General features: G+C 72.2%; 175 protein-coding genes, 3 tRNA genes and 5 pseudogenes. 67 read left to right on the forward strand and 116 right to left on the reverse strand.

From position 1 onward, the window contains the following. Positions 1-946, reverse strand: a pseudogene (locus DT019_RS26115) (hypothetical protein); the annotation flags it as partial. Positions 947-1452: 506 nt separating this feature from the next. On the opposite strand from DT019_RS26115, the gene DT019_RS26120 reads away from it, so the two are divergent. The 3 genes from DT019_RS26120 to DT019_RS26130 all read left to right on the forward strand — a co-directional run bounded on the left by DT019_RS26120 (position 1453) and on the right by DT019_RS26130 (position 7875). Then, positions 1453-5307: an FG-GAP-like repeat-containing protein gene (locus DT019_RS26120; protein ID WP_189389935.1), complete on the forward strand. Its 3855-nt coding sequence runs from the start codon at positions 1453-1455 to the stop codon at positions 5305-5307. A 326-nt stretch (positions 5308-5633) separates the two neighbouring features. Beyond that, positions 5634-6806: an acyltransferase family protein gene (locus tag DT019_RS26125; RefSeq protein WP_114039370.1), complete on the forward strand. Its 1173-nt coding sequence runs from the start codon at positions 5634-5636 to the stop codon at positions 6804-6806. Between the two features lie 331 nt (positions 6807-7137). Beyond that, positions 7138-7875, forward strand: a complete 738-nt coding sequence (locus DT019_RS26130) for a hypothetical protein (RefSeq protein ID WP_114039371.1) — start codon at positions 7138-7140, stop codon at positions 7873-7875. Between the two features lie 32 nt (positions 7876-7907). Here DT019_RS26130 and DT019_RS26135 read toward each other — a convergent pair whose 3' ends face one another. From DT019_RS26135 to DT019_RS26155, 5 genes are all read right to left on the reverse strand, one after another. Continuing rightward, positions 7908-8615 (reverse strand): hypothetical protein, encoded by a 708-nt coding sequence (locus DT019_RS26135; RefSeq protein WP_114039372.1) that lies wholly within the window; start codon positions 8613-8615, stop codon positions 7908-7910. A 7-nt stretch (positions 8616-8622) separates the two neighbouring features. Further along, entirely contained in the window at positions 8623-9231 is a 609-nt protein-coding gene (locus DT019_RS26140; RefSeq protein WP_223279760.1) for an RNA polymerase sigma factor, read from the reverse strand. A gap of 538 nt (positions 9232-9769) precedes the next feature. After that, positions 9770-10318, reverse strand: coding sequence for a hypothetical protein (locus DT019_RS26145; RefSeq protein ID WP_114039373.1), 549 nt, complete (start codon positions 10316-10318; stop codon positions 9770-9772). A gap of 159 nt (positions 10319-10477) precedes the next feature. After that, complete coding sequence (locus tag DT019_RS26150; RefSeq protein ID WP_114039374.1) at positions 10478-10804, reverse strand: putative quinol monooxygenase; 327 nt, start codon at positions 10802-10804, stop codon at positions 10478-10480. 169 nt (positions 10805-10973) lie between these two features. Continuing rightward, positions 10974-12020: a glycosyl hydrolase family 18 protein gene (locus DT019_RS26155; protein ID WP_114039375.1), complete on the reverse strand. Its 1047-nt coding sequence runs from the start codon at positions 12018-12020 to the stop codon at positions 10974-10976. A gap of 71 nt (positions 12021-12091) precedes the next feature. Here DT019_RS26155 and DT019_RS26160 point away from each other — a divergent pair, with 71 nt between their 5' ends. Beyond that, positions 12092-12553, forward strand: a complete 462-nt coding sequence (locus tag DT019_RS26160; protein ID WP_114039376.1) for a type II toxin-antitoxin system PemK/MazF family toxin — start codon at positions 12092-12094, stop codon at positions 12551-12553. Between the two features lie 71 nt (positions 12554-12624). Here DT019_RS26160 and DT019_RS26165 read toward each other — a convergent pair whose 3' ends face one another. Next, a complete protein-coding gene (locus DT019_RS26165) occupies positions 12625-13446 on the reverse strand; it encodes a TIGR02452 family protein (RefSeq protein ID WP_114039523.1) in 822 nt (273 codons plus the stop codon). 137 nt (positions 13447-13583) lie between these two features. Here DT019_RS26165 and egtA point away from each other — a divergent pair, with 137 nt between their 5' ends. From egtA to egtD, 4 genes are read left to right on the forward strand one after another with little or no spacing between them, the layout of a single operon-like run. Next, on the forward strand, positions 13584-14837 hold the full coding sequence (gene egtA / locus DT019_RS26170; RefSeq protein WP_114039377.1) for an ergothioneine biosynthesis glutamate--cysteine ligase EgtA: 1254 nt from the start codon (positions 13584-13586) through the stop codon (positions 14835-14837). Continuing rightward, positions 14834-16135: an ergothioneine biosynthesis protein EgtB gene (gene egtB / locus DT019_RS26175; RefSeq protein ID WP_114039378.1), complete on the forward strand. Its 1302-nt coding sequence runs from the start codon at positions 14834-14836 to the stop codon at positions 16133-16135. Before egtA ends, egtB begins: the two co-directional genes overlap by 4 nt. Then, entirely contained in the window at positions 16135-16887 is a 753-nt protein-coding gene (gene egtC, locus DT019_RS26180; protein ID WP_114039379.1) for an ergothioneine biosynthesis protein EgtC, read from the forward strand. The genes egtB and egtC overlap by 1 nt, the downstream gene beginning before the upstream one ends. Then, positions 16887-17849, forward strand: a complete 963-nt coding sequence (egtD, locus tag DT019_RS26185) for an L-histidine N(alpha)-methyltransferase (RefSeq protein WP_114039380.1) — start codon at positions 16887-16889, stop codon at positions 17847-17849. Before egtC ends, egtD begins: the two co-directional genes overlap by 1 nt. Before the next feature lie 54 nt (positions 17850-17903). Here the strand turns inward: egtD and DT019_RS26190 are convergent, their stop codons facing one another. Further along, entirely contained in the window at positions 17904-18350 is a 447-nt protein-coding gene (locus tag DT019_RS26190) for a nitroreductase family deazaflavin-dependent oxidoreductase (RefSeq protein WP_114039381.1), read from the reverse strand. A 262-nt stretch (positions 18351-18612) separates the two neighbouring features. Between DT019_RS26190 and DT019_RS26195 the strand changes: the two genes are divergently transcribed. Both DT019_RS26195 and DT019_RS26200 read left to right on the forward strand, forming a co-directional pair. Further along, positions 18613-19101 carry a DUF2243 domain-containing protein gene (locus tag DT019_RS26195; RefSeq protein WP_114039382.1) on the forward strand — a complete coding sequence of 163 codons (489 nt, stop codon included), beginning with the start codon at positions 18613-18615 and terminating at the stop codon, positions 19099-19101. Between the two features lie 11 nt (positions 19102-19112). Next, positions 19113-19928, forward strand: a complete 816-nt coding sequence (locus DT019_RS26200; RefSeq protein ID WP_223279761.1) for a cytochrome c oxidase assembly protein — start codon at positions 19113-19115, stop codon at positions 19926-19928. Here DT019_RS26200 and DT019_RS26205 read toward each other — a convergent pair. From DT019_RS26205 to DT019_RS26215, 3 genes are all read right to left on the reverse strand, one after another. Beyond that, on the reverse strand, positions 19908-21269 hold the full coding sequence (locus tag DT019_RS26205) for an NAD(P)/FAD-dependent oxidoreductase (RefSeq protein ID WP_114039384.1): 1362 nt from the start codon (positions 21267-21269) through the stop codon (positions 19908-19910). The genes DT019_RS26200 and DT019_RS26205 overlap by 21 nt on opposite strands. A 202-nt stretch (positions 21270-21471) precedes the next feature. Then, a complete protein-coding gene (locus DT019_RS26210) occupies positions 21472-21963 on the reverse strand; it encodes a peptidylprolyl isomerase (RefSeq protein ID WP_114039385.1) in 492 nt (163 codons plus the stop codon). An 83-nt stretch (positions 21964-22046) separates the two neighbouring features. Continuing rightward, on the reverse strand, positions 22047-23297 hold the full coding sequence (locus DT019_RS26215) for an extracellular solute-binding protein (RefSeq protein ID WP_114039386.1): 1251 nt from the start codon (positions 23295-23297) through the stop codon (positions 22047-22049). 305 nt (positions 23298-23602) lie between these two features. Here DT019_RS26215 and DT019_RS26220 point away from each other — a divergent pair, with 305 nt between their 5' ends. Beyond that, the gene (locus DT019_RS26220; RefSeq protein WP_114039387.1) at positions 23603-23824 is read left to right on the forward strand and encodes a dodecin; all 222 of its coding nucleotides are present in this window, start codon (positions 23603-23605) and stop codon (positions 23822-23824) included. A gap of 130 nt (positions 23825-23954) precedes the next feature. Here DT019_RS26220 and DT019_RS26225 read toward each other — a convergent pair whose 3' ends face one another. Further along, complete coding sequence (locus DT019_RS26225) at positions 23955-24443, reverse strand: hypothetical protein (protein WP_114039388.1); 489 nt, start codon at positions 24441-24443, stop codon at positions 23955-23957. Positions 24444-24534: 91 nt separating this feature from the next. On the opposite strand from DT019_RS26225, the gene DT019_RS26230 reads away from it, so the two are divergent. The 4 genes from DT019_RS26230 (at position 24535) to DT019_RS26245 (ending at position 30807) form a co-directional block, all read left to right on the forward strand. Next, positions 24535-25548 carry an MsnO8 family LLM class oxidoreductase gene (locus DT019_RS26230; RefSeq protein WP_114039524.1) on the forward strand — a complete coding sequence of 338 codons (1014 nt, stop codon included), beginning with the start codon at positions 24535-24537 and terminating at the stop codon, positions 25546-25548. A gap of 75 nt (positions 25549-25623) precedes the next feature. Next, positions 25624-27966 carry an ATP-binding cassette domain-containing protein gene (locus DT019_RS26235; RefSeq protein ID WP_114039389.1) on the forward strand — a complete coding sequence of 781 codons (2343 nt, stop codon included), beginning with the start codon at positions 25624-25626 and terminating at the stop codon, positions 27964-27966. Positions 27967-28123: 157 nt separating this feature from the next. After that, the gene (locus tag DT019_RS26240) at positions 28124-29872 is read left to right on the forward strand and encodes a carbohydrate binding domain-containing protein (RefSeq protein WP_114039390.1); all 1749 of its coding nucleotides are present in this window, start codon (positions 28124-28126) and stop codon (positions 29870-29872) included. Between the two features lie 254 nt (positions 29873-30126). Further along, positions 30127-30807: a hypothetical protein gene (locus DT019_RS26245; protein ID WP_114039391.1), complete on the forward strand. Its 681-nt coding sequence runs from the start codon at positions 30127-30129 to the stop codon at positions 30805-30807. Between the two features lie 72 nt (positions 30808-30879). On the opposite strand, the gene DT019_RS26250 is transcribed toward DT019_RS26245, so the two are convergent. From DT019_RS26250 to DT019_RS26260, 3 genes are read right to left on the reverse strand one after another with little or no spacing between them, the layout of a single operon-like run. Then, entirely contained in the window at positions 30880-31635 is a 756-nt protein-coding gene (locus DT019_RS26250; protein ID WP_114039392.1) for a succinate dehydrogenase/fumarate reductase iron-sulfur subunit, read from the reverse strand. Further along, positions 31632-33581, reverse strand: a complete 1950-nt coding sequence (locus DT019_RS26255) for a fumarate reductase/succinate dehydrogenase flavoprotein subunit (protein WP_114039393.1) — start codon at positions 33579-33581, stop codon at positions 31632-31634. The genes DT019_RS26250 and DT019_RS26255 overlap by 4 nt, the downstream gene beginning before the upstream one ends. A gap of 1 nt (position 33582) precedes the next feature. Beyond that, positions 33583-34287, reverse strand: a complete 705-nt coding sequence (locus DT019_RS26260) for a succinate dehydrogenase (RefSeq protein WP_114039394.1) — start codon at positions 34285-34287, stop codon at positions 33583-33585. A gap of 83 nt (positions 34288-34370) precedes the next feature. Here DT019_RS26260 and DT019_RS26265 point away from each other — a divergent pair, with 83 nt between their 5' ends. After that, entirely contained in the window at positions 34371-35273 is a 903-nt protein-coding gene (locus DT019_RS26265) for a LysR family transcriptional regulator (RefSeq protein WP_114039395.1), read from the forward strand. Positions 35274-35294: 21 nt separating this feature from the next. Here the strand turns inward: DT019_RS26265 and DT019_RS26270 are convergent, their stop codons facing one another. The 5 genes from DT019_RS26270 to DT019_RS26290 all read right to left on the reverse strand — a co-directional run bounded on the left by DT019_RS26270 (position 35295) and on the right by DT019_RS26290 (position 43462). Further along, positions 35295-37298, reverse strand: coding sequence for a family 43 glycosylhydrolase (locus DT019_RS26270; protein WP_114039396.1), 2004 nt, complete (start codon positions 37296-37298; stop codon positions 35295-35297). Between the two features lie 31 nt (positions 37299-37329). Continuing rightward, positions 37330-38796 carry a transglycosylase SLT domain-containing protein gene (locus DT019_RS26275; RefSeq protein WP_223279762.1) on the reverse strand — a complete coding sequence of 489 codons (1467 nt, stop codon included), beginning with the start codon at positions 38794-38796 and terminating at the stop codon, positions 37330-37332. Between the two features lie 475 nt (positions 38797-39271). After that, positions 39272-41446, reverse strand: coding sequence for a putative bifunctional diguanylate cyclase/phosphodiesterase (locus tag DT019_RS26280; RefSeq protein ID WP_114039397.1), 2175 nt, complete (start codon positions 41444-41446; stop codon positions 39272-39274). Continuing rightward, positions 41443-42255, reverse strand: coding sequence for an SAM-dependent methyltransferase (locus DT019_RS26285; RefSeq protein ID WP_114039398.1), 813 nt, complete (start codon positions 42253-42255; stop codon positions 41443-41445). Before DT019_RS26285 ends, DT019_RS26280 begins: the two co-directional genes overlap by 4 nt. Positions 42256-42511: 256 nt before the next feature. Further along, the gene (locus tag DT019_RS26290) at positions 42512-43462 is read right to left on the reverse strand and encodes an SCO0930 family lipoprotein (protein WP_114039399.1); all 951 of its coding nucleotides are present in this window, start codon (positions 43460-43462) and stop codon (positions 42512-42514) included. Positions 43463-44288: 826 nt separating this feature from the next. Here DT019_RS26290 and DT019_RS26300 point away from each other — a divergent pair. Together DT019_RS26300 and DT019_RS26305 are read left to right on the forward strand one after the other, a co-directional pair. Beyond that, positions 44289-45050: a DUF4239 domain-containing protein gene (locus tag DT019_RS26300; protein WP_114039401.1), complete on the forward strand. Its 762-nt coding sequence runs from the start codon at positions 44289-44291 to the stop codon at positions 45048-45050. A 213-nt stretch (positions 45051-45263) separates the two neighbouring features. Continuing rightward, on the forward strand, positions 45264-45824 hold the full coding sequence (locus tag DT019_RS26305; protein ID WP_114039402.1) for a hypothetical protein: 561 nt from the start codon (positions 45264-45266) through the stop codon (positions 45822-45824). 170 nt (positions 45825-45994) lie between these two features. Here DT019_RS26305 and DT019_RS26310 read toward each other — a convergent pair whose 3' ends face one another. Then, the gene (locus DT019_RS26310) at positions 45995-46486 is read right to left on the reverse strand and encodes a hypothetical protein (protein ID WP_114039403.1); all 492 of its coding nucleotides are present in this window, start codon (positions 46484-46486) and stop codon (positions 45995-45997) included. A gap of 331 nt (positions 46487-46817) precedes the next feature. Between DT019_RS26310 and DT019_RS26315 the strand changes: the two genes are divergently transcribed. After that, positions 46818-47477, forward strand: a complete 660-nt coding sequence (locus DT019_RS26315; RefSeq protein ID WP_114039404.1) for a class F sortase — start codon at positions 46818-46820, stop codon at positions 47475-47477. A gap of 45 nt (positions 47478-47522) precedes the next feature. On the opposite strand, the gene DT019_RS26320 is transcribed toward DT019_RS26315, so the two are convergent. After that, positions 47523-48368 carry a polysaccharide deacetylase family protein gene (locus DT019_RS26320; RefSeq protein ID WP_114039405.1) on the reverse strand — a complete coding sequence of 282 codons (846 nt, stop codon included), beginning with the start codon at positions 48366-48368 and terminating at the stop codon, positions 47523-47525. 127 nt (positions 48369-48495) lie between these two features. After that, a complete protein-coding gene (gene lysX / locus DT019_RS26325; protein WP_189389937.1) occupies positions 48496-51768 on the reverse strand; it encodes a bifunctional lysylphosphatidylglycerol synthetase/lysine--tRNA ligase LysX in 3273 nt (1090 codons plus the stop codon). A 71-nt stretch (positions 51769-51839) separates the two neighbouring features. Here lysX and DT019_RS26330 point away from each other — a divergent pair, with 71 nt between their 5' ends. Further along, a complete protein-coding gene (locus tag DT019_RS26330; protein ID WP_114039406.1) occupies positions 51840-52319 on the forward strand; it encodes a universal stress protein in 480 nt (159 codons plus the stop codon). Between the two features lie 29 nt (positions 52320-52348). Here DT019_RS26330 and DT019_RS26335 read toward each other — a convergent pair whose 3' ends face one another. Continuing rightward, complete coding sequence (locus DT019_RS26335) at positions 52349-53551, reverse strand: CapA family protein (protein ID WP_114039407.1); 1203 nt, start codon at positions 53549-53551, stop codon at positions 52349-52351. Between the two features lie 267 nt (positions 53552-53818). Here DT019_RS26335 and DT019_RS26340 point away from each other — a divergent pair, with 267 nt between their 5' ends. Continuing rightward, positions 53819-54439 carry a sigma-70 family RNA polymerase sigma factor gene (locus tag DT019_RS26340; RefSeq protein ID WP_223279763.1) on the forward strand — a complete coding sequence of 207 codons (621 nt, stop codon included), beginning with the start codon at positions 53819-53821 and terminating at the stop codon, positions 54437-54439. On the opposite strand, the gene DT019_RS40930 is transcribed toward DT019_RS26340, so the two are convergent. Beyond that, positions 54340-54726 (reverse strand): zf-HC2 domain-containing protein, encoded by a 387-nt coding sequence (locus DT019_RS40930; protein WP_317617803.1) that lies wholly within the window; start codon positions 54724-54726, stop codon positions 54340-54342. The genes DT019_RS26340 and DT019_RS40930 overlap by 100 nt on opposite strands. On the opposite strand from DT019_RS40930, the gene DT019_RS26350 reads away from it, so the two are divergent. Further along, positions 54669-55160: a hypothetical protein gene (locus tag DT019_RS26350; RefSeq protein ID WP_114039408.1), complete on the forward strand. Its 492-nt coding sequence runs from the start codon at positions 54669-54671 to the stop codon at positions 55158-55160. The genes DT019_RS40930 and DT019_RS26350 overlap by 58 nt on opposite strands. 7 nt (positions 55161-55167) lie before the next feature. On the opposite strand, the gene DT019_RS26355 is transcribed toward DT019_RS26350, so the two are convergent. From DT019_RS26355 to DT019_RS26370, 4 genes are read right to left on the reverse strand one after another with little or no spacing between them, the layout of a single operon-like run. Further along, positions 55168-56349: a sensor histidine kinase gene (locus DT019_RS26355; protein ID WP_114039409.1), complete on the reverse strand. Its 1182-nt coding sequence runs from the start codon at positions 56347-56349 to the stop codon at positions 55168-55170. After that, complete coding sequence (locus DT019_RS26360) at positions 56346-58025, reverse strand: cation acetate symporter (RefSeq protein ID WP_114039410.1); 1680 nt, start codon at positions 58023-58025, stop codon at positions 56346-56348. The genes DT019_RS26355 and DT019_RS26360 overlap by 4 nt, the downstream gene beginning before the upstream one ends. Further along, positions 58022-58399: a hypothetical protein gene (locus DT019_RS26365; RefSeq protein ID WP_114039411.1), complete on the reverse strand. Its 378-nt coding sequence runs from the start codon at positions 58397-58399 to the stop codon at positions 58022-58024. The genes DT019_RS26360 and DT019_RS26365 overlap by 4 nt, the downstream gene beginning before the upstream one ends. 44 nt (positions 58400-58443) lie before the next feature. Further along, on the reverse strand, positions 58444-59190 hold the full coding sequence (locus DT019_RS26370) for a LytR/AlgR family response regulator transcription factor (RefSeq protein ID WP_114039412.1): 747 nt from the start codon (positions 59188-59190) through the stop codon (positions 58444-58446). Positions 59191-59261: 71 nt separating this feature from the next. Between DT019_RS26370 and DT019_RS26375 the strand changes: the two genes are divergently transcribed. Continuing rightward, on the forward strand, positions 59262-59897 hold the full coding sequence (locus DT019_RS26375) for a zf-HC2 domain-containing protein (protein ID WP_114039413.1): 636 nt from the start codon (positions 59262-59264) through the stop codon (positions 59895-59897). On the opposite strand, the gene DT019_RS26380 is transcribed toward DT019_RS26375, so the two are convergent. From DT019_RS26380 to DT019_RS39750, 7 genes are all read right to left on the reverse strand, one after another. Beyond that, positions 59890-60750, reverse strand: a complete 861-nt coding sequence (locus tag DT019_RS26380) for an Fpg/Nei family DNA glycosylase (RefSeq protein WP_114039414.1) — start codon at positions 60748-60750, stop codon at positions 59890-59892. The two genes, DT019_RS26375 and DT019_RS26380, sit on opposite strands and share 8 nt — an antisense overlap. A gap of 29 nt (positions 60751-60779) precedes the next feature. After that, complete coding sequence (locus DT019_RS26385) at positions 60780-62114, reverse strand: wax ester/triacylglycerol synthase family O-acyltransferase (protein ID WP_114039415.1); 1335 nt, start codon at positions 62112-62114, stop codon at positions 60780-60782. 204 nt (positions 62115-62318) lie between these two features. Then, positions 62319-64310: a SpoIIE family protein phosphatase gene (locus DT019_RS26390; protein WP_223279775.1), complete on the reverse strand. Its 1992-nt coding sequence runs from the start codon at positions 64308-64310 to the stop codon at positions 62319-62321. Positions 64311-64486: 176 nt separating this feature from the next. Then, complete coding sequence (locus DT019_RS26395; protein WP_114039417.1) at positions 64487-65512, reverse strand: hypothetical protein; 1026 nt, start codon at positions 65510-65512, stop codon at positions 64487-64489. Positions 65513-65664: 152 nt separating this feature from the next. Then, positions 65665-66834, reverse strand: coding sequence for a DUF6777 domain-containing protein (locus DT019_RS39745; RefSeq protein ID WP_114039418.1), 1170 nt, complete (start codon positions 66832-66834; stop codon positions 65665-65667). A 176-nt stretch (positions 66835-67010) separates the two neighbouring features. Continuing rightward, positions 67011-69038, reverse strand: a complete 2028-nt coding sequence (locus DT019_RS26405; protein ID WP_114039419.1) for an alpha/beta hydrolase family protein — start codon at positions 69036-69038, stop codon at positions 67011-67013. Positions 69039-69223: 185 nt separating this feature from the next. Further along, complete coding sequence (locus DT019_RS39750; protein WP_189389963.1) at positions 69224-69397, reverse strand: hypothetical protein; 174 nt, start codon at positions 69395-69397, stop codon at positions 69224-69226. A 342-nt stretch (positions 69398-69739) separates the two neighbouring features. On the opposite strand from DT019_RS39750, the gene DT019_RS26410 reads away from it, so the two are divergent. Then, positions 69740-70333, forward strand: a complete 594-nt coding sequence (locus DT019_RS26410; protein WP_114039420.1) for an inositol oxygenase family protein — start codon at positions 69740-69742, stop codon at positions 70331-70333. A gap of 32 nt (positions 70334-70365) precedes the next feature. On the opposite strand, the gene DT019_RS26415 is transcribed toward DT019_RS26410, so the two are convergent. The 5 genes from DT019_RS26415 to DT019_RS26435 all read right to left on the reverse strand — a co-directional run bounded on the left by DT019_RS26415 (position 70366) and on the right by DT019_RS26435 (position 76103). After that, entirely contained in the window at positions 70366-71880 is a 1515-nt protein-coding gene (locus DT019_RS26415; RefSeq protein ID WP_114039421.1) for an SDR family NAD(P)-dependent oxidoreductase, read from the reverse strand. Positions 71881-72014: 134 nt separating this feature from the next. Continuing rightward, complete coding sequence (locus DT019_RS26420; RefSeq protein WP_114039422.1) at positions 72015-74354, reverse strand: GH92 family glycosyl hydrolase; 2340 nt, start codon at positions 74352-74354, stop codon at positions 72015-72017. A 165-nt stretch (positions 74355-74519) separates the two neighbouring features. Further along, positions 74520-75068 carry a Clp protease N-terminal domain-containing protein gene (locus DT019_RS26425; protein WP_114039423.1) on the reverse strand — a complete coding sequence of 183 codons (549 nt, stop codon included), beginning with the start codon at positions 75066-75068 and terminating at the stop codon, positions 74520-74522. Positions 75069-75070: 2 nt separating this feature from the next. Continuing rightward, entirely contained in the window at positions 75071-75313 is a 243-nt protein-coding gene (locus tag DT019_RS26430) for a hypothetical protein (protein WP_114039424.1), read from the reverse strand. 79 nt (positions 75314-75392) lie between these two features. Next, positions 75393-76103 carry a (2Fe-2S)-binding protein gene (locus DT019_RS26435; RefSeq protein WP_114039425.1) on the reverse strand — a complete coding sequence of 237 codons (711 nt, stop codon included), beginning with the start codon at positions 76101-76103 and terminating at the stop codon, positions 75393-75395. Positions 76104-76428: 325 nt separating this feature from the next. Here DT019_RS26435 and DT019_RS26440 point away from each other — a divergent pair. After that, positions 76429-77331 (forward strand): annotated as a pseudogene (locus DT019_RS26440) (DMT family transporter); the annotation flags it as partial. Here DT019_RS26440 and DT019_RS26445 read toward each other — a convergent pair. Further along, positions 77310-78488 (reverse strand): transglycosylase family protein, encoded by a 1179-nt coding sequence (locus DT019_RS26445; RefSeq protein ID WP_114039426.1) that lies wholly within the window; start codon positions 78486-78488, stop codon positions 77310-77312. The pseudogene DT019_RS26440 and the gene DT019_RS26445 sit on opposite strands and share 22 nt — an antisense overlap. Positions 78489-78718: 230 nt before the next feature. Here DT019_RS26445 and gndA point away from each other — a divergent pair, with 230 nt between their 5' ends. Beyond that, complete coding sequence (gndA, locus tag DT019_RS26450; protein WP_114039427.1) at positions 78719-80161, forward strand: NADP-dependent phosphogluconate dehydrogenase; 1443 nt, start codon at positions 78719-78721, stop codon at positions 80159-80161. 60 nt (positions 80162-80221) lie between these two features. Here gndA and DT019_RS26455 read toward each other — a convergent pair whose 3' ends face one another. The 6 genes from DT019_RS26455 to DT019_RS26480 form a co-directional block, all read right to left on the reverse strand. Continuing rightward, complete coding sequence (locus tag DT019_RS26455) at positions 80222-80452, reverse strand: hypothetical protein (protein ID WP_114039428.1); 231 nt, start codon at positions 80450-80452, stop codon at positions 80222-80224. Positions 80453-80572: 120 nt separating this feature from the next. Further along, complete coding sequence (locus DT019_RS26460; protein WP_114039529.1) at positions 80573-81208, reverse strand: aspartate/glutamate racemase family protein; 636 nt, start codon at positions 81206-81208, stop codon at positions 80573-80575. A gap of 2 nt (positions 81209-81210) precedes the next feature. Continuing rightward, positions 81211-81549: a GNAT family N-acetyltransferase gene (locus DT019_RS26465; RefSeq protein WP_114039429.1), complete on the reverse strand. Its 339-nt coding sequence runs from the start codon at positions 81547-81549 to the stop codon at positions 81211-81213. Positions 81550-81593: 44 nt separating this feature from the next. After that, a complete protein-coding gene (gene panD, locus DT019_RS26470) occupies positions 81594-82022 on the reverse strand; it encodes an aspartate 1-decarboxylase (RefSeq protein WP_114039430.1) in 429 nt (142 codons plus the stop codon). 310 nt (positions 82023-82332) lie between these two features. Further along, the gene (locus DT019_RS26475) at positions 82333-82638 is read right to left on the reverse strand and encodes a hypothetical protein (RefSeq protein WP_114039431.1); all 306 of its coding nucleotides are present in this window, start codon (positions 82636-82638) and stop codon (positions 82333-82335) included. Positions 82639-82831: 193 nt separating this feature from the next. Further along, positions 82832-83098, reverse strand: a complete 267-nt coding sequence (locus DT019_RS26480; protein ID WP_114039432.1) for a hypothetical protein — start codon at positions 83096-83098, stop codon at positions 82832-82834. Positions 83099-83682: 584 nt separating this feature from the next. Here DT019_RS26480 and DT019_RS39755 point away from each other — a divergent pair. Beyond that, the gene (locus tag DT019_RS39755) at positions 83683-83850 is read left to right on the forward strand and encodes a hypothetical protein (protein ID WP_189389941.1); all 168 of its coding nucleotides are present in this window, start codon (positions 83683-83685) and stop codon (positions 83848-83850) included. A gap of 140 nt (positions 83851-83990) precedes the next feature. Here DT019_RS39755 and DT019_RS26485 read toward each other — a convergent pair whose 3' ends face one another. The 3 genes from DT019_RS26485 to DT019_RS26495 all read right to left on the reverse strand — a co-directional run bounded on the left by DT019_RS26485 (position 83991) and on the right by DT019_RS26495 (position 86060). Then, positions 83991-84521, reverse strand: coding sequence for a DoxX family protein (locus DT019_RS26485; RefSeq protein WP_114039433.1), 531 nt, complete (start codon positions 84519-84521; stop codon positions 83991-83993). A 205-nt stretch (positions 84522-84726) separates the two neighbouring features. Continuing rightward, complete coding sequence (locus tag DT019_RS26490; RefSeq protein WP_114039434.1) at positions 84727-85668, reverse strand: M56 family metallopeptidase; 942 nt, start codon at positions 85666-85668, stop codon at positions 84727-84729. Beyond that, on the reverse strand, positions 85665-86060 hold the full coding sequence (locus DT019_RS26495; RefSeq protein WP_114039435.1) for a BlaI/MecI/CopY family transcriptional regulator: 396 nt from the start codon (positions 86058-86060) through the stop codon (positions 85665-85667). The genes DT019_RS26490 and DT019_RS26495 overlap by 4 nt, the downstream gene beginning before the upstream one ends. Before the next feature lie 123 nt (positions 86061-86183). Between DT019_RS26495 and DT019_RS26500 the strand changes: the two genes are divergently transcribed. From DT019_RS26500 to DT019_RS26510, 3 genes are read left to right on the forward strand one after another with little or no spacing between them, the layout of a single operon-like run. Continuing rightward, positions 86184-86858, forward strand: coding sequence for a DedA family protein (locus DT019_RS26500; protein WP_223279764.1), 675 nt, complete (start codon positions 86184-86186; stop codon positions 86856-86858). Beyond that, on the forward strand, positions 86858-87439 hold the full coding sequence (locus tag DT019_RS26505; RefSeq protein WP_114039437.1) for a phosphatase PAP2 family protein: 582 nt from the start codon (positions 86858-86860) through the stop codon (positions 87437-87439). Before DT019_RS26500 ends, DT019_RS26505 begins: the two co-directional genes overlap by 1 nt. After that, the gene (locus DT019_RS26510) at positions 87436-88104 is read left to right on the forward strand and encodes a phosphatase PAP2 family protein (protein WP_114039438.1); all 669 of its coding nucleotides are present in this window, start codon (positions 87436-87438) and stop codon (positions 88102-88104) included. The genes DT019_RS26505 and DT019_RS26510 overlap by 4 nt, the downstream gene beginning before the upstream one ends. A gap of 216 nt (positions 88105-88320) precedes the next feature. Here the strand turns inward: DT019_RS26510 and DT019_RS26515 are convergent, their stop codons facing one another. Then, on the reverse strand, positions 88321-89556 hold the full coding sequence (locus DT019_RS26515; RefSeq protein ID WP_114039439.1) for a hypothetical protein: 1236 nt from the start codon (positions 89554-89556) through the stop codon (positions 88321-88323). A 307-nt stretch (positions 89557-89863) separates the two neighbouring features. On the opposite strand from DT019_RS26515, the gene DT019_RS26520 reads away from it, so the two are divergent. From DT019_RS26520 to DT019_RS26530, 3 genes are all read left to right on the forward strand, one after another. Beyond that, positions 89864-90868: an SPFH domain-containing protein gene (locus DT019_RS26520; protein WP_114039440.1), complete on the forward strand. Its 1005-nt coding sequence runs from the start codon at positions 89864-89866 to the stop codon at positions 90866-90868. Then, complete coding sequence (locus DT019_RS26525) at positions 90865-91764, forward strand: NAD(+)/NADH kinase (protein WP_114039441.1); 900 nt, start codon at positions 90865-90867, stop codon at positions 91762-91764. The genes DT019_RS26520 and DT019_RS26525 overlap by 4 nt, the downstream gene beginning before the upstream one ends. 98 nt (positions 91765-91862) lie before the next feature. After that, complete coding sequence (locus DT019_RS26530) at positions 91863-92120, forward strand: hypothetical protein (protein WP_114039442.1); 258 nt, start codon at positions 91863-91865, stop codon at positions 92118-92120. 24 nt (positions 92121-92144) lie between these two features. Here DT019_RS26530 and DT019_RS26535 read toward each other — a convergent pair whose 3' ends face one another. Beyond that, the gene (locus DT019_RS26535) at positions 92145-92969 is read right to left on the reverse strand and encodes an SAM-dependent methyltransferase (RefSeq protein ID WP_114039443.1); all 825 of its coding nucleotides are present in this window, start codon (positions 92967-92969) and stop codon (positions 92145-92147) included. A 369-nt stretch (positions 92970-93338) separates the two neighbouring features. Between DT019_RS26535 and DT019_RS26540 the strand changes: the two genes are divergently transcribed. From DT019_RS26540 to DT019_RS26550, 3 genes are read left to right on the forward strand one after another with little or no spacing between them, the layout of a single operon-like run. Further along, complete coding sequence (locus DT019_RS26540) at positions 93339-94685, forward strand: discoidin domain-containing protein (RefSeq protein ID WP_114039444.1); 1347 nt, start codon at positions 93339-93341, stop codon at positions 94683-94685. Next, complete coding sequence (locus DT019_RS26545; RefSeq protein WP_114039445.1) at positions 94685-95953, forward strand: MFS transporter; 1269 nt, start codon at positions 94685-94687, stop codon at positions 95951-95953. The genes DT019_RS26540 and DT019_RS26545 overlap by 1 nt, the downstream gene beginning before the upstream one ends. Continuing rightward, on the forward strand, positions 95950-96930 hold the full coding sequence (locus DT019_RS26550; RefSeq protein WP_114039446.1) for a TolB family protein: 981 nt from the start codon (positions 95950-95952) through the stop codon (positions 96928-96930). Before DT019_RS26545 ends, DT019_RS26550 begins: the two co-directional genes overlap by 4 nt. Position 96931: 1 nt before the next feature. Here the strand turns inward: DT019_RS26550 and DT019_RS26555 are convergent, their stop codons facing one another. Then, positions 96932-98167, reverse strand: coding sequence for a cytochrome P450 family protein (locus DT019_RS26555; protein WP_114039447.1), 1236 nt, complete (start codon positions 98165-98167; stop codon positions 96932-96934). A gap of 115 nt (positions 98168-98282) precedes the next feature. Further along, complete coding sequence (locus tag DT019_RS26560) at positions 98283-99146, reverse strand: ABC transporter substrate-binding protein (RefSeq protein ID WP_114039448.1); 864 nt, start codon at positions 99144-99146, stop codon at positions 98283-98285. A gap of 369 nt (positions 99147-99515) precedes the next feature. On the opposite strand from DT019_RS26560, the gene DT019_RS26565 reads away from it, so the two are divergent. Then, on the forward strand, positions 99516-100031 hold the full coding sequence (locus DT019_RS26565; RefSeq protein WP_147267350.1) for a hypothetical protein: 516 nt from the start codon (positions 99516-99518) through the stop codon (positions 100029-100031). 63 nt (positions 100032-100094) lie between these two features. On the opposite strand, the gene DT019_RS40935 is transcribed toward DT019_RS26565, so the two are convergent. Continuing rightward, positions 100095-100760: a chaplin gene (locus DT019_RS40935; protein ID WP_114039450.1), complete on the reverse strand. Its 666-nt coding sequence runs from the start codon at positions 100758-100760 to the stop codon at positions 100095-100097. Positions 100761-101018: 258 nt separating this feature from the next. Between DT019_RS40935 and DT019_RS26575 the strand changes: the two genes are divergently transcribed. After that, positions 101019-101864: a hypothetical protein gene (locus tag DT019_RS26575; RefSeq protein ID WP_147267351.1), complete on the forward strand. Its 846-nt coding sequence runs from the start codon at positions 101019-101021 to the stop codon at positions 101862-101864. 17 nt (positions 101865-101881) lie between these two features. Here DT019_RS26575 and DT019_RS26580 read toward each other — a convergent pair whose 3' ends face one another. From DT019_RS26580 to DT019_RS26590, 3 genes are all read right to left on the reverse strand, one after another. Beyond that, positions 101882-102601: an MgtC/SapB family protein gene (locus tag DT019_RS26580; protein WP_114039452.1), complete on the reverse strand. Its 720-nt coding sequence runs from the start codon at positions 102599-102601 to the stop codon at positions 101882-101884. A gap of 112 nt (positions 102602-102713) precedes the next feature. Further along, positions 102714-104237 carry a helix-turn-helix domain-containing protein gene (locus DT019_RS26585; protein WP_114039453.1) on the reverse strand — a complete coding sequence of 508 codons (1524 nt, stop codon included), beginning with the start codon at positions 104235-104237 and terminating at the stop codon, positions 102714-102716. A gap of 362 nt (positions 104238-104599) precedes the next feature. Next, a tRNA-Pro gene (locus tag DT019_RS26590) sits at positions 104600-104673 on the reverse strand. Between the two features lie 93 nt (positions 104674-104766). Between DT019_RS26590 and DT019_RS26595 the strand changes: the two genes are divergently transcribed. Further along, positions 104767-105252, forward strand: coding sequence for a DUF309 domain-containing protein (locus DT019_RS26595; protein ID WP_114039454.1), 486 nt, complete (start codon positions 104767-104769; stop codon positions 105250-105252). Here DT019_RS26595 and DT019_RS26600 read toward each other — a convergent pair. The 6 genes from DT019_RS26600 to DT019_RS26625 all read right to left on the reverse strand — a co-directional run bounded on the left by DT019_RS26600 (position 105242) and on the right by DT019_RS26625 (position 111311). Next, positions 105242-105871, reverse strand: a complete 630-nt coding sequence (locus DT019_RS26600; protein WP_114039455.1) for a lactate utilization protein C — start codon at positions 105869-105871, stop codon at positions 105242-105244. The genes DT019_RS26595 and DT019_RS26600 overlap by 11 nt on opposite strands. Then, complete coding sequence (locus tag DT019_RS26605) at positions 105868-107286, reverse strand: LutB/LldF family L-lactate oxidation iron-sulfur protein (RefSeq protein ID WP_114039456.1); 1419 nt, start codon at positions 107284-107286, stop codon at positions 105868-105870. Before DT019_RS26605 ends, DT019_RS26600 begins: the two co-directional genes overlap by 4 nt. After that, positions 107283-108038, reverse strand: coding sequence for a (Fe-S)-binding protein (locus tag DT019_RS26610; RefSeq protein ID WP_114039457.1), 756 nt, complete (start codon positions 108036-108038; stop codon positions 107283-107285). The genes DT019_RS26605 and DT019_RS26610 overlap by 4 nt, the downstream gene beginning before the upstream one ends. Positions 108039-108175: 137 nt before the next feature. After that, a complete protein-coding gene (locus DT019_RS26615) occupies positions 108176-109405 on the reverse strand; it encodes a cytochrome P450 (protein ID WP_189389943.1) in 1230 nt (409 codons plus the stop codon). Positions 109406-109514: 109 nt separating this feature from the next. Continuing rightward, positions 109515-110372, reverse strand: a complete 858-nt coding sequence (locus DT019_RS26620; protein WP_114039459.1) for a ketose-bisphosphate aldolase — start codon at positions 110370-110372, stop codon at positions 109515-109517. A gap of 54 nt (positions 110373-110426) precedes the next feature. Continuing rightward, positions 110427-111311: an SIS domain-containing protein gene (locus DT019_RS26625; RefSeq protein WP_114039460.1), complete on the reverse strand. Its 885-nt coding sequence runs from the start codon at positions 111309-111311 to the stop codon at positions 110427-110429. Between the two features lie 153 nt (positions 111312-111464). Between DT019_RS26625 and DT019_RS26630 the strand changes: the two genes are divergently transcribed. Next, on the forward strand, positions 111465-112244 hold the full coding sequence (locus tag DT019_RS26630; protein ID WP_114039461.1) for a DeoR/GlpR family DNA-binding transcription regulator: 780 nt from the start codon (positions 111465-111467) through the stop codon (positions 112242-112244). A gap of 42 nt (positions 112245-112286) precedes the next feature. Here the strand turns inward: DT019_RS26630 and DT019_RS26635 are convergent, their stop codons facing one another. Then, on the reverse strand, positions 112287-112886 hold the full coding sequence (locus tag DT019_RS26635; RefSeq protein WP_114039462.1) for a TetR/AcrR family transcriptional regulator: 600 nt from the start codon (positions 112884-112886) through the stop codon (positions 112287-112289). A gap of 172 nt (positions 112887-113058) precedes the next feature. On the opposite strand from DT019_RS26635, the gene DT019_RS26640 reads away from it, so the two are divergent. Next, positions 113059-113937: a phosphatase PAP2 family protein gene (locus DT019_RS26640; RefSeq protein ID WP_114039463.1), complete on the forward strand. Its 879-nt coding sequence runs from the start codon at positions 113059-113061 to the stop codon at positions 113935-113937. Next, positions 113934-114836 (forward strand): DMT family transporter, encoded by a 903-nt coding sequence (locus DT019_RS26645; RefSeq protein WP_114039464.1) that lies wholly within the window; start codon positions 113934-113936, stop codon positions 114834-114836. Before DT019_RS26640 ends, DT019_RS26645 begins: the two co-directional genes overlap by 4 nt. 102 nt (positions 114837-114938) lie before the next feature. Here DT019_RS26645 and DT019_RS26650 read toward each other — a convergent pair whose 3' ends face one another. The 3 genes from DT019_RS26650 to DT019_RS41110 form a co-directional block, all read right to left on the reverse strand. Continuing rightward, positions 114939-115925, reverse strand: a complete 987-nt coding sequence (locus DT019_RS26650; protein WP_114039465.1) for an MDR family oxidoreductase — start codon at positions 115923-115925, stop codon at positions 114939-114941. 133 nt (positions 115926-116058) lie between these two features. Then, on the reverse strand, positions 116059-118251 hold the full coding sequence (locus DT019_RS26655; protein ID WP_411292738.1) for a TIM-barrel domain-containing protein: 2193 nt from the start codon (positions 118249-118251) through the stop codon (positions 116059-116061). A gap of 781 nt (positions 118252-119032) precedes the next feature. Next, the gene (locus DT019_RS41110; RefSeq protein ID WP_411292736.1) at positions 119033-119731 is read right to left on the reverse strand and encodes a hypothetical protein; all 699 of its coding nucleotides are present in this window, start codon (positions 119729-119731) and stop codon (positions 119033-119035) included. A 450-nt stretch (positions 119732-120181) separates the two neighbouring features. Between DT019_RS41110 and DT019_RS26665 the strand changes: the two genes are divergently transcribed. Beyond that, the gene (locus DT019_RS26665; protein ID WP_223279765.1) at positions 120182-120919 is read left to right on the forward strand and encodes an AfsR/SARP family transcriptional regulator; all 738 of its coding nucleotides are present in this window, start codon (positions 120182-120184) and stop codon (positions 120917-120919) included. A gap of 29 nt (positions 120920-120948) precedes the next feature. On the opposite strand, the gene DT019_RS26670 is transcribed toward DT019_RS26665, so the two are convergent. Continuing rightward, positions 120949-121920 carry a bifunctional lysylphosphatidylglycerol flippase/synthetase MprF gene (locus DT019_RS26670; RefSeq protein WP_114039467.1) on the reverse strand — a complete coding sequence of 324 codons (972 nt, stop codon included), beginning with the start codon at positions 121918-121920 and terminating at the stop codon, positions 120949-120951. 280 nt (positions 121921-122200) lie between these two features. Here DT019_RS26670 and DT019_RS26675 point away from each other — a divergent pair, with 280 nt between their 5' ends. The 7 genes from DT019_RS26675 to DT019_RS26705 are packed head-to-tail and all read left to right on the forward strand — an operon-like array spanning position 122201 to position 128785. Beyond that, positions 122201-123784, forward strand: a complete 1584-nt coding sequence (locus DT019_RS26675; protein WP_317617804.1) for an aldehyde dehydrogenase — start codon at positions 122201-122203, stop codon at positions 123782-123784. A gap of 10 nt (positions 123785-123794) precedes the next feature. Further along, on the forward strand, positions 123795-124928 hold the full coding sequence (locus tag DT019_RS26680) for an acyl-CoA dehydrogenase family protein (protein ID WP_114039469.1): 1134 nt from the start codon (positions 123795-123797) through the stop codon (positions 124926-124928). A 14-nt stretch (positions 124929-124942) separates the two neighbouring features. Further along, a complete protein-coding gene (locus tag DT019_RS26685; protein WP_114039532.1) occupies positions 124943-126229 on the forward strand; it encodes an aspartate aminotransferase family protein in 1287 nt (428 codons plus the stop codon). A gap of 6 nt (positions 126230-126235) precedes the next feature. After that, positions 126236-126754 (forward strand): type II toxin-antitoxin system RatA family toxin, encoded by a 519-nt coding sequence (locus DT019_RS26690; protein ID WP_114039470.1) that lies wholly within the window; start codon positions 126236-126238, stop codon positions 126752-126754. Continuing rightward, positions 126754-127245: a hypothetical protein gene (locus tag DT019_RS26695; RefSeq protein ID WP_114039471.1), complete on the forward strand. Its 492-nt coding sequence runs from the start codon at positions 126754-126756 to the stop codon at positions 127243-127245. The genes DT019_RS26690 and DT019_RS26695 overlap by 1 nt, the downstream gene beginning before the upstream one ends. 14 nt (positions 127246-127259) lie before the next feature. After that, positions 127260-127724, forward strand: coding sequence for a flavin reductase family protein (locus tag DT019_RS26700; protein ID WP_189389945.1), 465 nt, complete (start codon positions 127260-127262; stop codon positions 127722-127724). Between the two features lie 56 nt (positions 127725-127780). Beyond that, positions 127781-128785 carry a VlmB-like protein gene (locus DT019_RS26705; protein ID WP_223279766.1) on the forward strand — a complete coding sequence of 335 codons (1005 nt, stop codon included), beginning with the start codon at positions 127781-127783 and terminating at the stop codon, positions 128783-128785. 360 nt (positions 128786-129145) lie between these two features. Here DT019_RS26705 and DT019_RS26710 read toward each other — a convergent pair whose 3' ends face one another. The 3 genes from DT019_RS26710 to DT019_RS26720 all read right to left on the reverse strand — a co-directional run bounded on the left by DT019_RS26710 (position 129146) and on the right by DT019_RS26720 (position 133738). Then, on the reverse strand, positions 129146-129667 hold the full coding sequence (locus tag DT019_RS26710) for a hypothetical protein (protein WP_147267352.1): 522 nt from the start codon (positions 129665-129667) through the stop codon (positions 129146-129148). 241 nt (positions 129668-129908) lie between these two features. Then, entirely contained in the window at positions 129909-132140 is a 2232-nt protein-coding gene (locus tag DT019_RS26715) for an MmgE/PrpD family protein (RefSeq protein WP_114039474.1), read from the reverse strand. After that, positions 132137-133738 (reverse strand): MFS transporter, encoded by a 1602-nt coding sequence (locus DT019_RS26720; RefSeq protein WP_114039475.1) that lies wholly within the window; start codon positions 133736-133738, stop codon positions 132137-132139. The genes DT019_RS26715 and DT019_RS26720 overlap by 4 nt, the downstream gene beginning before the upstream one ends. 149 nt (positions 133739-133887) lie before the next feature. On the opposite strand from DT019_RS26720, the gene DT019_RS26725 reads away from it, so the two are divergent. The 3 genes from DT019_RS26725 to DT019_RS26730 all read left to right on the forward strand — a co-directional run bounded on the left by DT019_RS26725 (position 133888) and on the right by DT019_RS26730 (position 135656). Continuing rightward, on the forward strand, positions 133888-134517 hold the full coding sequence (locus DT019_RS26725) for a TetR/AcrR family transcriptional regulator (protein ID WP_114039476.1): 630 nt from the start codon (positions 133888-133890) through the stop codon (positions 134515-134517). Positions 134518-134610: 93 nt separating this feature from the next. Beyond that, a tRNA-Leu gene (locus DT019_RS39275) sits at positions 134611-134703 on the forward strand. Positions 134704-134741: 38 nt separating this feature from the next. Continuing rightward, positions 134742-135656, forward strand: coding sequence for a diacylglycerol/lipid kinase family protein (locus DT019_RS26730; RefSeq protein WP_223279767.1), 915 nt, complete (start codon positions 134742-134744; stop codon positions 135654-135656). Positions 135657-135679: 23 nt separating this feature from the next. On the opposite strand, the gene DT019_RS26735 is transcribed toward DT019_RS26730, so the two are convergent. The 5 genes from DT019_RS26735 to DT019_RS39760 form a co-directional block, all read right to left on the reverse strand. After that, the gene (locus tag DT019_RS26735) at positions 135680-136342 is read right to left on the reverse strand and encodes a response regulator (protein WP_114039477.1); all 663 of its coding nucleotides are present in this window, start codon (positions 136340-136342) and stop codon (positions 135680-135682) included. A gap of 4 nt (positions 136343-136346) precedes the next feature. Further along, complete coding sequence (locus tag DT019_RS26740; protein WP_114039478.1) at positions 136347-137564, reverse strand: sensor histidine kinase; 1218 nt, start codon at positions 137562-137564, stop codon at positions 136347-136349. Between the two features lie 97 nt (positions 137565-137661). Next, entirely contained in the window at positions 137662-138477 is an 816-nt protein-coding gene (locus tag DT019_RS26745) for an ABC transporter permease subunit (RefSeq protein WP_114039479.1), read from the reverse strand. Beyond that, positions 138474-139418, reverse strand: coding sequence for an ATP-binding cassette domain-containing protein (locus tag DT019_RS26750; RefSeq protein WP_114039480.1), 945 nt, complete (start codon positions 139416-139418; stop codon positions 138474-138476). Before DT019_RS26750 ends, DT019_RS26745 begins: the two co-directional genes overlap by 4 nt. A 200-nt stretch (positions 139419-139618) precedes the next feature. Continuing rightward, a complete protein-coding gene (locus DT019_RS39760) occupies positions 139619-140956 on the reverse strand; it encodes a DUF6777 domain-containing protein (RefSeq protein WP_189389947.1) in 1338 nt (445 codons plus the stop codon). Between the two features lie 178 nt (positions 140957-141134). Here DT019_RS39760 and DT019_RS26760 point away from each other — a divergent pair, with 178 nt between their 5' ends. Then, positions 141135-142442 (forward strand): streptophobe family protein, encoded by a 1308-nt coding sequence (locus DT019_RS26760; RefSeq protein ID WP_114039481.1) that lies wholly within the window; start codon positions 141135-141137, stop codon positions 142440-142442. Positions 142443-142497: 55 nt separating this feature from the next. On the opposite strand, the gene DT019_RS26765 is transcribed toward DT019_RS26760, so the two are convergent. From DT019_RS26765 to DT019_RS26785, 5 genes are all read right to left on the reverse strand, one after another. Further along, on the reverse strand, positions 142498-143514 hold the full coding sequence (locus DT019_RS26765) for a serine/threonine-protein kinase (protein WP_114039482.1): 1017 nt from the start codon (positions 143512-143514) through the stop codon (positions 142498-142500). Then, the gene (locus DT019_RS26770; protein ID WP_223279768.1) at positions 143514-144185 is read right to left on the reverse strand and encodes a hypothetical protein; all 672 of its coding nucleotides are present in this window, start codon (positions 144183-144185) and stop codon (positions 143514-143516) included. Before DT019_RS26770 ends, DT019_RS26765 begins: the two co-directional genes overlap by 1 nt. An 11-nt stretch (positions 144186-144196) precedes the next feature. Next, the gene (locus tag DT019_RS26775) at positions 144197-146560 is read right to left on the reverse strand and encodes an FHA domain-containing protein (protein ID WP_114039483.1); all 2364 of its coding nucleotides are present in this window, start codon (positions 146558-146560) and stop codon (positions 144197-144199) included. 191 nt (positions 146561-146751) lie between these two features. Next, positions 146752-146825: transfer RNA gene (locus DT019_RS26780), tRNA-Pro, on the reverse strand. A 103-nt stretch (positions 146826-146928) separates the two neighbouring features. Continuing rightward, positions 146929-148122 carry a Gfo/Idh/MocA family protein gene (locus tag DT019_RS26785; RefSeq protein ID WP_114039484.1) on the reverse strand — a complete coding sequence of 398 codons (1194 nt, stop codon included), beginning with the start codon at positions 148120-148122 and terminating at the stop codon, positions 146929-146931. 1236 nt (positions 148123-149358) lie between these two features. Here DT019_RS26785 and DT019_RS26790 point away from each other — a divergent pair. Beyond that, positions 149359-150564: an acyl-CoA dehydrogenase family protein gene (locus tag DT019_RS26790; protein ID WP_114039485.1), complete on the forward strand. Its 1206-nt coding sequence runs from the start codon at positions 149359-149361 to the stop codon at positions 150562-150564. 24 nt (positions 150565-150588) lie between these two features. Here DT019_RS26790 and DT019_RS26795 read toward each other — a convergent pair whose 3' ends face one another. From DT019_RS26795 to DT019_RS26820, 6 genes are all read right to left on the reverse strand, one after another. Continuing rightward, the gene (locus DT019_RS26795; protein ID WP_114039486.1) at positions 150589-151161 is read right to left on the reverse strand and encodes a GAF domain-containing protein; all 573 of its coding nucleotides are present in this window, start codon (positions 151159-151161) and stop codon (positions 150589-150591) included. A gap of 2 nt (positions 151162-151163) precedes the next feature. Then, the gene (locus tag DT019_RS26800) at positions 151164-151781 is read right to left on the reverse strand and encodes a GTP-binding protein (protein WP_114039487.1); all 618 of its coding nucleotides are present in this window, start codon (positions 151779-151781) and stop codon (positions 151164-151166) included. Next, positions 151759-152130, reverse strand: a complete 372-nt coding sequence (locus DT019_RS26805; protein WP_114039488.1) for a DUF742 domain-containing protein — start codon at positions 152128-152130, stop codon at positions 151759-151761. The genes DT019_RS26800 and DT019_RS26805 overlap by 23 nt, the downstream gene beginning before the upstream one ends. Positions 152131-152132: 2 nt before the next feature. Continuing rightward, positions 152133-152567 (reverse strand): roadblock/LC7 domain-containing protein, encoded by a 435-nt coding sequence (locus DT019_RS26810; protein ID WP_114039489.1) that lies wholly within the window; start codon positions 152565-152567, stop codon positions 152133-152135. Positions 152568-152574: 7 nt separating this feature from the next. Further along, on the reverse strand, positions 152575-154482 hold the full coding sequence (locus tag DT019_RS26815; RefSeq protein WP_114039490.1) for an ATP-binding protein: 1908 nt from the start codon (positions 154480-154482) through the stop codon (positions 152575-152577). 342 nt (positions 154483-154824) lie between these two features. Further along, entirely contained in the window at positions 154825-155253 is a 429-nt protein-coding gene (locus DT019_RS26820; protein WP_114039491.1) for a hypothetical protein, read from the reverse strand. A gap of 239 nt (positions 155254-155492) precedes the next feature. Here DT019_RS26820 and DT019_RS26825 point away from each other — a divergent pair, with 239 nt between their 5' ends. Together DT019_RS26825 and DT019_RS26830 are read left to right on the forward strand one after the other, a co-directional pair. Further along, positions 155493-156752: a sensor histidine kinase gene (locus DT019_RS26825; RefSeq protein ID WP_114039492.1), complete on the forward strand. Its 1260-nt coding sequence runs from the start codon at positions 155493-155495 to the stop codon at positions 156750-156752. Further along, complete coding sequence (locus tag DT019_RS26830) at positions 156737-157384, forward strand: response regulator transcription factor (protein ID WP_114039493.1); 648 nt, start codon at positions 156737-156739, stop codon at positions 157382-157384. The genes DT019_RS26825 and DT019_RS26830 overlap by 16 nt, the downstream gene beginning before the upstream one ends. Positions 157385-157399: 15 nt before the next feature. Here the strand turns inward: DT019_RS26830 and DT019_RS26835 are convergent, their stop codons facing one another. From DT019_RS26835 to DT019_RS26860, 6 genes are all read right to left on the reverse strand, one after another. Then, complete coding sequence (locus DT019_RS26835; protein WP_189389949.1) at positions 157400-159463, reverse strand: transglycosylase domain-containing protein; 2064 nt, start codon at positions 159461-159463, stop codon at positions 157400-157402. 118 nt (positions 159464-159581) lie between these two features. Then, on the reverse strand, positions 159582-160202 hold the full coding sequence (locus DT019_RS26840; RefSeq protein ID WP_223279769.1) for a nitroreductase: 621 nt from the start codon (positions 160200-160202) through the stop codon (positions 159582-159584). A gap of 82 nt (positions 160203-160284) precedes the next feature. Further along, positions 160285-161361 carry a Leu/Phe/Val dehydrogenase gene (locus DT019_RS26845; RefSeq protein WP_223279770.1) on the reverse strand — a complete coding sequence of 359 codons (1077 nt, stop codon included), beginning with the start codon at positions 161359-161361 and terminating at the stop codon, positions 160285-160287. Between the two features lie 81 nt (positions 161362-161442). Beyond that, positions 161443-162237 carry a hypothetical protein gene (locus tag DT019_RS26850; RefSeq protein ID WP_114039496.1) on the reverse strand — a complete coding sequence of 265 codons (795 nt, stop codon included), beginning with the start codon at positions 162235-162237 and terminating at the stop codon, positions 161443-161445. A 74-nt stretch (positions 162238-162311) separates the two neighbouring features. Continuing rightward, the gene (locus tag DT019_RS26855; protein ID WP_114039497.1) at positions 162312-163049 is read right to left on the reverse strand and encodes a Phenylacetic acid catabolic protein; all 738 of its coding nucleotides are present in this window, start codon (positions 163047-163049) and stop codon (positions 162312-162314) included. A 263-nt stretch (positions 163050-163312) separates the two neighbouring features. Beyond that, positions 163313-163723, reverse strand: a complete 411-nt coding sequence (locus DT019_RS26860; RefSeq protein ID WP_223279771.1) for a PaaI family thioesterase — start codon at positions 163721-163723, stop codon at positions 163313-163315. 27 nt (positions 163724-163750) lie between these two features. Here DT019_RS26860 and DT019_RS26865 point away from each other — a divergent pair, with 27 nt between their 5' ends. Beyond that, on the forward strand, positions 163751-164353 hold the full coding sequence (locus DT019_RS26865) for a TetR/AcrR family transcriptional regulator (RefSeq protein ID WP_114039498.1): 603 nt from the start codon (positions 163751-163753) through the stop codon (positions 164351-164353). A 19-nt stretch (positions 164354-164372) separates the two neighbouring features. On the opposite strand, the gene DT019_RS26870 is transcribed toward DT019_RS26865, so the two are convergent. Together DT019_RS26870 and DT019_RS26875 are read right to left on the reverse strand one after the other, a co-directional pair. Continuing rightward, positions 164373-165251 (reverse strand): NAD(P)H-binding protein, encoded by an 879-nt coding sequence (locus DT019_RS26870; RefSeq protein ID WP_114039499.1) that lies wholly within the window; start codon positions 165249-165251, stop codon positions 164373-164375. A gap of 26 nt (positions 165252-165277) precedes the next feature. After that, positions 165278-165931, reverse strand: a complete 654-nt coding sequence (locus tag DT019_RS26875) for a LuxR C-terminal-related transcriptional regulator (protein WP_189389951.1) — start codon at positions 165929-165931, stop codon at positions 165278-165280. Between the two features lie 815 nt (positions 165932-166746). Between DT019_RS26875 and DT019_RS26880 the strand changes: the two genes are divergently transcribed. Continuing rightward, positions 166747-167793: an alpha/beta hydrolase gene (locus tag DT019_RS26880; RefSeq protein WP_114039501.1), complete on the forward strand. Its 1047-nt coding sequence runs from the start codon at positions 166747-166749 to the stop codon at positions 167791-167793. A gap of 148 nt (positions 167794-167941) precedes the next feature. On the opposite strand, the gene DT019_RS26885 is transcribed toward DT019_RS26880, so the two are convergent. The 3 genes from DT019_RS26885 to DT019_RS26895 all read right to left on the reverse strand — a co-directional run bounded on the left by DT019_RS26885 (position 167942) and on the right by DT019_RS26895 (position 170012). Continuing rightward, entirely contained in the window at positions 167942-168424 is a 483-nt protein-coding gene (locus DT019_RS26885) for a hypothetical protein (RefSeq protein ID WP_114039502.1), read from the reverse strand. Positions 168425-168594: 170 nt separating this feature from the next. Continuing rightward, positions 168595-169182 carry a DUF1062 domain-containing protein gene (locus tag DT019_RS26890; RefSeq protein ID WP_114039503.1) on the reverse strand — a complete coding sequence of 196 codons (588 nt, stop codon included), beginning with the start codon at positions 169180-169182 and terminating at the stop codon, positions 168595-168597. A 272-nt stretch (positions 169183-169454) separates the two neighbouring features. After that, a complete protein-coding gene (locus tag DT019_RS26895) occupies positions 169455-170012 on the reverse strand; it encodes a DUF3291 domain-containing protein (RefSeq protein WP_114039504.1) in 558 nt (185 codons plus the stop codon). Positions 170013-170559: 547 nt separating this feature from the next. Between DT019_RS26895 and DT019_RS26900 the strand changes: the two genes are divergently transcribed. Both DT019_RS26900 and infA read left to right on the forward strand, forming a co-directional pair. Then, complete coding sequence (locus tag DT019_RS26900; RefSeq protein ID WP_114039505.1) at positions 170560-171321, forward strand: GNAT family N-acetyltransferase; 762 nt, start codon at positions 170560-170562, stop codon at positions 171319-171321. A gap of 77 nt (positions 171322-171398) precedes the next feature. Beyond that, the gene (gene infA, locus DT019_RS26905) at positions 171399-171623 is read left to right on the forward strand and encodes a translation initiation factor IF-1 (protein WP_114039506.1); all 225 of its coding nucleotides are present in this window, start codon (positions 171399-171401) and stop codon (positions 171621-171623) included. A 57-nt stretch (positions 171624-171680) separates the two neighbouring features. Here the strand turns inward: infA and DT019_RS40380 are convergent. The 3 genes and pseudogenes from DT019_RS40380 to DT019_RS26920 all read right to left on the reverse strand — a co-directional run. Beyond that, positions 171681-171791 (reverse strand): annotated as a pseudogene (locus DT019_RS40380) (DUF393 domain-containing protein); the annotation flags it as partial. A gap of 161 nt (positions 171792-171952) precedes the next feature. Then, the gene (locus tag DT019_RS26915) at positions 171953-173197 is read right to left on the reverse strand and encodes an MBL fold metallo-hydrolase (protein ID WP_114039507.1); all 1245 of its coding nucleotides are present in this window, start codon (positions 173195-173197) and stop codon (positions 171953-171955) included. 92 nt (positions 173198-173289) lie between these two features. Next, the gene (locus DT019_RS26920) at positions 173290-173739 is read right to left on the reverse strand and encodes a PPOX class F420-dependent oxidoreductase (protein ID WP_114039508.1); all 450 of its coding nucleotides are present in this window, start codon (positions 173737-173739) and stop codon (positions 173290-173292) included. Between the two features lie 73 nt (positions 173740-173812). On the opposite strand from DT019_RS26920, the gene DT019_RS26925 reads away from it, so the two are divergent. The 4 genes and pseudogenes from DT019_RS26925 (at position 173813) to DT019_RS26940 (ending at position 177760) form a co-directional block, all read left to right on the forward strand. Beyond that, positions 173813-174412: a GNAT family N-acetyltransferase gene (locus tag DT019_RS26925; protein ID WP_114039509.1), complete on the forward strand. Its 600-nt coding sequence runs from the start codon at positions 173813-173815 to the stop codon at positions 174410-174412. A 27-nt stretch (positions 174413-174439) separates the two neighbouring features. Then, positions 174440-174805, forward strand: a pseudogene (locus DT019_RS26930) (glutamate dehydrogenase); the annotation flags it as partial. 542 nt (positions 174806-175347) lie between these two features. Next, positions 175348-176619: a phosphatase PAP2 family protein gene (locus DT019_RS26935; protein ID WP_114039511.1), complete on the forward strand. Its 1272-nt coding sequence runs from the start codon at positions 175348-175350 to the stop codon at positions 176617-176619. Between the two features lie 142 nt (positions 176620-176761). Then, positions 176762-177760, forward strand: a complete 999-nt coding sequence (locus DT019_RS26940; protein ID WP_223279772.1) for an NAD-dependent epimerase/dehydratase family protein — start codon at positions 176762-176764, stop codon at positions 177758-177760. A gap of 54 nt (positions 177761-177814) precedes the next feature. Here DT019_RS26940 and DT019_RS26945 read toward each other — a convergent pair whose 3' ends face one another. After that, positions 177815-178606 carry an SGNH/GDSL hydrolase family protein gene (locus DT019_RS26945; RefSeq protein ID WP_114039513.1) on the reverse strand — a complete coding sequence of 264 codons (792 nt, stop codon included), beginning with the start codon at positions 178604-178606 and terminating at the stop codon, positions 177815-177817. A 213-nt stretch (positions 178607-178819) separates the two neighbouring features. On the opposite strand from DT019_RS26945, the gene DT019_RS26950 reads away from it, so the two are divergent. Next, entirely contained in the window at positions 178820-180019 is a 1200-nt protein-coding gene (locus DT019_RS26950) for an erythromycin esterase family protein (RefSeq protein ID WP_114039514.1), read from the forward strand. A 61-nt stretch (positions 180020-180080) separates the two neighbouring features. Here DT019_RS26950 and DT019_RS26955 read toward each other — a convergent pair whose 3' ends face one another. The 7 genes and pseudogenes from DT019_RS26955 to DT019_RS26985 all read right to left on the reverse strand — a co-directional run bounded on the left by DT019_RS26955 (position 180081) and on the right by DT019_RS26985 (position 190286). Beyond that, positions 180081-181322, reverse strand: a complete 1242-nt coding sequence (locus DT019_RS26955) for a S53 family peptidase (RefSeq protein ID WP_189389953.1) — start codon at positions 181320-181322, stop codon at positions 180081-180083. Between the two features lie 398 nt (positions 181323-181720). Further along, entirely contained in the window at positions 181721-182692 is a 972-nt protein-coding gene (locus tag DT019_RS26960) for a patatin-like phospholipase family protein (RefSeq protein ID WP_114039515.1), read from the reverse strand. Between the two features lie 13 nt (positions 182693-182705). Next, on the reverse strand, positions 182706-184520 hold the full coding sequence (locus tag DT019_RS26965; protein WP_114039516.1) for a peroxidase family protein: 1815 nt from the start codon (positions 184518-184520) through the stop codon (positions 182706-182708). Continuing rightward, on the reverse strand, positions 184517-186433 hold the full coding sequence (locus tag DT019_RS26970; protein ID WP_223279773.1) for a GMC family oxidoreductase: 1917 nt from the start codon (positions 186431-186433) through the stop codon (positions 184517-184519). The genes DT019_RS26965 and DT019_RS26970 overlap by 4 nt, the downstream gene beginning before the upstream one ends. Next, a complete protein-coding gene (locus DT019_RS26975) occupies positions 186430-186846 on the reverse strand; it encodes a hypothetical protein (protein ID WP_223279774.1) in 417 nt (138 codons plus the stop codon). The genes DT019_RS26970 and DT019_RS26975 overlap by 4 nt, the downstream gene beginning before the upstream one ends. A 53-nt stretch (positions 186847-186899) precedes the next feature. Further along, positions 186900-187928, reverse strand: coding sequence for a catalase (locus DT019_RS26980; protein WP_114039517.1), 1029 nt, complete (start codon positions 187926-187928; stop codon positions 186900-186902). A 267-nt stretch (positions 187929-188195) separates the two neighbouring features. After that, positions 188196-190286 (reverse strand): annotated as a pseudogene (locus DT019_RS26985) (alpha-galactosidase). Positions 190287-190444: 158 nt separating this feature from the next. Between DT019_RS26985 and DT019_RS26990 the strand changes: the two are divergent. After that, positions 190445-191260, forward strand: a complete 816-nt coding sequence (locus tag DT019_RS26990; protein WP_114039518.1) for a tyrosine-protein phosphatase — start codon at positions 190445-190447, stop codon at positions 191258-191260. Between the two features lie 15 nt (positions 191261-191275). On the opposite strand, the gene DT019_RS39765 is transcribed toward DT019_RS26990, so the two are convergent. The 5 genes from DT019_RS39765 to DT019_RS27010 all read right to left on the reverse strand — a co-directional run. Then, positions 191276-191446 carry a DUF6126 family protein gene (locus DT019_RS39765; RefSeq protein WP_189389955.1) on the reverse strand — a complete coding sequence of 57 codons (171 nt, stop codon included), beginning with the start codon at positions 191444-191446 and terminating at the stop codon, positions 191276-191278. 15 nt (positions 191447-191461) lie between these two features. After that, complete coding sequence (locus tag DT019_RS26995; RefSeq protein WP_114039519.1) at positions 191462-192055, reverse strand: helix-turn-helix domain-containing protein; 594 nt, start codon at positions 192053-192055, stop codon at positions 191462-191464. A 66-nt stretch (positions 192056-192121) separates the two neighbouring features. Continuing rightward, positions 192122-193558 (reverse strand): aspartate aminotransferase family protein, encoded by a 1437-nt coding sequence (locus DT019_RS27000; protein ID WP_114039520.1) that lies wholly within the window; start codon positions 193556-193558, stop codon positions 192122-192124. Then, on the reverse strand, positions 193555-195471 hold the full coding sequence (dxs, locus tag DT019_RS27005) for a 1-deoxy-D-xylulose-5-phosphate synthase (protein ID WP_114039521.1): 1917 nt from the start codon (positions 195469-195471) through the stop codon (positions 193555-193557). The genes DT019_RS27000 and dxs overlap by 4 nt, the downstream gene beginning before the upstream one ends. A gap of 50 nt (positions 195472-195521) precedes the next feature. Further along, a partial coding sequence (locus tag DT019_RS27010; RefSeq protein ID WP_189389957.1) for a flavodoxin-dependent (E)-4-hydroxy-3-methylbut-2-enyl-diphosphate synthase occupies positions 195522-196162 on the reverse strand: 641 nt, incomplete at its 5' end.

Consider the following 196162-nt stretch of genomic DNA (forward strand, 5'->3'; position numbering starts at 1 on the left):
CGTACGAAAGCGCCACGGCGGGAGCGGATCCGCCCAGCGGGGCCGGCACGCTGACCGGGTAGGTCCAGGTGAAGTCACCGGTTGAGGTGCCAGCGCTCCAACTTCCCGATGGGGCAAGGGGGGTGGCACTGTACGTGCCGCCGGCCCCGCCCGGAGCCGGAGCGGCGGCGAGGACCATGGGCTGAGCGCCGGCCGAGAGAGCCTGGGGAGCAAGAGCAGCGCCGCTCGTACCCACCGCCGGCGGAGAGATCGCGGCGGGCGGCAGGGCCACATCGGCGACCAGACGGTGGTGCGCGTAGTCGTTGTGGAAGGGGACGGGCTTGGCGGTGCGGCACTGGGCGGCTTGCGGCGTGGTCAGGGAGCAGGCCGGGAGCTGCACCAGTTGGAGCCGGGAGGTGTAGTCACCTCCGTAGGCGTTGGCGAACCCGGCGTACTCCAGACCGACCGAGACCTTGTCGTCCCCCTTGGTGGTGGCCTTGTTCGTCAGCGAGACCAGGACGCCGTCGATGCCGGCTTGCTGAGCCTCGGCGCGTCCTGCGACCGTGACCGACACCTTGTCCGGCGTCTGTCCGGCTCCTGTCGCGACAGGGTGCTTCTGCGTGAGGGATCCCGGGCGCCCCAGCCAGACGGGGGTTCCGATGACCTGAGCGGGGGCGGGCTCCACGGAGGGGGCGGATTTCGGCGAAAGCGCCTGCGGGGCGCCCAGGTTGCCCGCCGCCGGATCTGCCAGCGCGCTCGTGGCCGCGGGCCACATCACGGGAGCCGGGGCGGGGCCGATCTGACTCGGTCCGTGCGCTGCCCGCCGTGACGGAGGTGCCGCCGAGACGCCGTCATGTCCGGAGACGGAGTGCTGCTTGTCGAGCGGCCGCGGTGACCACAGTTTCGGCAGATCGCGCCCTCGGGCCAGGACCGGAGCCCCCGAGAGCACCGTCAGCGTGAGCGCCATACAGGTCACCAGAGCGACTGTATTGCGCCGTGCGCAGGCATGCCGAATCCAGCCAAAAATCAGCGAGAAGCTCCCGCTTTTACTCTTCACTTAAAGCCCCACCCCTGGAAACAAATAGACGGGAAAGCTATCAGCAGACTGCTAATAACCCCGTCAAGCGAGAAGAAAGCATGGGGAAATAATCAGGCATGAAAGGGTAATAAGTCGAGCACAATCAGGCACACAGGGCGGCAGAACACACAGAACAGACACAGTGCCTTCATAGTTGGGTGACCTCTTGCCACGACATGTCGCACTTGCGCGTTTAGGGCTGATAACGGCGGTAGATTCAGCAGGAAAGCATCGCTCCACCGCCGCTCAATCAGCCTGACCTGCTCCCGCCACGAGCCTTCGGACTTCGTGCCAGATATGCTCCGGAAAGCTCGCCAAATACGGCACTGAATTCAGCAATGCACAGGCATGTCAGGAGCAGCATGAGGACCAAGAGCCGATATAGACGCCGAGGCATGGCCTCCGCTTTGAGCGTGGCCCTGAGCTCCGCGTTCATCCCCCTCGCCTTCGGCACAGGGGTCGCGGCTGCGCACGACGTGGCCAACGCAGCCTCCGCCGAGGTCGGTGGGGCCTCCCCGACCGGCGCGCCGGCGGCTCCCGGCCGGGCCGACGCCGTCCTGGCTTCGGCCAAAGCCAGGTCCACCGGTGCCGCCGTCCCCGTGAGTGCGGCCACCACGCCGACGAACACGCTGACGGCCAATCCGGACGGCAGCTTCACCCAGACCCAGAACCTTCTGCCCGTGCGGGTCAACAAGAGCGGCACCTGGGTGCCGGTTGACGCCACCCTCCGGCGCGGCGCCGACGGGACCATCGCCACCGCAGCGACCCCTACCGCCCTGTCCTTCTCCGCCGGAGGCAGTGGCCCCCTCGCCACGATGACCTCCCCGGACGGCAAGCGACTTGCCCTCACCTGGCCCGACCCGCTGCCGACCCCCAGCCTTTCCGGTACCAGCGCGCTCTATTCCGAGGTACTTCCGGGTGTTGATCTCCGCGTCACCGCACAGGGCCAAGGCGGATTCACGCAGGTTCTGGTCGTCAAGTCCCCTGACGCGGCACGCAATCCCAAGCTCGCTTCCCTCCGGCTGCGCACGGCGACGAGCGGTCTCACGCTGACGAACGACAGCACCGGCGCCCTCACCGCCAAGGACAGTTCGGGAAGAGCTGCCTTCTCCGCGCCCACACCGGTCATGTGGGACTCGAGCACCTCCACCCTCGCACCGGCCAAGTCGCAGTCACTGTTCCTGCGGAGTCCAGCCCCAGGTGGTACCAGCGACAGGGCGGCCGCCGGCCCGTCGGCCGGGGCGAAGCAAGCGGACCTGCGGGCCACGGCGGGTGGAGACGGCATCACCCTGACACCGGACCAGAAGATCCTGACCGCTCCCGACACGCGCTTCCCCGTCTACATCGACCCCAACTGGATACCCCGCAACACCGGCAACTCAGCCTGGGGCGGCATCTGGGAGGCTCACAAGTCCGAGCCCTGGGACACCACGAAGTGGGATGACCCCGGCGTCGGCTACCAGGGCTGGCAGGCGGACACGGGTATAGAGCGCGTCTTCTACAAGTTCGACACCTCCTTCTACACCGGCAAGACCATCGGCTCCGCCACGCTGAACATGCTGGAGACCTACTCGGCATCGATCGGCTGCGAGAAGTACGGCGTCAACGTCTACCGCGCCGACTCCTTCAACTCCGGCATCTCGTGGAACACCGCCCCGTCGACGCACGAACAGATCGGCAGCGCGTCCGTCACCGGGACTCGCAACAACGACTGCCCCGGCAACCAGCCGGCGGTCGCGGACATCACCTCCGCCGTCGCCAGTGCCGGCAACAGCCTGTCCGTCGGCGTCTTCGCAGCGGACGAGAGCGACAAGAACGCCTTCAAGCGGTTCTCGACGAACCCGACCCTGACCGTTCAGTACAACTCCGTCCCCAACGTCCCGACCTCGGCCACCACCGTCCCGTCCGCCCAGGCACCGGAGACACCGGACTGCGGCGTGAACGCGCCCTTCGGCTGGGTCGGCTCGACCAACGTCGCCAGCGACGGGATCCACCTGCGGGCCAATATCTCCGACCCCGACGGCAACCAGCAGGTGCGGGGCCAGTTCGCGCTGTGGGACTACGTGAGCGGCGCCGCGATCATCGCCACCGGCGACGCGAACTCCAACACCCCCTGGGTCGGCAACAACACAACGGTCGACAAGGCCGTCGGCGCCCTTGAGGACGGACACACATACGGCTGGAACGTCCGCGCCGACGACGGCATCAACCACTCGGCAACCACCGCCGGCTGCCACTTCCGGATCGACAGGACCCCGCCGAGCCAGCCCGGCGTCACCTCGACCGACTACCCCGCCGCCGGCTCCTCGACCTCGCCCACTCACGTCATGGGCGACGGTTTCCAAGGCCAGTTCACCTTCACGGCGACCGACGACACGAGCGGCGTCGATCACTTCGAGTACGCCTTCAACACCTCGCTCCCGGTCGGCGGTGCCAGCATCGTCCCCGCCACCAACGGCTCGGCCAGCATCAAGCTCGCCCCTGGCCACTGGGGCACCAACTTCCTCGACGTCAGCGCTGTCGACAAGGCCGGCAACCATTCACAGTCGTACGAGTACGCCTTCTACGTCCCCGACAACCTCACGGCCCACGCGGCACCAGGAGACCTGACGGGTGATGGCGTTCCCGACACGGCGATCGTCGACAAGGACGGTCAGATCCGTTTCTATGCGGTCGGAACCGACCCCGCCGTGGGCGTCCCTGTAGCCACCTCGCAGGCTCCCACAGCCGACAAGAACTGGAAGGGCGCCATCCTCGCCCACCGGGGCGCCATGCACGGAGCGGCAAAGGTGGACGACCTCTTCGTCCTCAAGTCCGGCAAGCTCTACATCTATCTCAACCCCGGGCCGGGCAACTTCATCAAAGCACAAGCTACCGCGGTGCCTCGGCCGTCGTGTGACACCACGATCACCGACTGCTCCAGCTACGCGACAGACTGGTCCCAGGCGAGCCAGATCATCGCCGCCGGCAACGTGGACGGCGACAGTGCCCATCACAACGATCTGATGACGGTGGAGGGCGGAAAGCTCTGGCTGTTCCCGGGCAATGGCAGCGGGCGGCTGCTCTCCCCCATCCTGGTCGGGGCCGATGGCTGGAACGACCTGACCGCCGTGGCCCCCGGTGACGTGACGGGAGACGGTCTGCCGGATCTCTGGGCCCGGGACAAGACCACGGGCGCCATGTACCTGTACACGAACCGTCCGGGCGACCCCAAGGGCCTCGGTGACATAACCACCCGCAAACAGATCAGCAGTGGCCTCGTACCTCTCTCCTACCCCGCGCTCACGAGCGACGGTGACAGCGACGGCGATGGCGTTCCGGACCTGCTCGCTGTCAGCTGGGACGGCCGCTTGACCGAATTCCCCGGCCAGAAGGCCACCGACGGCACGGTCACTCTCGGCACACCGACCGATCTCAGCCAGCGCGGTTGGACCACCACCGCACAGTCCATCGAGGGCTCACCCTACCTTCCTGCCAGCCGAAGCGACTTCAACAGCGACGCCCGGCCGGACATGGTTGCCGAGTGGTCCGACGGCACCCTGCACCTCTACGAGGGTGACTCAGGTGGACGACTCGCGTCCGGCCCGCAGCTGTGGGACAAGACGTGGAGCGCCATGAAGCTCATGGCCCCAGGCGACTTCAACGGCGACGGCAATGCCGACCTGGTCGGCGAGTGGTCCGACGGCACGCTCCACCTCTACCTCGGTAACGGACAAGGCGGGCTCGACACCTCGAACGTCACGCAGCTCCCCGAAGGCACCACGTGGGGCACCGTCAAGCAGCTCACCACCGGCGACTTCAACGGCGACGGCAAGACCGACCTGGTTGCCATCTGGGGCGACGGCTCGCTGCACCTGTATACGAACAACGGCACAGGAGGCCTCAACTCCGCCGTCTCCATGTGGCCCGGCAACAGCTGGGGAGGAATGAAGCTCCTCGCCGCGGGCGACTACAACGGCGACACCTTCGCCGACATCCTCGCCGAGTGGGGCGACGGCACCCTCCACCTCTACTTCGGCGACGGACGAGGCGGTCTGACCGACGGTCCCCAGATGATCGGCGGCAACACCTGGTCCTCCGTCCAGCACCTCATAGCCGGTGACTTCTCCGGCGACGGCAAGACCGATGTCGCAGCCGTATGGGGCGATGGGAGTCTCCATCTGTATCCCGGCGACGGAGCCGGCCACTTGAGCGATCCCGTCACCATGTGGCCGGACAGCTCATGGGGGGCCATGAAGCTCGTCAGCTAGCCCGAGCAAGCTCACGCCGGGGTCGGTCGCCGCCGAGGGGTGGTGACCGGTCCCGGCAGGGCTCCATGAGAGGCTCCGCTCCTGGCGCTCGGCCGCCACACCGGACGCTCCACGCGAAACCGGGCTTTGGTCCAGTGGAGTCCGGCCCGCCGGGCCGCCGCAGCGAGCGATACCTGCGGTAACACCTCCGGCCAGCCTCCTTGGGCCAGCACCAGCCGGGCCATGAGAACATAGCCCGCACACAATCTACTCACTGGTATTCCACGCCCTTCGGAAATCCCCGACCAGACGCGTCCCCGCCCCGGACGCTGTGGAGGTTTTTCACCATGTCCCAGCGTCGACTGGCGCCCCGGCTCGCGGCGTTGGACGGGCTCCGGCTCGTCGCCGCCCTGCTGGTGGTCTGCTACCACTACCTCGCGCTGAGCAGGCCCTGGGGACACAATCCGGCGACGATCTTCCCGACGCTGCACCGGTTCGCCGAGTTCGGCTGGCTCGGCGTCGAGATCTTTTTCCTGGTCAGCGGGTTCGTCATCTGCATGAGCGTGTGGGGACGCACACTCGGAGACTTCACCGTCTCACGGGCCTCCCGGCTGTTTCCGGCCTACTGGGTCGCCGTGCCGCTCACCGCTCTGGTGGTGAAGAAATGGCCGGAGGTCAGCTCGATACGGGGCTGGGACGACGTCATCGTCAACCTGACCATGGTCCAGGCCGGGAACAACACCAAGAACGTCGACGACGTGTACTGGACGCTCTTCGTGGAGCTCAAGTTCTACGTCCTGATGGCCATCGTCGTCCTGTGCGGCGTCACCTACCGCAACCTGCTCATCTTCTGCGGCGTGTGGACCGTGGCGGCGGCCCTCGCCCCCAGCCTCGGCACCCCCATGCTCGCGGCATTCGCGATGCCGCAGTACGCCCCGTTCTTCATCGCGGGCATCGCCTTCTACCTGATGCGCCGCTTCGGGTCGAATGCCCTGCTATGGGGCATAGTCCTGTTCCAACTGCTTCTTTCCCAGCGATACATTCACTACCGGATCGCCAGCAACCTCGGCCGCGTCGCCGCCGACCACCTGCCGACCTGGCCGGTACGGCTGATCATCCTCGCCGGGTTCGCGATCGTCGGCGCGATCGCTCTCGGGGCCTTCGACCGGGTCCAGTGGAAGTGGCTCTCCACAGCGGGCGCGGTCACCTACCCGCTCTACCTGATCCACATGTTCATCGGCATGACCCTCATCCACCACTTCCGGAACCGCCTCCCGGCCCCCGTGCTCGTCGTCTCGGTGATCGCGCTCATGATGGCCACCGCCTGGCTCATCCACCGCTTCGTGGAACGCCCCGCGAGCAAGTGGATCCGCGACTCCATGAAGCGCGGCATCGCCGACGTACGCCTCAACACCCCGGCCCGTCGGCCCCGCCTCCATCGAGTCGCCGTACAGCCCTCGCCCCCGCCCGTGGAAGCAGAGGCCCCGTCGTTCGCGCCCAGTAGCGTCGGCACGCCGTAGCGGACGACCGGGGGGCGAAGCCGCCCTCGCCGAGGACATGGAGAGCGGCGCCGTACCGCGCCTGCCCGCCGCCGCCATCATGACCGTCGCACGGTGTCGGAGGCCTCCTGTAGGTTCTTCATCCGCAGTTCACGGCAGCGTGCCGTGGGGGGTTGAGGGGGATTTGATGCGCGTGGGTTCGATACGCCGGGCGGGGATAGCGGTGTCGGTGGCGGCCGTGGTTTTGGGCGCTGCGGGTTGTGGTGGGAGCGGCGCCAAGGTCGGCTCTTCGGCCGTGCCTTCGCAGGCTGCCGCTCGGCCCGGCGCCTCTTCCGGGGGCGTGGTGGAGGCCTTGCAGTCGTCGTGGAAGAAGACGGCCACCGCTCACTCGGCACGGGTCGAGCTGTCCATGGCCTCCGGTGCGGAGGAGGTGGCCGGTACGGGGCGGCTGGCCTGGGACAGTGCTACCACCGCCGAGGTCACGCTGAAGTTCACCCGGGGCGTCACCGCCCAGCGGATGGGAAAGCTCGGCATCGACGGAATCCAGGCCCGGTATCTCCCGGACGGGTTTGCCATGAACATGGGCCCGCAGTTCGCCGCGCACATGGACGGCAAGCACTGGATCTGGTACGGGTACGCGGCCCTGGCCAAGCAGAGCCCCTACGGTGCGTTCAAGTCGGACCAGATGCAGACCTCCACGCCCGAGAAGACGGTGCAGACACTGCTGGCCTCCCCCGATGTGCACCGGGTGGGAGACGAGACCGTCCGCGGCGTGGCGGCCACGCACTACAGCGGCACCGTCGACATCGCCAAGTGGGCTGCCGGGACGACCCACTTGGACCGGAAGACCCTGGACGGCCTCAAGGCGCAGCTCGAGAAGAGCGGCGTCACGACCGAGTCCATCGACCTCTGGGTCGGCAAGGACGGGCTGCCCGTCAAGAAGACCGAGCGCACCCGCACCGCACAAGGTGAGAAGACGGGCACCGCGTACTTCCTCGACTACGGCCTGCCCGTCGACGTGAAGGCCCCGGCCGCCTCGGACACGGTCGACTTCGCCTCCCTCAAGAAGCAGGCTCCCGCTCAGACCTGAGCCGTGCCAACGCCGCCTGCGGGAGCAGGCCGTCAGGAGGAGACGAGATCGGCCCACTGTCCGGCGAGGTCGGGGCCGGGCTGGGGGATGGGGCCGAAGTCGTCGAGCTGGCCGATGTCGAGGTCCTCGACGGCGCCCTTGACCGCGGTCTCCCGTACGGCGTGACGGGCCCTGGGCAGCTCGTAGTGCACCGTGACGGCCATCGGGACCTGCGTGCCCGCGACGACCTCGTGCGGTACGGGCATGTACTGGCACGGTTCCCTTTCCAGCTCGGCCAGTTGGCGGGCCCAGTACTGGGCGTCGCGGAGTTCGCCCCGGCGCAGGTGCAGCAGGTAGAGGCACAGGGCGCTGGTGGCGTTGCCCGCCCCCGCGGCGAACTGCCACCAGAACTGGGCGCCTTCCTCCCGGTCGGCCAGGACCAGCAGGCAGGCGAAGGCCAGCGCGCCGCCCGGGTCGCGCACGGTGTCGAAGCGGGCGATGCGCTGGGCCGCGTCGTCGTCGTGGATGATGCTCTGGCTGAGCGTACGAAGGTCGCGGGCCGCACGTTCGTGCAGAGCCGTCGGCCCGCATCCGGCGCGGGCCTGGCCCCCGCCCGGTCCGGCCACCAGCCGCAGCCAGCGGAACTCCCCCAGTTCCTGGGTGATCCGGCGCCGGGACGCCTCCAGCTCGTCGCTGGTGTACTCGCCCTCGAAGACGCGTGCCCGGGCCAGGACGTCCTCGATGCCGCGCGGTGCGCGCATCTGTCCATCACTCCTCATCGTCGCTGTCCTCGTCGACGTCAAGCCCGAGCTCGGCGGCGAGCCGGCGCTTGGCCGTGCGGCGGGTGGAACGGACCGTCGCCTCGCGGATGCCCATGACCAGAGCGGTGGTCCTGGTGTCGAAGCCCAGGGCGAACTGCAGGACGATCACATCGAACTGGCGCTCCGGCAGCCGTGCCATCGCACCGAACAGGCCCAGGGTTTCCTCCAGTTCCGTGATCTGCTCACGAAACTGCGCGCGGAAACTGTCCAGAATCGGATCGGTGGCCGCACGGACCGCGCGGGCGAAGGCCATGGTCTCCGCCGCGGCCGGATCGCGGCCCTTGATCGCCAGCTCGGCCCAGACCCGCTCCTTCAGCAGCGCCCAGGCGTAGGAGCCGACGCTGGCCTGTTCGGTGACCGTGCCCCAGACGACGGCGAGGTAGATGAACGTCCCGTCCACCAGATCGCGAGCGGCGTCGTCGTCTCCCAGCTGGATGCGGGCGTATTCGAGGTAAGGCGGGTGGTACTGCCGGTGGAAGGCCCAGAACGCGGGCGGCATGGTGTCGCTCGGCTCGCGTGTCGCGTGCTCGGCGGGATCGCTGGGCGGCTCGGTCATCGGCCCCCCTCGTCCGGAGCGGTCGTGCCGGGGCGGCCTGCAGGCGCCCGCCGTTCGATCAGAGTTGCTGCTCCGACGTGGACGCCTGCTCCGAGCAGACTCCGTAGCAGCGGCCGCGCGTCCACACGCGCCGCGGCCGCCGAGGCCGGCGGAGAGCCGGCAACGTCGTAGTTCACGATGGTCCGAGATCCTTTGCAGTCGATCAGCACGGAGCCGTAGTGCCATCCCCGCGGAACCAGCTGTGCCTGGAGCGGCGTTGCTCCTGAGAACAGATAAGCGGGTGGGGCCCACGAATCGTGCAGAGCTCCTGACCACCACTTTGTAACGGAAGGTAACTTTCCGCTTACCGCAAAGGCGTGTACGTGTTCGCACTGCCCGAGTGTCCGGTCGCAGCACCTCGGCGTGGCCCTCGCGTCGCCACCGACGACCTGCGCGGCTCCTGAGGAAGGGAAACGCTCAACTATCGTTTGCGCAAACGGAGTTCGGGCCACGCGGGACCATTCATGTGACGCACATCACTGCCTGCCAAGGGTGGCTGCTACAGCCAGCTCGCGCGCACACTGGTGGCCGCGTCCGAGCCTGCGGCTCCCGGCGGGCGGCCGAGCTCCCCGGACCACACGCGCTTCAGCAGCCCACGGACGGTATTTGCGATTTCAGGCGCCGCATCGCGCAGAGCGCGCACGTCCGCCGCCGGGACCTCGGCCGGGGAGATGCCCGACTCCTTCAACAGGCCGGATACATCGGTCAGTTGACGCGTCAACCACGACAGCGGATCCCTGGACAGCTCCTCGACGAAGACCCGGGGGCCGGGGTCCCAGCCGGTGAAGCCCGGGTGGTGGTGGGCTCGGTCCAGGGCGTTCGGGGCGGCGTTCACGTCCTGGAGGAGGTCCACCCGCCACAGCGGGCGGCCGATGGAGATGGGCCGCGCGGCGTAGATGGATCCGGTCAACTCGCCACTCTCGAAGGTCCGCAGCTCAAGGCGCACCCCGTGCTCGGGAGTCGCCTGTCCTGGCAGCGGGTCCGGGTCGACGAAGTAGAGGTCGCCGACCACCACGCCGACCCGCTCGAAGCCAAACGCGTACAACACGGCAACCTCCTGGGACTCCGCGGAAGGTGCGGTCGCTACGGTGCAGAGCCTACGGAACTCCGGCCCTCGGCTGAACCACCGTCAACCGGCCAGCGCCTCAAGGGAGTTGTGCGGGGTCGAGATGCCGGCGCATCCGGTCGCCCTTGGACGGGTCGCGGTTCAGCCCTTGGCGGCTTGGCCTGCGGCATGGACGACATGGCCGTAGCAGCCCTCGGGTTGCTGCGCCAGGAGCGGGGGGACCTGCCGGGTCACCCCGACGACCGCCTCGGAACGGGTGGTCGTGTCGTGGGCCTCCTTGTCGGCCCACAACTGCGTCAGCCACACCGTGTCGGGGTCGTCGAGAGCAGCGTTGACGGTGTACGCGAGCAGCCCACCGTTCTCGCCCGCGGCGCGGAATCCGTCGAGCAGCAGGGCGATCAGGTCGTCGCGCCGGCCGGGCAGTGCGGTCATGCGCCCATACACACTGAACATGCTGTCACTGGACACGCGCGCTCCATCCTTCGCTTGATCCGTCGGCCTTCGAGCAACCGCCTTCCGGTGCCGGAGGGAGGCGAGGGCTACGGTCTCACCCGATGATCCGCGCCTCAAGCTCCGGTTTCCCGGACCTGGCCCGCGCCGGACCGCGGCTCCGGCCGGCGTCGCTTTCCGGCCATCTTCAGACCCGGCCGAGCACCGGCCACAGAGCCGGGTCCTCGAAGCCGAGCGCCCAGATGCCGGTGTTGCGGACGCCGTAGCGGCGCAGTACCGGCAGGTCGGCGGTGACGCCGGTCGCGTCCTGGTACCAGACCTCGCGGACGTCCTCGCCCTCCTCGTACGAGAAGTGGGGCGTCTGGGAATCCACGTCGAGGTGGTAGGGGATGCCCTTCGCGGCGCGCAGCGCCTCGGCCTCGTGCCAGGTGACGTGGCGGGTCTTCCCCCCGGGCACCCAGTCCCAGCCGTAGGCGGGCAGGCACATCTCCAGCTTGTCGGCGGGGACGAGGGCGGTGGCCCGGCCGAGGACGTCGTCGTACCACTGCGGGCTGGCCAGCGGGCCGGGGCTGCCGCCCTGCCAGTGGAGGTCGTACCCCATGACGCGGACCCGGTCGGCGGCTCGGCCGAGCGCGGCGTAGTCCCAGATCCGGCCGGTGGTCGAGGTCTGCGGGGACACGGTGAGCACGCACTGCTTGCCCAGGGCGTGCAGCCGTCCGCACAGTTCCCCGGCGAAGGCCGCGTAGGCGGCGCGCACCGTGGGGTAGTCGGCGTCGCCGGTCGGGGCGATGGACTCGTAGTCGATGTCGATCCCGTCGTACGAGCGGCTGCGTACGACCCGGAGCAGCGTCTCGACGTGGGCGGTGCGCAGCGCGGGGTCCGTGAGGATCGCGGCAAGGCCGCCGGGCTTCATGGTCTCCATGACGGTCGGCACGACCTTGATGCCCGCCTGGTGCAGGCCGTCGATGACGCGGGTCTCGCCCGCGCCCGGGTGGCCGTCGACACGGTCGGCCGTGATCGCCTGGTACCAGAACGGGCTGACGGTGTGGAGTTGGGCGGCGTGCCGCAGCGCGTCGGCGTACCCGGCCTCCTGGTCCCAGTACGGGAGCCAGCCGGAGACCGTGCGCGGGGGCGGCTCGTCGGCCGATGCCCGCGTCGGTACGAGGGCGGTGAGCAGCGCGGTGACGGCGCACAGCAGGGCGAGGCGCAGGCGTGCGCCGGAGCGAAGGGCCATGGGCCCGAGCCTGCGGGCCGCTCGGCCGACCCGCTCTGCGGATTGGGCCGTACAGGCCCTACGGTGTCCGGATGACTGCGTACCTCGACGACCACACCGACCGTCCCCCGCTGCCCGGCCAGAGCGGGCCGACCGCCACCACCGAGGCCGATCCGCAGGGCGTGGGGGCGGTCCGGATGGACTACGCGCCCGACCGGGACGGCGATCCCGACCCGGGTGAAATCGTCTGGACGTGGGTGCCGTTCGAGGAGAACGACGGGCGCGGCAAGGACCGGCCGGTGCTCGTGGTGGCCCGCGAGGCGGGCGGCACGCTGCTCGCGGTGCAGTTGTCCAGCAAGCGGCACGACCACGATCGCGAATGGGTGCCGATCGGTGTCGGCCCCTGGGACCGGGAGGGACGCGAGTCCTGGGTCGACCTCGACCGGGTGCTGCGGCTGCACGAGCGGGGCATGCGGCGCGAGGCCTGCGCCCTGGACCTGCCCCGGTTCACCCTGGTCGCGGACCGGTTGCGCGAGCGGTACGGCTGGCGCTGAGCCGTCGCCGGCCGGCGGCACTCCGCCTTCGGGGGCGGTCGGCGCCGCCCCCGCCGGAAGCTCCCGCGGGGTTACGGCGTGAACGCCGCCTCGAAGGCGCGCAGGGTGCTCTGTTCGCGGGTGCGGTCCAGGACGGCGAAGACCACCTCGTCGAAGTGGCCCGCGAACCGGCCCTCCCCCGTGAGGTGGTCGCGGAAGGCCGCGGCCACCCGGGCCGGGTCGTTGCGGAACACGCCGCAGCCCCAGGCCCCGAGGACCAGGCGCCGGTAGCCGTGCAGGACCGCCGTCTCCAGGACCCGGCCGGCGCGGGCGTCGAGCACCGGCCCGACGCGGTGCGCCGCTTCGGGCGTGCGGCGTGCGATCACCCCGGCGTTCGGGGCGGGCGAGGTGAGGAAGCCCGCGAGGTAGGGGGTGTCCAGGAGGCGGCCGCGGTCGTCGCGGAAGACCGGGACGCCGGGCGAGTGGATGACCCGGTCGGTGTAGAAGACGTCCCGGTCCGCGCGGTGCCGGGCGTAGATGTCCGGGGCGCGCAGCAGTGTCGCGTACAGCGCGGAGGAGCGGCAGAGCGCCTCCTCCTGCGCCTGGGCTCCGTTGAGGAAGCCGCCGCCGGGGTTGCGGGCGGAGGCGAAGGTGAGGACGGCGACCCGCTCCGGCGACTCCCCCACCATCCGCCGTGCCGCGTCCAGGCTGCTCTCCCCGGTGACCTCGATGCGGGTCGCGCGGTCCCGGTCCGGGGTGACGGCGAGGGGCTCCGGGCCGTGCAGGGTGGTGCCCGCGAGGGCGGCGGCCAGCGGTGCGGCGATCGACACGGCACGGCCGTTCTCACTCTCGTAGCGGCCGGTGTCGGTGATCTCCACCGTGTGGCGGGCGATGCCGCGCAGACGTGCACTCATGACGGGCATCGTGAACGTCCGTGGAAGTTTGTCGCAATCGAATATCCGTCCGGGCGGGCGCTCTTGTGCGAAGCCGCGACGGAGACTTAGGTAGGACGGCATGTGTATCCGGCCCCCGGGAAGGCGAGCATCCGCCCATGACCGCACGTGAGTTGACCGAAGCAGAGGCCGAGGACCTGCTTCGATGTATCTGCTTCAAGACGGGCCCGCCACGCACCGTCGGCGTGGAGCTGGAATGGCTCGTCCACGATCTGCACCACCCCCGGATTCCCGTCCGGCACGAGCGTCTGGAAGCCGCCTACGCCGCCTTACGCACCCTGCCGCTGCGGTCGCCGCTCACCGTCGAACCCGGCGGCCAGCTTGAGCTCAGCTCGCTGCCCGCCGCATCCCTCATGGAGTGCGTCTCCACCGTCTCCGCCGACCTGACGGCGGTCCGCGCCGCCCTCGGGGAGCGCGGTCTCGCACTCGTCGGCCTCGGCCAGGACCCCTGGCACCCGCCGCGCCGCATGCTGCGCGAGGCGCGGTACGACGCCATGGAGGCCCACCTCGACCGCACCGGACCGGCCGGTCGGGCCATGATGTGCTCCTCGGCCTCCGTACAGGTCTGCCTCGACGCCGGGTACGAGGAGCCCGGCCCGCTCGGCTTCGGAAGGCGCTGGCTGCTGGCGCATCTCCTGGGCGCCGTCCTGGTCGCCGCGTTCGCCAACTCCCCTCTGCGGGAGGACGAGTTGACCGGGTGGCGCTCCACCCGGCAGGCCAACTGGAGCGACATCGACCCGGTGTGCGCGCTGGCCCCGCCGCTCGACGCCCCGCCGCGCACCGCCTGGGCCGCACACGTCCTGGACGCCCCGGTCATGTGCGTACGGGCCGAAGAGGGGCCCTGGTCGGCGCCGCCGGGTCTCACCTTCCGGCAGTGGCTGCGCACCGGGGCGCCACGGCCGCCGACCCGCACCGACCTCGACTACCACCTCACCACCCTGTTCCCCCCGGTGCGGCCGCGCGGACACCTGGAGCTGCGCATGATCGACGCGCAGCCCGGGGACGACGGGTGGACCGTGCCGCTCGCCGTGACCAGCGCGCTCTTCGACGACCCGGAGGCCGCCGAGATCGCCTACCGGACCGTCAAGCCCCTCGCGGAGCGCGCCGGTTCGCTGCCCGCGCCGCGCAACCCGCTCTGGCGTGCGGCGGCCCACGACGGGCTCGCCGACCCCGAGCTGCGCGAGGCGGCCACGGCCTGCTTCGCGGCGGCGCTCGACGCGCTCCCCCGGCTCGGCGCCACCCCGGAACTCCAAGACCGGGTCGCCGCCTTCACCGACCGCTATGTCGCACGGGGCCGATGTCCGGCCGACGACACACCCTCACTCGCCGCACCGAAGGACATCCGCATATGACCGACCCGGAGCTGCTCAGGGCCCGCGCCCTGACAGCGCTCACCGCTGCGCGCGCCCGCACCGGCGCGCTGACCTCCAGCGTCGACGACCGCGAACTGACCGCCCAGCACTCACCGTTGATGTCCCCGCTGGTCTGGGACCTCGCTCACATCGGCAACCAGGAGGAACAGTGGCTGCTGCGGGCGGTCGCCGGGCAGGACGCGATCCGGCCCGAGATCGACTCGCTGTACGACGCCTTCGAGCACCCCCGCGCCACGCGCCCCACCCTTCCGCTGCTCGCTCCCGCCGAGGCCCGCCGGTACGCCGCCGACGTGCGGGGCCGGGCCCTCGACGTCCTGGAGCGCACCCCGCTGCGCGGCGGCCCGCTGACGGACGCCGCGTTCGCCTTCGGGATGATCGCCCAGCACGAGCAGCAGCACGACGAGACCATGCTGATCACCCATCAGCTGCGCCGGGGGCCCGCCGCGCTCTCCGCGCCCGAGCCGCCGCCCGGCGGCACGGACGGCCTGCCCGCCGAAGTCCTCGTCCCCAGCGGCCCGTTCACCATGGGCACCTCCACCGAGCCTTGGGCGCTGGACAACGAACGCCCCGCCCACCACCGCATCGTGCCCGCGTTCCACCTGGACACCACGCCGGTGACATGCGGGGCCTACCTCCGCTTCATCGAGGACGGCGGGTACCGCGAGGAGCGCTGGTGGGAGCCCGCGGGCTGGGCCATGGTCCGCGAACACGACCTGACCGCGCCGCTGTTCTGGCGGCGCGAGGGCGGCCAGTGGCTGCGCAGGCGGTTCGGCGTGACCGAACCCGTGCCGACCGACGAGCCGGTCCTGCACGTCAGTTGGTACGAGGCCGACGCCTATGCCCGCTGGGCCGGGCGGCGGCTGCCGACCGAGGCCGAATGGGAGAAGGCGGCCCGGCACGACCCGGCCTCGGGCCGCTCGCGCCGCTACCCCTGGGGGGACGCCGAGCCCACCGGGGCCCATGCCAACCTCGGCCAGCGACACCTGCGCCCGGCGCCCGCCGGTGCCTACGAAGCGGGCCAGTCGCCTTTGGGCATACGCCAGTTGATCGGCGACGTCTGGGAGTGGACGTCGAGCGACTTCCTGCCCTACCCCGGCTTCGTGGCCTTCCCCTACCGCGAGTACTCGGAGGTCTTCTTCGGGCCGGGGCACAAGGTGCTGCGCGGCGGCGCCTTCTCGGTGGACCAGGTGGCCTGCCGGGGCACCTTCCGCAACTGGGACCTGCCGGTGCGCCGCCAGATCTTCGCGGGCTTCCGCACCGCGCGGGACGCGTACTGATGTGCCGTCACATCGCTTACAGCGGGCCACCGTTGAGCCTCCGGCAGCTCCTCGTGACGCCCCCCAACGGGCTGTACCAGCAGTCCTGGGCGCCGCGTCGCCAGCGCCACGGCACGGTCAACGCCGACGGGTTCGGCGTCGGCTGGTACGCGGACGGCGATCCCGTGCCCGCCCGCTACCGGCGCACAGGGCCGATCTGGGCCGACCCCAACTTCACCGACCTGGCCCGGGTGGTGCGCGCCCAGACACTGCTGGCGGCGGTCAGGGACGCCACCGAGGCGGGCGCGGACGGCGAGGCGGCGGCCGCGCCGTTCGCCGCCGGGCGCTGGCTGTTCAGCCACAACGGCGCCGTGCGGGGCTGGCCGCGCACGGCGGCACCGCTCGCCGCCGAGCTGCCCGCCGAGGCCCTGCTCGGCCTGGAGGCGCGCTGCGACGCGGCGTTCGTCTGGGCGCTGGTCCTGCACCGGCTGACCAGCGGCGACGAGGCGGGCCAGGCGATGGCCGACACGGTCACCGAACTCGCCGCCGCGGCCCCCGGCTCCCGGCTGAACCTGCTGCTCACCGACGGCGAGACGATCACCGCGACCGCCTGGGGGGACACCCTCTGGTACCTCCACGCCCCCGGCCGCTCCACCGTCGTGGCCTCCGAGCCGTACGACGACGACCCCTACTGGCGCGAGGTGCCCGACCGCACCCTGCTCGCCGCCAGCCGCACCGATGTCCTGCTCACCCCCCTCAAGGAGCCCCAGTAGTGCGCCCGTTCCAGCTGACCCGCACCCTGCCCGAGGACGCCACCGGGGCCGCACTGCGCGCCGATGTGCTGCACGGGCTCACCCGGACCCCCAAGACGCTGCCGCCCAAGTGGTTCTACGACGCGCGCGGCAGCGAGCTGTTCGAGGAGATCACCCGGCTTCCCGACTACTACCCCACCCGGGCCGAGCGGGAGATCCTCACCGACCGCGCCGCCGAGATAGCCGCCGCGACCGGCGCGCACACCCTGGTCGAACTAGGCTCGGGATCCTCCGAGAAGACCCGGCTGCTGCTGGACGCCCTGCCCGCGCCCCTCACCTACCTTCCGGTCGACGTCAGCGAGAGCGCGCTGGCCGGGGCGGCCGAGGGACTGCTCGCCGAACGGCCGGACCTCCGCGTCCACGCGCTGATCGCGGACTTCACCCAGGTCCTCGAACTGCCAAAGGCGCCGGGCCCCCGGCTCGTCGCGTTCCTCGGCGGCACGATCGGCAATCTGCTGCCCGCCGAGCGTGCCGAATTCCTCGGCTCCGTAAGGAAGTTGATGGCTCCCGGCGACTCGCTCCTGATCGGGACCGATCTCGTGAAGGAGGAGGAGGTCCTGGTCCGCGCCTACGACGATCCGACGGGCGTGACGGCCGCCTTCAACAAGAACGTGCTCAGCGTCATCGACCGCGAACTGGGCGGCGACTTCGATCCGGACGACTTCACCCATGTCGCGCTGTGGAACCGCGAGGAGGAGTGGATCGAGATGCGGCTGCGGGCCCGCCGCGACGTGACCGTCAAGATCCCCGAACTGGATCTCGTGGTCGCCTTCACGGCGGGCGAGGAGATGCGCACCGAGGTGTCGGCGAAGTTCCGCGAGGAGGGCGTGCGGGCCGAGCTGAGTGCGGCCGGGTTCGTGCCGGCCCGCTGGTGGACCGACGCCGCCGGACGCTTCGCGCTCTCGCTGGCCACAGCGGGCTGAGCGGCCGGTCCGGCCCGCGCCGCCCGCGGCGCGGGCCGGACCGGAGGCGGACGGTCAGTGACCTCCGGGCACGGCGTCCAGGACGAAGACGGGGATCTCCCGGTCCGTCTTCTCCTGGTATTCCGCGTAGTCGGGGAAGGCCTCGACGGCCCGCTCCCACCACTGCGCCTTCTCCTCGCCGGTCACCTCACGGGCGACCATGTCCCGGCGGACCGTGCCGTCCTGGAGCTCGACCCTGGGGTCGGCCACCACGTTGTAGTACCAGACGGGGTTCTTGGGCGCTCCGCCCAGCGAGGCGACCGCCGCGTACCGGCCCTCGTGCTCGACCCGCATCAGGGGCGACTTGCGCAGCTTGCCGCTCTTGGCGCCGCGCGTCGTCAGCAGGATCACCGGCATCCCGCGCATCGTCATGCCCTCGGTGCCGCCGGATCGCTCGATCAGTTCGACCTGCTCGCGCACCCACTGGGTGGGGCTCGGCTCGTACTCGCCGTCGAGAGGCATGCTGGGTCCTTTCGTCAGGGAACCTGCGGACCGGTGCTTCGGCCGTCCCCGGCACAACACCGGTGACCGCCCCCATCTTCCCCGCGGCGCCCGGCTTCCGCGCCGCGCAGCGCCGCCGTACGGGCGGGGACAGGCCGGATCGGAGCGTACGGGCAGGAAGGCCGGATCCGGACGCTTGTTCGTGCCGGGTGCGGGCAGCCCGACCCGTGCGCTGCCGCGCTCAGGACGATCACCCGCCGCATCCCACCGAGGACGTGCCACCATGGCGACTCCATCCGCTTCCCGGACCACCCCCAAGGAGCCACAGAACGCTCCGCTCCGCGCCCGTTCGGCCTGGGCGGGGGTGCTCATCGGCGTCGGCATCGCCGCGTTCGTCGACGAGACGGTCTTCCACCAGCTGCTGCACTGGCACCACTTCTACGACCGCTCGACGCCGGACATCGGCCTGGTGTCCGACGGCCTCTTCCACGCCTTCGGCTGGTTCGCCGTGGTCATCGGCCTGTTCATGGTCGCCGACCTGCGCCACCGGGCGGCCCTCGTGGGACGCGTGCTCGCCGGTGGCATCCTGACGGGCGCCGGGGCGTTCCAGCTGTACGACGGCACGGTCCAGCACAAGCTGATGGGGCTGCACCAGATCAGGTACCACGTGGACCTCACCTGGTACGACCTGACGTGGAACGTCCTAGCCGTCCTGTTCCTCATCGCCGGGGCCCTGCTGCTGCGCGGCGCCCGGAGCGCCAACCACCGCTGATGGTGACCCAGTTGGCAACACATCAGCACGGCGGGGCCGCGCTCGTCGCGGCCGGGTTCGCACTCGGCGGCGGGGCGGCCTATCTGCTCGCGGCGATCCGGCTGCGGCGGCGCGGCGACCGGTGGCCACCCGCTCGGGACCTCTGCTTCGGGTCGGGCGCAGCGCTCCTCGTGGTGGTGGCCCTGGGGACGCCGCCCGGCGGACCGTTCACCGGACACATGGCCCAGCACCTGGTCACGGGCATGGCGGCGCCCCTGCTGCTGGCCCTGGCCCGCCCGGTCACCCTCACCCTGCGCTCGCTGCCGCCAGGCGCCCGGCGCGTCCTCCTGGGCGTGCTGCGGTCGCGGCCGACGCGGGTGCTCGCGCGTCCCGGGGTGGCCGCGGTGCTCGACGTGGGCGGGCTGTGGCTGCTGTACCGCACCCCGCTGTTCGCCGCCGCACACGAACGGCCCTGGCTCGCGGTCCTGGTCCACGTCCACGTCTTCGCGGCGGGGCTGCTGTTCTCGGTCGCGGTCTGCGCACTCGATCCGCTGCCGCGCCGCCACGGCGTCGTCCCGCGGGCGGCCGCGCTGGTCGGCGCGGGCGGCGCACATGCCGTCCTCGCGAAGACCCTGTACGCGACCGGCCCGCCCGGCACCGGATACGCGCCGGGCGACCTCTCGGCCGCCGCCGAGCTCATGTACTACGGCGGCGACCTCGTCGAGATCACCCTCGCGGTCGCCGTCGGGCTCCAGTGGTACGCGGCCGGTGGCCGCCGCCTCGGGCGCGAAGAGCGCCGCCGGGCACGGACGGAGAGCCCGCCCGCCTCAGCCTCCTACGGTCAGTGAGGCCGTGTGGGCGCGGACCTCCTCCGGGCTCAGATAGGCGTCGGTGTACTCGAAGTCCTTGAGCGTGGCGGGCTTTTGGGCCTGGAAGCCGGTGCGCACGAAGTCGTCGCCCGCGATCGCGTTCAGCATCCAGTTGGTCAGCACCCGGGTCTTGGCCACATTGGTGCGCAGCGCCGACCAGTGGTAGCCGCGCGCGACCGCCTGGGCGGCCATGCCGCGCAGTTCGATCCCCAGCGGCTTGGAGACGGCGTCGCGGCCGCCGAGGTCGACGACCAGGCCGAGGTCCTTGTGGACATAGGGCCGCAACGGCTGGTTGCGCAGCGTGGCGACGATGTTGTCGGCGAGCTTGGGGCCCTGGCGCATGGCGTGCTGCGCGGTGGGCGGGCAGAAGGCGCCCTCACCCTTCGCCAGGTCGGGAACGGCCGCGGCGTCGCCGAGCGCGAACACGCCGTCCAGGCCCGGCACGGTCATCTCCGGGGTGACCAGGAGCCGTCCGCGTTCCGTCTCGGCGTCCAGGGTGCCCACCAGCGGGCTGGCGGCGACGCCCGCCGTCCAGATCAGGGTGCGGCAGGGCAGGACCCGGCCGTCGGTGAAGGTGACCTTGTCCGCGCCGGCCTCGGCGACCGAGACGCCGAGCGACATCTCGATGCCCCGCTTCTGGAGGATCTCCAGGGCGGTCCTGCCGAGCTTGTCGCCGAGCTCGGGCATGAGCTTGGGCGCGATGTCGATGAGGTGCCACTTGATCTGCCGGGGGTCCAGACGCGGGTACTTCTTGATCGCGTGCTGGGTGATCCGCTGCAGGCAGGCCGCGGTCTCGGTGCCCGCGTAGCCGCCGCCCACGACGACGAAGCGGAGCCGCGAGGCCCGCTCGTCCTCGTCCTGGCTGGCGTCGGCCAGGTCGAGCTGGGAGATCACGTGGTCGCGGATGTACGCGGCTTCCGCGAGGGTCTTCATGCCGCGGGCGTGATCGAGCAGCCCGGGGATGTCGAAGGTGCGGGTCACGCTGCCGGGTGCGAGAACGATGTAGTCGTACGGCTGGTCGAGTGTCTCGCCGGTGATCTTGCGGATGACGCAGATCTTCGCCTTGGGGTCCACGCCGATGGCGCCGCCGGGGATGATCCGGGTGCGGTGCTTGGCGCTGCGCCGCAGCGAGACGGCCACCGACTGCGGGGTGAGGACCCCGGCCGCGACCTGCGGGAGCAGGGGCAGATACAGCTGGTACGAGAACGGGGTGACCAGGGAGATCTCCGCTTCTCCCGGTTGGAGGCGGCGTTCCAGGCGCCGCACGCATTCGACCCCTGCGAAGCCGGCGCCTACGACGAGAATCCTCGGTCGTGCCACGGTGTGCGTCCTTTCCCTGGGACCTGAGAACGGGGGACGAGACTGGGCCGTCCACTGCCCGAGTGCCCCTGACCGGCGTTCGTCAACACCTCCATACTGATCAACGCGGCGCGTCGGCACCACCGTATGCGCGCGGGGGTGACCAGAAACGGAACCGCCCTCCCCGGTTGCGGGGAGGGCGGCGCTGTGGGCGGGGAGGGCGTCAGGCGACGGTGCCGCTCGCCTTGATGACGACGTCCGAGCCCAGGTCGCCGCTGCGGCTGCCGAGCGCCTCGATCTGCTTGACGAGGTCCTGGCCCTCGACGACCTCGCCGAAGACGACGTGCTTGCCGTCCAGCCAGTCGGTGACGACGGTCGTCACGAAGAACTGGGAGCCGTTGGTGTTGGGGCCGCGGTTGGCCATCGACAGCAGGAACGGCCGGTCGTGCTTGAGGTCGAAGTTCTCGTCGGCGAAGGTGGCGCCGAAGATGCTCTTGCCGCCGGTGCCGTTGCCGTGCGTGAAGTCACCGCCCTGGAGCATGAACTGCGGGATGACGCGGTGGAAGGCGGAGCCGGCGTAGCCGTAGCCGTTCTGGCCGGTGGCGAGCTCGCGGAAGTTGCGGGCCGTCTCGGGGACGACGTCGTCGAAGAGCCGGAAGACGATGCGGCCGGCGTCCTTGCCGTCAATGGTGATGTCGAAGTAAACGTTCTGCATGGGCCCCATCCTGACATCAGCTGTCCCGTGACCCAATCCCGGCTCACCCTCTCAGCTCCGCCGGGCCGCGAAACGGGCCCCGCTCACGGGAACAGCAGGGTCGTGATCCGGTCGGAGGCGGTCTTGGCGGCCTTCTTCGGGTCGGCTCCGTTCAGGACGGCCGTCATGTACGGCTTGATGGGGTTGTCGGCCTCGACGGCGGCCCACTGGGGCGAGTTGGGGGTGGCCCGCCCCTGCGCGGCGCCCTTGGCCATCGCGGCGGTGCCCGCCTGGCCCTCGACCGCGCGGGCCAGCGTGGACTTGTTGGGCACGTAGTTCATCGTCGTGGCCAGGTCGGTCTGCCACTTCTCGCCGGCCAGCGCCGCGACGACCTGGACGGCCTCGGCCCGGTGCGCGGTCTTCCGCGGGATGATCAGGTCCGAGCCGCCGGTGAAGACCGCGCCGGGCTTGGCGTCGGTGGGGCCCGGGATCGGGAAATAGCCCAGCCTGTCGGCGAGGCGCGGGTTGGCCTTCTGGATGGCCTTGGCGGCGCCCGGCACCGCGATCATCTGGGCGACCTTTCCCTTGGCGAAGACGTCCGCCTGGGGCGGGGTCGCCTCGTCGGCGTTCCTGGGGCCCCGGCCGAGCGCCTGGAGCTGCTTGTAGAACTCCATGCCGCGCAGCGCGGCCGGGGTGTCGAGCGTGCCCTTCCAGTCACCGGTGTCCTGCTGGGCGAGCTCCCCGCCCTCGTCCCAGACGAAGCCCGCCAGGGTGTACCAGTCCTGCCCGGCGAGGTAGATGCCCTGCGTGGAGCCCGAGTTGAGCTTCGCCGTGTCGGCGAGCCACTCCGCCCGGTTCTTGGGCGGTTTGGTGATCCCGGCGGCCGCGAAGAGGTCCTTGTCGTAGAGCACCACGCGGTTGGCGGCGTACCACGGGATGCCGTACTGCATGCCGTCCACGTTGCCCGGCTGGGCGAGCCCGGGCAGCCAGTCGCCGCTGCCCCAGTCGCGCAGCGACTCCAGCGTCATGTCGAGGAGGCCGCCGCTCGCCGCGTACTGGGGCACCTGCGTGTTGCCGACCTCGATGACGTCCGGCGCGTCGCCGCCCTTGAGCGCGGCCGTGATCTTCTGGCCTATGCCGGTCCACTCCTGGATCCGGACATCGAGTGCGACGCCCTTGTGCTCCTGCTCGAAGCCCTGCTTGAAGCGCTGCACGAAGTCGTCGGAGGCACTGTCCTTCATCAGCCAGACGGTGACCTTGGTGGTGTCCTCCCCGAAGCCGGGCAGCGCGCCGCAGCCGCTGAGGGCGCAGACCGAGGCCAGCGCTACGGAGCAGGCGAGAGTACGGCGGATCATCACGAAAGGTCACCTTCTGCGTGTGGGCAAGCAGTCATGACCCGACGTGGGGGCAAGCGCGACGTGGCTTGTTCGGGTGTGGCTCGTGAGTTTGGTATGGACCAATGGGACGGTCAAGTCCCGGAGGGGTCCGAACTTTTCCGGCCACAGCGGAGGCGGCGGGGGCAGCCGTTCCGCCGCCTCCGGGTTACCCGGGGAAACCCGGACGCGTCCGGCCTCGGGGACGGCGGCCCGGCGCCCGCTGTCTCGCGGAGTGGGGCCGGGTGGGGCACGGTGGAGTAACGCGACGAGAGGAGAGCACCCCCATGTCCCACCACACCTACCGCGTCAGCGAGATCGTCGGCACCTCGCACGAGGGCGTGGACCAGGCCATCCGCAACGGGGTGGCCCGCGCGTCACAGACCCTGAGGAACCTGGACTGGTTCGAGGTGACACAGGTCCGCGGCCACATCGAGAACGGCGTGATCGAGCACTATCAGGTCGGCCTCAAGGTCGGTTTCCGGCTGGACGACGACGCGGACGTCTGACCCTGGACCTCGCTTCGGAGCCGAGGGCGCCGGGGTCCGGCTCCGGCGTGCTGCCCCGGACCGGCCGCATCCGGGCACGGCGGCGGGCCCGACCGCGGTACGCCACGTCCGGTGGGCCGGGGCGCCGCCCTCAGGTGCGGCCCTCCCGTTCCTGGGCGTCCTTCAGGGCCGCGCTCGCGCCGGTCCACCGGGCGCGTACCACGCGGAAACCGGCCTGTTCGGCGGCGTCGCACACGAGCTCGTCGTCGTCGACCAGCATCCGGATCTCGCGGCCCCGGCCGAGCCCGCGCAGGATGTGCAGCTTGGTGACGCGGGCGGGCCGCCGGTCGTCGTTGCGCCGCATGTGCAGCGCGCCGTCCGGAAGCCCCTGGGCGGCGAGCCAGTCCACGGTGTCCGCGCGGCACCGTTCGGGCCGCCCGGTGAGGTAGACGACCTCGCACTCCTCGGCGGCCTCCAGGCACAGCGCCACGCCCTCGGCGAGCGGCGGGTCGGCGGGGGCCGCGGCGAAGAACGCGTCCCAGTCGCGGGGCTTGCGGTCGAGGAAGCGCTGGCGGTGGGAGCTGTCGGCGAGGGTGCCGTCCAGGTCGAAGACGGCCAGCGGCCGGGTGGTGTCGATCACTCGGCAAGGCTAGAACCCGCGGGGGGCGGCACGGTCGGGCGGGTCACGGGAATCCTGGCGCGGCCCATGCGTTGGACCTGGTGTGAGCTCAGTGATCGCGACGACCCGCTTCTCCGTACTCGACCGCTCGCGCATCCGCGCCGGGCACGACGAACAGCAGTCCCTGCGGGACACCGTGGCGCTGGCCCGGGAGGCCGAGCGGCTCGGGTACCACCGCTTCTGGGTCTCCGAGCACCACTCCGTGCCCGGGGTCGCCGGCTCCGCGCCCACGGTTTTGGCGGCGGCGGTGGCCTCGGCCACTTCCACGATCCGCGTCGGCACCGGCGGGGTCATGCTGCCCAACCACCAACCCCTGGTCGTGGCCGAGCAGTTCGGGGTGCTCGAGTCGCTCTTCCCGGGGCGGATCGACATGGGGCTCGGCCGGTCGGTGGGGTTCACGGACGGCATCCGCAAGGCGCTGGGCCACGGCAAGCAGGACGCCGAGGACTTCGGGGCGCGGCTGGCCGAGCTGCTCGGCTACTTCGACGGCACCCAGAGCGCGCACCCCCAGGTCCACGCCCACCCCGCCGAGGGCCTCTCCCTCCCCGCCTTCGTGCTGGCCACCGGGCAGGGCGCCAAGGTGGCGGCCGAGGCCGGGCTCGCGCTGGTCATCGCGAACGTGCGCGGCGAGGACGCGATGCTGCGGGCCATCGACGTCTACCGCGACACCTTCCGGCCGTCCGCGCTCTTCGACCGGCCCTACGTCGTCGTGTCCGGCGCGGTCGCCGTCGCCGACACCGCCGAGGCCGCCCGCGAGATCCTGCTCCCGGAGGCCTGGTCGATGGCGTACTCCCGCACCCACGGCTCCTTCCCGCCGCTGTCCCCGGTCGACGACGTCCTGTCTCGCGCCATGACCGACGGCGAGCGGACCCTGTTCCAGGACGCCCTGCGCGGCCAGATCCACGGCACCGAGGACGAGGTCGCCGACGCGCTGGAGAAGCTGCTGGCCCACAGCGGCGCCGACGAGTTCCTGGTCACGACGAGCACGTACGACCGCACGGCGCTGCTGGACTCCTACCGGCGGATCGCCTCTCTCGCGGGCCTGTCCACCCGCCCGGCGCTCTGACGGGGGCATCGTGCGCGCCGAAGGCCGCGGGCCCGGCCGAAGATCGCGGACGGCACCCGCCCGTAGAATTTTGGTATGCAAAGCCCCTCTGACCCGTTCGTCCGTGTCCGCGGAGCCCGTGAGCACAATCTGCGCGGCGTGGACGTCGACATCCCGCGCGACTGCCTCGCGGTGTTCACCGGCGTCTCCGGATCGGGAAAGTCCTCGCTCGCGTTCGGCACGATTTACGCCGAGGCGCAGCGGCGCTACTTCGAGTCGGTGGCGCCCTACGCGCGCCGGCTGATCCACCAGGTGGGTGCGCCCGAGGTGGGCGAGATCTCGGGACTGCCGCCCGCCGTCTCCCTGGAACAGCGCCGCTCGGCGCCCTCGTCGCGTTCCTCGGTCGGCACGGTGACCACCCTCTCCAACTCGCTGCGCATGCTGTTCTCACGCGCGGGCGACTACCCGGCGGGCGCCGAACGCCTCGACTCGGACGCCTTCTCGCCCAACACGGCCGCCGGCGCCTGCCCCGGGTGCCAGGGGCTCGGCCTGGTCCACCGCACCAGCGAGGAACTGCTCGTCCCCGATCCCTCGCTGTCCATCCGCGAGGGCGCGATCGCCGCCTGGCCGGGTGCCTGGCAGGGCAAGAACCTCCGCGACGTGCTCGACACGCTGGGCTACGACGTGAACCGGCCCTGGGCGGAACTCGACCAGAAGGACCGGGACTGGATCCTGTTCACCGACGAGCAGCCGGTGGTCACGGTGCACCCGGTGCGCGAGGCGGGCCGCATCCAACGCCCCTACCAGGGAACGTACTTCAGTGCCCGGCGCTATGTGCTGAAGACGTTCGCGGAGAGCAAGAGCCCGACCCTGCGGGCCAAGGCGGAGCGCTTCTTGACCGCGACCGGCTGCCCCGTCTGCGGCGGCCGCCGGCTGCGTGCCGAGGCGCTCGCCGTCACGTTCGCGGGCCGCACGATCGCCGAACTCGTCGCCCTTCCCCTCACGGCCCTCGCCTCGCTGCTCGCCGGGGCCGGCGGCGGCCCGACGGCCCGGACCCTCACGGCCGACCTGCTCGCGCGCATCGAGCCCGTGCGGGAACTCGGCCTCGGCTATCTGAGCCTGGACCGGACCGCGCCCACCCTCTCGGCGGGCGAGTTGCAGCGCCTGCGGCTCGCCACTCAGCTGCGCTCCGGTCTCTTCGGCGTCGTGTACGTCCTGGACGAGCCGTCGGCGGGCCTGCATCCCGCCGACACCGAGGCGCTGCTCACGGTCCTCGACCGGCTGAAGGCGGCGGGCAATTCGGTGTTCGTGGTCGAGCACCACCTCGACGTGGTGCGGCACGCGGACTGGCTCGTCGACGTGGGGCCGCTGGCCGGTGAGCACGGCGGGCGGGTGCTGCACAGCGGGCCGCCGGGCGACCTCGCCGGTGTCGAGGAGTCGGCCACGCGGCGCTTCCTCTTCGACCGCTCCCCCGCGCCGCGCCGCACGGTCCGCGAACCGCGCGCGTGGCTGGAGCTGACCGGCGTCACCCGGCACAACCTGCGCGGCGTGGACGCGGCGTTCCCGCTCGGCGTGTTCACGGCGGTGACCGGCGTCTCGGGCTCCGGCAAGTCCACCCTTGTCGACGAGCTGACCGACCAACTACCGGGCATCGGACGGGTGGTGAGGGTGGATCAGAAGCCGATCGGCCGTACTCCCCGCTCCAATCCGGCGACGTACACCGGTCTCTTCGACGTCGTCCGCGCGCTCTTCGCCGCCACCGACGAGGCGAAGGCGCGCGGCTACAAGGCGGGCCGGTTCTCCTTCAACGTGGCGGGCGGCCGGTGCGAGACCTGCCAGGGCGAGGGCTTCGTCTCGGTGGAGCTGCTCTTCCTGCCGAGCACGTACGCGCCCTGCCCGGACTGCCACGGAGCGCGCTACAACCCCGGGACACTCGAAGTCACCCACCGGGGCCGCACCATCGCCGAGGTACTCGACCTCACCGTGGAGGCCGCCGCCGAAGTCTTCGCGGACCACCCCTCGGCGGCCCGCAGCCTGGCCGCCCTGCTCGACGTCGGGCTCGGCTATCTGCGCCTGGGCCAGCCCGCCACCGAGCTGTCGGGCGGCGAGGCCCAACGCATCAAGCTGGCCGCGGAGTTGCAGCGGGTCCGGCGCGAGCACACCCTGTACGTCCTGGACGAGCCGACGACGGGCCTGCACCCGGCCGATGTGGAACTCCTCCTGCGGCAGTTGCATGGCCTGGTCGACGCGGGGCACTCGGTGGTCGTCGTCGAGCACGACATGACGGTGGTCGCGAGCGCCGACTGGATGCTCGACCTCGGCCCCGGCGGGGGCGACGAGGGCGGCCGCGTCGTGGCCGCGGGACCGCCGGCCGAGGTCGCCGACTCCGGCGCGGGGCGCACGGCCCCGTACCTGGCGAAGGCGCTGGCCGGGCTCTGATCGGGGCCGGGCGCGGCACAACTCACGATCACCGCAGGTCAGTTGGGTGCCCGGTCAAACAGCGCGGAATGAAGTGGCCTAGACCCTTGACCGGGTGTTGGTCCAGACCAATCATGGGGCGTCCGCACCCTTCTCTCACCCCCGTCGGAGAGCCCCGATGAGACGTCCGAGATCCGTCCGCGCCCTGCTCGCCACGCTCAGTACCGTCGCCGCGTCCGCCGGCCTGGTCATCGGGGCCGGTGGCGCCGCGCACGCCGCCACCCCGCTCCCCGCCCACGTCTTCGCGCCGTACTTCGAGGCGTACTCCTCCGACAGCCCCGCCGACCTGGCGCAGAAGTCGGGTGCGAAGTACCTCACCATGGCGTTCGTGCAGGCCGACGCGAAGGGCTCCTGCACCCCGTACTGGAACGGCTCCACCTCGCAGCCGATCTCGACTTCCGTCTTCGGCGCCGACATCGCCACCATCCGCTCGCGCGGCGGCGACGTCATCCCGTCCTTCGGCGGGTACGCGGCCGACAACGGCGGCACCGAGCTGGCCGACAGCTGCACCAGCGTGGACTCGATCGCGGCCGCGTACGAGAAGGTCATCACCACCTATGACCTCTCCCGGCTCGACATGGACATCGAGGACAACTCGCTGACCAACAAGGCGGGCATCGACCGCCGCAACCAGGCGATCAAGAAGGTGCAGGACTGGGCGGCCGCCAACGGGCGCTCGGTGCAGTTCTCCTACACCCTGCCCACCACGACGGGCGGGCTCGCCGACAGCGGTCTCGCGGTGCTGCGCAGCGCGGTCCAGTACGGCGCGAAGGTCGACGTCGTCAACATCATGACCTTCGACTACTACGACGGCGCCACGCACAACATGGCGAACGACACCCAGACCGCCGCCACCGGCCTCTACAACCAGCTCGCCTCCCTGTACCCCGGCAAGTCCTCCGGTCAGCTGTGGGGCATGGTCGGCGTCACCGAGATGCCCGGCATCGACGACTACGGCGCTGCCGAGACGTTCACCACCGCCGACGCCACCGCCGTCTACAACTGGGCCACCGCCAAGGGCATCAACACCCTGTCCTTCTGGGCGCTCCAGCGGGACAACGGCGGCTGCCCCGGCACCGGTGGCCAGGACACCTGCTCCGGCATCGCCCAGGACCCGTGGTACTTCAGCCACACCTTCGAGCCGTTCACCGGGGGCGGCGGCCCCGTCCAGGACGACTTCTCGGTGGCGGTGACGCCCGGCTCGGCCTCCGTGGCCCCCGGCGGCTCCACCACCGCCACCGTGAGCACGGCCGTGACCTCCGGCAACGCCAAGTCCCTCGCGCTCACGGCCACCGGCGCCCCGGCCGGAGTGACGGCGACCGTCAGTCCGGCGACCGTCACCGCGGGCGCCACGGCCCAGCTCACCCTCAGCGCGTCCACCTCCGCGGCGCCCGGAACGTACCCGATCACCGTCACCGGCACGGCGGGCACGCTGGCCCACTCGACGACCTTCACGCTCACCGTGTCGGGCTCCGGCGGCAACCCGGGCGCGCTGGTCAACGGCGGTTTCGAGAGCGGCTCGCTCGCCCCGTGGACCTGCGACAGCGGAGCCGCCGTGGTGTCGAGCCCGGTACACGGCGGCTCGTACGCGCTGAAGACCGCGCCCACCTCCTCGCAGACCGGTGAGTGCGCCCAGACCCTCACCCTGGCCCCCAACACCGCGTACACGCTGAGCGGTTGGGTGCAGGGCAGCTACGCCTACCTCGGCGTGCGGGGCGGCGCGACGGGCAGCACCTGGACCAGCTCCAGCGGCTGGTCCAAGCTGACCGTGCCGTTCACGACGGGCGCCTCCGGCACCGTGACCGTCTATCTGCACGGCTGGTACGGCCAGGGCTCGGTCTACGGGGACGACCTCTCGGTCAGCTAGCCGCATGGTCGCCCTCCCCTGGGGAGCGGCCTTCGTGAGGCGGGCCGGGCGCGGCCGGGGGCGTTGCCCCGCGGCGCCCGGCTCCCTTGCTGACGATCTGTAGCACGCGGCGGCGCGTCGACAACCTGAAACTTCGTCAACTTACTGGCCCGGAGGCTCCTTTCCGCCCCCGCGCACCGGGCCTACTCTCAAGTCACCTCCGTTCCTCCTCGCATCCCCCACCGTCGAATCCGTTCGAAACCGAGGAGCCCCCCATGGTGATACGCAGCTCCCGCACGCTTGCCCTGCTCGCCCCCGCCGCGGCGACGGCCCTGGTGCTCGGCCACCCGGCGAGCGCGAGCGCCCTGCCCGCGGCCGGGCCGACCACCGTGACACCGGCCGGTCACTCCTTCGCGGCCCAGCTCACCGGACAGGCCACCTTCCAGGCCGGGTCCACCACCATGACCTGTACGGTCTCGGCGTCCCTCCCCACCACGGGCGCCGACAACCAGGTACCGGCCGAGCCCGGCAACCACAACGACGCGGGCCCGGTCTCCCTCCCCATCAACCCGCCCACGTTCAGCGGCTGTTCGACCAGCATCTTCGGGGTGGGCGTCACCGCCAGCACCAACGACACCAACGGTGAGTGGTCCGTCTCGGCCCAGAACGACACGTCCGTCACGGCCGGACTGACCATGCCCCAGGGCGGCTTCGTCCTCAGGACGAGCGGCCTGGCCACCTGCACCATCACCGCCTCGCCGACCGGCCCCACCACCGCGCTTGGCACCTGGACCAACGGCGCGCCGTCCACGCTGGCCATCTCGGGCGCGCCCGTGCCCGCCACGGTGACCGGCGGTTTCCTGTGCCCGACGGGCGACCAGACGGCCACCTTCTCGGCCACGTACAGCATCACCGACACGACCGACTCCACACAGCAGATCACCGTGACCGGCTGACGGACAGGACCGGTTGAGCACGGGTGCGCGCCCCCTGATCACCGGGGGCGCGCACACCTGGCGGGGCCGGCGTCAGCGACCCACCTTCCTCGCCTTCCGCGTGGCCCGCAGCCACTCCTTGTTCATGGCCGCGATCGACGGGAGCGGGATGCCCTTGGGGCAGGCCGTCGCGCACTCGCCCGCCAGGGTGCAGCCGCCGAAGCCCTCGTCGTCCATCTGCGCGACCATGTCGAGGACCCGCGTCTCGCGCTCGGGCGCGCCCTGCGGCAGCACGTTCAGATGGTTGATCTTCGCCGACGTGAACAGCATCGCCGAGCCGTTGGGGCAGGCCGCCACGCACGCGCCGCAGCCGATGCACTCGGCGTGCTCGAAGGCGAAGTCCGCGTCGGGCTTGGGCACGGGCGTGGCATGGGCCTCGGGCGCGGCGCCGGTCGGCACGCTGATGTAGCCGCCCGCCTGGATGATCCGGTCGAAGGCCGAGCGGTCCACCACCAGGTCCTTGACCACCGGGAACGCCGAGGCGCGCCAGGGCTCGACGTCGATGGTGTCGCCGTCGCTGAACGACCGCATGTGGAGCTGGCAGGTCGTGGTGCGTTCGGGGCCATGGGCGTCGCCGTTGATGACGAGCGAACAGGCGCCGCAGATGCCCTCGCGGCAGTCGTGGTCGAAGGCCACCGGCTCCTCGCCGCGGAGGATGAGCTCCTCGTTGAGGGTGTCGAGCATTTCGAGGAAGGACATGTCCGTCGAGATGTTGTCGACGTCATAAGTGGCCATGGCGCCGGGCGAGTTGGCGTTCTTCTGGCGCCAGACGCGCAGGGTGAGCTTCATGCGTAGCTCCGCTGGGTGGGGTGGACGTACTCGAAGACGAGGTCTTCCTTGTGCAGGACGGGAGCCTCTCCGGTGGCGGCGAACTCCCACGCGGCGGCGTAGGAGAACTCCGCGTCGCGGCGTTCGGCCTCACCTTCCGGGGTCTGGGACTCCTCACGGAAGTGGCCGCCGCAGGACTCGGCGCGGTGCAGCGCGTCGAGGCACATGAGCTCGGCGAGCTCCAGGTAGTCGACGACGCGGTTGGCCTTCTCCAGGGACTGGTTGAACTCCTCGCCGCTGCCCGGCACCTTGATGCGCCGCCAGAACTCCTCGCGGATCTGCGGGATCCGGTCGAGGGCCTTGCGCAGGCCCTCCTCGGTGCGGGCCATCCCGCAGTACTCCCACATGAGTTCGCCGATCTCCCGGTGGAAGGAGTCGGGGGTGCGGTCGCCGTCGACCGCCAGGAGGAGGTTGACGCGGTCCTCGGTCTCGGCGACCGCTTCGGCGACCGCCGGGTGGGCGGCGGTGACCGGCTCCTGGTGCGGGTTGCGGGCCAGGTAGTCGTTGATGGTCGAGGGGAGCACGAAGTAGCCGTCGGCGAGGCCCTGCATCAGCGCGGAGGCGCCGAGGCGGTTGGCGCCGTGGTCGGAGAAGTTGGCCTCGCCGATCGCGAAGAGGCCGGGCACCGTGGTCTGGAGGTCGTAGTCGACCCAGAGCCCGCCCATCGTGTAGTGCACGGCCGGGTAGATCCGCATCGGGGTCTCGTACGGGTCCTCGGCGGTGATCCGCGCGTACATGTCGAAGAGGTTGCCGTACTTGGCCTCGACGGCCGCCCGGCCCATCCGTGCGATGGCGTCCGCGAAGTCGAGGTAGACCCCCTGGCCGCCGGGGCCCACCCCGCGTCCCTCGTCGCAGACGTTCTTGGCGGCGCGCGAGGCGATGTCACGCGGGACCAGGTTGCCGAAGGAGGGGTAGATGCGCTCCAGGTAGTAGTCGCGCTCGTCCTCGGGGATCTCGGCCGCGGGGCGGGTGTCGCCCTTGGCCTTCGGCACCCAGATGCGGCCGTCGTTGCGCAGCGACTCGCTCATCAGGGTGAGCTTGGACTGGTGGTCCCCGGTGCGCGGGATGCAGGTCGGGTGGATCTGTGTGAAACACGGGTTGGCGAAGTACGCGCCGCGCCGGTGGGCCCGCCAGATGGCGGTGGCGTTGGAGTTCATGGCGTTGGTCGACAGGTAGAAGACGTTGCCGTAGCCGCCGCTTGCGAGGACCACCGCGTCCGCGAAGTATGTGTCGATCCTGCCGGTGACGAGGTCGCGGGCCACGATGCCGCGGGCCCTGCCGTCCACGACGATCAGGTCCAGCATCTCGGTGCGGGCGTGCAACTCGACGTTGCCCGCGGCGATTTGGCGGGACAGTGCCTGGTAGGCGCCGAGCAGCAGCTGCTGGCCCGTCTGGCCGCGGGCGTAGAACGTGCGGGAGACCTGGACGCCGCCGAAGGAGCGGGTGTCGAGCAGCCCGCCGTACTCGCGGGCGAACGGCACGCCCTGCGCGACGCACTGGTCGATGATCTCGACGGAGATCTGGGCGAGCCGGTGGACGTTGGACTCGCGGGCGCGGAAGTCGCCGCCCTTGACGGTGTCGTAGAACAGCCGGTGGATCGAATCGCCGTCGTTGCGGTAGTTCTTCGCGGCGTTGATGCCGCCCTGCGCCGCGATGGAGTGGGCGCGGCGCGGGGAGTCCTGGAAGCAGAACTGGACCACGTGGTAGCCCTGTTCGGCCAGCGTCGCGCCCGCCGAACCGCCGGCGAGACCGGTGCCGACCACGATGACGGTGTGCTTGCGGCGGTTGGCCGGGTTGACCAGTTTCGCCTCGAAGCGGCGGGTGTCCCAGCGCTCGGCGATCGGCCCCCCGGGCGCGCGGCCGTCGACGACCGGGTCGCCCAGGGTGTAGTCGGTGTACGAGGTCATGTCAGCTCACCACTTTGGTCATGACGGCGACGGGTACGGAGACGAATCCGGCGAACAGCACCAGGGCCAGGACGTTGGCGAGCGTCTTGAGCACCCGGTCCCGGGTGGCGTTGCCCACGCCGAGGGTCTGGGCGGCGCTCCAGAAGCCGTGCTGGACGTGCAGGGCGAGCGCGGCCATCGCGACGATGTAGATGGCGTTCCCGTACCAGCTGGAGAAGGTGTCCACCACGTTCTGGTAGGGGTGGCCGGGCCGGAAGCCGGAGTGCACGGTGCCGGTCGTGAGGTCCAGGATGTGCCAGACGATGAACAGGGCGAGGATGACTCCGCCCCAGCGCATCGTTCGGGTCGCGTAACTGGCGCGGGCCCGCTTGTGCACGTACCCGCTCGGCCGGGCCCTGAGGTCGCGGCGGCTGAGCTGGTACGCGGAGACGGCGTGGCCCACCACGGCGGCCACGAGGACGACGCGGATGAGCCACAGCGCCCACTCGTAGTGCAGGAAGGGCTCGCCGATGGTGCGCAGCCAGTGCGCGTACGCGTCGAACTGGGCGGCCCCGAAGAAGATCTTCAGATTGCCCATCATGTGCACGACCAGGTAGAGCAGCATGATCAGACCGCTCACGGCCATGACCGTCTTCTTGCCGACGGTCGAGTCCCAGAGTGTGCGCGTCATGGACGGTCGTTTGTCCGTCCGCGTTGCCAGAGCCATGGCACCGACGCTAGGGGCGAAGGGCCTGAGAGGTCCAAGACATGATCGGGCTCATCTCCATAGAGATGGCCTATCGTAGGGGTATGCAGTTCCAGCAGCTCCTCTACTTCGTGGCGGTCGCCGAGACCCGGCACTTCACCCGGGCCGCCGAGCGCGTCCACGTCTCGCAGCCCTCGCTCTCCCAGCAGATCAAGGCGCTGGAGAACGAGCTGGGCGCCGAGCTCTTCAGCCGCGCCCGGGGCAACATCGCGCTCACCGACGCGGGCGAGGCCCTGCTTCCCCTGGCCCGGCGCATCCTGGCCGACGCCGACACCGCGCGCATCGAGGTCCAGGAGCTCGCCCAGCTGCGGCGCGGCCGGGTGCGCCTGGGCGCCACCCCGAGCCTGTGCACGGGCCTCCTGCCGGATGTGCTGCGCGCCTTCCACGACCGCCACCGGGGCATCCAGCTCCTCATCGAGGAGGGCGGCTCGCACGACCTCGTACGCGAACTGGCGCGCGGCGCGCTGGACTTGGCGCTCATCGTGCTGCCGCTGCCGGCCGCCTCCCCCGCCCTCACCACGATCGAGCTGCTCCAGGAGGACCTGGTGGTGGTCTCGTCGGCCGCCGAGGAACCGCCCGGCTCCGGCTCCTCGGTCCGCGTCGCCGATCTGCGGGACGCGCCCCTGGTGATGTTCCGGCACGGCTACGACCTGCGGGAGCTCACCGTGGCCGCGTGCCGCGCCGAGGGATTCGAGCCCGCGTTCACGGTGGAGGGCGGCGAGATGGACGCGGTGCTCGGCTTCGTGCGGGCCGGGCTCGGGGTCGCCGTGGTGCCGAGCATGGTGGCGGCGCGCTCACGGGACCTGCGGGTCACCCCGCTGGCGCGCCCCGGACTGCGCCGCACCATCGCCCTGGCGCACCGCAGCGACGTCGACCCGCCGCGCGCGGCACGGGAGTTGCAGCGGGTCCTGCTCGGCATCGGGGCCGGGCAGCGTACCGTCCGCTGATCCGGCGCCGCCCGCGCCGGGTCAGCCGGCGGCGGCGCGGGCGCCGAAGGGCGCCCACGGGAGCCAGCCTCCACTGGGCCGTTCCTGGACGCGGGTGCGCACCCGGCCGTCGGCGCCGACCGCGAAGAGATGCAGGCGGCCGGTGGCGTCGGCCGCGGCAGACGGGGTGGCGGACAGGGCGACGCCGGGCTCGGTGAAGTCCTCGCCCACCGCCCAGGACCCGCCCGGGGAGAGCTGCCAGCGGTGGGTGAGCCGTTCGCCGCCGGGCGCGAGTGTGAAGCCCTCCAGGCGGCCGTCGGCTCCGGACACCAGCAGCGGAGCCGTGGTCGACCAGCCGAACAGCGGCTGCCAGTCGGCCCATCCGCCGCTCGGCACCGACTGCCGCCGGTGGAAGGCGGCCACCCCGGAAGGGGCCATCGCCGCGACGGTGAGCCGGCCGCTCCCGTCCCGGGCGACCCGCGGGGCCGCGCCGGCCGCGGTGCCGAAGCGCTCCCACGCCGACCAGGCCCCGCCCGGCGTCTGCTGCCAGCGGTGCAGGATCGCCGTGCCGCCGCGCGTCAGGACGAAGACCTCCAGGCGGCCGTCCGCGTTGACCCCGACGACCGGCGGCGCCCCGGCCGCCCCGCCGAATCCCGCGTCCCACGCCTCCCAGGCAAGCCCGCCGGGCGACTGCTGACGACGGCGGGCGACCAGGGTGCCGCCGGGGCTCAGGGCGAAGACTTCGAGTCTGCCGTCGGCGTTGCGGGCGACGGCGGGCGCGGCTCCGGCCGGGCCGCCGAACTCCTCCCAGTCGTACCAGCCGCCGTCCGGCCGCTGCACCCGGTGGTGCAGGTGGGCGCCGCCGGGGGCGAGCGAGAAGACCTCGAGACGGCCGTCGGTGTCGCGGCCGAGGGTGGGGACAGCACCGGCCGGTCCCCCGAACCGCTCCCACGGTGACCAGGTGTCGCCGGCCGCGTCGAGCTGGACGCGGACCAGCATCGAGCGGTCGGCGGCGTCGAGCGCGAACACGGTCAGGCGGTCCTGGACGTCCAGGGCCGCCACCACACTGTCCGGGCTCTGCCACACCGGCGGAGTGTCCTGCCAAAGCAGCGGCGCGAGGAGGAGACCGTGCCGGAACCAGCCTGCCGCACTCGCGTACCGGTCCTGCCCGTCGGTGACCACCTCGACGGCGTGGCCGGGGACGTGGCCCGCGTACCCGTCGAGCGTGAAGCGGAAGGGGTCGCGCGCGGCCAGCACGTCGGTGCCCTCGTAGCCGCCGCGCGGCCCGATGAACAGGTAGTACCAGCCGTCCCGTTCGACGACGTACGGCGACTCGGTGACCGAGACGCCCATGGCGGCGGTGCTGTCGTCGGCGAACGCGGTGCCGGGCGCGCTCCAGTGGAGCAGGTCGGCGGAGCGGCGCCAGCACACGAGGTGCTGCCCGTCGGCGCCGAGCTCGGTGTAGTACATGATCCACTCGGCGCCGATCCGCACGACCATCGGGTCGCGGGCGGCGGTGCCCCGGAACAGTGGCCCGGACGCGACCCGGGTCCAGGTGAACAGGTCGGTGGAGGTGGCCAGGTTGATCGCGGCGCCGCCGCTGCCGCCGGCCGCGTAGAACATGAAGAAGGTGCCGTCGGCCTCGATCACGTGCGGCGCCCACAGGTGCTGCTCGCCGTAGTAGGCGGGGTCGACGGTCAGGGCGTCGGCGTGGGTGGTCCACGGCCCGTGCGGATCGGTGGCGGAGGCGTGTGCGAAGGCGGTCTCGGCCGCGCTGTCCGGGGCCTCACCGGGCGCGGCGCTGTCGCCGACGATGCTGAACAGGTGCCAGCGTGTGTCCGTACGCACCAGGGTGTGGTCATTGAAGTAGCGGGGGCGGCCCGGAGTGGACGGGTCGTGGACGGGGGTGAAGGGGCCCGCGTCGACCCAGAGGTGGGGCGGGACGTCGGTGGGGGTGGCCGCGGCTGCGGTACGGGCCGGGAGCGGGAGCACGAGTGCTCCCGCTCCGGCCGCCCGCAGCAGGCGTCGCCTGCTGATCGGCTGCATGACTCTTCTCTGGACGAAACCCCGGCCGGGGTCAGTTGACGGGAGGACCGGAGGTGGTGTTGAGCCAGGCCCATTCGGACCAGGTCGAGAAGCCCGTCTGCCACCTGTGGTGGACGCCCGCCCCACTGGTGCCGAAGACCTCGATGCGGCCGTCGGCGTTGGTCGCGGCGGTCACCTCGGACCCGCCGGTCCCGAAGGTCTCCCACTTGCCGTACGGAGCGTTCACCCCGGTCTGCCACAGATGCTGCGCCACGCTGCCGTTGATCGCGAACACCTCCACCCGGCCGTCGGGCGAACGCTCACTCGCGAGTTGCGCGTCGGCGGGACCTCCGGTGGGCTCCCATCCGGACCAACTGGTCGCACTGGTCTGGTACTTGTGGAAGACACCGGACGATCCGGAGGCGAAGACCTCAAGACGGCCGTCCTGGTTGTGATCCACCGTCAGGCCATGTCCGCCGCCGCCGAAGTCCTCCCAGGCCGACCAGCCCCCGTTGACAGCCGTCTGGTACTGGTGCTGGAACACGTCACCGTTCAACGCGAACACCTCAAGACGGCCGTCGGACGCCTTCTCCATCTCGATCCGGCTGTTCGCCGGACCGCCACCGGCCGACTCCCACGGCGACCAACCACCGTTCGCCGCCGACTGATACCGGTGGAAGACCCCGGTAGGACCGGACGCGAACACCTCCATGCGCCCGTCGCCGTTGGCTCCGACCGCGATGTCACGGCCACCGCCACCGAAGTCCTCCCAGCCCGACCAGCCACCCGAGGGCGACAGCTGGTACCGGTGCTGGAACACCGTCCCGTTGATGGCGAACACCTCAAGACGCCCGTCCGCGTTCGGACTGATCGCCAGCTCCGCACCGCCGGGACCACCCAGCGGCTCCCACTCCGACCAGCCGCCATTGACCCCCACCTGCCAGGCATGATGGACGCCATCGGCACCCGCCGCGAAGACCTCGAGACGGCCGTCCGCCGACCGCGCCGACACCACCCGTCCCGACTCGGACGGGAACACCAGCGGTTTGGGCCCGGGCTCGTGGTGCCCGAGGCGGTCCACCGCGGCCCGCGCCTCGTCCATGTGCCGCAGGTGCGCGCCCACGTTGTAGGTGGACCACGGCTGCCAGTTGGTGCCGCCGGAGGAGATGGTGAAGGCCCCGTTCGCGTTGCACTGCGGGTCGAACGCGCAATTGTCGTCGATCTCGGGGTGCCAGTAGTTGTTGATCTGCCACAGACCGCGGTCCGTGGAGGGCGGGGTGTTGTTCTGGACGTTGGTCGCCGTGGGGTTGCAGCTGGACTCGGCGAGGGCCACGGCGACGGCCGTCACCAGACTGCCGCCCCGGAAGCCCGCGTTGTAGCCGACCTGGGCGCACAGATCGCTGGGCGCGGCGGACGCGGGCGAGGCGCCCGCCAGGATGCCTGCCGCGAGCAGCAGGGAGGCGAGCGTCGCCAGGATGACGCGATGGGTCGCTCTGTGAGCGCGTTGCACAGTTCTCACCTGCTGTCTCCTCGGTTCACGGGGGCGCCGGAGGTGGTGGCGGGCCAGGCCCATGCGGACCAGGTCGGCAGTCGCCGCCCGCGGTGGACGGGCCTGCCGACCGGCCCTGAAGACCTCGACGCGGGCGTCGGCAGGGGACACCGAGGTGGCGCGGTCAACTGACCTCCTGAAAAGCGCGGTGACGGTTCGTGCAACCGTCGGGCGAGGCGCTTCGGAAGGTAGCGAGGCGCGCCGGAGGACAGAACCCGGAACCTTACGGACTGACAGGACGGGCCCGCGTGGGCTACGGCGCCGGTGCCAACTCCCGGTGGCATGGATCGGGTTCGCCGCACCGGCACGTACGCCGCCCCGGTGCGGCAGCCCGAAAGCCCCGCCCGACACCGTCTTCACGGCGTCGGGCGGGGCTCTCGTCGGCGTCGCGCGGCTGTCGTCCCCCGGCATCGTCCGGGTGGCGACGGCGCGGCTCGCTCCCTTTCTACACGGCGTCCACGAGGGCCAGCGTGTGGATCCGGTCCGGGGCGCCGGGGCGGGCGTAGTACCAGCCCTGGGCGGTGTCGCAGCCCAGTTCCTTCAGCTGCTCGGCCTGGGCGCCCGTCTCCACGCCCTCCACCGTGACCGCGAGGGACAGGCTGTGCGCGAGCGACACGATCCCCTCGACGATCTTGATGTCCACGGGGTCGGCGGGCAGCTGCTGCATGGACTGGGTGAAGGACCGGTCCAGCTTGAGCACGCTCACCGGGAGCCTGCGGAGGTTGGCGAGGTTGGAGTAGCCCGTGCCGAAGTCGTCGAGGGCTATGTCGACGCCCATCTCGGCGAGCTGGCGCAGCGGCTTGAGGAGGTCGTCGTCGGCGCCGATCAGCGCGGACTCGGTGACCTCCAGGCAGAGCGCGCCCGGGGCGAGCCCGGTGCGCTCCAGCATCTCGACGGTGTCGGCGACCAGGCCCGGGTGGTGCAGCTGGGTCGGCGACAGGTTCACGTTGATGCGCAGCGGCCCGCCGTCGGTGGCGCCGGGGTGGGCCTCCTGCCAGGCGCGTGCCTGGCGTACCGACTCCTGCATCACCCAGCGGCCCAGCGGCACGATGAGGCCGGTGTGCTCGGCGAGCGGGATGAACCGGTCGGGCCCGAGCACCCCGTGCTGCGGATGCGACCAGCGGACCAGGGCCTCGGCGCCGTGCACGCTGCCGTCGCCGAGGTGCACGAGGGGCTGGTACTCGATGAAGAACTCGCCGCGCTCCAGGGCGGCGGGCAGCGCGTTGGTGAGCCCGTGCCGGGTGATCGCCCGGGCGTCGGCCTCCGCGTCCGCGAACTCGAAGCGGTTGCCGCCCGCCGACTTGGCCCGGTACATCGTGATGTCGGCGCTGCGCAGCACCTCGGCGGGGCTGCGCTCGCCCGCCGGGCCCTCGACGACGCCGATCGAGCCGCGCACGGTCAGCTCGCGGCCCTCGATGCGGATCGGGGTGGCGAGCGTGCTCAGGATGCGGGAGGCGAGCTCGTCCGCCTCGAACTCGGTGTCCGGTCCGGTGGTGAGCGCGACGAACTCGTCGCCGCCGAGCCGGGCCACCATCTCGCCGGGACCGGTCGCGCAGCTCTGCAGTCGGTCGGCCACCTCCACCAGGAGCCGGTCGCCCGCCGAGTGGCCCAGGCTGTCGTTGACCGCCTTGAAGCCGTCGAGGTCCAGGTAGCAGAGCCCGAAGCGCTTGCCGTCGCCCGGTGCGAGCGCCTTCTCCAGACGTTCGAAGAACAGGGTCCGGTTGGGCAGTCCGGTGAGCGCGTCGTGGGTGGCCTCGTAGCGCAGCCGCAGATTGAGCAGCCGGCGTTCGGTGGTGTCCTCCATCAGCGCGAGCTGGTACTGCGGCCTGCCCTCGGCGTCGCGCAGGAGCGAGACGGTGAGGTTGGTCCACAGCACGGTCCCGTCGCCGCGGTAGTAGGGCTTCTCGACCCGGTAGTGGTCGCGCTCGCCGCGGACGAGCTCCTCGTACAGCCGCCAGACCTGCGGGGCGTCCTCGGGGTGCACCCACTCGCTGACGTTGCGGCTGCGGATCTGGCCCTCTATGCCGCCGAACATCCGGGTGAGGGTCTCGTTGACCTCCAGGACCCGGCCTTCGAGGTCGGCGATGCCGATGCCGATGGCGGCGCCCTCGAAGACCGCGCGGAACCGGGTCTCGGTGGCGTGCAGGGCGTCCAGGGCCGCGCTGCGCGCCGACATGGCGGAGCGGGCGATGGCCTCCTGCTCGGAGCGGGTGCGTTCGCGCAGGGCCGTCGCGAAGCCGGCGGCGAGCGCGTGCTGGAGGCGGGCGCAGCGGGCCCGCGCCTCGTCGCCGGGCAGGTCGTCGACCGCGCCGCAGTACAGGACGAGGTAGGACTCGACCACGCCGAGGGTGCGGCTGAGGGCGTCCGGGTCGGTGCAGTGCACGGCGACCAGGGCGGCGCCGACGTCGTGGGCGGGCGACGGGTCGAAGTGCCGCCCGTGCAGGGCGTCGATGAGGCGGCGGGCGAGCGGCACGAGGTGCTGCTCGAACTCGGGACGGGTCAGCGAGGTCGCCGTCACCGGGAAGATGGCCCGGCTCCAGATCGTCGCGAAGCGTCTGAGCCGGTCCTCGGGGCTGTCCGGCGCGAGGTCCGGAGCGGGCGCCTGGGGCGGGTTGCTCACGCTGTGCGCCCCACACCGGCGAAGCCAGAGAAGGCGTACGGATCTTCCTGGTCGGCGTCGTTCTCCGGCCGCCACAGCGGCATGGAGACCAGTCCGGGGTCGACCAGGGTGAATCCCTCGAAGAACCCGGTGATCTCCTCGCGCGAGCGCATGACCAGCGGGTTCCTGATGTCGCGGTAGACGCCCACGGTGCCTGTGGCCTCCTCCTCGCTGAGCGGGATGCCTTCGTAGGAGGCGTGGGTGAGGACGAGGAGGCTGCCCGGAGCCAGGGCGTCGCGCAACTCGGCGACCGCCCGGTACGGGTCGTCCTGGTCCTCGACGAAGTGCAGTACGGCGATCAGGAGGAGCGCCACCGGCCGGGACAGGTCGAGGAGTTGGGCGGTCTCGGGGGCGCCCAGGATGTCCTGCGGCTTGCGCAGGTCGGCCGCGGCTATCCCGGCACGGGCGTTGCCCTCCAGGACGGCGCGGCTGTGGGCGACGGCGACCGGGTCGTGGTCGACGTACAGGACGCGGGCCTCGGGGCTCGCCGCCTGGGCGACTTCATGAACGTTTCCGAAAGTCGGGATCCCGGATCCGATGTCCAGGAATTGCGTGATGCCCTCGGAGACGGCGAATCGCACGGCGCGGCGCATGAACGCCCGGTTCGCCTGCATGATCTTGGGAAGCCCCGGCATGAACCGCATGGCCTCGCGGGCCGCTTCCCGGTCGACCTCGAAATTGTGCGAACCGCCCAGGTAGTAGTCGTAGATGCGGGACACGCTCGGCACCGAGATGTCGATGCCCTGAGGGGCCCAGGCGGGACGCTCCATCAATGTCTCCAACAAGTCGCCGCAGGACGGCCATGACCATGACCATTGTTTGCGCCTGAGGCTACTGATCGTCCGCCGGGAGGGCGAGTAAAAACGGAAAATGCTCGTCCGTTATTGGTCACACGCCCAGGGCATGTGCGCCGGATCGTACGGGCCCGAGCGGGAGCGCGCGCCATCGTATCGGTGGCTGGACACGCGCATCGGCCCGTCGCCGCGCGGGGGTCGCGGTGACGGGCCGACGGGATTGGGCCCTGGGCTACTTCGGTGCGCCGATGAGCTTCCCCTCGGGGGACACGGCGTACCAGGTGCCGCCCACGCCCTGGCCGTTGCTGTCGCCGGGCTTGGTGTCGCCGGAGAACGTGTAGACCGGCCAGCAGGTGATGGACTGCTGCTTCACGCCGTCGGGCCGGTCGAAGGTCACGAAGCCCTTGAGGGCGATGCCCTTGGTGTTGGCCTTGTCGACCGGCGCCACCACCGGCCACTTCTGGAGGCAGGCGCCGGTGCAGGCGGACGTCATGGGCCAGGCCGAGTCCTTCTTGAACCGGTAGACGGTCATGCCGCGGGCGTCCACGATCACGTCGCCGAGCTTGGCGTCCTTGCGGACCGACAGGCCCGGCATGGCCGGCGCCGGGGCCGAGGCGGCCGAGGCCTTCTTGCCGTCGGGGGCGGCAGCGTGCCAAGTGCCGCCCACGTTCTGTCCGTTGGTGTCGCCCGGGTTGGTGTCCTTGGCGTAGCGGTACATCGGCCAGCCGCCGATGGTGAGCTGCTTGGTCCCGTCGGCGCGGGTGACCGAGCCGAGCGCCGACTGGTCGGTGCCCGCGGCCGCCATGGCGCCGTCGGCGGGCACCGCGGGCCATGCCTTCGCGCAGTCGCCCTCGCAGTTCGACCTGGGCGGACTCGCGGTGTCCTTGTCGAAGCGGTAGAGCGTGAACCCGGCGCTGTCGGTGACGACCTTGCCGAGGTCCTTGCTGTCGCTCACCGCAAGTTGCCCGGCCTGCTTGGCGGACGATGGGGCGCCGCCCGCCTGTCCGTAGCCGCCGCCCGACCCGTAGCCGTTGTCGGCGGGCTGGGCGCTGCCCGCGTTGCCGACCGGCTGCCCGTTGCCGCCCGCGTACGCGCTGCCCTTGTCCTGGCCGCAGCCCGTCGCGGTCAGTGCCAGTACCGCTGCCGCCGCTGCCGCGAGCGCCGCGCTGCGCCAGGTAGTCATGTCAACTCCCGTTGTCCGTAAGGTGGTTGAGGCGCCGGATGCGCCGGTGATGGCCCTATGTACGGGCGGGGAGCGGTGGTCTGTTCAACGCGAGCCGGGGAAATTTTCCGAGCGGCCCCGAACGGCTGGTCAACGCGTCGAACGCAACGCCCCGGGAACTCCTCCCTTCAGGCGAATCGGTTCGACGCGCCCTCCGGCGACGGCCCGCGCACTCGATGATCACTCCGTGCAAGGACGACACCCAGCCGGGCGACTGCTCGCCGCCGCGGCCTTCACCGTGCTGCTCGCCGTACCGGCGCCGGCCGCCCGGGCCGACGCCTGTGCGTACGCCTCCGTCTCGCAGGGCAGCAGCGGCTCGCTCTGGGCGGTCGCGGGCACGGGGCACGTCCGGTGCCCCTGGCCGCCCCGGCCGAGCCCTCCCCCGCCCACCCGGATGCCACCGCCCCCGCCGCCGACCGTGCCGGCGCCTCCTCCTCCGCCACAGCCTCCGTCGCGGCCCGCGCCCCGGCCCCGCCCGGCGCCACCCCTTCCGGCTCCGCCGCCTTCACCGCTGCCCCCGCCACCGCCGGGGCAGCGACCCGCCTCTCCGCCCGCGCCCCCCGCCGCGCCCCCGGTGCCCGGCGTCCCCGCGCACCCCGGGCCTCCGGGCATCCGGCCTGCGGCCCTGCACTCCTACCGGATGCCGCCGCGCATGAAGCCCGCGCCGCAGCTCTCGCCCGTCACGCTCACCCTGCTCATCACCGCGCCCGCCGTGCTCGGCGCGGCGCTGCTGCGCTCCCGCTCCGGCTCCCGTTCCCGCTGAGCCACCCTTCCCTGAGAGGTCCCGTTGTCCGACTGGTTCGTCCTGCTCATCGCGATGGCCGCCGCATGTGCCGTCGTCCTCACCATCACCTTGTTCAGCAACCGCCGGATCGCCCCCGACGACGACCCCTCGGGGACCCCGGACGTCATCGAGTACATGACGATGATGATCGGCGTGGTGTACGCCATCGTGCTCGGCCTCGCCATCGCGGGCGTCTGGGAGGGCCGCGGAGCCGCCCAGGCGGACGTCCAGCAGGAGGCGCAGGCCCTGCACGAGATCTCCCAGCGCGTCCAGGTGTACCCGGCGGAGGTCCGCGACCGCACCCGGGCCGACGTCGAGGCGTACGCCTCCTACGTGGTGCACACCGAGTGGAGCCACATGGCCAAGCACGGCGACCTCACCGACGAGAGCGCCCAGAAGCTGGAGAAGATCCGCCGCGACGTGACGGACTACCACCCGGCGAACGACTTCGAGCAGCAGGCCTACCAGCCGCTGATCGACCAGGTGGGCGCCGTCGACGCGGCCCGGACCGCCCGCGGGCAGGGGGCGGGCGCCACCATGCCCGGGGTGGTCTGGTTCGGCCTGATCATCGGCGCCCTGGTCACGGTCGGCCTGATCTTCACGTTGCAGATCAGGCGCACCTGGCGGGAGTTGCTGCTCGCCGGGCTCTTCAGCGCCCTCATCGCCTTCCTGCTCTTCCTGATCTGGGACTTCGACGCCCCGTTCGGCCGGGGCATCTCCGCGACGGCGGGGCCCTTCCTCGACCTGTTCCCCAGCATCGGCTGACGCCCTCCCCACCTCCGCGCGCCCCGTCCCCGGGCCCCGTCGTCCGCGCCGGCGGGGCCTTCGCTCGTCCGGGCGGGGGACCCCGATGCCCCATTCGCCGGACACCGATCGCGACACACCGGGACACCTCCTAGCGTTTCGGGCATCGAGGTGCATCTCCCCCCTATGTGGAATCGGTTCCGCAGCTGCCCCTCGGGGACCGGAGGATTGACCATGGGCGCGATACGCATCGCATCCACCGCGCTGCTCGGCGCTGCCGCCCTCTCGCTCGCCGCGCCCGCCGCGACGGCGGCCGACGCCGGCGCCAACGGAAGCAACATCACGTCGTTCGGCTTCAGCGTGACTCCCTCGGTCATCGCGCCCGGTGGTCAGGTCACGCTGAACGTCACGGGCTGCGACCGCGATGCCACGGCGTCCTCCGGCGTCTTCGACACCGTCACGATCCCCCGCGACAGCTCCCGGAACGCCACCGTCGACCTGGACGCCAAACGCGGCGCCGCCTACACCGTGACGTTCGCCTGCGGCGGCGAGCGGGGCACCTCGCAGCTGACCATCACCGGCGGTGCGCCGACGACCAGTTCCACCGTGCGCCCCACGGTGCGCCCCACCGTCCGGCCCACCACGCCCCCGCTCGGCGTCCGCGGCGGCCTCGGCGGCAGCGTGAGCGACGGCCTGGACCCGATCGAGATCGCGGCGGGCGCGGTGCTCATCGCGGTGGCCGGCGGCGGCACGATCTACTTCCTGCGGCGGCGCTGGGCCGACGGCCGGCACTGAGCACCCCGGTGGACGGGACGCGGAGCGGCTGCCACGCCGACCGCCCTGTCCGGCGCAGGACTTCGCGCCGGAGCCGGGACGCGGCCGCGGCGCCGCACCCGTCGCCCCCGAGTCCTGGCCGGGACTCGGGGGCGAGAGGCCGTTGGGGTCGTTCCGGGAGGTTCGTCCGGTCAGACCCGCACGCTCAGGCGCCGACGGCGGGCGACGAACAGCGCGCCGCCGATCGCGGCCGTACCGGCGAGGGCGCCGCCGACCGTCATCTCGGTGTCGCTCGGGCCCGCGGCGCCGCCGAGGCCGCCGTCGGCGCCCCGGCCTTCCAGGACCCGGAAGCTGCGCGTCGCCACGCGGTCGCTGTCGTTGCACTTGACCGCCAGGCTGTACTCGCCCGGCGTCGCGTGGTCGTGGATCCGCGCGGTCGCGAAGTTGATGTCGCCCGACGACAGGTGGACCTCGTCGAAGGCGTTCGAGCTGACCCGGCCGCCGCTGTGGCAGCCCCGGGCGGTGATGCTCAGGGTGGCGCCTTGGTGGACCCGGGAGGGGTCGACGTCGACGCTGGTCGGCCCGCCGCCGGAGGGCGGACCCCCCGCGAGGGCCGCCGGCGCGGCGAACCCGACCGCGGCGCCGACGGCCAGCGCCACCGTGAGAGCGCGTGAAGCACGCATGGTTGAACCTCCATGGGAGGACGCCCCGGAGCCGTGCCCCGGGAAGATCGACGAGTACGCCTCCCACACGAACCCTCACCGCCGCTCATACAAGCCGCATTTCGGTACTCATCCACCCTGGTGAACCGCGGGCCCTCCGTTCGGGGCCGAAATCTGACGGACCCGCAGGTCACAGACCGTCAGATCATTTCCGCCACCGCGCTACCCGGATGGCCCAGGCCCGCTGGACCCGGCACCCGTTCGCCGCTCTGCGATCGCCCGGCGGGCGCGCCGACCGTACGGTGCTCGAAGGCGCGCTGAGGGTGGACGGCGAAGGAGTTGACGAAGAGACATGGCGCACGAAGAGAGCGGCATGGAGCGGCGCAGGCGCTCCCCGTGGGGGGCCCTGGCCCTGGTGATGCTGACCGGCCTCGCGCTGATGCGCAACGGCGCGGACGCGACGATGGGGCCGCCGCAGCCCGCCGCGGCGGCGGCGCCGGCCAGCGCCTCGGAGCCCGGGGCCACCCCGTCGCCCGCCGCCGAGGTCGAGCCGCTGCCCTTCGCCCCGGCCTCCCGGGTGCGGATCGAATCGATCAATGTGAACGCGCCGGTCATGGACGTCGGCACCGACGCCCAGGGCTGGGTGCAGGCACCGCCGCCCCAGGACCCGAACCTGGCCGGCTGGTACCAGAACGGCGTGGCCCCGGGCATGCGCGGTACGGCGGTGGTGGTCGGCCACGTGGACAACATGAAGGGGCCGGCGGTCTTCTACGGGCTCGGCTCGCTCCAGAAGGGCAACCACATCGAGGTGGACCGCTTCGACGGCCGCACCGCGGTGTTCGAGGTGTACGGCGTCGAGGTCTTCGACAAGGCCACCTTCCCGGGTGCCCGGGTGTACGGCGACACCGGGCACCCGGAACTCCGGGTGATCACGTGCGGCGGGGGATTCTCCCGGGGCCGCGGCTACGACGGGAACGTGGTGGCCTTCGCGCGCCTCGTGTCCGTCAAGTAGCGCCGAGGCGGCCCGCGGCCGCCGCGGGAAAGCCGCCCCGGGGGCTCATCTGCGCCGGGGCGGCACCTTCAACTGGTAGCCCTCGGCGAGGAGTTGGGGCAGATAGCTGCGCAGGGCCGCCACGCTCTGCGAGCGGTCGCCGCCCGCGTCGTGCGAGAGCACCACGACGCCGGGCGCGGCCCCGTCCAGGACCCGGCGGATGATGGTCGGGGTGCCGGGCGTCGTCCAGTCGAGGGTGTCGACGGTCCAGGCGAGCGGCTCCATGCCCATCTCGGCCTGGATCTCGAAGACATTGCGGTTCCACGCCCCGTACGGCGCCCGGAACCACTGCGGCGCCTCGCCGATGGTCTGCTCGATGACCTCGCTGGTGCGGCCGATCTCCGAGCGGATCATGGCGGGGGCCGTCTTGTTGAGCTGCGGGTGGGTCCAGGTGTGGTTGCCGACGACATGCCCGTCGTCCTGCATCTCGCGCAGCAGGTCCCGGTTGTCGGTGGCCATCTCGCCGCACAGGAAGAACACGGCGCGCACGTCGTGGTCGCGCAGCGTTTTCAGGATGCCCGGGGTGTAGCGCGGGTCGGGCCCGTCGTCGAAGGTGAGCACCATGGAGCGCTCCCCCAGCTCCGGCATGCTCAGGAACGGTCTGGTCCGCACCGGGGGCAGCGCGGTGTGATAGCGCGGCGGGGTGTAGGCGGTCATGGGTTCCAGCCGGTACGCGCTGGGCCTCAGCGGGGGCGCGGCGGCGTGGGGTCCGGCGGCCGGTGCGGCCCGGGGCGCGGTCGCCGGGGCGACGCCGTCCTCGGTGGTGAGCATGCGTACCGCGGCGGCGGCGCCGAGGCAGGCGGTGAGGCGCAGCAGCGTCCGCCGACTGGGGACCATCTGATCCCTTTTCATGACATGCGGCTTTTGTTCGTCATGGCGGAAGATTAGGACCACGGATCGCCGCGAGGCCGACGAAACGTCAGCACCCGCGCGACACGAGCACGAATGGAGTCACCCGGCGAAGCCGTCCCGGGCACCCTCAGCCGCGGCGGACCAGCGGGAAGGGCAGGGTCTCGCGGATGGTGAGGCCGGTGAGGAACATGACGAGCCGGTCCACGCCGATGCCGAGGCCGCCGGTGGGCGGCATCGCGTATTCGAGCGCGTCGAGGAAGTCCTCGTCGATCTCCATCGCCTCCGGGTCGCCGCCCGCGGCGAGCAGCGACTGCGCGGTGAGCCTGCGGCGCTGCTCGATCGGGTCGGTCAACTCCGAGTAGGCGGTGCCCAGTTCGGTGCCGAAGGCGACCAGGTCCCAGCGCTCGGCGAGCCGCGCGTCGGTGCGGTGCTGGCGGGTCAGCGGGGAGACCTCGGTCGGGAAGTCCTTGTAGAAGGTGGGCAGCGTCGTACGCTCCTCGACGAGCCGCTCGTACATTTCGAGGACCACGTCGCCCCGCGTGTTGTCCGGGGTGTGCGGCACCCCGGCGCGGTCGCAGAGCCGGCGCAGCCGCTGCTCGTCGGTGTCGGCGTCGATCTCCTCGCCGAGCGCCTCCGACACCGCTCCGTACAGCGTCTTGACCGGCCAGGGACCGGAGATGTCGTGCTCGACGACCCTTCCGTCCGGCCCGGCCTTGCGGGCGAGGGGGGCGCCGAAGGCCGCCGTGGCCGCGCCCTGGATCAGCTCGCGGGTGAGGTCGAGCATCACGTCGTAGTCGGCGTACGCCTGGTAGGCCTCCAGCATCGTGAACTCGGGGTTGTGCTTGTAGGAGACGCCCTCGTTGCGGAAGGTGCGGCCCATCTCGAAGACCTTCTCCACGCCGCCGACGCAGAGCCGTTTCAGATACAGCTCGGGGGCGATGCGCAGATACAGGTCGAGGTCGTAGGCGTTGATGTGGGTGGTGAAGGGGCGGGCGTTGGCGCCGCCGTGGATCTGCTGGAGCATCGGTGTCTCGACCTCCAGGTAGCCCCGGTCCAGGAGACCCTGGCGCAGCGCCTGGACGGCGGTGGAGCGGGCCCGGACGACGTCACGGGCCTCGGGGCCGGCCACCAGGTCGAGGTAGCGCCGCCGCACCCGGGCCTCGGGGTCGGCGAGGCCGCGCCGCTTGTCGGGCAGCGGGCGCAGACACTTGGCGGTCATCTGCCAGTCGGTGGCGAAGAGCGAGAACTCCCCCTTGTCGCTGGTGCCGGTCGTGCCGGTGGCGGTGACGTGGTCGCCGAGGTCGACGTCGCGGGCGAACCGGTCGAGGACGGCCTCGCCCGCTCCCTCGCGCGTGAGGGCCAGTTGCAGATCGCCCGACCAGTCGCGCAGGACGGCGAAGACGACGCCGCCGAAGTCGCGCACGGCCATGACGCGGCCGGCCACCGTGGCAGCCGCCCCCCCGCCCGCCTCCCGCAGCTGCGCCAGGGTGTGCGTGCGGGCCGGGACGACGACGGGGTAGGGATCGGTGCCGTCCGCGCGCAGCCGGTCCAGCTTCCGGTGGCGGACCCGTACCTGCTCCGGGAGTTGACGCTCCGTCACCTCGGTCGAGCCGGGTCCGGTCAGGCCGAGGGCCTCGATGGAGGGCAGCCCCGCGGTGGTGACGGGCTTGGTCACGCCCTTGGTGGACCGGCCCTTGCCCCAGAGCTTGCGCAGGCTCGGCACGGAGACGAAGCCCTCGGCGATGCCGGACGCGAGGCCGACGCGGGCCAGCGAGCCGGCGTCGCCGTAGCAGAGGAAGCGGGGGTACCACTGCGGCTGGTACTTCACGTTGGAGCGGTAGAGGGCTTCCAGCTGCCACCACTTGGAGAAGAAGAGCAGCAGCTTGCGCCACAGCCGCAGCACCGGTCCCGCGCCGATGCGGGCACCCTCCTCGAAGGCCGAGCGGAACACCGCGAAGTTGAGGGAGATCCGGCGCACCCCCAACTTCGGCGCGGTGGCGCACAGTTCGGCCACCATGAACTCCATCACGCCGTTGGGCGCGCTGCGGTCGCGCCGCATCAGGTCGAGCGAGATGCCGTCCGGGCCCCAGGGCACGAAGGACAGCAGCGCGATCAGCTTGCCGTCGGCGTCGAAGGCCTCCACCAGCAGGCAGTCGCCGTCGGCCGGGTCGCCGAGCCGGTCGAGCGCCATCGAGAAGCCGCGCTCGGTCTCGGTGTCGCGCCAGGCGTCGGCCCGGTCGATGATCTGCTGCATCTCCTCGTCGGTCAGCGCCGAGTGGCGCCGGATCCGGGTGGTGGCACCGGTGCGCGCCACCCGGCGGACGGCCTGGCGGGTGACGCGCATGTCGCGCCCGTCGAGGTCGAACTTGGCGACGTGCAGGATCGCCTCGTCGCCGAGCTGGATGGCGCCGAGGCCGTGCCGGGCGTACACGGTGGCACCCTCTTCGGACGCGCCCATCACGGCGGGAGCCCAGGCGTACTGCCGGGCGATGTCGAGCCAGGCGTCGATGGCCGGGCCCCAGGCTCCGCTGTCGCCCACCGGGTCGCCGCTGGCGAGCGCGACGCCCGCCTCCACGCGGTAGGTGACGGCGGCCTTGCCGTTCGGCGAGAAGACCACCGCCTTGTCGCGGCGGGTGGCGAAGTAGCCCAGCGAGTCCTGGTGGCCGTACGCGCCGAGCAGGGCCCGGATGCGGGGCTCCTCGTCGCCGTGCAGGGCGGCCTCCATGCGCTGCGAGCGGAAGAGCGTGGAGGCGGCGGTCAGCAGGGCGACGGCGCCGAAGAGGCCGAGGAAGAAGTAGAGGGGCTTGGGCGGCTTCCCGTCGAACTGGCCGTTGGAGACGAGCCCGCCGAAGACCCGGTTGGTGGCCCACAGCAGGCGCTGGCCGCGCGGCAGGCTGTCCGGGAACAGCTCGACGAGCCCCCAGCCGACCAGGACGCCCGCCGCGAGCCCGAGGCAGAGCACCCCCAGCGCCCGGCGGAAGGCGCCCCGGCGGGTCTCCGCGTAGAACTGCTTGCGGGCCAGGATCAGCACCACCAACGAGGCGCCGCAGAACACCCCGTTGGGGATCCACATCCACTCGGCGACGACGATCAGCAGCACGTCGAGCAGGAACAGCAGACCCAGGTAGATGACGACCAGCCACCAGGCGACCCTCTTGCGGGCGCCGATCGCGGCCGCGAGCAGCAGCAGGAAGACGGCGTACGCGAGGTTGGCGCTGACCGGCACCGTGACCCGGTCGAGGAACCAGGAGACCGGGTAGAGCAGCCGGCGCAGCGGCGGGATGAGCGCGATGACGCCGCAGAACAGCCCGAGCACGCCGAAGAACATCGCGAACGCTTCGGGCGCCCGCCCGAGGAAGCCGGTCCGGGACGGTATCGGCGCCGTCTCGCTGACAGTCATGCTCAGCACTCTAGGGAGGCGGGCGCCGGGCCGCCTGTCGGAAGCGGCACCCGGCCGGTTAGCCTTCGAACGTGACAGAGCAGCAGCCCCAGTCCCACCCTGAGTCCCAGCGATTCGAACGCGGTACCGACGGTCCGAAGGTGATCGTCGCCGGCGTCGACGGCTCGGACTCCTCGCTCCGGGCCGCGGCGTACGCCAGTGGCCTGGCCCGGCGGCAGAACGCCCTGCTCGCCATCGTGTACGTCCAGCCCGTGATGCCGGCCGGCGCCGCGCTCGGCGCGCCCGTCGCCGACACCACCGGGGAGATCGCCGAGGGCCTGGTCGCGGAGATCAGAGCGGCCGCCGAGCGGGTGCGGGGGATCTGGGACGTCCGCTGGGAGTTCCACACCTTCCGCGGCGACCCCTACTCCGGACTGGTGACCGCGGCCGACGAGCTCACGGCGGACGCCGTCGTGGTGGGCGCGTCGGAGTCCGCGGGCCACCGGATCGTGGGCTCGGTGGCCGTCCGGCTGGTGAAGGCGGGCCGCTGGCCGGTCACCGTGGTGCCGTAGCCCCTGGCGCCGCTACGGCACTGTCCCGCTCAGCGCGCCATCCTCAGCCCGTCCTTCGCGGCCCCCCGGCCGAGGACCGCCTCACGGATGTGGTCCTGGGCCTCGGTGTAGTCCTCGCGGCCGGGTGACTTCGCGAGCGCCTCGGGCAGGCTCATCACTCGGCCGCGCTCCACGTCGATCCACTGCGGGACGAACTCCGCCTGGCTCACCTCCCACCGCGCCCCGGCCCGGACCGGCGGAGCGAAGGTGAAGCGGGCGATGGAGCTCATGTTGCCCCGGTCGTCGCGCGCGCCCGTCTCGTTGAACATCTCGCCCGCGATCTGGTCGCCCTCGCCGTAGACGATCCAGGTCCCGTTGACCTTCTCGTACGCCTGCGGGATGTGCGCGTGGGTGCCGAGGATCAGGTCGATGTCGGGGCGGCCGTTCGTCTTCGAGGCGGTGAGCGCCTTGCCGAGGGTGAGCTGCTGCTCGTCGGGCTCGGTCTGCCACTCGGTGCCCCAGTGGAGGCTGACGACCACGATGTCGGCGCCCGCGGCGCGGGCCGCCCGGGCATCCGCGACGATCTTCTTCTGGTCGATGACGTGGACCGCCCAGGGCTGCCCGTCCGGCATCGGACAGCCGTTGGTGTCGTAGGTGTACGCGAGCTGGGCGACCTTGGCCCCGCCGGCCGTCAGCAGCGCGGGCGACGCCGACTCCTTCGCGGTGCGGCCGGACCCGGTGTGCTTGAGGCCCACCTCGTCGAAGGCCTTCAGGGTGTGGGCGATCCCGTCGGCGCCGTCGTCCAGGGTGTGGTTGGAGGCGGTGGAGCAGGAGTCGTACCCGGCGTCCTTGAGCGCGGCGGCCACCTGCGGCGGCGACGTGAAGGCGGGGTATCCGGTGAAGGGCCCCTCGGCGTCGCCGTACACCGTCTCCATGTGGCAGATCGCCAGGTCGGCCCGGGAGATGATCGGCTTGACCCCGGCGAGCATCGGCCGGAAGTCGTAACCATGGCCCCCGGCATCGGAGTTGGCGCGCTCGATGGTCGAGTCGTGCGGGAGCACGTCACCGGTGGCGACCAGGGTGAAGGGGTGCTGGGACGCGGTCGCTCCGGAGGCCGGGGACCGCTGGGCGTCCTGGTGGTGCGGCGGCCGGGCACCGGGACGGTGCCCGCCGCCGCATCCCGCGGTGGCCGCGAGCAGGAGGGCCGCGACGGCCGCCGTCCTTCGTCGTGTGCGCCGGGTCGGCTGGTGCATCGGGCTCCGTTGATCGAGTGCCGGTGTCTGTCCGAAATCCACCCTCCGAGAACCGGTCAGTCAAGACGAAAAGCCGTTTATCGCCCTCAAGACCGCTGAAACGGACGCACCCGAGCCGCTCCGGCCGGCGTCGTGGCCGCTCGGCGCACCATTCACCGCTCGGTTCGACCGCTCGTCGCACCGTGCGGTGCGGCGGCTGTCCCCGCCCGCCCGGATGCGCTCGGATACGGCTGCGGGCGAGGCGGATCCGGTGAAAGGGCGTGCAGCGTGACGACGGCGGGCGCAGACATCCGGCGGTACGCCCGGGAGCGGGATCTGGCCGAGCTGCAGCGCGCGCACGGTCCAGCCCTGCTGCACTTCCTGCTCGGGCTGACCTACGGCGACCGCCAGCGCGCCGAGGACCTCGTGCAGGAGACCCTGGTGCGCGCCTGGCAGCACCCCGAGGCCTTCGAGGCGCCGTACTGCTCGATGCGGCCCTGGCTGTTCACCGTCGCGCGGCGCCTCGCGATCGACGCCCGCCGCAGCCGCCTCGCCCGCCCCGCCGAGGTCGGCGACGAGACCCTGCTCGCCACCGCCGAATCCGGCGACCACACCGAGCGCTGCGCCGTCGCGCTCGACGTCCGCTCGGCCGTGAGGTCGCTCACACCCGAACACCGCGCGGTGCTGGTGCAGTTGTACTTCCGCGGCCTGAGCGTTGCGGAAGCGGCCGATGTGCTCGGCGTTCCTCCTGGGACCGTCAAGTCCCGTTCGTACTACGCCCTGCGTGCGCTGGCCCGGGTGCTGCCCGGCTATTCTGCGTCAGGCCCCGAAGGACCCTCCTCGGTGGGCGCCAGGTCCGCCTCGCGGAGCAGGGCGAGCAGCGAGGGCGCGTCGGCGACCTCCAGGTAGGCGGTACGGCACGGCGCGCACCGGCCCAGGTGCGCGGCGACGGCACGGTCCTCGTCCGGCGCGAGGGCGCCGAGCACGTACGCCCCCAGGAGCTGCCGCACATGCATGAGCACCTCGTGTCTTGTGACGGATCCTGCCCTTCTGGCCACGGCGGGCACGCGCCCCCGGTTCAATGCTCCCTGGAGCTCCCCGGGAGCGCCGGGACGGTCGATGAAAGAGGCGAGACAGGATGCGTCCGGAGGGAAGTAGCGGGACCAGTGGTGGCGAGCTGGTGGTACCGATGGCATGGATGTACGCGGAGTACATCGCGGATGAATTACTGCGTACCGGCGATCTGATGCCGCCGACGACGCTGGAGTTCCGGGCCGGGCGCAATGCCCTCGCCCTGACGATCTTCCTGTCCGACGGGGCGGTCGGCGGCGCCCGGGTGGTGGCCCGGCTCGACGAGTGGAGCTCGCTCACCGCGGCCGGGCGGCCGTGGCGGCGCTGGGTCTGCTCGCGGCTGCGCCGGGCGGCCGAGCAGGACGCGGGGCCCGACGTGGAGATGGCGCGGGCCGCGTGGCGGTGGCTGGAGGAGACCGAGCTGCTCGCGGCGGACCTGGACGCGGTGGTGCCGGGCGGGATCGACCTGCGCGAGGACCAGGAGGACGAACCCCGGGTGTGGACTCCGGCCTGGGAACTCGGCCTGCCGCTCGGACACTTGGCCATCCACCTTTTCTGAGGGTCCGTCAGCTGTGCACCCCAGCCCGGTACTTGGGAATGCGCGCCGTCACCTTCATGCCCGCCCCGACGCCCGTCTCGATGACCAGGCCGTACGCGTCGCCGTACACCTGGCGCAGCCGTTCGTCGACGTTGAGCAGGCCGATGCCGCCCGACGGGCCGCCGTCGCCGCGCAGGATGCGGCGCAGGCGCTCGGGGTCCATGCCCGCGCCGTCGTCCTCGATCACGACCTCGGCCTCGCTGCCCGCGTCCAGGGCTCTGATGGTGATGTGCCCCGCGGTGACGGCGCCCTCGATGCCGTGCTTGACGGCGTTCTCGACGAGCGGCTGGAGGCACAGGAACGGCAGGGCGACCGGCAGGACCTCGGGGGCGACCTGGAGGGTGACGGAGAGCCGGTCGCCGAAGCGCGCCCGCACCAGCGCCAGGTACTGGTCGATGGAGTGGAGTTCGTCCGCGAGCGTGGTGAAGTCGCCGTGCCTGCGGAACGAGTACCGCGTGAAGTCGGCAAATTCCAGCAGGAGTTCGCGGGCGCGCTCCGGGTCGGTCCGTACGAAGGAGGCGATGGCGGCCAGGGAGTTGAAGATGAAGTGCGGGGAGATCTGGGCGCGCAGGGCCTTGATCTCGGCCTCGATCAACCGGGTCCGGGAGCGGTCGAGTTCGGCGAGCTCCAGCTGGACCGAGACCCACCGTCCGACCTCTCCCGCCGCGCGCGCCAGGACCGCGGACTCGCGGGGCGCGTAGGCGACCAGCGCGCCGAGTACCCGGTGGTCCACGGTGAGCGGCACGGCCACCGCCCAGCGCAGCGGGCAGTTCAGATCGTCGCAGGACAGCGCGAACGCCTTGTCACGGCCGGTGTCGAGCAACCCCCTCAGCTGGCCCATCACGTGGGCGCTGTGGTGCTGCTCCCCCGCGCCGTCCCAGGTCAGGATCGCATCGCGGTCGGTGAGGCAGAGCGCGTCGGTGCCGAGCAGCGAGCGCAGCCCGCGGGCCGCGCGGCGGGCGGCCTCGGCGGTGAGCCCGGCGCGCAGCGGGGGCGCGGCGAGCGACGCGGTGTGCAGCGTCTCGAAGGTGGCGTGCTCGACCGGCGTGCCGACGTCGCTGATGCGTTCCCGGCGCGCGGCGCGGCGGCCGAGCAGGTACCCGCCGGCGGCGAGCAGCGGGCCGAGGAAGAGCAGTGCGGCCAGGGTCATCGGCGGGCGCCTCCCTCGCGGGCCAGGGCCTCGGGCAGATGGAAGCGGGTCATCGCGGCGTTGGTGCCGGGCGGGATCCGGCCCGGCGTCGCGAGCGAGACCCCGATCATGGCGAGGAAGCCGACCGGCACCGACCAGACGGCGGGCCAGGCGAGCAGCGCGTGCGCGAGTCCGGGCGGAACGGCCCCGAGGACGGTGGCGCCGACGGCGAGCAGCGCCGAGCCGCCCCCGAGCAGCAGCCCGGCGGCCGCGCCCGGCGGGGTCAGTCCCCGCCACCAGATGCCGAGGACCAGCAGCGGGCAGAAGGAGGAGGCCGACACCGCGAACGCCATCCCCACCGCGTCGGCCACCGGCACCCCGCTCACCAGCAGCGCGCCCAGCAGCGGCACGGCGATGGCGAGCGGGGTGGCGAGGCGGAAGTGGCGCACTCCGCGCGAGGGCAGCACGTCCTGGGTGAGGACGCCCGCCACCGCCATGGTGAGCCCGGATGCGGTGGACAGGAACGCGGCGAACGCGCCGCCCGCGACCAGCGCGCCCAGCAGGTCGCCCCCGGCGCCGCCGACGAGCCGCTCCGGCAGCAGCAGGACGGCCGCGTCCGCGTCGCCGGTGAGGGCGAGTTCGGGGGCGTACAGGCGGCCCAGTGCGCCGTAGACGGGCGGCAGCAGGTAGAACGCGCCGATCAGGGCGAGGACCACGACGGTGGCGCGGCGGGCCTCGCGGCCGCCCGGGCTGGTGTAGAAGCGGACGACGACGTGGGGCAGGCCCATGGTGCCGAGAAAGGTCGCCACGATGAGCCCGTACGTGGCGTACAGCGGGTGTTCGGTGCGGACGGCGCTGCCGGGGACGCGCGTCGCGGCGGCGAGGACGAGCCGGGTGCCCGCCTCGACGCGATGCTCGCCCGCCGGGAGCGTCAGCACGTCGCCGTCGTGGCGGCGGCCGTCGAGGGTGCCGGTCGCGCGGACGGGCAGCGGCTCGGTGAGGCGCAGGGTCAGGGTGTCGGCGAAGCGGACGGTCTGCTGGTGGCGCAGCGCGGCCGGTTCGTCGTAGACGGGGCGCGGCGCGCCGTCGCCCCGCCAGGCCAGGACCAGGAAGAAGACGGGTATGAGCAGCGCGGTCAGCTTGAGCCAGTACTGGAAGGCCTGCACGAAGGTGATGGAGCGCATGCCGCCGGCGGCGACCGCGAGGACCACGACGGCCGCGACGAGCACCGGCCCGAGCCAGCCCGGAGCCCCGGTGAGGATCTTCAACGTCAGTCCGGCGCCCTGGAGTTGGGGCACCAGGTAGAGCCAGCCCGCGCCGACCACGAACACGCTGACCAGTCGGCGCACGGCCCGCGATTCGAGCCTGCCCTCGGCGAAGTCGGGCAGCGTGTAGGCGCCCGAGCGGCGCAGCGGGGCCGCGACGAACAGCAGTAGCACGAGGTAGCCCGCGGTGTAGCCGACCGGGTACCAGAGCATGTCGGGGCCCTGGACCAGGACGAGCCCCGCGATGCCGAGGAAGGAGGCGGCGGAGAGGTATTCGCCGCTGATGGCGGCCGCGTTGAGGCCGGGGCCGACCGTGCGCGAGGCGACGTAGAAGTCGGAGGTCGTGCGCGAGATGCGCAGGCCGAACCCTCCGACGAGGACGGTGGCGAGCACGACGGCGGTCACGGCCGCCACGGCGTACGTCTGGCTCACGGAGCGCGGCGGCCTTCCGAGGGCCGGTCGGCCACCAGTCGGGCGAAGGCGCGCTCGTTGCGCTCGGCGGCGCGCACGTACCACCAGGCGATGAGGCCGAGCGGCGGGTAGACGGCGAAGCCGAGCACCCACCAGGTGACGGCGTCGTCGTCCAGGGCGCGGAAGGCGAGGGGCAGCGTGGCCACGGTGAGGGCGAGGACGGTGAACCCGCTGAGCGCCGCCCGGAGTTGGCCGCGCATCAAGGAGCGCACGTAGGCTCCGCCGAGCGCGGTCTGCTCGTCGATCTCGGACTGGGCACGGTGGCGCGGCAGCGGGCGGACCCTCCTCGGCTCCCCCGTGACCGTCTCCCGCCGCGCGGCCTGCTCTGCGGACATGGCGCGGAGTGTACTGAGCGCATCCGGGCCCGGGGAAGGCCAGGTCAGCGGCTGGTGCGCCGCAGCAGGCGGTCCCGTACCGTGCGGGCGTGGCGCCGGCTCACGGGGAGCTCGGCGTCGCCGACCCGCACGCTCATGCTGCCCGCGTCGAGGCGGAGTTCGTCGATCCGGTCCAGCGCCACCAGGTGACTGCGGTGGATCCGCACGAAACCGCGGGCGCGCCAGCGCTCCTCCAGGGTGGACAGCGGGATCCGTACGAGGTGGCTGCCACGGGCGGTGTGCAGCCGGGCGTAGTCGCCCTGGGCCTCGGCGTACGCGATGTCGCCGACGGGCAGGAAGCGGGTGACGCCGCCCAGTTCGACGGGTATCTGGTCCGGTTCCTGGACGCTGGGGGCGCGGCCGCCGACGAGTTCGGCGACCCGGCGGACCGCCTCGGCGAGCCGTTCGCCGCGGACGGGCTTGAGGACGTAGTCGACGGCCTTCAGGTCGAAGGCCTGGACGGCGAAGCCCTCGTGGGCGGTGACGAAGACGATCAGCGGCGGCCGGGCGAACCCGGCGAGCAGCCGTGCGATGTCGAGTCCGGTGAGCCCGGCCATGTGGATGTCGAGGAACACCACGTCGACGCCCTGCCCGCCGTCCTCCCCCGCTTCGAGGGCGGCGCCGATGAGCCGCAGCGCCTCGGTGGCGCCGGTGGCGCCCTCCGCCGAGCGGACCCGGGGGTCGGAGCGCAGCAGGTAGAGGAGTTCTTCGAGGGCGGGGGCCTCGTCGTCGACCGCCAGTACGCGCAGCATGGGGCCGGAGTTTAGGCGCGCGGTGGCGGTGTGTCTTGAGTGCTCGGGCCGGATTCTGCGTACCTGACGGCATGAGTTCGCTGCACATCCACGAGGACGCCGGGGCCTACGCCCTCGGTGTGCTCGATGCCGCCGACGCCTTCCGCTTCGAGGAGCACCTCCCCGGGTGCGCCGCGTGCAGAGGGCTGGTGGCCGGGTTCGGGAGCCTCACGGCGCTGCTCGCCGCGTATGCCGCGGGCGGTGCGATCCCGCCCGCTCCCGTCCCGGGCGAGGTGCCGCTCCGGATGCTGGGCGCGGTGGCCCGGCGGCGCCGGCGCGGCCGGGCGCTGCGGATCGCCCTGGTGGCCGCGTCGGGCGTGCTGGTGGCGGGCGGGATCGGTGTCGTCCTTGAGCCCACGGCGGCGCCGCGGTGGCGGGTGGCCTCGCACGCGCCCGGCGTGACGGCGACGCTGGTGACCGCGCCCATGGAGTGGGGCACGGACGTGGAGCTCGGCCTGGCGGGTGCGGCGCCCCTGTCGTGCACGCTGGTCGCGGTGGGCCGGGACGGCACCGAGCAGACGGTGGCGACCTGGGCGGGCCGGGGCGGGCGGCCGGTACGGATGCGGGGCGCGGCGGCGCTGGCGCAGGACGCGATCGCCCGGTTCGAGGTGCGGGCCGCCGACGGGACGCGGCCGGCCACCCTCACCCCCGCCCGGGGCGCTACTTGAGCAGCTTCGACAGGCGCCGGTCGGCGAGGACCTTGCCGCCCGTCTGGCAGGTGGGGCAGTACTGGAGGGAGGAGTCGGCGAAGGAGACCTCGCGGACGGTGTCGCCGCAGACCGGGCAGGGCTGCCCGGTGCGGCCGTGCACCCGGAGCCCGCTCTTCTTCTCTGCCTTCAGCCGGCCCGCCGCGAGGCCGCGCGAACGCTCGACCGCTTCGGTGAGGGTGGCCCGCATCGCCTCGTACAGGGTGGTGATCTCGTCGTCGGTGAGGTGGGCGACGGGCTTGAAGGGGGACATGCGCGCCGCGTGCAGGATCTCGTCGCTGTAGGCGTTCCCGATGCCCGCGACGAGGGACTGGTCACGCAGCGCGCCCTTGAGCAGGCGCCGCTCGCCCGCGAGCAGGGCGGCCAGGTCGTCGCGCCCGAAGCCCGGGGCGAGCGGGTCGGGGCCGAGCCGGGCGATGCCGGGGACCTCGGACGGGTCGTGGACGAGGTGGGCGGCCAGGCTCTTGCGGGTGCCGGCCTCGGTGAGGTCGAAGCCCGCGCCGCCCGCCAGCGCCACGCGCAGCGCGAGCGGGCCCTTGCCGGGTTTCGGCGGCGCGCTCGGCAGCGCGTCGTGCCAGCGCAGCCACCCCGCGCGGGCGAGGTGGACGCACAGGTGCAGCCCGTCGGCGTCGATGTCGAGGAACTTGCCGTGCCGGGCGACACCGGTGACGGTGCGCCCGGCCAGGGCGGTCCAGGGCGGGTCGTACGTCTTCAGGACGCTGATCGCGACGGGCAGGGCGCCCGCGATCTCCTGTCCGACCAGGTGGTCGGAGAGGAAGTCCCGCAGGGCCTCGACTTCGGGCAGTTCCGGCATACGTACCAGGGTGCCCCGCCCGGGCGGGCTCAGCGAGCCGCGCTCGCCTTCAGGAGTTCCGCCAGGTCCTGTCCGAAGCACGCGGCGAGCCGGTCCAGATCGGGGACGGCCTTGCCGTCGGCCACCAGACCGATGTGCACGCGCCCGCCGTAGGTGGACAGGGCGATCGCCAGGGACTGGCCCCGGGCGAGCGGCGCCATCGGGTAGATCGCGCGCAGCGGGCAGCCGCCCAGCGAGAGCTGGGAGCGGGGCAGCGGCACGCTGGTGACGAGGAGGTCGAACAGGAGGCGGGCCGCGTTCCCGGCCAGCGGCGCCCCGAACCGGTGGGCCAGCGGCGGCAGTTGATCGGCGAGCAGGGCGACGGCTCCGGCGCCGCGCCCCGGCCCTGCCGCCTTGTTGCGGTCCATGGCGGTACGCACCAGGGCGAGCCGGGCCAGCGGGTCGGGCTCGGCGACCGGGAGGCCGAGCAGATAGGCGGAGAGCTTGTTGCCGGAGCCGGGCGGGGCGCCCGGGCGGCGGCGCGAGACGGGGACCAGGGCGCGCGGCTGCGCGCCGGGCAGGGCGGAGTCGCGCTCCAGGAGCCAGCGGCGCAGACCGCCCGCGACGACGGCGAGCAGCACATCGTTGGCGGTGCCGCCCTCGGCCCTGCGCACCCGCTGGACGTCGTCGTGGTCGAGGACGGCGGTGGCCAGGCGGCGGGTGCCGCTGGAGTCGGCGGCCAGGGCGGATCCCGCGCCGAGTTCCAGTCGGCTGGCGCGCATCACGGAGGCGCCGATGCCGACGGCCCGAGTGAGCTCGTTGACCCGGTCGCGGGCGAATCCGGCGACCTGGCGGGGGCCCGGCAGCCAGGAGCGGGGCGGGACGGGGCGGCGGCGCCTCGTGCTCGGCCCGGCGAGCTGGTCGAGGATGCCCGCGCCGATGGCGACCGCGCGCATCCCGTCGGCGAGTGCGTGGTGCAGCTTCACCAGGACGGCGAAGGCCCGGTCCTCCTCGCTCGTCAGGACGTACATCCGCCAGGGCGGCAGGCCCCGCTCCAGGGGCCGCTCCATCAACTCCCCGGCCGTCCGGGCGGCTTCGGCGTGGAAGTCCCCGGCGGGCAGCGGCACCCGGCGGACGTGGCGGCGGACGTCGAAGTCCTTGTCGGCGACCCAGGCCGCGCCGCCGACGGGCAGCCAGACGCCGCGTACGCACATCCGCAGCCGGGGGATGGCCGCGGCGCGGCGCGCGAGGAGTTCGAGGATCTGGCCGCCGTCGGTGCCGGGGAGCGGTTCGAAGTGTGCCAGCGCACCCAGGTGCATGGGGTGCTCGGCCGATTCGAGGTGCCAGAACGCCAGATCAAGAGGGGCCAGCAGCTCACTGCTCAAGGGGGTCCTCGTGTCGGTCGGAGGCCGGTCGGACGGCGACGGCGCCGCCCGGACAGAGTAAGCAGTCAAACCCGCACGGACGGTTACGGTCAAGTAATGAGCTGTTACGTATAGTTACCGCCAAGTATTGATCAGATCTCGATCAGGCGTTGTTTTCCGGCCAGTCAGCGGCCAGGGGATCACCACCACGGCGTTCGGTCGCGGTCAGCGCGTCCCGCGTTCGGGGACGACGAACTCGCACCACACGCACTTTCCGCTGCCGCGCGGCTCCACGCCCCAGACGTCCGCGAGCCGGTCCACCAGCATCAGACCGCGCCCCGACACCCCGGAGGAGCCCGCTTCGCGACGGCGCGGCAGGGCACTGGAGCGGTCCTCCACCTCGATGCGCAGCCTGCGTTCGGGTCCCGTGAGCACCCGGATGGTGACGATCGCCCCGCCGTCGGTGTGCATCAGCGCGTTGGTGATGAGCTCGTCGGCCGCGAGCTCGATCTCGTCCGACCGCTCGCGCGCGCCCCACGCCCGGACCGCCGCACGGATCATGTGGCGCGAGGAGCTGAGCGCCTCGGGGTCGTTCTGTGCGACGTGCTGGCGCAGCCGCCCGCCGCCCTGCGGCACCTCCATGGCGCGCCGGCGCAGGAGCAGCAGCGCCACGTCGTCGTCGCCGCCCCGTTCGTCGACCACGTCGCAGAGCCGGTCGGCCAGCGCTTCGAGGTCCTCGGGTCCCGATCGGACCAGGGACGCGAGGAGCTGCATGCCGTCGTCCAGGTCGGCGCCGGGCTGTTCCACCAGCCCGTCGGTGTACAGCAACAGGGTCTGGAGGGGGTCGAGTTCGACCGTCGACACCGGGTATTCGAGCCGCCCGAACTCGGCGGAGAGGCCGAGCGGCAGGCCTCCCTCGACAGGCAGTCTGCGGCAGCTGCCGTCGGGCAGACGCACCAGCGGGTCGACGTGCCCGGCGCGCACCACCTGCACGACGCCGGTGCTCAGGTCTGCCTCCGCGTACGTACAGGTGGCGAACCGGTCGGTGTCGAGCTCGTGCAGGAACACCGAGGCCCGCGCCATCACCGTGGCCGGGGTGTGTCCCTCGGCGGCGTACGCGCGCAGCACGATGCGCAGTTGCCCCATCACCGCGGCGGCGTGCGTGTCGTGCCCCTGGACGTCGCCGATGGCCACCCCGACCCGGCCGCCGGGCAGCGGGATCACGTCGTACCAGTCGCCGCCGATGTCCCGGCCGAACCGTGCCGAGCGGTAGCGGACGGCGAGCTGGGCGCCGGGCACCTCGGGGATGCGGCGCGGCAGCATCGCCTGCTGGAGCCCCTCGGCGAGGTCGTGCTCCTGCTCGTACAGCATGGCGCGCTGGAGCGACTGGGCGATCGAACTGCCCAGCGCCACGAGGAGATTGCGCTCGTCACTCGTGAAGCCCCACTTGTCGCTGTAGAGCAGGCCGATCGCGCCGATCGGGCGGGCCTGGGCGATCAGCGGCAGATAGGCGGCGGAGGTGATGCCGAGACCGCTGATGTTCGGCCACAGCACCGGATAGGACTCGGCGAAGTCCTCCGGGGACTCGATGAAGCGGGGTGCGAGCGTCCGGATGACCTCGCTCATCGGGTACCGCTCGTCGACCCGGGTCCACCGGGTGCCGGGCACGAAGCTGCCCTCGGGGCCCTCGGCGATCAGGTGGATGCGGCCCGCTTCCAGGAGGCCCATCACCAGGCTGGTGGCGCCGAGGTACTCGGGCCCCCGCGAGTCCTTCATGACGTCGATGACGTCCTTGACGGTCCTGGCGTGCGCGAGGGCGGCGGTGGTCGCCTCCACGACGCTGGTCGTGCGGCGGCGCTCGTCGTCCAGGCCCACCCGGGCGGTGGACTCGGCGAGCTCCTGGGTGGCGTCGCGGACGATGCCGATGATGCGCAGCGGGCGGCCGGTCTCGTCGCGGCGTACGAAGCCCTGGGTGTGCGTCCAGCGCAGCAGACCGTCACGGCGCCGGATGCGGAAGTAGACGCCGTAGTTGACGCTGCCGTTCTTCAGCGCCTGCGAGACGAGCGCGTCGAGCCTGAGGGCCTCGGCGGGCGGCACCCGGGCGGCCAGCGACTCCGGCCGGTTGTCGTACTCCTCGGGCCGCAGGTCGAACACGTCGAGCGCGGGCTCGTCCATGTGCATCAGACCGGTGCCCAGGTCCCAGTCGAAACTGCCCATCCGCAGGCCTCGGCCGTACGAGTGAAGGAAGCGGCAGTCCGCACCGTCGGCCGGCTCGCCGCAGTGGCACAGTCCGGCCGCCCCTCCGCCCCCTGCACCCGCGTCCATGGGGCCACGCTAGGCGCAGCCCGCAGCGCGCGCATCAGGGAGGCGGCGGAGGTCCGGCGCGGAGCGGCTCAGTGGGCCGGGGATGCCTTGCGCAGCGCGGTGATGCAGGTGCCGATGGCCGCCTGGAGCTCTTCGAGGCGCTGGACCATGTCGTCCTCGTAGATGTCGTCGGCGTCGTCGAGCGTGAGCTCCTCGAACACCTTCGTCGCCTTCTGCAGGCTGCTGTAGAACTTCGTGCGGCGTTCCTTCACGCGCAGCTCGGGGTCGGCCTCGACGGCCTGGACGACCAGGCCCTTGACGGTGTCGTACGCCTCGGACACCCACTCGCCCGCCTCTTCGGCGTCGTCGAGCTCGTCGAGCAGCGAGAGGTGCCGCTCGGCCTCCGCGCGCAGCTCGGCGGGGGCGTCGACGGTCTGGCCGGCGGGCGTGCGGATCTGGCCGTTCTCGACGATCTGGCGGACGTAGCCGATGCGGTCGGCGGCCCGGGTCTCGGTGGCCACCGCCTTCTTCAGCCCGTCGGTGCGGGCGATGTCGCGGGCCAGCTCGGTCTGGAGCGCCGGGTCGTCCTTGAGCCGGTCCAGGAGGGCGGAGCGAGCCGCCTGGGCGGTGCCGGGGTCGGCGAGGATCGCGGCACGCAGTGCGGTGGGGTTCTCGGCGACCTCCAGGGCCTTGGTCGGCCGGATGCCCTCGGCCTCGGCGGCGGCCGTGATGGCGGTGCCGCGCTCGGAGGTCGCGCTGGAGCGGGAAGCGTAGTAGGCCGGCCACACGTCGGCGTCGGGCAGGTCGATGTCCTCGCCCGGGACGAGCGCCTCGAAGAGCGGGACCAGACCGTCGTCGGAGGCCTTGTCCCACGCCTTGTAGTAGCGCATGACGCGCTCGGCCGAGCAGCCGGCGAGCTCGGCGAACTCCTTCGCGGAGACCTTCGGCGTCTCACCCGCCGCCTGTCCGCCGGGGCGCACGCTGCGCGCCACCATCAGGGCGAACGCCCAGCCGCCGGTCCGGGCGTAGGCCCCGAACTCGCGGGCGTCGCGCGCCACGCTGTCGTGCACATCGGCGGCGGGGGCGGGCTTCGGCAGGTCGATCGCGACGGTCACGGAGAGCTCTCCTGGCTGCTGGAGGAACGGATGAGGGCACGGAAACAAGGAACGCAGCCTATATGCGCCTCTTGGTCCGTCTTTCCGTTCCTCCCCCGTGTCGGGCCCCCCGTCACCGGCGCCGTCCGCCGGTGACCGGGGGTCGCCGTGTCTCAGACGTTCTCCGACTCCGGCGATTGACCGACCAGGTCGGACTCCGGGCCGCTCGGCAGGCTCGTCGGCGGGGACACGGGCTCGCTGGGCACGCCGGTGTCGGGCGGCGTGGACGGCCCCGGCGGCGAGGGCGTCGACGGCCCCGGCACCGGCACGGACGGCGTCGCGGTCACCGTCGTGGTGGCCGTGGGGCAACCGCTCGGGGCGGCCGAGCCCGTCGGCGGGGCCGCCGGTGCGGACTGCGGGGGCGTCGCGGTCGGCGTCTCGGTGACCGTCACGGTCGGCGTGGGCGTCGGGCACCCGGAGCTCGGCGGGGGCGAGCTGATGGGCGGTGAGGTGCTCGGGCTCGCCGGAGGCGTGGTGGGCGGCTCGGTGACCGGCGGCTTGTTCGGGTCGATGTGGATGTCGGGCCGCTCCCGGTCGTGCCGGCCGTCGTCGCCGCTCTTCCGCTCGATCCAGGTGTTGTTGGTGATGTTGACGATGATGAAGTTGTTGATGATCACCGTGGTGGGCCGCACCTCGATGACGCGGTCGCCGCGGAAGCCCGGCCAGGGCTTGCCCTTGTCGTTCCAGCCGCCCTGGTGGGTGTTGGGCGGCTTCAGCGGGTTCCCGCAGGCACACCGCACCCGCGGCGCCCCGTGATCGTCGATCAGGACCGCGGTGCCCGCCTGGAGCACCGACTGGAAACTGGTCGCCGAGCCGTCCCGGAAGCCGTGGTTGGTGACCCGGGTGTCCTCGCGCAGCACGACGGGCGTGAGCCCGCGCAGGAAGCCCGCCACGGAGCCCGGGTCGATCCCGGCCGCCTCGGCGAACGCCCGGTTCTTGGCCCGGTCGCCGCCGAGGAAGCGGATCTGCTTCTCCACGTCGCAGCTGGCCACCGACTGCGTACCGCCGTACAGGCCCGGCGTGGAGCCCGACACGGTACGCGCCGACCGGAAGCCCGGCGTGGGGGTGTTGCTCGCGGTGCCGGGGGGCGCGGCCGGGGTGGGCGTCGCCGTGGACCGGGCCGTGGACCCGGTGAACGGGTCCGGTCCCGCGGCCGCGATCGGCTGGAGGTTGAGGTCCTGCTCGCTGTCGGCACCGGTGGCGCCGCCGCCGCATCCGGCGGCGAAGGCGCCGACGGACAGCACGGCGGCGGCAGCGGCGATTCTGCGCAGGGTCGAGGACACGTGGATCTCCCACCTGTACGCCCCGAGTTGCCCCTCATTGTGTGCCGCAGGCGCACGCCGCGCGCAAACGGACGGGGTCCGCCCGAGTCACACCGGTCCTGCCGGTCCCCGGCTCCCCCGGCCGCTGGCCGTGTGCTCAGCGTGCTCAGCGTTCTCTGCGTTCTCCACCCTGCGCATCACACCAGTTCGGGTCGCTGCCACTCCTGGCCGAGGACATGGTGGTCGAGGAAGTTGAGCACGGTCGCGTACCACAGGCGGGCGTTGTTCGGGGCGAGGATCCAGTGGCTCTCGTCGGGGAAGTACAGGAATTTCGTGGGCACTTCGCAGCGCTGGAGTTCCTGGAACAGCGCGATGCCCTGGCCAATGGGCACCCGGTAGTCCTTCGCGCCGTGGACCACCAGGAGGGGCGTGCGGATGCGGTCGACGGCGAGGGACGGCGAGTTCTCCTCGTAGCGTTCCGGCCGGGCCAGCGGGTCGCCGAAGATCCGCCGGAAGTAGGCCGAGGCGTCCGTGTCCGCCTGAAAGGACCGCAGGTCCCAGATCGAGGCGTGCGAGACGATCGCCCTGAACCGGTCCGTCAGCGTGGCGATCCGGTTGGCCATGTAGCCGCCGTACGAGGCGCCCGCGAGGCCGGTGCGGGTGGCGTCGATGTCGGGGCGGGCCTCGGCGGCGTCGGTCATGGCCATCAGGTCCCGGTAGGGCCGGCCGCCCCACTGGCCCCAGCCGCGCTCGTGCATCCGCGGGCCGTAGCCGGCCGAGAGCGCCGGGTCGGGCAGCAGGACCGCGTAGCCGCGCGCCGCGAAGGGCCACGGGTTCCACCGCCAGGTCCAGGCGTTCCAGGAGGTCTCGGGGCCGCCGTGCGGGAAGACCAGCAGCGGCGCGGGCCGCTCGGCGCACGCACCCTCGGGCAGGACGAGCCAGGAGCGCAGCGGGAAGCCGTCGTCGCCCGCCGTGTGCACCTCGGTGAGCGTGCCCGGCAGCCGGTCCACCTTGCCGGGCGCCACCAGCGCGACGGGTTCCTGGTCGGCCCGGGAGGCGTCGAGGCGGACGGGGGTGGGCGGGCAGTCGACGCTGCTGCGCAGCGCGTACAGCGTGCGCCCGTCCGGCGCGACGCTGAGGGAGGTGTAGGTGCCGGAGGCGGTGAGCCGGGTGACGGTGCCGTCGGGGTCGAGCCGGAAGACGGGCGAGTGGCCGAGTTCGTCGGCGGCGAAGAAGACGGTCGGATCGTCGGGACGGGGCGAGACCACCGCGCCGATGGGCCAGTTCTCGAAGTCGGGCACGAGTTCGCGCTCGGCCCCGCTCGCCAGGTCGATGCGCACGAGGGTGTAGGCGTACGGCGTCTCGTACGTCTCGATCCGCTGGCGGGTGCAGATCAGGCCCGCGCCGTCGGAGCTGAAGAGCGGGGTGGAGTAATGGTGTCCGTCCCGGTCGATCACGCGCAGTTGGTCGCCGGTCGCGGCGTCCGCGACCACGACGACGGTGCGGTTGCGGTCCGGCACCGGCCCGTGGACGAAGCGGGTGTGGGCGACACGGGAGCCGTCCGGCGAGAGCGCGGTCTCGGCCTCGCTGACATATCCCTGACCACCCGCGTCGACGGGTGAGCCGTGCTCGTCGTCGCAGCGGCGGACGAAGGTGTGGGGCTCGTCCGGGCCGAGGTCGCTGTCCCAGAAGCGGGTGAGCCCTGACTCGTACAGGACTGCGCCGACCTTTGCGTCGGCCCGGTCCTTGCACAGCTTGCCGTGGGCCTCGGCGTCGGCCGCGCCGGGCAGCAGTCCCGCGGTGTAGGCGAGGGTGGCCCTGTCGCGGGCGAGCGTGAACCCGGCGATGCCACCGGGGTGGCGGGCCACGAGGGCGGCCTCGCCGTGCTCGGGCAGCGCCCACACGGCGGAGCCCTCATCGGTGTCCTTCGCCGCGCCGGGGTCGCTGTCCTCGCGCCGGGAGAGGAAGTACAGCGTTCCGTCCGGCGCGAAGGCGGGCGCGAACTCCCCCGTGCGGGAGCGGGTCAGCCGGCGCGGCTCGCGCACCCCGGCGGGATCGACGTCCCACAGGGCGCCGACGAATCCGTGCCCCTCGGCGTTGAGGCTCTGCACGGCGGCCACCAGCCGCTTCCCGTCGGGTGAGAGCGCGAGGCCGTTGACGCGCGCGGTCGCGAGGAAGGCGGACAGGTCGTGGAAGGCGGTCGTGCCACCGGGTGTCTCGGACATCCGGTCATCCTGCCCCGCGCGGCCCCCGCCACGACAGGGTGCCGGGGAGCGTACAGATGCCTGACGTACCGTCACATACCGGTAGGCGCCCGCGTTCCGGCCGTGCGAACCGGCGGTCCCACAACGGCCGACGCACGGTCCGTGCCCCCGGCGGGTGGGGGCACGGACCGGTGGTGCGCGGCGCGTCAGTCGACGCCGGGCAGGATGTGCGGCTCCGCGAGGTCCTCTTCGTAACCCGCGAGGCGGATCGGGGCCGAGCGGGCCCAGACCTCGATGTTGCGGAGCTTCTCGGGCCGCTTGGTCCGCTCGCCGCCGCGTTCGGGCGTCCGACGTTCGCGCTCTGTCATCTCTGGTGTCACCGCGCACTCCTCTGTGTCGCGTAACCCTGGGCGTACCGGCACGCGTCGGTCTCCGACCCGGTTGTCCGCCCACGGGGCAGGGGTTGGGGCAGTTCTGACGCGGTGGCGCCGGCACTCTGTCCGCATCACGGCCACAGGTTGTGGGAGGGATCCGGAACGGGCCTCGAGGGTTGGTGGACCCGCTGTGGCTACCGTTCGCACCAGAGTAACCAAATGAGCGCGGTCGCGCTCGATAGGGCCACTTCCTTTGCGTCAACTTTCCTTCGCCGGGCGTTCAGCCCGGTGTTCATCCCGCCATGATCTGCTGACCCTGTCGGCTGCCGCTCGCGGGGAGGAGACCACATGGAGCTGTCGAGCAGACCCGTTCCGGACCGTCCCGTGCGCTCGGTGGAGGAGCTGATGGAGCTGCTGCACGCCTGCCGGGGCGCCTGGGACACCCCCGACCGCAGCGGTGATCCGGTCGATCTGCACGACCACGCGCTCCAGACCGCCCACCTGCTGCGCCGGTCCCATCCGGCCGACAAGGAGCTCCAGTTGGCCGGGCTCGTCCACGATCTGGGGCATCTGCTCCATCCCGGTGACGACGCCGGGCACGCGGAGACCGCGGCCCGGGCGGTGCGTCCGCTGCTCGGCGCCCGGGTGGCCCGGCTCGTGGAGCTGCACGTCGCCGCGAAGCGCTATCTGGCGGCGGTCGAACCGGACCGGACGCTCTCGCCGCAGAGCGCGCTGACCCTGCGGGCGCAGGGCGGGGTGATGGGGCCCGAGGAGGCGGCGGCCTTCGCGCGCGATCCATGGGCCGAGGACGCGGTGGTCCTGCGCCAGGCCGACGACGCGGGCAAGACCGTGGGGCTCGACGCTGGCGTCATGGAGGACTGGCGGCCGGTCCTCGAGCTCGTCGCGCGAAGCGCCGAGCAGCCGTCGGGCGGCGCCTGTTGAGGACGCTGCACGCCGGTTGACGGGCGGAGGGCCTACCAGTTGGCGGGCGCGTAGTCCTTGAGGAAGACGCTGTGCAGGTCCTCGCCCAGCTCGCCGCGCACGATCGGGTCGTAGACGCGGGCGGCGCCGTCGACGAGGTCGAGCGGGGCGTGGAAGCCCTCCTCGGCGAGCCGCAGCTTGTCGTGGTGCGGGCGCTCGTCGGTGATCCAGCCGGTGTCGACCGAGGTCATGAGGATCTTGTCGGTCTGGAACATCTCCTGGCCGCTGGTCCGGGTGACCATGTTCATGGCGGCCTTGGCGGCGTTGGTGTTGGGGTGTCCGGCGCCCTTGTAGCCGCGGCTGAAGACGCCTTCCATCGCCGAGACGTTCACCACGTACGCGCGGCCGTTCGGCGCCTTGCGGGCGGCCTCGGCCATCACCGGGCGCAACCTGCTGATCAGGATGAACGGCGCGGTGTAGTTGCACAGCTGGGTCTCGAGGAGCTCGACCGGCGAGATCTGGTCGATGGACTGCACCCAGGTGTTGGTGTCGACGACGTCGGGGAGCAGACCGCCCGCGTCGAGCGCGGTGCCGTCCTGGTATTTGGCGATGCTGGCGTTGCCCGCGACCAGGGCGAGGTCGGCGACCCGCTGGGCGTCCAGGCCCGACGTGCCGACGGGCAGCGCGGCCAGGCCGTCGACCGCGCCGGAGTTGAACGCCCCGATGACGTGGTGGGCGGGCAGCTCACCGGCGGGCAGCGGCGCGCTCTCGCCGTCGACCAGGGCCGCGTAGGCGGAGGGCAGCCGGCGCACGGTCTGCGTGGCGTTGTTGATCAGGATGTCCAGCGGACCCTGCGCGGCCGTCTGCTCGGCCAGGGCGACCGCCTGCGCGGGGTCACGCAGATCGATGCCGACGACTTCGAGGCGGTGCATCCAGTCCGCGGAGTCCTCCATCGCCTTGAAGCGGCGGATCGCGTCCTTCGGGAAGCGGGTGGTGACGGTGGTGTGCGCGCCGTCACGCAGGAGCCGCAGCGCGATGTACATGCCGATCTTGGCGCGGCCGCCGGTGAGCAGGGCGCGCTTGCCCGTGAGGTCGGTGCGCGCGTCGCGGCGGGCCCGGTTCTTGGCCGCGCACTCCTGGCAGAGCTGGTGGTAGAACGCGTCCACCTCGACGTACCGGGTCTTGCAGATGTAGCAGGACCGGGGGCGCCGGAGTATGCCCGCGATCTCGCCGGTGACCGACGAGCTGGGCAGCAGGCCCTCGGTCTCGTCGTCGATGCGCTCGGCGGAGCCGGTGGCGGTCGCCTCGGTGACGGCGCGGTCGTGGGCGGTCTTGGCGGCACGGCGCTCCTGGCGCCGGCGCTGCTTCACGGTCCGGTAGACACCGGCCGTGGCGCGGCGCACCGCGATGGCGTCGGGGTGGTCGACGTCGATCTGGTCGAGTTCCGCCAGCACACTCAGGCAGAGCGCGAGCCGCTCGGGGTCGATGCCGGGGCCGAAGTCCTGGTCGGCCCGCTCGTCGACACCCAGGCCCTGCTCCTGGTCCTGGAAGTCCTCTGTCACCGTCATCGCCGTCGCGTTCCTCGATCAGTCGTGCGTGTCACGTATCCAAAAGCGCCATGGTACGGAGCGATACCGGTCCTTACCAAACCGCCCGCCCCCAGGGAAGCGGGGGCGGGCGGTGGACCGGGGCCGGGGGCGGGTCAGCGCACCACGGGCGGCGCGGCCGACGGCGCGGTGCCCCACGCGGACGGCGCGGAACCGACCGTGAAGGCGAGGTCCCGGCCGGCCCGGAGGTCAGCTCCGGTGAGGTAGGTGCGGGTCTGGGCGCGACCGTCCAGCCGCGCGCCCCGGATGTAGCGGGCGCTGCCGGAGGTGCCCGGCGCCGTCACCGTGAACCGCCCGCGCGGGTAGTAGCGGCGGTCGAGCGAGAGGTCGACGCGGTCGAAGACGGGCGTGGACAGGCCCCAGGTGTCCGTGCCGGGCTGGACCGGGAAGATCCCGATCGAGGACAGCACCATCCACGCGGACATGGTTCCGAGGTCGTCGTTGCCGGTCATCCCGGTCGGGGTGTCGGTGAACAGGGTCAGGGCCGCGTGCACCACGTCGGTGGTCTTCCACGGCTGCCCGGTCGAGAGGTAGGTGTAGGGGGCGATGAGGTCCGGCTCGTTCTGCGGGTTGTACTTGTCCGCGTTGTCGTACGAGTACGGCCCGTTCACCCACACCTCGCGGGCGGTCCTTGCGGGGTCCGCCAAGAGCCTGTCGTACGCGAAGAACGAATCGAGGCGCTGGTTGGCCGCGCCCTGGCCGCCGATGAGGGAGACCATCCCGGGCAGGTCCTGCGGCACCAGCCACTGGTACTGCCAGGCCGTCCCCTCGTGGAAGCCCTCGCTCCTGGCCGGGTCGGCGGGCCCGGTGAAGGCGCCCCGCGCGTCGCGGGCGCGGAAGAACCCGGTCGAGGGGTCGAAGATCTTCCGGTAGCTCTGGGCGCGGGCGGTGTAGCGGGCGGCGTCCTCAAGGTGGCCGAGCTCGCGGGCCATCCTGCCCAGCATCGCGTCGGCGAGCGCGTACTCCAGGGTCGCCGAGGCGCCGTGGTCGAAGTCGGAGTCGCCGGGCTTGGCGTGCGGGCGGTCCTTGACGTAGGGGGCGTAACCGTCCCTGATGTACGGGGAGTTGGCCTCGCGGCCGACGGCCGGGGAGGCGGGTGGCGGCACCCCGTCGGCGTTCTTCCTCAGCGCGCGGTAGGCCTGCTCCTCGTACCCCTTGAGCAGGCCCTGGGCGTAGGCGTTGGTGAGGAACGGGGTGACCGGGTCGCCGGTCATGATGTTGGTCTCGACGGTGCCGTAGCCCCACTTCGGCAGCCAGCCGCTCTCCTCGTCGATCTTCAGCACGGAGATCGCCATGTCCCGTGCCTCGCGCGGGGCGAGCAGCGAGAGCAGCTGGGTCTGGGTGCGGTAGGTGTCCCACAGGGACCAGTTCTGGTAGTAGTCGAACCCGTTCGCGCGGTGGATCCTCTGGTCCCAGCCGGTGTAGCGGCCGTCGGTGTCGCTGCCGAGGTTGGGCGCTAGGAAGGACCGGTAGAGCGAGGAGTAGAAGGTGCGGCGCAGGGTGTCGGCGCCTCCTTGCGCCCGTACGGTCTCCAGCCGCCGCTCCCATGCGGCCCGGGCGGCCCAAACGACCCGGTCGAAGCTCCTGCCGCCCTCGGCGCGCAGATTGCCGGCGGCGCCCGCCGCGTCCACGTAACTGAAAGCGGTGGTGGCCTCCACGGTGCGGTCCTTCGTGGTGTCGAAGCGCACCCAGGCGCCGTTGCCGCCGCTTGCGGTGGACCGGGTGGTGCCCGTGTCGACCGTGCCGTCCTTCCAGGTGCCGAACGCGGTGAACGGGCGGTCGAAGCGGGTGACGGTGTAGAGCGTGTACGGCCTGGTGTCCTGGCAGAAGCCCCTGCCGGTGATGGCGGTCCGTACGGTGCGCGCGTCCAGGATCTCGACGGTGGTGGTGACGGTCCGGTGCAGCGACTGGCCCGCGTTCAGCAGGACGTTGGCCTTGCCGGTGGCGGGGAAGGTGTAGCGCTGGACGCCGGTGCGCGCGGTGGCGGTGAGTTCCGCCGTGATCCCGGAGTCGAGGCCGACCCGGTAGTACCCGGGGCTCGCCTGCTCGGTGGCGTGGCTGAACCTCGCGGCGTACCGCGCGTAGTCGGTCTCGGTGATGTCACCTGTGGTGGGCAGGGTCGGCAGATCGCCGCCGAGCCCGCAGCCCACTCCGGACAGGTGCACGCCGGAGAAGCCCCGGATGTGGTCCTGGGCGTGGTCGTAACCGGTGTTGTGGCCGGTGTCCGGGGAGAGCTGGACCATGCCGAAGGGCACGGCGGCGCCGGGGTAGGTGTTGCCCTCGTTCTCCGTGCCGATGAACGGGTTGACCAGATCGGTCAGTTGGCCGCCACCGGGCGGGGCGGCTTGGGCGGCGGGCGCGGCGAGCACCCCGGCAAGCAGCGCGAGGGCGGCGAGCGCGATGCCCGCCCCACGCGTTCTCCGGATCGGATGCATGGGTGGAGCGCCTCCTTGGACAGCGTGGACAACGTTGTCAGGCCGCGATCATTCTTCGGCCTTGTGCGTGTACGCGTCAAGGGTCGGGCGGGGATGGAGGACGGCGACGGGCCGGGGTCCGGCCCAATTTCCGGCCGGACCCCAACTCCCTTGCCGCTCCCGCCTCTACGCCTCGTCCGGCGCGACCCGGGACAGCACCTCCGTACGCAGTGCGGCCAGGTCCGTGCCCAGCGCCGCGAGGACCTCCAGACCCCGGCCCCCGTCGCCTGCCGAGAGCAGGCCGAGCAGCATGTGCTCCGTGCCGAAGCGTTCGTGCCCGAGGGCCTTCGCCTCGCGCAGGGTGGCCTCCAGGACCTGCTTCGCGCGCGGTGTGTACGCGGGCCGCGGGTACTGGAAGGCTCCCGGCCCGAAGGTGCTGTCGGCCTGCCGCTTGATCTCCTCCACGTCAATGCCGATCGAGGCCAGCGCGTCCTTCGCGGGCTGTCCGCCGCTGCTCGGCACCCCGGCCGCTTCCAGGATCCGTACGGTCTCCTCGCGGACCCGGTCCACCGCGACGCCTCGCGCGGTCAGCGCGTCGTGGGCGGTGCTGTCCCCGGTCCCCGCGAGCCCCAGCAGGACGTGCTCGGTGCCGATGAAGTCGTGACCCAGGGCGAGCGCCTCGTCCTGGGACGCCACGATCGCCTGCCTGGCACGCTCGGTGAAAAACTCGAACACCTTCAGTCCTCCTTGCCGGTGGCTTTGCGCCTGCTCGCATGCTTCTCGTGCACCGACTGCCTGCTGACCTGCAGTGAGGTCGCGATGCTCTGCCAGGACCAGCCCTGCTCACGGGCGTTGTCGACGTGGACGCGCTCCAGTTCCTCCAGGAGGCGGCGCAGCGCGACGACGGCCGCCAGTCCGACGGCGGGGTCCTTGTTGGTGACCTGTCCGGCCAGCGAGGCCGGTGTGTCCTCAGCTCCCATGCATGTCAGGTTGCCCTGACAGCCGGGACGCTGTCAAGGAATCCTGACAAGAGCGGAGGAGAAGCCGCCGCCGCGCGGTTCAGGGCGCCGGCGGCCGCGGCGGGCGCTCGAAGACGCAGTCGCCGCAGAGCCCGCCGCCCGGGCAGCGGTAGTAGAGGCAGCAGCTGCGCCTGCGGAACGCCGGGCCGGGCAGCAGGGTGCCGGTGCCCGCGAGGCCTGGGTGCGCGAACAGTTCGCCACCCAGGGCCAGGGCCCGCTCCGCCGCCTCGGGGCGGCCCGACTTCCTTGCCCAGCCGTGGAGTTCACGCACCGCGCCGGCCAGGGCGGAGGCGGCGTTGCCGCGCAGCAGCCCGGCCGACACGGGGGTGTCACGGCGGATCGCCTCGGCGAGCGGGAGGAGGTGGGCGTCCAGGACGGCGCTCAGGAGAAGGTCGGCGGTGACTTCCCGGGACGTGCCGCCGGGCGCGAGGAGCAGGTCGTCGGGCGAGGTGCGGGCGCCGTCCCAGTGCAGCCGCTCCGGAGCGAGGTCCGCCACCGCGCCGTGCAGCACGGCCGGGCCGAGCGCGATCGACCAGAGCCGGGCGGAGAGCCCCAGATGCGCGATGGACGCGGCGGCCCGGCGCTCGGGGGCGCGCAGCCGCGCGGCGACCATGTCGACGCGCGCGGTCAGCGGCTCCGTCTCCCCCGCGTACAGCGAGGCCAGCGGGACGTACGGGGCGCCGCCATGCCCGACGCGGAGCGCGAAGAAGCCCCCCACCGATGAGACCTCCGCCAGTTCCTCCGGACTCAACCCGCTCTCCCCTGTCCTTGTGTGTCGCGTTTCGCCGCGCGGCCCCTCGGGGGCCCGGGTGTCAGTGCGTGCCACTGTGACACGGACTGGCCGGTGGCCGGTTCCAGCCCGGCGGCCGGGGGCGCACACCCCTCACCGGCCGATCGCGCCCAGACCACGGAATGTGATCTTCCGATCCCCTTGACGCCCATTTTGAGCTGCGGTTTTACTGAAAGTCCGATTATCTGGGACGACTTTGGTCGTACGTCCCTACTCCTCCTGGAGTACGGAGCAATCGGTGCTCAGGGACGACGACACGGGGTCCGCAACGAGACATCGTGGAGCCATGAGCGCCCTTGTCCTGGCCGTGCTGCTGTCGTTGGTCTCCGCCGTCGCGTACGCGGCGGCGGCGATCGTGCAGGAGCGCGTCGCCGCGTCCACGCCGGGCAGCGCGTACGCCCCCGTGCGCCGCCCGGCGTGGTGGGGCTCGGTCAGTCTCAACGGCCTCGGCGCCGCACTGCACGTGGCGGCCCTGGCCTGCGGTCCGCTCACGCTGGTGCAGCCGATGGGCGCGCTCACCATCGTGTTCGCGCTGCCGATGGCGGCGGTGCTCGTCCGCCGCCGGGCCGGGGCGGCCGCCTGGCGCGGAGCCGTCATGGCGACCGCGGGCCTGGCGGGCCTGCTCGTGCTGACCAACGGGGCGGACGCGGACGCCCTCGCCACGGGCTCGCGGCTCGTGCTCGCCGCGGCCGGATTCGGCGCGGTGGCCGCGCTGTTCGTGGCGTCCAGAGCGCTGCACCGCGCGGCCACCCGCAGCGTCCTGCTCGCCGCGGCGGCGGGCGGTGCCTTCGGCCTGGCCTCGGTGTTCACCAAGTCCGTCGCCGAGGACTGGGAGTCGGGCCCGGCGCTCGGCGACGTGCCGATCCTCTGCGCGATAGCCGGGTTCGCGATGTCCGGGCTGCTGCTCTCGCAGGCCTCCTACCGCGGAGCGGGCCTCGCGGCGCCGCTGGCGACGGTCACCGTCGTCAACCCGGTGGTCGCCGCCGCCATCGGTCTGACCCTGTTCGGCGAGTCCTTCCGGTACGGGTCCGCGGGCACCGCGATCGCCCTCGGCTGCGGTGTCGTGGCGGCGGGCGGCCTGATCCTGCTCACCACGGAACGGCTCGGCGCGGCCCGCCACCACAAGCCGGTCCTGACCGCCGCCCGGCGACCGGAGGACAGCCCGGATCAGACCGCGACGCCGCCCGCCCTCAGATAGGCCAAGGGGTCCACGTCAGATCCGTAGGCCGGCCCGGTCCGTATCTCGAAGTGCAGGTGCGGCCCGGACGCGTTGCCGGTGGCGCCCGAACGGCCGATCCGCTGGCCGGTGTTGACCTGCTGACCCGCCCTCACGTTGAGCGCCGAGAGATGGGCGTACTGGCTGTACCTGCCGTCGGGGTGCCGGATCACCACCTGGTATCCGTACGCACCGCCCCAGCCCGCCTCCACGACGGTGCCCGTGGTGACCGCCTTCACCGCGGTGCCGGTGGGCACGGGGAAGTCGACGCCGGTGTGGTAGCCGCTCGCCCAGGACGAGCCGGCCTTGTGGTACGGGGTGCCGGGGTGGGCGTCGACCGGGGCGGTGAACCCGGCGGACCTAGTGGCCGCCTTCGCCGCGGGCGGCTTGGCGGCCGGGGGCCTGGCCGGGGACCTCGGCGCGCTCTTCGGCGGCGCCGTGGGCCTCGCCGGGGCGGCGCCGGGCAGCGTCAGATGCTCTCCCGGCCGGATGAGATCCGGGTTCGCACCCACGACCGCGCGGTTGTCGGCGTACAGCTTCGGCCAGCCGCCCTGGACACGCTCGCGCTCGGCGATCTTGGACAGCGAGTCGCCGTGCACGACGGTGTACGACTCCCGGGGGCCCGGCACCTTGGTGGGGCTCGGCCGCTCGGGCTTCTTCGCGGGCGCCGGGGCCTTCGGCGCCGCGTGCGGGGCCTGCGGCTTGATCTCGGTCCGGCGCTCGGACGTGGTGGTCAGATGCGGCGCGGTGCCGCCCCGGGTGAGTCCCGCCTCGCCCGAGCAGACCGGCCAGGCGCCGGGCCCCTGCCCCTTGAGCACCTTCTCGGCGATCGCGATCTGCTGGTCGCGGGTGGCCAGGTCCGCGCGCGCCGCGTACTGGCGACCGCCGTACGCCGCCCAGGTGGACTGGCTGAACTGGAGGCCGCCGTAATAGCCGTTGCCCGTGTTGATGTGCCAGTTGTTGGTCGACTCGCAGGCAGCGACCTTGTTCCACACGTCGGCGGACGCGGCGTCCGCGGTGCTCGCGCCGATCAGCGGGAGGGCTATGCCCGCTCCGCCGGCCGTGACCGTCAGGGACGCCCGGTTGATCCGGCTCGGCTGGTACCGGCGGTGCCGGCCGCGTAAGGCCATGAGTCCCCCTCGAAGGCTCCAAGAGCCGCCAAAGTAGGGGCTGCGAACTGCCCATGACAAGGGGGCGGACAAGCGGAGGACAGGCTTCAGCGGGGCCGGGACCTTCGTCCGCCGTGTCGGGCACCCGGACCGTGCCGGATGACGTGGGACGTTCCGTAGGGTGGGCGTCAACCGCGCGCCGCAAGGGCCGCTCGTGGCGCCGCGAACCCCGAGGATCCAGGAGCACACGCATGAGTGGAACAGCCCAGATCGGCGTCACCGGACTCGCGGTCATGGGCCGCAACCTCGCCCGCAACTTCGCGCGCAACGGGTTCACGGTCGCCGTCCACAACCGGACGGCCGCCAAGACCCGCGCCCTGGTCGAGGAGTTCGGCACCGAGGGCAGCTTCGTCGCGGCCGAGTCGCCCGAGGATTTCGTGGCCGCCCTGGAGCGCCCGCGGCGGCTCGTCGTCATGGTCAAGGCGGGCGAGCCGACGGACGCGGTGATCAGGGAGTTCGCCCCGCTCCTTGAGGAGGGCGACGTCATCATCGACGGCGGCAACGCCCACTTCGAGGACACCCGCAGGCGTGAGCGCGAGCTGCGCGAGCGCGGCATCCACTTCGTGGGCGTCGGCATCTCGGGCGGCGAGGAGGGCGCGCTGCACGGACCGAGCATCATGCCGGGCGGCTCGGCCGAGTCGTACGCCTCGCTCGGCCCCCTGCTCGAGCGGATCGCCGCCAAGGCCCCGGACGGCGCCCCGTGCGTCACCCACGTCGGCCCGGACGGCGCCGGCCACTTCGTGAAGATGGTGCACAACGGCATCGAGTACGCCGACATGCAGCTCATCGCGGAGGCGTACCACCTGCTGCGAGCGGTCGCGGGCTACTCCCCCGCCAAGATCGCCGAGACGTTCCGGGGCTGGAACACCGGCCGCCTCGACTCCTACCTGATCGAGATCACCGCCGAGGTGCTCGCCCATGTCGACGAGTCGACCGGCAAGCCGTTCGTCGACGTGGTCCAGGACCAGGCCGAGCAGAAGGGCACCGGGCGCTGGACGGTGCAGATCGCGCTCGACCTCGGGGTCCCCGTGTCGGGCATCGCCGAGGCGGTGTTCGCCCGCTCCCTGTCAGGCCACGCCGAACTGCGCGAGGCCGCCCGCTCTTTGACCGGCCCGGCCGCGACCGCACTGGGCGAGGACGAGGCCGCGGCCTTCGCGGCGCAGGTCGAGCAGGCGCTGTACGCGTCGAAGATCGTGTCGTACACGCAGGGCTTCCACCAGATCCAGGCGGGCAGCGAGACCTACGACTGGGACGTCGACCCGGGCGCGGTGGCCGCGATCTGGCGGGCGGGCTGCATCATCCGGGCCGCGTTCCTCGACCGGATCCGCGGCGCCTACGACGCACAGCCCGAGCTGCCGAGCCTGCTCTCGGACAAGCGGTTCGGCGACGAGATCGGGGCGGCGCAGGACGACTGGCGCGCGGTCGTCGTGGCGGCGGCCCGCCAGGGCGTGCCGGTCCCCGGCTTCTCGGCGGCGCTCGCGTACTACGACGCGCTGCGCGCCGAACGCCTCCCGGCGGCGCTCACCCAGGGCCAGCGCGACTTCTTCGGCGCGCACACGTACCGGCGCACGGACCGGGAGGGCTCGTTCCACACGCTGTGGGGCGGCGACCGCTCCGAGGTGAGCGCGGGCTGACCCGCGCGGTCGCCCGGTCGGCCCGGGGCGCCCGCGACGGGTCCGGCGGGGTGACCGCGGTCAGCCCGCCGGCTGGGGCTCCGGCGGGCCCGGCACCGGGTCCGGGCCGGGCGGCTGCGGCACGGGATCCGGAAGGTCCGGGTCGGGGTCCGGCCGCGGCGGCCTCGGGTCGGGGCCGGGGCCGGGCGGCTCGGGGTCGGGACCGGGGCCCGGTCCGGGAAGCGGCCCCGGTTCGGGGTCGGGCAGCGGCGTGGGCCAGGGCGGGCTGGGGTCCGGGTGCGGGACGGTCATGGTGAACCTCCTCGGAGTCTGCGTCCAGCTTCACCTGCGCGCGTTCCCGGCGCCCGCCGGTTCAACCCGTCCGGGTCGCACCGCCCCGCCCATCGGGGCCGTCGGCGGCACCCTCCCGGGTCAGCCCGCGACACCCACCACGGCCGCCGCCGCCCGCAGTCCGGGGCGGGGGCTGGACAGCACCGGGACGCCGATCGACGTCCGCGCGGCGGCGGGAGCCATCGAGGCCTGCGCCAGAACGACGACGTCCACGTCCGTCAGCGCGTCCACCGTCGCGGCGACGGCCGCCAAGTACGCCTGCGTGTCGCCCGATTCGAAGTGCGGCCACGTGCCCTCGGCCACGACCGTGCGCACCTCCAGGGGCCGGGGCCCGGCCTCCTCGCGGATCAGCTCGACCGTGGGCCCGAGGGTGGATTCGAGGGCCGCGACCACGGCGACCCGGGGGCCGATGGCCACGGCGGCCGCGGCCATCGGCCGGTCCACCCTGAGGACCGGCACGCCGAGCGTCGCCGAGGCCGCCTCGGCGACGCCGCCGATCGTGGAGCAGGTGCACAGGACCGCGTCCGCGCCCTGGGCCACCGCTTCGGCGAGGGCCGCCGTGACGGCCCCGGCCACGGCCTGCGGCCCCGACTCCCGCGCTCGGCCGAGGAGTTGCTCGTCCACCAGGTGGCGCAGTTCGAGGCCCGGGGCGTCCTGGTCACGCAGGGCGTCGAAGACCGGAACGTGGACCGGCGACGTGTGCAGTAGCGCGAGCAGGGTCACCAGAGCTCCGGGTCCGCGGCGACCCGGGCCCGGGCGGCCTCGACGAGTCCGGCCGGGGCGGCGGGTGCCTCGTCCGGGTGGCGCTCGGCCCACTTCGCGGCGTACGGGCAGAGCGGGACGACCGGCACGCCCTCGCGCGCCGCCATGGCGTAGAACTCCCGCACCAGAGAGCCCGCGATGCCCCGGCCCTCGTAGGCGGGCTCCACGACGGTGTGCACAGCGACGAGGGCGGCCTGCTGACCGTCGAGCGTGAAGTAGACGATGCGACCGGCCGGTTCACCACCCTCGAACGCCGTGAGCAGCCCCTGGGAACGGTCGTCGCGGATCTCTGCCATGGTGCGGGGTCCTCTTCGATGGTGGCCGGTTCAGCTCTGGATTCTCAGCTCTGGGCGGGGATCCGGGCGTGCGGGCTGCGCTGCTGGTCGCTGCCGGGGACGGGCGCCGAGGCGTCGCTGCCGAGCTCGACGATCCGGTTGGCCGCGTCCACGTGCACCACGCTCGGCTTCAGGGCGCGCGCCTCGGCGTCGTCGACCTGGGCGTAACTGATGAGGATCACCAGGTCGCCGGGGTGCACGAGGTGGGCGGCGGCGCCGTTGATGCCGATGACGCCGGAGCCCCGCTCGCCCTCGATGACGTACGTCTCCAGGCGGTTTCCGTTGTCGATGTCGACGATGTGGACCAGCTCGCCGGGCAGCAGGTCGGCAGCCTCCATCAACTCGGCATCCACGGTGACCGAACCCACGTAGTGCAGGTCGGCCTGGGTCACGGTGGCTCGGTGGATCTTGGACTTGAACATGGTGCGCAGCACTGTGGACTCCTGGAGGACGGCTCCCTGCCTGCGTTGTGCAGGTCAAGGGCGGCCCCGACTGTACACCGGGACACGCCGCTCAAGGACTGTGAAAAGCATCGCTCCGCTCAAGCCAGCCGGCTGCACACCCGGGCGTCCGCGCCGCACCGGCGCCTGTTCGGGCAATCCTCCAGCGATACGGCCCAGCCGACGGCGAACCCGCGCTCGCACACCGCGAAGGAGAGCTGTTGAAGCCGACCGAGGGAGCACTTCAGGACTGACCCAGCCCTTCGGCTGGAGCGGTGCAAAGCAGCTCTGGGAAGGGGTCCTCCTAGACCTCGCGGATGTAGGGACTGATCAAGCGCCGCAGCACGGGCCACTGCTCGGTGAGCAGCCGGTGGTGAAGGAGGGCCAACAGGTCCTCACTCAGCCCTTCGGCGAGAACGGTCCGGTAGAGCGTCATGCGGGACTTCGGACGGTCCAGGCTGTAGCTCGTCCGCCCGGACCAGACGATGTGCAGCGGCAGGTCCACGTTGCCCTCGACGGGGCCGGCCAGCTTCTGCAAGCGCTCGGGCAGTCGGCTGCGGTAGCGGTCCCGCAGCACCTCGGCGCGAGCAGCCGTGATCGTCGGATCCATGCATCCAGTGTCGCTGGTAGGAGGCGGCGGCGTGGTGGCGCTCTCCGATCCCCCATCGACGCCGGTGCCGGCGTACGCACCGTGTGTCGCGGGATCGCCGTTACCACCATCACTGCGACGCCTCCTCCGCCATCCTTCGATCAAGGAAACCCCAGGCCGGGCGGCCGCATCCCAAGGGAGGTCGCGTGGGAAATCACGGGCGCGAACCCCCGCGTCGCTGATCCGCAGGAGCTCTGGGGACGGTCACCAAGGTCAGCAGCCCGGCTGCCGCCCACAACAGGGCGCAGAGCAGGCCGACATGGTGCAGGCCCGTGAGGAAGCTCGTGTGTGCGTCCGGGTCCTCCACCAGCGTGCCGAGCACCGCGATGCCCAGTGCCCCGGCTGCCTGCCGGGCGGTGTTGTTGACGCCGGAGGACAGGCCCGGACGGTCGTCGGGTCCGGCCACCAGCGCCGCCGCCACGACCGCGGCGGTGAGCAGCCCATGCCCGCGCCCAGGCCGACGAGGACCGGGACCAGGGACGGGTAGCCGCTGTCCGGGGCCACCGCGAGCAGGGACAGCGAGCCCGCCACGCCCAGCGCCAGCCCGCCGAGCATCGGTGGGCGCGGCCCGAAGCGGGCGACCAGACGTCCGGTGAGGGGCGCGCCGGCCGCGAGCGGCACGAAGAGCGGCAGCATCATGAGGCCGGCCCGGAAGGTGACGCTGCACCCCCTGGAGGTAGAGGGTCACCACAAACACCACGCCGATGCCGGTGAAGTTCATCGCGGCGGCCACCGTGTTGGCGCCGGAGGAGGCCCGGCGGCGGAACAGTTCCAGCGGCACCAATGGTGCGGCGGCGGCCGTCCTTCACCGGGGAGCCGCCCTGAAGTTCCTGGCCGGTCGCGGAGGACTTCATGGGTTCCATCGTCACCCCGGACCCTCTCAGCGAGGCACTGCCCCCGGAGCGCCCCGCGCCAGGAGCCGGTGGCGGCCGACGTGGCCCCAGGCGTCGTGGCTGAATCCCGTCGCGCCCGCGCGCAGGACAAGACGCGGAGTACAAAGGAGGAATGGGAAGGCAGGCAGTCGTCGCACTGTACGTGCTCGCGCTGGTGGTCCTCGTGGTCGGCGTGGACGTCCTCTTCTTCCGGCACCACCCGTGGGGGCGGCTGCTGGTGAACGTCGGGATCGTCCTGGTCTTCGCGGCGTTCTTTCTGCGCTTCCTGAAGCGCTCGTGACCGCGGCGGTTCCTGAAGCGTTCGTGACCGCCGATGCCGCGGACGGCTCACCCGACGGCGGGCGACCGGGCCGGGCTCTCCGACGCTCCGGGGACCCGGCCTTGTGGGGGCCGAGCCCGGTCCGTGGAGCGCCGGTCTCCTCAGTCGAAGGTCTCGACCTCCGACTCGGCCTGGTTCTTGGCCCGGCGGCCGACCACCGCGGCCGCCGCCACGGCGCTGCCGAGGAAGGTGAGGGCCACGGTCCAGGGCTGGTCGAGTACGTGGTCCGTGGCGTGGTCGAGGGAGTAGCGCCCGGCGCCGGCGAGGCCGATCGCCGCCGCGGTGAAGCCGAGGAAGGCCGGGTACTCGAAGCCGCCGCCCTGGGCGAAGAATCCGGCCGGCGCATGGACGGAGACCGCACCCGCCATGGCTCCCGCCGCGGCCGCTCCGGCGGCCGGGGTGGCCAGACCGATGGTGAGCAGGGCGCCGCCGCCCATCTCGCCGAGTCCGGCCGCGATCGCACTCTGCTTGCCGGGCTTGAAGCCCATGTGTTCCATGGCGGCGGCGGTGCCCTCGATCCCGCCTCCGCCGAAACAGCCGAAGAGCTTCTGGGCGCCGTGCGCCATCAGTACCGCTCCGGTGCCGGCCCGCAGCACGAGCAGGCCGAGGTCGCGTCGGCTGAGGCAGGTCATGGCTACTCCCGGAGCGTGGGGGCGATGGGCTCGGGATCCACTCTCCGGGGCAGACGGCTCCGACCCGCAGCGTTGCTGGGCCGTACGGGTCACGGGGCCCGGCGGGAGACGTACAACGAAGGGCGAGGGCGAGAAGGCCCGGGCGCCACGCCCTCGCGGGCCCGATCCGTCACGCGCCGTCGTAGCGGTCGGGGCCCGCCGCCTCTCAGCGGCCCGCCTCTCCCTGGGCCGTCTCGATGCCTCCGTGCAGGTCGGCCGCGGCCTCGATCGCCGAGGCTGCCGAGGCGCACAGGCAGCCCAGCAGGACGGCCGCTATCAGGCGGGCGCCCCGTGAGCGGGGCAGCCGGGCCGCGGGGCGCCGGTCGAGCAGGGCCGCGACCCGGCGCGGCACCGGCCCGGCCGCGGCGGCGAGCACCACGCGCGGGCGAGCCGGGCCGGGCGCGGCGGCGCGGGACGCGAGCGCGGCCCGGCCGATCGCGCGGGCGGCGAGCCTGCGGTCGCCCACCGCTCCCGCGGCGTACTCGTCGGCGGACCGCTCCAACGCGAAGGCGAGCGGCGCGCGCAGCGAGCGCAGGGACGGGTGGCAGTGCGCGGCGAGTTCGGCGATGGCCAGGAACAGGTGGTGGCGGCCGACGAGGTGGGCCCGCTCGTGGGCGAAGAGGGCCTCGCGCTCGGCGGGGGCGAGGGCGCGCAGCATGCCGGTGGTGACGACGATCCGTCCCGGGCGCCCGGGCAGCGCGTACGCGTCCGGATGGGGGTCGCGCAGGACGGCGAGCTCGCCACCGCCGGGCCTCAACCGGGCGCGGGCGGCGCGCAGTTCGGCGAGATGGCGGCGGGCGGTGCGGACCAGCGCGGCTCCCGACACCGCGACCAGCACGGCCGCGACGGCCGCGGCGGGTATGGCGAGCCAGGCCGGGAGCGCGTCCAGCGGGGCGGTGAGGTTCTCCAGGGAGGCGAAGAAGGGCAGCCGGAGCGCACCGGCCAGCGCGATCAGGCCCAGCGCGGCGGTGGAGCACGCGGCCAGACCGGTGGCCGCGGTGGCGAGCAGCCAGGCGGCGGGCCGGGGCGGCAGCGCCTCGGCGAGCCTGCGCGCCGCGGGCACCGCCAGGAACGGCACCAGGAGCGGGATCCACACCGAGAAGATCATCGTCCGTCGCCCCCCGAGTCCTCCAGGAGGGAGCGCAGGAGCTGCTCGTCCTCGTCGCTGAGCTGGGAGACGAACCGGGCGAGGACGGTGGAGCGGTCCTCCTCCTTCGCCAGCTCGGTGTGCATGCGGCGGGCGGTGAGGCCCGGCGCGTCCTCCGTCGGGGTGTACGCGTAGCCGCGCCCGGCGCGCTGACGGGTGACCGCGCCCTTGTCGTGCAGGCGGGTCAGGATCGTGGTCACCGTGGTGCGGGCCAGCCGGCCGCCGAGCTCGGACTGGACCTCGCCGGGGGTCAGCGGTGCTCCGGCGGCCCAGAGCGCGGCGAGGACACCGGCCTCCAGTTCACCCGCGGGGCGTCGCGCGTCCCCGTGCCCGACGTCTCCCGTGGCTGTCATGGAACACTCCTCCCGCTTCATTCGTCTACAGTGCTGTAGACCGTCTACATCACTGTAGTCAGCCGGGCCGCGCGCATCCGCAGGACGAGTGGCCCGACCACCATTATGGGAGGGCCCACTGACATGGCTGTCGCACCCCTGTTCGCAGCCGCGGCCCCACAGGCCGTGAACGTCCTCGACGCGGGCTCGCTGCTGTCCGCGTTCGGCGCCCTGGGCATCGCCGTGGTGCTCTTCGCGGAGACCGGTCTGCTCGTGGGCTTCCTCCTTCCGGGCGATTCCCTGCTCTTCACCGCGGGCCTGCTGTGCGTGCCCGGCGGCAACGGGCCCGTGTCGCTCTCGCTGCCCCAGGTCCTGGTCTGCTCGGTGGCCGGCGCGCTGCTCGGCGCCCAGGTGGGGTACTGGATCGGCCGTCGCGGCGGCCGGGCCCTGCTGGCCCGCAGCAAATCCCGCAAGCTGCACGAGGGCGCGGCCCGCGCCGAGGAGCTGCTCGCCAAGTACGGGCACGCGAAGGCGATCGTCCTCGCGCGCTTCGTGCCCATCGTCCGCACCGTGCTCAACCCCCTGGCGGGCGCCCTCGGCGTGCCGGCCCGGGTGTTCGCCCTCTGGCAGGTCGCCGGCGGGCTCGTGTGGACCTGCGCGCTGGTGCTCGGCGGCTATGCGCTCGGCTCGTCCGTGCCCAACATCGACCACTATCTGCTGCCGCTCGTCGCGCTGGTCGTGGCCGTCTCGCTCACCCCGGTCGCCCTGGAGATCCTGCGCGCCCGCCGCGCCCGTACGGCCTCCGAGGACGGCCGCTGATGCACTTCGACGACGGCCTCTACACCTGGGTCACCGACCTGGCGCACCGCGCGCCCGGCCCGCTGGACACGCTGATCTCCGTCTGGTCGGACTACGGGCTCGGGCTGTTCGCGGTGCTGATGGTGATGGCCTGGTGGCGGGCCCGCCCGCTCGGCATCGCCCGCACCACGACGGCGCTGGCGGCGCCGCTCGTCGTGGTCGCCGCGTATGCCGTGAACGACGTCCTCAAGATGATCGTCCACGAGCAGCGCCCGTGCCAGACCCTGCACACGCTGACCGTCGAGGCCTGCCCGCCGCTCGGCGACTGGTCGTTCCCCAGCAATCACGCGGCGATCGCCGCCGCGGCCGCCGTCGCGATCCTCCTCACCGACCGCGCGCTCGGCGCGGTCGCCGTCCCCGCCGCGCTCCTGATGGGCGCCTCCCGGGTCTGGATCGGCGCGCACTACCCGCACGACGTGGTGATCGGCCTGCTGGTGGGCGCGGCCGTAGCGGTCGTCCTCGTGCCCGCGGCGCGCAAAGCCGCGCCCTTCGTGGAACGGCTCGGTGACACCCGGCTGCGGCCCCTGGTGACCGCTCGATGACCTCGGCCCGGCGCACGGGCACGGCGGCCTGCCTGCTGCTTCTGCTCCTCGGGCTGCTCACGGCGTACGTCGCCGCGCGGCACGGGGCGCCGCTGCCCGGCGACCGGGCCCTGCACCGCTGGCCCGTCGATCACCGCCCGCCGGTCGCCGTGGCCACCGCCCGCGCGGTCACGGCGACCGGCACCGGCGTCCCGCCCTACGTGCTGGCCTTGGTCGCGGGCCTGATCGCGGGCCGCACCGCCCGGGAACGCTGGTACGCGGCGGGCGGAGCGCTCGCGGTCCTCCTCATCGGCCAGGCGCTGCGGTACGGCCTGATGGCGGTCGTGGCCCGCCCGCGCCCGGCCGTCGTCGACTGGGCGACCACGGCATCCGGCCACTCCTTCCCCTCCGGGCACTCCACCACGAGCGCCCTCACCGCCGGGCTCCTCGTCTGGGCCGTACTGACCCGCGCCCGCCTCTCCACCGCCCGCTTCACGGTCGCGCTGCTGCTGCTCTGGGCCGCCGCGGTCGGGCTCTCCCGCGTCTACCTCGGGGTGCACTGGGCGAGCGACGTGCTGGGCGGCTGGCTGTTCGCTGCCCTCTGGCTCTGCCTCGCCCGCCTCGCGACGCGCCCTCTCGTACGGTCCGTCCGCACGCCCGACCCCGAGCCCACGCCGCGGGACTGAAACGGCCGGCGCGCCCCGGGAGCATGCACGGGCGACGCCCTGCGAGCGCCCAACATTCCTGACACCAGGGCCACTTGACAGCGGTGGGCGAACTCGTTCCGCGCGGGTGCTCGGCGGGCCGCCATGCGGGTTCCGCAGGAGCGGTCGGCGCCGGTCAGGTCCACTCGCAGTTCGCGCAGGGTGTTCTCCCTTCGCCCCGTCCCGACCTTCCCCCGATCAGGCCGCCTTGAAGTAGGCGTTCCAGCCGCCCGGGGGTGCCTGGCCCACTTCCAGGGCGCGCAGCCGGTCCAGGACCTTGGGGTCCTGCACGTCGAGCCAGTCCACGAACTGGCGGAACGACACCAGGCGTACGTCCCGCTTGCCCGCCATCCCCTTCAGCGCCTCCTCGACGGCGTCCATGTAGATGCCGCCGTTCCACTCCTCGAAGTGGTTGCCGATGTAGAAGGGCGCGCGGTTGGTCTCGTACGCGCGCTTGAAACCGGCCAGGTAGGCGGCGGTCGCCTGGGACCGCCAGCCGGGATAGCGCGAGGGCATGCCCTTGGTACTGCTCTTCGACTGGTTGGCGAGGATGTTGTAGTCCATCGACAGGACCTCGAAGGAGTGGCCGGGGAACGGGATGCCCTGCAGGGGCAGGTCCCAGACGCCGTGGCGCTTGTCCGGCCACATCTGACGGCCGCCCGGCGACGAGGCGTCGTAGCGCCAGCCCCGCTCCTGCGCGGTGGGCAGCAGGTTCTGCTGGCCGAGCAGGCACGGCGTGCGGCCGCCGACGAGTTCCCTGCGGTAGTCGAACGGCAGCGGGTCCTCGTCCTTCCAGCCGGTGTTGGTCCGCCATTCGGTGACGAAGGAGACGGCCTGGTCGATCTCGCTGTGCCACTGGGCGGGCGTCCAGTTGGCCACCGAGCCCGAACCGCCGCAGAAGTGGCCGTTGAAGTGGGTGCCGATCTCGTGCCCCTCCGACCAGGCCTGGCGGGTGTACTTCAGGGTCTCCTTGAGGTGCGCGTCGGAGAGATAGCCGATGTCGGAGGCGCCGACGGGATTGTTCGGCGGGCGGTACAGGCTCTTCTTCGACTCGGGGAGCAGATAGAGGCCGGAGAGGAAGAACGTCATCCCCGCACCGTGATTCCTGGCCAGTTCGAGGAAGCGCGGGAAGAGCCCGTTGCCGACCTCGCCCGCACCGTCCCAGGAGAAGATCACGAACTGCGGCGGGGTCTCGCCCGGTTCGAGCGGAACGGGCTTCTCGGGCTGGTTCGGTTGCTTGCCGGTGTCCGCGGTCGAACCGTCACCGATCAGCCTGGCCTGCGGCTTCGCCGGTTTCACCGGCCCCTGTCCACCCACTGGCCGACTCGGTCCGCCCGTGCCGTCACCCCCTGCCGAGCCGCACCCGGCGAGCCCAGCCGCAGCGACCGCTCCAAGTCCCGCGCCCAGCAATCCCCTTCGACTGATGTCCCGCATACCTGCTCCCGTCACTCATCGCACGGACCCCTGATGTGTAGACAGGAGAGTCGTGAAATAACCCGATATCCACCAACATTGAGCCGCCCGCCCTGCCACAACAGCCCCTTCGTCACCAGGCGTAGTCAACGGGCAACCCTCCGTCAAAAGATCGAACAAAGTTGGCTTGAACGACACCTTGTCCACGCTCGCCCCCTACCCACTCCAACTCACGTCAGGCCAGCCACCCTTCCCCCCTTTCGCGTCATCTTGACGATAAACAGACATGCCTCTATCGTCTTACTGACGAAAAGGAAGGGGTCTCCTCATGGCCGACATCACCAGGCGCTTCGGGCGGCGCCATCTGCGCTCCGCGCCCACCTCGTACGTCCGGCACCACAGGAACGGCCGCCCGGCGCACGACGGCGTCGGGTTGAGCTTCTGGTTCCGGCCGCTCAGCGCCGCCCTGTCCGAAGTGCCGGTCAACGACCGGGAACTGGCCATGGCCTTCCACGCCCGCACGGCCGACTTCCAGGACGTCACGGTGCAGGCCACCGTCACGTACCGGATAAGCGAGCCGGGCACCGCGGCGGACCGGCTCGACTTCTCCATCGACCCGGACACCGGGATCTGGCGCGGCGACCCCCTGGAGCAGCTGTCGACGCTGCTGACGGAGACGGCCCAGCAGCACGCCCTCGACGTGCTCGCGCGCACCGCGCTCTCCGCGGCGCTGGCCGACGGCGTCGCGGCCGTGCGGGAGCGCGTCGCGGCCGGGCTCGCGGCCGAACCCCGGCTGCCCGCGACCGGCATCGAGGTGGTCGCGGTACGGGTCGTCGCGATCCGCCCCGAGCCGGAGGTGGAGCGCGCGCTGCGGACCCCGGCGCGCGAACGGATCCAGCAGGAGGCGGACCGGGCGACCTACGAGCGGCGGGCCGTGGCCGTCGAGCGGGAGCGCACCATCGCCGAGAACGAACTCGCCAGCCGCATCGAACTGGCCCGGCGCGAGGAGCAGTTGGTCGAGCAGCACGGCACCAACGCCCGCCGCGAGGCGGAGGAGGCGGCCGCGGCCGACGCGGTCCGCACCGAGGCCGAGGCGGCCCGCACCGTGCGCCTCGCCCAGGCCGAGGCCGAGGCCGCCCGCGCCGCGGGTGAGGCACGGGCCGGGGCACAGGCCGCCTGGCTGAGGGCGCACGACGACACCGACGCGGCCACCCTGCACGCGCTGGCCGCGACCCGGCTGGCCGAGAACCTTCCCAAGATCGACAGCCTCACCCTCTCCCCCGACGTGCTCACCGCGCTGCTGGACCGGCTCGGCCGGGGTGACCGGCCGTGAGCCTCGCCCCGCGCGCGGTGCTGGTCCACCGCACCTCGGAGTACGAGGAGTTGCTGGCCCGGCACGGCACGCACGGTCAGGCCGACTTCTTCCTGTCCTCGCGGGGCCGCTCGATCCGCGAGGTGGCCGAGCGGCACCACCGGGCGCTGCGGGCGCTGGCCGACGTGGCGGCCGCGGTGCCCCCGCAGTGGCGCCAGGCCCGGGTCGAACGCGCCGACCTCGACCGCTTCCTGTTCGCCGCGGAGGACGCGATCGTGGTGGTCGGCCAGGACGGTCTGGTCGCCAACGCCGCCAAGTACCTGGCGGGGCAGCCGGTCATCGGCATCGACCCGGAGCCGGGCCGCAACGCGGGCGTGCTGGTGCGCCACCGGTCGTCCGCCGCGGCGGCGCTGCTGCCCGCGGCCGTCGCGCGCGGCTGTGCGGTCGAGGAGCTCACCATGGTGGAGGCGCGCACCGACGACCGCCAGCGCCTGCTCGCGCTGAACGAGATCTACCTCGGCGCGCCCGGCCACCAGACGGCCCGCTACCGCATCGGCCCCGACGACCCGGCCGCCACCGGCGAGGCGCAGGCCTCCTCGGGCGTCCTGGTGGGCACGGGCACGGGCGCGACCGGCTGGCTGCGCTCGCTGTGGGAGCAGCGTGCGGCGGCCCCGGCGCTGCCGGCCCCGGCCGATGCCCGTCTGGTGTGGTTCGTGCGTGAGGCGTGGCCCTCCCCGGTGACCGGCACCTCGCTGGTGGACGGGGAGTTGGGACGCTCGCAGCGGCTGCGGGTCACCGTCGAGTCCGATCGCCTGGTCGCGTTCGGGGACGGCATGGAGGGCGACGCGCTGGAGCTGACCTGGGGCCAGTCGGTGAGTCTCGGCGTCGCGGACACGGCCCTGCGGCTGGTGGGTTGAGCGACGCCGGGCCGCGCGTCAGCGGGCCGTGACGGCCGATTGTCAGTGGCGTACGGCATCGTGAACGGTGAGCCCGTACTGCCGAGGGAAGGCTGCCGATGACCGCCACCGCCGTGATGACGTCCCATGAACGCTCCGCCGCCCAGGCGTATCTGCGCCTGCTGAGCACCGTGCGCGCGGCCCTCGACTCGCCCTCGGACCGCCCGCAGGGCCCGCTCGCCCTGGAAGGCGTCATCGCCGAGGCGGACGAGGCGCTGGCGCGAGCGGGCCTCGCGGGAAACGAGGCCGCGCTGTTCGCGCTCGTCGGCAGCCTGCACACCGGCGGGGCGCCCGGCCGGGAGGAGCCCCGCCCGTGAGGGGAGCGGTGGCGGGCCGCCGGGTCAGCGCTTGCGGCCGACGCCGCCGTACATCGCCACCTCGTCCGGGAGCGTGTCGCCCGCCTCCGGGCGCCAGCGCGAGCACGACACCACACCCGGTTCGAGCAGATCGAGTCCCTCGAAGAACCCGGCCACCCGCTCCGGGGTGCGCTGGGTCAGCTTCGGCGTCCCGTGCTCGTTCCAGAAGGCCACCGCGGCGTCGACGTCGGGCATGGCCGGGCTGGTGATGGTGTGCGAGAGCACGAGGTAGCTGCCCGGCGCGAGCTCCTTCATCAGATCCCGGACCAGCCCGCGGGCCTCGGCCTCGTCCGGGATGAAGATGACGACGCCGAGCAGCATGAGGGCCACCGGCTTGCTCAGGTCGAGGGTCTTGGCCGCGTGTTCCAGGATGGTCGCGGTGTCGCGCAGGTCGGCGTCGAGGTAGTCGGTCCGGCCCTCGGGGGTGCTGGTCAGCAGGGCGCGGGCGTGGGCGAGGACCAGCGGGTCGTTGTCGACGTAGACGATGCGGGCGTCGGGCGCGAGACGCTGGGCCACCTCGTGGGTGTTGTCGGCGGTGGGCAGCCCGGTGCCGATGTCGAGGAACTGGCGCACCCCCCGGTCGGCCACCAGGTGGCGCACGGCCCGTCCGAGGAAGAGCCGGTCGGCCAGCGCGTAGTCGCCGATGCCCGGGTGCAGCGAGCGGATCTGGTCGCCGACCTCGCGGTCGACGGGGTAGTTGTCCTTGCCGCCGAGCCAGTAGTTCCAGATCCGGGCGGTGTGCGGCTGTGCGGTGTTGATGCGGTCGCGCACATGGTCGGGCGTCGACGAGGGGGCGGGATTCTCGGTCACGGGTGTGTCTCCTGGAGGTGCGGCGCTGCGTCAACGGCCAATCTAGGCACTCGCGTTGCGAGCTGTCACAGAGAACGAGCCGCGACGCGCCCCCGTCCCGGGGGTCCCGCGCCCGACAAGACGCCGAAGCACCCTATCTCCCTTGATACGCAGGCCAGTTGAAGGACTGGTAGGAAACCTTCCTGTCCTATACGATCGCGCCCGGCGGCTTGGCGCGGTGCCCCAACTCCCCCGTGGGCATGACGCGCTCAGCGAGAGCTCTGATCCGGCCGCCGCGATGCCGCCCCCTGCCCGGTCTCAAGGGCGGGGGTGCGGCGCCGCGCGCACCGGTGTCCAGCTCTCGCCACCCCCCAGGCAGGGAGTCCAGGTATGCGCCTGACCGCCTCCGCTCCGCCCTTCTCCCCACCGCGCCGCCCCACCGTGGGGCTCGCGCTCGTCGCCGTCCTCGTCCTCGTCGCCGGTCTGCTGCTGACCTGGCCGGACCGGGCGGGGGCCGCCGCCGATCCCCTCATCTCCCGCGACCGGCCCGCCACCGCCTCCTCGTCCGAGAGTTCCGCCCTCGGCCCGCGGAACGCGGTCGACGCCTCCGCCACCACCCGCTGGGCGAGCGCCGAGGGCAAGGATCCGCAGTGGATCCAGGTCGACCTCGGCGCCACCGCCGACGTCACCCGCGTCGCGCTCACCTGGGAGGCCGCGTACGCCAAGGCGTACCGCGTCGAAGTGTCCGCCGACGGCGCCGCCTGGACCCCGCTCGCCGCCGAGACCGCCGGAAACGGTGGCGACGACGACTGGCCGGGCCTGTCCGGCAGGGGACGCTATGTGCGGGTGTACGGCACGGCGCGCGGCACCTCCTACGGCTACTCGCTGTACAGCTTCGAGGTGTACGGCAGCCTCGGCACCACCACCCCGCCTCCCGGCGCCTTCACCGTGGTCGCCGCCGGTGACATCGCCGCCCAGTGCACCGCCGCCGACAGCGCCTGCGCCCACCCGAAGACCGCGGCCCTGGCCAGGAAGATCGACCCGCGGTTCTATCTGACGATGGGCGACAACCAGTACGACGACGCCCGCATAGCGGACTTCCGCACGTACTACGACAAGACCTGGGGCACCTTCAAGGCGAAGACGCACCCGGTGCCCGGCAACCACGAGACCTACGACCCGGCGGGCACCCTGTCCGGCTACCAGGCCTACTTCGGCTCCCTCGCCTACCCGCAGGGCAAGAGCTACTACAGCTACGACGAGGGCAACTGGCACTTCATCGCCCTGGACTCCAACTCCTTCGACCAGGCCGCGCAGATCGACTGGCTCAAGTCGGACCTCGCCCGCAACAGCAGGGGCTGCATCGCCGCCTACTGGCACCACCCGCTGTACTCCTCCGGCGGGCACGGCAACAACCCGGTCAGCAAGCCCGTGTGGAAGATCCTGTACGGCGCGGGCGCCGACCTCGTCCTCAACGGCCACGACCACCACTACGAGCGGTTCGCCCCGCAGAACCCGGACGGGAAGGCGACCGCCGACGGCATCGTGGAGATCGTCGGCGGCATGGGCGGCGCGGAGCCGTATCCCATCGAACAGGTCCAGCCCAACAGCCAGAAGCGGATCAGCGGCCAGTACGGGGTACTGAAGCTCGACCTCAACGACAAGGGGTTCACCTGGAGTTACGTCGGCATCGACGGCCAGGTCAAGGACTCCGCCCCGAACTACACCTGCCACTGATGTACCTGGCGACCACCGGTCGCCGGGACGCGCCGCCTCCGTCCGCCCCCGGCGGAGGCCGGCGGCGCGTCCCCGCCACCGTTCTCGCACTCGGGACGGTCAGCCTCGTCACCGACATCTCCTCGGAGATGGTCACGGCGGTGCTGCCGCTCTACCTGGTCGTGGGCCTCGGCCTCTCGCCCCTCCAATTCGGCTTCCTGGACGGCCTGTTCAACGGCGCTGCCGCCGTCGTACGCCTCCTGGGCGGGCATGCCGCCGACCGCGGCGGGCGGCACAAACGCGTCGCCGGGCTCGGCTACGCCCTCTCCGCCTGCTCCCGCATCGGACTGCTCCTCGCGGGCGGCGCCACCGGCCAGATCGCGGCGGCGCTCGCGATGGACCGCGTGGGCAAGGGCATCCGCACCGCGCCACGCGACGCGCTCATCACCCTGAGCAGCCCGCCGCACCTGCTCGGCCGGGCCTTCGGCGTGCACCGCGCGATGGACACCACGGGCGCGCTGCTCGGCCCGCTCGCCGCGTTCGCCCTGCTGTGGGCGACGGCGGACGCCTACGACGCGGTGTTCGTGGTCAGCTTCTGCACGGGCCTGCTCGGCGTGCTCCTGCTCGTCCTGAACGTACCGGCCGACGCCACCCCGAACCAGACCCCAACCCGCGGCGCAGGTAAGCCCTTTGGCTCCCTGCGCGCCGCGGCCTTCCGCCGGGTCCTGTACGCCGCGGCCCTGCTCGGCGCCGCGACGGTCGGGGACTCCTTCGTCTATCTGCTCCTGCAGCGCGGCCTCGATATCCCGGCCGGCTGGTTCCCGCTGCTTCCCCTCGGATCCGCGGCGGCGTACCTGCTGCTCGCGATCCCCGCGGGCCGCGTCGCCGACCGCGTCGGGCGCCGACTGCCGTTCCTGTACGGCCATGTCGCACTGCTCGGCGTGTACGCGCTGCTGCTCGTCCCGGCCGGCGGTCCGGCCCTGGCCCTGGTGCTGCCCGTGCTGATCCTCCTCGGCGTCTTCTACGCGGCGACCGACGGCGTCCTCATGGCGCTGGCCGCCCCCGCGCTCCCCGACGGCGGCCGGGCCGGCGGTCTCGCCCTGCTCCAGACCGCCCAGGCACTGACCCGGCTCCTGGGCACGGCGGGCTTCGGCGCCGCCTGGACGGTGTGGGGGCCGCGCCCCGCGCTGTGGGTGGCGGCCGGCGCGCTGTGCCTGTCCCTGGCGGGCGGCTGGGCGCTGCTGCCGGGCACCCCGACGCCCCCCGATCCGGAAAGGCCCACCGCATGAAACCCCGCGTGAAACTCGCCGTCGTGGTCGTCGCCGTGCTGCTGCTCGCCACCGGGTCGCTGGGCTATGTCCTGCACTCTGCACGCCGAGGGCCCCAACAGGCCGCCGCCGACGCCTCGTTCACCCTGGAGGGACCGGGCCTCTACTTCCGCGACACCGCCACCGGACGCATAGCCCGCCAGCCGCTGGGCGCACCAGGGAGCGCCCGCACCGGCGGCGGCCCGGAGTGCGAACGGTTCTACGCCGCCGGGGACACCGCGGTGTGCCTGCGCCGGGAGCCCGGGCTGCCGCCGCGCGCGTACGCCCTGATCCTGGACCGGCGGTTGCGCGAGGTGCGCCGGATCGCGGTGCCCGGCATCCCCAGCCGGGCCCGGGTCTCGGCCTCGGGCCGGATGCTCTCCTGGACCGTGTTCGCGGTCGGCGACTCGTACGCCACCACCGCCTTCTCCACCCGCACCTCGATCCTGGACCTGCGCACCGGCTACCTCATCAAGTCGATGGAGGAGATCCCTCTCACGCTCGGCGCGGCGCGCTACCACGCGCCCGACGTCAACTACTGGGGCGTGACGTTCGCCCGCGACGACAACCGGTTCTACGCGACCCTCTCCACGAAGGGACGGACCTACCTCGTGGAGGGCGACATGGCGGCCTGGTCGGCCAAGGCCGTGCGGGAGAACGCCGAATGCCCCTCGCTCTCCCCCGACGACACCCGCGTCGCCTTCAAGAAGAAGGTCTCGGACGACCCCCGCGCGCCCTGGCGGCTGTACGTCCTCGACCTCACGACGCTGCGCGAGCACCCCCTCGCCGAGCAGCGGAGCGTCGACGACCAGGCGGCCTGGCTGGACGACCGCACGATCACCTACGCGCTGCCCGGCCGCCGCGGGCGAGCGAGTGACGTGTGGAGCGTCCCGGCCGACGGCAGCGGTACTCCCCGGCTGACCGCGGAAGGCGCCTCGTCGCCCGCCGCGGTGCGCTGAGCTACCTTCCGAGGCGCACCGGGATGTCCTGCCAGCCGAACGCGATGAACGACGGCACCTGCCGCAACTCCTCGGGCTTCACCGCCAGGTGGAGATCGGGGAAGCGGTCGAACAGCGCCGGGAGCGCGGTGAGGGCCTCCATCCGGGCGAGTGGCGCTCCGATGCAGCGGTGCACGCCGATGCCGAAGGCGAGGTGGTCGTCGGCGCCGCGGGCCGCGTCGAAAGTGTCCGCCCCGGCGCCGTAGTGCCCCGGGTCGAGCCCGGCGGCCGCGTAGCTGGTGACGATCGCGTCGCCCGCCGGGATGGTCACGCCGTCGACCGTCACGTCGCTGACCGCGAACCGCAGCGGCAGGTTGGCGATCGAGGGGTGCACCCGGAGCGTCTCGTCGACGACGGCGCCCCAGCTCGTGGCCCCCGAGCGGACGGCCGCGAGTTGAGCGGGATCGCTCAGGAGCGCGACGACGGCGTTGCCGATGAGGTTGACGGTGGTCTCGAACCCGGCGCCGATGACCAGGAGCAGCGTGTGGACCAGTTCGTCGGCGCCGAGCCGGTCGCCGTCCTCGTTGCGCACCTTGATCAGCTCGGTCGTCAGGTCGTCACCGGGCCGCTCGGTCTTGTACGCGACGAGGGCCGGGAGGACGGTGGCGATCTGCTCCTGCACGAAGGCGGCGTGCCGGGGGCTGGGGTCGGAGGTGTCCATGATGGCGGCGATCAGCCGGCCGGCGGCCTCGGTCAAGTGGTCCGGCACGCCGCAGAGTTCGCAGATGAGCCGCATCGGCAGCGGGTGGGCGTACCCCGCCTTGAGGTCGACCGGGCCCCCGGAGGCGGCGGCTCGGGCGAGCCCGTCGAGGAGGTCGGCGGTGATGCTCTCGACCCGGCTGCGCATCGCCTCGGTGCGTCGGGCGGTGAAGCTGGGGGCGACGAGCCTGCGCAGCCGAGTGTGGTCGGGCCCGTAGCTGGAGAGCATGTTGATCACACCGACCCAGCCCAGGATCCAGCCCCAGTCGGGGTGTTGGCCCAGCTCGGGCCACAGCGCCCAGTGCCGGCGCGGGTCCTTGCTGATCCGGGGGTCGAGGATCAGTGTCCTGAGGGTGTCGTAGCGGGTGGGCGCCCAGGCGGGGATGCCGCCGGGCAGGGTGATCGCGACGATCGGGCCGAGGGCGCGCAGACGGGCGCTCTCGGCGGCTATGTCCGACCCGAACGGATCGAGGGGCACGCGGCTGGGCACGGTGGTCATCGTCTGTCTCTCCTGACTGCCAACAGGGGCAACGGCCGCGCACGCACGGCCGTTGAAGGGCCCGGCACCCAGGTCCCGCGGGGCGCCCCCGGGTCGCCGGAGCTCCGCCGCGCGCTCACACTCCTTCCAGCGCGTCGGCGACCTCTTCGAGGAAGGCCGCGTGGGCGCGGGCGCTGAACGGGGACTCCGGGTTCCAGGGCACGATGCGGGCCGCGCCCTCCAGGGCGCGCCACGACGGATCGGAGCGCAGGGCGTCCAGCGGCGCGGCGTTGGACCGGATGTCCACGAGGGCTGTGGCGGGCCGCAGTTCGGCCGCGGCCGCCCACGCCGTCGTGCGCCAGCTGGCGCCTGCCCCCTCCCCCGGCTCGATCAGATCCACGCCGTGCTCGGCGAGGTCCCGCAGCTGCGGCCAGGCCCGGGGCCGCGCCAGATGGACTTCGTCCGGGCCCGCCGGGGACAGCGCGAGGACGCGAGGACGCGGCGCGCGCGAGGACACCGCACGCAGGCGGTCCCCGGCCGCGGTCAGGGCCGTCTCGTCCTCGGCCGGGGCCCCCAGCGACCGCGCCAGCTCGGCGAACCGGCCCCTTATACGCGCGAGCGTGCGGGTCTGCCCCACGTCGAGCACCGCGACCGGGACGTGTTCCTCCAGGTGCTTGGCCTTCTCGGGGGCGAGCCCGTACACCTGACCGCCGCCGTAGCTGACGGCGACGACGAGGTCCGGGCGGGCCGCGAGCAGGGCCTCGACGCCGAGGTCGCCTCCCGCTCCCAGATAGCCGACCTCGTCCGGATCGAGCGCGCCCCACTTGGCCGGGTCGGGGTCCGTGCCGTCGTGGAAGGACCCGAACACCGCCACCGGCCGGATCCCCAGGTCCTCCAGGGTGGCCCCGGCCTGGATGTAGGCCACCACGCGGGACGGGGGCGCCGCCGCCGTCGACACCTGTTCGCGGTCGTCCGAGAATCGCCAGGCCCTCTGCTCCATGACGTCTTCCGCCCCCCTGTGCGCACGTGTTGCCGGTTCGTGCGAAGCCGCACCCACGCTTGACTGCCCAACGCGCGGTGACGTCACGCCAGTTCCCGCCGTGCGCCGCCAACTGTCCCTCAGCTCAGCCCACTTGGGGTGGTCGGCACCAGTACGGAGTGCGCCGTTTCCGCGGCGCTCCCGCGGGACGGGCCGACCGGCGCGCGGCCGGGCGCCGGGCGCCGCGATCGTCGGGCTGTACTGGGCGGACCCGCCCGAACGGGACTCGTCCCGCCCTACCCACGGGTACCGGCCGTTTCGAGCCGTCCGCCCACCCCGCCGGGCGGAAAGGGGCGACGGGCGGCGCGGCAACTTCTACTCTGCGAGCCCATGAACACGACACGCCTCGTAGGTCTCGGCCTCGCCGTGGTCCTGTCATGCGTCGGCGCCCTGCTGTTCAGCGTGGAGATCCCGGCGAACGCCGACACGGCCGACCTCACATACGCCACCGACACGGCGACGGTCGTCCCCGGCTCCACCGTGGACCTGACGATGACGCTCACCAACACGCAGACGACCGGCATCCGGTTCGTCTACCAGTCGATCCAGCCGACCTGGGACACCGCCCGGCAGGGCGACCTCAAGTACACCCTGGTGGCCTGCGACGCGGCGGGTGATCCCTGCAAGGACACGGCCAGGCTGGGCCTCGACTACGCGGTCCCGCTGGCCCCCGGCGCGAGCCGCACGGTCACACTGACCTACCGCGTCGCCCCGGACTCCGCGTGCGGGCGGACCCTGAGCTTCTCCTCGTACCTCTACTACGAGTACGGCGGCGGCCTGTACTCCACGAGCGACACCTACCAGAGCCCGGAGATCCGGGTCGCGTGCCCGCCCCCGCACGGCTGAGCCGTGCCGTGGCATGGCCGTGACCCCGGCATCCGCGCCGGGGCCACGACTCCTTCGCGCGCGCTATCGCGTGGCGCCGCGGAACCTGCGGTAGAGGATTCCGCCGCTCAGGAGCAGGGCGGCGGAGGCGGGGACGGCCAGGCCCATCCCGTCAGCGCCGGTGTGGGCCAGGGTGGCCGCCCGCGGCACGGTCAGCACGGGGGTCGCGGGGGCGGCCGGAGCCGGGGCGGGCGCCGGGTGCGTGGCGGGCGGCGCGGCGGGGTGGTGCCGGACCGGCGTGGACCCGTTGGTCGCGGTGTTGCCGACGGCCGGGTTCAGGACGCCGACGACGCTGACCGAGTTCCCGGAGATGTTGACGGGGAGGTCGACGGGGAGCTGGAGGCCGTTGCCGGAGAGCACGCCCGGCGAATCCTTTCCGCGTCCGGTCGCGGTGGCTCCGCCGGTGTTGCCCGAGTGCGCGGACCCGCCCTTGGCGTCGTGGTGGCCGCCCGAGCGGTTGGCGCAGGTGTTGCCCGCGCTGGGGTTGAGCAGCCCGAGCACGTCGACGGTGTTTCCGCACACGTTGACCGGGACGTGCACCGGAAGCTGCACGGCGTTGCCCGCCAGCACGCCCGGGGAGGAGTCAGCACTGCCGTCGGCGCTGGAGTCCGCGTAGGCGTAGCCGGCCGCGGCCAGCACACCGCCCGTGGCCACCGCCGTGACCAGGCCTTTCATGGCGACCCGTCTCATTGGTTTCCTGCCTTCCGGAGTTCGACGCGGGCCACTCGCCCGCACCGCCATCAACGCCGGATCGACTGGATGGGTTATGCCTAATACGCCTTTCACCCCATCGAGTGGCCTGATTATCGATTTGAACCAGCCCTGTCGGTTTCAGGTGTTAAGCACCCATATATACCTGCGCGACAAGGCGCCGCACACCTGGTCGAATGGGTCCCGGGGGCGGGCCCCGGCCCGCGTGCGCCCCATGGCAAGATCGAGCGGAGGTCGGTGGGGAGTCCCTGGCCGGAGCGGGTCTGGGAGTTGATGGTGCGCGGGGACACGGAAGCCCGGGTGCGGGCGGCGGGACCGGAGCCGGCCGTCGTGGAAGTGCTGCGCCCCGTCGCCGCCCCGGTGGCCCGGCCGGCCGGCCGAGCCGAACGCAGCCTCAAGCGCTTCGTACGTTTCCTCGGGCGGAACCTGCTCCGCGAGTTCCGCGCCATCGTGGTCCAGCCCGTGCGCGCCCTCGTGCGGCACGGCCTGTCGGGCGTCCTCATCGCGATCGTCGCCTCCGCGGCGGTGCTCTCCCTGCACGCCGTCGACCAGTACCGCACCGGGGCGACGCTGGTGCGGCTCACCTCGCACGTCCGGGGCGACATCCCGCTCCTGCTCGTGCTGCTCCGCACGCCGCTCTCGCTGTTCGTCCCGGCCCGCGATCTGCCCGCCCTGCCCGGCATCCCCGTGCTGTTCATCGGGTTCGCGCTGGCCCAGCTGGTGCTCGGGCGCACCCGGACGCTGGTGGTCGCCTACGCCGTCTCGCTCGCGGGCACGCTCAGCGCCCGCGTCATGATCGCCGTGGGGCCCCGGTGGTGGGGGCTTCCGCCGGAGGCGGCCCATGTCATCGACACCGGGGCGTCCGCCGCGGTGGTCGGCCTGTTCGCCCACATCGCCACGGTCAAGCGGGCGCCCGTGCTGTTCCTGTTCGCCGTCACCCCCACCGTGATCCGCTCCTTCGAGAAGCCGAACCTGGCGGGCCGCGAACACATCGTCGCGATCACCGTCGCCGTGCTCCTGGGCTTCCTCGCCACCCGCAGGGCCGGTAAGGCGCAGCCGCCCGCCGTCGAGCGCCCGGCCTGAGAGGCGTCCGGCCTCCCTCACTCGTCCTGGTCGCCCTCGCGGTTGCAGGCCACCACCCCCGCCACGTCAGCGAACCGCGCGGTGAGGGCGCCCAGGTCGCCGCGGCCGACCGCCGAGACCAGGACCTCCGCCGTGTCCCCGACGCCGCCCGCCCTGAGCATCTGCAGCCCCGCGACGGTGAACCCGGCACGCTCGCACTGCTCCATGACCTCCCGCACGAGCCCGGGCCGCTGCTCGTACGTGATCCGGAAGGTCGTCGCCACGGACCGCATCGCGGGCAGCCGGTGGACGAGGGGGCGCACCGCGTAGGCGACGACGAAGTACGCGGCCGTCGCCAGGACCGAGAGCAGCGGCAGCCCCGCCGCGGCGGCCGCGCCCACGGCCGCCGTCAGCCAGATCGTCGCCGCCGTGGTGAGGCCCTGGACCGATCCGCGGTGCACGAAGATGACCCCGGCGCCGATGAAGCCGACCCCCGACACGATCTGCGCCGTCACCCGGGACGGGTCGAGCTCGACCGTCCCGGCGTTCAGGACGTCGGTGAAGCCGTACTTGCTCACCAGGGTGAACAGGGCCGCCCCGACGCCGACCGTGGTGTACGTGCGCAGCCCGGCGGCCTTCTGCCGGATCTCCCGCTCCAGGCCGATGGCCGCCGAGAGGAGGAACGCCAGGCCGAACTCGCCGGCCTGGAGCCAGCCCTGCCCGCTCGGCTCCAGCACCCCGGCCGCCCATGAGTCCATCCCCTGCCCCTTCCCGCTCAGGCCACGCCAACCGCACGAACAGGCTCTCCCTACCCATACAGCCACATTCCATGACGCCGCGCCCGTGCGGGTTCCCCGGGCCCGGGGGTCGTCAGCGGCAGCGCAGCGCGGCGTACAGATCCAGCTTGTGCTCCAGGCGCAACAGATCGCGGCCGGTGAGGACCTCGATGCGCTGGACGCGGTAGTGGACCGTGTTGACGTGCAGGTGCAGGGCCTCGGCGGTGCGCGCCCAGGAGCCGTTGTGGGCGAGGAAGCACTCCAGGGTCTCGCGGAGCATCCGGGAGGAGGCGTTGTCGTCGTCGGCCAGGGGACCAAGGACCCGGTCGTGGTAGGCGGCGCGGACGTCGGCGGGTATGCCCGCGAGCAGCCCCTCCAGGGTGGTCAGCTCCTCCACGAAGCCCAGCCTCGCCCCCTCCGGGGCCCGCGAGCGGGCCGCGGCGAGGGCATAACGGGCACCGATCAGGCTGGAGTTGAGCCCGTCCGCCGTGGCGACCTGGGCGCCGACACCGCCGTGGAGCGGGACGTGCGGCGCGCAGGCGTGCGCCACGGTCCACAACTCCCCTATGTCGTCCGGCAGTTCTGGAACTGCCCGCACCACGGCCGCGACCTCGCCGTGCGGGAGCCACCCCAGGGCGAACGGCCGGCCGGGCGTGTGGCGCAGGACCTCGGCGAGCGCGTCGGCGGCCGCGCCCTGGTCCGTCTCGGGGTGCGTGGCGGCGGTGACGACGCGGAACGGGCCCTCGTGGGCAAGGCCGCAGGCCGCGAGCGCGCCGCGCAGCGCGGCGGGGTCCGTGCCCGGCGCGTCGATGAGGCGGACCAGTTCACCGGCCCGCCGCCGGGTCTCGCCGCCCGCCCGGTCCCGGCCGTACCGGTGGTCGGCGAACACGTCCGCCGTCTCGTGCAGCAGGCGCGGCGGCACGGCCGCCGCGTCGACGAGGTGCAGGTGCCAGCCGTCGTACGGCGAACTGTCGGTGTCGATCCGCAGGGTGAGGCCGTCGGGCGCGCGGCGCAGCAGTTCGCGGGCCCGCCGCGCGGGGAGCGCGGGGGCCTTCGGGGTGCGGGCGACGGTGCGTCCCGTCGGGGTCAGCACGTAGCAGTCGGGCGCCCCGAGGTGGGCGAGCGCGCGGTCGAGCAGGACGTCGGGCTCCGCGCCCGCGCGGACGAGGTCGCTCAGTTCGGCCCGGACGTTCTCGGGCAGGGCGTAGCGGTGGGAGGTGGGGCGCCTGCTGAGGTCTCCCCACTGGCGCAGGTAGACGGCCTCGGTGATGGCACGGAAGTTGGTGCGCGAGGGGACGGCGAGCAGGGCGATGCCGTTCTCCCGGCACGACCGGGTCAGCTCGTCGGGCACGCCGCCGTGGGTCTCCTCGCCGGCCAGGAGCGCCGCCGCCCCGGCGGTGGCGAGCGCCGAGACGAAACGGCTGACCTTCTCGGTCCCGTTGCCGGGGCTCCACCACACCAGGCCGCTCAGGACGACCTCGCCCGGCCGCAGGAAACGGGTCGGGTCCTCCAGGTCGGTGGCGGTCACCCCGGTGATCTCCCGGACGAGCTGCTGTTCCTCGCCCCAGAGCAGTTCCAGGTCGAGCGATTCGAGACGCAGGAGGTCTTCGACGTGCATGAGGGGCTCCTTGGTGCGGATGCCGGGCCAGTGGCACCGGTTCTCGCATTCACCAGGTGAATGCGAGTTTCTGCATCGTAGATGCAAGGTGCGACGGCCGATACACCTCTTGTTTGATCATCCAGATGGGGCGCCTCCCGCTGGTGGTTTTCCGTGTGACACACCAGTCACGTCCCACCCGGCCCCGGTGATTCACTCGTCCTGTGGGGGCGCCGCGGTCGATGCGCGACCGCGCCGCGCGGTGAACCGCGCCCCGCGCGCCGGGGGTTCCTCGATGACCAGGCCTTCGGAGCGCCCCCGGAACGCCGAAAGGCCGCATCGGAAGATTTCCGATGCGGCCTTTGGGCTACGACTCCTTCGAGTCGGGACGACAGGATTTGAACCTGCGACCCCTTGACCCCCAGTCAAGTGCGCTACCAAGCTGCGCCACGTCCCGATGCCCGTCTGACCTGGGGTTTCCCCCGGCCCTTCGTGCACGAGAACCATACCGCACTCCGGGACCACGGCAGGAACGGGGGACAATCGCCGCATGGAGAGTTCCGCGCACCGCGATCGTGACGACGAGGGGCGGGCCCGCAACGCCCGGCCCAGGGACGGGCTCGGCCGGCCGTTGCCGTACGGCGCCGAGGGGGTGGCCCGCCAGCCGGAGGGGGTGGCGAGGTCGCCGAAGGAGACGGTGCGCGAGGCCCAGCGCCTGCTGGACGCGGGAATGCCGTTCCACGCGCACGAGGTGTTCGAGGACGCCTGGAAGGCGGGTCCGGCCCAGGAGGAGCCGCTGTGGCGGGGGTTGGCGCAGCTGGCGGTGGGCCTGACGCATGCCGCGCGCGGCAACGCGAAGGGCGGGGCCTCGCTCCTGGAGCGCGGCACGGGCTCGCTCGCCCGGTACGCGGCACGCGACGGTGTGCCGACGTACGGGATCGACCTGGACGGGCTCGCCCGGTGGGCCCGGGAGCTGGCGGACCGGCTGCCCGGCCCGGTGGACGCGGCGGCCGAGGCACCCCGGATCACCCGCTGAGCAGGACCACTTCGAGGGTGCGGGGGCCGTGGACGCCCTCCACCCGGTCGAGTTCGATGTCACTGGTGGCCGAGGGGCCCGAGATCCACGTCAGCGGGCGGCGCGGGTCGAGCCGCCGCACGGCCTGCGGGACGGAGGCCACGACCTGGTCCGGGACGCGGACGACACAGATGTGGTGGTCGGGGACGAGGGTGATGCGGCGGCGACCCTGGCCCGGCCCGGCGTCCAGGACGAGGGTGCCGGTCTCGGCGATGGCGAGGGCGCAGCCGGTGACGACGCTGTCGACGGCGTCGAGTTGGGCCGCCGTCGCCCCGGCGGTGTCCTCGATCCGCTCGCAGTCGGTGGCCGCCGTCCACCGCGGCGGCAGCCCGTCGGGCACCAGCACGCTCCGGGCTCCTCGCGCGGCGAGCAGTCCGGCGACGAGGGGGCCCACCCCGGCCGCGTCCGTACGGTGCACGAGGGCGCGGTAGTCGGCGAGGTTCTCGTGGAGCAGGTCGACTACGGCCGCCGGGTCGTCGGGAGTGTGGCTCGGCAGGTAGTCGCGCAGGACGGCGGGGGCCGGCGGGGCGTCGCCGACGGCGGCCCGTACCCGGGCCAGGATCGCGTCGCGTGAGCTCATGAGCGGTTCTTCCTCCACCAGTCGCGGAAGGGTTCCTCGGGGAGTTCGGGCAGCTCACGGCTGTCGGTCCAGGCCGCCGCGCCCGGCGGCCGCTCCGGGTGCAGGGCGCGGGTGCGCGCCGCGGCCCGCTCCCCCGCCGCCATGACCCGCGGGTGGTCCATGGCCCAACTGGCCGCCTTCATCGCCGCCTTCTCCAGACGGTGGCCCGGGCCGCCCCGGTCGGCGACCTTCTCGCGGAGGTGGACCAGGACCTCCGGGATGTCGATGGCGACCGGACACACCTCGTAGCAGGCGCCGCACAACGAGGAGGCGTACGGCAGCGACGCGTCGATCTCGCTGGTGGTGCCCCGGAGTTGGGGCGTGAGGATCGCGCCGATGGGGCCCGGGTAGACCGAGCCGTAGGCGTGGCCGCCCGCCCGTTCGTAGACCGGGCACACATTGAGGCAGGCGGAGCAGCGGATGCAGCGCAGTGCCTGGCGGCCCACCTCGTCGGCGAGCGCCGCGGTGCGGCCGTTGTCGAGGAGCACCAGGTGGAAGTCCCGCGGCCCGTCACCATCGGCGGTGCCGGTCCACATGCTCGTGTACGGGTTCATCCGCTCGGCCGTCGAGGAGCGCGGCAGCGTCTGGAGGAAGACCTCCAGGTCCTGCCAGGTCGGGACCACCTTCTCGATGCCGACGACCGAGATCAGGGTTTCGGGGAGGGTCAGGCACATGCGGCCGTTGCCCTCGGACTCGAAGACGACCAGGGTGCCGGTCTCCGCGACCATGAAGTTGGCTCCCGAGATCCCCACCCTGGCCCGCAGGAACTTCTCGCGCAGGTGCAGCCGGGCCGCCTCGGCGAGGTCGGCGGGCGTGTCGGTGAGCCCGTCCGGGGCGGGCCTGCCCCAACGCCCCATCCGCTCCCGGAAGATGTCGCGGATCTCGCCCCGGTTGCGGTGGATCGCCGGGACGAGGATGTGCGAGGGCCGGTCGTCGCCGAGCTGGACGATGAGCTCCGCGAGGTCGGTCTCGTAGGCGTGGATTCCCTCGGCGGCGAGCGCCTCGTTGAGGCCGATCTCCTGGGTGGCCATCGACTTGACCTTGACGACTTCGCTCTCCCCGGTAGCCCTGACCAGACCGGCGACGATCCGGTTGGCCTCGTCCGCGTCGGCGGCCCAGTGCACGGTGCCCCCGGCCGCGGTGACCGCCTCCTCCAGCTGGAGGAGGTAGCGGTCGAGGTGGCGGAGCGTGTGGTCCTTGATGCGTCTGCCCGCCTCGCGCAGCTGCTGCCAGTCGGCGAGTTCCGCGACCGCCGTGGCGCGCTTGTCCCGGATGGTGTGGGTGGCGTGGCGCAGATTGCCGCGCAGGGTGGTGTCGCGGACGGCGTCGCGGGCCGCCTTCGGGAACGCGGGCATGCCGACGAAGGTGCCGCTCATACGGGGGGCTCCGCTTCCGTGCTGAGAAGGATCTCGGCGATGTGGAGGGCCCGCAGCGGGGCGTCCTGCCGGTGGAGGATGCCGCCGATGTGCATCAGGCAGGAGTTGTCGGCGCCGCACAGCACGCCGGCTCCGGTGGAGAGGGCGTTGCGCACCTTGTCGGCGCCCATGGCCGCCGAGACGTCGGGGTTCTTGACCGCGAAGGTGCCGCCGAAGCCGCAGCACTCCTCGGCGCCGGGCAGCTCGCGCAGCTCCAGGCCCTTGACCGCCTGGAGGAGGCGTCGCGGCCGGTCGCCGAGGCCGAGCGAGCGCAGGCCGTGGCACGAAGGGTGGTAGGTGACCGTGTGCGGGAAGCAGGCGCCGACGTCGGTGACCCCCAGCACGTCGACGAGGAACTCCGTCAGCTCGTACATCCGCGGTGCCAGCGACGCGGCGACCGTGCCGAGCTCCGCGCCCCGGCCTTCGGCGGCCGCCTTGCGGGCGATGCGGGGGTACTGCTCACGGACCATCGCCGCGCAGGACCCGGACGGGGTCACGATGTGGTCGTAGCCTTCGAAGACCCGCCCCATCCGGCGCACCAGGGGCTCGGTCTCGTGCCGGTATCCGGTGTTGAACTGCGGCTGTCCGCAGCAGGTCTGCCCCGCCGGGAACGCGACCTCGACCCCCAGCCGTTCGAGCAGCCTCACCGTCGCGATGCCGGTGGCCGGGTACACCGCGTCATTGACGCAGGTGACGAAGAGTGCGACGCGCATGATCGGAGGATATGCCGCGAGCGGAGCCGACGGTAGGACCGGGATCGGCGGAGATTACCCCCCAATCGGGACATGCGGCCGTGAGGGGTACGGCCACACATCGGACAACTGCCGTGACAGCGCGCCGAGTTGAGGTCTCACCACACCAGGTGGAGCTCCTGCGGCGAGCGGTGGATCATCGTCGGGCGCATGACGACGGGTCTGTCCTCGGCCAGGCGCACGCCCGGCAGCCGCGCGGTCAGCAGCTCCAGGGTGATCCGGAGCTGCTCGCGGGCCAGCGACGACCCCGGGCAGCCGTGCACGCCATACCCGAAGGCCAGGTGGCGGGTGGGCGGGCGGGTGATGTCGAAGACGTCGGGCCGTTCGTGGCGGCTCGGGTCGCGGTTGGCGGATCCGTACGCCACGAACACCACGGCCCCGGTGGGCAGTTCGGTGCCGGAGAGCACGACCGGGCGGGTCGTGATGCGGCGGAAGCCCTGGATCGGGCTGTCGTAGCGGGCGGCCTCCTCGACGGCGGCCGGAATCAACTCGGGTTTTTCACAGAGCAGTTCCCACTGGGTGGGGTGGTGCATCAGGTGCAGCACGGTCGACCCGATCAGGGCGCTCGTGGTGAGGTGCCCGGCGAGCAGGAAGTTCTGCAGATGGGCCACCATCTCGTGGCGCTCGTCCAGCGTGAGCTCGGTGGCGGGCGACTCGCCGCCGGGGGCGAGCGCGCTGATCAGCGTGGTGAACAGGTCGTCCCGCGGGTGGGCGTGCCGCTCCCGTACATAGCGGTCCAGGAGGCGCTGCATCTCCACGACGTCGCGGGCCGCGGCGAGTTGGTCCTCCTCCGACAGCGGCCGGAACAGCAGTTGCTCGGCCTGGTGGCCGCCGTGCACGACGAGCGGGACGTCCGCCGGGTCCAGGCCCACCAGCCGTCCGATCACCTGCCCGGGCAGCTTGAGGGCGAACTCGGCCATGAGGTCGGCCGACCCGCGCCCGGCGAAGCCGTCGATCAGCGCCGCGGCCCGCTCCACGGCGTACGGCACGACCGCGGTGACGCGCGCGGGCGAGAGGCCGTGCACGATCGGGGCGCGCAGCCGCTGGTGCAGGGCCCCGTCGGAGCTGACCACGACGGGGCGGCCGCCGAAGCCCCGGCCCATCTCGGCGAGCACCGTGGGGCCCGGCAGGACGTCGGGACGCAGGGAGTTGGCGGAGGAGAACGCCTCGGGGCGGCGCAGGACTTCGCGTACGTCCGCGTCCCGGGCCACCAGCCAGGCGTCGAGCTCCGGCACGAAGGTCAGGCCTTCGGCGTGCCGGGCCCGCGCATAGTGCGGATAGGGGTCGCGCTGCAGCGCGTCGAGCCGAGCGTGCTCATGCCTGTCCACAGGCCCATCGTCTACGACGTCCGGCCACATCGGAAGAGCGCCGTGCGGGCAGAACGTGGCGCTTTCGCCGCCGGGGCTGTGGACGGGCCCGGCGGCGGTCGCGTACGCCTCAGGCGATCCGGTCGAGCACCCCGATGAGACGGGTGACGGTCGCCGCCATCGCCTGGCGGCCCACCGTCAGATAGGTGCGGGCGTCGACCGCCTCGGGGTGGGCGGCGAGGTAGGCGCGGATCGCGTCGGTCATGGCGATGTTGAGCGCGGTGCCGATGTTGACCTTGGCGATGCCGCCGGCCACCGCGGCCGCCAGCGCGTCGTCCGGGACGCCGGAGGAGCCGTGCAGGACCAGCGGGACCCTCAGCGCGTCGTCCAGGCGGGCCAGCAGGGCGTGGTCCAGTTCGGCGGTGCGCGAGGTCATGGCGTGGGTGCTGCCGATGGCGACGGCGAGCGCGTCGACGCCGGACTCGGCGACGAACTGCCGCGCCTGGCCGGGGTCGGTGCGCGCGCCGGGCGCGTGGGCGTCCAGCGGCGCCCCGCCGTCCTTGCCGCCGACCTGGCCCAACTCGGCCTCGATCCACAGCCCTTGGGTGTGCGCCCAGTCGGCTGCGGCGCGCGTCGCGGCCAGGTTCTCCTCGTACGGCAGGTGCGCGGCGTCGTACATGGCGGAGCTGAATCCGGCGTCGGCCGCCTGGCGCAGGAGTTCGTCCTGCTTGACGTGGTCGAGGTGGAGGGCGACCGGCACGGAGGCGGCTTCGGCGGCCGCCGCGGCGGCGCGGGCGAGCGGCAGGACCCGGCCGTAGCGGAATTTGACCGCGTTCTCGCTGACCTGGAGGACGACGGGCGAGCGGGCGGCCTCGGCTCCGGCGATGACGGCCTCGGCGTGTTCGAGCGTGATGATGTTGAAGGCCGCGACGGCGCGGCGTTTGACGGCGGCCTCGGCGACGAGTGTGCCGGTCCGTGCGAGTGGCATCAGTGCTTCCCCTTCACCTGGGTCCGGTGGTTCGGTGTCACGCGCCGGTCCGCGTCAGGCGCCGTCGAGGATGACCGAGCGGGTGAGGTGGCGCGGCCGGTCCGGGTCCAGCCCCCGGGCGGCCGCGACGGCGACGGCCAGGCGCTGGGCGCGGACGAGTTCGGCGAGCGGGTCGAGGCGGCCCTCGATCCACCGGGCGCCGGTGGCGGCCACCTGCTCGGCGAGGCCCTCGGGGGCTTCGCCGAACATCCAGGTGGCGGTCGTGGTGGTGGAGATGCTGATGGGGCCGTGGCGGTACTCCATCGCCGGGTAGGCCTCGGTCCAGGACAGCGACGCCTCGCGCATCTTGAGGGCGGCTTCTTGGGCGAGGCCGTTGGTCCAGCCGCGCCCGAGGAAGCTGAACTGCGTTGATTCCACGAGGCCTTCGGGCAGCGGCTCGGCCAGCGCGGTGCGGGCGTCGGCGACGGCCTGCTCGGTGTGCAGCCCGAGGTGGGCGCGCAGCAGGGTGAAGGCCGTGGTGGCGAAGCGGGTCTGGACGACCGACTCCTCGTCCGCGAAGTCGAGCACCACGATGTCGTCGGCCGCCTCCATCACGGGGGTGGTGGGGTCGGCCGTGATCGCGGTCGTACGGATGCGGCCGCGCACCTGGGCGAGGAGGTCGAGCACCTCGGTGGTGGTGCCGGAGCGGGTCAGCGCGACGACCCGGTCGTAGGCGCGGGAGGCGGGGAACTCGGAGGCGGCGAAGGCGTCGGTCTCGCCGAGGCCGGCGCTCTCGCGCAGGGCTGCGACGGCCTGCGCCATGAAGAAGGAGGTGCCGCAGCCGACCACGGCGACGCGTTCGCCGGGGGCGGGCAGGGCGTCCTTGTGCTGGAGGGCCAGTTCGGCCGCTCGCTTCCAGCATTCGGGCTGACTGTTCAGTTCGTTCTCGACATGGCTCATGCCGGGCTCCCACCCTCTGGATCTGACGCGTCCGCCGCTCACAGCGCCTGCTTGTTTCTGCAAAATATAGCTAGATTTCGAGCACTATCAAGCATTCAGGCGTGCGCTAAGGTCATTACGGACGGTTACCGGTACGAAGAACGGAGGGCGCGGATGTCCCGCGACGCCCGCTGGCAGGCGCTCCTCGAACTGCTCGTGGAGCAGGGCCGCCTCGACGTCGACGAGGCGGCGGCGGCGCTCGGGGTGTCGGCCGCGACGATCCGCCGGGACTTCGACCAGCTCGCCGAGCAGCAGATGCTGGTGCGCACCCGGGGTGGCGCGCTCGTGCACGGCGTCTCCTACGAGCTGCCCCTGCGCTACAAGACGGCGCGCCAGGCCTCGGAGAAGCAGCGCATCGCGAAGGCCGTGGCGGATCTGGTGGCCCCCGGCGAGGCGGTCGGCCTGACCGGCGGCACCACCACCACGGAGGTCGCCCGCGCCCTGGCCGTGCGGCCCGAACTGGCCACCGGGTCACCGGCGTTGACGATCGTGACGAACGCGCTCAACATCGCGAACGAGCTCGCGGTGCGGCCGCAGTTCAAGATCGTGGTGACCGGCGGAGTGGCCCGCCCCCAGTCGTACGAGCTCACCGGGCCGCTGGCGGGCGGGGTGCTCAACCAGATCACGATGGATGTGGCCGTGCTCGGCGTCGGCGCGTTCGACGTGACCCACGGCGCCTCGGCGCACGACGAGGACGAGGCCGGCATCAACCGGCTGCTCTGCGAGCGGGCCGAGCGCGTGGTGGTGGCGGCGGACTCCACGAAGCTCGGCAAGCGGACCTTCGCGCGGATCTGCGCGACGGCCCAGGTGGGCACCCTGGTCACCGACACGGGCATCTCACCGGAGACGGCCGCCCTCTTCACCGGGGCCGGGGTGACGGTCCTGGCGGTCTGACCCGCCAACAGACCTGCGTGATCGGCGGGTTGAAGGTGCCGGTCAGCCGATCCGCAGGGCCGGGAAGATGACCGACTCCATCAGGCCGAGCAGGGTGTCCTCACCCTGGAAGCGCTCCTCGAAGAGCCGCTCGACGCGCAGCATGCCCATGATCATGGGGGCGACATAGCCGACGGCCGGGTTGTCCGCCGCCACCTCGCCGCGCTCGATCCCGCGCCGGAGCATCGCGTCGAGTGCGGCGATCTCTGGGTTCAGGACGGTCTCGCGCAGCGCCTCGCGCAGGTCGGGGTGCTTGATGTAGGCCTGACCGACGGCTTCCATCAGCGCGGTGTCGGGGCCTTCCCTGCGGCCGACCACCCGGGCCGCCTCGCGCAGATCCCCGGCGAGCGTGCCGGTGTCGATGCCGGAGAAGAACGAGCAGCGGTTGCGGCCGAGCGCCGCCGTGACGAGCAGCGGCTTGTTCTTCCACTGGCGGTAGAGGGTGGCCTTGCCGCACTTGGTCCGCGCGGCGACCCCCTCCATCGTCACGGAGTCGTAGCCGCCCTCTCTCAGCAGGTCGAGCACCGCGTCGTACAGCTCCAGCTCACGCTCGGGGCTGATCTTGCTGCGACGGGCAGCGGCCGTGGCGGCCTGCGTCGACATCGTTCCCTCCGGAGAAGAACAAGGGGGTGCTCCTGCACGTACGAGAGTAGGCTCCGCTCAATCGAGACGCAAACGTATCGAGACGTTTGCGTCTCGATGAGTTTCGATCTAGCCTTCCTACGTTTGCTCAAGTTCTTTCCACGTATCGATCCAGGTTCAAAGGGGCCGGAGAATGTTTGCCGGTATAACCACGGGGGCGCGTCGCCAGACCCGCCCCGCCGGACCGGAGACGACCGCTTCCCGGCCGCCCCTGGTGCGCGAGCTGCTGCTCGTGACCGCGCTCTTCCTCGTCTACAAGTTCGGCCGCCAACTGGCGAACGGGCACGAGGCCCGCGCCTTCGACAACGCCGACCGCGTGTGGAGCTGGGAGCGCGCCCTGCACCTGCCCGGTGAGGGCTCGGTCCAGCATCTGCTGCTGCACGGCGACACCCTCGTCAAGGCCGCCAACACCTTCTACGCGACCGTGCACTTCCCGGCCACCGTGGCCTTCCTGGTCTACCTGTACCTGCGCCGCCCCAGCCACTACCTGTGGTCGCGCCGCGTGCTGGCCGGGCTCACGGCCGCCGCTCTGGTGCTGCACATCACGGTCCCGCTCGCCCCGCCCCGCATGCTCACCACGGCGGGTCTCGTCGACACCGCCCAGGTCTACGGGCCCTCCGTGTACGCGGCGACGCCGGACAACGACGCCATGGCGAACCAGTTCGCCGCGATGCCCTCGCTGCACTTCGGCTGGGCGCTGATGATCGCCATCGGGCTGATCATGGCGACCCGCGGCCGTTGGCGCTGGCTGTGGCTGCTGCACCCGGCGCTCACCCTGCTCGTGGTCGTCGGCACCGCGAACCACTACTGGCTGGACGCGATCGTGGCCACCGCGCTGCTCGGTGCGGTGCTCTACTTCGTGCCCGCGCCGCGGCGGCTCACAAAGTTGCCTGCGGCACCCAAGCCGCTCCGGCAGGCGTCGCACCCCGCGCCCGAGGCCACCCTCGCGTCCCAGCAGGCACCCACGTCCGCGCGCACCCCCGCGCCCCAGCTCTCCGAGGCCGTGCGATGAACGAATCCGCGCTGCTCGCCACCGTGCTCTCGCTCGCCTCGGCCGCCGGCTACGCGCTGGCCGCCGTCGGCCAGTCCCGGCTCGCCGCCCAGGGCGGCGGCGGGATCGGCCGGTTGCTCACCCGCCCGCTGTGGTGGTGGGCGGTCGGCCTGAACGCCGCCGGCGCGCTCATGCACGTGGCCGCGCTCCACTACGGCCCGCTGACCCTGGTCCAGCCGCTCGGCGCGCTCACCCTGGTCGCGGCCCTCCCGCTCTCCGCGTACTACGCGCGGCGCCGCGTCACCCGGCGCGAGTGGCGCGGCGCGGCCTGGACGCTGGCCGGGCTCACCGGCCTCATCGCGGTCACCGGCCCCGCCGCCCCGGGCGACGCGCTCAGCCTGAGCGAGGCGCTCGCCATCGCCGCGGCCACCGCGCTGCTGCTCGCCTTCCTCGTACGGGCCGGAGCGCACTCCGCGCGCGGCGGCGGCCTCGGCCACGCCACCGCGTCCGGCGTCGCCTCGGGCGTGGCGTCCGCGCTGACCCAGACGGTCACCGCCTCGCTGGCCCGCGAACTGCCCGGGGGCCCGCTCGCCTGGTGGCAGACCACCCTGCTCGCGGTGCTCGTCGCGACCTTCGCGGTCGGCGGTCTGCTGCTCTCGCAGGCGGCCTACCGCGGCGGCCTCGCCGCCCCGCTGGCCGTGGTGAACCTCGCCAACCCCGCGGCGGCCGCCGTCATCGGGGTCGCGCTGCTCGGCGAGAGCTTCCACGGCGGCCCGCTCGGCTGGCTGATCGCGGCCGCATCGGGGGGCGTCGCGGCCCGCGGAGTGCTCATGCTGACCGGCGCCACCCCCGCCGACCTGCCCGCCCCGCTGCCGACCGAGCTCCCGACCCCCGAGCCGGCGGTCCGGGTCACCGTCTGAGGGCGCCGCCTCACAGGTCGAGCGCGATCGCTTTCTCGCCAAGGGGGCACAGGGAGCCCGCCTCGGGGCCCGTCGAAGGCGGACCCCCGGCCCGGCCGTCCATCAGGCGTTGACGTCCACGATCGTGCGGCCGCGGACCTGACCGGCGAGGATACGCTCGGCGACGGCGGGAACCTCGCCCAGGCCGACCTGCGTGGTCATCTTCTCCAGCAGCGTCAGGTCCAGATCGCGGGCGAGCCGTTCGTACGCCCGCACGCGCCGCTCCATCGGGGCCTGTACGGAGTCGATGCCCACCAGGGTCACACCGCGCAGGATGAACGGCAGCACGGTGCCCGGCAGGTCGGTTCCCTGAGCCAGGCCGCAGCTGGTGACGGTGCCGCCGTAGCGGGTGCTCGCGAGGGCGTTGACCAGGGTGTGGCTGCCGACCGAGTCGACGGCCGCGGCCCAGCGCTCCTTGCCGAGCGGGCGGCCGGGGCCGGAGAGTGCGGCCCGGTCGATGATCTCGGCGGCGCCGAGTTCGCGCAGGTAGTCGCTCTCGGCGGGGCGACCGGTCGAGGCGAGCACCCGGTGGCCGAGCCTGGCGAGGAGCGCCACGGCGACCGAGCCTACTCCGCCTGCGGCGCCGGTGACGAGGACGTCGCCGCTGTCCGGGGTGACGCCCGCGTCCTCCAGGGCGAGCACGCTGAGCATCGCGGTGTATCCGGCGGTGCCGATGGCCGCCGCCTGCCAGGTGGTGAGGCCCGCCGGGAGCGGGACCAGCCAGTCGCCGCTGACCCGCGCCTTCTGCGCGAACCCGCCGTCGTGCTGCTCGCCGACGCCGTAGCCGTTGAGCACCACCTTGTCGCCGGGCGCGAACGAGGCGTGGCCGGACGACTCGACGGTGCCCGCGAGGTCGATGCCGGGCACCAGCGGATACGTGCGCACGATGCCCTTGCCGTGGGCGAGCGCGAGGCCGTCCTTGTAGTTGACGGTCGAGTAGTCCACGGCGATGGTCACATCGCCCTCGGGGAGCTCGCTCTCCTCCAGCGTGACGGTGTCGACCCGGTGGCCCTGCTCGTCCTGGGTGACACGGATGGCGCGGAATGACATCGAATCGATCTCCTGGCGTTCGGGTGCCTGTTCAGCCGTACGTCGATCTTGCCCCAGCCTTCCCTCCGTACATGCGGAGGGGCCGTACCGGACGGCTCACGGTACGGCCCCCGACCCGGTGGCGGGCGTCAGGTCACGCGATCTCGACGGAGAAGCCGTGGCCGGTCGACTGCGCCGGTGTCCTCACCTCCGTCACGCCGGTCGCGGGATCGACGTACCAGCCCGTGCCCGCGGCGGCCAGCTCCGCGGCGGAGCCGTAGCGGTGCAGTCGGCTCCCGCCGAGGGCGACGACGGTGGGAGCCGCCGTGGAGTGGACGGTGAACCGGTAGGAGCGGGCGGACGGCTTGCCCTGGTAACTGCCCACGCTGGCCCCGACGTCGAGGACCGAGGCACGTCCGGCCGAAGTGACCTGGACCCGCTGGGTGGCCGAGGCGCCCTGCGTGAACTGCCGGGTCACCCCGTCGTCCTCGTACAGCGTGTAGGAGGACGTGCCGAGCCGGGGGTAGATGTCGTAGTCCAGCTCGCCCTTGTCCCGGGTCTGCCAGGACGTCGTGCCCCGGGGCCACATCGGCACGATCGAGCCGCCCTTCACGAACAGCGGGAGCGTGTCGAGCGGGGCCGCGTAGTGGTCGATGGTCGTCGGGCCCTGGTAGGTCCGGCCCGTCCAGTAGTCGGTCCAGGTGCCCTTGGGCAGGTAGATGCCGTCGCGGACGCTGGTGTCGCTGTAGACGGGGGCGACCAGGAAGTCCGGCCCGGCCAGGAACTCGTACTTGGCCTTCGCACCAAGGGTGTTGGGATCGTCGGGGTACTCCAGGGAGAGCGGGCGGACCGCGCCGACGCCGGTCTTCGTGGCGTCCTTGGAGAGCCCGTACATGTACGGGAGCAGCCGCTCCTTGAGCTGGAGGTACTTGCGGTTGATGGAGGCGTACGGCTCGCCGTCCAGCCAGGGCTGCTGGTCGGCGGCCTTGCCGGTGGCGAGGTCCTTGGCCCAGCCGTCCATCGTCATGATGGCGGGCAGGAACGCCTTCCACTGGAGGTCACGGGTGTACAGCTTGGGGTCGTGGCCGAAGATGCTGCCGACGTCACCCGTGTTGTAGGCGATGCCGGACAGCGTGGCCCCCGCATAGGTGGGGATCTGCCAGCGCAGGTAGTCCCAGCTGAGCTTCTGGTCGCCGCTCCACAGGACGCCGCAGCGCTGCGCGCCGGCCCAGGAGACGGGCAGCCACACGAAGCCCCGCGCGTCGCTGTTGTTCTCGATGCCCGCCTTCGCCTGGTCGCAGGCGTTCAGGGCGAAGCCGTACCCGTTGCCGACCCAGGCCACGTCCAGCTTCGCCACCCGCTGGCCCGCCTTGACCTGGTCGGCGAGCTTGTCGAGGCCGTCCTGGGTCCACAGTCCGAGCTGGGCGTTGTGGGCCTGAAGGCCCTTGCCGGTCTCGGCGAGGTTCTCGTAGCCGCAGCCATAGCCGTCGTTGACGAGCATCCAGCCGAGCGGCATCTGGTTCCGGGTGTAGCCGTCGGCGACCTTGAGCGCGTCCAGGGTGTGCCGTTCACCCCGATTGGCGTTGTGCAGATAGCAGTCGGAGTCACCCGGTTCGAGCCCGTACACCGGCGGCATGAACGGCTTGCCCACCAGCGAGGTGTACTTCCCGATGACCGACTTCACGTCGCCGGTGAAGTAGTACGCGTCCAGGCGCCGTTCCTGCTGGCCCGTGCGCACCCGCGGCCCGAAGTCGTACACACCGGGCGTGAAGGTGTTGCGGAACACCCCGTATCCGGCGGAGGAGATGTAGAAGGGCTGCGAGTTGTTCCAGCCGCCCTCGTTCCAGTTGGTGTTGTTGCCCACGTTCATGACCTGGTCGCGGTGCGAGAAGCTGCCGTTCTGCTCGCCGCCGCCGAAGAACTGCTCGTCGGCGCCGCGTGTCAGGCTCTGCCGCATGCCGCCGGAGGTCCAGCGCAGCGGGTCGGCCTCGGACCAGATCACGGTCTTGTTGTCGCCCTTGTAGAGCGCGAAGCGGAGCGGCTTCTTGTAGACGCGCAGCACGACGTCCTTGCTCCGGATCCCGTAATAGGTGCCCGCGTTGAAGGACTTGGTGTTCTTCTGCGGCTTCGGCTCGGCCTGGATCATGTGGCTGCCGGGCGGGTCGGTGAACGTGCCGTCCGGGGCGGCCCGCAGCCGCAGCGTGTCGTCGGCCAGGAAGTCCACGCGGGCCTTCAGCGGACCTGCGGCGACGTCGTAGGTGCCGTCCTTACCGCCGAAGACCGTGAGGTCCCCGGCGTCGGTCGGCTCGGGCAGGTACGCGGTGCCCGTGAACGAGTTGTGGTGCACGTCGTAGGGCACGACGACCACGTGGTACGTCCCCGACGCCTTGGGGATGACGGTCGCCTCGGGGTCGGCGGTGCCCGCGCTGGAGGCCACCTGCTTCCCGGCGTCGTCGTAGATGTACAGGTCGAAGTCGTCGGTGGGGGTGGCCCATTGGATGGAGACGGGCACGCCGCCCTCCGGATTGTCGTCCCACTCGCCGGCCGGCGGTTTCACCGTCAGGTCGAAGCGGTCGCACACCGCGCCCGCGGGGTCCTGCGCGGGCGGCGGGCACTTGTCGGGTGAGCCGACGGTGCCCTTCTCATAGACCGGGCTCTGCCAGGTCAGGGACTTGGTGCCGCTGTCCAGGACACCGCCGGGCGGCGCCGCGGCCTCGGCGTGGGCGGCCGGAACGGCCAGCGCGGTGAGGCCGAGCGCGAGCGCCGAGAGCACGGCGACGGCGGGCCTTCGGGGCGGATGGGAGCGATGCCAGGGCGTCCGCAAGGGTTCATTCTCCGTTCGTACCGAGCAACAGCCGGGCGCGGCGTGCGCGTTCATGCTTGGAACAGTGGAGTTTCGAGCATCAAGATTCACCGTGAGGCGGGTACATGTCAACGCTTCAGGCAGGGGGAACCCATACTTCCGCAGCGGTGTCGGCGCGGGACGGAGCAAGGAGCCGAGTGGCCGTCCCGCCCGGCCCCCGGCGCGCGCACGCCTCAGCCCCGCCACCTGTCGGCTGCGCAGGGTGGCGGGGCTGGGTCACTTCTCGCGGCTGAACGCCCCTCCGGTCAGGAGGGCGCGTACGCCGTCACGGCAGGACGAACCAGTCCATGCCGAGCGCCGCGGCGAGGCCGACCACGAGGAGCCAAGACCCCAGCCGGGTGCGCCCGTTGCGGCTCAGCTCGATCACGACACCACACAGGATCAGGGCGAGCCCGTACACCCCGACCACCAGGACGGAGGACCGGGTCGCCAGGCGTACGACGAGGATCACCCCCATCGCCGCCATGAGCACACCCGCGGCCACCATCCGAACGCGCCGCGCCTGCCGCGGGGCCATACCCCGCCGCTCCCCCTCGTCGGCGGGCTCGGCGGGTTCGGCGCCGGCCGCACCACCGACGTGACCGGCAGGCTCGACCGGCTCGGCAGGCTCGGCGCCGGCCGCACCACCGACGTGACCGGTCCGCTCGACCGGCTTGGCGGGCTCAGCGGCAGGCGCGGCATCAGCGTGACCGGCAGGCTCGACCGGCTCGGCAGGCTCGGCGGGAGCAGTCTCGAAGGAGTTCGCGGTCTCGGGGGCGGGCCCGGCGCCGGTGTCGGTCGCGTCCTCGGCGGTCCCCGCGGCGCTCCCCGCGTCGGCAGCGGTCTCGGCGCCCTGGGTCCGTGAAGCCCCCTTCGCCGTGGGCGGGTTCGTGGCCTGCTTCGGTACCGCCCCTTCCGCCGCGCCACCGGCTCCACGCGCTTCCGGTGCCGCGTCCACCGCTTGTTCCTGATCCGAGGTGCTCATGAGCCCGGATCGTAATCGCTTCCCCCGTTACGGTGTTCCATCCTGGTCACGGCCGCGCCACACCTCGGCGTGAGCCCCCTCACAGACTGCCGCAGGCCGATTGCGTGCGGACCCCCGCCACCTGCGACGCTCCCCCGCTTTCCGGATCACTACGCGACAACCCGCAATCGGGTGTCAACTCCGCTTTGTCCGCTGGGACGTTGACCCCAATAGCAGGGCGAAATAGTCTTCCTCCATGTTCTCTACGGGGGTAGAGCACTGCTCTTGGGAGCGATGGGCGAGAGACCGACGCCGAAGAACGTCGATCATTCCGCTGATCCGCGGCCCGGTCGATTCGCCGGGCACATCTGATCCACCCGCCGGGCCGCACGGCCCCGTAGTCGTGGATTCCGCTTTTGCACGCAGCACGGGGGAAGCACGTTGAAAGTTCGCCTGCTCGGGCCCCTTGAATTGACCGACGGACACATCACGTTCAAGGTACCCGGTGAAAAGCTCAGGGCGCTCGTGGCCGCACTCGCCCTTTCGCCCAACCGTCCCGTCTCACGCAACGACCTCATCGACGAACTGTGGGGCGAGGATCTCCCACGGAATGCCGAGAACTCCCTTCAGGGCCATGTGGCCCGGCTCCGTCGTGTCATCGAATCCCGCACGGGCCACGACGGTCTTCGGGAACTCGTGCGCACCTCCAGCTTCGGCTACGCCCTGGCACTCCCGGAGTGCGACGTGGACGCCACCCTGTTCGAGTCGCTGGTGCGGGAGGCGACGTCGGCGGGTTCCGGTGACCCCGACCGGGTGGTGCGGCTGCTGACCGAGGCACTCGCGCTGTGGCGCGGGCCCGCGCTGCTCGACGCCGGGCAGGGACTGATCAGCCGCATGGCGTACACCCGGCTCACCGAGATCCGGCTCACCGCGTACGAGCACCTCTTCGACGCCGAACTCACCCGGGGGCTGCACCGCGAAGTCGTCACGGAACTCCAGCAGTTGCACGCCCAGTACCCCTTGCGGGAGCGGTTCTGCGAGCAGCTCATCACCGCCCTGTACCGCTCGGGACGCCAGGCAGAGGCGCTGGACGCCTACCACCGCACCCGTCGGCGGCTCTCGCACCACCTGGGTCTGGAGCCCGGTGAGGCGCTGCGCGCCAGGTTCCAGGGCATCCTGCGCCAGGAGCCGGTGCCTGCCGGGCACTGAGTTGTGCGACAGGGACAACAGGCTTTATTTCAAAGGGAGTTGGTGACGCGCAACAGCCGCCAGATGGCGCCCGCCCGGGCCCTGCCCTGGAAGGCCAGGTACTCGGGCAGGACCAGGTGCGGCGCCCATTTCTGCTTGTACGCCAGCTGGCTCGCGGCGGGGTACACCTTCTCGCCGTGTGCGGCGAGCTGCCGCAGGAACCAGGCCGTGGGCCGGCTGGCCGAAGGCGCCTCGTGCTCGGGCGCGAGGCCGGTGAACGGGGTGAAGCCGAGGTGCAGCCACTCGGCGCCCTCCGCACGGAAGGTCTCCACGGCCGTCAGGTTGATCGCCTCCAAAAGGCCCGGGGCGGACCGCGGCACCCGGCGGCTGAGGTCGTGCAGCAGCCCGGGGCGGCGGCCGAAGGCGGGCGCGTACGAGATGTAGGCGACCGGTTCGCCCGCGATCCGCCCGGCGAACAGCCTGCGGTGGGCCTGCCCCGGCCCGCCCAGCTGGCCCACGAGGAACTCGATCTCCTTGACGTGCCGCCCCTTGCCCCGCAGCCACTGCCGGTCGATGGCCCGCACCGCGTCGGCCATCGCCTCGTACGGCTCCTCGGACACGGTGAGTCCGCTGCGGCGCGCCCGGGAGACCTTGTTGCGCAGTTTCACGAAACGCGAGCCCTTGAGCCCGAATTCGGTGAGGCGCAGGGAGTACGAGGCGCCGACCTGATTCACAGTGAATCCACAGCGCGCGTAGAGGGAGACGTCCTCGCTCTGCAACTGGACGGCCGCGACGGTTGAACGGCGTGCCCGCGCGAAGTCGAGGAAATCACGCAGGAGTTCCTCCCGCGCACCCTCCGGCGCGAAGACCCCGCCGAACTGCATCAGATACCGCCCCGCACTCCGATAGGCGATCACACCCGCCCTTCCCGGCACGGTGAAGTACTCGTTTCCCGTATTCATCGCCAGAAACGCGCTGGGATGGTCCGCGTGGTCCTGCAGTTCCTTCAGTACGCCGTCCATGGCAAGGACATGACCGGTCATCGAAGCTCCTCCCCTGGTCCCGCGAATCCTCGCACCGCACCCCGTCGAATTCCCTGACGCGGGCGTCTCAGTGCCGTCTCAGGTGCTTCTCAGGCCGCCCTGGAAAATTGACCGCGAAACATTCAGGCAATTCCGCCGCGCACCACGGGGCGGACATACACGGGGGCCTCGCGTGACCGGAATATCAGCGAAATCGCGTGCACTGCTTCATCCCGACGACGTGCTGCTCGCCCGGGGAGCGCGTTCCTACGGTTCGTACGTGGCGGGCAGGAGTGTGCCGGGCGAGGAGTGGGTGTACGTCGTCGATGCGGCGGCCCTGCTCGACGACGCGTTCACCAGCCTCACGCTCAAGCGGAAGCTGGAGAAGGGCTGGACGCCGATCGGGCCGCTGCCCGACTGTGTCGTCGCCCGCGTCGCCAAGGCTTCCGCCGCCACGGTCGAGGAAGCGCTCTCAGCCGCTGCGGGCGCCGCCGCCGAGTGGGGTGCGATGCCCTTGGACGTACGCCTCGACGAAGTCTGCACCCGGCTGCGCGAGCGGATCGCCGAGCGCACCGACGAGATCATCGAGGTGCTCGTCCAGGAGGGCCATCCGCTGGCGCTCGCCCGCTGGGAGGTGTCCGGGATGCTCCAGTGCTGGAGCCCGGAGTCGATCGCCTTCTACCACTCCCAGATGATCCAGGAATTCCGGCACGGGGTGCGCGAGATCTCCGTGCGGCGCCGCCCGGACGGGGTGGTCTGCCTCAACCCGCCGCAGAACGCGCCCATGGCCAGCGCCCTGCTCGGGGTGTACTCGATCTTCGCGGGCAACGCCCTGGTGGTGCGGGCGCCGCGCAGCGGCCCGCTCGGCGTGATGTACGCGCTCCAGGAACTGGTCGCCCCCGTGCTGGACGAGGTGGGCGCGCCGCCCGGCACGCTCGGTGTGGTGTGCGGCGACCCGGGGCCGATGCTGAACACCTGGCTGGCCAGTGAGCACGTCGACGACATCATGTACTTCGGCGCCAGCGAGAGCGGTCTGCGGTTCCAGGAGCGCTGCATCGCCGCCGGAAAGAAGCCGATCCTCGAACTCGCCGGCAACGACATCGTGACGGTCTGGAAGGACGCCGATGTCGAACTCGCCGCCGAGGCGCTGACCGAGGGTTTCTACGGCTCGGGCCAGCTCTGCATGATTCCCAACCAGGTGGTCGCCCACCCCGAGGTCGCCGACGTCCTGGTGGCCGAACTGGTCCGGCAGGCTCAGCGGATCAGGCCCGGTCGCGCGGCCGACGAGGGGGTGCTGCTGACCCCGGTGCTGCGCAACGAGAAGTTCTTCGCGTGCCTCGACGACGCCCTGGCCCACGGCGCCGAACTGGTCTGCGGCGGCCACGCGATGCAGCTCGACGGAGCCCGCGACGCCAACGGCATCTTCCTGGAGCCGACGGTGGTCCGGGTGGACGGGCTCGCACAGGCACGGCGGGTGCAGGCGGTGCGGCACGAGACGTTCTTCCCGCTGCTCCCGGTCGTCGTGGCCGAACCGGCCCCGGACGAGGAGCTGTTGGCGTCGTTCATCGACTTCGTGAACACCAACTGGTACGGCCTGCGCAATTCGCTGTGGGCCCGGGACCGCGCGGTCGTCGACCGGTTCGTGGCCCGGGTCACCGAGGGCGGCCTGCTCAAGGTCAACGACTCGCACATCGGCTTCCTGCCCTATCTGCCCTCGCACGGCGGCACCGGACTGACCGGCGGCGTGTTCGGCGAGGCCAACTACCCGATGCTGCGCACCACCCATGTCCAGGGCGTGAGCGTGGCACCCGGCGGCATCCGGCCGCGCGACGCCGTGTTCGGCACCGACAGCAGCGCGGCCTGAGGAGGACCCGATGCGTTCGACCCAACGAGCCGCCGAGGTCTGCGAGGCCTTCCTGCCCGGACTGCTCGGCAAGCTGGCGGACGTCCCGATGGCCGAACTGGAGGCGCCGGGCAGCCCGGCCATCGCCCACTTCAAGGCGTGCGGCGGCCCGGCCCTGGTGATTCCGCGGGCGTACCAGGGTGCCGGTGCCACGCCGATGGAAGCGCTCTCAGTGGTGCGGGCCATCGCGGCGCTCTCGCCGTCGCTGGCCGTGGGCACCACCATGCACCACTTCTCGGTGGCGACCCTGTTCACGCTCGCCGACAGCATCCAGAGCAGCGGCATGGAGTGGGCCCTGCTCGAAGGAATCGCCGAGCAGGGGCTCCTGGTCTCCTCCGGCTTCGCCGAGGGACGGCCGGGCCAGGGCATCCTGTCGCCGACGATGACCGCGGCCAAGGCCGACGGCGGCTATCGCGTCAGCGGCTCCAAGAAGCCGTGCAGCCTGGCGCACTCCATGGACCTGCTCACGGCGTCCGTGGCCCTGCCCACCGACTCCGGCACCGAGATGGCGGTGCTCCTCGTGCCGCGCGCGACGCCGGGCCTCACCGTCCACCCGTTCTGGAAGAGCTGGGCGCTCGCGGGCGCCGAGAGTGACGAGGTGCGCCTGACCGACGCGTTCGTGGACGAACAGCTGGTGGTGCGGCCCGAGTTGGGGGACACCGGCGAACTGGACGAGCTCCAGACGGTCGGCTTCATCTGGTTCGAGCTGCTGATCTCGGCCTCGTACCTGGGCATGGCGGGCGCCCTGGTCGACCGGGCCCACGCCTCCGGCCGGGGCAGCACCGGCGACCGCGCCGAACTCTTCACGACGTACGAGAGCGCCGGACTTCTCCTGGAGGGCGTGGCGCGGATGCTCGGGGACCGCGAACACGCGAACGAGGCGCTCGCCAAGACCCTGGTGGCGCGGTACGCGGCCCAGGACGCCCTCGGCCGGGCCGTGCGGCTCGCGGTCGAGATGCTCGGCGGCATGGCGTTCGTCGGCTCGTCCGACGTGGCCTATCTCGCCGCGGTCTCGCACGGGCTCTCCTTCCACCCGCCGTCCCGGGCGAGCTTCGCCGCGCCCTACCTCGACCATGTCGACGGCCGCCCGCTGCGGCTGTCCTGAAGGAGGTGGACACCATGACGGTCACGACCCCGCCGACCGGGGAACTGCCCGGCCGCGAGGCACTGGGACGCCTGTACCGGGCCCGGCTCAGCAAGGGCAGGGCGACGCTCGGCGAGCTGTTCGGCGGGCACGTGGAGGTGGCCTCCGAGGGGGCCTGGGTCACCACGGCCGAGGGACGCAGGTTCCTCAACTGCGGCGGTTACGGTGTCTTCCTCACCGGAGCGAAACACCCCACGGTGCTGCGCCACGTGCGCGAACAGCTGGAGCACCATCCGGTGGCGACCCGCCTGTTCATGGAGCCCCAGGTGGCACTCGCCGCCGAGGCCCTGGTGTCGGTGGCCCCGCCCGGCCTCGAGCGGGTGCACTTCGCGGGCTCGGGCGCCGAAGCGGTGGAGGCCGCGATCAAGGTGGCCCGCACCCGCGGCAGGACCCGGCTGATCTCGATGGCGGACGGCTACCACGGCAAGACGATGGGAGCGCTCAGCCTCACCGGCAAGGACGTCTTCCAGGACCCGTTCCGCCCGCTGCTGCCCTCGGCCAGCCATGTGCCGTACGGCGACGCGGAGGCGCTGCGCAAGGAGCTCGCCGCCTGCCCGGGCGAGGCGTGCGTCTTCGTCGAACCGGTGCAGGGCGAGGCTGGGGTCGTCATTCCGCCGCCCGGCTATCTGGGCACGGTGGAGAGCATGTGCCGGGAGTACGGCGCGCTGCTCGCGGTCGACGAGATCCAGACCGGTCTCGGACGGCTCGGCACCTGGTGGGGCTGCGGCCCCGAGGGGGTGCGCCCCGATCTGCTGCTCGTCGGGAAGGGCCTCAGCGGCGGCGTGGTGCCGGTGTCCGCGGTGCTCGCGACGCCGGAGGTGTTCGAGGCCTTCGACCGCGACCCGTACCTGCACACCTCGACGTTCTCCGGCGCGCCGCTCGCGATGGCCGCCGCGCGCGGGGCGATCGCGGCGCTGCGCGAGGACAACCTGGTCGGGCGGGCCCGGGTGCTCGGCGACGAGATCCTCCGGGTGGTGGGCCGCATCGTGCGCGGCCACTACGGACCGGCCGTGCGGGAGGTGCGCGGGCGCGGGCTGCTGCTGGGCATCGAGTTCGCGGAGCCGGGCCCGGCGGGCGATCTGCTGATCGAACTGGTCCAGCACGGCGTCATCGCCAACCACTCCCTCAACTCCCATCTGGTCCTGCGGCTCACCCCGCCCGCGGTCCTGACCCGCGGCGACCTGGACTTCCTGTACGAGGCGGTGGACCGGGCCTGTCGGGCCCAGGCCGCGCGCCACACACCGACCTGTGAAAGTGGCTGAGACACCATGCGCAGTACGCAACTGACCGTCCGCGTCGAGGCGGTCTGCCCCGGCACGGCCTACCACCGCATCAAGGACTACGCCCGCTACCCCGAACTCGCGCCCGTCGTACGGTCCGTGACGGTCCATGAGGTGAGCGAATCCGAGGAGCGCAGCGACTGGGAGGTGTACTTCCGCAACGGCATCCTGCGCTGGACCGAGACCGACCGCTTCGACGAGGCGAGGCTGCGCATCGTCTTTCGCCAACTCGAAGGCGACTTCGCCGAGTTCGCCGGTACGTGGTCGGTAGCCGAGGACGGCGGGGACTGCCTGGTTCACTTCGCCGCCGAGTTCGACTTCGGCATACCGAGCCTGGCGGGAATTCTCGACCCGGTCGCGGCCCGGGTGCTCAAGGAGACCATCGGCGTGGTCGTCACCAGCCTCTTCGAGCGGGCCCACGTGGTCGGCGACGAGCCGGTGGCACGCGCGGTCGCCCGGGCCACCGTCGACGCGCCCGCTCGGGGCCTGCCGGGAGCGGCCGCCTGATGGACGCCAAGAACCTCTTCGAGACTCCGGTGACCTACCGGCTCGTCCGCCTGGAGTACGCGGTCGGGCTCGGCGTCGCCGCCGGGCTCTTCTTCGCCCACCTCGGCGAGGTGCGGTGGACGGTGGCGGCCGGCCTGTTCGCCTACATCGACGTGGTGGGCTATCTCCCGGGCGCGCTCGCCCACCACCGCAGCCCGAACGGCCGTATCCCGCACGCGTATTACGTGCTGTACAACGTGATGCACAGCCTGGCCACGCAGACGCTGGTGGCCCTGGCGTGGATCTGGCTGTTCGGCGCCGAGTGGGCGCTGCTCGCGCTGCCGATCCACCTGTTCGGCGACCGCGCGATCTTCGGGAACTTCCTGAAGCCGTTCGGCGTGAGCTTCGAGCCCGTGACGCACCCCGCGTACCAGCGCTTCAGCGGCGAATACGCGGCCGGAGCCACGGGCGGGGAGCGGCTCGCCGCCCGGCTCGACGCGAGGTCGTCATGACGGCGCCGGGGACCGTGTCCGCCCGTACCGGCTGGCGGTTCGTTTCGGGGGTGTCGGTCCTGACGTGCGGGGTGGCGGACCGGGCGCACGGGGTCACGGTCAGCACGCTGTCCGTGGCCTCGGTCCGGCCCCCGATGGTCTCGGTGGCGCTGCGCCGGGGCAGCCGGGGGCTGGGCGCCCTGCTCACCGCGGGCCGGTTCGTGGCCAACGGCCTCGCGGTCCACCAGGAGCCGCTCGCACGGTACTTCGCCCGGCGCGACCGCGGTGAGGGGCTCGCCCTGTTCGGTCCCGAGGTCGCGTCGGCGTGGGAGCCGTACACGGCCGACGGGGTCCCGCTGCTCGCGGGCACGGTGGGCCGCCTGGAGTGCCGGATCGAGCGGACCGTACCGGTCGGCGACCACGACCTGCTCATCGCCCGGGTGCTCGGCTCGTACCCCGGCAGCGGCACTCCCCTGCTCACCACCGACGCCGGAGGCTGAACCCGATGCCCGACACCCGGAGTTGCCCCGATGAACGAGACCAGGAGCTGAAGCCCATGACCGAGACCCGGGCGCACGAGACCCCGACTGCCGCTGCCGAGAGCGCTCTCGCCGCGTTTCCCGCCGAGGCCGACTGGGAACGCGCCCCGTCCCTGGTCGACGGGGCGACGCATCTCGAACTGAGGGCCGCGGACTGCAACCTGCGGTACTGGCTGCGCGCCGTCCCGCAGGGCACCCTGCGCGGCCAGGAGCTGGGGCACGCGGACGGCGTCCGGCCGCTGGCGGTGACCAGCGAGCCGGGGCCGCTGAACGACGCGCTCACCCAGGAGCTGGCGTTCCGCTCGATCGCCGAGGAGAAGGCGACCCGGGCGATCTCCCATCTGGTGGCGCTGGCACCCGACGTCGACAGCATGGAGTTCTACGCCACCCAACTCCTGGATGAGGCACGGCATTCGATGGTCTTCCGGACCCACCTGACCTCGCTGGGGGTGGCCGAGCACGACCTGGGTTCAACCGTGGAAAGGCTGGCCGGATCGGACCGCGATGCCGTGCTCGCCCCGCTGGAGGAACTCGGACTTCGTGTGCTGCGCGACGAGGGCGACTTCATCGGCGGCGTGGTCGTCCTGACCATTCTGGTCGAGGGGGTGCTGGCGCCCGCGGCGGAGCTCAGCGAACGCAAGTGGCGGATCTTCGACCCGGCGGCCGCCGACATCGAGCGGGGCGCCGCCATCGACGAGATCCGCCACCTCACGGTGGGCAGCTCGATCGCCCGCGAGCACCTCCTCACCCATCCGGAGGACAAGCCGCGCCTGCTTGAACTGATCGCCAGTGGACGGGAGTTGTGGGGATCCCTGCCCGCCACGGACATGATCGTCCGGCGGGAGTCGCTGTTCCAGGAGGGGTTGCGCAAGCACGCCGAGCTGGTCGGCGACTACGAGATCTGGCCGGGCCGCCGTCTGGTGGACACCGAGGTCGAGGAGCGGATGACGACCGCGCTCGGCTGGGCGGACGCCATGCAGCGCCGCCGCCTGGAGTACATGGGCCTCGCGGACGCCCTGTGAGGACCGGCCGACCGGTCTCCGCGCACCTGGGCTGCGCGGAGGCACCCGCCCGGCCGGAACTGGTCGTCGGTTCGGCTGCGGCCCATGGGCGTCCCCAGCCCGTCGTGGGGCCCCCTGGCCCTTGAGACCTTGGGGGAGTTCGAGGACAAGCGCCGTTCAGGGAAACGGGGTCCGGGGTGGAACCCAGGAGTCTCCGTCAGTCCGCTCCGGTGCGGAGGTCGCCGGTGCGGAGGGGACGGCGACCTCTGCCCCACCCCAGGCGGACCGGCTGATCGGTCTCCGCGCACCTGGGCGGAGCCGGTGCGGACTCGCCGGTACGGAGGGGACTGGCAACCTCCGCCACCACAGGCGGACCGGGCTTCAGCGTGACCGCGCCTGGTCGGCCAGGGCGCGCAGGACCGCCGCGGCGGCGAGGGCGTGCCCCCGGCCGCTGAGCCGACCGGGTTGCGAACTCCACAGGCGCGCGACGTCGATGCCCTTCTGCCGGGCCATCAGGTCGACGTGCAGGGCGCCATGACGGAGCGCCACCACCGCGACGCGTTCCACGAGCAGGAGGTGCCGTGTGCGGATCCGGTCGCGCTGAGACCGTGGCACCTGACCGGAGCCGGACCAGTCGAAGGGGCTGACCACGGCGGCGTCACGACAGGTGGCCCCCTTCAACGAGGCCAGGATCCGGCTGAGTTCCGACTCCATCACATCCGGGTCGAAGGTCCGGGCCCGGAGTTCTGGACCACCGCAGGCGAGTACCGCGAGGTCCGCCCCGAAGGCCAGGGCCTGCGCCAGTTGCCGGGACCGCACTTCGGACAGAACGAGGTCGCGCCGGGCTCGCAGGGACAGGCAGGCGAGTTCGCCGCGCCCCGCCTGCCGCAGAGCACAGGCCACCCGATCGGGCCACGGTTTGACACTGTGGTCACGGGGCCCGGGCCGTGCCACGGGTCCCGCTTCGCAGCCACCGAACACCACGGCCCGCCGCCACGGCAACTCCGCCGGCAGCTCCTCGGCCTCGCCCGGTCTCAGGCCGCGTGGACCACGGCGGTCCGGATCGTGGCCGTACGCGTCACGGCCCTCCGGGTCGAGTCCTTGAGCATCGCCGTCCCCCATGGAGGTGTCCCCCGCCCGCCCCTCAACTAGGGTGCCCATTGAGCTGGTTGAGCCGCGCCGCATGCCCCGGCAGCTGTTCCTCCGCCCGCAGGCGAACGACCTCTCCCCAGGGGACCGGGCCGCTGAACAGCTCCTTTCCGGCTCCGTTGACGAGCCGCACCCGCACGTCGACGGTCCAGCACCTGGCCGGTGTGCGCGCGAGGACGCCGACGAGCTCGGCGGCGTTGCGGCGCACCAGCTCGACCAGGACGGCACGGTCCGCCGCCGCGACGAGCGCGTCGAGCGCCACGGGATCCGTGGCGGCGGAATTGTCCAGCACAAGCGACGCGGCTCCGTCGAGTACCCCCCGCGCGACAGTCGCCAAAAGGCGGTCGCCGAGGGCGAGATGAGCGAGCACACGGTCGATCTCGCGCCCGCTCTCCTCGGCCTCGCGGGCCTCCCTGTTCCCACCGTCCTCTCCGGCGGCGTCACCGCCGAGGCGGCGGTCGGCGTCGAGCAGGGAGGTCATCGCACGGAACAGCCCGTCGTACGCCGACTCCAGCCGCGCGGTGTCCCACAGGGCCTCGGAGACCCGCGCCGACGGCTGCTCCCGCCCCGTCCCCGGCCCCTGGGGCAGCCCGCTTCCGGAGCGCGCGGGCGCTCCCGCCCCCGGCTGGGAGCGCTCTCCTACGCCCAACCCGGGCTCACCGTGCGCGTTCCCCTCACCGCCGGGCCCCGTCGAGCGCGCGGGCCGGACCCCAGGGCTCGGCCCGACACCGTCCAAATCCCCCAGCGCCAGCTCGACGAGACGCTCGACGTCGCGGGCGCTCAACTCCAGCAGGTTTTCCACGAGTTCGACGACCTCCGGTTTGCCGCCGCAGCGCTGGAACTTGCGCCGGGCCAGCTCCTGGTGGCCCGGCCCGTCCGTGCCGCCCGCCGCGCCGACGGCGCTGCGCCGCTCGGCGCGCAGCTCGCGACCGTCGTGCAGCCGCACGGTGACCCGGGCGCCCAGGTCCTTCGTCGCCCAGCGGAAGTCGGGCGCCGGGTCCAGCCAGGGTGGCGGCAGCGCGTCGACGGCTTCCGGCCCCGCCGCCGCGGCCCACCCCGCGGCTCGCCGCCCGGCACGCCTCAGGGCCTGGCCGAGGGGCGCCGTGGCGAGCAGCGCGGCCCGGCTGAGCGCCGGGTCGTGTGCGGTGCGCACCTTCGCCGCGAGGGCCCAGCGCTCCGGCCGGCCGACCTCGGGCGGCGCGAGGTCGGCGGGCTCCAGGGCCCCGGTCAGCAGCGCGGTCGCCACGTTGTACGGGACGGAGAAGTTCAGGGCGGCGACGCTGGAGCGAGGACCGGCAGGATCTTTCTGGAAGACCCGGTCGAGTCCGCTGGTGAAGAGCGATCCCTCGACCACGACCTCGGCGATCCCCTCGACCCCTCCGGCGCCGTCGAACCCCAACAGGGCTAATTCCTCCCGGAGTTCGACAGCGCAGTCGATGGCGGCGCTGAGGTAGGCGCTGCCGGGATGGACCTTGTACGAGAGCGTTTCCGTGTACCAGAGGCTGCCGAGGCCGGCCACCGCTTCCTCCGGCAAGGGCAGCGCCGCGAACCGGTGCAAGAAGCCCTGCGGGTGTTCCAGGACGTCGGACGGGCCGCTGAGACCGGCGTGGGCGCCGTCGCACGCGCCGAGGCCGATGCGTACCGGGACGGCGGCTGTGTACAGCTTGGCGTCGGTGGTGAAGAAGCCATGCGGCAGCGTCCAGGTGGGGGTGGTGAGGGCGAGGCCGAACGCGTTCACCCAGGTATCCGTGAGAGCGCTCTCGGCGCGCAGTCGGCCCGCCACCGCACCCGCGAGGTGGGTGTGCCCGGCGGTCTGCCCCCGGAAGGGACCGAGCGTGGCGGCGGCGGTGACGCGCGCCGCGCATTCATTGGCCGCCAGGATCGCGGTCGCGAGCCGCCGCCCGTCGAGGCCGCGCGGTCGCGCGTACACGAGAGGGACGTTGACACAGGAGTGGGAGAGGTGGCCGGCGTAGGCGGTGTCGTCGAAGTCCAGGCAGATGGTGGCCATCGCCAGGGAGTGCGCGGCGCGCTCGGGGTCGTCCTGGAGAGCGCTCCCGTGCGCCTGGGTGATCCTGGCGCCCAGCGGGTGGCCGTATCCGGCGCGGGCGGCGGCGAGCTGGCTGAGCAGTTGGCTCCGCAGGTGCGCGACGACCCGTTCCGGGGCGTCCGTGACGTCCAACGCGCCGGCCCACGCTGCCAGTTCGGCCAGAAGCGGTGGCTTGGTCATGCGCGCCGCCGGCCGATGGCGGCCTCCGGGGCCTCCCGGTGGGCCTCCGTTTCGGGCCCGGGTGCTGCGCCACCGCGTCGGCCGCGCAGGAGGACCAGGGCGCACAGCCCGCCGACGAGCGTGCCCGCCGCGGCGACCTCCGTCACCAGGTGCATGCCGTCGATGAACACGGGACCGACGGCGTCCATGACGGGACGACGGACCGAGGGCGGCAGCGCTCCGGCCCGCGACAGGTCGCCGCCGCTGAGCTGCTCGTAGGCGCGAGCGCGAACCTCCTGCGGGAGGGGAGCCACTGAGAGCGCTCCCGGCAGCGCGTCCCGCAGGTGGCGCAGGAGCAGTGCCCCGGCGAGCGCCACGCCGAACACCGCGCCCACCTGCCGGAACGTGTTGGAAACGCCGGAGGCCGTGCCCGCCTGCTCGGGCGGCACGGAGTCGAGCAGCGCGACCGTGGCGGGCGCGCCGGTGAAGGAGACGCCGACGCCGAGGAGCGCCAGGGCCCACCAGTAGCCGCCGAAGCCGGTGTCCACGTCCAGCGCGGTCAGCCCGAAAAGGCCCGCGGCGGACAGGACGGATCCGGCGACGATGGGCCAGCGGGAGCCCGCCCGGGCGGCGACGACGCTCGCCGCGAACGAGGCGATCATGATGGGTACGGTCAGCGCGAGGAAGCGCACGCCGGTCTCCACGCTGCTCAGCCCCTGCAGGCTCTGCAGGACGAGGGTCAGCAGGAAGATGGCCGCGAACAGGCCGAAGAGGCTGAGGAAGTTGACGGCTCCGGCGACCGCGACGACCGGGCTGCGGAAGAGCTTGAGCGGGAGCATCGGGTCGGGCTGCCGCAGTTCCCAGAACACGAAGGCCACCAGTGTCACCGCCGAGAGCGCGAACGACCCGACGATGACCGCCGAGGCCCATCCCCTGCTGTTGCCCTCGATGAGCGCGTACGCGAGCGCGGCGATGGCCACGATGAACAGCGCCTGTCCGAGCAGGTCGGGGCGGCGGGCGCGCGGGGAGCGGTTCTCGGTGAGCAGCCGGGCGAGCGCCAGAGCGGCGAGGACCCCGATGGGCACGTTGATCCAGAAGATGCTCTGCCAGCCGACGTGGTCGACGAGCACCCCGCCGGCCACGGGCCCTGCGGAGAGCGCGACCCCGCCGATACCGGCCCAGATGCCGATGGCTTTGGCCCGGGCGGCCGGGTCGGTGTAGGCGGCGGAGACCAGGGCGAGCGAGACCGGGATCATGACAGAGCCGCAGATGCCCTGGAGGGCGCGGCCGACGAGCAGGACGCCGATGGAGCCCGCGAGCGCGCACATCACCGAGCTGAGGGTGAAGCCGAGCAGGCCGCCGAGGAAGAGCCTCTTGCGGCCGAGGATGTCCCCGAGGGTTCCTGAGGTGAGCAGCAGGCAGGCGAAGGCGAGCGCGTAGGCGTCCACGATCCACTGCAACTGCGTTATTCCGGCGGTCAGTTCGTGCTGGATGTCGGGAAGCGCCACGTTCACGATCGTGGCGTCCAGGTACACCATGAACACGCCGAAGCAGAGGAAGGCGAGCAGCAGCCCCTTCCTGGGGGCGGCCGCCGTGCCGGAGCCGATGGTCTCGCTCATGACGGATCCTCACGTGAGGGGTCCGGGGACGGGCTGGCACTCGCAACATAATGACCGACGGTCAGTCAGTCAATGCGCGCTGACTGGTGGTCAGTCACCGGGAGGGTAGATTGGGCCAAGACCAACTCCCGCCGACCGGAGGCGCGTTCATGACTGCCACCAGTCCCCCGAACCGCCCGCGCCGCAAGCGGGTGACCAGGAGTCCCGAGGACCGCCGCGCGGCCCTGCTCAGCGGCGCGGCCGAGGTCTTCCGCGAGAAGGGGTTCACGGACGCCACCGTCGCCGAACTCGCCGAGGCCGGGGAGGTCGCGAAGGGCACGTTCTACCTGTACTTCGACTCCAAGGACCATCTGCTCGGCGCGATGTGGGAGGAGTACGTCGACCGGTTCCTGGTGACCACCCGGGCGCTCCTCGACGAGCGTGGAGCCTGGTGGCCGACGCTCGACCGGCTGGTGCGCGCCCTGGTGGCGCACGCCGTCGACAACGCCGAACTGCACCGGATCGTGCACCGCTCGGCCAACGCCAAGTCCCTCGAACTGTGCCGGAGTTCGAACCAAAGGGTTATCGACCTAATGGCGGACTTCATCGGCCGTGGCGCGCTCGCGGGCGCCTTCACGGCGGGCGACACGACACTGGTCTGCCGCATGCTCTTCCACGGCGCGCACGGCCTCCTCGACGACCTGATCAGCGGCGCGGAGCCCATCGACATCGAGGCGGTGACGGCCGCCGTCCTCGAACTGGCCCACCGCGGCCTGGGCGCACCCGGGCCGGCCACCTGACACGGCCGCCTCGCGCGCGGTCTCAGCGCCGTCTCAGCGAAATCTCAGCCCCGCCGCGCAGGATCGGAACGTACGCGAGAACCAGGCGTACGGGGAGAGGTACCCGCAGCGGCCCAACGGGGGTCCGGCACAGGTCCGGTCCGGGTGTGAAAGCCCTCGCAGGTTCGAATCCTGCCCTCTCCGCCACAGCCGAAGAGCCGCCTGTCGCGACGAGGTGTCCGCCGATGACTCCATCACCCCGGTCCGTTCTGGTCGTGGCCAATCCGGCCGCGGGAACGTACACGCGGGAGATGTCGGAGGCAGTCGTCCGGCGGATCGCGGGGGTCGGCGCGGCGGTCGAGCTGGCTGTGACCGAGCGGCCGGGCCATGCCCACGAGCTCGCCTCTGCGGTGGGCGAGCCGGGCGGCCCGGCCCTCGTGGTGTCCATCGGCGGCGACGGCACCGCCCATGACCTCATGGCGGGCCTGTGTGAGAGCGCTCCCGCCGAGCAGCGGGTGCCGCTGCTGGTACTGCCGTCCGGCACGGGCAACTCCTTCTACCGCGAGATCTGGTCCGACCGGCCCTGGCAGGACGCCCTGGAGAGCGCTCTCTCGCGGCCGCGCGTCCGCCGGATCGACCTGGCCCGCGTGGCCGAGACGGACGGTCTGGCGCTGCTGGGCGCCTCGTCCGGGCTCGCCGCCCAGACGCTGGTGACCGCGCGCACCGTCTCCGACACCGGAAGGGCCCGCTACGAAGCGGCCCTGGCTCGCGCCATCGAGGCGTTCCGCCCGTACCCGGGCCGGGTGAGCGTCGACGGCGAGGTCGTCCACGCGGGCCCGACAGTGGCGGTCGGCGTGGGCGGCGGGCGCCACCGCGCCGGCCGGTTCACGCTGCTGCCGCATTCCGTCCTGGACGACGGACTGCTCGACGTCTGCGTCGCGGGAACGGCGCTGCCCCTCCCCGCGCTCCTGCGGCTGTCCCGCGACGGCAGCCACGTCGGCGGCCCCGGAATCGTGTACGCGCGGGGCCGCCGCGTGGTGGTGGAGCGCACGGACGGGGAGGCGCTGCTCTTCGAGTACGACGGCGACCTGGTCACCGGGGCCCGCGACCGCTACACCCTGGACGTGGATCCGCACGCCCTGCCAGTGATCACCCCGTAAGCGCCGAGCGGGAGCCGCCCGGCTCAGGCCGGCCGCACCAGACGGGTCTCGTACGCGAACACCACGGCCTGGACGCGGTCGCGCAGTTCCAGCTTGACCAGGATGCGGTTCAGATGGGTCTTCACCGTCGCCTCGGCCAGGTGCAGCGCCGCGGCGATCTCCGTGTTCGACAGCCCCCGGCCGACCTCCGTGAGCACCTCGCGTTCGCGGGTGGTGAGCCTGGCGAGCCGTTCGTCGTCGCCGCCACCGGTGCCGGTGGGGAGCTGGTGGGCGAAGTTCTCCAGGAGCAGCCGCGTGATGCGCGGGGCGACCACCGCGTCACCGGCAGCCACGGAGCGGATCGCGGCCAGCAGTTCCTCGGGGAGCGCGTTCTTGAGCAGGAATCCCGAAGCACCGGCCCGCAGTCCGGCGAAGGCGTACTCGTCGAGATCGAAGGTGGTCAGGATGAGGACCTTCGACTCGGGGGACTCGGCCACGATGCGCCGCGTCGCCTCGATGCCGTCGGTGCCGGGCATGCGGACGTCCATCAACACGACATCGGGACGCAGTTGGTGGGCGAGCCGGGCGGCCTCCGCTCCGTCACCCGCCTCGCCGACCGGCTCCATGTCGGCCTGCGCGTCGAGCACCATGGTGAACGCCATGCGCAGCAGCGGCTCGTCGTCCACGAGAAGGACACGAATGGTCATCCGGTCACGCTTCGCTTCCGTTGAGGGCGAGCACGGCACGCACCTGCCAGCCGCCGCCCGCCCTGGGCCCGGCCGTCAGCGCGCCGCCGTAGGCCGCGGCCCGCTCCCGCATGCCGTGCAGACCGTGCCCGGTCGTGGTGGCGGGGACCTCGGTGGCGGGGCCGTCGTCCGTGACGTCGACGGTGATCTCCTGCGGACCGCACTCGACGCGGACCGTGGCACGGGTGCCCGGTGGCGCGTGCTTGAGGGTGTTGGTGAGGGCTTCCTGGACCAGGCGGTAGGCGGTCAGCTGCGCCGCGGCCGGTGCGGCCGACGGATCGCCGCTGACCTCCAGCAGGGTGGGCAGTCCGGCGGCGCGCACCTGGTCGGCCAGCGGCTCCAGCTGCGCGATGGCCGGCATGGGATGGCGCAAGGCGTCCGGCTCGTCCGCGCGCAGCACTCCGAGGAAGCGGCGCATGTCGGTGATCGCCTGCCGTCCCGTCGTGGAGACCTGGCGCATCGCCGCGGTGGCCCGCTCGGGGGCGCGGTCCTGCGCGAAGACCGCGCCGTCGGCGAGGGCCACCATCACCGACAGGTTGTGGGTGACGATGTCGTGCATCTCGCGGGCGATCCGGGAGCGCTCTCCGGCGACGGCCAGCTGGGCCTGCTGGTCCCGCTCGTGCTCCAGCCGCACCGCCCGTTCTTCGAGCAGCGCCATCGCCGCACGCCGGCCGCGCATGTTGATGCCGATGACCGAGGCGGCGACGACCATCGCGGACATCCCGATGAACACCTCGGCCGCCCGGTCGTCGGGAGCCCAGCGGACCGCCGCCAGGAGCACCCCGCCCTCCAGTACGCCGCTGGCGAGCCAGGTGCGCTGCCTGCTCGCGTGGGCCGCGACCGTGTACAGGCCGATGAGCAGCGCGATGTCCGCGGGCAGCCGCTGATCGGCGAACCACTGCACGAGGGCGATCGCGGACATCGTCAGGAACACCGCGAACGGCGCCCGTCGGCGCCACACCAGCGGCAGCACCATCGGTGCGGTGAAGCCCGCGATGAGCACCACGTGGTCGTGCAGGGGCCGGCGCGCCATGGCCGAGAGCCCCGCGAAGACGGCGGCCGCGAAGAGCGCGTCCACCGCGAGCGGCGAGAGCCGGGTGAGGGCCCGCCGCCGCAGGCGCGCCGCGAGGGCGCGCCACGACTCGGCCCGGCGCCGCACGGCGGCCGCGGGCGCGTACGTCATGACGCCGCCCGGTGGGCCCGGCGGCGACCGGCCCCGGCGCCGCGGGGCGGCCTCGGCACACCCGCGCCGCCACCGGATCCGGTCGCCGCCGGCCTCATCAGGCGTCCCGCCGCTTGAGCGCCGCTCCCGCCCCGGCCAGCGCGATCAGCGCGTACAGGCAGAAGAAGGCGAACCCGGTCCATGGGGCCAGCGTATGCGGCTCCTGATGGATGTGGAGCAGCCCCTGCCCCGCCGTGCTCGGCAGGTACGGGTTGATGTGCTGGAACCAGGAGGAGGGCAGGGCCTCCGCGAGCACCGGCAGGACGAGCAGCACGCCGAACACGGTGGCGATGCCGCCCGCCGTGTTGCGGATCAGCGCGCCGAACGCCACCCCGAGCAGACCCACGACCGTCAGGTACAGCCCGGCACCCAGGACCGCCCGCAGGACGCCGGGGGCGCTCAGCGACGTGCCGAGGTGGTGGCCGGACATCGCGGCCTGGCCGACGAGGAAGGCCACCAGCGAGGCGACCGTCATCAGCAGCCACGCCACCACGCCGTACACCAGCGCCTTGGCCCACAGCACGGGCAGCCGGCGGGGCACCGCGGACAGCGAGGCACGGATCATGCCGGTCGCGTACTCGCCGCTCACCACCAGGACACCGAGCACGCCGACGGCGAGCTGGGCCAGATAGAAGCCGCGCAGGCTGACCAGGGTGGGATCGAAGTGGGCCTTCTCGTCGGCGGGCAGATGCGCCCAGCGGTCGGCCGTGAAGTAGCTGAACAGCAGGCCGAGGCCGATCATCGCGAGGACGGCGGCGAGCAGCGTGAACAGGGTGGAGCGCAGCGACCGCAGCTTGATCCACTCGGAGTGGATCACCCGGACCTGGGTCACCTCCCCGCGCGCCGAGGCGGGGATGATGGATGCCGTCGTCATGCCGCACTTCCTTCGCTGCCCGCGGCGACCAGCTCGGGCGCCGGGGCCTGGTACTCCACGGAGTCCCTGGTGAGTTCCATGAAGGCCTCTTCGAGCGAGGCCTGCTGCGGGGTGAGCTCGGCCAGCGCGATGGCGTGGTCGGCCGCGATCCGCCCGATCCGGTCACTGCTGAGCCCGCTGACCTCGAGGACCCCGGGCTCCTGCGAGGCGACGGTGACGTCGGGACCCGCGAGCAGGCCGCGCAGCTTCTCCGCATCCTCCGTGCGCACCCGCACCACGTCGCCCGCGGCCTGCGCCGTGAACTCCGCGACGGAGGTGTCGGCGATCAGCCGGCCGCGGCCGATCACGATCAAGTGCTCGGCGGTGAGCGCCATCTCGGACATCAGGTGCGAGGACACCAGGACCGTACGCCCCTCGGCGGCGAGCCCCTTGAGCAGATTGCGTATCCACAGGATGCCCTCGGGGTCGAGGCCGTTGACCGGTTCGTCGAGGATCACCGTGGCCGGATCGCCGAGCAGCGCGCTGGCGATGCCGAGCCGCTGGCCCATGCCCAGGGAGAAACCGCCCACCCGCTTCTTCGCGACGGCACGCAGACCCACCAGGTCGATCACCTCGTCCACCCGGCGCGCCGGGATGCCCGTGGTGGCCGCGAGGGCCAGGAGGTGGTTGTGGGCGCTGCGCCCGGTGTGGATGGCCCGTGCCTCCAGCATCGCCCCGACCTCGTGCAGCGGAGCCCGGTGCTCGGCGTAGCGCTTGCCGTTGACGACCGCGTGGCCCGAGGTGGGTGCGTCGAGGCCGAGGAGCATCCGCATCGTGGTGGATTTGCCCGCGCCGTTCGGCCCGAGGAACCCGGTGACGATGCCCGGGCGCACCGTGAAGCTGAGGTCCTCGACGGCGGTGCGCTCGCCGTAGCGTTTGGTGAGGGAGTGGGCTTCGATCATGGAAAGTCCTTGCGGGAAACGGCATCGGGGTATCCGAAGCGGACGCTGCCCACGCTAGGCCCGCTTCCCCGGCCGGTACGACGCCCCGAGGACCGACATTGCCCCGGCCTTCCTGCACCCCGGGATTGAACGCCCCTACACCCGGCGATGTACGGACCCCGACGGCTGACGCGGCACCGGCGCGCCAGGCACCCGCCCGGTCATGAACCTCCGTCCGTCCGTGAGGAGGAGGGCGGTTGCGTGGGCCCGGACGAGGTGGGCGACCCCTGCGAGGCCGAGGAGGGGGGCTGGGTGGCCGGCGAGGAGGGGGGCCGCGTGGTGGGCGACGAGGGTGAGGAGGGCGGGGCGGACGGCGGCGCGGGCGTGTGCGGGCAGGGTCCCGCCGAGGACGGGCCGGAGGGGGGCGAAACACACGGAGTCGGGCCGGGCGCCGAGGACGACTCGCCGACGGAGGGCGAGCCGGACGGGAACGAGGACGAGGACGGAGAGGGGGGAGGCACCGGCGGCTTCGTCTCCGTGTCACCCGTGCCCGTGTCGCCCTTGTGCCGCTCGAACCAGGCACCGCTGTCCGGGTCGTACACGACGAACTTGTGCACCACCTGCGCCGCGGGCGCCACGACGACGACGTTCGACGGCTGGTACCCGGGCCACGCCTCTCCCGTCCGCTTCGGTGTGCCCTTCTGGGCGACGGGCGGCAGCAGGGGGTTGCCGCAGGCGCAGCGCACCCGCGGCACGCCGCGGTCGTCGACGAGCACCGCCGTGCCGGCCTGCAGCACGGCCTGGTAGCTGGTCGCGGCGCCGTCGCGGTAGCCGTGGTTGGTCACGCGCGTGTCCAACCGCAACCGCACGGGTGTGAGCGCGCGCAGATAACCCGGCACGCCGGACGGTTCGATGGCGAGGACGGAGGCGAACGCCTTGTTCTTGGCCGGGTCCTTCTGGAGCGCGGCGACCTGTTGTTCCACGTCGCAGCTGCCGACCTTCTGGGTGCCGCCGTAGAGGCCGGGGGCGGCGCCGTCGACACCGCGCGTCACATTGGCCGAGGCCGACGCGCTCGGCAGCGCGACCGGGGAGGACGGCGTGGTGTCGCCGCGGGCCGTCGACCCGGTGAAGGGGGCGGGCCCCGACTTTCCCGCGGGCTGGAGGAGGACCTCGCCCGCGGCCTGCGGTGTGCTCTTCGACGAGCCGCCGGGGCGCGTGAGGACGACGGCCAGAACCGCCGCGGCCACCACGACGGCGGAGATCGCGGCGACGCGGGGCGCGGACTTCCACCACGGGCGGGACGGCCCGGGGCCCGCACCGGAGCCCGGGCCCGGTTCACCGAGTCCGCCGCCGTGCCCTCCGCCGCCGGCCGGACCGCTCGGCGGGCCGCCGCTCGGCGGGCCCGACGGCCGCCCGGCCCCGGGAGGCGGAGTCGAGCCGGCGCGGGTCGCGCCCGCCCGGGTGTCACCCGGCCCGGAGGGGCTCGGCTGCGAAGGGCCCGAGAGCGGGCCCGAAGGCGGTCCTGTGGGGCGTCCTGACGACGGCGGCTCGACGCTCACGACCACTTCTTCCGTGCGTAGGGAGATCCGGTCCGGGAGGTCCGCCGCAGGACAGTCCGCGGCGTACGTTTTGTCCCTCTATGCGCCCATTGTGTTCACCGGCTCCCCGGAGCCCGCAAGCTGACGCGGTCGGCCCTCCCGACGGGCGAGCCGCTCGGGCGCTGCTTAGCGTGACAAGGTGAGCGAGCAGACACCGCCCCGGCGGACAACGGCGCCCCGCGCGGAGCAGCGCGGGCGGGCACCCCATGGCTGGCCCCACGCCCTGGTGGCCGTGCTCGCCTCCGTGGTGACCATGGCCGTCGTCGCGGGCCTCGGCCTGTGGGCCGCGGGCGCCGCCGACCTGCCCGGCGGGGCGTTCCCGAGTGTCGTGGCGGCCGTCGTCGTGATGGCGGCGGGCGGTTCCGTGGGAGTCTCGGGTGACGCCGGAGCGATCGCCGACACGAACGCCGGGTTCTCCGTGCTCCCGCTCTCCGTCGGCCTCGCCGGTGCGCTGGTGATGGCCGCCGGGTTCCTGCGGCCGCTGCGGCACCGGGCCGTCGCCGACGCGAAGGAACTCGGCGGCTGGGCCGCGCGGATCGCGGTGCTCTGGCTCCTGCTCCTCATCGTCCTTGGCCTGCTCGCCCGGCACCGCTTCACGATCGCGCTCGGCAACAGCCCCGCCGCCGGCGTCGGCGACGTCCTGGACTCCACGCCCAAGGTCGGGTTCGAGGCCGACGTGCCGCTGACCCTCGTCTTCGGACTGCTGTGGCTCGCAGGCGTCCTCGCCGTGGTGCTGCTCGTCTCGCGCCGGGCGCCGCTCCCCGCGCGCCTGCTGCGCTTCCAGGAGTCGGTGCGCCCCGCTGCCTTCGCGATGGTGGTCCTGCTGCTGTCGTACGTCGCCCTGGGATTCGTCGCCGGGCTCGTCGTGGCGGTGACGCGCGGACATGCCGCCGCAACGTTCGCGGTCCTGCTGCTCGGGCTGCCCAACCTCGTCTGGCTCGCCTTCACCCTCGGCCTCGGCACGTCCTGGGAAGGCCGGGTGGACGGGCCGTTCGGACTGCCCGTGCCGCGGGTCCTGAGCGAGGTGCTGCGCACACCGGACGACTCCACGCTCAGCCTGAAGACGCTCGCCGGCCACGACGGCCGGGTGTGGTGGCTGCTGGTCGTCGCGGCGGTCCTGGTGCTGGGCGCCGCGTTCCTGATGGCCGCGCGGTCCCCGGTGCGGATGCGGGCCTGGCAGCACGCGGTGCACATGGCGGTGGCGCTGACTCTCACGGTGCTCGCCGTCTGCCTCCTCACCGGGATGTCCGCCCACTACGGCCTCTCGCTCCTCGGCATCGGGGACCTCGGCGGCGGGCTGTCCGGGCTGGTGGAGCTGAGGCCCCAGCTGTGGCGGGCCCTGGTTCTGGCCCTGGCCTGGGGGCTGGTGTCGGGGTTCCTCGGCGGGCTGCTCGCGCGGCCGGTCCACCGGCGCGGAAAGGTGGAGGCGGGCGCGGGCCCCGCCTGAGCCGGGCCGCCGTCGGCCCGGCCCGCAGGACCGCCCCGCCCGGGCCGGGCCCCGGTCAGCCCGCCGGGCCCCGGAAGACCGGCCGCGCCCAGCGGGGCGGCTCGGGAGGCGCGCCGGGACCGGTCGGCACTCCCACCACAGGGAGGTCCACGCGCGTCGGAGGGTGGCCTGCCGCGATGTCTCCGGTGACCGCGGACCGCAGCGCGGCGGCGAACGCGAGGCAGGAGCCGTACCGGTCCTCGGGCGCCTTGGCCAGCGCCCGCGCGAGGACCGCGTCGAGGGCGGCGGCGACACCGGGCCTCTTCCGCGTCAGGCGGGGCGGCTCGTCGTACTGATGGGCCCACAGGAGGGCGAAGTCGTCGTCGCGCTGGAAAGGCGGGCCGCCGGCCAGGCTCTCGTACACGACGCAGGCGAGGCTGTAGACATCGCACCGGCCGTCCACCGGGCGGCCCGATATCTGCTCCGGGGCCACATAGTCGAGGGTCCCGACGAACTGGCCCACGGTCGTGAATCCGGTCAGCGAGAGCGACTTCTTCGTGAGGCCGAAGTCCGTGAGGTAGGCGTGCTCCGGGTGGTCGCTGTCCGTGCCCTTGGCCACCAGGATGTTGCCGGGCTTGACGTCGCGGTGGACAAGGCCGTGGTCGTGCGCCGCGTCGAGCGCGGACGCGACCTGCGTGGCGATGCGGAGGGCGGCTTCGACACGGAGCGGCCCCGCGTGGTCGAGCAGATGGCGCAGATCGCGCCCGGGGACGTACCGCATGGCGATGTAGAGCACCCCGTCCGTCTCCCCCGCCTCGAAGACGGGCACGATGTGCGGGTGCTCGATCGCGGCGGCCACGCGGGACTCGTGCGTGAAGCGCCGGCGGAAGGTGTCGTTGCGGGCGAGCTCGGGGGCGAGCAGCTTCAGGGCCACGGTCCGGTCGAGGCGCAGGTCCTTGGCGCGGTAGACGACGGCCATGCCGCCCCGGCCGATCTCGCCCTCGATCCGGTACCCCGCGATCCGCTGCCCGATCAGCTCGGAGGGCCGCCCGGCGTGCGGGCTCGGGACGGACTCCCCCGGTGCGCGCGCCATCAGCCGTCACCGGGCCGGAGCGCCGGATCGGACGACTCGGGCGAAGGGGCCCCCGGCTCGACCACCCGCGTCGCTTCCTGCCCCACTGCGGCGTGGGAATCCCGGACCACCTCGGTCCCCGCCGCGGCCGCGACCCCGTCGCCCCCCACGACCGCCGTCGCCCCGTCGCCACCACGCCCCTCGACGCTCGGCCCCTTTGCCGTCGCGTACGTGCTGAGCCGTGCCCCGTCGCAGTACACCCACCGCTCGTGTTCCGCGTCGTAGAGCCACACCGACTCGCCGTCCACGACCAGCCCCACCCGCAGTCCGCGCGTCCGGCGCCGGAAGGACTCCCCGTCGGCGCTGCCGCCCGCCAGGTCCTCCGCCGCCCGCCGGTACCCGGCGACGGCGTCCTCGGCCCTGGCCAGGAGCGGGCGCGGGTCGGCCGTCCGGGTCAACGGGCCGCCCGAGCCCGGCGGATCCCGCGGGACCGCGACCAGGAGCCGGCTGTCGACCCACGCCGACCAGCCGTTGGCGCAGACGATCCGGCCCCAGTCGCCGAGCCGGTCGACCAGTTGCACGGGCAGCAGCGCGTCCAGCGGCACCGTCGGACGGTCCGCGTCCGGCGCCTCCCAGGCGGACAGCCCGTCCTGGGGGACGACATGCGTGGGGCGGAAGTCCGCGGTGGTCATCGCCGGCGCTCCTACTTCCGCATCACGGCGGGTTCATGGCGGCGCAGCAGCCTCGCGACCGCGCATCCGAAGACGGCGCAGAGGGCGACCAGCATCCCCATGTTCAGGAGCCATACCCCCGCGGAGTGCCTGAACAGCGGGTCGGCGGTCAGGTCCCCCGGCACGATCTGGCCGAGTCCGATGGTCCCCGCCATGGCGCCCAGCGCCCACCGCGACGGCACGAGCCACGCGAGCTGCTCGATGCCGGGCACCCCGTTCAGCTTGAGGAGGGCGCCGCAGAACACCACCTGGACGATGGCGAGGAGCACGAGCAGCGGCATCGTCACCTCCTCCTTGCGCACGAGCGCCGACACGAGGAGCCCCAGCATCATGGCGGTGAACGCGAGCAGGGCCACCGCCAGGGCGACTTCCACCAGCGGTGGCAGGAGTACGCCCGCGCCGCCGGGCGCGTTGAGGTCCACACCGAGCAGAGCGACCAGGGTCAGGACGACGGCCTGCAGCACGGTGATGGTGCCAAGGACGACGACCTTGGACATCAGGTACGCCGATCTGGAGAGCCCCACGGCCCGTTCCCGCTGATAGATGACGCGTTCCTTGACCAGTTCCCGGACGGCGTTGGCGGCGCCGGTCAGGACTCCGCCCACGCAGAGGATGAGCAGCGCGTTCATCGCCGTGTCCTGCGTCAGCCTGCTCCCCGCGAGGGCCCGCGCCATGGCGCCCATCACGAACGGCAGCGCGATCATGATCGCGAGGAACGTCCGGTCCGCGCCGAGCGCGGCGGCGTATCGCCGTACCAGGGTGCGCAGTTGGGACCCCCAGCTCTGCGGCTTGGGCGGCGGCGTGAAGGACGCGGGGGCCGGGGCCCGCGTGAGGGGCGCGGGGTACGGCTGCGCGGAGGAGTTGGCGATGTAGCGCTGGTGGATCGGGGACTCCCGGTAGTCACGGGCCCAGTCCCGGTCGCGGTCGGCCTCGAAGGCTTCGAACGCCTCGGGCCACTCGGTGAAGCCGAGGAACGGGAGCGCGTCCCGCGGCGGTCCGTAGTAGGCGATCCTGCCGCCCGCCGCGAGCACCAGGAGCCGGTCGCACACGTCGAGGCTGAGCACGCTGTGCGTGACGACGATGACCGTGCGGCCGTCGTCGGCGAGGCCGCGCAGCATGTGCATCACCGAACGGTCCATGCCGGGGTCGAGCCCGGACGTCGGCTCGTCGAGGAAGAGCAGCGACGGTTTGGTGAGCAGTTCCAGTGCGACGCTCACGCGCTTGCGCTGTCCCCCGGAGAGGCTGTGGATGGGCTGGCCGACGCGTTGTTCCAGACCGAGTTCGCGGATGACCTCGTCGACTCTGGCCCGGCGTTCCGCCTTCTCGGTGTCCTGGGGGAAGCGGAGCTCGGCTGCGTAGCCGAGGGCGCGGCGCACGGTCAGCTGGGCGTGCAGGATGTCGTCCTGCGGTACGAGACCGATGCGCTGGCGGAGCTCCGCGTAGTCGCGGTAGAGGTCGCGGCCGTCGTAGAGGACGGTGCCGCCGTTCGCGGGACGCAGCCCGGTGAGGGCGTTGAGCAGGGTGGACTTCCCCGCGCCACTCGGCCCGACGACGGCCAGCAGGCACTTCGCGCCCACCGGGAAGGACACCTGGTCGAGGAGGGTTCTGCGGCCCCGGTCGACGGTGACCGTCAGTCCCTGGACGTCGAGCGACACCTCGCCCGTGTCGACGTACTCCTGCAGTTCGTCACCGACCAGGCAGTACGCGCGGTGGCCCACGCCCACGATGTCCCCCGGCGCGACCGGGGCGCGCGCCACCGGCTGGCCGTTGAGGTAGGTGCCGTTGTGGCTGCCGAGGTCGACGATCTCGTACGTACCGTCCGCGAGGAGTCTCAGTTCGGCGTGCCGACGGGAGACGACCAGGTCGTCGATGACCACGTCGTTGTCGTCGGCGCGGCCGATCCGGACCGTGCGGGCGGGCAACGGGCGCACGGTCGTCGGTTGCCGGAAGGTGCCGGTCGCCGCGGGCATGCTGACGGAGGAGGGACGCCCGGCGGGGACCGCATCGGGAGGGGCGCGGCCGACGAGCACCGCGCGGGGACCGTCCGTGACGTTGCCGAAGCGGATGACGCTGCCCGGCCCGATGTCCCCCTCCTGGATGCGCCGTCCGTCGGCGTACGTGCCGTTGGTGCTGTGCTCGTCCTCGATCGTCCAGTGATCGAGCTCGGCATGGAGAACGGCGTGATGCCACGAGACGCGGTCGTCGTCGAAGACGATGTCGCTCAGGGGGTCGCGCCCCACGTGATAGTCCCGGCTCGGACTCATCACCGTGGAGCCGGTATCCGTCTCCAGGACGAGTTCGGGCGGGCTCACCGCGCGGGACCGCCACTCTCCCATGGCCTGAATTCTACCTATCCGCCCCTTTTGACGCCTGGGCTGAGGTCCTCGCGCACGCTCGGCCAGGACGAGCACGGGGGCCACTCCTCGCCGGGAAGCCCTACGGCGCCGGTCCCTCAGGGACCCCAAAAACGATCAAGGGCCGGTGTCGGATTGCTCCGACACCGGCCCTGATCTGCGACTCTTTCGAGTCGGGACGACAGGATTTGAACCTGCGACCCCTTGACCCCCAGTCAAGTGCGCTACCAAGCTGCGCCACGTCCCGATGCCCGTCTGACCTGGGGTTTCCCCCGGCCGTTCGTGCATGAGAACAATACCGCACTTCCCCGGGTGGTCACGAACCCCTTTCCCCCGGGGCCCTCGGCCGCTCAGTCGGTCTGCTGCCGCTGCCCCCGCTCGAAGTACGCCACGAGCTCGGGGTCGAGCCGCGGCACCTCGCGGGGGGTGCCGCCGGCCCGCAGGGAGGCCGTCGCCTCGTAGCCCGCCGCGACCGCCATCCGGGCGGCGACGGGAGAGGTGTCCGTGACGCCCCCGTCGCGCACGAACCGCAGGAACTCGTCGATGATCAGCGGGTCCGCCCCGGCGTGCCCGTCGTCCTTGTCGGCGTCGGGGATCTCGTGCGTCTCGTCCGGCTCGGCCCGGTACTCGGAGCGCCGGGAGTTCCAGACCTTCACGTGGCCGCCGGGGCCGTCGCCGAAGTTCTCCAGGCGGCCCGCGTCGCCGATGACCGTGTAGTTGCGCCAGTAGTCGGGGGTGAAATGACACTGCTGGTAGGAGGCGAGGACACCGTTGTCGAGGCGCATGTTGAGCAGCGAGACGTCCTCGATGTCGATCACCGGATTGAGTGCGCGCTGGGTGTGCGGGGGCCAGTGGCCGTCCTCGGTGTACCAGTCCTCGGTCTTGGGCTCCCCGGGTGCCCGCCGGTGCGGGTTGTCGCCGTACACCATCAGGTCGCCCATGGCCTGCACGTCGCGCGTGTAGCCGCCGGACAGCCAGTGCAGTACGTCGATGTCGTGCGCGGCCTTCTGGAGCAGGAGGCCGGTGGTGTACTGGCGCTCGGCGTGCCAGTCCTTGAAGTACCAGTCGCCGCCGTAGCCCACGAAGTGGCGCACCCAGACCGTCTTGACGGTGCCGATGGCGCCGCGGCCGATGAGGTCGCGCATCATCCGCACGACCGGCATGTGCCGCATGTTGTGGCCCACGTACAGACGGGTGCCGGTCTCGCGCGCCGTGTGCAGGATCTCGTCGCAGCGCTCGACCGTGATGTCGAGCGGCTTCTCGACGAAGGCGGGCTTGCCCGCGAGCAGCGCGGCGCAGGCCAGGTCGGCGTGCGTGTGGTCGGGGGTGAGCACGAGCACGGCGTCGAGGTCCGGGGCCTCGATCACCTTGCGGTGGTCGGCCGAGAGGGCCGCGCCGGGGAAGGCCGCGGCGGCCGCCTCGCGGGCCCGCGGGTCGGGATCCGCGACGGCCGCGACGACGGAGCCGCGACCGGGCCGGTGCGCGGTGCGCGCGAGGGTGCCGCGCATGCCGTATCCGATGACGCCGATACGGAGGTCGGTCATGTCAACTTCCTTCACGTCGGGCGGTGTTGCCGTGGGGAGTGCGGCGGAGCGAGGGCGTGTCCGGGCCGCGCCGGGGCGCGGGACGTACCGTCCGGCGGGCCCTGAGGTCGAGGGGCATGCTGCGCATTGTTCTCGATGTCGGTGGCCGCGGCAGGTACATCGCGGCAACCGCGTGCCTGCGTCGGCCGGGCGCGTGCCCGCCCGGCCCGCGAGGTGGCCGGATTCCTCACCACTTCCCCACACCACAGGGGTCGCCGGCGCACGAGCGACGGCCCTGGGCCGCTCGGTCAACCCCCGTTTCGCGTCGTCGGCCCCTGTCCGGATGCGGATGGCTGGTGGCCGGAGCGTTTCGGTGCCCCGGAGCCGTGACCTGGACGGCGTCCGATTCCGCATCGCGCGCGGGGCCCGCTCCCCTCACCACCTCATAGCACCGTTCGCGCCGGTTCACACCCCAACGCGCCACCCCTGGACGCAACCGCAAGAGGCCGCGAGACCTCCCGTCGCCCCTTACCGAGCCCTCCGACTCCCATGGCGCGCACCCGAGTTGCGGATCAACAGAGCCCGCCATCGCCACTCCTCGCGGGACCGTGCCGACCAACGGCCTACCCCTACGACCGGCACCCGAGGCCCGAGGCCGCCCCCCGCACCCGCCCGCCCGGGCCCCGGCACGCCGGGGGCCCTACGCGGGACCCCCAGGTCAGCGCGGAGATCAGAGGCCTTCCACGCCCGCTGGGGAAGGGGCCCGGGCCGACCCAACCGCCGTACTCGGCAGGCCGGTTAGCCACCCGACGCCACCCCAGACGAGCCACAGGGACGGGCGGCAGGGGGTCGCCTGCCTCCGGTGGTCACCCTTGAACGCGAAGGCGAGATCAATTTCGTCGATGTTGAAGCGGAATCGGCTCTTCGGTTGTCCCCAGATGTCACGACGGTGCCCATCTGATTCCGTTTCCTGGCCCTCAGTGCCACATGCCCACGAAACCTTTGCCGTTGGCATGTGGCAGAAAGTTGTGTGAAGGGGATGCAATCGACTGGGACCGAACGGGCCGGCCCGCACACAACACATCGTCATTCAAACGTCAACACGCTTGATTCTGGCCAAAGTTGACGCTGAATGTTGTACCCACCGAAGGTGATCCACAGCATGATGGGGGTCGGCCTCTTCGGGACGGGACCACTGCCGATGCACCACCTGCCGGGGCCTCCCGCGGCAGGCGTTTCGCGGAGGAGGGCTCGCGGATGGACGCATACTTCAACAGCCGGCTTCACCAACAACTCAGGGAAGACGTACGCCACTTCGCGGAACGCGAGGTCCGGCCCCGGATCGCCGAGATGGAAAGGGCCCGCACCGTCCAGCACGAGCTGTCGCGGCTCATCGCCCGGCAGGGCTGGATAGGGGCCACCGTGAGCCCCGCGTACGGCGGGATGGGAGTGGGCCACCTCGGCAAGACCATCATCATCGAGGAACTGTCGCGGGTGAGCGGCGCGATGGGCGCGATGGTACAGGCGTCCCAGCTCGGCGTCGCCAAGATCGTGCACTTCGGGAACGAGGAGCAGAAGAAGACCTGGCTCCCGGCCGTCTCCGCGGGTGAGTGCCTGCCGACGATCGCCGTCACCGAACCGGAGTCGGGCGGACACGTGCTGGGCATGGCGGCGAGCGCGGTCCGCGACGGGGACGACTACGTCCTCAATGGCCGAAAAGTATATGTCGGCAACAGTCACGTCGGTGATCTTCACGGCGTGGTCCTGCGCACCGGACCCGGATCGAAGGGGCTGTCGGCCTTCCTCGTCGAGTCCGATCGGCCGGGCTTCTCGCTGGGCGAGCACCGCGAGTCGATGGGGCTGCACGGCTTCAGCTTCGGCGAGGTCTTCTTCGACAACTGCCGTGTCCCGGCGGCCAATCGGCTGGGCGAGGAGGGCGACGGGCTCGCCGTCGCGTACTCCTCCAGCGTCCTGTACGGCCGGGCCAACCTCACCGCGGTCTCCCTCGGCATCCACCAGGCGATCCTGGAGGAGACCACCAGGTTCTGCACCGAGCGGATCCGCTACGGCAAACCGCTGCACGAACTCCCCAACATCAAAATCAAGTTGGGGCAGCTGCAGTCCCGCCTGATGACGGCCCGGCTCGTCGCCTACCACGCGGTCGACCTGCTCGACCGGGGACTGCCGTGCGACGCGGAGCTCATGAACGCGAAGGTCGTCAACGTCGAGTCGGCCCTGGACTCCGCCCGCAACGCCATGGAGATCCACGCGGCGGCCGGGCTGTTCACCGACCGGCCCATCGAGCGGTACCTGCGCGACGCCCACCACATCTTCGCCCCGGCCGGCACCTCGGACGTACAGCTGCTGCGGCTGGCGGAGGTGGCGCTGGGCACGGCGAAGGGCCAGTGGTCCGAGCGGCTCTCCGACCTGGTGCGGATGGAGGAGCTGACGGCGGCCCACTGACCGTACGCGCATCGCGGGGGCGGCTCAGATGCGGCCGTCCTCGCGCCGGTGGATCTGCTCGATCAGCTCCGCGGCCATCGACTTGATCGTCTCCAGGCCGGCCCTGCCCCAGGGCCGGGGCTCGGTGTCGACCACGCAGATCGTGCCGAGTGCGATGCCCGTACGGTCGATGAGCGGCGCCCCGAGGTAGGACCGGATGCCGATCTCGTCCACGACCGGGTTGCCCGCGAACCGCGGGTAGTCGCACACGTCCTCCAGGACCAGGGCCTTGCGCCGGACCACGACGTGCGGGCAGTAGCCGTGGTCCCGGGCCATGATCCGGCTCACCCCGCCGGACGCGGCGGCCGCCGCCCCCAGGTCCGAGCCGTTGTGCGTGCCGTTCGGCGTGTGCAGCCCGGCGAAGAACTGCTGGTTCTCGTCAATGAAGTTGACCATCGAGAAGGGCGCTCCGGTCACCTCGGCGAGCTTGTGCGCGAACTCGTCGAAGGCCGGGTCGGGCCGCTCCCCCATGCCCAGCTGCCGCAGCCGCTGGACGCGGACCGGCGCCTCCCGGTCGACGGGGGTGAGCAGGAGATGGCCGGTCGGGTCGTACGTCATAGTCAAGCTCCATGGCTGGTGGCTGCCGGAATGGTGGCGAGCAGATGCTGGACCAGGGTGACCAGCGTGCGGATGCCGGAGCTGCCGATGCGGGCGTCGCACAGCACGACGGGGACCTCGGGCTTGAGGTCTATGGCGGCCCGCACCTCCTCCGGGTCGTAATGGTAGGAGCCGTCGAACTCGTTGACGGCGACGAGGAATCCGATCCCCCGCCGCTCGAAGAAGTCGACGGCGGAGAAGCATTCGTCGAGCCGCCGGGTGTCGGCGAGGATCACCGCCCCCAGGGCCCCCTCGGAGAGCTCGTCCCACATGAACCAGAAGCGCTCCTGCCCGGGCGTGCCGAACAGGTAGAGCACGTGGCGGTCGTCCAGGGTGATGCGGCCGAAGTCCATGGCCACCGTCGTGGTGGTCTTGGACTCGACCCCTTCGAGGCTGTCGTGGGCCACGCTGACCGTGGTGAGGAGCTCTTCGGTGGAGAGCGGTTCGATCTCGCTGACCGCCCCGACAAAGGTCGTCTTGCCGACCCCGAAGCCGCCCGCGACGAGGATTTTCAGCGCGGTCGGGAAGAGGTCCGCGGCGTCCCCGTCGGGCAGGGCGTCAAAGCCGTCGTCGTAGGCCATCGAGCACTGCCTCCAGCAGAGATCGGTCGGTGGGTGTGTGGTGGAAGCGGGGGGCCCGGGCGGTCACCGCCCCGCAGTCCACCAGATCGGAAAGGAGCACCTTGGTGACGACGGCCGGCAGCCGTAAGTGCGCCGAGATCTCCGCCACCGATGTGGGCCCCTTGCACAGGCCGAGGGCCTGCGAGTGCTCGGGGCCCAGGTGCGTCTGGGGGACCGTGCCGGTGGCCATGACCTGGGAGAGCAGGTCCAGGGTCGCGGTCGGCCTGGTCCGGCCGTTGCTGACCGTGTAGGGGCGGATGAGCCGCCCGGCCGCGTCGTCCAGCCACGGCCCGTCCTGCGGGGCCGCCACGGTCAACTCCTCAGGCCGCTCGGTGTCCCGGCCCCCTGCCTGGCCGGCGTGACGAGATACGGTCGTACGCTCTTGACGAGCATGGCCATCTCGTAGCCGAGGACCGCCGCGTCGGCCTCCCGGCCGGCGAGCACGGCGAGACAGGTGCCCGAGCCGGCCGTGGACACGAACAGCAGCGTGGAGTCGAGCTCCACCACCACCTGCCGGACCTCGCCCCCGTCGCCGAAACGGGCCCCCGCGCTGCGGCCGAGCGAGTAGAGGCCCGAGGCGAGCGCCGCCATGTGGTCGGCGCTGTCGGTGTCCAGTCCGTGAACGGATTTCACCAGACCGTCGGAGGAGAGCAGAACCGCATTGCGGGTGTAGGGCACCCGCTGGACCAGTCCGCTCAGCAGCCAGTCGAGGTCCGAGTGGTGTCCGGTCGGCGCATCGCTCGCCATGGTGCATCTACTCCTTGGAGTGTTCGGCGTCAGTTTCCGACTGGAGCGCCTGGGGTGAGAGGTGGGTCGACTGTGCGGGGTGGCTCTGCTGTGCCTCTGCGAGGCCGATCCCCCGCTGGAAGGCGGCCATCAACCCCGGGTCGTGCAGGGCGTGTTCATCCTCCCTGCGGGGTGCGGGGGCGTCCCGCAGCTGGGGCACGAGGTGTTCCTGGCTGCGGCGGCGCGGCAGGTCGGGCCGGCCCATGGTGCCGCGCACGGCGCCGTTCTGGGCCCTCGGGGTCACGGGCATCCGGGACTCGATGGTCTCGGGGGCCACACCGTGCTGGATGCCGGGGGGTGCGGCCGCCGGGTTGGGCCGCTCGTCGTGCGCCCCGCGCACGGGCAGCGGCCCGCTGCCGTGACCGGCCGTGGTCGGCTCGGTCAGCTGCTGTCGGGGCGGCGGAATCAGGTCGATGCCGTGCCGCGCCTGGTGTACGGGCTCCGGCTGGGGGGGTGCGATGGCGGGCTGGGGGACGGCGGGCGGCAGGGGCGCGCTCACCTCGGCGGGACGCGCGGCCTGCGCGGGCGACGGCACGACGGGAATCTGGCCGGTGCTGTCGCGCTCCGCCTGCGGCTCGGGCCTGCCCGGCTGGTTGAGCCCCTCGGGCTCGGAGCCCAACAGGCCCTGCGGCAGCACCAGTACGGCCTGGACGCCGCCGTAGATGTTGGTCTGGAGACGGACGGCGATGCCGTGCCGCCGGGCCAGCGCGGAGACCACGAAGAGCCCGATGCGCCCGTCCTGGAGGAGGTGGGCGACGTTGACCTGGTCGGGGTCGGACAGCAGCGCGTTCATCTTGTTCTGCTCGGTGACCGGCATGCCGAGGCCGCGGTCCTCGACCTCCACGGCCAGCCCCGCCGTCACGAACTGGGCCCGCAGCAGCACCTGGGTGTGCGGCGCGGAGAACACCGTCGCGTTCTCGACGAGTTCGGACAGCAGGTGGATGACGTCGGCCACGGCGTGCCCGCGCAGCGTGCCGTCGATCGGCGGGACCAGCTTGACCCGGGGGTACTGCTCCACCTCGGCGATCGAGGAGCGCAGGACCTCGGTCATGGTGACCGGGTGGGACCACTGGCGGCGTGAGATGGCACCGCCGAGCACGGCGAGGTTCTCGGCGTGGCGGCGGATGCGGGTGGCCAGGTGGTCGACGTGGAAGAGCCCCTTGAGCAGCTCGGGATCCTCGACCTCGTTCTCCAGCTCGTCGAGCAGCTGGATCTCGCGGTGCACGAGGGACTGGAGCCTGCGGGCGAGGTTGACGAAGACCTCGACCTTCTGCTCGTTGCCGACGCTGCTGGAGAGCTGGGAGGCCTGCACCACGGCGGCCACGGCCGCGTCGTGGGAGCGGTTCAGCTCGTGCGCGAGCAGCTCGAACTCGTCGGCGCCGGCTGGCAGTTGCGCCGGTGCGGGCCGCGCGGGCGGTCCTTCGCCGCGGCGCAGCGCCTCCACGACCGTACGGAGATCGGCGGCCGAGCGGGCGCTGCCCCGGCGCAGCCCGTTGGCCCGGCCGAGCACAGTCTTGGCCGCCCGGTCGGCGCCGATCCCGGCCGCGACCAGCGCGGCGATGGCGAGCGCGGCGAGGCCCGCGAGCACGGCCCACAGCCCCACCGAGGGGTGGCGGCCGGTGGAGTGCAGGGTGAACGCGACGGCCGCCGCGCCGCACAGCACCGCCACGGTGGCAGGCAGCACGGCGGCGCGCAGCAGCTGCGGACGTATGCGGGACTCGGGCGACGGGCGCGGCCCGGGGGGCGTCGGCGCCCGGCCCGCGGGGGCCGGTTGCCCGGTCTCGGCGGTGGGCTGGTGCGGCCGGGTGGCGTTGCGGCCGTGCCGCCCGCCCTCGCGGCGGTCCGGCCGCGCGGCGGGTGCGCGGAGATGAGACATCGGCGTCCTCGGTGCGTTGGGTCCCATGGATCATTCTGGCAGGCCCAACTCGGCTGATGTAAGGCCCACTTTGATCGTCGACCACTCACCGTAGTCGCCAATCCATCACCCTCGGTGCGCAGTTGGCAAAGTTCCACGCACAGCGTCCCGCTCTGGTATGACGCATCGTACGACAGACCGATAACGTGCGGGATCTTCAACTCTCCCCCACGGAACGGCCGATGCCCTGTCCCGCCCCCGCACGTTCCGCTTCACATCCTACGGAAGCCTTGGCCCATGCTTGACCGGGGGGCGGGCTGGAAGTGGGTTCGAAGGGGCATTCCCCCGTCCTGTCCCACCCCCTCACCCCACCCTGGGAAACGCCGCACGCACACCCGCCCCGTTCACGACGAAGGCCGTCGCGGCGATCATCAGGGCGCAGGCCACCTGCAGGGCGACGAACCACGCCGGGAGGGCACCCGGGATCATGTCGAGGGCGACGATCGTGATCGGCACGGCGAGCGAGATGACGCGCACCCGCACGTAGGCCCACCGCTTTCCCCGTGCCGCGAGGGTCGTCAGCCAGTGGGTCACCACGGCGCTCGCGAGCACTCCGCCCGAGCGGCCCCACATGAACGAGGTCACCGTGTGTCCGGTGAGCGCGCGGATGACGACCGTGAGAAGGACGGCCGCGCTCAGCACACCGTAGGCCGTGACGATGAACCTCGCCCTGCGGAAGGCGCGTTGGGTGAGGGCGTCTGCCGGGGTGGCTTTGGGGATGGTGGTGTACATGGCTTCCTCCGTCTGGGGCGCTTCGGGATGTCCGGTGTGGTGTCGACGTTAGGAAGCGCGCCCAGGAGCCGGTATGGGTCTGGGCGCACAGGCGGGTGGGTCCAGACCCACTCCCCGTCCGATCCGGGGCGCGCCGGCCGGTGAGCGGTGCAGAGTGGAGATCACGAAGCCGTGGGGACCTGGTGGGCTCGGTGAAGGCGGCGGGTGCCACGGTCGGACGGGAAGGGGAAGGAAGGGTCATGCGACAGCTGCGTCCATGGGTGGTCCGGGTCTGTGTGGGGTTCGTCCGTGCCTGTGCGGTGGTGGGCGTCACCCTGGTGATTCCGGCGGTGTGGGCGGCCTCCACAGTCCTGGGGATCTGGTGGGGGCCCGCGAACCCGTGGTCGTGGCTCGCACCGGCCGTGCTGGTCTGTGCGGGCACGCTCGGTCTGTCCCGGCCGGTCTGCCGCCTGGTCCGCGTCCTCGTCGCGCGGTGGACCGGCACCGTCATCCCCTCCGGGTACCGGCGGCCGGGGCCCGTGACACAGCTGTCCACCGGCTACTGGTGGAACGGCTTCGGCTACGAGCGCACCAGCCGCGACGCCGCTCTGGACCAGCGGATGCGGCTGCGGTGGAAGGATCCCGCCACCTGGCGCGACCTGCGGTTCACCCTGATCGTGCCGGTCACCGCGGGGGCGGTCGCAGCCGTTCCCCCCGCCGGGGTGGCGGCCGCGGTCCTGGGGTCCGGCGGGCCGGGGCCCGCCCCGCGCCTCGTCGGCCTGCTCGGCCTGGTCCTGGCCGTCGTCACGGCACCGTACGCCTGGCGGCCCCTTCGGCCGGTGGCCGCCCGCTTCCTGGGGGCGTCGGCGGCGATGGCGCTGGCCGACCGGGTGGACGAGCTGACCGCCCAGCGCGCGGACACCACGGTCGCGCAGGCCGCCGAGATCCGCCGGATCGAACGGGACCTGCACGACGGGGCCCAGGCGCGCCTGGTCGCGCTCGGGCTCTGTCTGGCGACCGCGGAGAAGCTGATGGACACCGACCCGGAGCAGGCCAGGGCGCTGATGCAGGAGGCACGGGCCGGGGCGAGCACGTCACTGACCGAACTGCGCGAACTGGTCCACGGCATCAACCCGCCCGTGCTCAACGAACGCGGGCTCATCGACGCCGTACGCGCCTTCGCCCTGGACAGCCCGCTCGAGGTGGAGGTCCGCGCCGACGGCGAACTCGGCCTGGACCCGCCGATCGAGTCCGCCCTGTACTTCGGCATCGCCGAACTGGTGACCAACGCGGTCAAGCACGCCCGCGCGAGCCGGGCGCGGATCGCCATCGGGCGGAGCGGCCCCGCCATCGTCGTGGAGGTCGAGGACGACGGCACAGGCGGCGCCGTCGTGCGCGCCGGTGGAGGTCTGGCGGGGCTGCGCCGACGCCTCGCCGTCTTCGACGGCACCGTGGAGATCACCAGCCCGGTGGGCGGCCCGACGCGGGTGAGGATGATGGTGCCATGCGCATCGTTGTAGCCGAAGACCTCTACCTCCTGCGGGACGGGATGGTCCGCCTCCTCCAGGCGTACGGGCACCAGGTGGTGGCGACGGCGGCCACCGGGCCCGAGACACTGGCGGCACTGCGGGAGTTCCGGCCGGACGTCGCCGTCGTGGACGTCCGCATGCCGCCGACCCAGTCGGACGAGGGGCTGCGGGCGGCCCTCGCCGCCCGTCGCGAGATGCCCGGCTTCCCCGTCCTGATCCTCTCCCAGCACGTCGAACAGCTCTATGCCCGCGAGCTGTTGGCCGACGGCGCCGGGGGCATCGGCTACTTCCTCAAGGAGAGCGTGTTCGACGCCGACCAGTTCATCGACGCGCTGGAACGAGTCGCCGGCGGGGGCACCGCGATGGACCCGGCCGTCATCGCCAAGCTGCTGTCCAGCGGGTCATCGAACCGGCTGCTCGAAGGGCTCACCGAGCGCGAGCACGCCGTGCTCGGCCTCATGGCCGAAGGACTCTCCAACCAGGCCATCGGCCGACGCCTCTTCCTCAGTGAGAGCGCGATCAGCAAGTACACGACCTCGATGTTCGGCAAACTCGGCATCACCGACGACGACAGCAACAACCGGCGGGTCCTCGCCGTCCTCGCCTACCTCAACCACCCCTGACCACGGTTCGCCCCCTCAGTGCTGCGAGCGCCCCGGCAGTGGGGTCGTGGTGAGCGTCCCGGCCGGGTCACCCGCGAGGGCCCCTTCGACGGCGTCGCGCCAGACGGGCCCCGCGAGGGTGCCGCCGAAGGCCTGGCCGACGGTGTCGCCTCCGATGCTCTGGCCGTCGAGGTCCTGGGGGCTGCGGGTGTCGCTGACGACGGCGGCGCCGGACAGTTCGGGGGTGTACCCGGCGAACCACACCTGCTTGCTCTCGTCGGTGGTGCCGGTCTTGCCCGCGCTGTCGCGGTCGGTGAGCCCCGCGGGCTTGCCGGTGCCGTCCTGGACGACGCCGAGCAGCATGGTGGTGACGGTGTCGGCGGTCTCCGCGGACATCACCTGATGGCAGTCGGCCTGCGGCACCGCGACGCTGCGGCCGTCCGGCCTGGTCACCGACGTGATGGCGACCGGTGTGCAGTACGTGCCGTGGTTGGCGAAGGTCGCGTACACATTGGCCATCTCCAGCGGGGTCAGGTCGTTGCTGCCCAGGGTGAGCGAGGGGACCACCTGCAGCTTGGTGCCGCCCGCCTGGGCGGTGATGCCCAGCGCGTTGGCCATCTTGGACACCTCGCACAGACCGGTGTCGGCCTCCAGCTGGGCGAAGTAGGTGTTCACGGACTGGGCCATGGCGTCCGGCATGGCGAACGGCCCGGTCAGGGAGTGGCTGTCGTTGTGGACCTCGCCGTTCTCCGGATACGTGTGGCCCGAGCAGTCGGACATCTCGGGCCAGGGCATGGAGTACGGCGCCGGATACTGCTGATTCGGGGTCATGCCCTTCTCCAGCGCCGCGGCGGCCACGATCGGCTTGAACGTGGAGCCCGTCGGGAAGCCGAGCCCGCCGCCCATGTCCGTACCGACGTTGAGGTTGATCTCGGTCTGGTGCGCGCCGAGGCCGTAGTCACGGCTCTGCCCCATCGCGACGATCTTGCCGGTACCGGGCTGGACGAGGCTCATCACCGCGGCGGCGTCGTCCGTGGTGTACGCGTGGGAGGTGACCGACTGCTGGAGCGCCTTCTGCGCCTTGGGCGACAGCGTCGTACGGATCTGCAGGCCGCCCCTGCTCCACAGCGCCTGCCGCTCGTTCGCCGTCCTGCCGAACGCCGCGTCGGTGAGGACGACCCGGTGGACGTAGTCGCAGAAGAAACCCTCGCCCTGCTGGGCGGTGATGCAGCCCTGGCGGGGCGCGCTGACCTTGAGCCTGATCGGTGTGCTGATGGCCTGCTGGGCCTGGGCGTCGGTGATCGAACCGTACTGGGCCATCTTGGCCAGCACCGTGTCGCGGCGCTGTTTGGCGAGGCGGCCGTTGGTGACCGGGTCGTACATGGTCGGCGACTGGACGATCCCGGCCAGGAGCGCCGCCTGGGGCAGCGAGAGGTCCTTGGCGTGCACGCTGAAGTAGCGCTCGGAGGCCGCCTCGACCCCGTACGCCTGCTCGCCGAAGAACGTGATGTTCAGGTAGTTGGTGAGGATCTGTTCCTTGGGCAGGGTCTGCTCCAGCTCGATCGCGTAGCGCAGCTCCTGGATCTTGCGGCCGAGGGTCTGGCGCTGGGCTTCGAGGACCGCCTTCTGGTCGCTGCCCGCCTGCTCCACGAAGACGTTCTTCACATACTGCTGGGTGAGGGTGGAACCGCCCTGGGCCACGCTGCCGCTCGCCGCGTTCTTGTTCAGGGCGCGCAGCACACCCTGGAGGTCGACCGCTCCGTGCTGGTAGAACCGGTTGTCCTCGATGTCGACCAGCGCCTTGCGCATGACCGGGGCCATCTGGTCGCCCGGTATGACGGTGCGGTCGCGGTCGTAGACCGTGGCGATGAGCCCGCCGTCGGCGTCGTAGATCTGGGAGGCCTGGGAGAGCGGAGGAGTCTTGAACTCGTCGGGCAGACTGTTGAAGCTCTGCGCGCCCGACTTGGCGCCCAGCCCCAGCATGCCCGCCGCGGGCAGCGCGATCCCGGCGGCCAGCGCCCCCGCCAGGACGCTCACCCCGAGGAACTTCAGGGTGCGGACAACGGGGGATCCGGGCAGGCGGGAGCGCATGAGGGGCATAGGGCGAAACATACGCAGCAGACCTATGAATCGCCTCAAATAATCGTCTTTGAAGGGTAATTCCGGCCGCGTGGGACCGGGGCTGGCTGCCCCGGCCCCCTCCGTGGCCCAGGTTTGATCATTTCGCTTGATCGCTTGTGCCGGGGATCACGCCCGTGCACTGCGGCTCTCCCGGCCGCACCGGGTCGGCCGGGGCGGTGAACAGGGACACCCGATGGCTGACCGCGACCGGCTCGCGCGGGACGGAGCGCCGGGTGGGGTCGGGGCTGCCGACGTAGAGCCAGCCGATGAGCCGCTCGTGGGGCGCGAGGCCGAGCAGCGCACGGGTGCCGGCCGAGTCGACGGACGAGCCGGTGCGCCACATGCTGCCGAACCCCCGGTCGTGCAGGAGCAGCATCAGCGAGTTGACCATGGTGCTGCTCGCGGCGAGCTGCTCCCAGTCCGGTACGCGATGGCTGCGCCGGGGCACGAAGACCAGGGTCGCCAGGAGCGGTGCCCGCAGGGGTTTGCGTCCCTCGCGGCGGACGGCCTCGGCGTCGGTGGCGCCGGACGCGAAGGCCTCCCCCAGTGCCGCCCGGCTCTCACCGCGTACGAGGATCCAGCGCCACGGGCGCAGGTGGCCGTGGTCGGGTGCGGTCGCCGCCCAGCCGAGGAGATCGACGAACTCCTCGTCGCTCGGGGCGGGTTCGATCAGCCGGTGCTCGCTGCGGCGGGTCCGTATGGCGGCCTCCAGCTCCATCAGTGCTCGCTCCTCGTCGCGGTCCCTGGCATGCCTGCTCCCTGCGTGGGGCGCCGGGCGCACGGCCCCCGGCGTCCCGCACCTACCCGCACGGCGGCGGCAGCCAGAACGAGCGCACTCCCCGCACCGCGGCGAGGCGGTCGCGGGCCATGCTGGTCGCGGCGGCGGCCGTGCTGATGTTCAGGTGCTTGGCCCGGGTGAAGATCTCGACGAGGCGCTCCGGGATCAGCCGCGCGCGGTGCCTGACGCGGTCCATGTCGTGGCCCGCGGGGTGCAGTTCGTCGACCACCTGGATCAGGCCGAGCGCGTTGATCACGAAGTCCGGCGCATAGAGGATGCCGCGCGCGGCGAGGCGCTCCGCGATGGCGGGCCCGGCGAGCTGGTTGTTGGCCCCGCCCGCCACGACGCGGCAGCGGAGCTTGTCCACCAGGTCGGCGTCGATGACGTTGCCGATCGCGTTCGGGCTGAGGACGTCCACGTCCAGGAGGTAGAGCTTCTCGCGGCTGACGACCTCCGCACCGCAGGTCTCGGCCACCCGCTCGGCCTTCTCCTGGTCGATGTCGGCCACCGTCAACCGGGCTCCGCCCTCGGCGAGATGGGCCGCCAGCCGTGCCCCGACCTTGCCGACACCGTCGATCGCGATGTGCCGGTCGGCCAGGCTGTCGCTTCCGTCGAGGTACTTCAGGCAGGCCCGGATGCCGAGGTTCACCCCGTACGCCGTCATGGCACCGGATTCACCCGAGCCGCCCTCCTCGACGTCCAGGCCCCGTATCCACCGCGACTCCTTGCTCATGACGCGGAGGTCGGCGGTGGTGATGCCCATGTCGCAGGCGGCGATGAACCGCCCGGAAAGGCTCTCGACGGCCTGGCCGAAAGCACGCAGCAGCGTTTCGGACTTCTCCACACCGGGACCGCCGAAGATGACCGCTTTGCCGCCCCCGATGTCCAGGCCCGCGCAGGCCGCCTTGTACGTCATCGCGCGGGAAAGGCGCAACGCGTCGCCGATCGCCTGGTCGTCATCGTGGTACGGGAGGAATCGCACGCCGCCGAGCGCGGGGCCCAGCAAGGTCGAATGAATGGCGATGACACAGCGCAGCCCGCCCGGGCCGGAGGTGAAGAGAACCTGCTCGTGGCCGTCCATTTCGTGGAACACACTCATAACCCACCCCAGAATTTCGTCCAGTGACATCCGGGCCGGCGGTCCGCACGGATGCGGACCGCCGGCCCGTCCGGCAGAGAGTTATGCGGCCGGCTGCAATCCGGACGAGAGGAGCGCCGCGTCCAGAACGTCCCACAGCGCGCACAGTGATTCGAGGAAGTCCTCGACGCCCTGGGCTATTTGGTCGCTGTTCGACGCGTCCATGACGGTCGAGACGGCGCGGATCACATTCGCCTCGTGCTGCTGCTCGGCACCGGCGTCACCCCAGTGCTCCGCCATGTAGTGCATCTCCGGCTCGTCGAGTCCGGCCTTGTAGTGACCGGAGTCGATCAGGGCGCGCTTCTCGCCGGGGATCAGCGACTGATTGGAGATGATCTCCAGGGCGAGTGCCGTGCCCAGGTTGCGCACGGTCGTGGCGGCATCGGAGGAGAAGCGGCGCCGGAACACCTCGATGGCGGCCTTCGCCTGGGCCGTCAGGCCGGTCTCGCGGTCGTATCCCGGCAGGGTGGCCAGCAGCCGGTCCGAGGAGTCCTTGAGCCATGCCTCGACGCGCTCGGTGTCATACACGTCGTCGAAGACCTGGGACCCCGTGCGGTTCACGATGTGGCCCGCCATGGTGGCGAGTTCGGGGCCGTGTCCGGACTCGCTGTCGACGATCTCCTCGATGAGGACCGCCTGCTCGTCCCAGCCGAGGCCGCGCAGCGCGGCCGGGAACTCGCCGCCGGGGCGGGTGGAGGCGCAGAACGACTGCACCTGGTGGAAGAGCGCGCCCGAGACGTCCGCGGACGGGGGCCCGGCGGCCCAGTGGTCGTAGAACGGGTGGGCGAAGACACGGTGCGTCTTGATCCGGTCGATCAGCATGTCGGTCGTCGTCATCGATTCCTACTCCGGTGAGGTGGCTGGGGTTCCGAGGGAAGCGGATCGTTCCGGGGAGGGTGGGCCGGCGCCGCTCAGGCGAACTGGAGCTGTGAGGGGTCGACCTTGGGGACGGAGAAGCCGATCTTCTCGATGTGCTGGGCGATCGCCGTCTTGTAGAGCTCGCGGAGTTCGCCGTTGTCGTGCTTGCGCAGGCCCCACCTGACCGCGAGGCGTCCGCGGCGGGAGTCGGGCCGTCCGAACATGTCGAGCGCCATCGGGTAGAACCGGTCGAGCGCCTTCTGGGCGCGGTCGCGGGACTGGGCGCCGGCGTCGTACGCCTCCTGCATCAGGCGCTTTCCGTAGCCGAAGTGCCGGGCCTCCTCCTTGAGGATGGCGTCGGCCTCGACCCGCAGGGGCGCGTAGGTGCTCGTGGTCATCTCCTTGATCTGGAAATGCCCTTCGAGCTCGCAGAGGAAGCTGAACGCGGCGCGCTCCTCCCAGACCGTGAATTGGGTGGTCATGCTCTCCGCCGGGAAGTAACGGCGGTCCGCGACGGCCTGGTTGACCATGTGCGAGGTGTCGATGCCGAGCGGGGTGAGCAGTTTGGCGAAGCGCCGGAAGTGGTCCACTTCCTCCATGCCGAACTTGAGGCACATATAGCGCTCGTCGGCGTTGGGAGCGAGCGGGTAGAACGAGTCGACGTAGGTGTCGCCCGCGCTCAGCTCGCCTTCACCATTGGCCAGCATCTGATGGGTCAGCACCTCCCGGTATTCCTCGGGGAGTTCACCGACGTTCTCCAGGCTCACATTCTCCGAATAGACAGTCGCCATACGAATCTCCTCCGGTAGCCGAGAAATTGAGACTATCCGGCCGGTTCGTGACGTCGGTAGGCCACGATGGGGCCATCTCGTCCCGGAACCAAGGGAGTAATCCGGGGGCCCTTTGGGAGTACTCCGGAGGTACGACTTCCGGCCCGTTCGGCAGGCGCGCACAAGTGACCCCCCGCGCCACACGCCGTTCTCGTGTGGTGCGGGGGGCTAAAAGGGACGGGCGATGACGGAGGGGCGGATGAAGCGCGGAGACGCGGGCTGATCTATGCCGCGCCGCGCTGCGGGGGCCGGATATAGGTGAGGGTGTGGTGGGAGACGAGCTTCCCGGCGGTGTCGGTCGTTTCGGCGGTCCCGTAGACGATCAGGCGGCCGGGCCGCACGATCGTCGACTCGCAGACCAGGTCGGTGCGGGCCGGGCCGAGGAAGCTGGTGGTCATCTGCTGGGTGACCGACGGATCGTCCTCCCCGAACAGGGACATGATCGCGATCCAGCAGGTCACGTCGGCCAGGGTCATCGCGCATCCGCCCTGGAGCACGCCACCGGGGCGGAAGAGTTCGGGACGCTGCGGCAGGGAGACCCTGGCGCGCCCCTCTTTGACGGCTTCGACCCTGAATCCCCACCAGGGTCCGAAGGGGCTGTTATCGAGGACTGCCTGAGCTGTGTCGACATCCATCACCGAAGGAACATAGCATCGTTCGGTATGTCACCGCGCAGATCCAACGCAGAGCGAACCGAAGCAACGCGTGCCCAACTGACCAGGACGGCACGTGAGTTGTTCAGCGAGCGCGGCTACTCCTCGACGACCATCGCGGAGATCGCGGAGCGCTGCGGGCTCACGACGGGTGCGCTGTACCACCACTGGGCGGGCAAGGAGGCACTGCTCGTGGATGTCGTGCACGACATCCACCGCGAGCTCGCCGTACGGATCCGCGCCCTCGACGCCGCAGGCGGTCCGGTGCCTCGGCTCCTGGCCTCGGGGCGGGAGTTCCTCGCCTTCTGCGCCGACCCGGCGGCGGCCCGGCTGCTCCTCCTGGACGCTCCCGCGGTGCTGGGCCACGAGCGGTGGCGGCAGATCGACGAGCAGTGGTGGCTGTCGACGACGGTCCGGCTGGTGGAGCGGGCGCGCGCCGCGGCGGGCGGTGCCGGCCCCGACGTGGACGGGGCCGAAGGATCCCGTCAGCTCGCGCTCGCCCTGCTGGGTGCGCTGACCGCCCTCGGCCACGAGGTCGCGATGAAGGGCGAGGCGGCGGTCGCCGGAGCGGGCCGGACCTATGAGGCGCTGCTCGTGTCGCTCTTTCGCTGACCCACCTCCGGCCCGGCGGCTACGCGTCGGCGAGCCGGTGCCGGAGGTGGCCGTAGGCCCAGGCGGCGAGGGTGGTCGGGGTGGTGGACCCGACGGTGCGGCGCTGTTCGGGCACGAAGTCCTCGCGCAGCCCGGTCGACATGCCGAGGACGGCTTCGACGAGCCCGTCGGTCATCCCGGCCTGGTGGAGCTGGGCGCGCATGGCGTCGTCGGTGATCCGCTCCACGCCGATGGGCCGGCCGGTGGCGGCGGTGAGGATGTCGGCGACCTCGCTCCAGGTGAGGTCGGCGGGCCCGTGGACGGCTTGGACGCGCCGCCCGGACCAGGCCGGCGACAGCAGGCGCCCTGTGGCCACCTCGGCGATGTCGCGGGGCGCGACCCAGGCCATGGGCTGGTCCAGGGGAAGGATCACCTGGAGGGTGCCGGCGCGCAGGGCGGCGAGCTGAAGTTCGAGATTGGTGAAGAAGTAGCCGCAGCGCAGGTGGGTGACGTCGATGCCCAGGTCGTCCAACGCGGTCTCGGTGCGGGCCAGTCCGTCGATCTCACCCGCGCCCTTGCGCTTCTCAGCCCCGACGCTGCTCTGGAAGACGACCCGTCCGATCCGGTTCTCGGTGACGGCGCGCACCACGCTGTCGGTGGCGCGCGCGTAGTCGGCGAGCGGGTCCTCGCCGCCGGTGGTCGGGTCCACCCAGAACAGCGCGTCGACACCGCGGGTGGCGGCCGCCACCGTGTCGGCGTCGTACTGGTCGACCGGTACGGCGTCGACCTCGTCCTTGATGCCGGGGTCCAGCCGGCCTGGGTCGCGCAGCAGGACGCGCGGGCGGACTCCGGCCCGGACGAGGGCCGCGACGACGTGCCGGCCGACGTTGCCGGTCGGGGTGGTGACAGCGATCTGCATGGTTCCTCCCATTCGGCGACTCATCTTCAGCCTAGGGGAGACGACTGCATCGGGCCGAGCCGGGAAACGAGCAGGGCGGCCTCCACGCGGCTGGACGCCGATAACTTGATCATGACCCGGTGCACATGCTTCTTCACGGTGTTCTCCGCGATATGGAGGGACGATCCGATCTGTTTGTTCGTCATGCCGTCGGCCAGTAACCGCAGAACATCGCTTTCCCGTGAGGTGAGTTGTGAAATCGCCTCCGACGTCAGGGACAGGGGACAGCCTTCGCCTATGTCGGAGATGCGTTCTCTCGGAAGGAGATAGGCGGCGCAGCCGCGGCCGACCAAGGAGATGACGCCGGCGAATTCCTCCTGGAGGATCTCCAGGTCCATGAAACCGGCGACCTTGGCCCGTAACGCGTCCTGGATCGTGACGGCGGAGTCGTGGCACCACAGAACGATGATCGACACGTGCGCGCCGATCAGCTGGACGAGGCGGCGAAGGCTCTCGCCCGTCAGACTGCGCAGGTTGAGCAGGACGATGTCGGGATTTCCGCAGTCGACGGCGGTCAGGACCCCGGCCACGTCCTGCGCCACCCCGACCACGTCGAGGCCCGGCGCCTCTCTGCTCATCGCGACGAGACCGGACCGGGTCACGACCTGGTCATCCGCGATCAGCACGTTGATCTGAGCCATGTACGGCGTCCCCTTCCCCCGTGCGGCCGCCCGCGGGCCTCGGTAGAGGCCGGGCTCAGTACGGCCGCGAGATCGAATAGGCCAGAATGCCGGTCCGCCATTGAGCCGCATTGGTCATATGGGTCAATGGGAGAACGATGGCGGGAAACATCCCGCACCGTCGGCTTCGCACACTTCTTCCTGGATCGGATGGATCCACTGCGCTCTCCGCGATCCGGCACGGGCGGGGACGGGACGCCCCAGAGGAAGGCTCAAGTGCGGGTTGTCCGACTCGCCGCCCCTACTGAGACAAGGCTTTGTCCGAATCCCGTAACACGGGGTCGCTCCAGCTTCATTCAGGCCGACGGGGAGAATCAGCCATGCGCGCGAACTTCTTCTGCACATCCAAGGCGTACCCCCTCGGCCCGGCGTCGGGCTCACGGCGAGCGTACCTCACGGTTACGCCCAGGGGGAGATCTGAATGAAATCTTCCGCATGAGGAGATCGGCGGCCCTCCAACTCGCTTGAATCAGCCATTCCTTCCGAAATCATTCGGTATTCCGGAAGCGGGAAGAACCCTTCATCCGCCACGTCAAATCGGCCATGGCGCATCGGTGCGAGGCGGTCGCGCAATCCGGTCCCCCGGGCGAACGCGGACGGGCCGCCGGGCGGAAGCGGCCCGCCGCCGCGGGGCGCCGCCGCACGGCACCGGGGCGCCCAACGGGCGGGGCTCTCGCGGGTGGTTGACTGGGCCGCATGGATGTCGCGCCCTCCCTTCCCCCGCGCCCGGCCGGACCGGTCGGGCGGCGCTCCCCCGCCCTGTGGGACGGCCAGGCATGAGGGCCGAGAAGCCGCCGTCGGATCCCGGCCCCCTCGCGACGGCCCGGACGGCGCCTCCGTTCGACCCCGAACTGGGCGCCGCGCTGGCGGCGTTGGGCGGCGGCGTGCGCGAGCCGTTGACGCCCGAGAACCTCGCGGCCCGGCAGCGGCAGGACGCCGAGGCCCGGCCGCGTCCCACCGTGCGCGAGCTCCGGGACGGCGGCCGTTTCGAGGTGGACGAGCTGCGGGTGCCCGGAGCACCGGGCGGTCAGGACGTCACGCTGGTGAGCGCACGGCCCGCCGGGGCGACCGGTCCACTGCCGCTGCTCTACTACCTGCACGGCGGCGGCATGGTCATGGGCAACGCCTGGTCCGTACTCCCCCGGCTGCTGCGCACATGGGCCCTGCCGCTTGAGCTGGCCGTGGTCTCCGTCGAGTACCCCTTGGCTCCGAAGGCGCGCCACCCCGAACCGGTGGAGGGCTGCTACGCCGGGTTCACCTGGGCGGCGGCGCACGCGGACCGGCTGGGCATCGACGCCGACCGCGTCGTCGTCGGCGGGAAGAGCGCCGGCGGCGGTCTCGCGGCGGCCCTCGCCCTGCTGACGCGCGACCGGGGCGGGCCCGTGCCCGCCGGACAGCTGCTGCTGTCCCCGATGCTCGACGACCGCGACGACACCGGCTCCAGCCACCAGATGGCCGGTCTCGACACCTGGGACCGGACCTCCAACTCGACCGCCTGGCAGGCCCTGTTGGGCGACCGGTACGGCACCGACGACCTGCCGCCCCACGCCGCTCCCGCCCGCGCCACGGAGCTGGCCCGGCTGCCCCCTGCCTACATCGAGGTCGGGTCGGCCGAGACCTTCCGGGACGAGGGCGTGGCCTACGCCCAGGCGATCTGGCAGGCCGGTGGCACGGCCGAACTGCACGTGTGGCCCGGGGCCTTCCACGGCTTCGACACCGTCGCACCCCGGGCCGCGCTCAGCCAGGACGCCGACGAAGCCCGCACGCGCTGGCTCCGGCGCATCCTCGGCCGGTCCGGCGCGGAGTCCGGGCCGCGGCCTTGAAGGGGCGGGTTCCACTGAACACGCCCTGGACACCGGTCAGTTGAGCCGACGACCAGACGTGCGACTCCCTCGCGCGGACTCGGCCCGCTGTGCAGGGCGGCGCGACCGGGAGGGGTGTGGCCCGAGGCCGCTCCCGGCCGCGCTCGCGTCAGGCCTCCAGTGCCGTGCCGCAGCTCCAGCAGAACCGGGCCGCGCGCTCGGTGGCGAGCCTGCCGCAGGCGGGGCACACCTGCCCGAGCAGGCAGGCCGCCTCGCCGCCCTCGTCCGCGGGCGGCCCGCCGATGGTGAGCCCCGGCCTGCGCACGTGGACGGAGAGGTACCCCATACCGTCGACCCCCGCCGCCAGCGAGCGGCGGGACCCCTTCGGCAGCCAGAGGACGCGGATCGGGCGCAACTCCTGGGTGGCGGCGTCCGTACGGAGTTCGCCGCCGCCTTCGAGGACGACCAGCAGGACGTCCAGCAGGGGGTCCGTGTGCTCGGCGACGGTGCGGCCCGGCGGCAGCCGCAGCAGGTTCGCGTCCAGGTCCCGTCCGCTCTCGGCGAGCTGCCACAGGGCGCCGTCCGTGTGCGGGGACGCCGCGGCGAGTTCCCGGCCGAGGTCGGCCACCACGCGGGCACCTTGGTGTTCCATCGCCTTTCGTCCCTCCCACTCCCCGCACGTTTCCAGGGCGGACGCCCGGCCGGCCCCACACACGTGCGTCCTGCGAGTATCGCAAAGCGCAGGACAAGCAGGGCGTCCCCGCTCGTACCTGCCGGTGGCCGCCGCCATCCTCGCCGGACGGGCCCTGGCCCACGGAGGGCTCAGCGTTTGAGCGTGAACGTGAAGTCGCCGGAGAGCTTGCCGCCCAGCCGGACCGCCGACACGATCCTCCCCCGCGCGATCAGCCTCTCGACCTCCGCCCGCGGCAGATCGCACCCTTCGGCGATCAGCCGCACCGGCCGGACGGGTATCCGCGCCGCGAAGCGGACGGAGACATCGAGCGCCCCCTGGCCCCCGGCTCCGCTGCCGCACGAAGGACCCCACCCGTGGTCCGGGTGATCCGCTGCGCCGGTGTCGAGACGCCAGGCGCTGTCCCAGTCGAGCGCGACGCGATTGCGGTGCGACACGACCGGGTCCTGGAGGAACTCGGCTGTCAGGGCGAGGTCGTTGGCGTGCAGCCGGTCCAGCAGACCTGGCCGCACGGAGCGCACGTTCATCCGCTCCATGAGCGTCAGCTTCGCGGTCTCACCGCAGCCCGTGCACAGCACGAGGAGCCATACGTCGAGGAGCTTGTGGTGTGCGTTGACGCGGAATTTGCCGCTGGGCCGGAAGCGTTCGGACGCGCACGCGTGGCAGCGGCGCCGGACGAGTGGCAGGCAGGTGGGAGCGACCACCCAGGTGGTGAGCACAGGAGTACACCGGTTTCAGTGAGAAGTCCGCAGCAAAAAGGAGCGCGGCGCACAGGCGCGACGCGCGACGATTCAGCACTCGGGAGGTCTCACACGGTGTACAAGGGCACGTCCTTCGCTGGGTGATCCGGTCGGGCAGCACGGTAGCGGCGCACAGCCGCGCCGTTCCACCGCTTTACGGGCGCTCGCCGCCGGGCCCGGCCCGACGGATCACGGACGAGGACGAGGCGGCACGGCGGCGAGGAGCCGGACGTCCGGGCAGAGTCTCCTGGTCAGCGAGCCCGATCGCTCTTCGGCCCGATGCCCTTGAGTCCGGCGGGAGTTCCGTCCGGGGCGAAGGAGCGGTGGAAGGTGAAGGCGTGGGGCGCGGGGCCGTGGTCGTGGAGGCGCTCCAGCCGTGACACCCCCTCCTGCCAGGTGGGTATCGCGCCGTCAAAGACCCACCAGAGCACGTGGCTGGGGCGCCCCGACCTCTCGAACCAGTCGTACCGCCTGTTCAGCGCCGCGCGGTGCAGGCCGGTGTAGAGGGCGTCGAAGGCGGAGTCCTGGTCGGTCCAGAGCGAGAGGGACGCCGCCAGGGCGGTGGTCTCCAGGGTGTGACCCTTGCCGTACCAGCCCGGCACGGCGAACTCGCCCCACGCACCCCAGTCCGAGTCGAAGTAGGTGCGCCGGTCCGTGTTCACCGCTTCGGCGTGACCGAGGTAGCCGGGGTGCTGGGCGATCTTCTGGTAGATGGGCCCGGCGCTGTCGTGGAACTCGCGGGTGACAGGTGCGGGATCGGCGAGAGGTGCCTTCAGGACGCCGAAGGTGTACAGCGCGAGATGGGGCATGCGTCTCTCCCTGGTGGGGTGTGCCTGACGAGGACCGGTTCGGCGGTCCACGAGGATGCGCGGGGCGTGACCGACGCATCCCGTCGCGGAAGCCGGAAAAACCCGGTGCGGCCGGGCGCGGCCGCCGAGGTCCAGGTGAAGGTAGCCGCCTGCGCGGGCGTTGTCGAAGTTGCGTTTTCCCTGTCCAAGTGGCTTCGTGCGAAGGCCCCGTGGGGGCTGGGACGGTGGGGTCCCCGCTGCCTGCGCGGAAGGTCCCGGCGGTCGGCGGAAGGGCGCCATCGAGCAGCCCCGGGCGCCGAGTTGGTGCGGTGAAGGACGGGAGTCGGCGTGCCGCTTCCCCATCACTCAGCTCACGCGGCCGGAAAAAGGGTTGGACGGGCCGACGGTGCGGCGCGTAGCTTGCAGTTGCCCGTGACTCTGCCGGAGGAGGTGAGACCCATGAACGCTGTAGCGAGGTGGGTGCTCCCTGTTTCCGTCACGGTGTGCGACTGATCCAGGTGTCGTGAGGAGCGCCTCTCCACAAGGCACTCCTGGAAGGCGAACACCTATGAACACTGTGATCACGCGCGTCGCGACGACGCAATGGCAAGCCGTGGCCGACCACCGGGTCGTGGGCCGGGGCGATGTCTCGCACCGGCCGGACGGACGGCTCTTCGTCAGCATCGACGTCTGGCAGGACGCGGTCTTCGACCAGCTCGCCACCGTGATGCTGGCGGAACTCCCTCAACCGCTGCACACCGTGGTCGGCGAGGGGGACGACGGCCTGAAGGCGAGCTGGGAGCGGCTCGGCTTCACCCTCGGACGCCGCGAGCAGGAGTACGTCCTGCCCACCGACCCGCGCGAAACCGGGCTCGGGGCGCCGCGGCCCCCGGCGGGGGTGACGCTCCTGGCCGCCGGCGAGGCGGACGAGGAGCTGCTGCGCGCGCTGGACCGCGCGATCCGCGAGGAGGTCGAGGCCACCGTCGGCTGGCACACCATGCCGGCCGAGGTACTGCCCCGCCCGGCCGGGTGCACCCTGGTGGCCCCGTCGAAGTACGCGACGGCGGTCCGGGACGGGGAGTACATCGGCCTGGTCCGGGTGGTGCCGGTGCGCCGCCGGGCCCGGATCGGGCTGCTCGCGGTACGGGCCGATCAGCGCGGGCAGGGCATCGGGCGGGCCCTGCTGGCCCACGCGTTGGGCGCGCTGCACCGGGACCAGATCACCTCCGCCTGGGCCGAGGTGGACGAATCCAACGCGGCGGCGAGCGCGCTCGTCGAGGGGGCGGGCGCCCGGCGATCGAGCGGCTACCTCGAACTGGTGCGCCGCTGAGGCCCGCGCACCCACCGAAGCGACCGGCCGAACCGGCCGAACCCACTCAGCTCAAGCGAATCGGAAGGCACATCACCTTGGCAAGAACGGCGAACGGCCTCGAAGTCGAAGGCACCGTCCTCGAATGCCTGCGCAACGCCACCTTCACGGTGGAGCTGCAGAACGGGCACCACGTACTCGCGCACATCAGCGGGAAGATCCGGAAGAACCACATCAGGATCCTCCCGTTCGACCGGGTACTCGTGGAGCTCAGCCCGTATGACCTGACCCGCGGCCGGATCCTCTTCCGATACCGGACCTGATCGGCGGGAAGCGCGCCCGGGAGCCCCCCGGGCGCGTCGGTCAACTCCCCTGCTGGATCAGCCTTTCGGCGGCCCCGGTCGATGACCGACGGGCACGGCGCAGGCCGGGGTGCCCCCGGGCATCCGTTCACGGTTGCCGGCGACGAGCCGGTAGACGCCGTGGGCGATCCCCGTGCCATCCGCTTCCCGGCTGCCGCGCCAGAGGTGCGGCTTCTTGGTCGGGCGGCGAGAAGGGCGGCGTGCCCGACAGTCGCCGCCCTTCTCGCCGCTTGTTCTTCTGTGCCTCTATCCGCGCGCCCTCGTGTGGAGATCGCGGACCGTGCCAGACCTCACCTGTCGCCGACGAGGTCGAGGTCGGCCTCGGGTGTGGTGGCCCGCGGGGTGAGCACGCGGTCGGGGCCGCGCCAGGGGTGTGCGATCGGCGCCGACACCGCCCGCCACCAGGGGTCGCTCGGCACCGTTCCCGCGGGCTCGAAGGGCTCGCCGGGACGGGGGGTCGCCACCACCTGGCCCACCTCCTCGGCCGCGTCCAGCGTCCACTCGCCGGGCTCGGCCCACGCGTGCGGGGCCAGGTTGAAGGTGCCCCAGTGGATCGGCAGCATCACGCCGCCGGGGGCGCCCCCCTGGAGGTCGAGGTGCGCCCGCATGCCCTGGGCCGGGGACATGTGGATGTCCGGCCAGGGGCCGGGCAGCGGCGTGCGGTCCGTGTGGTTCCGGGGCCAGAACTCGCTGTAGGCACCGATCTGGATCATGGTGGCGTCGAACGGCCCGTGCTCCGCGCCGATGTCCTTGAAGCCGCCGAAGTACCCCGTGTCACCGCTGTGGAAGATCCGGTGCTCGGGTCCGGTCACGGCCCAGGACGCCCAGAGCGTGTGCTGCTGGTTGCGCAGGCCGCGGCCGCAGAAGTGGCGGGCCGGGGTCGCGGTGAGGGTGATCCCGGCGACCTTGACGGACTCGTTCCAGTCGAGCTCGTGGATCCGGTCGACGGGCACGCCCCAGTGCTCCAGATGGGCGCCGACACCGAGCGGCACCGCGAACACCGTGCCGGTTGTGGCCAGGGCGCGGATCGTGGGCAGGTCGAGGTGGTCGTAGTGGTCGTGGGAGATCACCACGACATCGACCGGGCCGAGCGCGGCCAGCGGCGCGGGCACGGGGTGCAGCCGCTTGGGCCCGGCGAACGGGAAGGGAGAGCAGCGCTCGCCCCACACCGGGTCGAAGAGCACCCGGCGTCCGTCGATCTCGGCGAGCACGCTCGAATGCCCCATCCAGGTGATCCGCAGCCCGGTGGCCGGCGGCTTCGCGATGTCCGCGAGGGTGGTGGGGTGGACCGGGATGGTGCCGGTGGGGGCGCGGCGTACCCGCTGCTCCTTCGCGAAGAACTGCTTCGCGAACTCCAGGGTCGGGCCCGAGGGCCGGGTCCGGGCGCCCTCGGGGTTCTGGAACACACCGTCCGCGAAGTTCGGCGAGCGGCGGATCCGGGCCATCCGCTCCCCCGCCGGATCGGCGCCGAACGCGTCGGGCCGCAGTTCGCGGAGTCGGGAGCGGAGTGGAAGCAGAGAACCAGCGCCGGTCACGGCACCTCCTGGGGCTCGGGGTATTTCCATTATGTGCGTCCCGTACGACCGCACCGTTTTGTGCTGGGGCAACCGTGGCTGCGAGGGGTCGTTCAGGAGCCGTCCGGGCGTGCCTGGCCGTACGCCCGCTCCACGCGCAGCCGCAGCACGAGGCGCCGGTCGCGGACCATGACCTCGCGGTACTCGTCCCAGTCGGGGTGCTCGCCGCGCACGTCGCGGTAGAGGGAGACCAGTTCCTCGACCGTCTCGTCGTGCGGGTCGGCGGCGACCGGGGTGAGATCGGCGGTGCCCTCGGCGACGGTCCACGCCCAGCGGTCGTCGCTGGTCACGTGGTAACTGGCGCGGGGATCGCGGCGCAGGTTCCTGGTCTTGGCCCGGTCGTCGGTGAGCGACACCTTGATGACGCCCTCGGCCGGGTAGTAGGCGTGGTTCACATTGGAGAGCTGGGGCCGCCCGTCCCGCTTCAGCGTGACGAGCACACCGCCGTCGTGCTCGGCGACCAGTTTCAGCAGGGCTTCCTGAGGTGCGTCGAATGCCGTCATGGCGGTGGAACGCGGATCGGGGCGGCCGGATTCCCCGGGACCGCCGCCCGGCGGCTCCTGCCATGATGCGGGGATGATCGCTCCGATACCTCCCGTGGTTCCCCCCGGCCGGATGGCCCGGCGGCCGCAGCCCTCGTTCGTCCTGCCCGGCGGCCGGGAGCTGCGCCCCTGGCGCGAGTCCGACGCGGACGTACTGGTGGCTTCCTGCCTTGATCCGGCGATCGTGCAGTGGAACCGCGTCGAGCCGCTGACGCTCGGAACGGCCCGCGAGAAGATCGCCAGCTGGGGACAGCGCTGGACCGAGGAGGCCTCGGCGATCTGGGCGATCTCCCGGCGCGACGACGACCAGGCCGTGGGTCTGATCGGGCTCGGCGATCTCGATCTGCGAGGTGGCAGCGCGGAGTTCCTGTACTGGCTGCTCCCGGCCGGGCGCGGAGGCGGCGCGGCGCTGGACGCCACCTTGCGGGTCAGCCGGTGGGCGCTGGAGGAACTCGGGCTGCACCGGCTGAGGATCACGCACTCGGTGGCGAACCCGGCGTCGTGCCGGGTGGCCCAGCGCGCCGGGTTCGCCCTGGAGGGCACCCTGCGCAGCGCGCTGCTGCACGCGGACGGCTGGCACGACGAGCACCTGCACGCCCGGGTGGCGGGCGACCCCTGGCCCGACGGGAGCTGACCCAGCGCGGCTCCTGCCCTGAGTGATCGTTCGGTCTCGTACGCGATCGGCACCCTCAACCAGGCCCGGATCAGGGCCCGTTGGGTCGTCGAGGCGGCGAACATGCCGGTGCTCGCGGAGGCCGAGCGGCTGCTCGCCGAGCGCGGCGTCACCGTGCTGCCGGACGTCGTGGTCAACTCCGCCACCAACGCCTGGTGGTGGTGGACGCTCTTCGGCGACCTCGGGCCCGACGCGGACGAGGCCTTCGCCCACACCCGGCGGGCGATGCGGGGGCTGGTGGAGCGGACGCTGACCCGAGCCGACGCCGACGGCACCTCCCCGCGCGCGGCCGCCCACGCCATCGCCGCCGAGACGCTGCCGGTCATCGCGCAGCGCTTCGGCACCTATCACTGAGCGGGCCCGGCTTCGCCACCCGCCGCAAGCGGGCCAACCCCGACGCGTCCGCGCGGGCCGGGCGCACCGAATGCCCGCCGGGCCCCGGGGCGGCACCCCTCCCGTGCGCAGGGTCGGCCCGCCAACTGGGCGTGGAGCGCGCCGCGTTGACGGCGACCCGCTGAACGCGCCGCGCGGACACCGGCCTTGGTCGCCCGAAGCCGCTGTCCGCGATGACGACGCGGACGCGCTCCGCGGCGATCCGGGCCGCCCGGCACCGTACCGGATCCCGGCCGATCACAACTCCGGTGACCGGCCGATGACACACCGCTGCGGCCGGTCACTGCGGACGGGCATCACCCGCTCTGCCGGTACGCGCGATCATCGAGACCCCGTCCTCCGCCTCGGATAACATGATCGGACTCATCGACCCGTCTCATCACCGGAAACGATGCCATCGAGCACGAAGAGTGACCTGTTAATCGACGTCTACCACATCGGCCAAACAATTGATAACGCGAATAAATAGCAGACCCCCCATCGCATGGCGCCAGGCGCGGGTGATGCTGTGGGCCACGGTATCCGTGGTGGCCCTCGGATTCCTCGTAGCGCTGGAGATCGCCGCGCGCCATTACGGCCTGCCGGGGCCGATCACCAACCAGGCGAAAGAGGTGATATTCGCCCCCAAGTCCGGACCGCTCCTGTACGCCAGCATGGCGTTGATGATGGTGGTGCTGACCTGGCGAGAACGGTTCATCGCGATCGGCTGCGCGGTCGGTATCGACGTCGTCTTCTTCTTCGTGCGCTGGGCCGTCGACGCCAAGATGATGTTCGGCAACGGTGCCCTGTGGGTGATTCTGGGCTGCGCGGTCCTCGCCGTCACGCGTCGCACGGGACAGGAACGCATCCTGCTCCTCAAGGGCGTCGGCCTCGGCCTGCTCCTGGTGGCCGGGCGCAAGACCGGTGACACCTGGCTGCTCATCACCTCCAAGACGCGTCCGGCGGTGCTCGACCAGTATGTGGCGACCGCCGATCACGCGCTGGGCAACCCGTCCTGGATCGCGGGCCGGATCGTGAAGGCCACCGGCTCGGTGGGCGCGCACGTGTTGGACTATGTCTACATCCAGCTCGCCGTGGCCGCGGTCATCGTCGCGCTGTACCAGCTGCGGAACGTCGCGGCCGAGCGTCGTTTCCCGGCCCACCATCTGGTGCGCACGTTCTTGGTGATCGGACTGCTTGGCCCGGCCATCTACATGATCTTCCCGGTGGTCGGACCGATCTTCGCCTACGGCGCCGACGGCGGGCACTGGGCGGTGGCCGACCTGTGGCCGAACACCCCGGTGCCGGGCGGGGCACCGCACCATATGGCGTTCGACGAATTCACCCCGCGCAACTGCATGCCGAGCCTGCACACGGCGTGGGCCACCACCATTTTCATCCATTCCCGCAAGGGCCCCAGAATTCTCCGGATAGCCGGTGCGTTCTGGCTGATCGCCACGCTCGGCGCGACGCTGGGATTCGGCTATCACTACGGCGCCGACATCATCGCCGGAGTCGTTTTCGCGCTGACGATCGAAGCGGCGCTGCGTTCGCTCGCCCGCGGCTGGGACCGTTCGGGGATACAGCTGGTCGCCTACGGCACGGCGGTGTTCACCGCGCTCCTGGTGTCCTATCGCTATCTGCCGGTCGAGATGGCCGGACATCCGTGGCTGTTCGGTCCCCTGCTCGTGCTCGCCATGGTCTCGGTGATCTACGGCTTCGTACGCACCACCCGGGTGTGGGAGCCGAAGGCCGTACCGGCACGGCAGCCGGAGCTCCAGCCCGAACTGGTGTGAGGGCCGTCCACCGCCCGGCCGACCGGGCGGTGGACTCACGCAGGGCCGCTGGTCGCGTGGGCCCCGGGATGCCCGGGACAGCGATTACGCCCACAGCAAGCACCTGTTCCGCACCGGCCGCACCGCGGGCACAGTGGCGAGCATGAGACTGCTGATGCTGGGTGGAACGGAGTTCGTGGGCCGCGCCGTGACAGAGGCGGCGCTGGCGCGCGGACACGAGGTGACGGTCTTTCACCGGGGGCGACACGAGCCACCGGCGGGGGTGGCGTCGCTGCACGGCGACCGCACCGCCGAGGAAGGACTCGCGGCGCTCGCGGACGGCGAGTGGGACGTGGTGGTCGACACCTGGTCGCACGCCCCGGCCGCCGTCCGCGACACGGCCCGCCTGCTCGCCGGGCGGGCCGGCCGGTATGTGTACGTGTCGAGCCGCTCGGTGTACCCCGAGACCGCTCCCCGCGGCGCCGGGGAGGACGCGCCGGTGGTGGACGGCTGCGCCGACGAGGCGGGCGAGGTGGAGTACCCGCAGGCCAAGCGCGGCGGCGAACTGGCCGCCGTCCGCGAATTCGGCGCGGACCGGACGCTGTTGGTGCGGGCGGGGCTGATCCTCGGGCCGTGGGAGAACATAGGCAGGCTGCCCTGGTGGCTGGCGCGCGCCGAGCGCGGCGGCGACATGCTCGCGCCGGGCCCGCGCGACCTGGGGATCCAGTACATCGACTGCCGCGACCTCGCGGAGTGGATCCTGGACGCGGCGCGGGATGGCCTGAGCGGCCCGTACGACCTCGTGAGCGAGCCGGGGCACACCACCATGGGCGCGCTCCTCGAAGCGTGCGTCCGGGTCACCGGCCACCGCGCCGTGCTGCGCTGGACCGACCCCGAGCCGATCCTGGCGGCCGGCATCCAGCCGTGGCAGCAGCTGCCGGTGTGGATTCCGCCGGGCGAGCTGCACGACAGGATCCACGGTTCGGTGGTGGCGAAGGCGGTCGCGGCCGGGCTGCGGTGCCGCCCCGTGGAGGAGACGGTCGCCGACACCTGGGCGTGGCTGCGCTCGATCGGCGGCGCCGCGCCGCAGCGCCCGGACCGCCCGCGGGTGGGCCTCGACCCGGAGACCGAGGCGAAGGTGCTGGCCGACCGACGCCCCTGAACCAACTGGCCTGACAGCTCAGCCTGGTGACGGGCTGTCAGGCCTGATGGATCGTCAGAGAGGCAGCAGGTCGGGACGCTTGGCCGAGACCGCGTCGCCCGAGGACTCGCCGCGCAGCCGCCTGCCGATCCACGGCACCAGGTACTCCCGCGCCCAGTGGATGTCGTCGCGCCGCACCTCCAGGGTGCCCCGCGGCGGCAGCGGGGGCCACGGCTGGTCCGGGTCCGCCGGGATGTCGAGCCCGAGCACCTGGGCGGCGCGCAGCGCGACCCGGGTGTGCCCCTCGGCGGACAGGTGCAGCCGGTCGTCGTCCCAGGCGCGCCGGTCCTGGACGGACTTCAGCGACCAGAGGTCGAGCACCGGGCAGTCGTAGCGGTCCGCGATGGCGCGCACGTGCCCGTTGTACGTCGCGATCCTGCCGCGCAGGTGGCGGAGCAGCGTGACGCCCCGGGTGTCGAAGCCCGTGGTCACCATGACGGTGCCGACGGCCGACTTCAGGTCGACGACGGCCCGCTCGAAGCGTTCGGCCACCTCGTCGGGGTCCGTGCCGGGCCGGATGATGTCGTTGCCGCCCGCGCAGAAGCTCACGAGGTCGGGCGCGAGCTCCTTGGCCCTGGGCACCTGGTCCTCGACGATCTGGTCGAGGAGCCTGCCCCGGACGGCGAGGTTGGCGTAGCGGAAGGACCCCTCCGGTCGCTGGTCCGCGAGGAGCACGGCGAACCGGTCCGCCCACCCGACGAATGCCCCGTCCGGGCCGGGGTCGCCGACACCTTCCGTGAAGCTGTCGCCGATCGCCGTGTACGACCCGAACGTGCCGCTGCTGAATGATCTCGAATCGTCTGCCACGAGGGCCCATCCTCCACCCCCGCAAGTGACCTACGCCACCGTAGGGAGGGGTTGACGGTGGGTGATATAGACCACCCGGTCAGTTTCCTCCGGATGGGAATAGGCCGCAGGCATGGACACAACTGGCCGGTGGCGCTCGGCTGTTCACCCCGCAGGAGCCCGTGAGCACAGAGGGCTTGACCTCAAGCGGACTTCAGGTCCGAGGGTGGCGGCATGGACAACGACATCGCCCCTCTCCCCGCCCCCTCCCCCGCGCCCGCACCAGGCGCCGACACCGGCCCGCTCTCCGGGGCCGCGCTCGACGAGCTCGCCGGGCGGCTCGCCCCGGCGGCCGTGATCGTCGGCATAGGCGAGTCCACGCGGTTCTCCCGGGAGACGTACGGCATACGCGACCAGCTCTTCCGCCGCCTGGTGCGACACCACGGCTTCCGGGCGCTCGCGGTGCAGGACAGCGCAGGCGTCGGCGCCGAGCTCGACCGCTACGTGCGCGGCGGCGGGGGTTCGGCCGCTGCCGCACTCCGCCACGCCTGGCGCCCGCAGCGCACCGAGGAGTTGGCGGCGTCGCTCGAGTGGATCCGGGACTTCAACCGGGACCACCCGCACGACCCGGTACGGGTCTTCGGGGTGAAGCCGGCGCAGGCCGGGCCGGATGACTACGACGCCGTACGGGACTTCGTCCGCGGGGCGGCTCCCGAGCGGCTGGCGGAGCTGGCGTCCCATCTGGACCCGATCTCGACCGCCCACCGGATGGACGAGCACGTACAGCGCGCCCGGGGAGTACACCCCGGGCGCCCCTTCGCCGAGCACGCCCGCGACGCGCTCGGGCTCCTGATGTCGGTGCCCGGCGCCGAAGACAGCGACGGCCTCCTGGCGCGGATGCGCCTGATCGTCGACTTCCACGAGCACAGCGTGGCCGGGCGGGGCAGTTACGCGGGAGAGGCCGAGGCGTGGGCCGGTGTCATCGGCGCCTTTCACCGCCGGACGGGAGCGCGCGTGGTCTATTGGGACGGCATCGCCCACACCGCCTCGAGCGCGACGGTCCTGGGCATGGCGCCCGAGCGGGGTCCGCAGCCGACCGTCGGCGGCCTGCTGCGCGAGCGGTTCGGGAGCGGCTACGTGTCCGTGGCGATCGGCTTCCACCACGGCCACCTCGGTACGGTCGACGTGCCCGGGCCCTCCAGGGATCTGATCGACGCGCGGCTCGGCGAGGTGGCGCTGCCCGCCCACTGGCTCGACCTGCGCCTCGAGGCGGTCCGCGCCCGCTGGGAAGGGCCCGCCAAGGCCCGCGTCATCAGCGGCGTCTACGACCCGTCCCGCGACGCGGCGGGACACCTCGCCGTCGCCTCGCTTCCCGAGGCCTTCGACGTGCTCGTCCATGTGCGCGAGGTGTCGGCGGTGCACTGGCTGCCGTGAACAGGCGGCCCGGACATGCCCGAAGGGGGCCACCGGGTGCGGTGGCCCCCTTCGGACCGGTTCAGCCGGTGAAGGCCGCCGTGCCGTTCGGGGTGCCGAGGCCGGTCGGGCCGTCGTAGCCGGGACCCGCCTTGCACAGGTAGGTGCCGCAGTTGCCGTTGGCGCCGGAGGTGACGTCGTTCAGGGCGGAGGCGTGGGCGTAGGGGTAGGAGGCGGGGGTGGAGCCCGCTCCGGGCGCCCCGGCCAGCGCGTACACGCCCGCGATGATGGGCGAGGAGGCGCTGGTGCCGCCGTACACGTTCCAGCCGCTGGCCTGGTAACTGTCGTACACCGCGAGGCCGGTGGCCGGGTCGGCGACCGCGGAGACGTCGGCGACCGCCCGCTTCGCGCAGCCGCTGTCCTTCTGCCAGGACGGCTTGGGTTCGGCGGCCGAGCAGCCGGAACCGGCGCCGTCACCGCCGGCGCTGGTGCCCCAGACCGACTCGGACCAGCCGCGGGTGCTGCTGTCCTTCTTCAGCGAGGTGCCGCCGACGGCGGTCACGTAGGGGGAGGCGGCCGGGTACTCGACGCCGTAGCCGCTGTCACCGGAGGAGACGGTGATGGCGACGCCCGGGTGGTTGAAGTACTTGCTGTCGGCGGCCGCGTCGGTGGCGTCCTCGCCGCCGCCGTAGCTGTTGGAGACGTACTTGGCGCCCATGGCGACCGCGCGGTTCACCGCGGCACCCAGGTCGTCCATGTTCGCGGACTTCGCCTCGACGAGCAGGATGTGGCACTGCGGGCAGACGGCGCTGACCATGTCGACGTCGAGGGAGATCTCACCGGCCCAACCGGCGTCCGCCTTCGGGTAGTTGGTGCCACCGTCCTGGTCGGCCTTCTTGAAGCAGCCGTTGGCGGTGGTGCAGGCGGGCAGTCCGTACTGCGAGCGGTAGGTCGCGAGGTCGGACTCGGCGTTCGGGTCGTCCTGCGCGTCCACGATCGCCACCGTGGCACCGGAGCCGGCCCCGGCCGGAAGGTTGTACGCCTTCTGGAGGTCGGCGGGGCCGAAGCCGGAGGGGGCGGCGTCGGCGGTGAGTCCTCTGTGCTGCTTGACGTCCGTGCGCTCCAGCGCGAGGCAGTGCATGGCGCCGGGCCTGGCCTGCGAGGCGCACAACTGGCGGACGTTGGACGAGGAGTCGGCGGGCTGCTGGGCGGCGGCCGTGGGGGCCGCCGCGATCAGGCCGCCGCTGACGAGCGCGAGCAGGGACACCAGCGCGGAGGCGGTGCCGGATCGCGGTCCGAACCGGGAGGTTCGTATGGGTTGCACGTTCTTCCTCCATGGGGGGTCGCCCCGGCCAGGGACGGACGGGGCGCGAAGAAACGTCGAGTGCATGACAAATTGACGTTCGGAGAGTGCCACCACGGACAGTGGGGGCAGTCACGAACGTACCTATGAGCCCCACTGGTTCACAGCCGCCCCATGGCAAAGGCTTTCTCTCGAGTCCGTGCGCACCCCCGCCGTACGTGGCGGACCGGTGAAGAGATCAGGCCGAAGTGGCCGGGCCCCTTGCCAACGCGCTGATCGCGGGCGATAGGAGCAGGCGGGACACGGCCGCCGCCGCGCAACCGGGGGCGGTGTGCTCGCCCGCTCATGGCGCCCCCCCACCCCCGCAGCGGGGATGGGGGGGCCGCGGCTCGCACCACGGGGCTCAACTCGTGGCCGGGTCAGCCCTTCCAGCGCTGGAGGAATGCGGCGGCCGCCTCGCGGCCCCGTTCGACGACCGCGTCCCGGGCTTCGGGACCGATGCGGAAGTCCGTGACGCCGACGCCCGCGCAGTCCACGTCCATGGTGCGCTCGCGCACCCCGGGCCGCTCCAGCGAGGTCTGGTCGCGGCCGACCAGGGCGGTGGTGACGACCTGCTGGAGCAGCACCAGCGGCGGGTACATGACGCGGGCCGCCAGCGGTGCGAGGTTGGCGATCCCGGCCGGCAGATCGGGGATGATCCGCACCCCGAAGGTCGGCCAGCGCGCCTTCTTGCCGTCAGTCCGGTCGAAGATGTCCACCGCGAAGTTGGACAGGATGCCGCCGTCCACGATCACCGAGGACTCCTGGATGACCGGGTCGGTCAGCGCGCAGGGCTGGAAGTAGAACGGGATCGACAGCGAGCAGCGGACGGCGTCCGCGACCTTCTGCTCCTCGGCCTTCAGTCCGAACAGGTGGTAGTCCCACGGCAGTCGGAGCAGGCGTCCGCGGGTGACGTCGGTGGCGAGCACCACCAGCTTGTACTTCTGGTCGTCGGTCAGGCCGGCGTCGGCGCCCGGGTCGTCGGCGCGCAGGTCGGCGAAGGTGGAGACACCGAGTTCGGCGAGCTCCTCCTCGATCCACTCCCTGATCCAGTCCCCGCGGTAGGCGCCCCGCGCGCCGAGCAGCCCCACGCCCTCGCTCACCACCGGCAGTCCGGGCGGGCGGCGGTCCGGGACGCGGGACAGGTCGAGCCGCTCCATGATGCCGCGCAGTTCCTTGGCGTCCGCTCCGGCGGCGACCAGGGCCGCCGCGATGGCGCCGACGGAGGTGCCGGCCGCGCGCGGGAAGGTGTAGCCGTCCTCCAGCAGGCGGATGACCGCGCCCGCGGCCCCCAGGCCCCGTACGCCGCCGCCTTCGAGGACGACGTCGGCCTTGCGTTCACCGTTGGTCATCGCGGCGCCCCCTTCACGGGCGCCCGGCGACGTTCCACGGCGCGAACGCGTTCTTGACGCCGGTGAGCGCGGTGCGCAGTTCGGGGTGGTGGCGCAGGAGCACGGTGAGCATGCTGTTGTCGTCGATCCACTTCAGGCCCGCCTTCGAGTACACCTCGGGCGTGTAGTACTCGGTGAAGAAGCGGTCGCTGTTCAGGCGCCGGGACGCCATCAGGATGAAGATGCGGAAGGCCGTGTCGCTGAACGCGAACCCCTTGGGGAGCTTCTCGGCGAACATGCCGATCGACAGGTCGACCTTCTCGATGTCGCCGTCGTACACCTTCATGATCTGCTTCGCCCATTGCGGGTTGTCCGTCAGGTCGTCGAAGCGCTCGGCGGGCTTCAGGCGCAGCAGCCGCCGGAACTCGTTGTAGCGGGGGACGCCGAGTTCGCGCGAGCGCAGGATGTCGGTGGCTCCGAGGTCCTGGAGGTGGCCGTCGGGGCGCTCGAACTCCTGGAGGAACCGGGGGAAGTTGTGCAGGGTGACGAGCCCCGGGTGGAGCGTGCCGAAGCTGTAGAGGAGGTCGGTGGTGGGGATGGAGCCGAGCACCTTGAGGGCTTCGGGGCCCGCGATGTCGCGGAAGGTGGCGGTGCGCAGCGTGGTGTTGTCGTTGGCGGCGCGCAGCTCCCAGTCGTCCCGGATCAGCGGGTGCATGCGGTAGACGGCGGCGAACTCTTCGGTGAGCGCGTACGGCACGCCGTAGTGGTCGGTCCCGCCGCCCGGAATGCCGCTGATGACCTCGGACCCGCTGATCCTGCCGAACAGGTCGTGGACCCGTTCTCCGGCCAGGCCCCACCAGTTGGTGTGCAGCGCGGTGACGGTGGTCGGGTGGCTGATGACGGCCGGGGTCCACTCCACGGTGTGGATCTTGGCGAGCAGCGCGGCGTTGATCAGCCGGGCGCGCTCGAAGATCTCCTCGTCGTCCCAGCCGGGGTAGGCGGCGTGCAGGTGGTCACAGATCGCGTTGTGCTCGCGGGTGAACAGGCCCTGCATGAGGGCGAGTCCGAGCCAGAAGCCGGGAACGCGCGAGGGGTCCTTGGCGGGGTCGGTCGGGAACGGCATCCGCTCGTCGTCCCACAGGTGGAGCCTGCCCAGCTCGCCGGTGCGCATGGCGCGCTGCTCGTCCTCGGTGCTGCCGTAGATCTGGGAGGCGTCCCACCAGTGCGAGAACACGTTGACGCGGGTGTCGGGGGTGCCGGCCGGGGCGTGCGGGTCGCGGGTGGGGTCGTCCATCGTCCGCATGATCTGCATGGGTCGCTCGGGCCACGGGTCGTCGTCCATGAGCGGCACGGTCCAGGGCCGGTCGGCGACGCCGGTGCCGTGGCTGAACCAGTCGCGGACCATGAACTGGAGCCAGGCGGCGACCAGGGAGTTGACCGAGTCGGCCGGGATGAACGTGTCGCGGGTGAGCAGTTCACGGCTGACCTTGCGCGGGTTGGGCTCGCCGAGCACGTCGGCGGGGCCGACCGCGGGGATCTTGTCGAGCGGGATGTTGCGGCCGAAGCGGGTGCCCGCCATGCCCATGCGGGGCTGGCCGAGGTCGTTGTAGCTGCCGTCGGCCGTGCGGTTGACCTTGAACGAGTCCTTGGGCGGCGCCGGTTCGGGCACGTTCACCGCGGGGATCTCGTTGGTGTCGTACAGGTTCTCCTGGCGGTAGCGCACGCGCAGTCCGAGCAGGGTGGCGAGGCCGAGCGGCAGCGGCAGCTTGTCCCAGCCGATCCTGGCGTCCAGAAAGTCCGCGATGCCGACGGCGATGCGCCACGGCAACGAGGTGCGGTACGAACTCATCGGTTCCCCCTTCGGGGCAGTCCTTGGGGCAGGGGTGGCGGCGCGTCGGCGAGGATCACGTCACTCGCCTTCTCGCTGATCATGTAGATCGGGGTGGCGATGAAGAAGCCGGGGATGCGCGGGAAGACGGAGGCGTCCACGATGCGCAGCCGCTCCACGCCGCGCACCCGGAACCGGCTGTCGACGACCGCCGCGGGATCTCCGTCGGCGCCCATCGGGCAGCTGCACGAGGCGTGGTGGCCCCAGGCCTGGTCGCGCACCCAACCGCGCACGGCATCACGGGAGTCGACGTCCTGGCCGGGCCACAGTTCCTCGCTGATCACGTCCGAGGCGCGCCGGTTCATGCGGCGGACGAACTCCACGGCGTCCGTCATCGCCTCCAGGTCGACGCCGTCCTTGTCGGTACCCTCGGCGAAGTAGTGGAAGTTCACCAACGGGGTGTCGCGCGGGTCGGGCGAGCGAAGCCGCACCGCTCCCCCGCTGTTGTGGGTGTGCGCCTTGAGGACCGCCCAGGTGAACCGGTCCTTGTGGCGCAGGTTCTCCCGGGAGTAGCCCGGGTAGTAGCCGCGGAAGTCGGCGGGGAACCCGAACAGGAACAGGTCGGGTGCCTCCAGGCCGGGCCGGGACTTGCGGGTGATCCCGATGACCGAGCCGTTGGTGGTGTAGAGCCCTTCGCCGCGCTGCCAGGCCCGGTAGCAGCGGTCGGGGGTGGTGCCCGGCTCGGGCGCGTGGAAGGTGCAGTCCTTGACGATGGGGAACTCCTTCGCCATCCGGCTGACGACGCCCACCTCGTAGCGGTCCTGGAGGTTGCCGCCGACGCCCTGGAGGTCGAGGCGTACCGGGATGCCGTGGCGCTCCAGCTCCTGGCGCGGCCCGATGCCGGAGAGCATGAGCAGCTGGGGTGTGTTGAAGGCGCCCGCGCTGAGGATCACCTCACGGCGGGCGGCCAGCCGTACCAGGGGCGGGAGTTGGGGGTCGTACGAAGCCGCCGGATCGGCGCGGTAGGCGCGTGCGGCGTCGATGAACTCCACTCCGGCGGCGGCCCCCGCGTCGTCGAGGAGGACCCGGGTGACGAGGACGTCGGTGCGCACGGTCAACTGGTCGGGATGGCGGGTGCGGACCGCCCGGAGGCGCTCGCGGACCGCGCTGCGCCGGCCCCGGTCGGTCGACAGCGGGATCTGCCACAGCCCCTCAAGGCCCAGGGTCTGCACCCGCCAGTCGTTGGGGTCCACGACCGCGCCCAGGCCTTCGAGCGGCGAGAGCGGGCGGCCCAGGAAGTCGGCGAGCTCGCCCTCGGCCGCGGTGAGGATGACCTTGAGGAGCTGCTTGTCCTGGACGATCAGGGCGGGGTCGGCGAGCTGGGTGGGCAGCCAGCCGTCGAAGCCGTGGCGCGACCGGTTGCGGTAGCGGTCGCCGACGAACGGGAGCGCTTTCAGGACGGCGGCCAGGAGCGCATTGGCGGGCAGCCGCCTGGGCCGGGGGCGGTAGCCGCAGCGCTCGATGCGCTCGAAGTAGCCGCGCATGGCGTCGGCCCGCCAGGAGGCGTCGCCGGTCGCCTCGGCGATGGCGTCCCAGTCCCGGTTGTAGGGGTAGACCGTGATCATCGCGTGGTGCGCGGTGCAGCCGCCGATCGCACCCGCCCGCGGATACAGGATGCCCTTGCCCGCCACGGCCTTGGTGTCGCGCTGGTGCTGCTCCTCGTTCGCGTAGTGCCGCACGAAGTAGTTCCAGCACTGGACCGGGTCCTCGCTCGCGTCCCCGTGGAAGGCGGGGACCAGGTAGTTGTCGTCCTCGTGCTCGCCGCCCGCGTCGAGGAGCAGAACCTTCATGCCCGCCTCGGCCAGGTTCGCGGCCAGCGGGCCGCCGCCCGCCCCCGCGCCGACCACGATGTAGTCGTAGTCCGCGTCGGTCACTTCTTCTCCCTGGCCCCGTTGCCGAGCGCGCTGACGGCGAGCGCGGTGTTGGTCGCGGAGATCAGCGTGGTCATCGCCGCGGTACGGGGCGGCAGCAGGCCCTTGATGCCGAGCATCGCCGCGGTCAGGGTGTCGGACGCGTGGATGAGGACGCCCTCGCGCAGGTCCTGCTGCAGGCGCTCCCCCCGGTTGGTGAGCAGGTCGAGGCCGAGCAGGATGGTGCGGATCCCGAAGAGCCGGAAGGCGTACACGGCCGCCGGGTTGGGCTCGGAGTCGCGGTCGAGCCGGTCGATGAGCAGGGCGGGCGCGACGAGGCCGGCCACCCCGTTCAGGAGCCGGATCCCGGCGAGGCCGTACAGGGCGGCGGGCCGGGCGGTGGCGGTCGCTGCGGCCGCCGCGTGCTTCTTCGGCATGATCCACTCCCATCGGGACGGTACGGGTCGTTGGCGGGGCCGGTCCGCGGCTCCTACGCCTGGCCGAGCCTGCGGGCGCTGCTCGCCCCATAGGCGGCGTCACGCGCGCGGTTGAGGTTGCCGAGCGGCCGGAAGGCGTCCGTGGTGCGCCAGGGCGTGAACGCGAACTGCTCGATCCGGCGGGCGACGGCGACCGCCTCGTGGGAGTCGAGGTCCTGGCGCGGGACGGTGAGCCGTGCGACGGGCACGGGCGGCGCCAGGCTCTCGGGCCACTGGACGGAGGCGTCCTCGACTGGGGTGGTGGCCTCGTCGACGAAGCGCTGGAGGCACAGCTCGTACACGACGTCCCGCTCGCGCAGGCGGGCCGCGAGCTCGGTGCGCAGCCGGTCCCGGTCCGCGCGGTCGGGCCTGGGTCCGGGCGGCCCGCCGGGGCTGGGCCGCAGCTGGTACTGGACGGGGCCCGCGTCGCCCCACAGGATCGGCGCCTGGCTCCAGTACCGCTCCTGGGAGAGGCTGGCGATCTTCCGGGCGACAGCCTTCTGGAGGGTCTTGCGCATCCGGGTGGCGGCGGGCCTGCCCACCGCGCGCGGCAACTTCACCAGGAAGCGGTAGGCGACCTGTGCGGTGCTGGTCGCGCCCGCCATGACCTCGGCGAACTCCACGAACTCGCGGGCGTTGGCGGCGTGCGACGCGGGGGTGTTGAGCAACAGGAGGTCGTGGGTTTCGTCGTCGGCCACGACGACGCGCACGGCGATGCCCCGCAGGTCCTGGGCCGCGTCGGCGGCCGGCACCCCGGCCGCGTTCGAGTACCGCACGACGGCCGCGTACTCGGCGCCCGGCCGGGCGAAGCCCTCGCGCAGGCCCAGGGGCAGATCGGTGTGGAAACGGAGCCGGGCGTTGTCGACGGCGATGGTCGACTTCGCGTGGAACACCCGGTCGGGGCCCGCCAGTTGCCCCGACGTCTCATTGACGCGCTGGATCCGCACGATCCGCTGGGCGAGTTCCTCGAAGAGCTTCTGCTCGGCCTGCGCGCTCCCTCCCTCGTACTGCTCGTACTTCTCGTGCTGTCGGGGATCGGACATGGTCCGGCTCCTCCCAACCGTCGGCGGGGAGCAGCGACGCTACTCGGCGCCGGGTGGGCGGGATATGCCAGTTTCGGGCCTGTTGTTCGATCTCGGACCGCTGTTTGCCTCGGGGTACAACAAGCGGGACCGGTGCTGGCGGCCGGGACGGGACGGGCCGTCGGCGCGTGGTGGGAACGGCGCCGTTACGCCCGCCCGCCCCAACCACCCCACGGGCCATGGCGGTTCATGGCCGAGTCCTGTCCCGGGTGGCCGCCGAGAGCGCTCTCAGGTCCTGCGCAGCCGGAACACGGCCGCGTCCAGATCCCCCCGCAGCCCGGTGTGGAGCCCGCGGTGGCGCAGCACGGCCCCGCTGTGGACGGCGCCGGTGTCCAGGCACGTGTAGGAGGCGGCGGCGTCCAGGCCGCGCAGCCGGACGGCGGGCGGCGGCTCCCCGTGGTGCTGGGCCTGGAGCCAGGCCAGGACGACGGTGTCGGCGCCCCGCGTGTACTGGACCGCGCTCAGCCCGCCGTCCGGTGGCCGCAGCCGGTACTGGGCGCCGAGCTGCACGACCGGCCGGATCTCCTTGTAGAGCGCCACCCACGCGCGTGCCTCGGCGAGTTCGGCCGGGCTCCAGCGGGTCAGGTCGCCGCCCACCCCGAGCACCCCGGCCATCGCGCTCACGAAGCGGAAGCGGAGGCTGCTGACCCGCCCGTTGAGCTGGGTGTTGGGGCTGTCGGTCACCCAGGCTGCCATCACCCGGGCCGGGTGGAGCTGGCTGAAGCCGTGCTGGATGGCGAGACGGTCCAGGGGGTCGGTGTTGTCGGAGGTCCACACCTGGTCGGTGCGGGACAGCACACCGAGGTCGATGCGGCCGCCGCCACCCGAGCACGACTCGAAGGCGACATGGGGGTGGGCGGCGCGCAACCGGTCCACCAGGGCGTAGAACGCGTGCACATGCTCGACTCACAGCTTCTGCGGATACGGCTCGCCCGGCCAGCCCGCGTCCGTGAAGCAGCGGTTGAAGTCCCACTTGACGTAGTCGACGGGCGCGCTGGTCAACAGGTCGTCCAGCCGCTCCCCCACGTACTCCTGTACGTCCCGGCGGGCGAGGTTCAGGACGAGCTGGTTGCGGAACTCGGTGCGGGCGCGGCCGGGCTGGAACTGCACCCAGTCGGGATGGGCGCGGTAGAGGTCGCTGTCCGGGTTGACCATCTCGGGCTCGACCCAGATGCCGAACTGCATGCCCAGCGCGTGGACTTCGTCGGCCAGCGGCTGCAACCCGCGGGGGAACCTCGTGGTGTTGGGCGCCCAGTCGCCGAGCCCGGCGGCGTCGTGGGTGCGGGCGCCGAACCAGCCGTCGTCGACCACGAACAGCTCGACGCCCAGCTCGGCCGCGCGCTCGGCGAGGGCGCGCTGCTGGTCCTCGGAGATGTCGAAGAGGGTGGCCTCCCAGGAGTTGTAGAGCACCGGACGGGGCTGCCCGGCCCGCGGGATCACGTGGGCTAGCTGCCAGGCGTGCCACTGGCGGCTCGCCCCGCCGAATCCCCCGTCGCTCCACAGCGCGGCGAACACGGGCGAGGTGTACGTTTCGCCCGGTGCCAGCAGCACCAGGCCCGCGTCGTCGTACCCGGCGCCGCCGTTGATCTGCACCCGGCCGTCGGGCAGCCGGTGGACGGCGATGCGCCACGATCCCGACCAGCCCAGCGCGCACCCGTACACCTCCCCGCTCTCCTCGTCCGCGCCGTCGGCGTCGAGGGCGACCCAGGGCAGGTGCTGGTGGCCGGTGTGCCCGCGCCGGCTGCCGAGCACCTTCTCGCCGGGGGTGAGGTCGCCGCGTACGAGCCGGGACTCGGCGGCCCAGCGGCCGTGCAGCTGGGAGAGGCGCCAGCCGTCGCGCCGGGGCAGTGTCCAGGTGGCGGCGTCCGCGCGCAGCAACTCCAGTGCGCCGTCCGCCCCTTGGTGGGCGGCGGTCACCCAGCGCTCCACCACGTCGAAGCCGTCCCGCATCCGGTAGTGCAGGGTGAGCCCGAGCCCGTTCACCGGGTCGGTGAAGCGCAGCCGCAGCTCGTCGCCGTCGAGGTCCGAGCCCGTGAAGTCCCAGGCGGTGCCCCGCGCCTCCCCCGTTCGCACCGAGAGCGCGGGGCGCACGAAGCGGGGCCCGCCCTCGACCGGGTACTCCTCCAGTCCGTCCGTGCGGGACTCGAAGGGCCAGTGAGGGGCCAGCGGTTCGCGGGCCAGGGCTGCCGCGTCCGCGACCGTGATCCGCGGGCCCCAGTGCAGGTGCAGCAGTTCGTCCCGGTCCGTGAGGTGCAGCGCGTAACTGCTGGTCCGACCCGACAGCACCCAAAGCCGTCCATTGTCACCGGTCTCAATCATCCCGACCCCCATATCCGCACACGTACGCACAGGATCGGGGTGGGGGGCCTCCGGGGGCAACGGCTGTGCGGCGACGAAGAAGGTTGCCCCAGGAACGCATGTCGTATCGTCGACAGACGCGCACGACGCGCCACCCAGGATCGACGTCAGGAGTCCCCGTGACCCAGCAGATTCCGCAGGTCCCCGTGACAGAGCCCGACCTCGTGGGGGTGCGCAACTTCCGTGACGTGGGCGGGCTGTCGACCGTGGACGGTCTGCGGGTGCGCGGTGGACGGCTCTTTCGCAGCGGTCACCTGGCGCACGCCACCGAGGCCGACGCGGCCTTCCTGGCGACCCTCGGTCTGCACACGGTCTTCGACTTCCGCAACGCCGGCGACCAGAAGCTGGAGGGGCCCGACGTCGCGCTGCCGGGCGTGCGCAACGTCAACATTCCGATGACGGACCCGGCCGACGGGGCCGAGTTCTGGAAGATGGTCCGCGACGGCGACCTCGACGATCTGCGCTCCGCCCTGTCCGGAGGCCGGGCGGCGGACCGGATGATCACCGTGTACCGCGAGATCATCACGCAGCGCACCGCCGAGCACAGCCGGGTGCTGCACGCGCTGGCCGAGGACAGTGTGCCCGCGCTGATGCACTGCGCCGCGGGCAAGGACCGGGCCGGGCTCGCCATCGCGGTGGCGCTGCTCGCGGTCGGCGTCGAGCGGGACGCCATCGAGGCGGACTACCTCAAGTCCAACGACCCGCACCGCCGCTACAAGGTGCGCCGCTCCAACACCTCGCCGGACGCGATGTCCGCCGAGGTGATGGAGCTCCTCAGCCCCCTCTTCGACGCCCGCGCGGAGTATCTGCACGCGGCCTTCGAGACCATCGAGGAGACCTGGGGAACCACGGACCGATACCTGGAGCGGGGCCTCGGGCTCAGCGACGGGACCCGCGAGCGGCTGCGCGACCGGCTCCTGGACAGCGCCGTCTGAGTCACCGGCCCAAGGCTACTTTCCGCCCACCTCGAAGAGCAGGTAGAGGAAGCCCGCGAAGATGTGCCCGGCGATGAGGTAGGCGAAGAGGCGCACGACCAGCCCCCTGGGGAACTTGGTCTCCGCGGTCTCCTCGATGTTCTTGCGGGGGCTCGCCGCGGCGGGCGCGGTCTCGTGCTCGGACATGTCTGTCCCGTCCTCTCAGCTGTGCGGGTGGTACGGATGCGGATCGGGGCTCTGCAGCAGGGTGTGCACGAAGAGGAACTCGGCTCCGCCGTGCGAGGCGGCGGAGATCCGGTGCGGGGTGAGCGAGTCGAAGTGCGCGCTGTCCCCGGGGTCGAGTTCGTGGGTGGCGTCCCCGAGGCGCAGCCGGAGCCGCCCGGTCAGGACGTAGAGCCACTCCTCGCCGGGGTGGACCCGGACGAGCTCGCGCTGGGTGCCGTACGGGACCTCGACGCGCAGCGCCTGCATGGCGCGGCCCGGGCCGCCGGTCTGGTGGTAGGTCCAGCCGTCGGCCTCGCGCGGTGCGGCGCGGCCGGCCCGGATGACGGGCTCGCGCTCGGGCGGCATCTCGCCGAGCAGTTCCGAGACCGTCGTACCGTAGATGCGGGCGAGGCCGAGCAGCATCGGCAGCGAGGGCTGCCGGGCCCCCGTCTCCAGCCGGGAGAGGTGTGCGGGCGAGAGGCCGGCCCGCTGGGCGGCGGCCTCCAGGGTGAGACCGCGACGGCGGCGCAGTTCGCGCAGTCGCGAGGCGACGCCCGGGAGCGCCGCGACATCGTCGGCAGGAGTGCTCATGCACTCCATTCAGGCAGGCCATTGCCTCAGAGGCAAACTTTTTGCCTCTGAGGCAAAAAGGCCCGGCTACCGGTTGGCGACCGCCTGCTTCACCAGGGTCCGGCCGAAGTCCCACATGAGCCCGCCCCCGCCGTGCGCGTCGTCCATGACGGCGGTGAACGCCTCCACGAACCGGTCGACCTCGCGCTCGGTGATGGTCAGCGGCGGAATCAGCTTGATCACTTCCAGGTGGTCGCCGGAGACCTGGGTGAGGATCCGGTGCTTCTGGAGCAGCGGCACGACGACCATCTGCGCGAAGAGGCCCTTGCGGGCGGCCTGGAGCATGCTCCAGCGGCCGCGCAGCTTCAGCGAGGACGGCCGGCCGAACTCGATGCCGATCATGAGGCCGCGTCCGCGCACGTCGCAGAGGAGCTCGTAGCGGTCGGTCAGGGCCGCGAGCCGGGTGCGCAGCAGGTCACCCGTGGTGCGGGCGTTCTCCACGATGCCCTCGTCCGCCATGACCGAGAGCACGGCGAGCCCGGCCGCCATCGCCTGGGCGTTGGAGCCGAAGCTCGCCGAGTGGACCAGCACCCGGTCCATCGACGAGTAGACCTTCTTGAAGATCCACTCCTTGCCGAGGGTGGCACCGACCGGCACATAGCCGCCTGAGAGCGCTTTCGCGACGCACACCAGGTCCGGCTCCACACCCGCGTCGTGCTGGTAGGCGTAGAAGTCGCCGGTGCGGCCGAGGCCCGTCTGCACCTCGTCGGCGATCAGCAGCGCCTTGTGCCGGTGCAGCAGTTCCTGCGCGGCGCGCAGATAGCCGGGCGGCGCCTCGTGCACGCCCTTGCCCTGGATCGGCTCGACGATGAGGGCCGCCACGTCACCGCGCTTCAACTCCCTTTCCAGGGCGGCCAGATCGCCGAGCGGCACCGCCGTGTCGGGCAGCAGCGGGGCGAAGCCGTCACGGAAGCCGGACTCGCCGTTGACCGAGAGCGAGCCGGTCGTCAGACCGTGGAAGGCGTGCGTGCAGTACAGGACGCGCGGCTTGCCGGTGGCGTACCGGGCGAACTTGAGAGCGGTCTCGACGGCCTCGGTGCCGCTGTTGCCGAAGAACACCCGGTCCAGGTGCGGGCTGTGCGCCAGGAGCCGCTCGGCGAGCAGCCCGGGCAGCGGCTGGCAGTCGAAGCGGGTCAGGTCCGCGAGCGAGGCGTCCAGGACGTCGTGCAGGGCCTTGCGGACGACGGGGTGGTGGCGGCCGAGGCCCATCACCCCGAAGCCCGCGAGCATGTCGAGGTAGTCGTTGCCCTCGGAGTCCCAGAAGTACGCGCCCTCGGCCCGCTCGTAGACCTTGTCGAAGCCGATGGTGTGCAGCATTCGCGGCAGCTGGTGGTTGAGGTACCGGGCATGCAGGTCGTAGCGTTCGGCCCCGCGCTCGGCGAGGAGCGCAGCCAGGTCGAATCCCTTGGCTCCCGGGGTCCTGGGGGCCGGTGCCGCGAAGCCCTTCGGCTCGCCGTCGCTCATGTGTCGTTCCCCTTCTCGGCCGCCGCGGCGGCTTCCTCCATGGCCGCGAGCGCGGCGCCGATCCGTCCCGCGACCTCCACCGGGGTGAGCCCGATGTCGGCGAGCACCTCGCCGCGCTTGGCGTGCGCGAGGAACTGCTCGGGAATGCCGAAATTGCGCAACGGCACATCGACCCCGGCATCCCGCAGGGCCTGCCCCACGGCGCACCCGACGCCGCCGGTACGGACGTTGTCCTCCACGACGGCGACCAGGCGGTGCCCGGCGGCCAGCGGGGCGAGCTGCTCGTCGACGGGTTTGACCCAGCGCGGGTCGACCACCGTGCACCTGATGCCGCGCCCGGCGAGCAGGTCGGCGGCCTGGAGGCAGACCGGCGCGAGCACGCCGACCGCCACGAGCAGCACGTCGGCGGCTGTGTCCCGGCTGTCCTGGCGCAGCACGTCCATCGCGCCGATCCGGGCGACGGCCGCGATGTCCGGGCCGACGGACTCCTTGGGAAAGCGCAGCACCGTCGGAGCGTCGGCCACGTCCACGGCCTCGCGCAGCTGGGCGCGCAGCTGCCCGGCGTCGCGCGGCGCGGCGATCCGCAGGCCGGGGACGACCTGGAGCACCGACAGGTCCCACATGCCGTTGTGCGAGGGGCCGTCGACGCCGGTGACCCCGGCCCGGTCGAGGACGAACGTCACTCCGCACCGGTGCAGCGCGACATCCATGAGGACCTGGTCGAAGGCCCGGTTGAGGAAGGTCGCGTACACGGCGACGACGGGGTGCAGACCGCCGGTGGCGAGCCCGGCCGCGGACACCGCCGCGTGCTGCTCGGCGATGCCGACGTCCCACACCCGGTCCGGGAAGCGCTCGGCGAACCGGCTCAGGCCCGTCGGGTGCAGCATCGCGGCGGTGATGGCGACGATGTCGGCTCGCTCCGCGCCCAGTTGGGCGAGCTCCTCCCCGAACACGGCTGTCCACGAGGGCCCATTGGAAGGGGCCAGGGGCTCACACGTCAGCGGGTTCATCGCGCCGACCGTGTGGAAGCGGTCGGCCTCGTCGTCCAGGGCCGCCTGGTAGCCGCGGCCCTTCTCGGTCAGGCAGTGCACCAGCACCGGTCCGTGGAAGCGCTTCGCCCGCCGCAGCGCCGACTCGACGGCCTCGGTGTCGTGCCCGTCGATCGGCCCGACGTACTTCAGGCCGAGGTCCTCGAACATGCCCTGCGGGGCGAACGCGTCCTTGAAGCCCTTCTTCGCGCCGTGCAGCGACTCGTACAGGGGCTGCCCCACGACAGGGGTGTGCTGGAGCACCTCCTTGCCCCACGCCAGGATCCGCTCGTAACCGTCGGTGGTGCGCAGGGTGGCGAGGTGGCTGGCGAGCCCGCCGATGGTCGGGCCGTAGGAGCGCTCGTTGTCGTTGACGACGATGATGAGCGGGCGGTCCCGGGCGGCGGCGATGTTGTTGAGCGCCTCCCAGGCCATGCCGCCGGTGAGCGCGCCGTCCCCGATCACCGCGACGACGTGGCCGTCCCGGCCGAGGACCTCGTTGGCCTTGGCGAGCCCGTCCGCCCAGCCCAGCACGGTGGAGGCGTGGCTGTTCTCGATGACGTCGTGCTCGGACTCGGCACGCGAGGGATAACCGGACAGGCCACCCTTGGTGCGCAGCTTCGAGAAGTCCTGCCGCCCAGTGAGCAGTTTGTGTACGTAGCTCTGGTGCCCGGTGTCCCACAGGATGCGGTCGACCGGCGAATCGAAGGCCCGGTGCAGCGCGATGGAGAGCTCGACCACCCCCAGATTGGGCCCCAGATGCCCCCCGGTCCGCGCCACCGCGGGGATCAGGAACTCCCTTATCTCCTGGGCCAGTTCACCCAGTTCCGCCTGGTCCAGCACTTGCAGGTCCTGCGGCCCCCGGATGTTCTCCAAGATCGTCATGTTCGGGCCCCCTCTTTCTGATCCTGTTCAGCCCACCATCACGCTCGTCCTCAGCGCACGGCGACGTCGGGCCGCCCCGACGCGATGCCGTCCTTCTTCATCCGCTCCGCGATCTTCATCGCCTCGTCGATCAACGTCTCCACGATCTTCGACTCCGGCACCGTCTTGATGACCTCGCCCTTCACGAAGATCTGACCCTTGCCATTGCCCGACGCCACACCCAGATCCGCCTCACGCGCCTCGCCCGGACCGTTCACCACACAGCCCATCACCGCGACCCGCAACGGCACCTCCATGCCCTCCAGACCCGCCGTGACCTCCTCGGCCAGCTTGTAGACATCCACCTGAGCCCGGCCACACGACGGACACGACACGATCTCCAGACGACGCTGACGCAGGTTCAACGACTCCAGGATCTGGATGCCGACCTTGATCTCCTCCGCCGGCGGAGCCGAGAGGGAAACCCGGATCGTGTCACCGATCCCCTCCGCCAACAGCGCACCGAAGGCGACCGCCGACTTGATCGTGCCCTGGAACGCCGGACCCGCCTCCGTCACACCCAGATGCAGCGGGTAGTCGCACTGCGCCGCCAGCTGACGGTAGGCATTCACCATCACCACCGGATCGTTGTGCTTCACCGAGATCTTGATGTCCCGGAAACCATGCTCCTCGAACAGCGACGCCTCCCACA

The sequence above is a fragment of the Streptomyces sp. SDr-06 genome, from assembly GCF_003324565.1.
In the GTDB taxonomy this organism is placed as follows: Bacteria; Actinomycetota; Actinomycetes; order Streptomycetales; family Streptomycetaceae; genus Streptomyces.

What these genes read in the sequence shown, in the direction of transcription:
- DT019_RS26120 (WP_189389935.1), top strand. Translation starts at nt 1,453, where the DNA reads ATGGCCTCCGCTTTGAGCGTGGCCCTGAGCTCCGCGTTCATCCCCCTC.
- DT019_RS26125 (WP_114039370.1), top strand. Translation starts at nt 5,634, where the DNA reads ATGTCCCAGCGTCGACTGGCGCCCCGGCTCGCGGCGTTGGACGGGCTC.
- DT019_RS26135 (WP_114039372.1), bottom strand. Translation starts at nt 8,615, where the DNA reads ATGCGCGCACCGCGCGGCATCGAGGACGTCCTGGCCCGGGCACGCGTC.
- DT019_RS26140 (WP_223279760.1), bottom strand. Translation starts at nt 9,231, where the DNA reads ATGACCGAGCCGCCCAGCGATCCCGCCGAGCACGCGACACGCGAGCCG.
- DT019_RS26155 (WP_114039375.1), bottom strand. Translation starts at nt 12,020, where the DNA reads ATGGCCCTTCGCTCCGGCGCACGCCTGCGCCTCGCCCTGCTGTGCGCC.
- DT019_RS26160 (WP_114039376.1), top strand. Translation starts at nt 12,092, where the DNA reads ATGACTGCGTACCTCGACGACCACACCGACCGTCCCCCGCTGCCCGGC.
- DT019_RS26165 (WP_114039523.1), bottom strand. Translation starts at nt 13,446, where the DNA reads ATGAGTGCACGTCTGCGCGGCATCGCCCGCCACACGGTGGAGATCACC.
- egtA (WP_114039377.1), top strand. Translation starts at nt 13,584, where the DNA reads ATGACCGCACGTGAGTTGACCGAAGCAGAGGCCGAGGACCTGCTTCGA.
- egtB (WP_114039378.1), top strand. Translation starts at nt 14,834, where the DNA reads ATGACCGACCCGGAGCTGCTCAGGGCCCGCGCCCTGACAGCGCTCACC.
- egtC (WP_114039379.1), top strand. Translation starts at nt 16,135, where the DNA reads ATGTGCCGTCACATCGCTTACAGCGGGCCACCGTTGAGCCTCCGGCAG.
- DT019_RS26190 (WP_114039381.1), bottom strand. Translation starts at nt 18,350, where the DNA reads ATGCCTCTCGACGGCGAGTACGAGCCGAGCCCCACCCAGTGGGTGCGC.
- DT019_RS26195 (WP_114039382.1), top strand. Translation starts at nt 18,613, where the DNA reads ATGGCGACTCCATCCGCTTCCCGGACCACCCCCAAGGAGCCACAGAAC.
- DT019_RS26210 (WP_114039385.1), bottom strand. Translation starts at nt 21,963, where the DNA reads ATGCAGAACGTTTACTTCGACATCACCATTGACGGCAAGGACGCCGGC.
- DT019_RS26215 (WP_114039386.1), bottom strand. Translation starts at nt 23,297, where the DNA reads ATGATCCGCCGTACTCTCGCCTGCTCCGTAGCGCTGGCCTCGGTCTGC.
- DT019_RS26220 (WP_114039387.1), top strand. Translation starts at nt 23,603, where the DNA reads ATGTCCCACCACACCTACCGCGTCAGCGAGATCGTCGGCACCTCGCAC.
- DT019_RS26235 (WP_114039389.1), top strand. Translation starts at nt 25,624, where the DNA reads ATGCAAAGCCCCTCTGACCCGTTCGTCCGTGTCCGCGGAGCCCGTGAG.
- DT019_RS26240 (WP_114039390.1), top strand. Translation starts at nt 28,124, where the DNA reads ATGAGACGTCCGAGATCCGTCCGCGCCCTGCTCGCCACGCTCAGTACC.
- DT019_RS26245 (WP_114039391.1), top strand. Translation starts at nt 30,127, where the DNA reads ATGGTGATACGCAGCTCCCGCACGCTTGCCCTGCTCGCCCCCGCCGCG.
- DT019_RS26250 (WP_114039392.1), bottom strand. Translation starts at nt 31,635, where the DNA reads ATGAAGCTCACCCTGCGCGTCTGGCGCCAGAAGAACGCCAACTCGCCC.
- DT019_RS26255 (WP_114039393.1), bottom strand. Translation starts at nt 33,581, where the DNA reads ATGACCTCGTACACCGACTACACCCTGGGCGACCCGGTCGTCGACGGC.
- DT019_RS26260 (WP_114039394.1), bottom strand. Translation starts at nt 34,287, where the DNA reads ATGGCTCTGGCAACGCGGACGGACAAACGACCGTCCATGACGCGCACA.
- DT019_RS26265 (WP_114039395.1), top strand. Translation starts at nt 34,371, where the DNA reads ATGCAGTTCCAGCAGCTCCTCTACTTCGTGGCGGTCGCCGAGACCCGG.
- DT019_RS26270 (WP_114039396.1), bottom strand. Translation starts at nt 37,298, where the DNA reads ATGCAGCCGATCAGCAGGCGACGCCTGCTGCGGGCGGCCGGAGCGGGA.
- DT019_RS26285 (WP_114039398.1), bottom strand. Translation starts at nt 42,255, where the DNA reads ATGGAGCGTCCCGCCTGGGCCCCTCAGGGCATCGACATCTCGGTGCCG.
- DT019_RS26290 (WP_114039399.1), bottom strand. Translation starts at nt 43,462, where the DNA reads ATGACTACCTGGCGCAGCGCGGCGCTCGCGGCAGCGGCGGCAGCGGTA.
- DT019_RS26305 (WP_114039402.1), top strand. Translation starts at nt 45,264, where the DNA reads ATGGGCGCGATACGCATCGCATCCACCGCGCTGCTCGGCGCTGCCGCC.
- DT019_RS26310 (WP_114039403.1), bottom strand. Translation starts at nt 46,486, where the DNA reads ATGCGTGCTTCACGCGCTCTCACGGTGGCGCTGGCCGTCGGCGCCGCG.
- DT019_RS26315 (WP_114039404.1), top strand. Translation starts at nt 46,818, where the DNA reads ATGGCGCACGAAGAGAGCGGCATGGAGCGGCGCAGGCGCTCCCCGTGG.
- DT019_RS26320 (WP_114039405.1), bottom strand. Translation starts at nt 48,368, where the DNA reads ATGAAAAGGGATCAGATGGTCCCCAGTCGGCGGACGCTGCTGCGCCTC.
- lysX (WP_189389937.1), bottom strand. Translation starts at nt 51,768, where the DNA reads ATGACTGTCAGCGAGACGGCGCCGATACCGTCCCGGACCGGCTTCCTC.
- DT019_RS26335 (WP_114039407.1), bottom strand. Translation starts at nt 53,551, where the DNA reads ATGCACCAGCCGACCCGGCGCACACGACGAAGGACGGCGGCCGTCGCG.
- DT019_RS26350 (WP_114039408.1), top strand. Translation starts at nt 54,669, where the DNA reads ATGCGTCCGGAGGGAAGTAGCGGGACCAGTGGTGGCGAGCTGGTGGTA.
- DT019_RS40930 (WP_317617803.1), bottom strand. Translation starts at nt 54,726, where the DNA reads ATGCCATCGGTACCACCAGCTCGCCACCACTGGTCCCGCTACTTCCCT.
- DT019_RS26355 (WP_114039409.1), bottom strand. Translation starts at nt 56,349, where the DNA reads ATGACCCTGGCCGCACTGCTCTTCCTCGGCCCGCTGCTCGCCGCCGGC.
- DT019_RS26365 (WP_114039411.1), bottom strand. Translation starts at nt 58,399, where the DNA reads ATGTCCGCAGAGCAGGCCGCGCGGCGGGAGACGGTCACGGGGGAGCCG.
- DT019_RS26370 (WP_114039412.1), bottom strand. Translation starts at nt 59,190, where the DNA reads ATGCTGCGCGTACTGGCGGTCGACGACGAGGCCCCCGCCCTCGAAGAA.
- DT019_RS26375 (WP_114039413.1), top strand. Translation starts at nt 59,262, where the DNA reads ATGAGTTCGCTGCACATCCACGAGGACGCCGGGGCCTACGCCCTCGGT.
- DT019_RS26380 (WP_114039414.1), bottom strand. Translation starts at nt 60,750, where the DNA reads ATGCCGGAACTGCCCGAAGTCGAGGCCCTGCGGGACTTCCTCTCCGAC.
- DT019_RS26390 (WP_223279775.1), bottom strand. Translation starts at nt 64,310, where the DNA reads ATGGGCAGTTTCGACTGGGACCTGGGCACCGGTCTGATGCACATGGAC.
- DT019_RS26405 (WP_114039419.1), bottom strand. Translation starts at nt 69,038, where the DNA reads ATGTCCGAGACACCCGGTGGCACGACCGCCTTCCACGACCTGTCCGCC.
- DT019_RS26410 (WP_114039420.1), top strand. Translation starts at nt 69,740, where the DNA reads ATGGAGCTGTCGAGCAGACCCGTTCCGGACCGTCCCGTGCGCTCGGTG.
- DT019_RS26415 (WP_114039421.1), bottom strand. Translation starts at nt 71,880, where the DNA reads ATGACGGTGACAGAGGACTTCCAGGACCAGGAGCAGGGCCTGGGTGTC.
- DT019_RS26420 (WP_114039422.1), bottom strand. Translation starts at nt 74,354, where the DNA reads ATGCATCCGATCCGGAGAACGCGTGGGGCGGGCATCGCGCTCGCCGCC.
- DT019_RS26430 (WP_114039424.1), bottom strand. Translation starts at nt 75,313, where the DNA reads ATGGGAGCTGAGGACACACCGGCCTCGCTGGCCGGACAGGTCACCAAC.
- DT019_RS26445 (WP_114039426.1), bottom strand. Translation starts at nt 78,488, where the DNA reads ATGGCCTTACGCGGCCGGCACCGCCGGTACCAGCCGAGCCGGATCAAC.
- gndA (WP_114039427.1), top strand. Translation starts at nt 78,719, where the DNA reads ATGAGTGGAACAGCCCAGATCGGCGTCACCGGACTCGCGGTCATGGGC.
- DT019_RS26455 (WP_114039428.1), bottom strand. Translation starts at nt 80,452, where the DNA reads ATGACCGTCCCGCACCCGGACCCCAGCCCGCCCTGGCCCACGCCGCTG.
- DT019_RS26465 (WP_114039429.1), bottom strand. Translation starts at nt 81,549, where the DNA reads ATGGCAGAGATCCGCGACGACCGTTCCCAGGGGCTGCTCACGGCGTTC.
- DT019_RS26475 (WP_114039431.1), bottom strand. Translation starts at nt 82,638, where the DNA reads ATGGATCCGACGATCACGGCTGCTCGCGCCGAGGTGCTGCGGGACCGC.
- DT019_RS39755 (WP_189389941.1), top strand. Translation starts at nt 83,683, where the DNA reads ATGGGAAGGCAGGCAGTCGTCGCACTGTACGTGCTCGCGCTGGTGGTC.
- DT019_RS26485 (WP_114039433.1), bottom strand. Translation starts at nt 84,521, where the DNA reads ATGACCTGCCTCAGCCGACGCGACCTCGGCCTGCTCGTGCTGCGGGCC.
- DT019_RS26490 (WP_114039434.1), bottom strand. Translation starts at nt 85,668, where the DNA reads ATGATCTTCTCGGTGTGGATCCCGCTCCTGGTGCCGTTCCTGGCGGTG.
- DT019_RS26495 (WP_114039435.1), bottom strand. Translation starts at nt 86,060, where the DNA reads ATGACAGCCACGGGAGACGTCGGGCACGGGGACGCGCGACGCCCCGCG.
- DT019_RS26500 (WP_223279764.1), top strand. Translation starts at nt 86,184, where the DNA reads ATGGCTGTCGCACCCCTGTTCGCAGCCGCGGCCCCACAGGCCGTGAAC.
- DT019_RS26505 (WP_114039437.1), top strand. Translation starts at nt 86,858, where the DNA reads ATGCACTTCGACGACGGCCTCTACACCTGGGTCACCGACCTGGCGCAC.
- DT019_RS26510 (WP_114039438.1), top strand. Translation starts at nt 87,436, where the DNA reads ATGACCTCGGCCCGGCGCACGGGCACGGCGGCCTGCCTGCTGCTTCTG.
- DT019_RS26515 (WP_114039439.1), bottom strand. Translation starts at nt 89,556, where the DNA reads ATGCGGGACATCAGTCGAAGGGGATTGCTGGGCGCGGGACTTGGAGCG.
- DT019_RS26520 (WP_114039440.1), top strand. Translation starts at nt 89,864, where the DNA reads ATGGCCGACATCACCAGGCGCTTCGGGCGGCGCCATCTGCGCTCCGCG.
- DT019_RS26530 (WP_114039442.1), top strand. Translation starts at nt 91,863, where the DNA reads ATGACCGCCACCGCCGTGATGACGTCCCATGAACGCTCCGCCGCCCAG.
- DT019_RS26540 (WP_114039444.1), top strand. Translation starts at nt 93,339, where the DNA reads ATGCGCCTGACCGCCTCCGCTCCGCCCTTCTCCCCACCGCGCCGCCCC.
- DT019_RS26545 (WP_114039445.1), top strand. Translation starts at nt 94,685, where the DNA reads ATGTACCTGGCGACCACCGGTCGCCGGGACGCGCCGCCTCCGTCCGCC.
- DT019_RS26550 (WP_114039446.1), top strand. Translation starts at nt 95,950, where the DNA reads ATGAAACCCCGCGTGAAACTCGCCGTCGTGGTCGTCGCCGTGCTGCTG.
- DT019_RS26555 (WP_114039447.1), bottom strand. Translation starts at nt 98,167, where the DNA reads ATGACCACCGTGCCCAGCCGCGTGCCCCTCGATCCGTTCGGGTCGGAC.
- DT019_RS26560 (WP_114039448.1), bottom strand. Translation starts at nt 99,146, where the DNA reads ATGGAGCAGAGGGCCTGGCGATTCTCGGACGACCGCGAACAGGTGTCG.
- DT019_RS26565 (WP_147267350.1), top strand. Translation starts at nt 99,516, where the DNA reads ATGAACACGACACGCCTCGTAGGTCTCGGCCTCGCCGTGGTCCTGTCA.
- DT019_RS40935 (WP_114039450.1), bottom strand. Translation starts at nt 100,760, where the DNA reads ATGAGACGGGTCGCCATGAAAGGCCTGGTCACGGCGGTGGCCACGGGC.
- DT019_RS26580 (WP_114039452.1), bottom strand. Translation starts at nt 102,601, where the DNA reads ATGGACTCATGGGCGGCCGGGGTGCTGGAGCCGAGCGGGCAGGGCTGG.
- DT019_RS26585 (WP_114039453.1), bottom strand. Translation starts at nt 104,237, where the DNA reads ATGCACGTCGAAGACCTCCTGCGTCTCGAATCGCTCGACCTGGAACTG.
- DT019_RS26595 (WP_114039454.1), top strand. Translation starts at nt 104,767, where the DNA reads ATGGAGAGTTCCGCGCACCGCGATCGTGACGACGAGGGGCGGGCCCGC.
- DT019_RS26600 (WP_114039455.1), bottom strand. Translation starts at nt 105,871, where the DNA reads ATGAGCTCACGCGACGCGATCCTGGCCCGGGTACGGGCCGCCGTCGGC.
- DT019_RS26605 (WP_114039456.1), bottom strand. Translation starts at nt 107,286, where the DNA reads ATGAGCGGCACCTTCGTCGGCATGCCCGCGTTCCCGAAGGCGGCCCGC.
- DT019_RS26610 (WP_114039457.1), bottom strand. Translation starts at nt 108,038, where the DNA reads ATGCGCGTCGCACTCTTCGTCACCTGCGTCAATGACGCGGTGTACCCG.
- DT019_RS26620 (WP_114039459.1), bottom strand. Translation starts at nt 110,372, where the DNA reads ATGCCACTCGCACGGACCGGCACACTCGTCGCCGAGGCCGCCGTCAAA.
- DT019_RS26625 (WP_114039460.1), bottom strand. Translation starts at nt 111,311, where the DNA reads ATGAGCCATGTCGAGAACGAACTGAACAGTCAGCCCGAATGCTGGAAG.
- DT019_RS26630 (WP_114039461.1), top strand. Translation starts at nt 111,465, where the DNA reads ATGTCCCGCGACGCCCGCTGGCAGGCGCTCCTCGAACTGCTCGTGGAG.
- DT019_RS26635 (WP_114039462.1), bottom strand. Translation starts at nt 112,886, where the DNA reads ATGTCGACGCAGGCCGCCACGGCCGCTGCCCGTCGCAGCAAGATCAGC.
- DT019_RS26640 (WP_114039463.1), top strand. Translation starts at nt 113,059, where the DNA reads ATGTTTGCCGGTATAACCACGGGGGCGCGTCGCCAGACCCGCCCCGCC.
- DT019_RS26645 (WP_114039464.1), top strand. Translation starts at nt 113,934, where the DNA reads ATGAACGAATCCGCGCTGCTCGCCACCGTGCTCTCGCTCGCCTCGGCC.
- DT019_RS26650 (WP_114039465.1), bottom strand. Translation starts at nt 115,925, where the DNA reads ATGTCATTCCGCGCCATCCGTGTCACCCAGGACGAGCAGGGCCACCGG.
- DT019_RS41110 (WP_411292736.1), bottom strand. Translation starts at nt 119,731, where the DNA reads ATGAGCACCTCGGATCAGGAACAAGCGGTGGACGCGGCACCGGAAGCG.
- DT019_RS26670 (WP_114039467.1), bottom strand. Translation starts at nt 121,920, where the DNA reads ATGGACGGCGTACTGAAGGAACTGCAGGACCACGCGGACCATCCCAGC.
- DT019_RS26680 (WP_114039469.1), top strand. Translation starts at nt 123,795, where the DNA reads ATGCGTTCGACCCAACGAGCCGCCGAGGTCTGCGAGGCCTTCCTGCCC.
- DT019_RS26685 (WP_114039532.1), top strand. Translation starts at nt 124,943, where the DNA reads ATGACGGTCACGACCCCGCCGACCGGGGAACTGCCCGGCCGCGAGGCA.
- DT019_RS26690 (WP_114039470.1), top strand. Translation starts at nt 126,236, where the DNA reads ATGCGCAGTACGCAACTGACCGTCCGCGTCGAGGCGGTCTGCCCCGGC.
- DT019_RS26695 (WP_114039471.1), top strand. Translation starts at nt 126,754, where the DNA reads ATGGACGCCAAGAACCTCTTCGAGACTCCGGTGACCTACCGGCTCGTC.
- DT019_RS26705 (WP_223279766.1), top strand. Translation starts at nt 127,781, where the DNA reads ATGACCGAGACCCGGGCGCACGAGACCCCGACTGCCGCTGCCGAGAGC.
- DT019_RS26715 (WP_114039474.1), bottom strand. Translation starts at nt 132,140, where the DNA reads ATGACCAAGCCACCGCTTCTGGCCGAACTGGCAGCGTGGGCCGGCGCG.
- DT019_RS26720 (WP_114039475.1), bottom strand. Translation starts at nt 133,738, where the DNA reads ATGAGCGAGACCATCGGCTCCGGCACGGCGGCCGCCCCCAGGAAGGGG.
- DT019_RS26725 (WP_114039476.1), top strand. Translation starts at nt 133,888, where the DNA reads ATGACTGCCACCAGTCCCCCGAACCGCCCGCGCCGCAAGCGGGTGACC.
- DT019_RS26730 (WP_223279767.1), top strand. Translation starts at nt 134,742, where the DNA reads ATGACTCCATCACCCCGGTCCGTTCTGGTCGTGGCCAATCCGGCCGCG.
- DT019_RS26735 (WP_114039477.1), bottom strand. Translation starts at nt 136,342, where the DNA reads ATGACCATTCGTGTCCTTCTCGTGGACGACGAGCCGCTGCTGCGCATG.
- DT019_RS26740 (WP_114039478.1), bottom strand. Translation starts at nt 137,564, where the DNA reads ATGACGTACGCGCCCGCGGCCGCCGTGCGGCGCCGGGCCGAGTCGTGG.
- DT019_RS26745 (WP_114039479.1), bottom strand. Translation starts at nt 138,477, where the DNA reads ATGACGACGGCATCCATCATCCCCGCCTCGGCGCGCGGGGAGGTGACC.
- DT019_RS26750 (WP_114039480.1), bottom strand. Translation starts at nt 139,418, where the DNA reads ATGATCGAAGCCCACTCCCTCACCAAACGCTACGGCGAGCGCACCGCC.
- DT019_RS26765 (WP_114039482.1), bottom strand. Translation starts at nt 143,514, where the DNA reads ATGGCGCGCGCACCGGGGGAGTCCGTCCCGAGCCCGCACGCCGGGCGG.
- DT019_RS26770 (WP_223279768.1), bottom strand. Translation starts at nt 144,185, where the DNA reads ATGACCACCGCGGACTTCCGCCCCACGCATGTCGTCCCCCAGGACGGG.
- DT019_RS26775 (WP_114039483.1), bottom strand. Translation starts at nt 146,560, where the DNA reads ATGGGAGAGTGGCGGTCCCGCGCGGTGAGCCCGCCCGAACTCGTCCTG.
- DT019_RS26785 (WP_114039484.1), bottom strand. Translation starts at nt 148,122, where the DNA reads ATGACCGACCTCCGTATCGGCGTCATCGGATACGGCATGCGCGGCACC.
- DT019_RS26790 (WP_114039485.1), top strand. Translation starts at nt 149,359, where the DNA reads ATGGACGCATACTTCAACAGCCGGCTTCACCAACAACTCAGGGAAGAC.
- DT019_RS26795 (WP_114039486.1), bottom strand. Translation starts at nt 151,161, where the DNA reads ATGACGTACGACCCGACCGGCCATCTCCTGCTCACCCCCGTCGACCGG.
- DT019_RS26800 (WP_114039487.1), bottom strand. Translation starts at nt 151,781, where the DNA reads ATGGCCTACGACGACGGCTTTGACGCCCTGCCCGACGGGGACGCCGCG.
- DT019_RS26810 (WP_114039489.1), bottom strand. Translation starts at nt 152,567, where the DNA reads ATGGCGAGCGATGCGCCGACCGGACACCACTCGGACCTCGACTGGCTG.
- DT019_RS26815 (WP_114039490.1), bottom strand. Translation starts at nt 154,482, where the DNA reads ATGTCTCATCTCCGCGCACCCGCCGCGCGGCCGGACCGCCGCGAGGGC.
- DT019_RS26820 (WP_114039491.1), bottom strand. Translation starts at nt 155,253, where the DNA reads ATGTACACCACCATCCCCAAAGCCACCCCGGCAGACGCCCTCACCCAA.
- DT019_RS26825 (WP_114039492.1), top strand. Translation starts at nt 155,493, where the DNA reads ATGCGACAGCTGCGTCCATGGGTGGTCCGGGTCTGTGTGGGGTTCGTC.
- DT019_RS26830 (WP_114039493.1), top strand. Translation starts at nt 156,737, where the DNA reads ATGCGCATCGTTGTAGCCGAAGACCTCTACCTCCTGCGGGACGGGATG.
- DT019_RS26835 (WP_189389949.1), bottom strand. Translation starts at nt 159,463, where the DNA reads ATGCCCCTCATGCGCTCCCGCCTGCCCGGATCCCCCGTTGTCCGCACC.
- DT019_RS26840 (WP_223279769.1), bottom strand. Translation starts at nt 160,202, where the DNA reads ATGGAGCTGGAGGCCGCCATACGGACCCGCCGCAGCGAGCACCGGCTG.
- DT019_RS26845 (WP_223279770.1), bottom strand. Translation starts at nt 161,361, where the DNA reads ATGAGTGTGTTCCACGAAATGGACGGCCACGAGCAGGTTCTCTTCACC.
- DT019_RS26850 (WP_114039496.1), bottom strand. Translation starts at nt 162,237, where the DNA reads ATGACGACGACCGACATGCTGATCGACCGGATCAAGACGCACCGTGTC.
- DT019_RS26855 (WP_114039497.1), bottom strand. Translation starts at nt 163,049, where the DNA reads ATGGCGACTGTCTATTCGGAGAATGTGAGCCTGGAGAACGTCGGTGAA.
- DT019_RS26860 (WP_223279771.1), bottom strand. Translation starts at nt 163,723, where the DNA reads ATGGATGTCGACACAGCTCAGGCAGTCCTCGATAACAGCCCCTTCGGA.
- DT019_RS26865 (WP_114039498.1), top strand. Translation starts at nt 163,751, where the DNA reads ATGTCACCGCGCAGATCCAACGCAGAGCGAACCGAAGCAACGCGTGCC.
- DT019_RS26870 (WP_114039499.1), bottom strand. Translation starts at nt 165,251, where the DNA reads ATGCAGATCGCTGTCACCACCCCGACCGGCAACGTCGGCCGGCACGTC.
- DT019_RS26875 (WP_189389951.1), bottom strand. Translation starts at nt 165,931, where the DNA reads ATGGCTCAGATCAACGTGCTGATCGCGGATGACCAGGTCGTGACCCGG.
- DT019_RS26880 (WP_114039501.1), top strand. Translation starts at nt 166,747, where the DNA reads ATGAGGGCCGAGAAGCCGCCGTCGGATCCCGGCCCCCTCGCGACGGCC.
- DT019_RS26885 (WP_114039502.1), bottom strand. Translation starts at nt 168,424, where the DNA reads ATGGAACACCAAGGTGCCCGCGTGGTGGCCGACCTCGGCCGGGAACTC.
- DT019_RS26895 (WP_114039504.1), bottom strand. Translation starts at nt 170,012, where the DNA reads ATGCCCCATCTCGCGCTGTACACCTTCGGCGTCCTGAAGGCACCTCTC.
- DT019_RS26900 (WP_114039505.1), top strand. Translation starts at nt 170,560, where the DNA reads ATGAACACTGTGATCACGCGCGTCGCGACGACGCAATGGCAAGCCGTG.
- DT019_RS26920 (WP_114039508.1), bottom strand. Translation starts at nt 173,739, where the DNA reads ATGACGGCATTCGACGCACCTCAGGAAGCCCTGCTGAAACTGGTCGCC.
- DT019_RS26925 (WP_114039509.1), top strand. Translation starts at nt 173,813, where the DNA reads ATGATCGCTCCGATACCTCCCGTGGTTCCCCCCGGCCGGATGGCCCGG.
- DT019_RS26935 (WP_114039511.1), top strand. Translation starts at nt 175,348, where the DNA reads ATGCTGTGGGCCACGGTATCCGTGGTGGCCCTCGGATTCCTCGTAGCG.
- DT019_RS26940 (WP_223279772.1), top strand. Translation starts at nt 176,762, where the DNA reads ATGAGACTGCTGATGCTGGGTGGAACGGAGTTCGTGGGCCGCGCCGTG.
- DT019_RS26950 (WP_114039514.1), top strand. Translation starts at nt 178,820, where the DNA reads ATGGACAACGACATCGCCCCTCTCCCCGCCCCCTCCCCCGCGCCCGCA.
- DT019_RS26960 (WP_114039515.1), bottom strand. Translation starts at nt 182,692, where the DNA reads ATGACCAACGGTGAACGCAAGGCCGACGTCGTCCTCGAAGGCGGCGGC.
- DT019_RS26965 (WP_114039516.1), bottom strand. Translation starts at nt 184,520, where the DNA reads ATGAGTTCGTACCGCACCTCGTTGCCGTGGCGCATCGCCGTCGGCATC.
- DT019_RS26975 (WP_223279774.1), bottom strand. Translation starts at nt 186,846, where the DNA reads ATGCCGAAGAAGCACGCGGCGGCCGCAGCGACCGCCACCGCCCGGCCC.
- DT019_RS26980 (WP_114039517.1), bottom strand. Translation starts at nt 187,928, where the DNA reads ATGTCCGATCCCCGACAGCACGAGAAGTACGAGCAGTACGAGGGAGGG.
- DT019_RS39765 (WP_189389955.1), bottom strand. Translation starts at nt 191,446, where the DNA reads ATGTCCGAGCACGAGACCGCGCCCGCCGCGGCGAGCCCCCGCAAGAAC.
- DT019_RS26995 (WP_114039519.1), bottom strand. Translation starts at nt 192,055, where the DNA reads ATGAGCACTCCTGCCGACGATGTCGCGGCGCTCCCGGGCGTCGCCTCG.
- DT019_RS27000 (WP_114039520.1), bottom strand. Translation starts at nt 193,558, where the DNA reads ATGAGCGACGGCGAGCCGAAGGGCTTCGCGGCACCGGCCCCCAGGACC.
- dxs (WP_114039521.1), bottom strand. Translation starts at nt 195,471, where the DNA reads ATGACGATCTTGGAGAACATCCGGGGGCCGCAGGACCTGCAAGTGCTG.